The 227,420-nt window shown below is 68.6% G+C and carries 210 protein-coding genes, 1 tRNA gene, 2 pseudogenes and 1 riboswitch (2 of these 214 running past the window's edge); of the genes and pseudogenes, 91 read left to right on the plus strand and 122 right to left on the minus strand.

The window, feature by feature from the left end; genetic code table 11:
• Positions 1-454, plus strand: the final stretch of a protein-coding gene (gene metX, locus RS84_RS17010; RefSeq protein WP_045258919.1) for a homoserine O-acetyltransferase MetX. It extends 755 nt beyond the left edge of the window; only the last 454 of its 1,209 coding nucleotides appear in the window; its start codon lies beyond the left edge, outside the window; the stop codon is at positions 452-454.
• Here the strand turns inward: metX and RS84_RS17015 are convergent.
• From RS84_RS17015 to RS84_RS17035, 5 genes are read right to left on the minus strand one after another with little or no spacing between them, the layout of a single operon-like run.
• Positions 440-1,036, minus strand: a complete 597-nt coding sequence (locus RS84_RS17015; RefSeq protein WP_045258920.1) for an NUDIX hydrolase — start codon at positions 1,034-1,036, stop codon at positions 440-442. The genes metX and RS84_RS17015 overlap by 15 nt on opposite strands.
• A 9-nt stretch (positions 1,037-1,045) precedes the next feature.
• Entirely contained in the window at positions 1,046-2,266 is a 1,221-nt protein-coding gene (locus RS84_RS17020; RefSeq protein ID WP_045258921.1) for an MFS transporter, read from the minus strand.
• Between the two features lie 9 nt (positions 2,267-2,275).
• Positions 2,276-2,608 (minus strand): MTH1187 family thiamine-binding protein, encoded by a 333-nt coding sequence (locus RS84_RS17025; RefSeq protein WP_045258922.1) that lies wholly within the window; start codon positions 2,606-2,608, stop codon positions 2,276-2,278.
• 2 nt (positions 2,609-2,610) lie between these two features.
• The gene (locus RS84_RS17030; protein ID WP_235281517.1) at positions 2,611-3,846 is read right to left on the minus strand and encodes a hypothetical protein; all 1,236 of its coding nucleotides are present in this window, start codon (positions 3,844-3,846) and stop codon (positions 2,611-2,613) included.
• The gene (locus RS84_RS17035) at positions 3,843-4,682 is read right to left on the minus strand and encodes an NAD(P)H-hydrate dehydratase (protein WP_045258923.1); all 840 of its coding nucleotides are present in this window, start codon (positions 4,680-4,682) and stop codon (positions 3,843-3,845) included. Before RS84_RS17035 ends, RS84_RS17030 begins: the two co-directional genes overlap by 4 nt.
• A 56-nt stretch (positions 4,683-4,738) precedes the next feature.
• On the opposite strand from RS84_RS17035, the gene RS84_RS17040 reads away from it, so the two are divergent.
• Positions 4,739-5,806 carry an NADH:flavin oxidoreductase/NADH oxidase gene (locus RS84_RS17040; protein ID WP_045258924.1) on the plus strand — a complete coding sequence of 356 codons (1,068 nt, stop codon included), beginning with the start codon at positions 4,739-4,741 and terminating at the stop codon, positions 5,804-5,806.
• Positions 5,807-5,825: 19 nt separating this feature from the next.
• On the opposite strand, the gene RS84_RS17045 is transcribed toward RS84_RS17040, so the two are convergent.
• From RS84_RS17045 to RS84_RS18805, 3 genes are all read right to left on the minus strand, one after another.
• Positions 5,826-6,887 carry a hemolysin family protein gene (locus tag RS84_RS17045; protein WP_045258925.1) on the minus strand — a complete coding sequence of 354 codons (1,062 nt, stop codon included), beginning with the start codon at positions 6,885-6,887 and terminating at the stop codon, positions 5,826-5,828.
• Complete coding sequence (locus RS84_RS17050) at positions 6,884-8,200, minus strand: hemolysin family protein (protein WP_045258926.1); 1,317 nt, start codon at positions 8,198-8,200, stop codon at positions 6,884-6,886. Before RS84_RS17050 ends, RS84_RS17045 begins: the two co-directional genes overlap by 4 nt.
• 280 nt (positions 8,201-8,480) lie before the next feature.
• The gene (locus RS84_RS18805; RefSeq protein WP_152641866.1) at positions 8,481-9,440 is read right to left on the minus strand and encodes a hypothetical protein; all 960 of its coding nucleotides are present in this window, start codon (positions 9,438-9,440) and stop codon (positions 8,481-8,483) included.
• On the opposite strand from RS84_RS18805, the gene RS84_RS19385 reads away from it, so the two are divergent.
• A complete protein-coding gene (locus RS84_RS19385) occupies positions 9,439-10,071 on the plus strand; it encodes a hypothetical protein (RefSeq protein ID WP_160298190.1) in 633 nt (210 codons plus the stop codon). The genes RS84_RS18805 and RS84_RS19385 overlap by 2 nt on opposite strands.
• Here RS84_RS19385 and RS84_RS17065 read toward each other — a convergent pair.
• On the minus strand, positions 9,966-11,420 hold the full coding sequence (locus RS84_RS17065) for a GuaB1 family IMP dehydrogenase-related protein (RefSeq protein WP_045258928.1): 1,455 nt from the start codon (positions 11,418-11,420) through the stop codon (positions 9,966-9,968). The genes RS84_RS19385 and RS84_RS17065 overlap by 106 nt on opposite strands.
• A gap of 160 nt (positions 11,421-11,580) precedes the next feature.
• On the opposite strand from RS84_RS17065, the gene RS84_RS17070 reads away from it, so the two are divergent.
• Positions 11,581-15,258 (plus strand): multifunctional oxoglutarate decarboxylase/oxoglutarate dehydrogenase thiamine pyrophosphate-binding subunit/dihydrolipoyllysine-residue succinyltransferase subunit, encoded by a 3,678-nt coding sequence (locus tag RS84_RS17070; RefSeq protein WP_082062243.1) that lies wholly within the window; start codon positions 11,581-11,583, stop codon positions 15,256-15,258.
• Positions 15,259-15,318: 60 nt separating this feature from the next.
• Here the strand turns inward: RS84_RS17070 and RS84_RS17075 are convergent, their stop codons facing one another.
• From RS84_RS17075 to RS84_RS17125, 11 genes are all read right to left on the minus strand, one after another.
• The gene (locus tag RS84_RS17075; protein ID WP_200892032.1) at positions 15,319-16,335 is read right to left on the minus strand and encodes an N-acetylglucosamine kinase; all 1,017 of its coding nucleotides are present in this window, start codon (positions 16,333-16,335) and stop codon (positions 15,319-15,321) included.
• Positions 16,332-17,588, minus strand: coding sequence for a 6-phospho-beta-glucosidase (locus tag RS84_RS17080; RefSeq protein ID WP_045258930.1), 1,257 nt, complete (start codon positions 17,586-17,588; stop codon positions 16,332-16,334). The genes RS84_RS17075 and RS84_RS17080 overlap by 4 nt, the downstream gene beginning before the upstream one ends.
• Positions 17,589-17,625: 37 nt before the next feature.
• Positions 17,626-18,762 (minus strand): ROK family transcriptional regulator, encoded by a 1,137-nt coding sequence (locus RS84_RS17085; RefSeq protein WP_045258931.1) that lies wholly within the window; start codon positions 18,760-18,762, stop codon positions 17,626-17,628.
• A gap of 84 nt (positions 18,763-18,846) precedes the next feature.
• Entirely contained in the window at positions 18,847-19,698 is an 852-nt protein-coding gene (locus RS84_RS17090) for an ABC transporter ATP-binding protein (protein ID WP_045258932.1), read from the minus strand.
• Positions 19,695-20,552 carry an ABC transporter ATP-binding protein gene (locus tag RS84_RS17095; protein WP_045258933.1) on the minus strand — a complete coding sequence of 286 codons (858 nt, stop codon included), beginning with the start codon at positions 20,550-20,552 and terminating at the stop codon, positions 19,695-19,697. Before RS84_RS17095 ends, RS84_RS17090 begins: the two co-directional genes overlap by 4 nt.
• Positions 20,549-21,535, minus strand: a complete 987-nt coding sequence (locus tag RS84_RS17100; RefSeq protein ID WP_045258934.1) for an ABC transporter permease — start codon at positions 21,533-21,535, stop codon at positions 20,549-20,551. Before RS84_RS17100 ends, RS84_RS17095 begins: the two co-directional genes overlap by 4 nt.
• Positions 21,528-22,526 (minus strand): ABC transporter permease, encoded by a 999-nt coding sequence (locus RS84_RS17105; protein ID WP_045259290.1) that lies wholly within the window; start codon positions 22,524-22,526, stop codon positions 21,528-21,530. Before RS84_RS17105 ends, RS84_RS17100 begins: the two co-directional genes overlap by 8 nt.
• Positions 22,527-22,565: 39 nt before the next feature.
• Positions 22,566-24,230 (minus strand): ABC transporter substrate-binding protein, encoded by a 1,665-nt coding sequence (locus RS84_RS17110; RefSeq protein WP_045258935.1) that lies wholly within the window; start codon positions 24,228-24,230, stop codon positions 22,566-22,568.
• 193 nt (positions 24,231-24,423) lie between these two features.
• Positions 24,424-25,728: a GNAT family N-acetyltransferase gene (locus RS84_RS17115; RefSeq protein WP_045258936.1), complete on the minus strand. Its 1,305-nt coding sequence runs from the start codon at positions 25,726-25,728 to the stop codon at positions 24,424-24,426.
• Positions 25,729-25,761: 33 nt separating this feature from the next.
• Positions 25,762-26,007 (minus strand): zf-HC2 domain-containing protein, encoded by a 246-nt coding sequence (locus RS84_RS17120; RefSeq protein WP_045258937.1) that lies wholly within the window; start codon positions 26,005-26,007, stop codon positions 25,762-25,764.
• Positions 26,004-26,666, minus strand: coding sequence for a sigma-70 family RNA polymerase sigma factor (locus RS84_RS17125; RefSeq protein ID WP_045258938.1), 663 nt, complete (start codon positions 26,664-26,666; stop codon positions 26,004-26,006). The genes RS84_RS17120 and RS84_RS17125 overlap by 4 nt, the downstream gene beginning before the upstream one ends.
• A 72-nt stretch (positions 26,667-26,738) precedes the next feature.
• Here RS84_RS17125 and aroA point away from each other — a divergent pair, with 72 nt between their 5' ends.
• From aroA to bcp, 3 genes are read left to right on the plus strand one after another with little or no spacing between them, the layout of a single operon-like run.
• A complete protein-coding gene (gene aroA, locus RS84_RS17130) occupies positions 26,739-28,064 on the plus strand; it encodes a 3-phosphoshikimate 1-carboxyvinyltransferase (protein WP_045258939.1) in 1,326 nt (441 codons plus the stop codon).
• A complete protein-coding gene (gene rsgA / locus RS84_RS17135) occupies positions 28,061-29,134 on the plus strand; it encodes a ribosome small subunit-dependent GTPase A (protein ID WP_045258940.1) in 1,074 nt (357 codons plus the stop codon). Before aroA ends, rsgA begins: the two co-directional genes overlap by 4 nt.
• A 9-nt stretch (positions 29,135-29,143) precedes the next feature.
• Positions 29,144-29,617 carry a thioredoxin-dependent thiol peroxidase gene (bcp, locus tag RS84_RS17140; RefSeq protein WP_045259291.1) on the plus strand — a complete coding sequence of 158 codons (474 nt, stop codon included), beginning with the start codon at positions 29,144-29,146 and terminating at the stop codon, positions 29,615-29,617.
• Between the two features lie 15 nt (positions 29,618-29,632).
• On the opposite strand, the gene RS84_RS17145 is transcribed toward bcp, so the two are convergent.
• Positions 29,633-30,019 carry a hypothetical protein gene (locus tag RS84_RS17145; protein ID WP_045258941.1) on the minus strand — a complete coding sequence of 129 codons (387 nt, stop codon included), beginning with the start codon at positions 30,017-30,019 and terminating at the stop codon, positions 29,633-29,635.
• 232 nt (positions 30,020-30,251) lie between these two features.
• On the opposite strand from RS84_RS17145, the gene RS84_RS17150 reads away from it, so the two are divergent.
• Complete coding sequence (locus RS84_RS17150; protein ID WP_017203224.1) at positions 30,252-30,500, plus strand: WhiB family transcriptional regulator; 249 nt, start codon at positions 30,252-30,254, stop codon at positions 30,498-30,500.
• A gap of 58 nt (positions 30,501-30,558) precedes the next feature.
• On the opposite strand, the gene RS84_RS17155 is transcribed toward RS84_RS17150, so the two are convergent.
• Together RS84_RS17155 and RS84_RS17160 are read right to left on the minus strand one after the other, a co-directional pair.
• On the minus strand, positions 30,559-32,043 hold the full coding sequence (locus RS84_RS17155) for a sensor histidine kinase (protein WP_045258942.1): 1,485 nt from the start codon (positions 32,041-32,043) through the stop codon (positions 30,559-30,561).
• A 39-nt stretch (positions 32,044-32,082) separates the two neighbouring features.
• A complete protein-coding gene (locus RS84_RS17160) occupies positions 32,083-32,469 on the minus strand; it encodes an Rv3235 family protein (protein WP_045259292.1) in 387 nt (128 codons plus the stop codon).
• Between the two features lie 126 nt (positions 32,470-32,595).
• On the opposite strand from RS84_RS17160, the gene RS84_RS17165 reads away from it, so the two are divergent.
• Positions 32,596-33,204 (plus strand): hypothetical protein, encoded by a 609-nt coding sequence (locus tag RS84_RS17165; protein ID WP_045258943.1) that lies wholly within the window; start codon positions 32,596-32,598, stop codon positions 33,202-33,204.
• Here the strand turns inward: RS84_RS17165 and RS84_RS17170 are convergent.
• Positions 33,192-33,467 carry a helix-turn-helix domain-containing protein gene (locus RS84_RS17170; protein ID WP_045258944.1) on the minus strand — a complete coding sequence of 92 codons (276 nt, stop codon included), beginning with the start codon at positions 33,465-33,467 and terminating at the stop codon, positions 33,192-33,194. The genes RS84_RS17165 and RS84_RS17170 overlap by 13 nt on opposite strands.
• A gap of 97 nt (positions 33,468-33,564) precedes the next feature.
• On the opposite strand from RS84_RS17170, the gene RS84_RS17175 reads away from it, so the two are divergent.
• Positions 33,565-34,185, plus strand: a complete 621-nt coding sequence (locus RS84_RS17175; RefSeq protein ID WP_045258945.1) for a hypothetical protein — start codon at positions 33,565-33,567, stop codon at positions 34,183-34,185.
• On the plus strand, positions 34,182-35,420 hold the full coding sequence (locus tag RS84_RS17180; RefSeq protein ID WP_052676420.1) for an AAA family ATPase: 1,239 nt from the start codon (positions 34,182-34,184) through the stop codon (positions 35,418-35,420). Before RS84_RS17175 ends, RS84_RS17180 begins: the two co-directional genes overlap by 4 nt.
• Here the strand turns inward: RS84_RS17180 and RS84_RS17185 are convergent.
• Both RS84_RS17185 and secA read right to left on the minus strand, forming a co-directional pair.
• Complete coding sequence (locus RS84_RS17185) at positions 35,344-36,570, minus strand: pyridoxal phosphate-dependent aminotransferase (protein WP_045258946.1); 1,227 nt, start codon at positions 36,568-36,570, stop codon at positions 35,344-35,346. The genes RS84_RS17180 and RS84_RS17185 overlap by 77 nt on opposite strands.
• Before the next feature lie 119 nt (positions 36,571-36,689).
• Complete coding sequence (gene secA / locus RS84_RS17190) at positions 36,690-39,491, minus strand: preprotein translocase subunit SecA (RefSeq protein WP_045258947.1); 2,802 nt, start codon at positions 39,489-39,491, stop codon at positions 36,690-36,692.
• Positions 39,492-39,658: 167 nt separating this feature from the next.
• Here secA and RS84_RS17195 point away from each other — a divergent pair, with 167 nt between their 5' ends.
• From RS84_RS17195 to RS84_RS17210, 4 genes are all read left to right on the plus strand, one after another.
• Complete coding sequence (locus tag RS84_RS17195) at positions 39,659-40,276, plus strand: PadR family transcriptional regulator (RefSeq protein WP_045258948.1); 618 nt, start codon at positions 39,659-39,661, stop codon at positions 40,274-40,276.
• Positions 40,276-40,998, plus strand: a complete 723-nt coding sequence (locus RS84_RS17200) for an ABC transporter ATP-binding protein (protein ID WP_045258949.1) — start codon at positions 40,276-40,278, stop codon at positions 40,996-40,998. The genes RS84_RS17195 and RS84_RS17200 overlap by 1 nt, the downstream gene beginning before the upstream one ends.
• The gene (locus RS84_RS17205) at positions 40,995-43,823 is read left to right on the plus strand and encodes an ABC transporter permease (protein ID WP_082062244.1); all 2,829 of its coding nucleotides are present in this window, start codon (positions 40,995-40,997) and stop codon (positions 43,821-43,823) included. The genes RS84_RS17200 and RS84_RS17205 overlap by 4 nt, the downstream gene beginning before the upstream one ends.
• A 75-nt stretch (positions 43,824-43,898) precedes the next feature.
• Entirely contained in the window at positions 43,899-45,224 is a 1,326-nt protein-coding gene (locus RS84_RS17210) for a hypothetical protein (protein WP_045258950.1), read from the plus strand.
• A 64-nt stretch (positions 45,225-45,288) separates the two neighbouring features.
• Here the strand turns inward: RS84_RS17210 and hpf are convergent, their stop codons facing one another.
• From hpf to mtrA, 5 genes are all read right to left on the minus strand, one after another.
• Positions 45,289-45,945 carry a ribosome hibernation-promoting factor, HPF/YfiA family gene (gene hpf, locus RS84_RS17215; RefSeq protein ID WP_045258951.1) on the minus strand — a complete coding sequence of 219 codons (657 nt, stop codon included), beginning with the start codon at positions 45,943-45,945 and terminating at the stop codon, positions 45,289-45,291.
• 94 nt (positions 45,946-46,039) lie between these two features.
• Positions 46,040-46,714, minus strand: a complete 675-nt coding sequence (locus RS84_RS17220) for a ComF family protein (protein ID WP_052676422.1) — start codon at positions 46,712-46,714, stop codon at positions 46,040-46,042.
• A gap of 107 nt (positions 46,715-46,821) precedes the next feature.
• Complete coding sequence (locus tag RS84_RS17225) at positions 46,822-48,540, minus strand: LpqB family beta-propeller domain-containing protein (protein ID WP_045258952.1); 1,719 nt, start codon at positions 48,538-48,540, stop codon at positions 46,822-46,824.
• Positions 48,540-50,225 (minus strand): MtrAB system histidine kinase MtrB, encoded by a 1,686-nt coding sequence (gene mtrB, locus RS84_RS17230; RefSeq protein WP_045258953.1) that lies wholly within the window; start codon positions 50,223-50,225, stop codon positions 48,540-48,542. The genes RS84_RS17225 and mtrB overlap by 1 nt, the downstream gene beginning before the upstream one ends.
• A gap of 7 nt (positions 50,226-50,232) precedes the next feature.
• Complete coding sequence (mtrA, locus tag RS84_RS17235; protein WP_045258954.1) at positions 50,233-50,913, minus strand: MtrAB system response regulator MtrA; 681 nt, start codon at positions 50,911-50,913, stop codon at positions 50,233-50,235.
• Between the two features lie 95 nt (positions 50,914-51,008).
• Between mtrA and RS84_RS17240 the strand changes: the two genes are divergently transcribed.
• Genes RS84_RS17240 through RS84_RS17260 form a run of 5 tightly spaced genes read left to right on the plus strand, consistent with a single transcriptional unit; the run spans position 51,009 to position 56,547 of the window.
• Entirely contained in the window at positions 51,009-52,421 is a 1,413-nt protein-coding gene (locus RS84_RS17240) for a glycerophosphoryl diester phosphodiesterase membrane domain-containing protein (RefSeq protein ID WP_045258955.1), read from the plus strand.
• Between the two features lie 11 nt (positions 52,422-52,432).
• The gene (locus RS84_RS17245) at positions 52,433-53,074 is read left to right on the plus strand and encodes a DUF4129 domain-containing protein (protein ID WP_045258956.1); all 642 of its coding nucleotides are present in this window, start codon (positions 52,433-52,435) and stop codon (positions 53,072-53,074) included.
• Positions 53,071-54,276: a DUF4350 domain-containing protein gene (locus tag RS84_RS17250; protein ID WP_052676423.1), complete on the plus strand. Its 1,206-nt coding sequence runs from the start codon at positions 53,071-53,073 to the stop codon at positions 54,274-54,276. The genes RS84_RS17245 and RS84_RS17250 overlap by 4 nt, the downstream gene beginning before the upstream one ends.
• Positions 54,277-54,314: 38 nt before the next feature.
• Positions 54,315-55,238, plus strand: coding sequence for an AAA family ATPase (locus RS84_RS17255; RefSeq protein ID WP_235281541.1), 924 nt, complete (start codon positions 54,315-54,317; stop codon positions 55,236-55,238).
• A 1-nt stretch (position 55,239) separates the two neighbouring features.
• Positions 55,240-56,547 (plus strand): DUF58 domain-containing protein, encoded by a 1,308-nt coding sequence (locus tag RS84_RS17260; protein ID WP_045258958.1) that lies wholly within the window; start codon positions 55,240-55,242, stop codon positions 56,545-56,547.
• 130 nt (positions 56,548-56,677) lie between these two features.
• Here the strand turns inward: RS84_RS17260 and RS84_RS17265 are convergent, their stop codons facing one another.
• Positions 56,678-57,670, minus strand: a complete 993-nt coding sequence (locus tag RS84_RS17265) for a stage II sporulation protein M (protein WP_045258959.1) — start codon at positions 57,668-57,670, stop codon at positions 56,678-56,680.
• A gap of 16 nt (positions 57,671-57,686) precedes the next feature.
• On the opposite strand from RS84_RS17265, the gene RS84_RS17270 reads away from it, so the two are divergent.
• Positions 57,687-58,496: an RDD family protein gene (locus RS84_RS17270; RefSeq protein WP_045258960.1), complete on the plus strand. Its 810-nt coding sequence runs from the start codon at positions 57,687-57,689 to the stop codon at positions 58,494-58,496.
• A gap of 21 nt (positions 58,497-58,517) precedes the next feature.
• Here the strand turns inward: RS84_RS17270 and ahcY are convergent, their stop codons facing one another.
• The 5 genes from ahcY to RS84_RS17295 form a co-directional block, all read right to left on the minus strand.
• Positions 58,518-59,963: an adenosylhomocysteinase gene (ahcY, locus tag RS84_RS17275; RefSeq protein ID WP_045258961.1), complete on the minus strand. Its 1,446-nt coding sequence runs from the start codon at positions 59,961-59,963 to the stop codon at positions 58,518-58,520.
• A 20-nt stretch (positions 59,964-59,983) separates the two neighbouring features.
• Positions 59,984-61,198 (minus strand): ABC transporter permease, encoded by a 1,215-nt coding sequence (locus RS84_RS17280; RefSeq protein ID WP_045258962.1) that lies wholly within the window; start codon positions 61,196-61,198, stop codon positions 59,984-59,986.
• Positions 61,195-61,977 (minus strand): ABC transporter ATP-binding protein, encoded by a 783-nt coding sequence (locus RS84_RS17285; RefSeq protein ID WP_045259297.1) that lies wholly within the window; start codon positions 61,975-61,977, stop codon positions 61,195-61,197. Before RS84_RS17285 ends, RS84_RS17280 begins: the two co-directional genes overlap by 4 nt.
• Positions 61,974-62,900, minus strand: coding sequence for an efflux RND transporter periplasmic adaptor subunit (locus RS84_RS17290; protein ID WP_045259298.1), 927 nt, complete (start codon positions 62,898-62,900; stop codon positions 61,974-61,976). Before RS84_RS17290 ends, RS84_RS17285 begins: the two co-directional genes overlap by 4 nt.
• Before the next feature lie 79 nt (positions 62,901-62,979).
• Positions 62,980-63,186: a DUF3499 family protein gene (locus tag RS84_RS17295; protein WP_045258963.1), complete on the minus strand. Its 207-nt coding sequence runs from the start codon at positions 63,184-63,186 to the stop codon at positions 62,980-62,982.
• Between the two features lie 72 nt (positions 63,187-63,258).
• On the opposite strand from RS84_RS17295, the gene RS84_RS17300 reads away from it, so the two are divergent.
• Complete coding sequence (locus RS84_RS17300; protein WP_235281518.1) at positions 63,259-63,687, plus strand: metallopeptidase family protein; 429 nt, start codon at positions 63,259-63,261, stop codon at positions 63,685-63,687.
• Positions 63,688-63,723: 36 nt separating this feature from the next.
• Here RS84_RS17300 and RS84_RS17305 read toward each other — a convergent pair whose 3' ends face one another.
• The 4 genes from RS84_RS17305 to manA form a co-directional block, all read right to left on the minus strand.
• Positions 63,724-65,106: a DUF5719 family protein gene (locus tag RS84_RS17305; RefSeq protein WP_045258964.1), complete on the minus strand. Its 1,383-nt coding sequence runs from the start codon at positions 65,104-65,106 to the stop codon at positions 63,724-63,726.
• The gene (locus tag RS84_RS17310; RefSeq protein WP_082062245.1) at positions 65,103-68,078 is read right to left on the minus strand and encodes a glycosyltransferase; all 2,976 of its coding nucleotides are present in this window, start codon (positions 68,076-68,078) and stop codon (positions 65,103-65,105) included. The genes RS84_RS17305 and RS84_RS17310 overlap by 4 nt, the downstream gene beginning before the upstream one ends.
• An 82-nt stretch (positions 68,079-68,160) precedes the next feature.
• Positions 68,161-68,478, minus strand: coding sequence for a WhiB family transcriptional regulator (locus RS84_RS17315; protein ID WP_082062246.1), 318 nt, complete (start codon positions 68,476-68,478; stop codon positions 68,161-68,163).
• A gap of 227 nt (positions 68,479-68,705) precedes the next feature.
• Positions 68,706-69,827 (minus strand): mannose-6-phosphate isomerase, class I, encoded by a 1,122-nt coding sequence (manA, locus tag RS84_RS17320; RefSeq protein ID WP_045258965.1) that lies wholly within the window; start codon positions 69,825-69,827, stop codon positions 68,706-68,708.
• An 88-nt stretch (positions 69,828-69,915) separates the two neighbouring features.
• On the opposite strand from manA, the gene RS84_RS17325 reads away from it, so the two are divergent.
• From RS84_RS17325 to RS84_RS17350, 6 genes are all read left to right on the plus strand, one after another.
• Positions 69,916-70,416, plus strand: coding sequence for an adenylyltransferase/cytidyltransferase family protein (locus RS84_RS17325; RefSeq protein WP_200892033.1), 501 nt, complete (start codon positions 69,916-69,918; stop codon positions 70,414-70,416).
• 54 nt (positions 70,417-70,470) lie between these two features.
• Positions 70,471-71,919 carry an O-antigen ligase family protein gene (locus RS84_RS17330; protein ID WP_235281519.1) on the plus strand — a complete coding sequence of 483 codons (1,449 nt, stop codon included), beginning with the start codon at positions 70,471-70,473 and terminating at the stop codon, positions 71,917-71,919.
• Positions 71,916-73,214 (plus strand): O-antigen ligase family protein, encoded by a 1,299-nt coding sequence (locus tag RS84_RS17335; RefSeq protein WP_052676424.1) that lies wholly within the window; start codon positions 71,916-71,918, stop codon positions 73,212-73,214. The genes RS84_RS17330 and RS84_RS17335 overlap by 4 nt, the downstream gene beginning before the upstream one ends.
• Before the next feature lie 184 nt (positions 73,215-73,398).
• Positions 73,399-75,309 carry a glycosyltransferase gene (locus RS84_RS17340; RefSeq protein WP_045258968.1) on the plus strand — a complete coding sequence of 637 codons (1,911 nt, stop codon included), beginning with the start codon at positions 73,399-73,401 and terminating at the stop codon, positions 75,307-75,309.
• On the plus strand, positions 75,306-76,259 hold the full coding sequence (locus RS84_RS17345) for a glycosyltransferase family 2 protein (protein WP_045258969.1): 954 nt from the start codon (positions 75,306-75,308) through the stop codon (positions 76,257-76,259). Before RS84_RS17340 ends, RS84_RS17345 begins: the two co-directional genes overlap by 4 nt.
• 2 nt (positions 76,260-76,261) lie before the next feature.
• Positions 76,262-76,822 (plus strand): hypothetical protein, encoded by a 561-nt coding sequence (locus RS84_RS17350; RefSeq protein WP_045258970.1) that lies wholly within the window; start codon positions 76,262-76,264, stop codon positions 76,820-76,822.
• Positions 76,823-76,861: 39 nt separating this feature from the next.
• On the opposite strand, the gene RS84_RS17355 is transcribed toward RS84_RS17350, so the two are convergent.
• The 5 genes from RS84_RS17355 to glf are packed head-to-tail and all read right to left on the minus strand — an operon-like array spanning position 76,862 to position 81,194.
• Complete coding sequence (locus tag RS84_RS17355; RefSeq protein WP_045258971.1) at positions 76,862-77,593, minus strand: ABC transporter ATP-binding protein; 732 nt, start codon at positions 77,591-77,593, stop codon at positions 76,862-76,864.
• Positions 77,590-78,129: an NUDIX hydrolase gene (locus RS84_RS18810; protein ID WP_052676425.1), complete on the minus strand. Its 540-nt coding sequence runs from the start codon at positions 78,127-78,129 to the stop codon at positions 77,590-77,592. The genes RS84_RS17355 and RS84_RS18810 overlap by 4 nt, the downstream gene beginning before the upstream one ends.
• Complete coding sequence (locus RS84_RS17365; protein ID WP_045258972.1) at positions 78,126-79,229, minus strand: hypothetical protein; 1,104 nt, start codon at positions 79,227-79,229, stop codon at positions 78,126-78,128. Before RS84_RS17365 ends, RS84_RS18810 begins: the two co-directional genes overlap by 4 nt.
• Positions 79,229-80,047 (minus strand): ABC transporter permease, encoded by an 819-nt coding sequence (locus RS84_RS17370; RefSeq protein WP_045258973.1) that lies wholly within the window; start codon positions 80,045-80,047, stop codon positions 79,229-79,231. The genes RS84_RS17365 and RS84_RS17370 overlap by 1 nt, the downstream gene beginning before the upstream one ends.
• A gap of 10 nt (positions 80,048-80,057) precedes the next feature.
• The gene (gene glf / locus RS84_RS17375) at positions 80,058-81,194 is read right to left on the minus strand and encodes a UDP-galactopyranose mutase (RefSeq protein WP_045258974.1); all 1,137 of its coding nucleotides are present in this window, start codon (positions 81,192-81,194) and stop codon (positions 80,058-80,060) included.
• A gap of 193 nt (positions 81,195-81,387) precedes the next feature.
• On the opposite strand from glf, the gene RS84_RS17380 reads away from it, so the two are divergent.
• From RS84_RS17380 to RS84_RS19760, 4 genes are read left to right on the plus strand one after another with little or no spacing between them, the layout of a single operon-like run.
• Positions 81,388-82,380, plus strand: coding sequence for a glycosyltransferase family 2 protein (locus RS84_RS17380; RefSeq protein WP_235281520.1), 993 nt, complete (start codon positions 81,388-81,390; stop codon positions 82,378-82,380).
• Positions 82,377-83,516 (plus strand): DegT/DnrJ/EryC1/StrS family aminotransferase, encoded by a 1,140-nt coding sequence (locus RS84_RS17385; protein ID WP_045258975.1) that lies wholly within the window; start codon positions 82,377-82,379, stop codon positions 83,514-83,516. The genes RS84_RS17380 and RS84_RS17385 overlap by 4 nt, the downstream gene beginning before the upstream one ends.
• Before the next feature lie 29 nt (positions 83,517-83,545).
• Entirely contained in the window at positions 83,546-84,493 is a 948-nt protein-coding gene (locus RS84_RS17390) for an NAD-dependent epimerase/dehydratase family protein (protein WP_045258976.1), read from the plus strand.
• A 2-nt stretch (positions 84,494-84,495) separates the two neighbouring features.
• Entirely contained in the window at positions 84,496-84,936 is a 441-nt protein-coding gene (locus tag RS84_RS19760) for an acyltransferase (RefSeq protein WP_045258977.1), read from the plus strand.
• Positions 84,937-85,002: 66 nt separating this feature from the next.
• Here RS84_RS19760 and RS84_RS17400 read toward each other — a convergent pair whose 3' ends face one another.
• On the minus strand, positions 85,003-85,959 hold the full coding sequence (locus RS84_RS17400) for a Gfo/Idh/MocA family protein (RefSeq protein WP_082062248.1): 957 nt from the start codon (positions 85,957-85,959) through the stop codon (positions 85,003-85,005).
• Positions 85,956-87,050 (minus strand): DegT/DnrJ/EryC1/StrS family aminotransferase, encoded by a 1,095-nt coding sequence (locus RS84_RS17405; protein WP_045258979.1) that lies wholly within the window; start codon positions 87,048-87,050, stop codon positions 85,956-85,958. The genes RS84_RS17400 and RS84_RS17405 overlap by 4 nt, the downstream gene beginning before the upstream one ends.
• A 226-nt stretch (positions 87,051-87,276) precedes the next feature.
• Between RS84_RS17405 and RS84_RS17410 the strand changes: the two genes are divergently transcribed.
• The 6 genes from RS84_RS17410 (at position 87,277) to RS84_RS17435 (ending at position 97,069) form a co-directional block, all read left to right on the plus strand.
• On the plus strand, positions 87,277-88,005 hold the full coding sequence (locus tag RS84_RS17410; protein WP_045258980.1) for a DapH/DapD/GlmU-related protein: 729 nt from the start codon (positions 87,277-87,279) through the stop codon (positions 88,003-88,005).
• The gene (locus RS84_RS17415; protein WP_045258981.1) at positions 88,002-89,072 is read left to right on the plus strand and encodes a lysylphosphatidylglycerol synthase transmembrane domain-containing protein; all 1,071 of its coding nucleotides are present in this window, start codon (positions 88,002-88,004) and stop codon (positions 89,070-89,072) included. Before RS84_RS17410 ends, RS84_RS17415 begins: the two co-directional genes overlap by 4 nt.
• 61 nt (positions 89,073-89,133) lie before the next feature.
• Complete coding sequence (lhgO, locus tag RS84_RS17420) at positions 89,134-90,321, plus strand: L-2-hydroxyglutarate oxidase (protein ID WP_045258982.1); 1,188 nt, start codon at positions 89,134-89,136, stop codon at positions 90,319-90,321.
• Positions 90,318-92,561 carry a hypothetical protein gene (locus RS84_RS17425; RefSeq protein WP_045258983.1) on the plus strand — a complete coding sequence of 748 codons (2,244 nt, stop codon included), beginning with the start codon at positions 90,318-90,320 and terminating at the stop codon, positions 92,559-92,561. Before lhgO ends, RS84_RS17425 begins: the two co-directional genes overlap by 4 nt.
• A gap of 9 nt (positions 92,562-92,570) precedes the next feature.
• Entirely contained in the window at positions 92,571-94,853 is a 2,283-nt protein-coding gene (locus RS84_RS18815) for an LGFP repeat-containing protein (protein ID WP_052676426.1), read from the plus strand.
• On the plus strand, positions 94,850-97,069 hold the full coding sequence (locus tag RS84_RS17435; RefSeq protein ID WP_045258984.1) for a hypothetical protein: 2,220 nt from the start codon (positions 94,850-94,852) through the stop codon (positions 97,067-97,069). Before RS84_RS18815 ends, RS84_RS17435 begins: the two co-directional genes overlap by 4 nt.
• A 126-nt stretch (positions 97,070-97,195) precedes the next feature.
• On the opposite strand, the gene RS84_RS17440 is transcribed toward RS84_RS17435, so the two are convergent.
• From RS84_RS17440 to RS84_RS17450, 3 genes are all read right to left on the minus strand, one after another.
• The gene (locus RS84_RS17440; RefSeq protein WP_045258985.1) at positions 97,196-97,930 is read right to left on the minus strand and encodes an ABC transporter ATP-binding protein; all 735 of its coding nucleotides are present in this window, start codon (positions 97,928-97,930) and stop codon (positions 97,196-97,198) included.
• A complete protein-coding gene (locus RS84_RS17445; protein WP_045259306.1) occupies positions 97,927-98,784 on the minus strand; it encodes an ABC transporter permease in 858 nt (285 codons plus the stop codon). The genes RS84_RS17440 and RS84_RS17445 overlap by 4 nt, the downstream gene beginning before the upstream one ends.
• A 231-nt stretch (positions 98,785-99,015) precedes the next feature.
• Complete coding sequence (locus tag RS84_RS17450) at positions 99,016-100,089, minus strand: glycosyltransferase (RefSeq protein ID WP_045258986.1); 1,074 nt, start codon at positions 100,087-100,089, stop codon at positions 99,016-99,018.
• A 123-nt stretch (positions 100,090-100,212) separates the two neighbouring features.
• On the opposite strand from RS84_RS17450, the gene RS84_RS17455 reads away from it, so the two are divergent.
• Together RS84_RS17455 and RS84_RS17460 are read left to right on the plus strand one after the other, a co-directional pair.
• Positions 100,213-101,976: a DUF4012 domain-containing protein gene (locus tag RS84_RS17455; RefSeq protein WP_052676427.1), complete on the plus strand. Its 1,764-nt coding sequence runs from the start codon at positions 100,213-100,215 to the stop codon at positions 101,974-101,976.
• A 143-nt stretch (positions 101,977-102,119) separates the two neighbouring features.
• The gene (locus RS84_RS17460; protein WP_045258988.1) at positions 102,120-102,701 is read left to right on the plus strand and encodes a hypothetical protein; all 582 of its coding nucleotides are present in this window, start codon (positions 102,120-102,122) and stop codon (positions 102,699-102,701) included.
• A 242-nt stretch (positions 102,702-102,943) separates the two neighbouring features.
• Here RS84_RS17460 and RS84_RS17465 read toward each other — a convergent pair whose 3' ends face one another.
• From RS84_RS17465 to RS84_RS17490, 6 genes are all read right to left on the minus strand, one after another.
• Positions 102,944-104,416 carry an LCP family protein gene (locus RS84_RS17465; protein WP_045258989.1) on the minus strand — a complete coding sequence of 491 codons (1,473 nt, stop codon included), beginning with the start codon at positions 104,414-104,416 and terminating at the stop codon, positions 102,944-102,946.
• Entirely contained in the window at positions 104,413-104,880 is a 468-nt protein-coding gene (gene purE, locus RS84_RS17470; protein ID WP_045259307.1) for a 5-(carboxyamino)imidazole ribonucleotide mutase, read from the minus strand. The genes RS84_RS17465 and purE overlap by 4 nt, the downstream gene beginning before the upstream one ends.
• A gap of 140 nt (positions 104,881-105,020) precedes the next feature.
• The gene (locus RS84_RS17475) at positions 105,021-106,148 is read right to left on the minus strand and encodes a 5-(carboxyamino)imidazole ribonucleotide synthase (protein ID WP_045258990.1); all 1,128 of its coding nucleotides are present in this window, start codon (positions 106,146-106,148) and stop codon (positions 105,021-105,023) included.
• A gap of 128 nt (positions 106,149-106,276) precedes the next feature.
• Positions 106,277-106,819 carry a PH domain-containing protein gene (locus tag RS84_RS17480; protein WP_052676428.1) on the minus strand — a complete coding sequence of 181 codons (543 nt, stop codon included), beginning with the start codon at positions 106,817-106,819 and terminating at the stop codon, positions 106,277-106,279.
• 51 nt (positions 106,820-106,870) lie between these two features.
• On the minus strand, positions 106,871-107,647 hold the full coding sequence (locus tag RS84_RS17485; RefSeq protein ID WP_045258991.1) for a biotin--[acetyl-CoA-carboxylase] ligase: 777 nt from the start codon (positions 107,645-107,647) through the stop codon (positions 106,871-106,873).
• Positions 107,640-108,920, minus strand: a complete 1,281-nt coding sequence (locus tag RS84_RS17490) for a CDP-glycerol glycerophosphotransferase family protein (protein ID WP_045258992.1) — start codon at positions 108,918-108,920, stop codon at positions 107,640-107,642. Before RS84_RS17490 ends, RS84_RS17485 begins: the two co-directional genes overlap by 8 nt.
• Positions 108,921-109,098: 178 nt before the next feature.
• On the opposite strand from RS84_RS17490, the gene RS84_RS17495 reads away from it, so the two are divergent.
• Positions 109,099-110,121 carry a glycosyltransferase family 2 protein gene (locus RS84_RS17495; protein ID WP_045259309.1) on the plus strand — a complete coding sequence of 341 codons (1,023 nt, stop codon included), beginning with the start codon at positions 109,099-109,101 and terminating at the stop codon, positions 110,119-110,121.
• 155 nt (positions 110,122-110,276) lie between these two features.
• Here RS84_RS17495 and RS84_RS17500 read toward each other — a convergent pair whose 3' ends face one another.
• The 3 genes from RS84_RS17500 to RS84_RS17510 all read right to left on the minus strand — a co-directional run bounded on the left by RS84_RS17500 (position 110,277) and on the right by RS84_RS17510 (position 114,745).
• Positions 110,277-111,713: a CDP-glycerol glycerophosphotransferase family protein gene (locus RS84_RS17500; protein WP_045258993.1), complete on the minus strand. Its 1,437-nt coding sequence runs from the start codon at positions 111,711-111,713 to the stop codon at positions 110,277-110,279.
• On the minus strand, positions 111,710-112,963 hold the full coding sequence (locus tag RS84_RS17505) for a CDP-glycerol glycerophosphotransferase family protein (RefSeq protein WP_045258994.1): 1,254 nt from the start codon (positions 112,961-112,963) through the stop codon (positions 111,710-111,712). The genes RS84_RS17500 and RS84_RS17505 overlap by 4 nt, the downstream gene beginning before the upstream one ends.
• Before the next feature lie 78 nt (positions 112,964-113,041).
• A complete protein-coding gene (locus RS84_RS17510) occupies positions 113,042-114,745 on the minus strand; it encodes a S1C family serine protease (protein WP_045258995.1) in 1,704 nt (567 codons plus the stop codon).
• Between the two features lie 100 nt (positions 114,746-114,845).
• On the opposite strand from RS84_RS17510, the gene RS84_RS17515 reads away from it, so the two are divergent.
• A complete protein-coding gene (locus tag RS84_RS17515) occupies positions 114,846-116,048 on the plus strand; it encodes an aminotransferase class I/II-fold pyridoxal phosphate-dependent enzyme (RefSeq protein ID WP_045258996.1) in 1,203 nt (400 codons plus the stop codon).
• Positions 116,049-116,182: 134 nt separating this feature from the next.
• On the opposite strand, the gene RS84_RS17520 is transcribed toward RS84_RS17515, so the two are convergent.
• The 4 genes from RS84_RS17520 to RS84_RS17535 form a co-directional block, all read right to left on the minus strand.
• Complete coding sequence (locus RS84_RS17520; protein ID WP_045258997.1) at positions 116,183-116,992, minus strand: carbon-nitrogen hydrolase family protein; 810 nt, start codon at positions 116,990-116,992, stop codon at positions 116,183-116,185.
• Positions 116,993-117,099: 107 nt separating this feature from the next.
• Positions 117,100-117,173, minus strand: a tRNA-Met gene (locus RS84_RS17525).
• A gap of 101 nt (positions 117,174-117,274) precedes the next feature.
• Complete coding sequence (locus RS84_RS17530) at positions 117,275-120,181, minus strand: UPF0182 family protein (protein ID WP_045258998.1); 2,907 nt, start codon at positions 120,179-120,181, stop codon at positions 117,275-117,277.
• Positions 120,182-120,266: 85 nt separating this feature from the next.
• Positions 120,267-121,346 carry a PDZ domain-containing protein gene (locus RS84_RS17535; protein WP_045258999.1) on the minus strand — a complete coding sequence of 360 codons (1,080 nt, stop codon included), beginning with the start codon at positions 121,344-121,346 and terminating at the stop codon, positions 120,267-120,269.
• Between the two features lie 107 nt (positions 121,347-121,453).
• Here RS84_RS17535 and RS84_RS17540 point away from each other — a divergent pair, with 107 nt between their 5' ends.
• Positions 121,454-122,893, plus strand: coding sequence for a zinc-dependent metalloprotease (locus RS84_RS17540; RefSeq protein WP_045259000.1), 1,440 nt, complete (start codon positions 121,454-121,456; stop codon positions 122,891-122,893).
• Between the two features lie 829 nt (positions 122,894-123,722).
• On the opposite strand, the gene RS84_RS17545 is transcribed toward RS84_RS17540, so the two are convergent.
• Positions 123,723-125,444: an ATP-dependent helicase gene (locus RS84_RS17545; RefSeq protein ID WP_045259001.1), complete on the minus strand. Its 1,722-nt coding sequence runs from the start codon at positions 125,442-125,444 to the stop codon at positions 123,723-123,725.
• The gene (nudC, locus tag RS84_RS17550) at positions 125,441-126,307 is read right to left on the minus strand and encodes an NAD(+) diphosphatase (RefSeq protein WP_235281521.1); all 867 of its coding nucleotides are present in this window, start codon (positions 126,305-126,307) and stop codon (positions 125,441-125,443) included. The genes RS84_RS17545 and nudC overlap by 4 nt, the downstream gene beginning before the upstream one ends.
• Positions 126,308-126,386: 79 nt before the next feature.
• On the opposite strand from nudC, the gene RS84_RS17555 reads away from it, so the two are divergent.
• Positions 126,387-127,694, plus strand: coding sequence for a phosphotransferase (locus RS84_RS17555; RefSeq protein ID WP_045259003.1), 1,308 nt, complete (start codon positions 126,387-126,389; stop codon positions 127,692-127,694).
• On the opposite strand, the gene RS84_RS17560 is transcribed toward RS84_RS17555, so the two are convergent.
• Positions 127,640-131,137, minus strand: coding sequence for an ATP-dependent DNA helicase (locus tag RS84_RS17560; protein WP_045259004.1), 3,498 nt, complete (start codon positions 131,135-131,137; stop codon positions 127,640-127,642). The genes RS84_RS17555 and RS84_RS17560 overlap by 55 nt on opposite strands.
• Positions 131,134-134,343 carry an ATP-dependent helicase gene (locus tag RS84_RS17565; RefSeq protein WP_052676430.1) on the minus strand — a complete coding sequence of 1,070 codons (3,210 nt, stop codon included), beginning with the start codon at positions 134,341-134,343 and terminating at the stop codon, positions 131,134-131,136. Before RS84_RS17565 ends, RS84_RS17560 begins: the two co-directional genes overlap by 4 nt.
• 156 nt (positions 134,344-134,499) lie before the next feature.
• On the opposite strand from RS84_RS17565, the gene RS84_RS17570 reads away from it, so the two are divergent.
• Together RS84_RS17570 and RS84_RS17575 are read left to right on the plus strand one after the other, a co-directional pair.
• Positions 134,500-134,724 (plus strand): DUF3107 domain-containing protein, encoded by a 225-nt coding sequence (locus RS84_RS17570; protein ID WP_045259005.1) that lies wholly within the window; start codon positions 134,500-134,502, stop codon positions 134,722-134,724.
• Positions 134,725-134,727: 3 nt separating this feature from the next.
• Positions 134,728-135,015 carry a hypothetical protein gene (locus RS84_RS17575; RefSeq protein ID WP_045259006.1) on the plus strand — a complete coding sequence of 96 codons (288 nt, stop codon included), beginning with the start codon at positions 134,728-134,730 and terminating at the stop codon, positions 135,013-135,015.
• Positions 135,016-135,168: 153 nt separating this feature from the next.
• Here the strand turns inward: RS84_RS17575 and RS84_RS17580 are convergent, their stop codons facing one another.
• Positions 135,169-135,885, minus strand: a complete 717-nt coding sequence (locus tag RS84_RS17580) for a ferritin-like fold-containing protein (RefSeq protein WP_045259007.1) — start codon at positions 135,883-135,885, stop codon at positions 135,169-135,171.
• A 166-nt stretch (positions 135,886-136,051) separates the two neighbouring features.
• Here RS84_RS17580 and RS84_RS17585 point away from each other — a divergent pair, with 166 nt between their 5' ends.
• Positions 136,052-137,578 (plus strand): DEAD/DEAH box helicase, encoded by a 1,527-nt coding sequence (locus tag RS84_RS17585; protein ID WP_082062279.1) that lies wholly within the window; start codon positions 136,052-136,054, stop codon positions 137,576-137,578.
• Between the two features lie 43 nt (positions 137,579-137,621).
• Here the strand turns inward: RS84_RS17585 and RS84_RS17590 are convergent, their stop codons facing one another.
• Positions 137,622-138,281, minus strand: coding sequence for a DNA-binding response regulator (locus RS84_RS17590; RefSeq protein ID WP_235281522.1), 660 nt, complete (start codon positions 138,279-138,281; stop codon positions 137,622-137,624).
• A gap of 96 nt (positions 138,282-138,377) precedes the next feature.
• Here RS84_RS17590 and RS84_RS17595 point away from each other — a divergent pair, with 96 nt between their 5' ends.
• A complete protein-coding gene (locus RS84_RS17595; protein ID WP_045259009.1) occupies positions 138,378-139,307 on the plus strand; it encodes an oxidoreductase in 930 nt (309 codons plus the stop codon).
• On the opposite strand, the gene RS84_RS17600 is transcribed toward RS84_RS17595, so the two are convergent.
• Positions 139,298-140,161, minus strand: a complete 864-nt coding sequence (locus RS84_RS17600) for a PHP domain-containing protein (RefSeq protein WP_045259010.1) — start codon at positions 140,159-140,161, stop codon at positions 139,298-139,300. The genes RS84_RS17595 and RS84_RS17600 overlap by 10 nt on opposite strands.
• A gap of 58 nt (positions 140,162-140,219) precedes the next feature.
• Here RS84_RS17600 and RS84_RS17605 point away from each other — a divergent pair, with 58 nt between their 5' ends.
• Positions 140,220-141,248 (plus strand): endonuclease/exonuclease/phosphatase family protein, encoded by a 1,029-nt coding sequence (locus RS84_RS17605; RefSeq protein ID WP_045259011.1) that lies wholly within the window; start codon positions 140,220-140,222, stop codon positions 141,246-141,248.
• 147 nt (positions 141,249-141,395) lie between these two features.
• Complete coding sequence (locus tag RS84_RS17610) at positions 141,396-142,817, plus strand: aminopeptidase P family protein (protein ID WP_045259012.1); 1,422 nt, start codon at positions 141,396-141,398, stop codon at positions 142,815-142,817.
• An 84-nt stretch (positions 142,818-142,901) separates the two neighbouring features.
• On the opposite strand, the gene RS84_RS17615 is transcribed toward RS84_RS17610, so the two are convergent.
• The 3 genes from RS84_RS17615 to RS84_RS17625 are packed head-to-tail and all read right to left on the minus strand — an operon-like array spanning position 142,902 to position 145,467.
• Positions 142,902-144,086: a MalY/PatB family protein gene (locus RS84_RS17615; protein ID WP_045259013.1), complete on the minus strand. Its 1,185-nt coding sequence runs from the start codon at positions 144,084-144,086 to the stop codon at positions 142,902-142,904.
• Positions 144,087-144,101: 15 nt separating this feature from the next.
• Positions 144,102-144,752, minus strand: a complete 651-nt coding sequence (locus RS84_RS17620; RefSeq protein WP_052676448.1) for an alpha/beta family hydrolase — start codon at positions 144,750-144,752, stop codon at positions 144,102-144,104.
• Positions 144,753-144,768: 16 nt separating this feature from the next.
• On the minus strand, positions 144,769-145,467 hold the full coding sequence (locus RS84_RS17625) for a general stress protein (RefSeq protein WP_045259014.1): 699 nt from the start codon (positions 145,465-145,467) through the stop codon (positions 144,769-144,771).
• Between the two features lie 88 nt (positions 145,468-145,555).
• On the opposite strand from RS84_RS17625, the gene RS84_RS17630 reads away from it, so the two are divergent.
• The 4 genes from RS84_RS17630 to RS84_RS17645 are packed head-to-tail and all read left to right on the plus strand — an operon-like array spanning position 145,556 to position 148,921.
• Positions 145,556-146,818, plus strand: coding sequence for a magnesium transporter MgtE N-terminal domain-containing protein (locus tag RS84_RS17630; protein ID WP_045259015.1), 1,263 nt, complete (start codon positions 145,556-145,558; stop codon positions 146,816-146,818).
• On the plus strand, positions 146,818-147,321 hold the full coding sequence (locus RS84_RS17635; RefSeq protein ID WP_045259016.1) for a DUF1003 domain-containing protein: 504 nt from the start codon (positions 146,818-146,820) through the stop codon (positions 147,319-147,321). The genes RS84_RS17630 and RS84_RS17635 overlap by 1 nt, the downstream gene beginning before the upstream one ends.
• Entirely contained in the window at positions 147,318-148,436 is a 1,119-nt protein-coding gene (locus RS84_RS17640; protein WP_045259017.1) for an Mrp/NBP35 family ATP-binding protein, read from the plus strand. Before RS84_RS17635 ends, RS84_RS17640 begins: the two co-directional genes overlap by 4 nt.
• Before the next feature lie 44 nt (positions 148,437-148,480).
• Entirely contained in the window at positions 148,481-148,921 is a 441-nt protein-coding gene (locus RS84_RS17645; protein ID WP_235281523.1) for a YcxB family protein, read from the plus strand.
• 17 nt (positions 148,922-148,938) lie between these two features.
• Here the strand turns inward: RS84_RS17645 and RS84_RS17650 are convergent, their stop codons facing one another.
• Positions 148,939-149,325 carry a translocase gene (locus RS84_RS17650; protein ID WP_045259019.1) on the minus strand — a complete coding sequence of 129 codons (387 nt, stop codon included), beginning with the start codon at positions 149,323-149,325 and terminating at the stop codon, positions 148,939-148,941.
• An 88-nt stretch (positions 149,326-149,413) separates the two neighbouring features.
• Between RS84_RS17650 and RS84_RS17655 the strand changes: the two genes are divergently transcribed.
• Positions 149,414-150,049 (plus strand): O-methyltransferase, encoded by a 636-nt coding sequence (locus RS84_RS17655; RefSeq protein WP_045259020.1) that lies wholly within the window; start codon positions 149,414-149,416, stop codon positions 150,047-150,049.
• Positions 150,050-150,140: 91 nt separating this feature from the next.
• On the opposite strand, the gene RS84_RS19030 is transcribed toward RS84_RS17655, so the two are convergent.
• The 3 genes from RS84_RS19030 to dapE form a co-directional block, all read right to left on the minus strand.
• The gene (locus tag RS84_RS19030; RefSeq protein ID WP_017203323.1) at positions 150,141-150,314 is read right to left on the minus strand and encodes a DUF3117 domain-containing protein; all 174 of its coding nucleotides are present in this window, start codon (positions 150,312-150,314) and stop codon (positions 150,141-150,143) included.
• Positions 150,315-150,408: 94 nt separating this feature from the next.
• The gene (locus RS84_RS17660) at positions 150,409-151,626 is read right to left on the minus strand and encodes a hypothetical protein (RefSeq protein WP_045259021.1); all 1,218 of its coding nucleotides are present in this window, start codon (positions 151,624-151,626) and stop codon (positions 150,409-150,411) included.
• A complete protein-coding gene (dapE, locus tag RS84_RS17665; RefSeq protein WP_045259022.1) occupies positions 151,608-152,681 on the minus strand; it encodes a succinyl-diaminopimelate desuccinylase in 1,074 nt (357 codons plus the stop codon). The genes RS84_RS17660 and dapE overlap by 19 nt, the downstream gene beginning before the upstream one ends.
• Before the next feature lie 67 nt (positions 152,682-152,748).
• On the opposite strand from dapE, the gene dapD reads away from it, so the two are divergent.
• The gene (gene dapD, locus RS84_RS17670) at positions 152,749-153,702 is read left to right on the plus strand and encodes a 2,3,4,5-tetrahydropyridine-2,6-dicarboxylate N-succinyltransferase (RefSeq protein WP_045259023.1); all 954 of its coding nucleotides are present in this window, start codon (positions 152,749-152,751) and stop codon (positions 153,700-153,702) included.
• 24 nt (positions 153,703-153,726) lie between these two features.
• Here dapD and RS84_RS17675 read toward each other — a convergent pair whose 3' ends face one another.
• On the minus strand, positions 153,727-154,296 hold the full coding sequence (locus RS84_RS17675; RefSeq protein WP_045259024.1) for a TetR/AcrR family transcriptional regulator: 570 nt from the start codon (positions 154,294-154,296) through the stop codon (positions 153,727-153,729).
• A 136-nt stretch (positions 154,297-154,432) separates the two neighbouring features.
• Here RS84_RS17675 and RS84_RS17680 point away from each other — a divergent pair, with 136 nt between their 5' ends.
• On the plus strand, positions 154,433-155,833 hold the full coding sequence (locus RS84_RS17680) for an MFS transporter (protein ID WP_045259025.1): 1,401 nt from the start codon (positions 154,433-154,435) through the stop codon (positions 155,831-155,833).
• 161 nt (positions 155,834-155,994) lie between these two features.
• Positions 155,995-157,389 (plus strand): DEAD/DEAH box helicase, encoded by a 1,395-nt coding sequence (locus RS84_RS17685; protein ID WP_045259026.1) that lies wholly within the window; start codon positions 155,995-155,997, stop codon positions 157,387-157,389.
• Positions 157,390-157,515: 126 nt separating this feature from the next.
• On the opposite strand, the gene RS84_RS17690 is transcribed toward RS84_RS17685, so the two are convergent.
• From RS84_RS17690 to RS84_RS17720, 7 genes are all read right to left on the minus strand, one after another.
• A complete protein-coding gene (locus RS84_RS17690) occupies positions 157,516-157,989 on the minus strand; it encodes an SRPBCC family protein (RefSeq protein ID WP_045259027.1) in 474 nt (157 codons plus the stop codon).
• Between the two features lie 12 nt (positions 157,990-158,001).
• Positions 158,002-159,297 carry a citrate synthase gene (locus RS84_RS17695; protein WP_082062249.1) on the minus strand — a complete coding sequence of 432 codons (1,296 nt, stop codon included), beginning with the start codon at positions 159,295-159,297 and terminating at the stop codon, positions 158,002-158,004.
• A 153-nt stretch (positions 159,298-159,450) separates the two neighbouring features.
• Positions 159,451-160,563 carry a succinyldiaminopimelate transaminase gene (dapC, locus tag RS84_RS17700; protein WP_045259028.1) on the minus strand — a complete coding sequence of 371 codons (1,113 nt, stop codon included), beginning with the start codon at positions 160,561-160,563 and terminating at the stop codon, positions 159,451-159,453.
• 3 nt (positions 160,564-160,566) lie between these two features.
• Positions 160,567-160,887: a ferredoxin gene (gene fdxA, locus RS84_RS17705; RefSeq protein WP_045259029.1), complete on the minus strand. Its 321-nt coding sequence runs from the start codon at positions 160,885-160,887 to the stop codon at positions 160,567-160,569.
• A 9-nt stretch (positions 160,888-160,896) separates the two neighbouring features.
• Positions 160,897-161,301, minus strand: a complete 405-nt coding sequence (locus RS84_RS17710) for a hypothetical protein (RefSeq protein WP_045259030.1) — start codon at positions 161,299-161,301, stop codon at positions 160,897-160,899.
• A gap of 35 nt (positions 161,302-161,336) precedes the next feature.
• Positions 161,337-161,651, minus strand: a complete 315-nt coding sequence (locus RS84_RS17715; RefSeq protein WP_045259031.1) for an AzlD domain-containing protein — start codon at positions 161,649-161,651, stop codon at positions 161,337-161,339.
• Positions 161,648-162,337 carry an AzlC family ABC transporter permease gene (locus RS84_RS17720; protein ID WP_045259032.1) on the minus strand — a complete coding sequence of 230 codons (690 nt, stop codon included), beginning with the start codon at positions 162,335-162,337 and terminating at the stop codon, positions 161,648-161,650. The genes RS84_RS17715 and RS84_RS17720 overlap by 4 nt, the downstream gene beginning before the upstream one ends.
• 92 nt (positions 162,338-162,429) lie before the next feature.
• Between RS84_RS17720 and RS84_RS17725 the strand changes: the two genes are divergently transcribed.
• The gene (locus RS84_RS17725; protein WP_045259033.1) at positions 162,430-162,978 is read left to right on the plus strand and encodes a helix-turn-helix domain-containing protein; all 549 of its coding nucleotides are present in this window, start codon (positions 162,430-162,432) and stop codon (positions 162,976-162,978) included.
• Between the two features lie 31 nt (positions 162,979-163,009).
• Here RS84_RS17725 and RS84_RS17730 read toward each other — a convergent pair whose 3' ends face one another.
• Positions 163,010-163,900, minus strand: a complete 891-nt coding sequence (locus RS84_RS17730; RefSeq protein ID WP_052676432.1) for a phospholipase — start codon at positions 163,898-163,900, stop codon at positions 163,010-163,012.
• A gap of 215 nt (positions 163,901-164,115) precedes the next feature.
• Positions 164,116-166,029 (minus strand): translational GTPase TypA, encoded by a 1,914-nt coding sequence (typA, locus tag RS84_RS17735; protein ID WP_045259034.1) that lies wholly within the window; start codon positions 166,027-166,029, stop codon positions 164,116-164,118.
• A gap of 102 nt (positions 166,030-166,131) precedes the next feature.
• On the opposite strand from typA, the gene RS84_RS17740 reads away from it, so the two are divergent.
• Positions 166,132-166,932, plus strand: coding sequence for a CPBP family intramembrane glutamic endopeptidase (locus tag RS84_RS17740; RefSeq protein ID WP_045259035.1), 801 nt, complete (start codon positions 166,132-166,134; stop codon positions 166,930-166,932).
• 6 nt (positions 166,933-166,938) lie between these two features.
• On the opposite strand, the gene RS84_RS17745 is transcribed toward RS84_RS17740, so the two are convergent.
• The 11 genes from RS84_RS17745 to RS84_RS17795 all read right to left on the minus strand — a co-directional run bounded on the left by RS84_RS17745 (position 166,939) and on the right by RS84_RS17795 (position 181,026).
• On the minus strand, positions 166,939-167,499 hold the full coding sequence (locus RS84_RS17745) for a PH domain-containing protein (protein WP_082062250.1): 561 nt from the start codon (positions 167,497-167,499) through the stop codon (positions 166,939-166,941).
• Positions 167,500-167,501: 2 nt separating this feature from the next.
• Positions 167,502-169,253 carry an ABC transporter ATP-binding protein gene (locus tag RS84_RS17750; RefSeq protein ID WP_045259036.1) on the minus strand — a complete coding sequence of 584 codons (1,752 nt, stop codon included), beginning with the start codon at positions 169,251-169,253 and terminating at the stop codon, positions 167,502-167,504.
• A complete protein-coding gene (locus RS84_RS17755; RefSeq protein ID WP_045259037.1) occupies positions 169,250-170,203 on the minus strand; it encodes an ABC transporter permease in 954 nt (317 codons plus the stop codon). The genes RS84_RS17750 and RS84_RS17755 overlap by 4 nt, the downstream gene beginning before the upstream one ends.
• On the minus strand, positions 170,193-171,122 hold the full coding sequence (locus RS84_RS17760) for an ABC transporter permease (RefSeq protein WP_045259038.1): 930 nt from the start codon (positions 171,120-171,122) through the stop codon (positions 170,193-170,195). The genes RS84_RS17755 and RS84_RS17760 overlap by 11 nt, the downstream gene beginning before the upstream one ends.
• Before the next feature lie 79 nt (positions 171,123-171,201).
• Positions 171,202-172,845 (minus strand): peptide ABC transporter substrate-binding protein, encoded by a 1,644-nt coding sequence (locus RS84_RS17765; RefSeq protein WP_045259039.1) that lies wholly within the window; start codon positions 172,843-172,845, stop codon positions 171,202-171,204.
• A gap of 231 nt (positions 172,846-173,076) precedes the next feature.
• Complete coding sequence (gene gcvP, locus RS84_RS17770; RefSeq protein WP_045259316.1) at positions 173,077-175,899, minus strand: aminomethyl-transferring glycine dehydrogenase; 2,823 nt, start codon at positions 175,897-175,899, stop codon at positions 173,077-173,079.
• A 61-nt stretch (positions 175,900-175,960) separates the two neighbouring features.
• The gene (gcvH, locus tag RS84_RS17775) at positions 175,961-176,338 is read right to left on the minus strand and encodes a glycine cleavage system protein GcvH (protein WP_045259040.1); all 378 of its coding nucleotides are present in this window, start codon (positions 176,336-176,338) and stop codon (positions 175,961-175,963) included.
• The gene (gene gcvT, locus RS84_RS17780; protein WP_045259041.1) at positions 176,335-177,441 is read right to left on the minus strand and encodes a glycine cleavage system aminomethyltransferase GcvT; all 1,107 of its coding nucleotides are present in this window, start codon (positions 177,439-177,441) and stop codon (positions 176,335-176,337) included. The genes gcvH and gcvT overlap by 4 nt, the downstream gene beginning before the upstream one ends.
• A gap of 140 nt (positions 177,442-177,581) precedes the next feature.
• Positions 177,582-177,675: riboswitch (glycine riboswitch) on the minus strand.
• 63 nt (positions 177,676-177,738) lie between these two features.
• Positions 177,739-178,662, minus strand: coding sequence for a carbohydrate ABC transporter permease (locus tag RS84_RS17785; protein WP_414738824.1), 924 nt, complete (start codon positions 178,660-178,662; stop codon positions 177,739-177,741).
• Positions 178,659-179,621: a carbohydrate ABC transporter permease gene (locus tag RS84_RS17790; protein WP_082062252.1), complete on the minus strand. Its 963-nt coding sequence runs from the start codon at positions 179,619-179,621 to the stop codon at positions 178,659-178,661. Before RS84_RS17790 ends, RS84_RS17785 begins: the two co-directional genes overlap by 4 nt.
• Positions 179,622-179,688: 67 nt before the next feature.
• Positions 179,689-181,026, minus strand: a complete 1,338-nt coding sequence (locus RS84_RS17795; protein WP_045259042.1) for an extracellular solute-binding protein — start codon at positions 181,024-181,026, stop codon at positions 179,689-179,691.
• A 241-nt stretch (positions 181,027-181,267) separates the two neighbouring features.
• Between RS84_RS17795 and RS84_RS17800 the strand changes: the two genes are divergently transcribed.
• From RS84_RS17800 to RS84_RS17830, 7 genes are all read left to right on the plus strand, one after another.
• Positions 181,268-181,978: an NUDIX hydrolase gene (locus tag RS84_RS17800; protein ID WP_045259043.1), complete on the plus strand. Its 711-nt coding sequence runs from the start codon at positions 181,268-181,270 to the stop codon at positions 181,976-181,978.
• The gene (gene nadA / locus RS84_RS17805) at positions 181,975-183,300 is read left to right on the plus strand and encodes a quinolinate synthase NadA (RefSeq protein WP_045259044.1); all 1,326 of its coding nucleotides are present in this window, start codon (positions 181,975-181,977) and stop codon (positions 183,298-183,300) included. The genes RS84_RS17800 and nadA overlap by 4 nt, the downstream gene beginning before the upstream one ends.
• Positions 183,297-184,790, plus strand: a complete 1,494-nt coding sequence (nadB, locus tag RS84_RS17810; protein WP_045259045.1) for an L-aspartate oxidase — start codon at positions 183,297-183,299, stop codon at positions 184,788-184,790. The genes nadA and nadB overlap by 4 nt, the downstream gene beginning before the upstream one ends.
• The gene (gene nadC, locus RS84_RS17815; RefSeq protein WP_045259046.1) at positions 184,790-185,641 is read left to right on the plus strand and encodes a carboxylating nicotinate-nucleotide diphosphorylase; all 852 of its coding nucleotides are present in this window, start codon (positions 184,790-184,792) and stop codon (positions 185,639-185,641) included. Before nadB ends, nadC begins: the two co-directional genes overlap by 1 nt.
• Complete coding sequence (locus RS84_RS17820; protein ID WP_045259047.1) at positions 185,641-186,771, plus strand: cysteine desulfurase family protein; 1,131 nt, start codon at positions 185,641-185,643, stop codon at positions 186,769-186,771. The genes nadC and RS84_RS17820 overlap by 1 nt, the downstream gene beginning before the upstream one ends.
• A 257-nt stretch (positions 186,772-187,028) precedes the next feature.
• Positions 187,029-187,976, plus strand: coding sequence for a glycosyltransferase family 2 protein (locus RS84_RS17825; protein WP_235281524.1), 948 nt, complete (start codon positions 187,029-187,031; stop codon positions 187,974-187,976).
• A gap of 106 nt (positions 187,977-188,082) precedes the next feature.
• Positions 188,083-188,856, plus strand: a complete 774-nt coding sequence (locus tag RS84_RS17830) for an SDR family NAD(P)-dependent oxidoreductase (RefSeq protein WP_045259049.1) — start codon at positions 188,083-188,085, stop codon at positions 188,854-188,856.
• A gap of 3 nt (positions 188,857-188,859) precedes the next feature.
• Here the strand turns inward: RS84_RS17830 and RS84_RS17835 are convergent, their stop codons facing one another.
• A complete protein-coding gene (locus RS84_RS17835; protein WP_152641868.1) occupies positions 188,860-190,902 on the minus strand; it encodes an ABC transporter ATP-binding protein in 2,043 nt (680 codons plus the stop codon).
• 157 nt (positions 190,903-191,059) lie between these two features.
• Between RS84_RS17835 and RS84_RS17840 the strand changes: the two genes are divergently transcribed.
• Positions 191,060-192,538, plus strand: a complete 1,479-nt coding sequence (locus RS84_RS17840) for an MDR family MFS transporter (RefSeq protein ID WP_045259051.1) — start codon at positions 191,060-191,062, stop codon at positions 192,536-192,538.
• A gap of 29 nt (positions 192,539-192,567) precedes the next feature.
• Here RS84_RS17840 and RS84_RS19505 read toward each other — a convergent pair whose 3' ends face one another.
• Entirely contained in the window at positions 192,568-192,726 is a 159-nt protein-coding gene (locus tag RS84_RS19505) for a hypothetical protein (protein ID WP_200892034.1), read from the minus strand.
• Between the two features lie 132 nt (positions 192,727-192,858).
• Between RS84_RS19505 and RS84_RS17845 the strand changes: the two genes are divergently transcribed.
• From RS84_RS17845 to RS84_RS17855, 3 genes are read left to right on the plus strand one after another with little or no spacing between them, the layout of a single operon-like run.
• On the plus strand, positions 192,859-193,464 hold the full coding sequence (locus tag RS84_RS17845) for a carboxymuconolactone decarboxylase family protein (protein WP_045259052.1): 606 nt from the start codon (positions 192,859-192,861) through the stop codon (positions 193,462-193,464).
• 23 nt (positions 193,465-193,487) lie between these two features.
• A complete protein-coding gene (locus RS84_RS17850) occupies positions 193,488-194,072 on the plus strand; it encodes a 1-acyl-sn-glycerol-3-phosphate acyltransferase (protein WP_045259053.1) in 585 nt (194 codons plus the stop codon).
• 33 nt (positions 194,073-194,105) lie between these two features.
• On the plus strand, positions 194,106-194,609 hold the full coding sequence (locus tag RS84_RS17855; protein WP_052676451.1) for a DUF6328 family protein: 504 nt from the start codon (positions 194,106-194,108) through the stop codon (positions 194,607-194,609).
• Positions 194,610-194,623: 14 nt separating this feature from the next.
• Here the strand turns inward: RS84_RS17855 and RS84_RS17860 are convergent, their stop codons facing one another.
• Positions 194,624-195,169, minus strand: coding sequence for a Dps family protein (locus RS84_RS17860; protein ID WP_045259055.1), 546 nt, complete (start codon positions 195,167-195,169; stop codon positions 194,624-194,626).
• A 167-nt stretch (positions 195,170-195,336) separates the two neighbouring features.
• On the opposite strand from RS84_RS17860, the gene RS84_RS17865 reads away from it, so the two are divergent.
• Positions 195,337-195,633 carry a Fe-S cluster assembly protein HesB gene (locus RS84_RS17865; RefSeq protein ID WP_045259056.1) on the plus strand — a complete coding sequence of 99 codons (297 nt, stop codon included), beginning with the start codon at positions 195,337-195,339 and terminating at the stop codon, positions 195,631-195,633.
• Between the two features lie 58 nt (positions 195,634-195,691).
• On the opposite strand, the gene RS84_RS17870 is transcribed toward RS84_RS17865, so the two are convergent.
• Positions 195,692-196,213, minus strand: a complete 522-nt coding sequence (locus tag RS84_RS17870) for a hypothetical protein (RefSeq protein WP_045259319.1) — start codon at positions 196,211-196,213, stop codon at positions 195,692-195,694.
• A 363-nt stretch (positions 196,214-196,576) separates the two neighbouring features.
• Here RS84_RS17870 and RS84_RS19775 point away from each other — a divergent pair.
• Positions 196,577-196,663: pseudogene (locus tag RS84_RS19775) on the plus strand (hypothetical protein); the annotation flags it as partial.
• A 203-nt stretch (positions 196,664-196,866) separates the two neighbouring features.
• Here RS84_RS19775 and RS84_RS19780 read toward each other — a convergent pair.
• Both RS84_RS19780 and RS84_RS17880 read right to left on the minus strand, forming a co-directional pair.
• Positions 196,867-196,971 (minus strand): annotated as a pseudogene (locus RS84_RS19780) (zf-HC2 domain-containing protein); the annotation flags it as partial.
• Positions 196,968-197,474 (minus strand): sigma-70 family RNA polymerase sigma factor, encoded by a 507-nt coding sequence (locus RS84_RS17880; protein ID WP_045259058.1) that lies wholly within the window; start codon positions 197,472-197,474, stop codon positions 196,968-196,970. The pseudogene RS84_RS19780 and the gene RS84_RS17880, both read right to left, overlap by 4 nt.
• Before the next feature lie 94 nt (positions 197,475-197,568).
• On the opposite strand from RS84_RS17880, the gene RS84_RS17885 reads away from it, so the two are divergent.
• Complete coding sequence (locus RS84_RS17885) at positions 197,569-198,015, plus strand: DUF2231 domain-containing protein (protein ID WP_045259059.1); 447 nt, start codon at positions 197,569-197,571, stop codon at positions 198,013-198,015.
• A gap of 7 nt (positions 198,016-198,022) precedes the next feature.
• On the opposite strand, the gene RS84_RS17890 is transcribed toward RS84_RS17885, so the two are convergent.
• From RS84_RS17890 to RS84_RS19390, 4 genes are all read right to left on the minus strand, one after another.
• Positions 198,023-198,664, minus strand: coding sequence for a DUF1345 domain-containing protein (locus RS84_RS17890; protein WP_045259060.1), 642 nt, complete (start codon positions 198,662-198,664; stop codon positions 198,023-198,025).
• Entirely contained in the window at positions 198,661-200,256 is a 1,596-nt protein-coding gene (locus tag RS84_RS17895; RefSeq protein WP_045259061.1) for a cation:proton antiporter family protein, read from the minus strand. Before RS84_RS17895 ends, RS84_RS17890 begins: the two co-directional genes overlap by 4 nt.
• Positions 200,257-200,350: 94 nt before the next feature.
• Positions 200,351-202,009, minus strand: coding sequence for an ABC-F family ATP-binding cassette domain-containing protein (locus tag RS84_RS17900; protein ID WP_045259062.1), 1,659 nt, complete (start codon positions 202,007-202,009; stop codon positions 200,351-200,353).
• A 48-nt stretch (positions 202,010-202,057) separates the two neighbouring features.
• Entirely contained in the window at positions 202,058-202,228 is a 171-nt protein-coding gene (locus tag RS84_RS19390; protein ID WP_160298191.1) for a hypothetical protein, read from the minus strand.
• 103 nt (positions 202,229-202,331) lie between these two features.
• On the opposite strand from RS84_RS19390, the gene RS84_RS17905 reads away from it, so the two are divergent.
• Positions 202,332-202,676 (plus strand): LysR family transcriptional regulator, encoded by a 345-nt coding sequence (locus tag RS84_RS17905; RefSeq protein WP_052676433.1) that lies wholly within the window; start codon positions 202,332-202,334, stop codon positions 202,674-202,676.
• A gap of 18 nt (positions 202,677-202,694) precedes the next feature.
• On the opposite strand, the gene RS84_RS17910 is transcribed toward RS84_RS17905, so the two are convergent.
• The 4 genes from RS84_RS17910 to RS84_RS17925 all read right to left on the minus strand — a co-directional run bounded on the left by RS84_RS17910 (position 202,695) and on the right by RS84_RS17925 (position 205,276).
• Positions 202,695-203,261, minus strand: coding sequence for an alpha/beta fold hydrolase (locus tag RS84_RS17910; RefSeq protein ID WP_045259063.1), 567 nt, complete (start codon positions 203,259-203,261; stop codon positions 202,695-202,697).
• A 105-nt stretch (positions 203,262-203,366) separates the two neighbouring features.
• On the minus strand, positions 203,367-204,032 hold the full coding sequence (locus RS84_RS17915) for a cation transporter (protein WP_235281525.1): 666 nt from the start codon (positions 204,030-204,032) through the stop codon (positions 203,367-203,369).
• 11 nt (positions 204,033-204,043) lie between these two features.
• A complete protein-coding gene (gene cmtR / locus RS84_RS17920; RefSeq protein ID WP_045259065.1) occupies positions 204,044-204,403 on the minus strand; it encodes a Cd(II)/Pb(II)-sensing metalloregulatory transcriptional regulator CmtR in 360 nt (119 codons plus the stop codon).
• A 48-nt stretch (positions 204,404-204,451) separates the two neighbouring features.
• On the minus strand, positions 204,452-205,276 hold the full coding sequence (locus RS84_RS17925) for an Fpg/Nei family DNA glycosylase (protein WP_045259066.1): 825 nt from the start codon (positions 205,274-205,276) through the stop codon (positions 204,452-204,454).
• Between the two features lie 105 nt (positions 205,277-205,381).
• Here RS84_RS17925 and RS84_RS17930 point away from each other — a divergent pair, with 105 nt between their 5' ends.
• Entirely contained in the window at positions 205,382-206,107 is a 726-nt protein-coding gene (locus RS84_RS17930) for an HXXEE domain-containing protein (protein ID WP_045259067.1), read from the plus strand.
• A 39-nt stretch (positions 206,108-206,146) separates the two neighbouring features.
• Positions 206,147-206,608, plus strand: coding sequence for an ASCH domain-containing protein (locus RS84_RS17935; RefSeq protein WP_235281526.1), 462 nt, complete (start codon positions 206,147-206,149; stop codon positions 206,606-206,608).
• Here RS84_RS17935 and ychF read toward each other — a convergent pair.
• Both ychF and RS84_RS17945 read right to left on the minus strand, forming a co-directional pair.
• Positions 206,598-207,671 (minus strand): redox-regulated ATPase YchF, encoded by a 1,074-nt coding sequence (gene ychF, locus RS84_RS17940; protein ID WP_045259068.1) that lies wholly within the window; start codon positions 207,669-207,671, stop codon positions 206,598-206,600. The two genes, RS84_RS17935 and ychF, sit on opposite strands and share 11 nt — an antisense overlap.
• 32 nt (positions 207,672-207,703) lie before the next feature.
• On the minus strand, positions 207,704-208,444 hold the full coding sequence (locus RS84_RS17945; protein WP_045259069.1) for a class I SAM-dependent methyltransferase: 741 nt from the start codon (positions 208,442-208,444) through the stop codon (positions 207,704-207,706).
• A 59-nt stretch (positions 208,445-208,503) separates the two neighbouring features.
• Between RS84_RS17945 and RS84_RS17950 the strand changes: the two genes are divergently transcribed.
• The 6 genes from RS84_RS17950 to RS84_RS17975 all read left to right on the plus strand — a co-directional run bounded on the left by RS84_RS17950 (position 208,504) and on the right by RS84_RS17975 (position 213,784).
• The gene (locus RS84_RS17950; RefSeq protein ID WP_045259070.1) at positions 208,504-209,097 is read left to right on the plus strand and encodes a 3'-5' exonuclease; all 594 of its coding nucleotides are present in this window, start codon (positions 208,504-208,506) and stop codon (positions 209,095-209,097) included.
• A gap of 121 nt (positions 209,098-209,218) precedes the next feature.
• A complete protein-coding gene (locus tag RS84_RS17955) occupies positions 209,219-209,755 on the plus strand; it encodes a hypothetical protein (protein WP_045259071.1) in 537 nt (178 codons plus the stop codon).
• Positions 209,752-210,048, plus strand: a complete 297-nt coding sequence (locus RS84_RS19395; RefSeq protein ID WP_045259072.1) for a hypothetical protein — start codon at positions 209,752-209,754, stop codon at positions 210,046-210,048. Before RS84_RS17955 ends, RS84_RS19395 begins: the two co-directional genes overlap by 4 nt.
• Entirely contained in the window at positions 210,045-211,859 is a 1,815-nt protein-coding gene (locus tag RS84_RS17965) for an alpha/beta hydrolase (protein WP_045259073.1), read from the plus strand. Before RS84_RS19395 ends, RS84_RS17965 begins: the two co-directional genes overlap by 4 nt.
• Positions 211,856-212,398, plus strand: a complete 543-nt coding sequence (locus tag RS84_RS17970; RefSeq protein WP_045259074.1) for a hypothetical protein — start codon at positions 211,856-211,858, stop codon at positions 212,396-212,398. The genes RS84_RS17965 and RS84_RS17970 overlap by 4 nt, the downstream gene beginning before the upstream one ends.
• Positions 212,399-212,500: 102 nt before the next feature.
• Positions 212,501-213,784 carry a DNA recombination protein RmuC gene (locus RS84_RS17975; protein ID WP_200892043.1) on the plus strand — a complete coding sequence of 428 codons (1,284 nt, stop codon included), beginning with the start codon at positions 212,501-212,503 and terminating at the stop codon, positions 213,782-213,784.
• An 11-nt stretch (positions 213,785-213,795) separates the two neighbouring features.
• Here RS84_RS17975 and RS84_RS17980 read toward each other — a convergent pair whose 3' ends face one another.
• A complete protein-coding gene (locus RS84_RS17980) occupies positions 213,796-214,083 on the minus strand; it encodes a hypothetical protein (protein ID WP_045259076.1) in 288 nt (95 codons plus the stop codon).
• 159 nt (positions 214,084-214,242) lie between these two features.
• A complete protein-coding gene (gene glpX, locus RS84_RS17985) occupies positions 214,243-215,229 on the minus strand; it encodes a class II fructose-bisphosphatase (RefSeq protein WP_045259077.1) in 987 nt (328 codons plus the stop codon).
• 182 nt (positions 215,230-215,411) lie between these two features.
• Between glpX and fbaA the strand changes: the two genes are divergently transcribed.
• Together fbaA and RS84_RS17995 are read left to right on the plus strand one after the other, a co-directional pair.
• Positions 215,412-216,440: a class II fructose-bisphosphate aldolase gene (gene fbaA / locus RS84_RS17990; protein ID WP_045259078.1), complete on the plus strand. Its 1,029-nt coding sequence runs from the start codon at positions 215,412-215,414 to the stop codon at positions 216,438-216,440.
• 135 nt (positions 216,441-216,575) lie between these two features.
• Positions 216,576-217,178 (plus strand): DUF4822 domain-containing protein, encoded by a 603-nt coding sequence (locus tag RS84_RS17995; protein ID WP_052676434.1) that lies wholly within the window; start codon positions 216,576-216,578, stop codon positions 217,176-217,178.
• 50 nt (positions 217,179-217,228) lie between these two features.
• Here RS84_RS17995 and RS84_RS18000 read toward each other — a convergent pair whose 3' ends face one another.
• The 3 genes from RS84_RS18000 to RS84_RS18010 form a co-directional block, all read right to left on the minus strand.
• Complete coding sequence (locus tag RS84_RS18000; RefSeq protein WP_045259079.1) at positions 217,229-217,777, minus strand: MOSC domain-containing protein; 549 nt, start codon at positions 217,775-217,777, stop codon at positions 217,229-217,231.
• Positions 217,774-218,295, minus strand: coding sequence for a DUF6264 family protein (locus RS84_RS18005; RefSeq protein ID WP_045259080.1), 522 nt, complete (start codon positions 218,293-218,295; stop codon positions 217,774-217,776). The genes RS84_RS18000 and RS84_RS18005 overlap by 4 nt, the downstream gene beginning before the upstream one ends.
• A gap of 262 nt (positions 218,296-218,557) precedes the next feature.
• Positions 218,558-219,601, minus strand: coding sequence for a 4-hydroxy-3-methylbut-2-enyl diphosphate reductase (locus RS84_RS18010; protein ID WP_045259323.1), 1,044 nt, complete (start codon positions 219,599-219,601; stop codon positions 218,558-218,560).
• 89 nt (positions 219,602-219,690) lie between these two features.
• Here RS84_RS18010 and xseA point away from each other — a divergent pair, with 89 nt between their 5' ends.
• The 6 genes from xseA to RS84_RS18040 all read left to right on the plus strand — a co-directional run bounded on the left by xseA (position 219,691) and on the right by RS84_RS18040 (position 225,084).
• Positions 219,691-220,983 carry an exodeoxyribonuclease VII large subunit gene (gene xseA / locus RS84_RS18015; protein ID WP_045259081.1) on the plus strand — a complete coding sequence of 431 codons (1,293 nt, stop codon included), beginning with the start codon at positions 219,691-219,693 and terminating at the stop codon, positions 220,981-220,983.
• A gap of 9 nt (positions 220,984-220,992) precedes the next feature.
• Positions 220,993-221,223 carry an exodeoxyribonuclease VII small subunit gene (locus tag RS84_RS18020; protein WP_045259082.1) on the plus strand — a complete coding sequence of 77 codons (231 nt, stop codon included), beginning with the start codon at positions 220,993-220,995 and terminating at the stop codon, positions 221,221-221,223.
• Positions 221,220-221,864, plus strand: coding sequence for a DUF4245 family protein (locus RS84_RS18025; RefSeq protein WP_045259083.1), 645 nt, complete (start codon positions 221,220-221,222; stop codon positions 221,862-221,864). The genes RS84_RS18020 and RS84_RS18025 overlap by 4 nt, the downstream gene beginning before the upstream one ends.
• Positions 221,861-222,511: a carbonic anhydrase gene (locus RS84_RS18030; protein WP_045259084.1), complete on the plus strand. Its 651-nt coding sequence runs from the start codon at positions 221,861-221,863 to the stop codon at positions 222,509-222,511. The genes RS84_RS18025 and RS84_RS18030 overlap by 4 nt, the downstream gene beginning before the upstream one ends.
• A gap of 50 nt (positions 222,512-222,561) precedes the next feature.
• On the plus strand, positions 222,562-224,028 hold the full coding sequence (locus RS84_RS18035; RefSeq protein WP_082062255.1) for a class II fumarate hydratase: 1,467 nt from the start codon (positions 222,562-222,564) through the stop codon (positions 224,026-224,028).
• Between the two features lie 219 nt (positions 224,029-224,247).
• On the plus strand, positions 224,248-225,084 hold the full coding sequence (locus RS84_RS18040) for a type IV toxin-antitoxin system AbiEi family antitoxin domain-containing protein (protein WP_045259085.1): 837 nt from the start codon (positions 224,248-224,250) through the stop codon (positions 225,082-225,084).
• A gap of 93 nt (positions 225,085-225,177) precedes the next feature.
• Here the strand turns inward: RS84_RS18040 and RS84_RS18045 are convergent, their stop codons facing one another.
• Together RS84_RS18045 and RS84_RS18050 are read right to left on the minus strand one after the other, a co-directional pair.
• Entirely contained in the window at positions 225,178-226,464 is a 1,287-nt protein-coding gene (locus RS84_RS18045; RefSeq protein WP_235281543.1) for a PhoH family protein, read from the minus strand.
• Between the two features lie 255 nt (positions 226,465-226,719).
• Positions 226,720-227,420 carry the 3' portion of an aminotransferase class V-fold PLP-dependent enzyme gene (locus RS84_RS18050; RefSeq protein ID WP_045259086.1) on the minus strand. It continues 430 nt past the right edge of the window, so the window shows 701 of its 1,131 coding nt (coding positions 431-1,131); the start codon falls outside the window, past its right edge; the stop codon is at positions 226,720-226,722.

Raw genomic sequence — 227,420 nt, forward strand, 5'->3', positions numbered from 1 at the left:
ACTCGCTCGCCGCATGGCGCTGCTGAACTACCGCAGCCCGATCGAGCTCAACCAGCGCTTCCAGCGGTCCTGGCAGTCGGACGTCTCCCCGCTCGGGCACGGCGGACGCTTCGCCGTGGAGTCGTACCTCGACTTCCACGGCAACAAGTTCACCCGCCGTTTCGACGCCAACAGCTATGTGGCCCTCGTCGAGGCGATGAACTCGCACGACGTCGGACGCGACCGCGGTGGCGTCGAGGAGGCGCTGCGCACCGTGACCGCGAAGACGCTCGTGCTCGGCATCGACAGCGACCGGCTCTTCCCCGTCGACGGGCAGCACCGCATCGCGCGCAGCATCCCGAACACCCTCGACGGCAACGAGGCTGTGGTGCTGACCAGCGACTTCGGGCATGACGGCTTCCTCATCGAGACCGATGCCGTCGGCAGGCACCTGAGCCGGCTACTCCGCGCGTAGCCGCCACGGCAGTTCACGCGTCTCGAGCCGGAGCCCCTCCCACACGAACGCGGTGCCGTCGACTCGGGTCGCGAAGCTGCGGTGGCGGCCGGCCGCGGCGAGCACCGCTGAGACGTCGCCGAAGGTCGTGAGATCGTGCAGGGTCATCCAGGTCGGCGGAAACATCGTCCACGCCCCCGCCGCGTGCTGATCCAGCGCTGCTGCCGGGGTGATCCAGACGTGCTCGACGACCTCGTCTGCTGCGGCGTGCACGTCATCACCCGCAGCCCGGGCAACGAAGAACCAGGTTCGGATGCGACGCGGAGCCTCGGGGGGAGGTACCCAGCGCGACAGCGCCACGAGGTCGCTGACGACGAGCCCGACCTCTTCGAAGGTCTCCCGGATGCCTGCTCTTCTCGCATCGTCGGCCTCCGACGAATCCGGCATCCGATCGATGTCCTCGACCTTGCCGCCGGGGAACACCCATGCCCCGCCGAACGATCCGCGCTCAGGGCGCCGCATCAGCAGCACCTCCATGCCGTGCGCTCCCGTGCGCAGCAGGACGACCGTTCCCGCGACCGGCAGCTCTTCGGGGACGTCCATCCCCTCACTCTACGACCGGGTCTGAGCGCTCCTGGTCGCCCCCACGCGATACGACAGAAGCGCGATCAGCAGACCGGCCACCGCGAGGGCGGCTCCGGTCCAGGCGGGTGCGGTGAACCCCCAGCCGATCGCGATGACCGCGCCGCCGAGGAAGGCGCCGAGGCTGTTGCCGATGTTCAGCGCGGAGTGATTCAGCGCTGCGGCGATCGACTGGTTGTCCTCCGCCACGTCCATCAGACGCGTCTGGATGGTCGGGCTGAGCACCGACGACACGAAGCCGACCACGAACACCATGATGGCGAGGGTCACGATCCAGCCCGACAGCAGCGCCAGCAGCACGAGGACGACCGCCAGGACGGCGAGACCGAGCAGAAGCGTGCGCTTGACGCTGATGTCGGCGAGATGACCGCCGACGAGGTTGCCCACCGTCATGCCGAGCCCCATCAGCACGAGCACGATCGGCACGACCCACGCGGGCGAGCCTGCGACCTCGGTGACGACGGGCGCGATGTAGCTGTAGACGGCGAAGAATCCGCCGAAGCCGATCGCGCCGACACCGAGGGCGAACCACACCTGCGCGATGCGGAACACCCGCAGCTCGGCGCGCATCGTGCGCCCCGGCTCGCCCGCGTGCTCGGGCACGAAGAACCCGATGCAGACCGTCGCGAGGGCGAAGACGCCCGCCACGACACCGAACGCCACCCGCCAGCCCCACTGCTGGCCGAGGAACGTGCCGATCGGCACGCCGACGACATTGGCGATCGTGAGGCCCGTGAGGATGAACGCCACTCCCTTGGCCCTGTTGCCCGGTCCCATCACGTCGGCGGCCACGAGAGCGCCGATGCCGAAGTAGGCGCCGTGCGGGAGTCCGGCGAGGAACCGGGAGGCGCCGACGAGCTCGAAGGTGGGCAGCACGACCGTGAGCGCATTGAAGACCGTCAGGGCGAGCGCGAGGCCGATCATCACGCGGTGCCGCGGAGAGCGCGCGACGAATCCGGCGATGGTGGGAGCGCCCACCACGACGCCGAGCGCGTAGAGCGAGATCAGCCAGCCTGCCTGGCTGAGCGCGTCTTCAGGACTGGACGACCAGAGCGTCGGCAGCAGGTCGGCGGCGATGTCGGGAAGCAGGCCCATGACGACGAACTCGGTCATGCCGATGCCGAAACTGCCTATGGCGAGGGAGAGGAGCGCCCTCTTCGCCGCACCCCTCTTGTCGAGAGAGGGATTCACCCGACAAGCCTACCGGGCGGTCGAGTCCTCGATGGCCTGCTCCAGCCGCTCGACCTTCGCGTCGAGCTCGCCGGTGTACCCGGGCCGGATGTCGGCCTTCAGCACGAGCGACACTCGCGACCCGAACGGCATCACGGCCTCGGTCGCGCGCTTGACGACGTCCATCACCGTGTCCCAGTCGGGCCCCTCGATCTCGGTGAACATGCTGGTCGTGCGGTGCGGGAGGCCGGAGTCGCGCACGACTTTGACGGCAGCGGCCACGGCGTCGTGCACGGACGCGTCGTCACGGTCGATCCCGTCTGCAGGTGTGCCGCTGGGCGCGACGGCGAAGGCGATGAGCATGGTCACTCCTTGAGGGTGGGCGAGGTGGATGGCACGCGCAGGAGCGAGCGGATGCCGACGGCGAGAAGCACGAGGAGCAGGACGTTGCGGATGCTGAGCACGAGCACCGGCAGGAATTCCGCGCGCAGCAGCGCGTCGTAGTTCAGCGGGTAGACCAGGCAGGTCAGCCCGGCCAGCACCAGCACGATCGCGGCCGGGGCCTTCGCGCGGGCGCGATCCAGGACCAGCCAGAGGATCATGGGAGCGAACAGCCAGGCCTGGAACTGGGGTGAGCCGACCTTGTTCACGACGATCAGAGCGACGACGAGCGACAGAGCAAGAGGCGGGAAGAGCCGCGAGAAACTCGCTCGTCTGAGGGCTTTCACTGCGCCGATCGCGGCGATGACGACCACGACCAGGAGCATCAGCGGTGTGAGGAGGGAGCCCACGGCTTCCGCGCCGGGAGCAGCGATCTGGAAGGTGAGGATGTCGAAGCTGTACTCGATGCGGGCTGCCCCGGTGCGCGCGAGCCACAGGAAGGGCGTCGCTGCCACCGCCTCGATCTGCAGTCCGCGGCCGGTCTGCTCGGACAGGAAGCCGACGATCTCGGAACGGGCACCGAGCAGGTACAGCGCTGCGATCACGCCCGCTGTGACGAGCGCGGCGGCCAACAGCATCCGCACCCGTGCCCTGGCGGCGATGATCGCGGCGACCAGCAGCGCGCCCGGCCAGATCTTGATCCACGCGCCCGCTGCGAGCAGCGCGGCGGCGACCATGGGGCGACGTGTGAGCCATAGTCCGCCGATCACTGCGAGGGGCACGGTGACCGCGTCGATCCGGTACAGCGCGATCGGCCCGAGCAGCAGCAGAGCACCGCACCAGAACCATGCCGCAACCCGGCGCGGCTGGGCGGAGGAACCGCGCGTGAGTACTGCGAACGCGAGAGCGTCGAGCGCGGTGACCATGACCGCCCAGGCGATCAGATAGGCCGCAGAGGCTCCGAGTCCCGCGACGAGAGGCAGCGAGAGGATCTTCGCGATGACCATCGGGACGAGAGCGAGCTGCGGGTACACCCAGGTCTCCGTGACCCCGACGACAGGGCCGCCGCTCAGCGCCGACGCGGCCCACGGCTCGTACACGAGCACGACGTCGCCCATCGGCTGGCTGGGGTAGATCCACCCGGCCACCGCGGTGACAGCGTGTGCGAGCAGGAACGCGGTCCACAGAACCGCCGCGCGCACACCGGCGGACCGCGTCACGCGAGGACGTCCGCGACGGCCCGCGGCAGGGCGTCCGCCACGTCGAGGGCGACCACGGGATGGCCCGGATCCGCGGCGGAGACGACCCCGGACGCGATCCGGGCGGCGTGGCCGTGCAGCCAGGCGCCGGATGCGGCCGCCTCCGAGACGGGCCGTTCAGGGTTGGCCGCGAGCACCGCGCCGATCACTCCCGCCAGGACGTCGCCGGTACCCGCGGTGGCGAGCCAGGGCGTGTTCTCCTCCACGGCGATGACATGGCCGGACTCGTCCGCGACCAGAGTGCGCGATCCCTTGAGCAGCACCGCGCCGCCGATCGCTCTCGCGACCCTGACCACGGCCTCCTCGGGGCTCTCAGACGCACCGCCACGGAGACCCATCGTCTCCTGCAGACGAGCGAACTCTCCGGCGTGCGGGGTGATCACGAACGGCGCGGCAGCTCCCGTCACGAGGTCCAGTGCTCCCGCATCGATCACGACGGGCACGTCGCCGGCGAGGATCTCACGCAGCGCGGCCGTCTCGGCATCCGATCGCCCGGCGGGATCGGTGCCGGAGCCGATGACCCAGGCGCCGACGCGCGTGCGGCCGATGTCGGCCGCGGCGACCGTCTCGGGGCGGCGCGCGAGCACGGCATCCGCGGCCCGCCCTTCTCCGACGTATCTGACGTACCCCGCTCCGGCGCGCCACGCCGCTTCGACTCCGAGCACCGCGGCGCCTGGGTACGCGGACGAGCCGGTGCGCAGCGCCACGACGCCGCGAGAGTACTTGTCGTCGCGCGGCACGGGCATGCGCACGAACTGCGCGGTGTCGCTGCGCGACCAGGTGCGGACTTCGACCATGACTCCACGTTAGTGCGACGGCCCTGCACCGGTCTGGAAGACACTACCGTCGTATCGTGAGCATCCTCTTCTCCCCCTCGACCATCAGATCCGTCACGTTCCGCAACCGCCTGTGGGTGTCGCCGATGTGCATGTACAGCGCCGTCGACGGCGTGGTGCAGGAGTGGCATCACACGCACCTCGCGCAGTTCGCATCCGGCGGCGCCGGCCTCGTCGTCGCCGAGGCGACCGCCGTGGTTCCTGAGGGGCGGATCTCACCTAGGGACGCGGGGATCTGGAACGACGAGCAGCGGGATGCCTGGGCGCCGGTGGTGCAGGCGATCCACGATCGGGGTGCGCACGCCGGCATCCAGCTCGCGCACGCCGGACGCAAGGCGTCGACCTGGTGGCCGTGGGCCGCGGAGCGCGGCTCCGTTCCTGTGTCAGAGGGCGGCTGGACGACCGCCGCGCCCTCCGCCGTGGCCTTCGAGGGCTTCGCCGAGCCGGTCGCAGTCGACGCCGCGGGCATCGACGGGATCGTCACCGCCTTCGCAGCCGCCGCACGTCGCGCTGTGGATGCCGGTTTCGACGTCATCGAGATCCATGGCGCACACGGCTACCTGCTGCACCAGTTCCTCTCGCCGCTGTCGAATCTTCGCACCGACGAGTACGGCGGCTCGCTCGAGAACAGGGCCCGGCTGCTGCTCCGGGTCGTCGACGCGGTGCGCGCCGAGGTCGGCGCCGACGTGCCGGTGTTCGTGCGCATCTCGGCCACAGACCACGCACCCGGAGGTTTCGACGCCGAGGAGGCGACGACGGTCGCCATGTGGGCGCAGGAGCACGGCGCCGACCTCATCGACGTCTCCAGCGGCGGGCTCGTCGCCCATCAGCAGATCAGTGTGTTCCCCGGCTACCAGGTCGACCTCGCCGGAGCCGTCCGACAGGGCGGCCGCATCCCCACGACCGCGGTCGGCCTGATCACCGCGGCGGCCCAGGCCGAGCAGGTGCTCGCCGACGGCCACGCCGATGCGATCTTCGCCGGCCGCGAGTGGCTGCGCGATCCGCATTTCGGCCTGCGCGCCGCCCATGAACTCGGCGCCGACGTGGTCTGGCCTCCCCAGTACGAGCGCGCCCGCTGGCGCTGACCCTGCGACGGGTGCGCGGTCAGAGACCGCGCACCCGTCGGGTCGCATCGCGGACCTCGCCGACCAGCTCCTCGAGGATGTCCTCGAGGAAGAGCACCGCGATGGTCTCGCCGCGGGCGTCGCGCACCCTGGCCAGGTGGCGGCCGGCACGGCGCATCAAGGCGAGCGCGTCCTCGAGGTCCGTGTCCTCCTGCACCGGCACCATGTGGTGGATGCGCTTGGCGGGCACCGGCTCGGCGAGCTTCGCGGCGGCGTTCGGGCCGTCGGATGCACGCAGCACGTCCTTGAGGTGCACGTATCCGATGGCGGTGCTCTCCTCGTCGACGATCACGTAACGCGAGAACCCGTAGCGCGCGACGGCCTTCTCGATGTCATCCGGTGTGGTCGACTGCGGAAGGGTCACGAGCTGACTCAGCGGCACCGCGATGTCGCGGGCCTTCTTGTCCGTGAACTCGACGGCCGCGGCCACCGCCCCCGCCGTATCGGAGAGGATGCCCTCGCGACGCGACTGATCGACGATCGTGGCGACCTCGTCGAGTGTGAAGGTCGATGCGGCCTCGTTCTTCGGCTCGACGCGGAAAAGGCGCAGCACGCCGTTCGCCGAGGCGTTCAGCACCCAGATGACGGGCATGAACACCTTCGAGACCCACACCAGCGGCGGGGCGAGAAGCAGCACCGCCCGATCCGGGACCGAGAACGCGAGGTTCTTGGGCACCATCTCGCCGAACACGACGTGCAGGAACGAGACGATCAGCAGGGTGATCGCGAACGACACCGCGTCGACCGCGGCATCCGCCCATCCGAAGGCGTGCATGGGAGCCGCCAGAAGATGGTGGATGGCGGGTTCCGACACGTTCAGGATCAGCAGGGAGCAGATCGTGATGCCCAGCTGCGAGGTCGCGAGCATGAGCGTCGCGTGCTCCATCGCGTACAGCGCGGTCTTGGCCGAGCGCGAGCCGGCCTCTGCACGCGGCTCGATCTGAGAACGACGAGCAGAGATCACCGCGAACTCGGCGCCGACGAAGAAGGCGTTGCCGAGCAGCAGCACGACGAGCCAGACGATTCCTGCCCAGTCGCTCATCGGGCCGCCTCCTCGGTGCCGGCATCCGCACTCGGGACGTAGCGGATGCGGTCGATGCGGCGGCCGTCCATGCGCACGACCTGCAGGAGCCCTGAATCGACGGGTACCTCATCGCCGATCTTGGGGACGCGCTCGAGCACGCTCATGACGTAGCCGGCGACGGTGTCGTACACGTCGCCCTCCGGCACGTCGACGCCGGCGCGGCTGCGCAGCTCGTCGGGGCGGAGCTCGCCCGGGAACGTCACGCCGTCGCGTCCGACGATCACGCCGGCGCGGGTGCGGTCGTGCTCGTCGGAGACCTCTCCGACGATCTCCTCGACGAGGTCCTCGAGCGTCACCAGACCTGCCGTGCCGCCGTACTCGTCGACCACGACCGCGAGCTGATAGCCACGGGCGCGCAGTTCGGAGATGAGTCCGTCGACGTGCACCGTCTCGGGCACACGCAGAGGCTCCGTGGCCAGGGCGCCCACCGGCACCTCGGCGCGGCGCTCTCGCGGCACGGAGATCGCCGCCTTGAGATGCACGACACCGGTGATGTCGTCGAGATCGTCGTCGTACACCGGGAAGCGGCTGTGCCCCGTGCGGCGCGCGAGCTGGATGACGTCGTCGGCGGAATCGCCCGCGGAGATCGCGTGCATGCTCGGACGAGGCGTCATCACGTCGGCGGCCGTGAGGCGCGCGAAGGTCAGGGTGCGGTCGAGGAGAGTAGCCGTGTCCTCCTCGAGGACGCCGGCGCTGGCGGAGCGGCGCACGAGGGAGGAGAGCTCCTCGGCGGTGCGGGCGCCCGAGAGCTCCTCCTTCGGCTCGATCCCCATGCTGCGCAGCACTCCGTTGGCGCTGCCGTTCAGCACGACGACGGCCGGCTTGAAGACGGTCGTGAACGCGACCTGGAACGGGATGACGAGCTTGGCCGTCGCCAGCGGCAGAGCCAGGGCGAAGTTCTTCGGGACGAGCTCGCCGAGGATCATCGACAGTGCGGTCGCCACGAGCATCGCGACAACGGTTGCGATCGGCGCGATCGCCGCCTCGGGGATGCTCCAAGCCATGAGCGTCGGCCGCAGGAGGTTCGACAGCGCGGGTTCCATCGTGTACCCGGTGAGCAGGGTCGTGAGGGTGATGCCGAGCTGCGCCGCCGAGAGATGCGTGGAGGTGTGCCGGAGGGCGCCGATCGTGAGGGACAGTCGTGATTCACCACGCGCGCGGCGCGCTTCAAGGTCGGCGCGGTCGAGATTGACCAGCGCGAACTCGCTCGCGACGAACAGGCCGGTTCCGACTGTGAGCAGGAGCCCCACGCCCAGGAGGACGTAATCCATCAGAGTCTCCTCTCGCTTCCGAGAGGCGGGCTGTGGGGCGATCTACTGCAACTGGGAGGGTCGTCCATGGTGGTCACGATTGTACAGAAGTCCGCTGTAGGCGGGGCGGATGGCGGTCGCGCTGCGCTTCTCCCGCTCGCGCTGCGCTTCTCCCGCTCGCGCTGCTGGATCGTGCTCGCGCTGCTGGATCGTACTCGCGCTATCGAAGCTTCTGCAGCGCGTGCGTAGTTCAACAGCGCTACGTGAAGTTCTGCAGCGCGAGCGGGGCGGATGCTGTCGTTCAGTGTCCCCGCGGACGGGGTAAGCGCGACGGCAGACCGTCCGCCGTGAGGATGTCGTAGAGCAGCGTCGGCTTCAGGTGGGCAGGCGTCCGCCACCTGGACAACGCCGAGACCATTCGCCGCAGGGCATCCGACCGGTCCTTCTCCTCGAGCAGCGCCTGCTGCGGCGTGCGGCCGGCGAGGAGATCCGGGTCGAAGTACTTCCCGGTTCCATCGAACTCGGCAGCGTGATCGAAGTCCTCGAAGTAGTAGTCCGGTCGCGCGATGCGCCCGTTCGGGAGGACGAACTTCTTCTGCAGCACCGGCCGCGGAAAGCCCAGTCTGTCCAGGAGCACTCGCCCCTCCGACTCTCGCACCGAGTCGGAGAGAGGCGTCCCGAACGCGATCGCCGCCGGCACCCGGCGAAAGCCGCGACGCCAGGTCGCGTCGACGAGTGCGCGAAGTGCGTCGACGTCCGTGAGCGCACCGCCCTTCCTCCGCTCCCAGAGCGCCTGATCGATGGCGATGACGGCATCCCGGAACTGCGACGCCGCGGCGAGATCGAGCGCAGTCTGCGCCGGCGTGGTCACGAGATGCCCGCGCCACTCCATGAGCTCGACATCGTCAAAGCCGAGCGCGTGTCGGCGCACCGCTCCTGAAGATCGCCCGCCTGAGGCTCGAGGGATACGGACGTCCACCCTGTCGGGCCAGGCGCCGATCCGGTCCATGCCGTGCACGGCCGCCGCGGAGTTCAGCATCAGGACCACCGGTCCTCGCGCTCGGTCAGCCACTTCCAGCACCCTGGTGAAGTGTCGGTTCATGGGCGTGAGGGCCTGCCATTCGTCCGTGCGTGCGAAGCTGCCCGCCACGATGCGGGTCACCGAGCCGGCCTTCACCTCGGCGGCCAATCGTCGGTCGTCGATATCTGGCCGGTCACGACGGCGGTGGACGACGATCGGATGCTCGGTGCGAATCCCCATGACCGAACCCTGCCACCGCGGCGACAGCATCCACTCGCTTTCCACAGGAGGTGAAGCCCTGATCGGCTCACGCACGAATGTGCAGGAGAAGTCATCTCGGCGACAACCGCACCTCGCGCTGCTGTATCCCGCATCGCGCGGCTCAAGTCCGTTCGCGCTGCCGAAACGTCAGCAGCGCGAGCCAACATCGACAGCACAGCCCTCAGGAGAGCAGCGCGATTCCGAGGAAGAGACCCACCCGGCGCGCACGAGACGGACTCACCGGATCAACGCGGCGGGCGTGAACCGCCCGCGGCTGTTCCCCTCGTCGCGCGGCTCAAATCAGCTCGCGCTGCCGAAACTTCAGCAGCGCGAGCCGACATCGACAGCGCAACCTGGAGAAGAGCAGCGCGAAGCTGAGAAGGACAGCGTGAACGTCGATGCGGGAGCCGAGACGCGGATCCCGCAGACGCGGATCCCGGAGACGCGGACGCCCGAGCGGCGGACGCCCGAGCGGCGGACGCCCAAGCGGCGGACGCCGGTCTCCTACCAGCTGACCGGCAGCGCCTTGCCCTCTTCGTACCCGGCCGCGGACTGCAGGCCGACGTGCGCGCGCTCGTGGAATTCCGGCACGGACGACGCGCCGGCGTAGGTGAACGACGAGCGCACGCCCGACGTGATCATGTCGAGGAGGTCCTCCACACCGGGGCGCAGCGGATCGAGATAGATCTTCGACGAGGAGATGCCCTCGGCGAACAGCTCTTTGCGCGCCCGTTCGTACGCGTCGAGCCGTCCGAACCGCGCCTGCACGGCCTTCGTCGAGGCCATGCCCCACGACTCCTTGTACAGGCGACCGTCGGCGTCTCGCTGCAGCTCGCCAGGAGCTTCGATCGTGCCGGCGAACCACGAGCCGATCATGACGGATGCCGCACCCGCCGCGAGCGCCAGGGCCACGTCCCGCGGATAGCGCACGCCCCCGTCGGCCCAGACGTGCGCGCCGAGCTCTCGAGCGGCCTCCGCGGTCTCCAGAACGGCCGAGAACTGCGGGCGGCCGACGGCGGTCATCATGCGAGTCGTGCACATTGCCCCCGGCCCCACGCCGACCTTCAGGATCGACGCCCCCGCCTCGACCAGGTCGCGCACGCCGTCGGCAGTGACGATGTTCCCCGCGACGAGGGGAAGCCCCAGGCCCAGGGCCGACACCTGAGAAAGTGCGCGCAGCATCCCCTCCTGATGACCGTGGGCGGTGTCGAGAACCAGCACGTCGACGCCGGCGGCCGCCAGAGCCTTCGCCTTCGACACCACGTCTGTGTTGATGCCCACCGCGGCGGCGACCGCGAGACGGCCGTCGGCGTCGAGTGCGGGGCGGTACAGCGTGGAGCGAAGGGCGCTGCGTGCACTGAGCGTGCCGACCAGATGCCCGTGGTGCATCACCGAGACCATCTCGACACCCGCGTCTGTGATCACGTCGAAGGCATGACGCTCGGAGCCGATGTCATCCGCATCCAGCGCGGGAGTGCCCGCGTGCACGAGATCGCCGAGCTGTGCGTCCGGCAAGGCGGTCGCGAGCCGGGTCGCCGGAAGGATGCCGAGGATCCGCTCCGCGGCATACGGCGCATCGCCGGAGGCGACCACGATCCCGTGTCCCGCTGTCGCAGGGAGCAGGCGAAGAGCGTCGGCGACGGATGCCGAGGGTGCGAGCGCGATCGGCGTGTCCCACAGCACCGGCTGCGACTTGACGTCGCGGATCGCCGCGTCCAGATCCTGCAGCGGCATGTCCTGGGGAAGCACGCCGAGCCCGCCGCGCCGCGCCAGCGCCGCTGCGAGCCGCGGCCCCGTGACCGAGTTCATGTTCGAGGCGACGAGCGGCAGCGTCGCCGGCGTGCCGTCGTGCGGGGTCAGATCGACCTGCAGGCGGCTCGTGACTCCCGATCGGCGTGGCACCAGGAACACGTCCGAATAGGTGAGGTCGACGGTGGGCTGCTCTCCTGCGAACTCCATCCCTCCACGGTACCGAGATATGCCGTCTCGTGGCGTGCCGTCGCGACGAATCGTCTGGGGAAACACGTTAGGCTTGTTGGTCGAGAGTGTGCGGACCCGAGCGCATCCTGCGCCTGCGCGAGCACATGTGAGATTCAGCGATGAAAGAGGGCGATCGAGCGTGTCGAACCAGGTGACCGGCGGCGGGGGCGACGGGGGGTTCGGAGCCAATTCCTGGCTCGTGGAAGAGCTCTACGAGCAGTTCAAGACCAACCGCGACTCCGTCGACAAGGAGTGGTGGCCGGTTCTGGAGAAGTACGAGGCCGACACGGCCGGCTCCTCCGCCCGCCAGGCCGCTCCGACCGAGACCGCCCACCCCGTGACCGCCCCGATCCCGGTCATCGGCGCACAGCCCGTCGCGCGCACCACCGCCAAGCCCGCGGCATCCGCACCGATCCCCGCCCAGGCTCCCAAGCCCGCGGCCAAGGAGTCGGGTGCAGCCGCCGACCCGGTCGACGAGGACAAGGTCACTCCCCTGCGCGGCCTGCCCAAGACCCTCGCCGCGAACATGGACGAGTCGCTCACGGTGCCGACGGCGACCAGCGTTCGCACGGTGCCCGCGAAGCTGATGATCGACAACCGCATCGTCATCAACAACCACATGGCCCGTACCCGCGGCGGCAAGATCAGCTTCACGCACCTGATCGGCTGGGCCCTGATCCGCACTCTCGACGAGTTCCGCAGCCAGAACGTGTTCTACGCCGAGATCGACGGCAAGCCGTCGGTGGTCGCCCCCGCGCACGTCAACCTCGGCATCGCGATCGACCTGCCCAAGCCCGACGGCACGCGCGCCCTCATGGTCCCGAGCATCAAGCGTGCCGACACCATGACGTTCAACGAGTACCTCGTCGCCTACGAAGACCTCGTTACGCGCGCCCGCGGCAACAAGCTCACCGCAGCCGACTTCCAGGGCACCACCGTGTCGCTGACCAACCCCGGAGGCATCGGCACGGTGCACTCCGTCCCGCGTCTGATGAAGGGCCAAGGCTGCATCATCGGCGCCGGCGCGCTCGAGTACCCGGCCGAGTTCCAGGGCGCGAGCGAGAAGACGCTGAACGAGCTGGCGATCGGCAAGACGATCACCCTCACCAGCACCTACGACCACCGCGTGATCCAGGGCGCCGGCTCCGGCGAGTTCCTGAAGAAGGTGCACGAGCTGCTCATCGGCCAGCGCGGCTTCTACGAGGACATCTTCGCGGCGCTGCGCATCCCCTACGCGCCGATCCACTGGAACCCCGACATCGCGGTCGACCTCGCCGAGCGCGTCGACAAGCAGTCCCGCGTGCAGGAGCTCATCAACTCGTTCCGGGTTCGCGGCCATCTGATGGCCGACATCGACCCGCTCGAGTACGTGCAGCGCTCTCACCCCGACCTCGAGATCGAGAACCACGGCCTCACGTTCTGGGATCTCGACCGCGAGTTCGTCACGGGCGGCTTCGGCGGCAAGCGCGTCGCCAAGCTCCGCGACATCCTCGGCGTGCTGCGCGACTCGTACTGCCGCACGGTGGGCATCGAGTACATGCACATCCAGGACCCGGAGCAGCGCCGGTGGTTCCAGGAGAAGGTCGAGGTCAAGTACCAGAAGCCCGGCCACGACGAGCAGCTGAGGGTCCTCCGCAAACTCAACGAGGCCGAGGCGTTCGAGACCTTCCTGCAGACCAAGTTCGTCGGGCAGAAGCGCTTCTCGCTCGAGGGCGGAGAGTCGCTCGTCCCGCTTCTCGACGAGATCCTTCAGGGCGCGGCGAACGCCGGCCTCGAGGGCGCCGCGATCGGCATGGCCCACCGCGGCCGCCTGAACGTGCTCACGAACATCGCCGGCAAGACCTACGGCCAGGTGTTCCAGGAGTTCGAGGGACACCAGACGCCGGGCAACCAGCGCGGCTCCGGCGACGTGAAGTACCACCTCGGCACCCAGGGCACCTTCGTCGCCGAGGACGGCGCCGAGCTCCCCGTCTACCTCGCGGCGAACCCCTCGCACCTCGAGACCGTCGACGGCGTCCTCGAGGGCATCGTCCGCGCCAAGCAGGACCGCAAGCCGATCGGCACCTTCACCTGGCTGCCCATCCTCGTGCACGGCGACGCGGCGTTCGCCGGCCAGGGCGTCGTCGTGGAGACCCTGCAGATGTCGCAGCTGCGCGGCTACCGCACGGGTGGCACGATCCACGTCGTCGTGAACAACCAGGTCGGCTTCACGACCACTCCCAACGACGGCCGCACCTCGGTGTACTCCACCGACGTCGCCAAGACGATCCAGGCGCCGGTGTTCCATGTGAACGGCGACGACCCCGAAGCGGTCATCCACGTCGCGCAGCTCGCGTTCGAGTATCGCGAGCGCTTCCACCGCGACGTCGTGATCGATCTGGTGTGCTACCGCCGCCGTGGCCACAACGAGGGCGACGACCCCTCGATGACGCAGCCGCTCATGACCGACCTCATCCAGGCCAAGCGCTCGGTGCGCAAGCTCTACACCGAGTCGCTGGTGGGCCGCGGCGACATCACCGAGGAGGAATACGACCAGGCCAAGGCCGACTTCCAGAACCGCCTCGAGATCGCGTTCGCCGAGACGCACGCCGCAGAGACCGGAGCGACTCCGATCGCCCCCGACCTGCTGCCCGTGGACGAGCAGGTCGGCGCGCCGGAGGTCACCGGCGTTCCCGCCGAGGTGATCCAGCTCATCGGCGACGCGTTCGTGAACAAGCCCGAGGGCTTCACGGTGCACCCGAAGATCCAGCAACTGCTCGACAAGCGCCTCGACATGAGCCGCAACGGCGGCATCGACTGGGGCTTCGGCGAGCTCCTCGCCTTCGGCTCGCTGCTCGTCGAGGGCACCCCGGTGCGTCTGGCCGGTCAGGACTCGCGCCGCGGCACGTTCGTGCAGCGGCACGCGACCCTGCACGACCGCGCGAACGGCCAGGAGTGGCTGCCGCTGTCGAATCTGTCCGACGCGCAGGGCCGCTTCTTCGTGTACGACTCGCTGCTCAGCGAGTACGCCGCCCTCGGCTTCGAGTACGGGTACTCGGTGGAGGCTCCCGAGGCGCTGGTGCTGTGGGAGGCGCAGTTCGGAGACTTCGTGAACGGCGCCCAGTCCGTGATCGACGAGTACATCTCGGCGGCCGAGCAGAAGTGGGGCCAGCAGTCGAGCGTGACCCTGCTGCTCCCCCACGGCTACGAGGGCCAGGGACCGGACCACTCCTCCGCCCGCATCGAGCGCTTCCTGCAGCTGTGCGCACAGGAGAACATGATCGTGGCGCGTCCGTCGACGCCGGCGTCCCACTTCCACCTGCTGCGTCGTCAGGCCTACGCCCGCCCGCGCAAGCCGCTGATCGTGTTCACCCCCAAGGCCATGCTGCGTCTGCGTGGAGCGACCAGCCCCGTGGAGGCGTTCACGAGCGGCCGCTTCGAGCCGGTGATCGACGACGACCGCGGTCTCGATCGCTCCGCCGTGAAGCGCGTGCTCGTGCACTCCGGCAAGGTGCACTGGGACCTGCGCGCCGAGCTCGAGAAGAACCCGAACTCCGAGATCGCGCTCGTGCGCCTGGAGCAGCTGTACCCGACGCCGATCAACGAGCTCAAGGCGATCACCGACTCCTACCCGAATGCCGAGCTGGTGTGGGTGCAGGAGGAGCCGGAGAACCAGGGCGCCTGGCCGTTCCTGGCTCTCGCATTCGCCGACGTCCCCGGCGACCGCACGTTCCGCCCCGTCTCACGTCCGGCGTCCGCGTCGCCCGCGACCGGCTCGTCGAAGGTTCACGCCGCGCAGCAGGCGGCCCTGCTCCGCGAGGCGCTCACTCTCGGCTGAGCGGAACAGACGCGAAGGGCGCCCCGACCGTGAAGGTCGGGGCGCCCTTCGCGTATCCGGTCAGAGAGCGGATGCCGTCAGCGGCCCGGCGAACCGCGCATCCGAGCTCAGGGATGCTTTCGCCCGCCCGAGCGCGGCGGCATCCGCGCCGGTGTCTCCGAGAGCGAGCAGCGCGGCGCCGAGCACGGGAGGCGCGTCGACGATCTCGAGGTGTGCGCGCGGGGCATGCTCGGCGAGACCTGCGGCGATGCTCCCGAGCAGGAGGGGGTCGCGCGCTCGGGCGACCCCGCCGCCGAACACCACAGGCACGTCGTGCCGGAGCAGGCCGAGACGGGTGACGCATGCGGTCACGTATGCGACGACTTCGTCGGCCTGCCGCCGGACGACGCTGCGAGCCACAGCATCCCCTGCCAGTGCGGCGTCGAAGATGAGCGGAGCCAGGCGCGCGAAGCCGTCATCGCGTCGGCCCAGGTGCACATCTTCGATGAGCGCGCCCACGCTGGGCACACCTGCCGCGTCGAGCAGCATCCCGTGCAGGCGGGTCGACGGTCCCCGGCCGTCTTCGGCGCGGGCGGCGTGCCAGACCACGGCATCTCCCAGCTCGCTGCCGCCGCCCCAGTCCCCCGACAGCGGGCCGAGGGCCGGGAACCGCACCACGGCCCCGTCGCTGCGAACGCCGATCGCATTCATACCGGTGCCGCAGATGACGGCGACCGCGTCGGTCGCGTCGGTGCCGGCACGAAGCAGAGCGTGCAGGTCGTTCTCGGCGAGGAGCTGCCCGCGCGCCCACGGCAGATGCGCCACAGCGCCGCGGAACGCGTCGATCTCGTCGGGCAGGTCGAGTCCCGAGAGATACAGGCCGACGTGCCTGAGCGATGCGGCCTCTCGCTCGCCCAGCGCCCGCTCCACGAGCGCGTCGATGATGCGCACCGATCGATCGAGGCCTTCCAGCTGCGGGCTCGAGCCCTCCCCCCGTTCCCAGGCGAGCACAGTGCCGTCGGTGTCGAGCAGCACGACGTCGGTCTTGGAGCCGCCGCCGTCGACCGCGAGGATCACGTCAGGCGCCGCCGCCGTCACGCCCACTCCAGGAACCGGGAGTTCGCGGCGAGAAGCAGGTCCGTGAGCTTCTCGGCACGCTCATGCTGCAGCACCAGCGGGTGCGCACGCATCGCGCGCAGCACGCGGTCACGCCCGCCGTGGAGGGCCGCGTCGAGAGCCAGGCGCTCGTATCCGGCGACCGCGCTGATGAGCCCGCTGATGTCGTCGGGCAGTGCCGCGACCGGTTCGGCGACGAATCGGCCGTCGACGTAGCGCGCCGGCACCTCGATCACGTGGTCGTCCGGCAGGAACGGCAGCACCCCGTCGTTGCGGAGGTTCACGACGCGCGGCACGTCGGCGCCGCCGCGAATGGCCATGAGCAGCTCGATGGCCGCCTCGGAGTAGAACGCCCCGCCTCGCTTCTCCAGGATCTCGGGCTTGGTGTCCAGCGCGGTGTCCGAATAGAGACCGAGCAGCTCCTGTTCGATCGCCCGCACCTCCTGTGCGCGCGTGGCGGAACGCCTCTGCTCGTGAAGAACCTCGTCGTGCGCGTAGTAGTACCGCAGATAGTACGAGGGGATGACACCGAGTTGCGCGAGCAGAACGGAAGGGAGCTCGACGTCGTCCGCGAGTTCCCCGAGCCGCGTCTCCAGGGCGCGCGGCAGCGTGTCGACGCCGTCGATGAAGACACCCCGCTCCCACGTGAGGTGGTTCAGGCCCACGTGCGCGAGGTGCACCCGATCGGCGTCGACGCCCGCGTCCGCCGCGAACCGACGCTGGAATCCGATCGCCACGTTGCACAGCCCGACCGCGCGATGCCCTGCCTGCAGCAGAGCCCGCGTGACGATGCCGACCGGATTCGTGAAGTCGACGATCCAGGCGTCCGGTTTGGCGTGCTCGCGCACGACCTCGGCGATCCGCAGCACGACCGGAACCGTGCGCAGCGCCTTGGCGAGTCCGCCGGGACCTGTCGTCTCCTGGCCGATGCAGTCGACGTCGTGCGGCCAGGACTCGTCCTGCTCCCGGGCGTCCTGCCCGCCCACCCTCAGCTGGATGAGCACGGCATCCGCTCCGGAGACGCCGGAGACGAGGTCGCTCGTCGTCGTCAGATGCGCCGGATGGCCGCCACGCGCCAACATGCGTCGAGCCATGCCCCCGACGAGGTCGAGTCGCATCGGATCGGTGTCGATGAGGACGAGCTCCTCGATCGGGAGCTCCTTCTGAAGCCGGATGAAGCCGTCGATCAGTTCCGGGGTGTACGTCGATCCACCGCCGACGATGGCGAGTCGCATCTGCTCTCCTTGTGATTTCTTTGTTCGTGACGCGTGGTCACTGCGTGGGGATTCGGTCTTCGAGGCGGCTGCGGATCTGCTCGACCACGAGGCTGCGAGCCCCGGCGAGGACGGAGCTGGCGCCGGTGCCGCTGAGGCGGACCTCCGGCATCGGCCTTCCGTCGCTGCGCGCGCCCTCCGCGACGAGTCCGGCGAGGCGCACCCCGCCCGCGAGTGCGGTGGGGCCGCCGAGCACCACGAGCTGCGGATCGAGGACGGCGAGGACCGGTTCCAGCGTGATCGCGACGCGCCGGGCGACCTCGCGCAGGGCGTCCTCGTCATCGGAGAGATGGGAGATGCCGCTCGGGTATCGCGCGGTGCCTGCGAGCGCTGAGATGAACGGGGAGCCGAGGAGCGCGGTGGTCACGGAGCCAGGCTCTCCCGGTCCGGCGGCGACGGTCAGATAGCCGATCTCGCCGGCACCGCCGTGAGCTCCGCGATGGATCACGCCGCCCAGATCGATGCCTACACCGAGGCCGACGCCGATCCACAGGAACGCGAAGCTGCCCGCCGCCCGGGCGACTCCGAAGGAGCGCTCGGCCATGGTGGCGAGATTGACGTCGTTCTCGAGCGTCGCCGACACGCCCAGGCTGGATTCGATGAGCGCGCGCGAACCCGAGGGCGGCCACCCTGGCAGCGAGTCGGTGAGCGACAGCGAGTCGGCGTCACCGCTGACAGCGGCCTGGAGTCCTACGGCGACTGTCTCGACCTTTCTCGGATCTGCTCCGGATGCAGCGCACGCGGCCTGAATCGCGCGACCGACGTCGCGCTCGGGCGAGCGCTCCTCGCCGAGAACCGGCACCTCCACGATCGGATGCTCGCCCCCTAGGGCGTCGACGAGCACGGCGTGGATGCCGTCGTCGAGCATGTTCACCGCGACGCCCGTGACCTGATCGTCACGCACGCCCCAGCTCACGGCGCTCGGCCCGCGACTGCCGGCGACTTCGCCGACCGGGTGGAGCAGCTCTGCGCGCTCGAGCCTGGCGATCATCTGCGTCGCCGTGGGCTTCGACATCCCCGACAGCTCGCCGAGGCGGGTGCGGGTGAGAGCTCCGTGCTCGAAGAACAGCCGCAGCGCCTCGCGGTCGTTGCGCGTGCGCAACCACGACGACGTGCCTGGGTCGATCTGGGACATGGTGCTCCTTCCGCTGTTCCGGGTGCGTTCAGCTCCGCCCGCTTCTGCGACGGGCCGGTCGCCGGCGTTCGTTCGCCGTGGCGGTCAGCGACCGCCGAGCTCTGCGCGGACCTCGTCGCGCAGGCGCCCGAGGTTCTCGGGCTCGGGAGCCGCAGCGAGCAGCGTTCTGGTGTAGTCATGACGAGGGTTCAGGATGACCTCGTCTGCGGGTCCTCGCTCGACGACGTCGCCCTTGTAGAGCACCATGATGTCGTCACTGAAGTGCCGCGCGGTCGCGAGGTCGTGGGTGATGTAGAGCACGCCGAGGTTCTCCTCGCGCTGAAGCTCGGCGAGCAGGTTCAGCACTCCCAGACGAATCGACACGTCCAGCATCGAGACGGGTTCGTCGGCGATGATGAACCGCGCTCCCGGGGCGAGTGCTCGGGCGATAGCGACCCGCTGCCGCTGGCCGCCCGACAATTCGTGCGGACGTCGATCCGCGAACGACTCGGCAGGCGACAGGCGCACGCGTTCCAGGAGCTCGAGAGCTCTGCGGCGGACCTGGTCTCGCATCAGCCGCGGATGGTGGATGCGGATCGGCCGCTCGAGGTGATGCGCGATCGTGTGGAACGGGTTCAACGACGCGAACGGATCCTGGAACACCATCTGCACCTCGGAGCGGTAGTGAGCGAGCTCCCGCCCTCGCCGGCCGGTCAGCGCCCCGTCCAGCAGGATCTGCCCGCTCGTCGGAGTCTCGAGCTTCATCAGCATCCGAGCGATCGTCGACTTGCCCGACCCGGACTCCCCCACGAGCGCAAGGGTCCTGCCGGCCGGCACCGTGAACGACACGTCATTCACCGCATGCAGCGTCGTGGTGCGCAGCCCCGACCTCAGATGGAAGTCCTTCGTGAGGCTGCGTGCCTCGAGAACCGACGTCATGACAGCATCCGCGCTCATCGAACGCCCTCCTGACTTGCGCCTGTGCGCACGAAGTCGCCTCGCGCGCCTGTCAGCGAGGGGAAGCTCGACAGCAGCCGCTTGGTGTACTCGTGCTGCGGCGAGCGGTAGATCTCCTCCGCCGTGCCCTCCTCGACGATGCGGCCCTCCAGCATCACGGCGATGCGGTCGCTGATCTCGATCAGCATGGGCAGGTCGTGCGTGATGAAGATCACCGCGAAGCCCAGCCGCTCGCGCAGACGCATGATCTCCCTGATGATGCCGCGCTGCACCACGACATCCAGCGCCGTGGTCGGCTCGTCCATGATCATGACCTGAGGGTCCAGGGCCAGCGCCATCGCGATCATCATCCTCTGACGCATGCCGCCCGAGAGCTCGTGCGGGAAGGACGACAGCCGTGCGGGATCGACGCCGACGAGCGTCAGCAGCTCCTCCGCTCTGCGGTGCTTGTCCCGTCGGCTCATCCCTGGCCGATGCGTGTCGAAGATGTCGAAGATCTGCGCCCGCACGTCGATCACCGGATTCAGGGAGTTCATCGCCCCCTGGAACACCATCGAGATCTTGTCCCACCGGAACGCCCGCAACCCCTCTCCGTCGAGGCCGGCCACGTCGATGTCGCTGCCCGACCGGTCGTGGAAGACGATCGTTCCGCTGGTCATCAGCGCCGGAGCCTTGAGCAGACGGTTCAGTCCGTAGGCGAGCGTGGTCTTGCCGCACCCCGACTCCCCCGCGAGCCCGAGGATCTCCCCGCGGTTCAGCGTCAACGAGACGTCGCGCACGGCTTTCACGGGCGGATCCACCTCGTATTCGATCGATATGCCACTCGCCGTCAGGACGGCTTCTGCACCGCTCATGCGATGACCTCCTCTCCGCCGATGCCGCGGCCCATCCGATGTGCACGGCGCTGCCTTCGAGCCGCTGCCGGCGCCAGCCTGAGCTTCGGGTTCACGATCTCGTCGATCGCGAAGTTGATGAGCGACAGGCCCGTGCCGATCAGGGCGATGATCGCCCCGGGCGGCACGAACCACCACCATGCGCCGCTGCCGACGGCCTGGCCCGTCTGTGCGTCGTTCAGCACGGTCCCCAGCGTGATCGATCCCGTCGGCCCCAGACCGAGATAGGAGAGACCCGCTTCCCCCAGCACCGCGAAGATGACGCCGAAGATGAGCTGGGCCGCCAGCAGCGGCACGAGGTTGGGCAGGATCTCGACGAAGATCACGCGCAGCGGCCGCTCCCCTGCGACCACGGATGCTGCGACGTAATCGCGAGTCCGCAGCGAGCGGGCGGTGCCCCGCAGCACCACCGCCGAGCCCGCCCACCCCGTGATCCCGAGGACGAGCGCGACGAGCAGCGAACTGCGAGCCAGCGCCCCGAGCCCCTCGGTGTGCTGCACGTAGGCGGCGATCACCATCACGAGCGGCAGACCGGGGATCACGAGCATGATGTTCGTCAGCAGCATCAGGATCTCGTCGAGGGCCCCCCCGAAGTACCCGGCGAGAACACCGAAGATCAGCGCGAGCAGCAGCGCGACGAGCCCCGCCACGGCGCCGACGAACAGCGACCCCTGCGTGCCGATCGCGACCTGGGCGAGCACGTCGTAGCCGAGCTTCGATGTGCCCAGCGGATGCGCCGCGCTGGGCGGAAGCAACGGGTCGAAGCCGGCATCCCTGGGGTCGACGGTGAACAGCGGGCCGAGAACGCCGAACGCGATGATCGCGGCGATCATGACGATGCCGGTGAGCAGCTTGCCCGACAGCCGCGGCATCGTTCGGCGCGCCCTGGACACCGCCAGGGCCTGCGTCGTGTCGGCCGCGGGCGCGGTGAGGAGGTCAGCCATTGCGTCGCACTCTCGGGTCGATGAATCCGTACAGCAGGTCGATCAGGAAGTTCGCGGCCAGCACCGTGAGCGTGATCACGAGGAAGACGCCCTGCATCAGCGCGTAGTCGAGTCCTTGCACCGCCTGGATCATCAGCTTGCCGATGCCCGGGTAGCTGAACACCTGCTCGGTGACGATGGAGCCCGCGACGACGAATCCCAGCGCGATCCCGAAGCCGGCGAGGCTCGGGATCGAGGCGTTGCGCGCCGCGTACGCGCTGCGGATGCGGGAGGGCCGCAGGCCCTTGGCCTCTGCGGTGAGGACGTAGTCCTCGGCCATGGTCTGCACCATCATGTTGCGCATCCCGAGCAGCCAGCCGCCGACCGAGGAGATCACGATCGTCGCGGCGGGGAGGAGCGCGTGCACGAACACGCTGCCGAAGAACGGCAGGCTCCAATCCGGTCCCATCGGGTACTCGAAGACGTCATAGGCGCCGATGATGGGCAGGAGCCCCAGCTGCACCGAGAACACCGCGACGAGGACGAGCGCCAGCCAGAAGTACGGGATGGACTGGAGGAAGGTCGTGATCGGCACGAGCTGATCGACCCACGTGCCGCGGAACCAGCCCACCCATGCCCCGCCGATGATGCCGAGCACGAAGGAGATGATGGTGGCCGCGCCGACGAGGGTCACCGTCCAGGGCAGCGCCTGTCCGATGAGCTCGCCTACCGGGGTCGGGTATCGGGTCGAGGAGATCCCGAGGTCACCGTGCAGCATCCGACCCCAGTAGGCGAGGTACTGATCCCACAGACTCGATCCCCTGTCTCCGCCCAGGAGCGCCGTGACGGCGTCGACCGTCTCCTGCGACAGCTGGCGTCCACCGCGGCGGAGCTTGCCCAGCATGATCGCGACGGGGTCGCCAGGCAGGATGCGCGGAAGCAGGAAGTTGAGGGAGACGGCGGCCCAGAGCGTCACGAGGTAGAACGCGATTCGGCGGATCCAGAAGGTCATGTCGTCCACCTCTCGAGGGATCGTTCCACGGGAGGCGTCCTACTTCTTCGCCGGGCGCAGGTGCGTCAGCACGACCGCGGATGCGGTCGACAGGTACGGCAGCGGAGCCGCGTACATGTCGTCGGTCGTCGGCCAGCCCGTGAAGTCGCTGGTGTTGAAGAACGACTGCGAGGCGTTCAGCACCACGGGGATATACGGCAGGTCACGGGCGATCTCGGTCTGGATCGTCGTGTAGGCCTGCTTCTTCGTGGTCTCGTCGAGAGTGCTCCCGGCCTCGGCGACCGCCGCGTCGACGACCGGGTTCGTGTATCGCGCGTAGTTCTGGCCCTTCTCGGGGGTCTGTCCGACCTCGGCCGTGGCGGGCGTGGCGAAGTACTGGTCGTAGTTCGAGTAGGGATCGGCCACGAGCGACTGCGTCAGACCGTACAGCGCGAGCTGGAACTGCCCGTTCGCGACCTGACTCCAGTACTCGGCCTCCGAGACGGTTCGAGCGTTGATCCGGATGCCCGCCTTCGCCGCCTGCGCGGCGATCAGCTTGGCCGCGTCGTTGTAATCGGTCCAGCCGTCGGGCGAGAACAGGTCGAGTTCGATGGTCGTCCCGTCCTTTCCGTAGAAGCCCTCGTCGTCCTTCGAGTAGCCGGCGGCTTCGAGGATCTTCGCGGCTGCTGCCGCATCCGCGTCCTGCGGGCTCTCGGCCAGCTCGGGGTCGCCCAGCCACTTCTCGTCGCGGGGCAGCAGCGCGAAACTCGGCGAGGCGACGCCGGCGAGTCCCGCGAACGCCTTGTCCGTGATCGCGCCGCGGTCGATCGCAAGATTCAGGGCCTGCCGCACGGCGAGGTCGGTCTGAGCGCCCTCGCAGCCGAGAGCGGCGTCGGCGCACGTGGTGATGACGGTCGGATCCTGCTGCTGGTTCATGGTGCTGATGCGACCGTTCGACGTGATGCCGTCGGGATTGGCGACGAACTGGCCGACCCAGTCGAGCTTGCCGGTCTTCAGCAGGTCCTCCGACGACTGATTCGAGTCGATCCCGACGTCCTGCACCTCCTTGACGTCCGGCTCGCCTTCGCGGAAGAGCGGATTCGCCTCCAGCGTGTAGGCGGCCTCGGTGAAGGCCTTGAGCCTGTAGGGCCCCGACCCGATCGGATTCGGGTTGGTCTCGGCCAGCACATCGGTGATGTCAGCCCAGATGTGCTCGGGAACGATCCAGGTGGAGCCGAGGATCATCGATGCCGAGGTGAACTTCGGCGTCTTGTACGTGACGACGACCGTGGTCGGGTCCGTAACCTCCGCCGACACCATGTCGGGGTCGAGGTTGGAGGCGTACCCGAGGCTGAACGCGACGTCCTGCGCGGTGAGGTCCTTGTCGTCGCTCCATTTGAGGTCGGGCTTGATCCTGATAGTGAGGACCGTGCCGTCGTCGTTGAACTCGTAGGAATCGCCGATCAGGCCGATGGGGTCGTCGGCGGAGAGCTGGTTGAAGAAGAAGAGCGGCTCGTAGATGGCGCCGTAGGTCATGTGGGTCGCGGTGTCGACCGCGAACGGGTTGAAGTTGTTCGCGATCGGCGTCATGGACCCCGACCAGATCCGCAGCGGGCGATCGGCGGACGAGCTGTCGGCGGCGGGAGCACACCCGCCGAGCGTCAGTGCGAGCGCGGCGGCGCCGGCCACGAGAGGAAGGGCCTTCCTCCAGCGTTTGTCGAGCATGGGAACCTCGTCTCAAAGGGCTTCGTTGACTTTGTCGAGCAGAGCGGACGATGACCCGCCCTCGAAGCGAGGTTATAGTAAAGGTTCTTTCCGGTAAAGACCTTTCCAATTATTCGTAAAGATTATTTACGCTGGTTGAGCGTGTGTCCCCTCCCGCCCGACAACGGCGATCAACGGCCGAGCGAATGCAGGATCAATACCAGATGTCGAGCGCCGGCGCCGGGTACGAGGCGAATGCCCGGTCGAGACGCTCTGCGACGTCTGCGGCGGCCGAGACGCGTCCTGCGCCGCGCAGCGCGGAGACCCGCACCCCGCCCGCATACAGCGCCGACAGCGCCGAGATGTCCATGGTCGCGTCGACCGAGGAGGAGGAGGCGGTCTCCACGCTCGCTCGTCCCTCCTGATCGACGGTCAGCCGCCAGTCACCAGCGGTGAAGCCCTGGGAGTCCTCGATGCGCAGCACCACGTCGAGCGGCGCGGAGAACCGGCGGGCGGACAGCGCTGCGGGGAGGTCGAGGATCCGCAGCCAGCCATGATCGTGCACGGTCTGCACGACACCGCGGGTGTCTCGCACGAGCCACGGCAGCGGATCGTCGGTCGGTCTCAGATCCGCCGTCACGGTGTCGACCAGGTCGTGCTGGAGCGCGAACCGCCACAGCGCGGCGGTGGCGTCGTGGGTCTCGGCGACGAGCATCCGCACATCCATCTGGAAGCGGAACGACCCGCTCTTCTCGGCGAGGGTGTAGACGAGCACGCCTCGGAGCTCGCCGTTCTCATCGAGATAGCGCACGCCCCGAACCTTGTCACGATCGGGGTCCGACGGCGAGACACCCGCGAAACCCTCCCAGCGGGTACGCCAGCCGGCCACCTGCCCCGGGCGAGCGACTCGCGCGCGCTCATGAACGACGCCGAGATCATCGGCCAGCTCATCCCGCTCCCGGTATTGGATGCTCCCCGACGGCGCGACTCCACCCCATCCTGCGCGACGCACGTCCACGTCGAGACGCACGGCCGGCACTGCCGCGCCGAACCCGTAGCGCCCGTAGATCGTGGCCTCCGAGACGGTGAGACCCGCCATCGGCGCCCCGGCCGAGGCCGCGGCGCGCAGCTCGCCCTCGAGCAGTGCGCGCGCGATGCCGCGCCTGCGATGGGTGGCGGCCACCGTCACGACACTGATCGACCACATGTCCACCGCGTCGCCGCCCGGAACCGTGAGCGGGGAGACCCAGGAGTTGACGGTCGCCACGGGGAAGTCGCCGGTTGCGGCAGTGCCGTCGTACACGGAGATGTTGCGGCGCTGCAGAAAAGGGGTCCGCCCGTAGTCGAGCGCCTCTGCGTTCGGCTCACCGCCGAGGAAACCACGGGCTACCGCCCGCTGAAAACTCTGCGCGGTCGCCTCGTCATTCAGGTCATCGACGCGGTATTCCAGTCCCGCGGCGGCGAGGCGCTCGGCGGAGAGAGGATCAGCAGGTACGGAACGCGCATCGAGGGAGGTCATGACCCCACCCTACTGAGCGGTTCCGACGCGTCGTCAGTGCTGCGCGGACTGCACCTCGCGCAGGCGCGCGAACACCTGGTCGCGCAGTTCCTCGGGGGCCGTCTCCTTGCAGGCGCGCGCCACGACCTCTGTGAGGGTGGTGGCGACGAGGGCCTCGTCCCGACATGACGGGCAGTTCTCGAGATGCTCGCGGATGTCGGTGTGCTGAGTCTTGCAGACCTCGTTGCGGAGGTACTCCTCGAGATCCTGACGTGCCTTGCTGCAACCGCAGTCGCTCATTTCCTGCTCCTCGTGTCAGCCGCGGCGATGCCCCGCTCTGCGGCATAGTCGGCCAGCAGCTCCCGCAGCATCCGCCTGCCACGATGCAGACGGCTCATCACGGTGCCGATGGGGGTCTTCATGATGTCGGCGATCTCCTGATAGGCGAATCCCTCGACATCGGCCAGGTACACGGCCAGCCGGAAGTCCTCCGGCACCGCCTGCAGAGCATCCTTCACGACGGATGCCGGCATACGGTCGATCGCCTCGGCCTCTGCGGACCGGCCATGCGTCGCAGTGGTCGACTCCGCCCCGCCGAGCTGCCAGTCCTCGAGCTCGTCGATCGTGCCCTGGAACGGCTCGCGCTGCTTCTTGCGATAGATGTTGATGTACGTGTTCGTGAGAATCCGGTACAGCCAGGCCTTGAGGTTCGTGCCCTGTGTGAACGTGGCCCACGAGCCGTACGCCTTCACGAAGGTCTCCTGCACGAGGTCGGCGGCGTCGGCCGGATTGCGCGTCATGCGCATGGCGGCGGCGTACAGCTGATCCATGTACGGGATCGCCTGCTCCTCGAACTCTCGGCGAGGGTCGCTGACCGTATCAGCGGTTGCGGTGTCATCCATCACCGGCCAGTCTAGGACGCTGAGGTCGACCGACTCGCGCTCAAGCGTTGCGAGCATGCTCTCTCCTTCTCGGCGAATGCGGGTCCCGTTCCTTCGGGGCCGCATCCGCGTTCACTAAAGTGGGAACCGATGAGCGCCAAAAGGTATTCCCCTCCCCTCGTCCAGGGCGTCTACGCCGCGCCGACCGCCGAGGGCGCCGTGCGCGCCACGGTCACGATTCCCGGGTCGAAGTCATTGACGAATCGCGAGCTGATCATCGCCGCGATCGCCGATGGTCCGGGTCGGCTGATCTCGCCGCTGCACTCCGACGATTCACGTCGTATGGTCGATGCCCTGCGTGCGCTGGGCATCGGGATCGAGGAGGAGGATGCTGGAGGGGAGTTCGGCCCCGACCTCGTCGTCACGCCCGGGAAGCTCCACGGCGGGGTGACCGTCGACTGCGGGCAGGCCGGCACCGTGATGCGCTTCATCGCACCCCTCGCGGGGCTCGCCGAGAAGGATGTGCACCTCACCGCCCACGAGACCGCGCTGCACCGCCCGATGGGGGGCCTCATCAGCGCTCTGCGCGACCTCGGGGTCGACATCGACGACGAGGGCACCTGGGCCCTGCCGTTCACGATCCGCGGGCACGGACGCATCCGCGGCGGACGCGTCGAGATCGATGCCTCCGCCTCGAGCCAGTTCGTCTCCGGGCTGCTGCTCGCCGCCCCCCGATTCGACGTGGGTCTGCACCTCGTGCACACCGGCGAGCACCTGCCCAGCCTCCCGCACATCGACATGACGATCGAAGCGCTGAGCCGCCGAGGCATCCGCATCGAGCGCCCAGCGACCGGAGAATGGCTCGTGGAGGCGGGCGTGCCCCGCGCCAAGGAGATCGCGATCGAGCCGGATCTCTCCAACGCCGCCCCCTTCCTCGCCGCGGCTCTCGTCACGGGCGGTTCGGTGTCGGTCACCGGCTGGCCGGTGCATTCGACACAGCCGGGGCACCTGCTGCCCGAGATCCTGCAGGCGATGGGCGCGCATGTCGGTCGCCACAGCGGCACTCTCACCGTGCGCTCAGGCGACGGCATCCACGGCGTGGACATCGATCTCTCCGCGGCCAGCGAGCTCACGCCCACGCTCGTCGGTCTCGCCGCGTTCGCGGACTCCCCGACGACGATCCGCGGCATCGGGCACATCCGCCTGCACGAGACCGACCGGATCGCCGCTCTGATCGAGAACGTGCGCGCGCTCGGAGGCGAGGCGGAAGAGCTGCCCGACGGGCTGCGCATCATCCCCCGGGAGCTGCACGGCGGCACCTGGGCGGCCTTCCACGACCACCGGATGGCGACGACGGGCGCGCTCATCGGGCTCCGGGTGCCCGGCGTCGAGGTCGACGACATCGGCACGACCGCCAAGACGCTCCCCGAGTTCACTCTGCTGTGGGAGCGGATGCTGCGAGGCGACTCCGCGTGAGCTGGCTCAGCGACGACGACGAACTCGACGACGACTTCGACGAGTACGACGAGTCGAGCATCCGCTCCCGGCCGAACCCGAAGGGGAATCGACCGCGCACGAAGCGGCGGCCGGCGCACGAGGACGCGCAGATCGGCCGCGTGCTGGGCGTCGACCGCGGCCGCTATTCGGTGCTGATGGGCGAGGACACCCCCGAGGAGCGCACGATCACGGCCACCCGCGCGCGCGAGCTGCGCCGCACGCCGATCGTGACCGGCGACCGTGCGCGCGTCGTCGGCGACACCTCGGGTGACGAGGGCACTCTCGCGCGGATGGTCGGCATCGTGGAGCGCACCTCGCTGCTGCGACGCAGCGCTGACGACACCGATCAGGTCGAGCGCGTCATCGTCGCCAATGCCGATCAGATGCTCGTCGTGGTCGCTGCAGCCGATCCCGAGCCCCGGGCCCGGCTGGTCGACCGCTATCTCGTCGCAGCGCTGGATGCCGGCATCCGCCCTCTTCTCGTCGTGACCAAGACCGACCTCGCCGACCCGTTCGAGTTCCTGAAGCACTTCGACGGGCTCGATGATCTGCGCGTGTTCACGAGCGCCACCGACAGCATGCCGCTGGACGAGATCGGCGCCGCGCTGATCGGCCATTCGACCGTCTTCGTCGGGCACTCCGGCGTCGGCAAGTCCACGCTCGTGAACGCACTGGTCCCCAGCGCGGGGCGCGCGACGGGTCATGTCAATCAGGTGACCGGCCGCGGGCGCCACACATCCTCGTCCACTGTCTCACTGCGCTACCGCACACCGGAGGGGAGCGGCTGGGTCATCGACACTCCCGGCGTGCGGTCGTTCGGGCTCGGGCACGTCGAACCGCAGAACATCCTGGCGGCGTTCACCGAGCTCGCCCTCATCGCCGAGAACTGCCCGCGCGGCTGCACGCATCTGGCCGACGCTCCCGACTGCGCGCTCATCGAGGCTGCAGAGCGCGGGGAGCTCGGCGACACCGGGCGCGCCCGTCTCGACTCCCTGCAGCGACTTCTGCAGACGTTCGCCGACAAGGCCGAGCAGACCCCCGGCCGGTAGGCTGTGCAGGTGACTGTGCGCCTGGAACCCGGAACCGCTGCCCCCGACTTCGCCCTTCTCGACCAGGACGGCAGGGCCCTCCGCCTTGAGGATCTCCGAGGCGAGAAGACGGTGCTCTACTTCTATCCGGCGGCGATGACGCCCGGATGCACCACGCAGGCCTGCGACTTCCGCGACAGCATCTCGTCCCTGCAGGGCGCGGGCTACCGGGTCATCGGCATCTCGCGAGACGAGCCGGCGAAGCTCGCAGAGTTCCGCGAGCGCGACGGACTCACCTTCACCCTGCTCAGCGACCCCGACCACTCCGTGCACTCCGCCTACGGCGTGTGGGGCGAAAAGATGAACTACGGCAAGGTCGTCGAGGGCGTCATCCGCTCGACCTTCGTACTCGACGAGCGCGGCGTCATCGAGCTCGCGCTCTACAACGTCAAGGCCACCGGGCACGTCGCCCGACTGCGGAAGCTCCTCGGCGTCGACTCCTGACCCCGGCCGGAGCGCTCAGGCCCCAGGGGCGCGGGCGCCCTCTGCTCTCGCCGTGGCGATCAGCAGCACGAAGCCCGCGAGCCCGGGCAGCCCCACGCCGAGCACGAACGGCCAGACGACGGGCTGCACGGTCAGCGACGCGAGCGCGATCGCGACGGCGAGCACCTGGAACACCACTCCCCCTGAACGGGCCCATGAGCGGCCCGCGCGCGTGCCGAAGGCGAACGCCAGCAGAGCTGCGGCTCCGATCAGGGTGAGGACGATGAGCGCGAGTGCGGTCGGCAGAGACGCGGCGTCTCCTGCGCCGAGCCCGAACAGCTCGATCACGGCGAACACCACGAGGGCGATCCCTTCGACGGCCAGCACTGCCGCGGCCGAGAGAGCGAGTCCTGGTGCGCGCACGATGTCTCCTGAGAATCGAATGAGAAGGAGGAAAAGTCTTGATTTCGAAACATTCATGTAACAGAATAGACAAAGTCATGTGCTCCCACAGCGGCGTGGGGCGGGCATTCTGCTCGCATCACAAACAACGGGCATCCGCCCGCATCTGAACAGGGTAGCCGAACCCGATCTGCCGCCCCAATCCGAGACGTCGCCCAGCGACATCTCATGAGATCCACACCGAGGAGCCCCCATGGACTGGCGCGACAAAGCCGCCTGCCTGACTGTCGACCCTGAGCTTTTCTTCCCCGTGGGGAACACCGGCCCCGCGGTCGACCAGATCGAGAAGGCGAAGACCGTCTGCGCCACCTGCACCGTGACCGAGATCTGCCTGCAGTACGCCCTGGAGACCAGCCAGGACTCGGGCGTCTGGGGAGGCCTCTCCGAGGACGAGCGCCGCGCTCTGAAGCGCCGCGCCGCGCGCGCACGCCGCGCGTCCTGACCCTGACGACAGAAGCGGCCCGAGATCCTCGATCTCGGGCCGCTTCGTCGTTCGTCGGCTACTTCTTCAGCCAGCGCAACGGGATGTCGATGGAGACCTCGGTCCCCTGCCCCTCGCTGCCCTTCCATTCGATCGTGCCGCCCAGCTCGCCCTGGATGAGCGTGCGGATGATCTGAGTGCCGAGCCCCTGACCGATACGCCCCTCCGGCAGGCCGCTGCCCGTGTCGATCACCGTGACGTGCAGATTCTCCTCGGTGCGGCTCGCGTCGATCGTGACGACACCCTCGGTGCCCGCGAGCCCGTGCTCGACCGCATTCGTGACGACCTCGGTGAGCGCGAGCGCGAGCGGGGTGGCGTATTCGCTCGGCAGAACGCCGAAGCGGCCGGTCGACTGCGTGCGCGCTCGTGTGTTCGGCGCGGAGGCGACCTCGGCGACGAGCTTGAGCACCCGGTGGAAGACCTCGTCGAAGTCGACCTTCTGCGCGAGTCCCTGTGCGAGGGTGTCGTGCACGACCGCGATCGCATCCACGCGACGCATCGCCTGGGTCAGGGCATCGCGAGCCTCCTCGGAGTGCGTGCGCCTGGCCTGGATCCGCAGCAGCGATGCGACGGTCTGCAGGTTGTTCTTCACCCGGTGGTGGATCTCCCGGATCGTCGCGTCCTTGGTGATGAGCTCCTGCTCCTGGTGGCGCAGCTCCGACACGTCGCGGCAGAGCAGGATCGCGCCGATGCGCGTCCCGTGATCCTTCAGCGGGATCGCGCGCAGCGACACGGTGACTCCGCGGGCCTCGATGTCGGTGCGCCACGGCGCGCGACCGGTGACCACGACCGGCAGCGACTCGTCGACCTGCCGCGACGGCGGCACCAGCCGCGTCGTCACCTCGGCGAGCGACTGCCCCTCGAGCTCATCATCGAAGCCCATCCTGTTGAAGGCCGACAGAGCGTTGGGGCTCGCGAAGGTGGTGATGCCGTCGACGTCGATGCGGATCAGGCCGTCCGATGCGCGCGGCGCCCCGCGGCGAGGAGAGGTGGGGGCTGCGAGGTCGGGGAAGCTGCCCTCGGCGATCATGCGGAACAGGTCGTTCGCGCATTCGTCGAAGGTGATCTGCTGACGAGAGGGCGTCCGCGCCTCCCCGAGATTCGTGTGCCTGGTGACGACGCCGATGACGGATGCGCGCTCCTCGGAGCCCTTGCGCTCGTTCGCGATCGGCACCGCGCGCACTCTGGTCGGGGTCTCCTCGAACCAGTCGGGAGACGAGGAGTCGACGATCTCGCCCGACTCGAAGGCGCCCTGCACCTGCGTGCGCCATTGCGGCCGGACCCGCTCCCCTACGATGTCTCGGTAGAACAGGGTCGCCGCACCGCTCGGACGCGCATGCGCCACCGCGATGAAGGAGCTGTCGTCGGTCTGGATCCAGACCACGATGTCGGCGGACGCGAGATCGGCGAGGAGCTGACCGTCGCCCGCGAGTCGATGGAGCCATTCGACGTCGCTGTCGGTCAGGCGGCCCTGGGCGTGGGCGAGATCACTGAGTGTTGACACCCCCCAAGCCTACCGGGGGCGGGTGATGCGGCCGGCGGCTCAGAGCACGGCGAGGGACGCGGCGCGCCAGCGCCGGTCGAGACCCTCGAGGCGGATCGCCACGGCGCGCGTGCGTCCGGGACCGGCCACGATCACGACGGCTTCCACGACGCCGTCCGCAGGATCGGATGTGCGGATCGACCGGATCTCGAATGTCGGGCGCGCAGGCGAAACCCCCCTCGCACTGCGCGCCCTCGCCGACAGATTCGCCCTGGTCACCAAACTCCGGAAAGCGTCTTCATTGAACCAGCGGGCGAGCTGATCGACTTCCCTGACCCCGGCGAGCACTTCGAGGACGCCCTGAGTGAGACTGCGCAGCAGCGGGACCGGATCCGGCAGATCGGCACGGGGTGTCGGCTGCGGCGCGAAATACTCGTGAAGCGTCATCTTCTGCACTCTCCATCGGGGAAGACTGCCGCCAGTACAGCACGCTCAGCGGTTCCGATGAGCCGCTGCGTCGATCATTGTGGATAACTCGTACATGCGTCGGCGTCGTGGCCTACGCTCTGTGGAATGCGATGGGACCGACTGTTCGAGGACCTCGAGGGCCAGCTCGCCTCCGAATGGGAGGCAGAGAGAGCCGCGCTCGACGCCGAGTCCGAGCGGCTGCGGATCTCGCGCCTCGATCTGCGCGGACGGCTGCGGATGCTGTGCTCCGCGCAGGCGCGAATCGTGCTCACGCTGGCGGGCATCAGGCCGCTCCCCGTCCGCCTCGATGCCCTGGGCGCCGACTGGGTCGCAGCATCCGACATCGCCGCTGAGGGAGCGCGTGCAGCCAGATCCATGCGCATCATCCCTCTTCATGCGATTCGCGGAATCGACGTGGACCACGGGATGCTGCTCGCCAGCCTCGACCCGCAGGATGAGCAGACGGAGGTGCTCCGGGAGCGGATGACGCTCGGATTCGTGCTGCGCGACCTCGCGCGCCGCAGGGTCCCCGTGCGCATCAGCACCGCGGATGAGGAGCTGCACGGCACGATCGACCGCGCCGGCGCGGATCATCTCGACCTCGCCAGGCACGAACCCGGCCGAGCCCGGCTCGCGAGTGAGGTGTCGGGGTTCCGGATCATCCCCTTCGCGACGATCGTCGCGGTGCAGACGGCGGGAGATCAGGTGCCGTGAGGTGCTGACGGGCCCCACACCTCGGGGAAGCTCGCCTCATTCGCCTGTCGCCACAGCGCCATCCGCCTGGCTTCCTCCGACTGCTCGGCGAGGTACTCGCCGAGACTGGACTCCTCGATGCGCCACCGCGCAGGAGAACCCAGCTGAGAGCCTCTGAGCCTCCCCTCGTACACGAGCGCGATCACCTCGTCGACCTCGATGCTGAGGAGCTCAGCGACCTGAGCTGGCGCGAGGAAGCGCGGGGCGGACGAGGAGACAGGCATGCGACCATTCTCCCCCTCGTCGGTGCGCCCCAGGCCGTCCAGCGCCTCCTGTGGATAACTTTCGCGGCGGATTCATGATTTCTGTGACCATGAGGCCATGACATTCCTCTCGCGCCCTCGCACGGCGTTCTGGGCCGACATCCGGTTCGTGATCGGGATCGTCCTCGTCGCGCTGTCGATCGCGGGCGTCTGGCTGCTCGTGTCCTCTGCGGGGCGCACCACCCCGGTGCTGCAGGCCGGTCGCACGATCGTGCAGGGCGAGGCGCTGGTGTCCGGCGACTTCCAGGTGGTCGAGGTCGGGCTCGGCCAGCTGACCGACGACTACCTCGCTCCGCAGGATCTCGAGCCGGGAATGGTCGCGGGCAGAACTCTGATCGAAGGAGAACTCGTGCCGTCGAGCGCACTGAGCAACGCCGAGTCCCGCCGCACGACGACGATCGTCGTCGAGAGCAGCACCGGCATTCCCGCCGAAGTCTCAGCGGGAACCGTGGTGGAGCTGTGGCAGGCTCCCCCTCTCGAGGACGGCCGCAGTTACGACGCCCCGCGCATCCTCGCCGGAGATGTGATCGTCAGCTCGGTCGTCGAGGAGGAGGGGATGCTGTCGACCGATGCCACGACGGTCGAGGTGGTGATCGATCGCGCTGACGTCGCCGAGGTCCTGGCCGCGATCACCGGCGGCTCGGTCCTGTCCGTGGTGCCTGTGGGGTCGACGCCGTGACGCGCGTGCTCGTCGCCATCCCCGAGCCGCGAGCCGCAGCCCTGGCCGCGGAGCTCGATCTCGAGGCGGTCGAGGTGGTGTCGGTCGTGCCGGAAGACGCGATCCTCCCCCTCCCGGCGGGGCTCGACGTCGTCGTCGCCAGGGCGACCAGGGCAGTCATCACGCCCGCGCTCATCGATGCCTGCGACCGGGCCGGGGTGCGTATCGTGCCTCTCGGCGGCGACGATCAGCGCCTCATCGTCAGGTACGGACTGAGCGCACCGCTGCCCGAGGAGGCGAGCGGCTGGCAGGTGGTGGCAGAGATCACGGCGGGTGCGCCGCTCCCGCGCACCGAACCTCCTCCCCTCGCTCCGCACCGCGTCACCGCTGTGTGGGGGCCGCCCGGCGCCCCTGGCCGGTCGACCCTGGCCATCCAGCTCGCCGTCGAGCTGTCGCGCACCGGCCGGCACACCGCACTCGTCGACGCAGACACTGTCGCGCCCTCGCTGTCCCTCCTGCTGGGGCTCAGCGACGATGACCCCGGCATCGCCGCCGCGTGCCGCAGGGCCGAGCTGGGCGCACTCGACGTCGCCGAGCTCACCAGGCTCTCCGCCACCGTCGACACCAGCGGCGGCACGATCGAGGTGCTGGGCGGTATCAACCGTCCGAGCCGCTGGCCGGAGCTGTCGGGGCCGCGACTCACGGCGGCCCTGCAGGCCTGCCGCGGCTGGGCGCAGGAGACGATCGTCGACGTTTCGGCCGCCTTCGATGCCGACGACGAAGCGACATACGACGTCACCGGCCCCCGACGGCATGCCGCGACCGCAGCCGCGCTCGTCGAGGCCGACACGATCATCGCGGTCGCCTCCGCCGACCCTCTCGGCATCAGCCGCTTTCTTCGCGAGCATGCCGAGCTGCGAAGGATCACGGGTCCGGCACCCGTCATGGTGGTCGTGAACCAGCTGCGCGCCGGCCCGCTCGGGCTCGATGCCCGCGGACAGATCCGTCGCACGCTGGAGCGGTTCGCCGGAATCACGAACGTCTCGTTCGTGCCCTTCGATCAACGCGCCGCGGACGCGGCCCTGCTGCACGCGCGTCCGATCGCCGACGTGGTTCCGCGCTCACCGCTGGTTGCGGGCGTGCGACGGCTGGCCGCAGGACTCTCCCCTGCGGCAGGCGCTACTGCCGATAGCTCGAGAGGAAGTTCCCGAGGCGCTCGACGGCTTCGGCCAGCACGCGCGGCTCAGGGAGCGTGACGACTCGGAAGTGATCGGGCGTCGGCCAGTTGAAGCCGGTCCCCTGCACGAGCAGGATGTGCTCGGACACCAGCAGATCGTAGATGAATCTGGCGTCGTCACGGATCTCGTGCACGTTCGGATCGAGCCTGGGAAACGCGTACAGCGCACCCTGCGGCTTCACGCAGGACACGCCTGGAATCGCCTCGAGTCCCTGCCACGCCACGTCGCGCTGCTCGTGCAGGCGACCGGTCGGCGCGATGAGCGCGTCGATCGACTGCACACCCGACAGCGCGGCCTGCACCGCATGCTGTGCGGGGACATTGGGGCACAGCCGGGTGGAGGCGAGCAGCGTGATGCCCTCGATGAAGCCCTTCGCGTGCGACTTGGGTCCGGTGAGGACCATCCACCCTGAGCGGTAGCCCGCGACGCGATACGTCTTCGACAACCCGTTGAAGGTGAGGCACAGCAGATCGGGAGCGAGAGTCGCGGTGGGGATGTGCACCGCGTCATCGAACAGGATGCGGTCGTAGATCTCGTCGGAGAGCAGCAGCAGCTCGTGCTCCCTGGCGATCTGCACCATGCCCTCGAGGACCTCCCTCGAGTACACGGCCCCGGTCGGGTTGTTCGGATTGATGATCACGAGCGCCTTGGTGCGCGGCGTGATCTTCGAGCGGATGTCGTCGAGAGACGGCTGCCACTCGTCGTCCTCGTCGCACAGATAGTGCACCGGCGTGCCGCCGGACAGGCTGGTCATGGCCGTCCACAGCGGGTAATCCGGAGCGGGGATCAAGACCTCGTCGCCCTCGTCGAGCAGCGCCTGCATGGTCATCGTGATCAGCTCTGAGACGCCGTTGCCGAGATAGACATCGTCCGGGTCGAACCGCGGGAAGTCCTCGATCTCCTCGTAGCGGCTGACCACCGCGCGCCGGGCCGAGATGATGCCCTTGCTGTCGCTGTATCCGTGGGCCGTCGGCAGGGCGGCCAGCATGTCGCGAACGATCTGATGGGGAGCCTCGAAGCCGAAGATCGCGGGGTTGCCGGTGTTGAGCTTGAGGATGCGGTGACCCTCCGCCTCGAGCCGCGCCGCCTCGACGAGGGCGTTGCCGCGGATCTCGTACAGGACGTTCTTGAGCTTCGACGACTGGTCGAAGTGGCGCGAAGGTGTCATTGCCCAAGCCTAGCGTCGAGCGACGCCGCCGACGGACGCGAGGACCGTTCGACAGGCTCAGGGCGCCACTGCATGACAGACCCAGAGACCATGGGGTCTCTGGGTCTGTCGACGCGGGGTTACTTCTTCTTCTTGCCCTGCGCGCGCCGCTGCTCGCGGTTGCCCGGAGCGGGGGCCGAGGCATCCGTCTTCTGGCCGAACGCGCCGCGAGGCGCCTCGGCCTCGGGCTGCGCGTCGGCCTGGCGGGCCGCTGCTGCCTGGCGGAGCCGATCGGTCGCCGCCTGCTGCACCTGGCCGCGATCGTTGCGCACCTCGACCTCGCCGTTGTCGCCAGGGGCCGAATACTGCAGTCGCTGATCACCGGCGCCGTCGGCCAGGCCCTTCGCCTCCACCTCTGTGGCCTCGGCCTCGCCGGCGCGGCGGACCTCGACCTCGAGGTTGTAGAGGTAGCCGACCGACTCCTCCTTGATCTGGCCCATCATGGACTGGAACATGGCATAGCCCTCGCGCTGGTACTCGATCAGCGGATCGCGCTGCGCCATCGCGCGCAGGCCGATGCCGTCCTTGAGGTAGTCCATCTCGTAGAGGTGATCGCGCCAGCGACGATCGAGAACCTGCAGCACCACTCGGCGCTCCAGCTCACGGGTCGCCGCCTCGCCGAGGGATTCCTCGCGCTTCTCGTAGGCGATCTTCGCGTCCGAGAGCAGCTCGCGCGTGAGCCCCTCTGCCGTGATCCCGCCCTTGCGGCCCTGCGCCTCGGCGACGACCTCATCGATCGTCACGCTCACCGGGTAGAGGGTCTTGAGCTCGGTCCAGAGCGCGTCGAAATCCCAGCTCTCGTTGTGGCCCTCACCGGTGTGGTCCTTCACGACTCCGGTGATGGCGTCTTCGATGAAGTGCTGCACGCGATCGGCGATGTCATCACCCTGCAGGATGTGACGGCGGTCCGCGTAGATCGCCTCACGCTGACGGTTGAGGACGTCGTCGTACTTGAGCACGTTCTTGCGCATCTCGGCGTTTCGCGCCTCGACCTGCGACTGCGCGCTGCGGATCGCGCGAGACACGAGGCCCGATTCGATCGGCACGTCATCGGGGAAGTTCGTGCGATTCAGGATCGCCTCGGCGGCGCCCGACTGGAACAGCCGCATCAGGTCGTCGGTGAGGCTGAGGTAGAAGCGGCTCTCTCCGGGATCGCCCTGACGGCCGGAGCGTCCGCGGAGCTGGTTGTCGATGCGGCGAGACTCGTGCCGCTCGGTGCCGAGCACGTACAGGCCGCCGGCCTCGATGACCTTCTCAGCCTCCTCGGCGACCACGGCCTTCATGGACTCGTAGGTCTCGTCCCAGGCGACCTCGTACTCCTCGGGCGTCTCGACCGGGTCGAGACCCTTCGACTTCAGCTCCTGCACCGCGAGGAACTCGGCGTTTCCGCCGAGCATGATGTCGGTACCACGACCGGCCATGTTCGTGGCCACGGTGACGGCGCCCAAGCGGCCCGCGCGAGCGACGATCTCGGCCTCGCGTGCGTGGTTCTTCGCGTTCAGCACCTCGTGCTTGACGCCCTTCTTGGCGAGGAGGCGCGAGAGGTACTCGCTCTTCTCGACGCTCACGGTTCCCACGAGCACGGGCTGGCCCGATGCGTGGCGCTCGGCGATGTCCTCGACGACCTGCGCGAACTTCGCCGTCTCGTTCTTGTAGACGAGGTCGGCCTGGTCCTTGCGGATCATCGGCCTGTTCGTCGGGATGGGGATCACGCCGAGCTTGTAGGTGGACATGAACTCGGCGGCCTCGGTCTCGGCCGTACCGGTCATGCCCGCGAGCTTGTCGTAGAGACGGAAGTAGTTCTGCAGCGTGACGGTCGCGAGGGTCTGGTTCTCGGCCTTGACCGGGACGCCTTCCTTCGCCTCGATCGCCTGGTGGATGCCCTCGTTGTAGCGGCGCCCGACGAGGATGCGGCCCGTGTGCTCGTCGACGATCATGACCTCGTCGTTCATCACGACGTAGTCGGTGTCCTTCTTGAACAGCGCGAGCGCCTTGAGCGAGTTGTTCAGGAACGAGATGAGCGGGGTGTTCGCGGACTCGTAGAGGTTGTCGATGCCGAGGTAGTCCTCGACCTTCTCGATACCAGGCTCGAGCACGCCGACCGTGCGCTTCTTCTCATCGACCTCGTAGTCCTCGCCTGCGACGAGGGTGCGGGCGATCTTGGCGAACTCGGCGAACCAGCGGTTGGCCTCGCCCGATGACGGGCCCGAGATGATGAGCGGCGTCCGAGCCTCGTCGATGAGGATCGAGTCGACCTCGTCGACGATCGCGAAGAAGTGATCGCGCTGCACGAGGTCTTCCTTGCGCCACGCCATGTTGTCGCGCAGGTAGTCGAAGCCGAACTCGTTGTTCGTGCCGTACGTGATGTCGGCGGCGTACTGCTCGCGGCGCACGGCGGGCGTCTGCCCGGAGACGATGATGCCGGTCGTCATGCCGAGGGCGCGATACACGCGGCCCATGAGCTCGGCCTGGTACGACGCGAGGAAGTCGTTGACCGTGATGACGTGCACGCCTTCGCCGGCGATCGCGTTGAGGTATGCGGGGAAGGTCGCCACGAGCGTCTTGCCCTCACCGGTCTTCATCTCGGCGATGTTGCCGAGGTGAAGCGCCGCGCCGCCCATGATCTGCACGTCGTACGCGCGCATGCCGAGCGTGCGCTTCGCCGCCTCGCGGACCGCGGCGAAGGCCTCGGGCATGAGCTGGTCGAGGGTCTCGCCCGCCGCGTAGCGCGCGCGCAGCTCAGTGGTCTCGTTGCGCAGCTCCTCGTCGGTGAGCTTGGAGATGTCCTCCTCGAGCGCGTTCACCGCCTTCACGACCTGATTCAGACGCCGGATGACGCGCCCTTCACCGGCACGCAGCAGCTTCTCAAGAGGATTGGCCACAGATGTCATCTCCCTGTCGGATGGGTGAACCGCCCGGGCCGCCATGGGCCGACTGCGGGCATACCTTGCTCATGTTACCGGGCTGTGACCTGCAGATCGTCTGCATGCAGAAGCCGGGCGGAGATTCCCCGTATCTATATACTGAGAAATGACTTCAGGAGGTCGCCATGTCCGTCCGCCAGAGCTTGCTCGCCATCCTCGACCAGGGCCCGTGCTACGGGTATCAGCTGCGTCACGAGTTCGACCGGCGCACGGGGTCGACGTGGCCCTTGAACGTCGGGCAGATCTACAACACGCTCGAGCGCCTTGAGCGCGACGGGCTGGTCGCCCGCGGTGACGCCGACGAGCAGGGGCACGTCTACTGGGAGATCACGGATGCTGGCAGCGCCGAGGTGTCGGAGTGGCTCTCCTCCCCCGTGGTCCGCGCGCAGGCGACGCGCGACGAGCTCGCGATCAAGCTCGCCGTGGCCGCCACCCTGCCGGGCGTGGATGTGGCGGCGGTGATCCAGACGCAGCGTAGGGCGTCTCTGAGCCAGCTGCAGAGCCTGCAGCGCGCCAAGTACGCGGGAAGCGATCCCGAGGGCCCCGAGGAGCTCGCGTGGGCGCTCGTGGTCGACTCGATGATCTTCGCGGCCGAGGCGGAGGTGCGCTGGCTCGACCACACCGAGCAGCGGCTGTCTCTGCACCCGAAGCACGCCATGGGCCTGGAGCTCACCGCCGACCGTCCCAAGCGGGGGCGGCCGGCGAGGGCGGAGACCGCCCTCGCGGGGACAGAGCGGGGCTGATGACCGACACGGTGCTGCGACTGGTCGGGGTCTCGCAGCAGTACGGTCACGGGGCGACGGCGGTGTCGGCGCTCTCCGGCGTCGATCTCGACGTCCGCCGGGGAGAGCTCGTCGCCGTGATGGGCGCATCAGGATCCGGAAAGTCGACGCTGCTGTCGATTTCCGGTGGACTCGCGAAGCCGACGACCGGCGAGGTGATCATCGAGGGTGCGTACCTCAGCGAGCAGTCTCCTGCTCAGCTGGCGCGACTGCGCCGCCGGTCGCTCGGTTTCGTGTTCCAGGACTTCAACCTCATCCCGACGCTGACGGCGATCGAGAACGTGACCCTGCCGCTCGAGCTCGACGGCTTCCGCGGTCGCGTGGCGCGCCGCGCCGGACGCGACGCCCTGGAGTCCGTCGGGCTAGGCGACCGACTCGACGCGTATCCCGACGATCTCTCCGGCGGACAGCAGCAGCGGGTCGCGATCGCGAGGGCCGTGGTGGGCAGCCGACGGCTGATCCTCGCGGACGAGCCGACGGGAGCGCTCGACTCGATCACCGGAGAGTCGGTGCTGCGGATGCTCCGCGCGCGAGTGGATGCGGGCGCGGCGGGCATCCTGGTCACCCACGAGGCCCGGCACGCAGCCTTCGCCGACCGCATCGTCTTCCTGCGCGACGGTCGCATCGTCGACGAGACGCGGCGCGATGGTGCCGAGGTGCTGCTCGCCGGGCTCTCCGGATGACGACGCCTCCCGAAGAGCTCACCCCATCGCCGCAGGATGCGGCGCCGCCGAGGGCAGGCGCGTGGGGCTCCCGCTGGCGAGTCGCGGCACGGCTGGCCAGACGCCAGGTTCGTCGTGCTGCGGCGTCGAGTCTCCTGATCGGTACGCTCATGATGCTTCCGATCGCGACCATGACCGCCTACACGGTCATCGCTGCCAGCACCATCTCCACCCCCGCGGAGCGGGTGTCGATAGAGCTCGGCCGCACGGAGGCCTGGATCGGAGTGCGGGGACTGCCCGGCAACGGCTTCTGGCAGGCTCCGACCGAACCCGAGTTCTTCGGCTACCCCGCGACCATGCGTCAGAGCCCTGAAGGCGTGCGGATCGAGGATCCCGCCTCGCTCCTGCCCCAGGGAACCGAGACGATCGAGGTCGTCCAGGCGAACGTGCGAGTCACGACCCCTGACGGCGTCACAAGCGTGCAGGCCTGGACCGGGCGGACGTGGGATGCCGCGTTCGCCGGGCGGTTCGACGTCGTGGACGGGCGGCCGCCCGCCGGTGCGGACGAGATGATGGCGACGCCTGCGGCGCTCACCAGAATCGGAGCGCGCATCGGCGACACCGTGACCCTCGCCGATCCCGCACGATCGCTCACGGTGACCGGGACGATGTCCGCGGCGACGCTGGCCTCCGACGTTCCCGCTCTGTTCCTGCCGTCCTCCGTCGAGGTGCGCGGCGAACCGCAGTGGTATCTGCCCGACTTCGAGCTCTCGTGGACGCAGGTGCAGGAGCTCAACGAACACGGCGTCATCGCGTTCTCACGCGACGTGATGCTGGATCCGCCCGAGGCGAGCGATTCCGAGACGGACTACGCGGGCGGCGACTACTGGTCGACGCACTCATCGATCTTCATGATGCTCGGGGCCGCGGCGCTCTTCTCCGCCTATGTCGTGGTGATGCTCGCCGGTGCCGCCTTCGCGGTGTCGGCACGACGTCAAGAGCGCGCTCTCGCCGTCGCCGCCAGCGTCGGGGCATCGGCCGGAGACCTGCGCCGGATCGTGATGCTCCAGGGGACGACGCTGGGGTCGATCGCCGGCGCCGTGGGTGCCGTCATCGGCATCGGCGCGGGAGCCGGCGTCCTCGCGCTCGTCGACGACGGCTCTGCGGCGCAGTTCCCGGGCTTCCATCTCCCCTGGGAGATGATCCTCGCGATCGTTGCGCTGGCTGTGCTCGTGGGGACGGCATCCGCCGCGGTGCCGGCGCACACCGTCGCACGCTCCGATGTCATGAGCGCGCTGCGCGGCGCGCGCCGACCGCGACGCATCCGGAGATCGCATCCGATCCTCGGTGCGGTGCTCGCCGTCGTCGGCTTCGCGATCACCGTGGCCGCCGTCGCGACGCTGCCGTTCGTCGCCGAATCGTCGCTCGCGTGGGATTCGCCGTTGCGCGCCGCGCCGACCCTCGGCGTGATCATCGGCCCGATCGTCGTGCAGCTCGGAGTGCTGTTCTCCGGTCACTGGCTGCTCGGGGCCACGGCACGTCTTCTCTCGCATCTCGGTCTCAGCGCGCGCCTCGCCGCGCGCGACGCCGCGGCGAACGCCTCTCGTTCGGTGCCGGCGTTCGGAGCGATCGGCGCCACCGTCTTCATCGGCGTCTTCGCTCTCAGCGCCTTCGCCATGCAGAACGGGCAATCGGCGCGCACGTGGTACTACCAGGGCCCGGTCGGAACCCTTGCCGTGTCCTCCATGCCGACCGGAACGGGCGAGTACACGCCCGTCGACGAAGGGCAGTCAGAGGCTGCGAGCAGCGCAGCACTCGACCTCGCCGAGGCCGCAGATGCGGCCGACGTCGCCGTCATCCGTCGCCAGCCCGAGGCGTGGTCTTCCGACGCCGCCGACAGCCCGGCATCCATCCGCGCTCTCGCGATGCTGCCCGATGAGTTCCTGATCGACGTCGATCGGTCGTTCGTGACGGGAAGCCAGGACCCGAGCGACCCCCTCTCGGTGATCGACGTGGACGAGATCGAGACCGCACTGGGTGTGCGACTGACGCCAGCGCAGCTGGCCGCGTATCGCGACGGAGCGGCGATCTCGGCCGACCCGCGGTTCGTCGTCGACCGCTCTGTGGCGATCTCCGCCTGGACGTGGGAACAGGCGATCGAGGGAGCACTGCCGAGCAACATCTGGCGAGAGTCCCCCGACATGCCTGCGTGGGAGACGCCGCTGTGGACCGAGCGCCTCCCCGCAGTCTCTCTCGATCTTCCCTACCAGCCGGTGCTCGTCGCGATCGCGCCGGAGACGGCGGATCGGCTCGGCATCACGACGATCCCGCGCATCGTCGTCGCGGGGTTCGACTCCCCGGTTCCCGTGGACGTGCGCGACCGCATCGGCGCCCAGGCCGAGACGCTGAGCACCTCGTCATGGACCCTCACGGCCGGATGGGAGGACGGCCCGCCGACCGAGACGCCGTGGATGCTGCCCATCATCGCGGCTGTCGCGACCCTCGTACTCGGCGCGAGCGCCGTCTCTCTGAGCCTCGCCCGATTCGAGCGGCGTCCCGACGATGCCACTGTCTCAGCGGTGGGCGGCACCGACGGGCTCCGACGGCGCATCGGCTTCTGGCAGGGGCTGATCATCTCGGGCTTCGGAACTCTCACGGGGGCGGCAGCCGGCATCCTCCCTCCGCTCGGACTCGCGACGCAGTCGAGCGGGATGCTGCTCCCCTCGGACATCCCCTGGGCGGTGCTGGGGGCGCTCTCGCTCGCCCTTCCTCTCGCGATCGCCGTCGTCAGCTGGCTCGTGCCTCCTCGGCGACCCGAGCTGACCCGCCGAACCGTCATCACCTGACGCTGTGAGCGAACCGGTCCCCCGGCCCACGGGATGCACAGCCTGCTCATCCGCTCCGCTGTCTAGGATCGATTCATGGCTGGAATTTGGGGTAGACGCAAGCGCGAACAGGAAGAGCTCGCGGCGCAGGACGCCGACCTGGCTCGGCGTGCGGAGCAGGCTCTGGTGCAGACCGACGAGCGCATCCGGTCGACGTCCGATGAGCTCGACTTCGCCGAAGCCGAGCTGGGAGCGTCGCTCACGGCCGATCTGCGGCTCGCGCTGTCCGCCGTGCGCACGCACATGCGAGAAGCCTTCCAGCTGCACCAGCTCAATCACGACGAGATCCCCGACACGGCTGAGGAGCTGCGCACGCGCAACGCGCGCATCGCGCAGCTGTGCGACTGGGCTCAAGACCTTCTCGACGAGAAGACCTCGGTGCTGGCAGAGTCGGTCGCGAAGGTCCGCAGGGCGCCCGAGGTGATCGCCCAGGTCCGCGCGGATGCTGCGGCGCTGAGCGCGCGGATCCCGCAGACCAGCGACGCAGTGGCCCGCCTGTCGGCGCGCTACGCGCCGTCGGCGATGAGTCAGATCGCGGCATCCGCGGCCGAGGCCGAGCAGCTGATCACCTTCGCCACTCACGGCGCCGACGTGTCGGAGCGTCGCAGAGCCGCCAAGCAGAACGAGGAGGCGAACCTCGCGCTGGAGACCGCCACCGAGGCCACCCGGCGCGCGGCGGCGCTGCTCGATGCCGTCGAGGACTTCGAGATCGAGGCGCTGCGTGCCGAGTCGACGCTGGCCGAAGTGGTCGCCGACTCCCGCGGCGACCTGATCGCGGCGCGCACCGCCCCGCAGACCCCGGCCGTCGCCGCCGCTGCGGCCGCGCTCCAGGACGCTCTCGACGCGCTCTCCCCCGCCGGCACTCCCGGCAATCCTTTCGCAGAGCTCTCGCAGCTGCGCGCGGCCAACACGGCGCTCGACGAGGCCATCGCCACCGCGCGGTACCGCGCCGAGAATCCGCTGCCCAGCATCCCGCAGGTGCAGCACGCGATCGACGACGCCGATCGCCAGCTCGGCGTCGCGCGGGGCCTGATCGCGGGCCACCGCGGATGGATCGGCGCCGACGCGCGCACTCGCCTGGCCGAGGCCGAGCGTCTGCGTGTGGACCTGACCGATCTGCTCCCGGCCGAGGAGACCCGCGAAGAGGCGCTCGCGAGCGCCCGTCGCGTCGCACACCTCGCTTCCGAGGCGCTGCAGCTCGCGCAGCGCGACATCGACTCTTCCCGCCCGCAGGACGACGGCTGGGGCGGAGGCGGCGGCTGGGGCGGCGGTGGACGTCGCGGAGGCGGCGGCAACGACATCGCGTCGGGCATCCTCGGCGGCCTCGTGATCGGCAGCCTTCTCGACGGCATGTTCGACTGACGGCCGAGTCGACGCGAAACGGCCCGGCATCCGTACGGATGCCGGGCCGTTTCGAGTCACACGGTCAGGAGGCGAGAGCCTCGGATGGCGGGGCCTGCGTGCTCAGCGCGATCACGCCGTAGTCCCAGCCCTTGCGGCGGTACACGACGCTCGGATGGTCCGTGCGCACGTCGACGAACAGGAAGAAGTCGTGGCCGACGAGCTCCATGCGGTCCACCGCCTCCTCGACGGTCATCCACTCCGCGTCGAAGCTCTTAGTGCGGATCACGACAGGCGAGTACGCCTCTTCCTCGTCGCTCTGGACGGGGATGCTGCCGGTCGCGACGGCGTGCAGCACATCGGCGGATGCCGGCTGCACATCGATGCCCTCGAGGGCTCCACTGCCCTTCTCGAAGTGCGCGCCGCGCGGATGATGGCGGCCGTCGACCTTCTTCTCCTTCGCACGGCGAAGCTGCTCCGCCATCTTGTCGATCGCGAGATCGAGCGCGACGAACTTGTCGCCGTCTGTGGCCTCGGCGCGGACCACCGGTCCCTTGCCGACCAGCGTCAGCTCGACCGTCTCGTCAGGTACGTGCCCGTTCCGATACACACGGTGGGTGACCTTCACATCCAGCCGCAGCGCACGCGACGCGAGCGTCTGGATCCTGGCGATCTTCTCTTCGACAACGGTTCGGAAGCGGTCGGTGATACCCACCCCGACGCCAACGATGCTTGTTTCCATTGCTGCCTCCTTGTCCCGGTCCTCCCGGCCAAGGGCGGACCGTGGTCGCCTTGTTCTGCCCAACCGTAGTCCGCTCGCACGCGGTTGTCACCACTCAGTTGCTCCGTGTCGTCAGTGGATTCCCTTTGCGGTCGCTGTGGCGCGGGGTCGCGGCGAGCGCGACCGCGGAGACGACCTCGAAGCCCGCCGCGGTGAGCGCACGCGCTGCCTCGTCGAAGGTGGCGCCCGTGGTCACCACGTCGTCGACGATCACCACCCTCGCCCCACGCCCGTCTTGTCGCACGCGCAGGCTCCCGTGCACGTTCTGCGCTCGCTCCTGCACGCTCAGACCGCGCTGGTCGACGTGCCGGCCGTGCGGGCGCAACAGGCCCCACGGCTCGGCCCCGGCGCGCGCGATCAGCAGATCGGGAACCCGGTATCCACGACGACGGAACGCGGCGCGAGAGGTCGGGATCGGAACGGCATGGATGCCGTCGCCCAGCGCGGGCGTCAGCACCTGGGCGAGCGCAGCCCCGAGCGGACGCGCGAGGAGCGTGTCGCCGTCCCCCTTCAGCCGGCGGATGCAGCGCGCGGCGACGCCCTCGAACGGCAGAGCCGCCCGCACGGGCAGCCCGCGAGGGGTTCGTACGTCGACCGGATCGGCCTGGAGCCGGGCGCGGCATCTGTCGCACAGCAGCGCTCCGGGCACATCGCAACCGGCACAGGTCGCGGCGAGCAGGAAGGCGCCGATCTCGGCGAGCAGGTTCTGCCAGGGCGGGAGTGTCGGCATCCGCTGATCATGCCCTCGCCCGCGCCTCGGTCGCACACGTCGAAGCGCAGCGCCGACGGCGCCCGTGCACAACTGCCCTCTCGCCGAGAGTTGTGCAGGAGGACTGCTCAGTGCCCCGCTTTCGTGGCGAGCAGGAGCACGCCCGTCATCGATTCGCGCCACGCCGATCCGCTCCGCGAGAACAGCGAACCGGTCGCCGCGAGCACCCGCACCGACGCCGCGCTGCGCGCCCCCGCGAGCGAGACCGCTGCTGCCGGGGCCGTCTCGACCGTCCCGGGGCCGCCGACGATCTGTGTGAGCATCTTCGGCCCGTCCTGCTCCATCAGCACGCCCAGGCGATCCGGGCCCAGCCACACCAGGCTCTCGGCACTGCCGGAGATCCGGGTGAGCGGCTTGGGCTCGCCGAGCGCTGTCGGGGCGCCGGTGTCGTCCCTGATCACGGCGGACACTGTGATCCAGCGCTCGCCGCCGATGGTCTCGATCGCCGCGATGCGTGCCCCATCGGCCGAGACGCGGATACCGGATACGGCCGCCGCCGTCGGCCAGGCGTCCGCGATCGTGTTCGACTGATCGCCGCCGCGTGCGGCGATCACCTCGGACGGCGCGCTCGACGGCACGCTCCAGATGTAGCCGTAGGGGTCGATAGACGGTTTCACGAGTCCGGCCCGTCCATCGAGCGGGTCGACCTGGCCGTCCGCGGCCAGGAACACGCGACCGTCGCCGAGCTGCACGGCTGCACGTGTCTCGTCGGCCGCGATGTCGACGGCGGCGATCGGCTGCGAGATGCCGAGGATCTCATCGCTGATGCCGTCGATCGGCGTGATCTCGGTGCCGACGACCGCGCCGAAGGCCCCGTCGCGGAGCACGACGGTTCCGGCATCCACCGGCTCTTCCACGAGCTTGACGACTCCGGCGTCGAGACTGCGCCCGTCGACGGTGAAACGCACCTGGCTCACGTGCACGCCAGCGGCTTCGAGCGTGGCCTGCAGCTGCGTGCGCATGCGCGCGAGAGTCGTCGGATCGAGGCTCTGCGCCGAGCGGCTCAGCGCGACGTCTGCGATCTGATCGGGGTCGATCGGCACGGCGTCACGCGCGAGCGTCACATCCGCGGGGAAGGCGCTCTGCACGGCAGGCAGCAGCCACGGGCTCGGCGCCCCTTCGATCAGCGACTGCGTGATCGTCGTGGCGATCGTCGCGCGGCGCGGCAGCCAGCGCACGTCCGGCACGAGCCTGCTCCAGGACTGGTCGAAGTACTGCAGCGGGTAGTCGTCGTACACGCGCTGGAATCGCGAGCGATCGATCACGACTCCGTCCGGCGCCTTCGAGATGCGCCACTCGCCCGCCGTCTTCACGACCACGAACTCGAGTGTCGTCATGCCCGTCGTCTCGGAATAGGCGCCGGTCTGATCGACGATCGCCAGCTGATCGATCCTGACCTGGATGTGGGCGGTGTCGCCGTTCTCGCTGTCGTCCTCCTCGGGAGCGTCCGAGGTGAAGGCCCGGGTATCCGCACTCGCGTCGATCAGCACGCCGGCGCTCGCGGTCCACTCCGTGCGGAATTCCGGGGTGAGGAAGCTCTGCGCCACGAGCCAGTTGTCCGCCGGCGTGATCCCGGCTTCGATGAAGCCCTCGACGATGTCCTGCGGGCCAGCGCCGTCGCGCGGGCCGGAGGCGAGGAAGAGGATGTCGGGCTCATCGAGCGACGCGCCGAGAGCGAGTCCCGACTTCACGTCGCCGCTGGTGGGCAGTCCGCTGCACGCGGCGAGCGCGAACAGCGCCGTGATCGCGGTGAGTGCGCCGACGATGCGAGAGACACGTGATCGCATCAGAGGCTCCCCTCATCGAACAGGTGCGAGGGGATGTCGGCGAGCTCGATCGGCTGGGTGGCGTCGTCGAGTCCGCGGTCCTGCGGCTCGAGCGGAACAGGCGACGGCCCGTCCAGACGGCCGTCGTGACGCGGGAGGGTGAGCACGAAGTTCGTCCCCACGCCGAGCTCCGACCACACGGCGAGGGTTCCGCCGTGCAGGCTCGCATCGCCGAGGGCGATCGAGAGCCCGAGCCCGGTGCCGCCGATGGTGCGCTGGCGCGACGGGTCAGCCCGCCAGAACCGGTCGAACACGCGCTCGGCGTCGGCCGGTTCCATGCCGAGTCCCGAGTCGCGCACGCCCACGGCCACGGCGTTCTGATTGCTGTCGACCGTCACCACGACCGGGCGGCCCTCGCCGTGCTCGATCGCGTTGCCGATCAGATTGCGCAGCACGCGCCTGACCCTGCGGGGGTCCATGTCGACCGGAGAGTATCCGCCCGGCGCCACGAGTCGCAGCTCGGTGCCGTGACCCTCGGCGAGCGGTCGCATCTGGTCGATCATGTCCTCCGCGAGGTGTGCGAGGCTCGTGGCCTCGAGCTCGAGCTGCACCGAGCCCGCGTCGTATCGGCTGATCTCGAGCAGATCCGACAGCAGGGTCTCGAAGCGCTGCACCTGGGTGTGAAGCAGTTCCGCGGTCCGCGCCATCACAGGGTCGAAGTCCTCGCGCTGATCGTTGAGCATGTCGGCGGCCAGGCGGATGGTCGTGAGCGGCGTGCGCAGCTCGTGCGAGACATCGGAGACGAAGCGCTGCTGCACGAGCGACAGCTCGCCCAGTTCCTTGATCTGCGACTGGATGCTGTCGGCCATGGCGTTGAACGAGCGGCCGAGCGTCGCCAGCTCATCCTCACCGTGCACCTCGATGCGCACCCCGAGATCTCCAGACGCGAGCCGGGCGCTGGTCTCAGCCACCTCGATGATCGGGGTCGAGACCGTTCTCAGCACCACGTACGAGATCGCCGCGACGATCGCGACCAGCCCGATGCCCGCGATCCACAGCGTGCGCTGCACGAACGACAGCGTCTGGTCGGCGTCCTCGAGATCGTAGGAGAAGTACACCTCGAAGGGGCCGGCCTGGGGCACGTTCAGCTGCTGACCGACGATGATGCCGGGAACGCTCTTGCCTGAGACGTCGAGCGAGACCGACTGATAGAACTGGCGATCGTCGAGCTCGACGACTCTGTTGCGCAGAGCCTGCGAGACGAGGTTCATGCTCAGCCCGGCGGTGAAGCCGTTGAGGCGGACCGTCGCGACGTCGGCCCCGGATTCGGTCTCGATGCGGCTGCCGGTGATCCCCTCCGCGGTCGAATTGCGTGCAAGATCCTTCTGGATGCTGTCCCACAGCTCGGACAGCGCCGCAGGATCGTCGCCGATCTCCGCCGAGTCGAGGATCGCCTGGGCCGAGTCCACCGCGCGCAGGGCGTCTTCGAGTGCCTGATTCTTGCGCGACTCGAAGAGGTCGTTCTGGATCACCAGCGCCATCGTGACGCAGGTCACGAAGATCGCGAGCGCGGTGAGCAGCAGCGTGACGCTCAGGGTGCGGAACCGCAGCGATCGGCGCCACAGCTGTGCGAGCGCGCCGGGCCAGCCACGCCAGTCGCTCAGGGCAGCGACCGCCGCGGTGGTCGCCGGCGTCGTCGCGACCATCGTGCGCCTAGCCGACGCTCCCGGCACGGTAGCCCACGCCACGCACCGTCATCACGATCTTCGGGTTGTCGGGGTCGAGCTCCACCTTGGCGCGCAGCCGCTGCACGTGCACGTTGACGAGGCGCGTGTCTGCCTTGTAGTGATAGCCCCAGACCTGCTCGAGCAGCATCTCGCGCGAGAACACCTGCTGAGGCTTGGACGCGAGCGCGACCAGGAGCTGGAACTCCAGCGGCGTCAGAGCGATCGGAGTGCTGCCTCGGCGGACCTCGTGCGCGTCGACGTCGACCGTGAGATCACCGACCCGCAGCTGTTCGCTCGCCGTCTGCGGCGCGGGACGCAGGCGAGTGCGGATGCGGGCGACGAGCTCTTTCGGGTTGAACGGCTTGACGATGTAGTCGTCGGCGCCGACCTCGAGGCCCCGGACGATGTCGGCCGTGTCGCTGCGTGCCGTCAGCATGATCACCGGCACGCCGGACTCCGCCCTGATGCGCGTGCAGATCTCGATTCCGTCCATGCCGGGCAGCATGAGGTCGAGCAGCACGAGGTCGGGGCGCTGCGTGCGCCATTCCTCGACGGCACGCGCACCGTCGGCGCAGAACACCGGCTCGAAGCCCTCGGTGCGCAGCACGATGCCGATCATCTCAGCGAGCGCGGTGTCGTCGTCGACCACAAGAATGCGTGAGGTCATAAGAGTTACCTTATGGCACCGAGTCCCAGGCGTCGGGTGTCTGCGCATCTTGACCGTGTTATGACACGATGGGAGCGCACGAGGGAGGGAGTGCTGTGAGCGGTCAGACCTGGACCCCGGCGCCGAAGAGGGGCATCGTCCCGCTGCATCCGATGACCTTCGGGATGCTGCTGGGCAAGTCGTTCGCCGCCCTGCGCCACAACCCGAAGGTGCTGTTCGGCTTCGCCGTGCTGGTGCAGCTCGCGGTCCTGCTGGTGGGCGCGGTCGTGCTGGGGTTCGTGTTCTTCGCGATGTTCTCGCGGTTGCAGACCGTGACCCCGTCCTCCCCCGATTTCGCTCCGATCCTCGCTGGCACGCTCGCGGGCATCGGCCTCGCTGTGTTCGTCTTCGGCCTGCTCTCGGTGGCGTTCACGTCGATCGTGCAGGGCCTCGTCGCCGCCGATGTCGCCTCGGCGGTGCTCGGCGAGAAGCCCCGGCTCGGCGTGCTGTGGCGCCGGATGGCGCCCGCTTTCTGGCGACTCGCGGGGTTCTCGCTGCTGGCTGTGGCGGCTTTCGTTGCCGTGTTCCTCATCGTCTTCGGCATCGGCATGGGCGTTGCGGCGAGCGGCGCCGATCCCACTGCGACGGGTGTCACGATGGCGATCATCATCCTGGTGCTCGCGATCGGCAGCATCCCGCTCACCGTGTGGCTGAGCACCAAGCTGCTGCTCGTCCCCTCCGTCCTCGTGCTGGAGCGGGCGCGCTTCAAGGATGCGCTGGTGCGCTCGTGGCGGCTGACCCGCGGCCGATTCTGGGTCGCCTTCGGGGTCGTCTTCATCATCGGCATGATCATGGGCGTCGCCGTGAACGTCGTGAGCTTTCCGCTGTCGTTCCTCAGCGTCATCATCCAGGGGATCATCACACCCACCGGAGACCCCGAGGTCGGCGCGATCGTCGGAGTCCTCGTCGTTCTCCTGCTCGGGGAGATCCTCGTCATGATCATCCAGGCGATCTCGCTGGTCGTGCAGAGCACCGCGGGGACCCTCGTCTACCTCGACTCGCGCATGCGATATGAGGGTCTCGACCAGGCGCTCATCGCGCACGCGGAGCGCCGCGAGCTGGGCTGGCCGGACGATCAGCTCGGCGACCCGTTCGCGGTCGATCCCGCACGGGCGGTCTCGAGCGCTCCGCCTCCTGCGCAGATGCCGGACTGGGCGATCGCGCAGGCCGCCTACGCGGCCCAGCAGGGGTATCCGGTGCAGCAGGGGTATGCGGTGCAGCAGGGGTATCCAGTGCAGCAGGGGTATGCGGTGCAGCAGGGGTATCCAGTGCAGCAGGGATACCCGGCCCAGGAATACCCTGCGCAGGGATACGCGGCGCCGCAGTCCTCCCCCGCGGCGCAGGGACACCCGGCTCCCGGCTACGCGGCGGCTCCGCCTCCTTATGCTCCCGCTCCCGCATCCGTGTCTTCGCAGCCGCCGGCCGAACCGCCGGCCGACCCCTGGGCCCCGCCGCCCTCCCACTCGTGAGCGCGATCGGCATGGGCGTCCGCTTCGGCGACGTGTACGTGCCCGACGGCGATGAGGCGCGCCGGTGGGCCGAAGAGGAGCTCGCGCAGCAGAAGTACGCCGAGGCGAAGCCCACCTGGTTCGACCGGCTCGCCCAGAGCGTCTGGGACTTCATCGCAGGCCTGTTCAATCCCGAGCGCACCGCGAACGTCGGCCCCAGCGCCCTCATCATCGTGAGCGTCCTGATCGTCGCAGCGCTCGTGACCGTACTGATCATCTGGGGCAGGCCGCGTCGCTCCCAGGCCGTGCGCGCTGCGCGCACCGCACTTCTCGGAGCCGAGGACGACCGCACGGCCGCCCAGCTGCGCGCCGACGCCGGACGTCTGGCCGCGGCGGGCGACTGGGATGAGGCCACCGTGCTCCGGTTCCGCGCCCTGGCTCGCGGACTCCTGGAAAGGGACCTGATCGATCCCGCGCCCGGCGCGACGGCTCAGGCGATCGCCCGCGAGGTCGGCGCCGTGTTCCCCGCCGAAGCCGCGCCCGTCCGCGCGGCGGCGGTGTCCTTCGACGACGTCCGCTACCTTCGCCACCCTGCGACCGCGGACACGTACGCCCAGCTTGCGGCGACCGACGATCGGCTCTCGGCACTGCGCCTGGGGGCGGTGCCCGCGTGACGACCCTCGTTCCCGATTACGTCGCGTCGACCGTCGAGGCGCCCGACAGGAAGACGCGCATCCGCTCCCTTGTCGGCTGGGCCGTCGTCGTCGCCCTCGTGGTCGGCGGCGCGTTCCTCGCGATCCGCGTCGCCACGACGGCGCCGAGCTGGCACGACGCGCTCGATCCGGAAGGGGTCGGCGACACGGGGTCGATGGCTCTGGCGGAGATCCTCCGCCGGCAGGGCGTCGAGGTCGAGGTGCACCGCTCGCGCATCGACGCCGCCGCCGCGGTGGACGATGACACCACTCTCGTGATGGCGAATCCTGTGACGCTCACCGATGACGGCGTCGAGGAGCTCATCTCCTCCGCCGAGCGCGTCGTCTTCCTCTCCGCCGGCACGCACCTGCTGTCCCTCCTGGACATGGGCGACAGCGCCGCCGGGGCCGGCAGCGCCGTCTCTGCGCGATGCGATGTCCCCGAGTTCGCCCAGGTGGGGACGATCCGTCCGGATCGCATGTTCGCGCCGGCGGACGGCGTGCAGGGATGCTTCCGCGATTCCGAGGGCGACGGCGCCACGGTGCTGATCGACGACTCGGACGGGGTCCGCCGTACAGTCGTCGACGGGGCACGGCTGTTCAGCAACGCGCGGCTGGCCGAGGACGGCAACGCCGCTCTGGGCCTCGCCCTGCTGGGCCAGACGTCGAAAGTCGTCTGGTACGTGCCGTCCTACGAGGACACCGACATCGAAGCCGAATCGCCGGAGACCCTCGGCACGCTGACGCCCGACTGGCTGACCCCCGCGATCCTGCTCCTGCTCCTGACGGGGCTCGCCGCGGGCCTGTGGCGCGGGCGCCGCTTCGGTCCGCTCGTCGCGGAGTCGCTGCCGGTGACGGTGCGCGCCTCCGAGACCATGCACGGCCGGGCCCGCCTCACGGCCCGAGCCGGCGATGCGGCGCACGCGGCCGAGGCCCTGCGCGACGGCAGCAGACGCCGGCTCGCGAAGCGGCTGGGCCTGGCCGTGACCGCGACGGCCGATGAGATCGCCGACGCGGCCGCCGACCGCCTGCGGATCCCCCGGGGCTCTCTGCAGAATCTGCTGGCGGGGGATCTCCCCCGCGACGACACCTCACTCATCCTTTACGCACGACAGCTCGCAGAGCTGGAGGCCTCGGTCGACAACTCGCGCGCTCTGCCAGACACACCCGGAGGACATTCGTGACCGCTGAGAACTTCAACGACGCCGAGCTGCGGCAGGCGATGCATCGTGTGCGAGCCGAGGTCGACAAGGCCGTCGTCGGCCAGGCCGGCACCGTCACCGGGCTCCTGGTCTCACTCCTCGCCCGCGGCCACGTGCTGCTCGAGGGCGTCCCCGGGGTGGCGAAGACGCTCGTCGTGCGCTCGTTCGCCCGTGCCCTGGGTCTCGACACCAAGCGCGTGCAGTTCACGCCCGACCTGATGCCGGGTGATGTGACCGGCTCTCTCGTCTACGACGCCCGCACCGGAGAATTCGACTTCCGGGCGGGCCCGGTCTTCACCAACATCCTGCTCGCCGACGAGATCAACCGCACCCCGCCCAAGACTCAGGCCGCGCTCCTCGAGGCGATGGAGGAGCGCCAGGTGTCGGCGGACGGCGTGAGCCGCGCCCTTCCCGACCCGTTCCTCGTCGCCGCCACGCAGAACCCGATCGAGCACGAGGGAACCTACTCACTGCCGGAGGCGCAGCTCGACCGCTTCCTGATGAAGCTCGTCGTGGGGATGCCGGAGCGCGACTCGGAAGTCGCGGTGCTGCGCAAGCACGCCTCGGGCTTCTCCCCGCGAGAGCTCACAGGTGTCGAGGCGGCGGTCTCAGCCGACGAGATCCGCGCGGCGCAGGATGCCGCCTCCCGCGTCGAGGTCACCGACGACGTCCTCGGCTACGTCGTGGACCTCGCCAGGGCCACCCGCCAGTCCCCGTCGGTCGAGCTCGGGGCGAGCCCCCGCGCGTCGACGGGGCTGCTCGCGGCGGCCAAGGCCTGGGCATGGCTGAACGCCTCGACCGCGGTGACCCCCGACCACATCCAGACCATGCTGGTGCCGGTGTGGCGTCACCGTCTGCAGCTGCGCCCCGACGCCCAGATGGAGGGCGTGTCGGCAGATGCCGTGCTGACCTCCGTCGTACAGCAGACCAGGGTGCCGATCTAAGGTGTTCGTCACCGGCCGTCTCCCGATCGCTGTCGGCATCGGCGTCGTTCCGCTGGTCCTCGCGGGACTCTCCGGCTTCTCCGGCTATGCCGCGCTGGGGATCTGGGTGCTGCTGTGCGCCGCCCTGGTCCTGATCGACGTTCTTCTCGCCGCTAGCCCTGCCAGGGTCGTCGTGACGCGCCGCGTCCCTGCGCGCAGTCGCCTCGGCGAGCCGGTGCCGGTCAGCGTCGCGCTGCACAACATCGGCTCGCGGACGCTCGACGCGGTCATCCGCGACGCCTGGCAGCCCACGGCGGGCGCCCCCGCCGCACGCCAGCGACTCAGCATCCCCGCCGGAGAGCGGCGGCGTGTCGACATCCCGCTGATTCCCCGCCGCCGCGGCGAGCTCGTGAGCGAGTTCGTCATGGTGCGCTCCCGCGGTCACCTGGGGATCGCGGGGCGGCAGGCCAGGCATCGGGTCCGCGGCGCCATCCGAGTGCTGCCCGCGTTCTCCTCGCGCAAGCACCTTCCCTCGCGGCTCGCACGGCTGCGCGAGCTCGACGGCAACACCAGCATCCAGGTGCGCGGCCAGGGCACCGAATTCGACTCCCTGCGCGAGTACGTGCGGGGCGACGACGTGCGATCGATCGACTGGCGCGCCACTGCGCGCGCCGGCACCACCATGCTGCGCACCTGGCGCCCTGAGCGCGACCGTCACGTGGTGATCATCATCGACACCGGCCGCACGGCTGCGGCGCGCGTCGGCGACGGCACAAGGGTCGACGCCGCGCTCGAGGCCACGCTGCTGCTCGCGGCGCTCGCGTCGCGAGCCGGCGACCATGTGCACCTTCTCATGTACGACCGCGTCGTCCGGGCCCGAGTCACCGGGGTCGAGGGTGCGGCACTGCTCCCCGCACTGACCGACGCCATGGCACCCGTGCATGCGCGGCTCGTCGACACCGACTGGACGGGCGCGTTCGCCGCCGTCCGCACCCTCACGACACGCCCCTCGCTGATCGTCGTCCTCACCGCTCAGGACGCCGCGGAGTCTGCACGCGGTTTCCTCGGCGCATTCCCCGACGCCTCGCGCGCCACATCGATCCTCGTCGGCTCGGTGACGGATGACGGCGTCGCCGCGCTCGCTGAGCAGCGTGGGTCGAGAGAGGACATCTACCTCGCCGCAGCCGCCGAGCGGACAATGCGCGATGCGGAGAACGTCGCGGACGCGATCCGCCGCGCGGGAGGCGAGGCGCTTGCCGCCGACCCCGAGGCGCTCCCGCCCCGCATCGCCGATCGTTATCTCGAGCTGAAGGCGGCCGGTCGGCTCTGAGCCTCCGCGGCAGGCGTGCGAATAGTCGGACTTTCGCGACGACACGCCGCACGAGCATCCGTTTCGCCCGGCGCGTCGACCGGTTCTCCGACTTTTCGCACCACCGAGGGCACGAGCCTCGCGTCCGACCTCAGCCGGCGACCAGCCGCGGGGTTCCCGCCTCGTACTCGACGAGGTCTCCGGTCTGACCCTGGCGGTGGGCGCGCCCGCCGATCACGAGCATGTAGATCAGGAACACGGCGAGCGCGGCCGCCCCGATTCCGATCTTCACGGGCCACGGCAGCGACCAGCCCGTGACGAAGCCCTCGACGAGTCCGGCCAGGAACAGGCCGAACACGAGTCCGATCGCCACTGTCGCAAGCGATCGCCCCTCGGCCGCCAGTGCCTCTCCGCGCGTGCGACGCCCCGGGGCGACCCACGCCCAGAACAGGTGGAGTCCTCCGGCGGCGGCGACGAACAGACACGTCAGCTCGAGCATTCCGTGGGGCAGGATGTACAGCAGCATGATGTCTCCGCGATCGTGCGCGATCATGACCGCCCCCGACACCCCGACGGAGATGGCGTTGTTCATCATGGTCCACACCGGCCAGAACCCGGTCACGCCGAACAGCACGCACTGGGCGGCGAGCCAGGCGTTGTTCGTCCACACCACACCCATGAAGACCGCCGCCGGATTCTCGGTGTAATACTGCGTGAACTCCTCTTCCGCGTAGGCGTCGAGAAGATCCGCCGGACCGAGGGCGGCGATCAGCGCCGGGTCGCCGGATATCCAGAAGGCGGTGCCGAACGCGATCGCCAGGAAGACGGCCGCGATCACGAGCGTCGTCCAGCGGAGCCGGTACAGGGCGGCCGGCAGCTGGAGAGCGAAGAATCGCCCCGCCATGGTGAGGATGCTGTCGGAGGTGCCGGTGAGCCGGAGCCTTGCGCGCGCGAGCACGGTCGACAGGTACGCGCCCTGCGGAGAATCACCCACCGAGGTCTTCAATTCCGCGAGATCGGCGGATGCTGCGCGATAGCGAACGATCAGTTCGTCGACACCGGACCCGTCCAGGGACGCGCGGCTGAGCTCATCGAGCCGCTTCCACTCGGCGCGGCGTGCATCTGTCAGCGCATCGGCATCCACCTGATTTACTGTACTCATGTCCGTGCCGATCGATACCGCAGACGAGGTCCTGTCGGGCGAAGCAGTCGTGCTCGATGTGCAGCCGATCGGCTTCCTGCTCCGCGCAGCCGGCGCCGCGATCGACATGCTCGTCGGCTACCTCGTGCTGGTGCTGTGGATGTTCCTCCGGCAGTGGATGCTGAATCTCGGGATCATCGGCGACGCCGTCGATCGGATCGCCAACGTCGTGTCGATCGTCTTCTGCTTCCTCGTGCTCCCGGTGACGGTCGAGATCATCACGAAGGGCCGCAGCCTCGGCAAGCTCGCTGTGGGAGGACGCATCGTCCGGATCGACGGCGGAGCCATCGGCTTCCGCCACGCGTTCATCCGCGGACTGCTCGGTGTCCTTGAGGTCTACATGACATTCGGCGGGCTCGCGATCCTCGTCGGCGCGTTCAACGCGCGCTCGCAGCGACTGGGAGACCTGGTCGCAGGCACGTACAGTCAGCGCGTGCGCACTCCGCGTCTGATGATCTCGGAGCCGGTCCTCCCTCCGGCCCTCCACGGCTGGGCGCAGATCGCCGATGTCGCGCGCATGCCCGACCGGCTCGCCCGCCGCATCTCGCAGTTCCTGCAGACGGCACCGAACATGGTCCCCGCCGCCCGCTCTCGCGTGGCGCAGAACCTGCTGGCAGAGGCCGCGCCGTTCGTCTCGCCGATCCCGGCCGCTCCTCCGGAGATGGTGCTCGTGGGCGTCACGGTGCTGCGCCGCGAGCGCGAGCGCCGCGCGCTCGAGTTCGCGAACGCCCGCACCGAGAAGCTCACCGGTCGCCGCGTCACGCTCTGATCACGCGGCGGCCGACCGGACTCAGTACCGGTAGTGCTCGAGCTTGTAGGGACCCTCGACCGGCACGCCGATGTACGAGGCCTGCTCCGGGGTCAGCTCTGTGAGCTGCACGCCCACCGCGTCGAGATGCAGGCGTGCCACCTTCTCGTCCAGCGCCTTCGGCAGGACGTAGACGCCGGTCGGATACGCCTCGATGTTCGTGAACAGCTCGAGCTGAGCGAGCACCTGGTTCGTGAACGAGGCGCTCATCACGAACGACGGGTGGCCGGTCGCGTTTCCGAGGTTCATCAGTCGGCCCTCGCTGAGCACGAGCACGCTGCGACCCGTCGGCAGACGCCACTCGTGCACCTGCGGCTTGATCTCGATCTTCTCGGCGCCCTCGAGCGCTTCGAGGCCCGCCATGTCGATCTCGTTGTCGAAGTGGCCGACGTTCGCGACGATCGCCAGGTGCTTGAGTGCGAGCAGGTGCTCGGTGGTGACGACGTCGCGGTTGCCCGTGCCGGTGACCACGATGTCGACCTCGCCCGCCACGTCGATCAGTCGGGCGACCTGGAAGCCGTCCATGGCGGCCTGCAGCGCGCAGATCGGGTCGACCTCGCTGACGATGACGCGGGCTCCCTGTCCGCGCAGCGCCTCTGCGGCGCCCTTGCCGACGTCGCCGTAACCGCACACGAAGGCGACCTTGCCCCCCATCAGCACGTCGGTCGCCCGGTTCAGCCCGTCGGGCAGGGAATGGCGGATGCCGTACTTGTTGTCGAACTTGCTCTTGGTGACCGAGTCGTTGACGTTGATCGCGGGGAACAGCAGCTCGCCGGATGCCGCGAGCTCGTAGAGCCGGTGAACGCCGGTCGTGGTCTCCTCCGTGACGCCGATGAGACCAGCGGCGACCTTGGTCCACCGGTCTGCGGACGATGCGAGCGAGCGGCGCAGCAGGTCGAGGATGATCGAGTACTCGTGAGAGTCGGCATCCGTCGTCTCGGGCACGGCGCCCGCCTTCTCGAACTCGACGCCCTTGTGCACGAGCAGCGTGGCGTCTCCCCCGTCGTCGAGGATGAGGTTCGGTCCGTCGACGCCGGCGGATGACCAGTCGAAGATGCGCTCGGTGCAGGCCCAGTACTCCTCGAGGCTCTCGCCCTTCCACGCGAAGACGGGAACGCCCGCGGGTGCGTCGACGGTTCCCGCGGGGCCGACCACGACCGCCGCGGCAGCCTCGTCCTGAGTGGAGAAGATGTTGCAGCTCGCCCAGCGCACCTCGGCGCCCAGCGCCGTCAGGGTCTCGATGAGCACGGCCGTCTGCACGGTCATGTGCAGCGAGCCCGCGATGCGCGCGCCCTTGAGCGGCTGCGCGGCGCCGAACTCCTCGCGCAGCGCCATCAGGCCCGGCATCTCGTTCTCTGCGAGCCGCAGCTGATGACGGCCGGCTTCGGCGAGGGACAGATCTGCGACGCGGTACTCGAGCTCAGGCATCCCCCTATTCTCGCATCACCTCAGAACCGGATCGCATCGATGACCTTGACCCGCAGCGCGACGAGCGCGGGTATGAATCCGGCGATCGCGCCGACCGCGACCGAGGCGATCAGGCCGATCACCGCCGCGCGCATGGGGAACGGCGGCACGTCCTGAATGCCGGAGAACATCGTGGGAACCACGAGATCGCTGCGCAGCACCGCCACGACGATCGCGATGCCGATCACGCCGGCGATCGTGGTCGCCACCAGGCTCTCCAGCAGCACCGAGAAGAAGACCCGACCGGAGGAGGCGCCGAAGGCGCGGCGCACACCGATCTCGCGGACCCGCTGGCGCATCGCGACGAGCTGGATGTTGATCAGGCTGAGGGCGCCGAGGGCGAGGATCACGCCGGCGATCCCTCCCGTGACGAGTTCGAAGGTCGCCATCGAGTCCTCCGCACCCGGCTGGGCCGCCCAGTCCGTCCGGTTCACCGACACGTCGACCCCGTCTGGGAGTCCCGCTCGCAGGTCCATCGCGAGCACAGGCCCGATCTCGGTCGCGGCCTGCTTGTCGACCCAGACCTCGTAGACCGGCACGATCCCCTCAGGGAAGCCGTCGATCCTGGCCGTGTAGGCGTCGTAGAGAACGTCGATCCGCGGCTCCTCGTCCCACGGGCCCTGCCTCGGCGTGACTCCGACGACCTGGTAGCTCCCTCCCGCGTCGCCGAGCACGGTGAGAACCGGATGCTGCGTGAGCGGCACCCGTCCGATCCGATCCCACAGCGGTTCGCTGATCACGATGGCAGGGGCGAGCGCGAGCGCGTCGTCGGCCCGGAGCCAGCGGCCCTCGAGGAGCTTCTCACGATGGATGGCGGCGAAGGCCGGATCGAACGCCCGGGTGGGCAGGTCCATCACTCCCTCGCTCAGCTGCACGGGCAGTGTGAGGCCCTGAACCGTGCGCGAGACGTGGCTGAACCCGAAGCGCTCGCTCACGCGTTCGAAACGCTCGGAGAAGTCGTCGACATCGATGGATGCGCCGCTGTCGCTGTACGGCGCGACCGCGATCGTCGCGGCGCGCCCGCCCCACCGGTCGGACTGCTCGGTCTGATACTGCTTCTGATACTCCGAGAAGGCGATGACGGCCGTGAGAGCGGCGACCGAGACCGCGATGCCGATGAGACTCAGCAGCACGCGCAGCTTGTGCACCCGGATCTCCGCCCAGGCGTCGGCGAGCGCGCCGAAGAAGCCGCTCATCCAGCCACCTCCTCCGCGGGCTCCGGCGACATCCCGACGGTGACCGGTCCGGCGGGAACGGGCTCGGCGAGCGTCGACGCCTCGAACGCTCGCGTGAGGTCGGCGGGTGCGAGAAGTCCCGCGTCGAGCCGGTAGTGCCTGCGGGCCCTGGCCGCGACATGCAGATCGTGCGTGATCGTCACGAGCGCGGCCTCCGTCTCGGTCGCCACCTCGTCGAGGAGGCTCATGACAGATGCGCCGGTGTCGATATCGAGAGCCCCTGTGGGCTCATCGGCGAGGATCAGCACCGGTCTGCGCACGAGCGCCCTCGCGATCGCCACGCGCTGCTGCTCACCTCCAGACAGCCGATCGGCGAGTTGGTCGATGCGATGGCCGAGACCGACCCGCTCGAGCATGTCGGCGGCGATCTGACGCCGATTCCAGAACATCCGCCCTCGCGCGTGCCCGAGCGGCATCATCACGTTGTCGAGCGCCGTCCTCCCGGGCAGCAGGTTGAACTGCTGGAACACGAAGCCGACATTGTTCCCGCGCAGCCGGTCGAGCCGCCCTGATCGCATGCGCCGGACCTCCGCGCCCTCGAACGCGACCGTTCCTGTGGTCGGGGCGTCGAGCATCCCCAGGATGTTCAGGAGCGTGGATTTACCCGAACCCGAGCGTCCGACGATCGAGACGTGGTCCCCTGCTCCCACCTCCAGGCTGACTCCGCGCAGGATCTCGAGGGTGGAGTCGTCGGCGAGCGTCACGCTCTTGGTGACGTCGTCGAGGCGGACGAGGCTCACCAGCTCGTCCCGGTGTCGCACTGCTCGACGCCGGGTGCGACCTCGTAGCAGTTCTCCTGCACAGGAGCGACGAATCCGGGCACGAACTGCCTGATCGACTCGCCCTCCTCGAGACCCGAGAGGACCTCGACGATCGTGCCGTCGTTGACGCCCAGAGTGATCGCCCGCTCTTCCGGGGCGGCGCCATCGCCGGCATCCACCCAGACGTTCCCCGTGCCTGCTCCGCCCTGCACCGCGGTCACAGGGACCACGAGCGCATCGTCGACCTGGCCGAGGGCGAGATCGAGGGCGGCCGGGAGCCCGGCGAAGACCACCTGATCGGCGGGCACCGCACAGCGCACGCTCGCGGTCCCCTCCGTGCCCACCTCGACTCGCACGCCTGTGCATGTGAAGGGCGCGGGTCCCCCGGTGATGGTGACGGATGCATCGGTCGGTGCGTTCACGAGCCGGTACAGCTGCACGGGCTCGACCGTGGCGAGCACGTGGTAGCGCGCCGGTGTGAGCGTGTACGTCTCGAGGCCGACGCTCGCCGCCTGCCCCTTCACGAGGGCGATGTCGGAGACCTCCCCCGCCTCGGGGGCGAGAACGTCGACGTCCTTCTTCGGGTCGTCCTGCTTGACCGTGAACAGCTTCTGCCCTGCGGCGACGGTCGCCCCTTCGGAGACGTGCACGGCGGTCACCGTGCCGGTGACCTCGCTGCGGACGGTGTAGTCCTCATCGCGTGCCACGTTGCCGCTGAGCGACAGCTCATTGACGACCGAGCCTCGTTCGACCGCGACCACCGGATCGGTGACGGACGCCTCGGGTGCGGTCTGCGCGACGGTGCGATCGGGGAAGAACGCGATCTTCACCAGGGCCGCAGCCCCCGCGGCCAGGACGATCACGAGAAGCAGAGGGAAGATCCAGCGACGCCAGACGATCACGGCAGCCTTTCCGGACGCGCCACCGTGGTGCATCCGGAGTCAGCATATCCAGAAAATGATTTTCGGGTATGGAGATTCCTCAGGCGCGCAGCGCCTCGTGGCGCACCACGAGCCACCCGGCCGGTACGGAGAGCCGATCCGCATGCGGCGAGCACAGATCATGCGCGTTCGGATGCGTGCTGAGCCCGAGCGGACCCAGCGCCGCCATCTGATCGCCGTAGTCATAGGTGAGCGTCGCCACCGCTTCTCGCGCGCAGCCGACCTTCGAGCACAGTCTTCCGTCCATCTCCGTCAGGCTACGTCCGCGGGAGGCGCGAACAGCGGATGCCGCGCCGCACCACGCCGTAGACTTCTGGACATGCCTCGTCGTCGTGCCGATCGTGCCGCCGCAGCCCCGCGTCGCGGGGACCGCCACGGTCGCCACGGCCGGCTCGGCCGCAGCGAGGTCGTGCGCCCGCCGCTTGCGCCTCTCGATGGGCGCATCGATCGGTTCGACCTCATCGTCGGCACGGCCGTCGAGTTCCTCCGCGGCAGCTGGACCGAACTGCAGGACGTGCGCTTCGAGATCGGCGCGATGCCGATGCATGAGGCGGGAGACGAGGTTCCGCGCTGGCACCTGGACCGTGAGAACGGGCGCATCGTGCTGTTCCGCCTGCCGATCGAGCGTCTGCTGCCCCCTGGACACGATGACGCTGCACATCGGCGCATGGCCATCGAGGGCGCCGTGTTCCGCGCAGCCGCCGAGTACGTGGGTCGCGAGCCCTGGGATCTGGGCCACGATCACTGACAGCATCCGGCCCGCGGGACGCAGAGCCGTCCCGCCTCAGGGGTAGACGACGATGCTCTGCTGTGCGGCGGCTCCCGGCCACACCGGCCATGCCGCCAGAGCGCCCTTCGCCGTCATCGCGACCTCTGCGTGGACGGGACCTGCGGGGTCGAGCGAGTAGACCGCCCGCACGTCCACCTCGGCGGACGCCGACGATCCGGCCGGAACAGTGATGTTCTGCGCCTCGCCACCTGAGGTCGGGGCGAGCGCGACCGTCACGTCGGACTCTCCGTCGTTGGCGAGATAGAGCGTCGCAGAGGGACCCGCTGGCACGGCGACGAGTACCTCGTCGGCGATCTCGGGCGCGGGGAGAACCCAGGAGAAGTCACTGCCTGGTGCGACGCCGTCCTGCACGCGCACACCGGCCAGCACACTCGACCCCGCATCGACGTAGACGGTGTACAGCCCGGGGTCGAGGTTCGACAGACCGACCTGCGTGGGCGCATCCGCCGTCAGGTCGACGTCGAACGAGCTGGCGACGCGCGACTGGCCGAGCTCGCGAACCGTCACATGCGCGGTCGTGTCGGCTCCCGGCGAGAGCAGTCGCAGGATCGCTGCCGCGGAGTCGTCGCTTTCATCGGGGAAGAGCTGTACGCCGGGAATCACCGGATGCTGCTGCGGGGCGGTGAGGGAATCCTGCAGGTCGATGCCGATCGGGTCGAGGGTCTGCGTGAGCGACGACTGGAGCACCGCCCGCACGGGCGCGCCTTCGGCCGAGATCTTGACGACGGGGGCTTCCGAGCCGCTCGCGATCGACGAGAGCGGGATCGCGAGCTGGCCTCCGGCCGGAACGATCGACGTGCTCGTACCGCGGACCGTGCCGTAGACCGTGAGGGTCACGGTGGACGGAACGGCTCCCGGGTTGGTGAGGACCACCAGGTCCTGCGAGCCGATCGCGACGGTGCCGCCCAGCAGCCACGATTCGCTGGCAGCCGGCCGGCAGGGCGCAGCCGCGAATCCTGCGAGATCGTCGGCGCTGACGGTCACGGATTCGGAGGCGCCGATCAGGGGCGCCGTGCCATCCTCCACAGCGGCCGAAAGTCGCCGCACTTCGCCGCCGCCCTGCAGATCGGCAGGCGTGAGGGGTGAGACCTCGGGAGAGCCAGAGGAGGCATCGGAGATGAACCGTGCGGATGCCGCGGGCACCATCTGCAGCGGGTTCGAGGAGTCGCGCCCGAGGGCCCTGAAGTCGCCGTTGCACACCACGACCGTGTCGCCGGGCTGCGGCGTGACCTGCGCCTGCGCGGGATCGTGCGCGATCGTGGGCCAGGGGGCGGCGACTGCGACGACCATCCCGACTGCGCAGGCCGCGGCGACGACGGCGCCCGTGAGCAGGCGTGCGCTGGTCGCTGCGACGCGAATCGCCCGGTTGCCCGTCATCGCTTCTCCTCCTGCTCGGATTCGTCCGTGGCCTCGTTCGTCGGCTCCGGCGCGGGGCCGTCGGCCGACCCGGCAGCGGACGCCGAGTCGCTCGCGTGCAGCTCTCGAGACTCCGCGACAGCATCCATCTCCGCATCGTCAGGATGGCGTGGCAGGACCAGCGGTTCGTCGGGGGCCCTTCCGACGATGCGCGACTGCGCCCGCGCGGCCCGGCGCGAGGCGCGAGTCGGGATCGACAGCAGCAGCGCGGCGATCAACAGAACGAGCTGCACGGTGGTCACGGTGCGCGCGGTGGCATGCTGCCCCGCAGTCAGCGAGCCGCGGTCCGACGCGTCCTCCTGGAGGCTCCACAGCTCGCCCCGGTCGGTTGTGCCTGCGTGCACGAACCCGTCGCGCTGGTTGAGCGCCGCGACGGCCGCCGAGTTCAGCGCCACTGCGCGGTCATCCGCGCGAGGCGTCGTCGCGAGAAGCACGTAGCTGATCCCCTCCGCGCCGAGTTCGCCTGCGGCGTCGAAGTCGCGTGCGGAGAGCAGGTCGACCGAGAGATCGGTGATGTCGCTGCCATGGATGTTCGTCGCTGTCGACATCATCGTCGTCTGGGCTCCGAGGGTCTCGCTGGCGCCCCACACGACCTCTGCGGCCAGACCGCCGTCGTTCTGCGGGGTGAGCACGAGCGTGCCGATCGGCTGCTCTCCTGCGGCCTGCGCGGCGACGTACGCGGGCAGGGTGGAATCGGGACCGTTGGTCAGCACGCGCTCATCGCCCGCGAGGTGGAACGACAGCAGCGCTGGCGCCGCGCTGACCACGACGGCGACTGCGGCCACGGTCGCGCCGAGCAGCCTGATGCGCGGCATCGTGAGCATGGTGTCGAGAGTCACGAGCGCAGCGCCCGTGACACCGATCCAGGCGAGGCTGAGCCCTGCGCCCGGCCAGACCGCCACCGGTGTGCCCTGCGCGAAGGAGACCGCGATGCCGACGGCGAGGAACGCCGTCGCGAAGCCGAGCAGGGCGACCACGAGCAGCGTGATGCCCGCCCGCCAGCGCGGTGCGATCGCCGACATGAGAGCCAGCACCGCGAGCGGTGCGAGGAGGATGCCTGCCCAGAACCCGAACGGCGCGGGAAGAACGCTCAGCCAGCCGCCGAGATCGACCGTCGGGAAGCCCATCGCCAGGGCGAGCCGACCCGCGGCATCCGCGCTCGCCTGCGGCCCAGCCCAGATCATGCCCGGGTCGGCCAGCACGGCGATCAGGCTGCCGTGCGACTGCTGCCAGAGGGCGAGCGGAGCGAACAGGGCCGCGGCGGGGAACGGCAGCCAGAGCAGCCGCACCGCTCCCCGGAAGCGCGCGCCGCCGAGTGTGATGGCCAGGGCGATCACCCAGAGCACCAGAAGGGCGGGCACGAGAGAGGGCGAGCAGGCGGCGACAGCGGCGAAGACGATGGATGCCGCACCCGCCGCGCCCCAGGACCGATGCGCGACGACCGCAGTGTGGAACAGCCAGGGCAGCAGCAGATGCACCAGCACGCCCGTCGGGCGTCCGTCGACGAGCGCCGTCAGGAAGGTGGGGGCACACGCCCAGACGACCCCCGCGAAGATGCGCAGGCCCGCGCGGTCGGTGACACGGGTGGCGGCGAACCATCCGCCGAGCACCGCGAGCGGCAGCGCCAGGATCCACAGCAGAACGAGCGCGAACGAGGGCCCGGCCGGCCACAGCGATCCGAGGACCGCGATGACCGATGCGAACGGATCGGCCGGACCGACGAGATCGACGCCGACTCCGCGCAGCCCCCACGCCGCGTCGTTCCACAGCGCTTCGACCGTCCGGCGCAGCGGGAGCAGAGCGCCGCCCCCGAGCACAGGCCAGGCCAGCATCTCCGTGAACGCGGCGACGCTGACCACGAGGGCGGCGAGCACCGCCCAGGCGCCGCCGCCGGAGAAGAAGTGCAGCTCGCTGAGAGCGCCGCCCTCGCTGCCGTGACCGTCGTCGAGACGGCGATGCAGTTCGCCGCGGCTGACGCGCAGCGGAGTGATGCTCGCCCAGCTCGATGTGCGGAAGGAGCGGATGCTGCGCCGCGAGCGCGCGATCGCACCGAATCGGAACATCGCGGTGAGCGCGGCACCCCACTCGGGGAGCACCGCCTCGGGCCGCTTGCCCACCAGGTGCGTGATCGAGCGCCAGAGCGCGAGCGGAAGAAGTGCGAGCCAATGCAGCGGCAGCGCGGGCGTCGGAGCGTAGGAGAGCCGCCGATGAAGCTGCGCCAGGCGCGTGACGAAGGCGCTGCGCGATCGGCCGGAGGGGAGGGCTGCAGGCCCGTCGGGCGAGACGGAGATGCGCGCGGATGGCGTGAGCACGACCCGTCCGCCGCCGAGCCGCGCACGGACGCCGAGGTCGAGCCCCTCATCGGCGCCGGCGAGCGCGCGGTCCGGGCGCAGATCGTCGCGGACTTCACTGCGGATCAGGAGACCCCGGATGTCGGCGCCGAGCGCTTCGTCACGACCGTCGTGCTGCCCCTGGTCGAGTTCGCCTGCCGCGAGCTCGACCGAGCGGCCGAGCGCCGTCATGCTGACGCCGAGCGACACGATCTCGCGATCGTCGTCGACCTGCACGAGCTTCGGCGCGATGATCGCTGCGGATGGTGAGCGCTCGAGACTGCCCACGAGCCGCTCGAGCGCGCGCGGGTGCGGTGCGGTGTCGTGCGCGAGCAGCCAGAGGGATGCATCCTCGGCGACTCGCGGTCGGGCGAGTTCCACCGCGTCGGCGAACGAGGTGCCGTGGCGCGCTTCGATGATGCCCTCCACCAGCCCCGCGACGGTCTCGCTCTCGCGAACGCCGGCGGCATCGCCGCACATCACGAGCGTGATCGCGCTCGGCGGGGTCGTCTGCGCGCGCAGCGCGTCCAGGGTGCGGAGCAGTTGAGCACGGGCCGACGATCCGGGGCGCGCGACGATGATGGCGTGAACTCGGGCTGGCATGACGTGGTCAGCCTAAGCGCGCTGTCCCGGCCGGGAACGCAGCGGGCGCGGCGCGCCCGCGAAGCTGTGAGAGTTCGTCGTCTCAGCTGGCGCGGCGCTTGAGCTTGCGACGCTCACGCTCGGAGAGCCCGCCCCAGATGCCGAAGCGCTCATCGTTCTGCAGCGCATACTCGAGGCATTCGCTGCGGACATCGCACGAGGTGCAGATGCGCTTGGCGTCACGCGTGGAGCCGCCCTTCTCGGGGAAGAAGGCCTCGGGGTCGGTCTGCGAGCACAGTGCGTCGCTCTGCCAGGCGAGAGCGTTGTCGTCGTCGGCTTCGACCTTGCGGACCCCGGGAACGCCGAGATTGATCGGATCGACGAACCAGTTCTCCGGTACGTCCGAACGGTAACCCGTCATCTGGATCCTCCAACCCTTGTAAATCCGCCCCCCGGCGGGCCGTGCACAACTAATTACACCCGTGTGATTCGCATCGGTCAAGTCGCGGACTATAAACCCTCAATATTGTCTTGAAGGTTCATGACACCCTGTCGGCGTGTCGCGATCCCTCGGCCAGGGCGAGAGACGCGTTTGGTCTCAGGCGCTGTGCTCCCCGCTCAACGACCCAGTGGGGCCACCGTCCGCGGTCAGCGCCCCGGCGTGGCGACGAACGCTTCGCCCGCGCCTGAGAGCGTGAGCGACGTCTCGTCCTCGGTCGCGAAGACCCCGCGGCCGATCGGAACCGCTCGTGACACGGCATCCGCTCCGCTCACGGCCACTTCGCCCGCGGTCGCAAGCACCATGGCAGGCCCGGCGACGGCGACCTCTATCGGATCGCCTGAGAGCGCGATCCGCCGCAGCGCGAAATCGGGGACATCAACCGGGTACTCGGTGACCGCGCCGCGCGTCGACGGTCGCAGCACCGGCACCGCTCCCGGGGTCGTGTCGAGGATCGACAGCAGCTCGGGCACGTCGATGCGCTTGGGGGTGAGGCCGCCGCGCAGCACGTTGTCGCTGGCCGCCATGATCTCCACGCCGAGCCCCGAGATGTACGCGTGCAAGAGTCCCGCCCGCAGAAAGACGCCCTCGCCGCGCGACAGCACCAGATGGTTCATGAGCAGCGCGACGACCACGCCGGGGTCGCCCGGGTACACGCCCGCGATGCCCGCCGCCGCGCGCAGAGCGTCCGCCCACTCCCCCGATTCCGACTCGGCGGCATCGCGGACGGCGGCGATGATCGCGTCCACGTCGTGCTGCGCATCACCCGACAGCAGCCATTCGATCGTGTCGCGCAGCACGTCGCCGTCTCCCGCGAGGCGTGTCCGGAGGGGATCGGCCGGGGTGCCGATGAGTTCGAGCAGCCGCAGCGTGTCGGCGACCGGCCGCAGTCCGCTCAGCGATTCGAAGCGGTCGCTGAGCGCGACGATGAGCTCGGGCTTGTGATTGGCATCTCGATAGTTGCGGGCCGGGTCGTCCATCGCGAGGCCGGCTTCACGCTCCCAGCCCTCGCGTGCCTGAGGGAGGGTGGGGTGCACCTGGATCGACAGCGGGGATCCTGCGGCGAGCAGCTTCAGCAGGTAGGGAAGGCTTCCGCCGGTGATCGAGTCGAGAGTGCGGTCGCCGTCGACATCGGCCGGGTCACCAGGGTGATCGCCGAACCAGACCTCGGCCTCCGGTGCCGATGACGGAGCGCGCCCTTCGAGCTCGGCAAGCAGCGTGCGCGACCCCCACGCATAGTCACGGGGCACATTCGACAGGTTCAGCAGCATGCCCCCAGAGTAGAGCTCCGGCGTGAGCGCAGCCGGGCACCCCGACGGGAGAGGGGACGCCGGGACGACTTCGGTTAGAGTTCTCAAGATGTCCGTCCGTCACGAGGTCCAGAGGAGCACGATGCCATCCAAGGAGCACCAGGATTACAACCCGGGTCCGCGGGTGGGGATCACGTTCTCGACCTTCGATCTGCTGCACGCGGGGCACATCATGATGCTCGCCGAGGCGAAGCGGCAGTGCGATTACCTCATCTGCGGTCTGCAGATGGACCCCACGCTCGACCGTCCGGAGAAGAACGCCCCCACCCAGACCGTGGTCGAGCGGTACATCCAGCTGCGCGGCTGCGAGTACGTCGACGAGATCGTGCCGTACTCGACGGAGCAGGACCTCGAAGACATCCTGCGCTCGTTCAAGCTCGACGTGCGCATCGTCGGCGACGAGTACGAGGACCGCGACTTCACCGGCCGCACCTACTGCGAAGAGGCGGGTATCGAGCTGTACTTCAACAGCCGCGACCACCGCTTCTCCAGCTCCGGCCTGCGCAAGATCGTCGCCGCCAAAGAAGCCGAACGCACCGCCAACGCCTGAACGCCCGCGCTCCCCGTCCTCTTCGCAGCACGAGAACCTCAGCCGAGGCGCGGCGTGAGCACAGCACGGCGCGGTAGCCTGAACGCGATGGCGCAGTACACGAAGCATCCGGTCGCAGCCCCGCCCACCGCGCCAGAGCGCGAGTCGACGGGGCATCTGCTGCTGCGCGGGTACATCATCCTCGTGCTGATCGTCACCTTCGCGCACGCCGCCGTCTACAACCTGGTCGGACAGCTCGGCGCAGGAGTCGTGCTGGGAGCGTTCCTCCTGGCCACTCTCGGCATCGGCATCCCGATGCTCGCGAGACAGCATCCGCAGCCCTTCGCCTGGCGACGTCTGCCCTGGTCGGCCGTGGGCTATACGGTGCTCGCGCTCGTGTCGGTCGCGTGGTCGCAGTGGCGCGAGGCCACAGTCGTCACCTGGCTCCTGCTGGCGGCGATCACGGTGAACGCCCTGTTCATCGCGCACGCGCTCACCTGGCGCGAGATCGTGAGGGCGCTGGCGTCGGCGTTCAAGTGGATCCTCGGACTGTCGCTGGCGCTCGAGCTGTGGGTGTCGCTCGTGCTCCAGCACGCGCTGCTGCCCAACTTCGTCGATCTGCCTGCGGGGAAGATCGACCCCCAGTGGTACTGGGTCCGCGACAACCTGTTCGACGGAGGTCGTCTGCAGGGCATCGTCGGCAACGCGAACCTTCTCGGAATCATCAGTCTGTTCGCGATCATCACCTTCGGCGTGCTGTACGCCGCCCGCGTGCGCTGGCGCACCACGCTCGCCCTGTGGACGCTGCTCGCCGCATACTTCCTCTTCCGCGCCGCGTCGGCGACCGCGTACGTGTGCGCGGCGGCCGCCGTGGTCGTGCTCGTCGTCGCGCTCCTCATGCGCCGCGCCCGCACCCCGCGGAGCCGGACGCGCATCTACGCCGTCGCGATCGGCGGCTCGCTCGTGCTCGGTGCCGCCGCGTGGTTGCTTCGCGAGCCGCTCCTCGGCGTCATCGGACGCAGCTCCGACCTCACCGGGCGGTCGAACAAGATCTGGGCCTCCGTGATCGATCGCTGGCAGCAGCATCCGCTCTTCGGCAACGGGTTCTCGAGCCCGTGGCTGCCCTCCGATCCCGCGTTCGCGAACTGGATCGAGGACCACGGCATCACCGTGTTCCACGCGCACAACATGTGGCTCGACGTCCTCATGCAGCTCGGCGTGCTCGGGACGATCCTGATCGCGATCGCCTTCCTCAGCCTGCTCTGGCGATCGTGGTTCTTCGCGGTCGACCGCCCACGGTGGGATCTCGTCGCCCACCGCGAATACTCGCCGCTCACGCTGCTGCCCAGCCTGTTCACCGTCGTCCTCCTGGTGCAGGGGCTCACCGAGTCCACGCCGATCATGCTGTGGGGCTGGATGCTGCTCATCCTGCTGTCGTTCAAGCTCAAGACCACGCCGCTGCTCGGCGTCGGCGAGCGCGAACGCGTGATCGAACGCGGCGGGCGACGCCGGCGGGTGCCGTGACGGCTGGTCGTCGGATCAGCGGCCTGCTCGGCTCGGCGGAGATGGCGAGAGCCTTCACGATCGCCGTCCTGACAGCCGTGTTCGCAGCGCTGTCCATCGAGCGGATGTCGTCGCCCGTCACGCTCGCGACGGTGATCTCGCTGCTGTGCCTGCTCGGTGCCGCGATCCTCTGGGTGCGGCGCGAGGAGCTCTCGGTGCTGCGCGTCGCGCCGACGTCGCTGCTGGTGTTCCTCGCCTGGGCGCTGGTGAGCCTGGTGTGGACCACGGACAAGTCCGACACGCTGTTCGCGTGGATGGCGCTGTTCGGCTACGGCTTCCTCGCGATCACGGTCGGGCACATCCGCGACACCCTGCAGACCGTGCGCGCGCTCGGCGACAGCCTTCGCCTGCTGCTGCTGGTGTCGCTCGGAGTCGAGATCCTCTCCGGGGTCCTCTTCGATGTGCCTTTCACGTTCCTCGGGGTGCAGGGGAATCTCGCGCTCGGCGGCCCGATCCAGGGGATCTTCGGCAGCCGCAACATGCTCGGCTTCGTGGCGGTGATCGCCCTCATCACCTTCGCGATCGAATGGCGGTCGCAGTCGCTCGACGCGAGGATCGCCGTCCCCTCCATCGCGCTGGCGGCCATGCTCGCCGTGCTGTCGGCGTCCCCCACGGTCCTCGTGCTCGCATTCGCTGTCGCCGTCGTGACCGTCGCGCTCACGATCGTCCGGCATGCTCCCGCCGAGCGCCGCAACGCCGTGCAGTGGGTTCTCGGGGCGCTCGTCGCGATGGCGCTGACCGCGGCATTCGCGCTGCGGCATCCGATCATCGCCCTGATGGATGCAGGATCCGACTTCTCGATCCGGGCGACCCTGTGGAACACGATCCTCGATTTCGTCGCCGTCAAGCCGATCCAGGGGTGGGGTTGGGTCGGCGGCTGGCCGGCGGGCGAGTATCCGTTCAACTACATCAACTTCACGCTCGACGACCACCACCAGAGCGCCCTGAACTCGTACTTCGACGTACTGCTGCAGCTCGGGTCGGCGGGTCTCGTGCTCTTCCTGCTGCTGGGCGGCATCGCCACGGTGCGTTCGTGGCTCGTCGCGAGCGTGCGGCGATCGGTCGTCTACGCGTGGACGCCGCTCATGCTCGTCACCCTCGCCGTCGAGTCGATGTTCGAGAGCTTCACGATCGTGGGCGCGGGCTGGTTCCTGCTCGTCCTGTGCGCCCTGCGGGCCGGGCAGTCACGGTCGTGGCGCGAGAACATCGATGCAGCGCAGACCGGGACCATGCCGACGCTGCGCGGCGAAGCCTGAGCGTCGGTTGACCTCTTCGAAACGGCGACTGTGCGGTGGAGGAAAGCCCTCCACCGCCATGAGGTGATTCGGTGCGATCCCAGCATTCGATCATCGAAGACCGGATAAGCTACTCCCTGCTCGTCCAGTCCCGCCCGCTCAACCTGCGATGCCGCGCGGACCATGAACCTCGGAGAATCACCTCGTGACCTACGTCTTGCAGAACGTCGTCTTCCCTCTCGATCGAGACCCCGATCTCCTGCCGCTTTATGCAGATCCTGAAACCTGGTCGACGATCGAGGAGGAGCCTGTCCGGGTCTCGAGCCGGGCACACCTGGGAAACATCCTCGGACGCACCCGCGCCCGTATCGTCGCCGGACGTCGAGTCTCACTCGGCACGTATTTCAACGCCTTCCCCGCCTCTTACTGGCAGCACTGGACGAGCGTCCGCGAGGTCCGCCTGACAGTGCGCACGTCCGGCCCGGCGACCATCCTCGTCTACCGCTCGAACGGCGGAGGAGTGCAGCAGCGCATCGACACCCGCGAGGTCAGCGGTGACGCGGCGACGTCTTTCGACATCGCTCTGACCCAGTTCAGCGACGGCGGCTGGATCTGGTTCGACGTCGTCGCCGATGAGAAGCACGCCATGCTCGAAGGTGCGGAGTGGACCACAGAGCAGCCCCCCGCGCGGGCAGGCAAGGCATCGCTCGGCATTACGACCTACAACAAGCCCGACTACTGCGTCGAAACGCTCACGGCCCTCGCAGACGCACCGGATGCACTGGAGCTGGTGGACAGGATCTTCCTCGTCGATCAAGGCACGCAGCTGGTCTCTGAGCAGGCCGGGTTCGACGATGTCGCTGCCCGTCTCGGAGAGACTCTCCAGGTGATCACTCAGCCCAATCTGGGAGGCTCAGGCGGATTCGCACGCGCGATGCAGGAGACCCTGGAGCGGCCCTCCAGCGACTTCGTTCAGCTTCTGGATGATGACGTCCGCATCGAGCCGGAGTCGCTGCGGAGGTCGATCGTCTTCGGTCAGTACGCGACGACGCCGCTGCTGGTCGGCGGTCACATGTTCGATCTGCTGGACCGGCCGAAGCTGCACGGGTGGGCGGAGGTCGTCGACAACGCGCCGTTCATGTGGCGCAACCTGTACCAGGAGAAGATGCCCCACGACTTCGGTCTCGCCAACCTTCGCCAGTCCCCTCTCCTGCACATGCGGATGGATGCGGACTACAACGGGTGGTGGATGTGCCTCATCCCCGTCGAGGCGATCCGAAAGGTCGGGCTGTCGCTACCGGCGTTCATCAAGTGGGACGACGCTGAATTCTGCCTTCGCGCGGGTGAGGCCGGGTATCCGACCGTATCGATGCCCGGTGTGGCATTGTGGCATGTCTCCTGGGTGGGCAAAGACGACTCGATCGACTGGCAGGCCTACTTCCATGCACGCAATCGCATCGTCGCCGGCCTTATCCATTCGACGGCGCCGCGTGGTGGCCTGCTGATCCGCCACAGCCGACGAGTCGACCTGAAGCATCTGATGATGATGCAGTACTACCCCGTGGCGTTGCGCGCCCGCGCGCTGCGCGACGTGCTCTCGGGCCCCGAGCACATGCGGCGTGGTCTGGCGACGGCGATGCCTGCGGCACGGAAGCTCGCTGCGCAGTATCCCGAGACCGTGATCCACAAGGACCCGACCCGGGTTCTCCATGCTCGTCGTGGTCGCCTCGTCTATCAGCGTCAGAAGCGAAACGTCTTCGACAGCCCCACCGGGTTCAAGCTGCGGTGGTTCACCCTGTCTACCCTGGTCTCGCACTGGCTGCACAGCCCGGCATCTGAGAACGTGGAGCAGCCTGAAGTCGAGTTCGGCAAGGGCGATGCCAACTGGTGGCGGGTCCCTCTCTACGACAGCGCTCTCGTGAGCGCTGCCGACGGTTCCGGCAAGAACATCTACACGCGGGATCGGAAGAAGTTCCGTTCCCAGCTCCTCGAATCGATCAAGCTCCACGCTGCCCTGCGGCGCCGTTGGCCCCAGCTTCAGGAGCAGTACCGACGGGCACTCCCGGATCTGGTCTCCGCCGAGGCGTGGAAGCGTACGTTCGAGGACGAGGCGTGACCGCGACGTTCGACCCGGCATCCGCGACGATCGTGATCGTCACGTTCAACCGCTCGCACCTTCTCACCGGCCTTCTCGAGAGCATCACCGCGATGGACCCGAAGCCGGGCCACGTCGTGATCATCGACAACGCCTCATCCGATGACACCACCGATGTCGTCGAGTCCTTCCGCCCCCGCCTCGGCACCGAGCTGGTCTACCGCCGTCTCGAGACCAACACCGGTGGCTCCGGCGGCTTCAGCGAGGGTATGCGCACGGCGTACGAGCTCGGCTCGGAGTGGATCTGGATGATGGACGACGACGTCGAGGTCGTCTCCGACGGACTCGCCAAGATGGGCAAGTGGGCGCCGCGCTTCAAGAGCATCCAGGGCCGTCGTTACGACTACGACGGCAGCGAGTTCTACTGGCAGTACCGCATCGCCGAGCGCATGGGCATCCCGATCCCGTTCGCCCCCTCAGGATTCGACGAGTCCGGGTTCAAGGAGATGAACAGCGGATGCTTCGAGGGCATGTTCATCCATCGTTCGATCGTGCAGCAGATCGGCCTGCCCGACCCGCGATTCTTCATCTACTGGGACGACCAGATGTACGGGTGGCTCGCGTCTCGGCTGACCACCGCGGTGATCGTGAACGAGTTCGTGCTGCGCCGCACGCGTGAGATCAAGCAGTGGGACATGGGCATCCGCCACATGAACGCGTCGAGCAACGCCTATCGCTTCTACATCATGCGCAACCGGGCGTACATCAAGAACTACTACCGGGTGCACGGCGTCTACAACCCGCTGCTCTTCGGCCTGGGCACAGCCATGACCTTCGCGAAGGAGATCATCCGGCTGTTCTTCGTCGAGCGCACGGTTCGCGGCACAAGCAACCTCTTCCGCGGCCTTCGAGAAGGTGGCAAGCTCGGACGAGACCGCTCCTGGCAGCCCATGCCCCCGCTGGAAGGCTGAGCGTGAGCGACGAGCAGCCCGAGCTCCGCTGGGCGCCGATTCCGCCCGGCCCGCGTCGCGGTGCGCGAGTGTGGCTTGTGGTCGGCTTGGCCCTCGGGGTCGCGATAGTCGTCGCAGTGCTGCTCGCATTCTTGCTTCCCCGAGGCGGACCGGCCGCTCCCGAGTCCACAGCAACGCCCGCACCGGTCTCGTCGACCGCACCTGCGACGCCATCCGCCGCGCCCTCGTCGCAGCCGACGCCCTCACCCTCTCCATCCGAGCTGACTCCGGCCAAGCAGGCCGTCGATGATCGGCTACTCAGCGCGCTCAGCGATCTCGAGTCGATAGAAACCACTTCCCCCGATCTCGCCCTGAGCATCGTGGCCGAGCTCCAGGACCAGGCTCAGCGGATCTCCGATTCGCTTCCGGGCGCCGGTGTGACAGATGCGCATGCCGAGGTCGAGGCGTACTCGTCGAGTCTCGATGATCTCGTCGAAAGCCTCCAGAGCGGCACTGACGTGTCTGCGCGGGCCGAGACGGCACGGAATGCCATCGCCGATCTTCGTGATGCTCTGAGACGATAATCACGCGCGCCGGCGGCGAACCCTGTATTCAGGACGCCCTCACGAGGCATCGCCGTTATAGCGATCGAGCACTTCGGCGATCGACGCATCAAGGACGAGGCTGCCTTTGTCGAGGTAGAGACCTCGCGTGCAGAAACGGCGCAGGTCGCGCTCGTTATGGCTTACGAAGAACAGAGTCCGTCCTTCCGACAGCAACTCGTCGATGCGCTTGTAGCACTTCTCCCGGAACGCCTTGTCTCCTACCGCCAGCACCTCGTCGACGAGGAGGATCGGCTCGTCCAGCTGCGACACGACCGAGAACGCCAGCCTGACCTTCATGCCGTTGGAGAGATGCTTGTAAGGCGTGTCCTCGAAGTCTGCGAGCTCGGCGAAGGAGATGATGTCGTCATAGCGACGGCTGATCTCCGCTCGGGACATGCCGTGCAGGCCGGCAGTCAAGCGCACGTTCTCTCGCACGCTCAGGTCGCCGACGAAACCCCCGGTGATCTCGATCAGCGGGGCCACTCCGCCGTTGACGGTGACCGTGCCCTCGTCCGCCAGCAGAACGCCCGCGACCAGGCGGAGCAGCGTCGACTTGCCCTGCCCATTGCGCCCGACCACACCGATCGACTCCCCTTGCTGTACGGAGAACGAGACGCCGCGCAACGCCCAGAACTCACCGGGACGCGATCGACGTTCCGAGCCTGCGAACAGATCCTTGAAGCTCCGGCGGCCACGGCGATTGCGGCGGAACCTCACACCGAGATCTTGGACTTCGATTGCTGTATTCATCCTCGCGGCTCCTTCATGCCATGGAAGCTGAGGGCGGTGAGCGAGTGGGCATCTCGCAGGACGCCGTCGACGACCAGCTGGCGCAACTCATCAGGTGTGGCCCAGCGCTCGCCGAGGATCTCGCCGTCAACCCGGCCGCGGGGCGCGGACCGGTCTACCGTGCACTCGACGACGGAGACGGGCTGGGGAAAGACCGATGAGTCGATCAGATAGCTCCCGAGCACGACAGCACCCTCGCCACGCAGGCCTGTCTCCTCCGCTAGTTCCCGTAGTGCGGTCTGCACGGGCGACTCCCCCGGCTCGCCAGCCCCTCGGAGCAGCTCCCACATCACCTCTCCGGCGGCCGGTCGATGACTCCGCACCAGCAGAAGGTCGGCGCCGTCGAACGCCAACACGACCGCGCCCGGCCAGCCGTCGGAGAGCACCAGTCGGTGATGTCGATAGACGCGCCCATCGGGTGTGGCCAGCTGGGCCCCCTCGAGACGCAATCGCTGCCCCTCGGGAGACTCGTAGAGGGTCTGGAACGCTTCGCTCATGTGCCGATTCCCCGATGAAGCACGAGTCGCGTTCGCGGGTCGCGTTCTTTGAGACGCCAGAGCGCGGCGAGGGAGTCGTACGGCACCGTCGTCGCGATGGCTCCGACGAAAGCCAGCCACGTCAAGGGACTGTCGATCGAATCGATCCGCAGGCCAGGAGCCGCGAGCGCGAGCGCGACGACAGCGATGGCGAGCTTGCCGTAGGAAGACCAGAGGACAGCCGGACGGGTGCTCCCCGTCGCAACCTGACTGGCTGTGAAGGCCAGGTTCCGCATCCGCCGCCAGTCCGGTCTTCGTCGCAGTGCATCTCGTTGAGCATGGGACGCGTCCCACGCGACCGCGATCGTCGCCGGAGTGGAGTTCCGAGCCCACTCGAGCAGGCCGCTCGAGAGCGGAAGCTCGACGTCCTCACTGCCGATGGCCAGATTCACACGGCTGTCGGCTTCGAAGCCGATCCAGTCAGCACCCGCGTTCTCGGCGATCATCCGCAGATATGCGTCATTCCACCAGCGCCGTACCTCTTCCACGGCGCTTGTGGAGAGAGGAAGGGAATCGAGGATGCGCCAGGCCTCACTCCGATGACGGACGCCGCCCAGGCCGCAGTCTTTGATCGTCTCCAGGTCCTGTACGGACCTGACAGGCGCGGGCCCGATGCGAAGGGGCGCCGATTCCGCACCCTGCTGCTCATATCGGATGATGCCGGATTCCACGAAGCGCAGCCATTCATCCCAAGAACGACGCACGTGGCGCGGAACGTCGTCTCCTCCGCCCGCGCCAGGGAACGACCACACGAACTCCTCGTTCTCCACACGCTTCTCGAGCCCCTCACGCAGACTCGGGTACGGTCCCGTGATCGTCAGAGGGTATCGAGCCTGACCTGTGCCGAGTTCGCTCAGCACACCCTCTGGACCGAGGGCGATGAAGTATGCGCCGTCGAGAAGCATCGCGTCGGTGACGAGCACCGTGCTGGAGACGAGCATTCCCACCCGGAGCATCCCCGTGAGTTCGACGATCGCCTGCCGAGTGCCGCTCTCCGCGAACCTCCTCGCCTGAGCAGGAGAGTCGAGTTCTGCGATCAGCACGCGATTCGCGACCCGCATCAGAGCTCCTTGAGCACGGGACGCTCGAGGCGGCGGAACACCCAGGCGCCCAGCGCGAGGACGAACAAACTCATCAGGACGCTGGTCGTGAGCGCGAAAGGATTCCATTGCTCGGGGAAGAACGGCATGCGGTAGAGCATGAAGATGCCCGCGAGCGGGTTGAACGCCCCGAGCGTCTGCGCGATACCGGGGAGGTCGGTGACGTTGTAGATGATCGGCGTCGCGTAGAACATCGCACGCAGGATCAGTGCCGTGGTGCGCTCCAGGTCGACGTACATGACGCACAGCGGTGCGATGAGCAGACCGAGGCCGACGAGCAGGACGGTCTGAAGGAGGATCGCCACCGGCATCCACAGCAGGCCCCAGCCGACGTGGACGACCTGGTCGGGGTTCTTCTCGATCACGAGGTTCACGGCGACGAAGATGACGAGAACGGGCAGCGAGAAGAGATACTCCACACCCTTGCTCAGCACGATGCGGTTCACCCAGATCGACCGCGGAATCGAGGTCGATCTGACCAGACGCGCGTCCTTCTTGAATGCCCTCGTGAAATCTCCCACCGCCGCGTTGAACCACACCCAGGGCAGGAGCGCGCTGATGAGGAACACAATGTACGGCTCCTCGCCGACGTCGCGGTGGAACACCTGAGTGAACACGAACCAGTAGATCGCGCTCATCACCAGCGGGTCGAGCACCGACCACAGGTAGCCGAGCACGCTCGTCGAGTAGCGGACCTTCAGGTCCCGGGCAGAAAGAAGCCACAGAGAATGCAGGTATCTCCGGGGCGTCCCCGGGGCCCCGACAGCAGTGTGACTCACAGAGTCGAGTCTACGAGAGGGTGTTGTTCCACATCGACAGCGCCGAGCCGATCGCCATGTGCATGTCGAGATACTGGTAGGTGCCGAGCCGGCCGCCGAAGTGCACGTCCCGCTCGCCCTTGGCGAGCTCGCGATACGCGAGCAGACCGGCACGGTCGTCCGGCGTGTTCACCGGGTAGTACGGCTCGTCCTCACGGTTCGCGAATCGCGAGAACTCGCGCATGATGACGGTCTTCTCGGATTCGTACAAGTCGCGGCGCTCCGGGTGGAAGTGCTTGAACTCGTGGATACGGGTGTAGGGCACATCCATGTCCGGATAGTTCATGACGCTTGTTCCCTGGAAGTCCTTCACGCTGAGGACCTCCTGCTCGAAGTCCAGCGTGCGCCAGCTGAGGGCGCCCTCGGAATAGTCGAAGTAGCGGTCGACGGGGCCCGTGTAGACGACGGGCAGCTGACCGACTGTCGCCTTCTTGCTGAGCGGCTGCGACTCGTCGAAGTAGTCGACGTCGAGCTTCACCTCGATGTTCGGGTGGTCGGCCATGCGCTCGAGCCACGCCGTGTAGCCGTCTGTGGGCAGGCCTTCCCAGGTGTCGTTGAAGTACCGGTTGTCGTAGGTGTAGCGCACGGGGAGGCGGCTGATGATGTCGCCGGAGAGCTTGTGCGGGTCGGTCTGCCACTGCTTCGCCGTGTAGTCGCGGAAGAACGCCTCGAACAGAGGGCGCCCCACCAGCGCGATGCCCTTCTCCTCGAAGTTGGATGCAGAGGATACGTCGAACTCGCCGGCCTGCTCGCGAACGAGTGCGCGGGCTTGGTCAGGCGTGTACGCCGACTGGAAGAACTGGTTGATCGTGCCGAGGTTGACCGGCATCGGGTACACCGTGCCCTTGTGTGTGGTGTACACCCTGTGGACGTAGTTCGTGAAGGTCGTGAACCGGTTGACGTACTCCCACACCGTCGCGTTGGACGTGTGGAACAGGTGGGCACCGTAGCGGTGCACCTCGATGCCCGTCTCCGGCTCCGCCTCGCTGTAGGCGTTGCCGCCGATGTGGTGCCGGCGATCGATGACCGTGACCTTGCGGCCGGCCTGAGCGGCGCGTTCCGCGATGGTGAGCCCGTAGAAACCCGAACCGACGACGAGGAGATCCATGTACCAGCGCTTTCTCGTGGGAACGCCCCACGGACGATACGACGCGCTATGGCGTCAGAGCGGCGCCAAGTCTACCGGACGGACATGAGGCGTCCGCCGGGCGCCTCCCAGCTGCTCTACGACGCAACTGATAAACTGGCCGCACTGTGTCTCCCCCGGTTCGATGGCGGAGGCAGCCCCACGAAAGGCTCAAATGACTCACGCGTCTCCTCTGCTGAGTCTCGTCATTCCTGCGTACAACGAAGTCGATTCGGCTGTGGAGATCGCGGAGTTCTACCGAGACATCCTCGCCGCTCACCCCGATGTCGACTTCGAGCTGATCGTCGTAGATGACGGATCGACCGATGGGACCCGCGAAGCGCTCCTGCAGACCCTCCAAGGTGTAGGAGCCGCCCGCATCGTGAGCCTGTCACGCAACTTCGGCTCGCATGCCGGACTGAGCGCCGGCTTTGCACATGCGAAGGGGGACGCGGCTCTCACGCTGAGCGCGGACCGCCAGGAGCCTCTCGAGGCGATCGGCGACTTCATCGCCGAATGGCGGGACGGGGCCGATATCGTCTGGGGGCTGCGGGCGGTGCGCGCAGTGAAGAAAGGCGTCGGCGAGTCCTTCGCCAAGGGCTTCTCCCGGATATACGGCGCCAACTCCGACGTGCCGAACTACCCGCAGGAAGGGCCGTCGCAGATCCTCGTCTCGCGTCCGGTCCTCGACGCGCTCAACGCGATGCCGGAACTCAACCGCAATGTGCTCGCAATGGCTGCCTGGGTGGGATTCGACCAGCGGAAGATCTTCTTCGAGCAGCTCCCGCGACCTCACGGCGTCAGCAAGTGGACGACCAAGCGAAAGATGAAGCTCGTCGTCGACTCGTTCGTCGAGTTCTCGCACGCTCCCGTCGAATGGGTCGCCTGGGGAGGGCTGATCCTCGGTGCGATCGGTGCGCTCAGTCTGATCCTCGCCCTCGTTCTGGCGTTCTTCCAGCCTCTCGGCGCAGCTGTCGCGCTTCTCAGCGGTCTGGTCCTGGCCGTCGGCGGCATGATTCTGGTCGGCATCGGAGTGCTCGGAGAGTATGTCTGGCGCGCCGGCGACGACGCCCGCCGCCGGCCGGTCTTCATCGTCCGATCGGTCAGTGACGTGCCTCCTCCCGTCCCCTCTTCGTCATCGCCATCGTCTCAGTCAGGAGAAGCATGAATCACTCCGTCGCCCTCGGCGCACCCACAGTCGGCCAGGAAGAGCTCGACGCCGTCAGAGAGGTCTTCGATTCCGGCTGGCTCTCCGGAGCCGGCCCCTCGTGCCTCGCGTTCGAGAAGGAGTTCGCTGCCGTGGCCGGCGTTGACAACGTGCTGTCGACGAGCAACTGCGGCTCCGCGCTCCATCTCGCCCAGCTCGCTCTGGGCGTTCGGCCCGGCGACGAGGTCATCGTCGGCGACTACACCTTCCCTGCGACCGGGCACTCGGTGATGTGGGCCGGTGCCAAGCCTGTGTTCGTCGACGTGCGACCCGACATCTGGTCCATCGACCCGGAACAGATCGAGGCGGCGATCACCCCTCGCACCGTCGGCATCATCGCCGTCGACCCCTTCGGTCAGCCGGCCGACTACGACGAGATCAACGCCATCGCACGCAAGCACGGCCTCTGGGTCATCGAGGACGCGGCCTGCGCGACGGGCGCGACCTACAAGGGACGCAACGTCGGCTCGCTTGCGGACATGACGGCGTACAGCTTCCATGGGCGAAAGGGCATCACCTCTGGGGAGGGCGGAGCACTCGCCAGCGCCCGGGCGGAACTGATCGATCATGCGCGCAAGCTCCACACGTACGGCATCGCGCCTGCGATCACGCGTGAGGGCGCGGCCGATCTGCCCATCCCGTCGTTCGACGAGCTCGGATACAACTACCGCATGTCCGACGTCCAGGCGGCGATCATGCGCGTCCAGGTTCGCCGTCTCCCCGATCTCCTCCTGGCTCGCCAGCGCGCCGCGGACGGCTATCTCGCTCAGCTCGGCGATCTCGAGCAGATCACGTTGCCGACGGCGCTCGACGACCGCACGCACCCCTGGCAGTCCTACGTCATCACTGTGGCTCCCGAACTCGACCGTGGGGCGGTCGCGATGGCTCTGCGCGCCGCCGGCGTCGGATGTAACTTCGGCACGTACGCGAGCCACCTCCAGCCGCTCTACGGAGATCAGGCTGCGCTGCCTGTGTCTGCAGAAATCTTCTCGCGCCACATCGCCATCCCGATGCACGCGAACCTGACCGAAGCCGACGTCGCCTACGTCTCCGAGACTCTGCGCAGCATCGTCTCCGACTCCGCCGTCCGCCGCTGACCGACCACCGAAACAACAAGGAAGATCCAATGAGCGATTCACGTACCGTCTTCGTCGCCGGCGGCGCAGGCTTCATCGGCCTGCACGTCGTCAACCAGCTGCTCGAGCGCGACTGGAAGGTCCGCATCTTCGACAACATGTGGCGCGGCGACCGCGACAAGGCGAACGAACTCGCCAAGACCGGCAACGTCGAGGTCATCGACCAGGACATCCGCTCCGGTGCGGCGGTCGCCGCCGCGATGAAGGGCGCGTCCCACGTCATCCACCTGGCAGCGGACTCGATCAACAAGAGCGTCGCCGATCCGTACAGCTCGATCGACGTCAACGTCGTGGGCTCCCACAACGTCTTCGCAACCGCTGCGGACCAGGGCATCCAGCGCGTCGTCTACGCGTCCAGCGCGTCTGTCTACGGCGACCCTGAGAAGCTCCCCATGCACGAGGACGACAAGCTCAACCCCCTGACCCCCTACTGCATCACCAAGCGCACAGGCGAGGATCTGCTTCGCTATTACGAGCGCAGGGCCGGCCTGTCCTGGATCGCGCTGCGCTTCTTCAACGTCTACGGCCCTGGCCAGAAGACGACGGCCTACTACACGAGCGTCATCAACCACTTCGTCAACCGCCTGCGCAACGGCGAGGCTCCGGTCATCGACGGCGCCGGCGAGCAGTCGATGGACTTCATCCACGTCAAGGACATCGCCCGTGCCGTCGTCCTCGCCACGGAATCCGAGAAGGCGAACGCCGCGATCAACGTCGGTACCGGAATCGACACGAGCGTCGCTCAGCTCGCGCGCATCCTGATCGACGCGATCGGCGCCGATGTCGAGCCTCAGTTCAACCCGCGCGAGGTGCTCGTGAGCCGCCGCGCCGCAGACACCACCCGAGCCAAGGAGATGCTGGGCTTCGAGTACTCGATCCCCGTGGGCGAGGGCATGACCGACCTCATCCGCTTCGAGGCCGCACAGGACAAGAAGTAGTCATGACCTCCGGACTCCCCGAGAACCCATACAATCCGCATGCGTGGGTGATCGGGGACCCGGTCATCGGCGAGGGCACCTGGATAGGCGCTTTCACGATCATCGACGGCTCCGGCGGCCTGGTCATCGGTCAGGGCTGCGACGTCTCGTCCGGCGTGCACATCTACACGCACTCCTCTGCTCGCCGATGCGTCTCGGGGAGAGCGTTCAACGAGGTGGAGCGAGAGCCCGTGCGCATCGGGGATCGCGTCTTCATCGGCGCGAACGCCGTGATAAACATGGGCGTGACGATCGGCGATGAGGCGGTGGTCGGAGCGGGAGCCGTCGTGACCCGCGATGTTCCCGCGCGCACTGTCGTGGCCGGAGTGCCGGCTCGTCCCGTCGCGACGGTCGAGCTGAGCGACGAAGCCTCGCGGCGTCCTGAGTTCCCTGCCATCCGGTGACTCCGTCTGCATGAAGGAGGCCCCCGCTCATTCGAGCGGGGGCCTCCTTCATGCTATCCGCGCCCTTCAGGACGCGCGTGCCTGCAGTGCACTCTCCACGATCCGATGTGCCGGGAGGATAGAGCGGCGCTCGTCATCCGCATCGACAGTACCGTCGACGAGCCCGAGGAACCGCTCGAACTGCGTGGCGAGGGGCTCTCTCCCCGTGATCTCCGGAACCTCCATCTCGGTCATCTGACGGAAGCCCGCGCCGCCCGGCTTGTCCTCGGACACCGTCGTGTGCCGGTACAGAGTGACGCCGCGACGCAAGAGGTCGATCTCGACCATGTGATCCAGCGACTGGACCATGAGCGTGCGGACCTTCCGCTGCCCCAGACGCGAGGCTGAAGCCGATGCGAGACCTCCTCCCTCGAATCCGAGCGATGCCTCGACGATGTCCTCGGCTCCGGGCAGCGAGGCAGGATGGAAGCTCCCGACCTCGACGCCGACGCGCTCGGGCACCTTCGCACCGAAGAGCTGGCTGATCAGGTCGACGTCATGCACCAGCAGGTCCCATGCGACGCCGGTCTTGATGCGGGGCACGTAAGGGGAGTGACGTTCGGCGCGCACGTACAGCGGCTCGTCGATCATCGCTCGCGCGGCGATCACCGCAGGGTTGTACCGCTCCAGGAAACCGCACATGATCGGCGTTCCCGCCGCTTCGGAGGCTGCGAGAATCTCCTCAGTCTGCTCGAGCGATGGACAGATCGGCTTCTCGACGAGGAGTGGCTTGCCTGCGGCGATGATGTCTCGGGCGATCCCGTAATGATGCTCGGTCGACGCAGCGACGACGACGGCATCAATGTCGTCCAGTTCGATCTCCGGAGCCCACCGAGCGTCGTACTGATCGGCAACCGGCCTACCGGAGGACTCGAAAGGATCGATGATCAGAGCGAGGTCCGCTCCCGCGCTCTCCGCGATGATCCTCGCATGATTGCGGCCCATCGAGCCTGCGCCGACGAGGGCGACGCGAGCACGGCTCATCGGGCGAGCACCTGTCGGACAGCCGCGGCGATGGTGTCGATATCTCCGTCGGCGAGATGCTGATGTACCGGGAGGGAGACGCAGCGGGCAGCCACGTCATCGGCGACGGGCGTCTCGGAGCGGATGACATCGGCCCGGTCACGATACGTGTCGTAGTCGTAGACCGGCTTCGGGTAGTAGATGCCGCTCCCGATACCGAGCTCCGCGAGTGAAGCCACGAACGCCTCCCGATCCACGCCCTGCGGCAGAAGGACCGTGTACTGGTGCCAGACATGCTCGCGTCCGTCGAGCTGCGCGGGCAGCACGAGCCCCTCGATGTCGGACAGCTTCTCGCTGAGAGCGGCCGCGTTCGCGCGCCGAGTCTCCAGCAGAGCGGCATAGTCGTCGAGCTGCGGGATCACCACGGCCGCCTGGAGGTCTGTGAGTCGGTAGTTGTGACCCGCCATCACGTACTCGTAGCGCGCGCGCATGCCCTGGTTGCGCATGATGCGCAGCGTCGCCGCGATCTCATCGTCGTCGGTCGTGATGATTCCGCCCTCGCCGGTCGTGAGGTTCTTCGTCGCGTAGAACGAGAAGCATCCGATGCCGAAGGTCCCGACTCCCTTGCCCTCGAAGCGCGCGCCATGCGCCTGCGCGCCGTCCTCGATGATCGCCAGCGAATGCTCGGCAGCGATGGCCGAGATCGCCTTCATGTCGGCCGATTGACCGTACAGGTGCACGGGGATGATGGCCTTGGTGCGATCGGTGATCTGCGCGCGCACGGATTCGGGGTCGAGCGCGAAGTCCTCGACCCGGATGTCACCGAAGCGAACGGTCGCACCGGCCTCGAGGATCGCGTTCAGCGTCGCGATGAAGGTGAACGGACTCGTGATCACCTCATCGCCCGGTTCGAGGCCCAGGGACTGGATCGCCGCGACCAGGGCGGTCGTGCCGTTGTTGACGGCGACCGCATGGCGTGCGCCGACCAGTTCGGCGAATCGGTTCTCGAACTCCGCGACGACAGGGCCCTGGGCGATGTTGCCCGAGCGGATGACTTCGAGCACCTTCGCCTCGACGGCGGGGCCGAGGCGGACAGTGGAAATGGGGATCACAGGTGCATCCTTCTTCGCTGATCTCACACGGGCACAGACGAGGGAAGTCTACTATGCACCGACCCCACGCCGAGGCGGCTCCCAGCGTGGCGGGGAAGCCTGAGTTACTATGGCTAGCGGCTGATCGTCCCCCGGCGCGGACGAACGCGCTCCTCCCTCGAGCGAGTCGCACTGGATTCGGCCTTGACGACACGGCGAGACGCCGGGCGCGACCGGAAGAGACTTGATGAGCACTGATCCCCGTATTCACCCGCGCGCATTCATCGGCGAGGGTGTGACGCTCGGCCGTGATGTCACCATCGGCCCCAACGCTGTGCTCCTCGGCCCGCTGACCGTGGGCGACCGCGTGTGGATCGGCCCAGGAGCCGTTCTGGGGACGCCACCGGAGATCTCCTCGCTCGAGCAGAACGCCGCGTGGGAGGGTCACCTGGCACATCATGGGGTGGTGATCGGCGACGACGTCGTGATCCGAGAACTCACCACGATCAGCCAGGGAAGTCACCGCCCGACTCGGGTGGGCTCTGGGTCGTGGCTGCTCAACACCTCATATGTCGCCCACGACGTCGAGATCGGTCGTTCGGTGACGCTGTCATCAGGCGCCCGGGTGGGAGGACACGCCACGATCGGCGACCACGTCACCCTCGGACTCAACGCCACCGTGCACCAGCGCCGCGCCGTCGGAGCCGGGGCCATGGTCGGCATGGGCGCCGGCGTCACTCGTGACGTGATCCCGTTCTCCAAGGTCTATGGCTCCCCTCCTCGCCGACACGGCTTGAACAGCTACGCCCTGCGCAAGCTGGGCGTGTCGGACGCGGAGATCGACGACCTCACCGCCCGATTCGATTCCTCTGTGGTGGACTTCCATTCGTATGCGGAGCACCCGCTGCTCGGCGCGCACGTGAGCGATTGGTTGACCGCTGCCTCCCAGCAGGACGCAACATTGAAGGCCTCATGAACAGCTCCGCACCCGAATCTTCCGACGGCCTCACCGGCGACTCCCCGGAGCCCTCCGACGCGAACGGCTCGGAGACCTCGGTCGCGTCGGCGACGTCCCGGAGCACGAGGACGATCCTGATCAACGTCGTGCGCACAGTCCTCGTCGTCGTGGTCGTGGTCGCCGCGGTCTGGCAGCTCTGGAACAACTGGGCCGACGTTGCCCACACAATCTCCGGTCTGCAATGGCACCGCACCTTGCTCTCCCTCGTGGCCGTCGTCGTGGGCATAGCCTGCTCCACGATGAGCTGGCAGCTTCTTCTCGATGATCTTGGCAAGCCCATCGGCGTCGGCCGCGGTGCGCAGATCTTCCTCGTGGGACAGCTGGGCAAGTACCTCCCTGGCTCGATCTGGGCCTATGTCCTCCAGATCGAGCTCGGCCGCAAGGCGGGTCTCGCACGAGCACGGGTCTTCGCAGCCACGTTGTTCTCCGTGATCATCGCAGTGGTCGCCGCCCTGATCGCAGGAGCCCTGGCGATCCCTGTGTTGGTCGAGCAGGATTCGCGACTCGGGTGGCTGCCCTGGCTGTATCTCACGCTTCCCGTCGCGCTCGTCTTCTTGATCCCCGCGGTGCTGACGCGCATCGTGCGATTCGGGTTCCAGATCCTGCGCCGCCCGCGCCCGGATCACCCGGTCACACTCAGCGTCGTGCTCAGATCCCTCGGATTCGCGCTCGGATCCTACGTCGCGTTCGGCATCCACCTCTGGCTGCTGGCCGACACGAGGGAAGGTCTCACGATCAGTCCTCTCGCCCTGTGCATAGGCACGATGGGAATCGCCATGCTGGCGGGGCTGGTCTTCTTCCTGCTCCCGTCAGGCGTGGGAGCACGGGAGTTCGTGATCATCGCCGCACTGACACCCTTCGTCGGTCCCGGCGCCGCCACAGCGTACGCCGCGGTCTCGCGCGTGATGTTCATCGTCGCCGATCTCGCGACCGCCGGATCCGCCGCTGGCTTGGCCGTCCTTTCGAGACGCCGCAGAGGCGAGTATCAGGGTGACGCCGGAATCGCCCCCGAACACCTGTTGTAATCCGCAGCAGAAACTGTTTCGCGGATCGGATCCGCACCAATGAGCAAGAGGAGCAATTTCCGTGACGAGTTTCGTGGTCGTGGGCAGCGGCATCGTCGGTTTGGCCACTGCGCGGGAGCTCGCTCTCCGCGGCGATGAAGTCATCGTCCTCGAGAAGGAATCCGATCTCGCCGAGCATCAGACCGGGCGCAATTCAGGAGTCATCCATTCCGGGCTGTACTACGTGCCTGGCTCCTATAAAGCGCGTCTATGCGCGGCCGGCGCGCAGTCGATGAAGCGATACGCCGCAGAGCACGGCGTGCGCCAGATCGACACGGGCAAGCTGGTCGTCGCGACGTCGGAGGACGAGCTACCCCGGCTGGACGCGCTCGCCAGGAGAGCCGTGGAGAACGGTGTACCCGCCCGCATCGTCAGTCCCGATGAAGCCAGGGAATACGAACCCCACGTCGCCGTGGTTTCTGCGCTTCGTGTCGAGAGCACCGGGATCGTCGACTACGTCGGCGTGTGTCGCGCGATGGCGGAGGAGATCATCACGGCTGGAGGCGAGATACGCTTCGGCACCACATTCGAGTCCGCTCGCAATGAGGCCGGAAAGGTCGTCGTGGAGACCTCCCACGGTCGCATTGTCGTCGATGGTCTCGTCAACTGCGCCGGCCTTCAGAGCGATCGCGTCGCACAGGCCAGCGGCGTGCGTCCCGATGTGCGTATCATTCCGTTCCGCGGCGAGTATTTCACTTTGAAGGATGACCGCAGCGACTTGGTCAAAGGCCTCATCTACCCGGTACCGGACCCTCGCTTCCCGTTCCTCGGAGTGCATCTGACGAAGATGGTGGACGGCTCCGTGCATGCCGGCCCCAACGCGGTGTTCGCACTCGCTCGCGAAGGTTACCGCTGGCGCGACATCTCGCTTCCCGACCTGTGGTCGGCCGGCACATGGCCTGGCCTGTGGAGACTCGGCGCGAAGTTCGCGGGTACTGCGCTCGGGGAGGTGCGCCGCTCCGCATCGAAAAAACAGTTCGCGGCCACGCTGGCGCGACTGGTTCCCGATGTCAGCGCAGACGATCTCGTCCCGGCCAAGGCGGGCGTCCGCGCCCAGGCCATGCACCGCGACGGTCGGCTGGTCGACGACTTCCACCTTCTCGACGCGCCGCGTCAGATCCACGTGCTCAACGCGCCGTCGCCTGCTGCCACGGCCTCTCTCGAGATCGCGAAGACCATCGTCGAACGACTCGACGGAGTGATGGCATGACTTCGACCTCATCTCCAGAGAAGGCCGACCGACGGACCGAGACCGCCCCGCTGCGCCGCCCTCGCTTCGTCAACTGGGTCCCCGTCACCACTATGCTGGCGGCGACGCTCCTCGGCACGCTGCTTCCCGTGCTGCGCACCCGGGTTTTCTACTACTGGGACGACACGGCGGGCGTCGCCGTCGGCGTATGGCAGCGCATCGCCGAGAGCGTGCTCAGCGGGCAGTCGCCGTTCCTGCAGCTCGATATGTGGCGCGGCGGGAACTTCATCGCCGAAGCGGCTACAGGCATGTGGAACCCCGTCATGCTCGGTCTCATGCTCGGGACTTACCCCATCGACGACGTCGCCGTGGCGATCACTGCGGCGAAGATCGTCCTCTTCCTCATCACCGCAGGCGGGGTCTACCTTCTGGCTCGGGGGTATGGGGCCAACGCGTGGATGTCGGCCGTCGCGGGCGTCGTCCTGCCGTTGTCCGGCTGGTCGATCTTCATGGATGGCGCAGCCTGGATCAACGGGACGGCCATCATGGCCTTCACTCCGTGGGCATGGTGGGCTCTCCGCCGCGCATATCTGCGCGGCTTCCGAGCGCGTGACATTGCCCTCGCTGTCGTGCTGGGCTACCTCGTCCCCTCCACCGGCAACCCCTACGGCGTGCTCACACTCGCCGTGGTCTTCCTCGCCGTCGCCGTCGAGGCGCTCGTCTCTCGCAGGGCTGGCGCGCTCAGATGGCTGATCCCGATGGGGTTGAGCATCGTCCTCCTGATCGTCGTGGTGTATCTGCCGTTCGTTCTCACATCGCAGTACGGGGTCCGCGCGTCTTCCGGCATCGGCAACGACGAGTTCCTCGCCGTGAATCTGAACGACCTGCTCGGTATGAGCACGCCGACGCTTCGCCCCTACATCAAGATGTTCGGCGGGCTGCCGATGCAGTTCCCCGGTACCTATCTCGCGTGGTTCGTCGTACCGCTGCTTCCCTGGCTCCGGTGGGGAGCACTCGGCGACGGCTGGAAGCAGTTCAGCAGTGCACTGACGTTCGGCGTGTTCTTCCTCGCCTTCGTGCTCGGCCCGTCGCAGCTCGGCATGTTCCGCTGGCCTGCTCGCCTCGTTCCGTTCCTCTACCTCGCCGTCCTCATGGTCTTCGCGGTGCTCGCCTCGAAGGGGATCGAGCGTTCGCGGCCGGTTCTACGATCGATCGTGTCCGGCGCTCTGATCCTCTTCGGGACATGGATCGCTTACTCGGACGTCCCCGGGGCCTGGAAATGGCACGGGCTCGTCACGCTCCTCATGGGATTCGGCACCTTCGCGATCGTCCGTTGGACGGGGTTGCGTCGGAGCGGCGCTCTCGTGATGATCGCGGGCATGCTGGTCTTCCTCGCGCCGCAGCTCATGCTCACCGCCAGTAATCAGAACGTGGCGGACTACCGCATGCCATCGTCCAAGAGCGAGATGCGCAAGACCTTCGCGGATCGCACGGACGGGCTCGTCGTGCAGATCTTCGACATCAATGTCCTCGTGGGCGACCACCCCGAATCCGATCGCTGGGATGACCTCCTCGCAGGCAACATGCCCAGCGTCGCGGGCTTCTCCTCTACGACCGGATACACGGGTATCGGATTCAACGCCTTCGACAACGCCCTGTGCATGAGCTACAACGGCGGAACCTGCGCCGATGCCTGGGATGCACTCTGGGAGAAGCCGAAGGGCGCGGATGCCGTCCTCGCCGATCTCATCGGAGCGAAGTACGTGGTGGTGGCGAAGGGCTACACCGATGATCGCCGCGCCCCCGAAGGCTGGACAAGGACGGAGAGCACGGACGTCGTCAACGTCTACGAGCGGGATGAACCAGTCCCCTACGCCGGGACCGTGAGCTCGATCGGCGGCGACGTCGAGATCACGGCGGACGAACGTCATGGCGCGACCGCTGAGACCCTCACCGTCAGCACGACAGGAGACGACTCCTCCGTGACGTTCGCCCGTATCGCATGGCCCGGTTACCAGGTCGCCGTCGACGGCAAGCCGGTGCCGGTCGAGATCGGTCCTGCCGGACTCCTCACGGTCACCCTTCCAGAGGATCTCGCCGATGCCGAAGTGACCGTCTCCTTCACTCCCCCGGGTCTGTGGATCGGCCTCGCGACCGCGGCAGCGGGATTGGTCGGCGCTGCGGCTCTCATGGTTATTGCTGTCAAGTCCCCTAGAATGTCGAGGAAGGCAGAGCGCCGTCCCCAAGGCGCCCTGGGTTAGGAGCGCCCCATGGCTCGTACGCTGAGCCGAGCCATCGCGGCCGCGGCGATTGTCATCGCAGTCCTCTCCGGAGCGTTGGCCGGTGCGCCGTCCGCCACGGCAGCCGCACCCGTCGCGTCGGGGAATGTCGCAGCGGCTGTGCACTCTTCGGGGTTCGACGCCGGCTACATCATCTCGGATGATCGCTTCTTCGACAGCAACGCGATGTCCGAGGCGCAGATTCAGGCCTTCCTCAACAAGATGGTGCCGACGTGCCGCGCGACTGACCCGAATCTGCCATGCCTCAAGAGCCTCTACACCTCAACGAATACACGCGCCCCAGATCCTGCCGGGCGATGCTCCGGATACAACTCGGAAGGCTACGAGACAGGCGCACGGATCATCTGGCGTGTGGCGCAGGCATGCGGCATCAGTCCCCAGGTGATCATGGTGATGCTTCAGAAGGAGCAGGGGCTCATCACCTCCACCAAACCGGACGCGTGGGCGTACAAGGCCGCCATGGGCGCAGACTGCCCTGACACCTCCGCCTGCGACACGAGATACATGAACTTCTTCAATCAGGTCTACCGTGCCGCGTGGCAGATGAAGGAGTACACGATCCACCCCAACAGCTGGAACCATCGTGTGGGATGGACCAGTGTCCGATACCACCCTGAACCGAGCTGCGGTTCCTCTCAGGTCTACATCCAGAACCAGGCCACCGCGAATCTCTACAACTACACGCCGTATCAGCCGAACGACTCCGCCCTGGCGAACATGTACGGCGTCGGCGACGCGTGCGGGGCGTATGGCAACAGGAACTTCTGGCGCGACTTCAACGCGTGGTTCGGAGCCAGCACCGTCGAGGGAACCACAGCCATCAACAGTCTCTACGCTTCCATGGGGGCGGACAGCGGCCCGCTCGGGTCTCCGACGACGGGGATGCTCAAAGTCACCGAGGGCGGTGGCGGCACCGCCCGCGCCTTCGTCAACGGCTCGATCTACTGGACCAGTCTGACCGGCGCCGCTGCTGTCCTCGAGCCGGAGCGTTCCCTCTACTTCCAGTACTCGGGAGCTGCGGGGCCCCTGGGATGGCCGAACAGCCAGCGTCTCTCGATCACCGGCCCGGCCGGGTCGGGCACGGGTCAGTCGTACACCAAAGCATCCATCTACAGCTCTGCGAACGGTACATTCCTGGTGACGGGTGCCATGCAGCAGACATACTTCGCGCGCGGAGGCGCGGCCGGGTACCTCGGCTTCCCCATCTCTGCGGAGATCCCCTTCGACGGCGGCACCGCACAGTCGTTCGCTCAGGGAACGATCTACATGCAGTCGAACGGGTGGGGCGGCGCCGTCGGCGCATCGCTCGTCAGCGCCTATGCCAAGAGCGGCGGCCCCGGAGGACCGCTCGGGTGGCCCCGGAGCGATACCTCTTCCGTCGCGGCTAATGGCGGGGGCACGGGCCAGGCCTTCGAGAAGGGCTCGCTGTACGGCTCATCAGCGGGAGCATTCATCGTCAGCGGAGCCATCCGCGACTACTACTTCACCCGAGGCGGATCGGCCGGCCAGCTCGGCTGGCCGACGGCAACCGCCGTTTGCGAGTCCGCTACCCAGTGTCGGCAGGACTTCCAGAACGGCACCGTGTACTGGACGCAGACCGGAGGCTTCCGCGTCGGCTCCCCCGCCATCGAGAGCTATTACCTTGCAAACAGCGCCGCCCTCGGCGCTCGTCAGAGCGAGGCCGTCCGATCGACCGACAACGGCGGCGGCTTCGGACAGACGTTCGCGAACGGCTCCGTGTACTCCAGTGCGGCAGGCACTTTCAGAGTCCAGGGCGCTGTCAGGGACTTCTACTGGCGCATGAACGGGTCGTCGGGAGCGCTCGGCTGGCCGGCCAGTGAGTGGAACGCCGGCGCGAGCGGCCGCCCCGGCAGTCAGACATTCCAGAAGGGCACTCTCTATTACGACGGCAAGTCCGTCTACATCGGGGATCCCGCGATCGAGCAGATCTGGTGGAGCACTGGCGCAGCTGGTGGAACCCTCGGCCAGAAGACCAGCGGCGTGATCGTCATCCCGCAGAACGGTGGGGGACGAGGCCAGGCCTTCCAGGGCGGCTCCGTCTACGCGTCGGCCGCTGGAGCGTTCGCCGTCTCCGGTGGGGTGCTCACCACGTACTTCTCGCTCGGCGGTTCGGCGGGCGCTTTGGGCTGGCCCACCGCAGCGGCGACGTGTAGTAACGGCACCTGCGTGCAGACCTTCCAGACTGGAACCATCACCTACTCGCCGAGCACAGGCGGTATCGTCACCCGATGAGTCGTTCGACCGGCGGAGCAGCGCGCTCGCTCCGCTTTTCTCGCCGTTCCCTATTCGATCTCGGCATCATCTTCGTCGTCGTGCTGACGATCGGCCTCCTCATAAAGGTCGTGTGGCGCGAGTTCACGTTCTTCGGCGACAATGCGGAATCCTTCTTCCCGCTGTGGCACATGTACGGAACCGCACTGCGGTCAGGAGAGCCCTTCCTCTTCGACCCGAACGGCTGGGGTGCGGGGAATGTCCTCGCCGAGGCCGCGTACGGGGTGTTCAACCCCGTCACCATCGTCAACTCCCTCCTCATCTCGCTCACGGACCGGCTCAGCGTGGCGAGCTTCCTCGTGATGCTGGAATTCCTGATCCTGCTCGGGTGGGGCGTCTACATGCTCTCTCGAAGCCACGGCGCCGCGAGGACGGCTTCCGTGCTAGTCGGGAGCATCGCCCCGTTCGCCGGGTACACCCTCTACTACGAGGCAGGCAACTGGGCGTCGGGGCTCATGTCAGCGGTGTGGGTCGTCCACTTCTGGTGGTCCGCCCGCATGTTCACGCAGTCCCGGATCGGACCGCTCACCCCTGTCGTCTTCGGCTTCCTCGCCGCGACGGTCGGCAATCCCTACTCGGTGGTCGGCATTCTCGTGGTCCTCTTCGCGCTCGCGTTCGAGCTCGTCCTGCGGAAGGACTGGCGGATCCTTGCCGGCTTGGTCGTCGTCGGCGCGATCATCGGCACGGCGGTCGTTCTCACCTACAGCGGCCTTCTCGCCGCACTCACTGTCATCGATCGTCCGGTCGACGGCGACCTCGTCTCGAACAAGAACTACCTGACACCCACCCTCAGCGACATGATGGGTATGAGTTCACCGACGTATCTCCCCCGAATCAGAGCGTGGTTCGGTGAGAACGACCTCGTGCCGTCGGCGTATCTGAGTTGGTTGATTCTTCCGCTCCTGCCCTGGCTGCGGTGGCGGGCCATGCCCAAGTGGCGTCCGAGGATCAGCCTCGGCGTGGCGGGTCTCATCTTCCTCGTTCTCACGCTGGGCCCGGATCACCTCTGGCTCTTCCGTTGGCCTATCCGGTTCATCGAGTACGTCTATCTCTGCGTTCTGGTCGCATTCGCGCTCATACTCTCCGCGGGACTCTCCCGTACCAGGCTGGCTCTGCGCACCTCCCTCTCCCTCGCCTCGGTCGGCCTCGGCCTGTACCTCGCGTTCTCCTCGCGTCCCACATTGCTGTCGTACCACCTCGTCGTCGCGGCCGCAGCAGCCGTGCTCGTGCTGGGGATCCGCTTCACCGTGCGAGATGCACGTGCCCGCCACTGGCTCCTCGCCATCGCGATCGCGGGCACCGCCGTCATCGCACCCTTCCAGGCTCAGCTCTTCGGATGGAGCCATCAGGCGATCGAACCGGGTGTGGATCAGCGTCCGCCTTCTGATCTCGGCATCGTCCGCTCCGCCTGGTCCGACATCCAGGGCAGAGTGCTGCAGATCGCCGAGCTCCGGGAGCTCGAGGGAACCGACGCCGTCGCGCGGGGACAGCTCGTGTTCGGCAATATCGGTCGCGCCGCAGGTGTGGACATCCTGAACAGGTACACGGGCATCAATTTCGAATCGTTCAAGGACGGTTTCGGCTTCGACTATCGGGGCACCGTCGGCGCTTACTTCCCCATCTCGTTCCTCTGGACGCCACTCTCCCCCGACTACGACATCGACGTCATCGATGCATTCGGCATCGACACGCTGGTCGTCGCTAAGACCCGCCCGGATCTGTCCAGTCTCGACGGCCATCCCGGTTGGAGGGTCGTCGAGGACTCCGAGTACAGGATCGTGCTCACCCGCACGGCCCCCCTCGAGCACCCCACGGTCACGCCCGTGGACGACGTCGAGGTCTCGGAGACGCAGGAAGCTGGGACCGATTTGAGCTTCACCGTCCACTCGGCGACCGGCGGTGCGGTGATCCTCGATCGCCTCGCCTGGCCCGGCTACACGGTCATGCTCGACGGGACGCCGCTCACGACAGAGAGAGTCCCCTACGGGCTCACCCGCGTCGACATCCCCGCGGGTTCATCCGGCCTCGTGACCGTCAAGTACGAGTCACCTGGGCTCCGCCTCGGCGTACTCGTCGCTGCGGTCGGTCTGATCGCGACCGCGGCCCATCAGGTCGTGTGGACGGCGCGCCGTCGGCGTTCGATCACCGCCTCGTCTCGCGCTGAATCACTCGTCTGACCTAGGCGTGGAAGCTACACGCAGAAGCCGCGCAGCGTGGCGAAACCGACCGACCGACGGGCAGGCCGCGACGGCTCCCCCCATCGATGAGACGTCATCCGCCCTGCGCAGAACGACGACGGAGCGCTACTCCAGGTAGCCGAGCGCTTCGGAGATCGGACCGTCGAAGACGACCTTGCCTCGGCGCAGCACGACCCCGCGGGTGCACAGCTTCTGCACCATCTCCGCGTCATGACTGACGACGACCAGCGTCTTGCGCTGTGCGATGAGCTCCTCGAACTTCTGGCGGCACTTCTCGCGGAAAGGCGCATCGCCTACTGAGAGGATCTCATCAACGAGCAGCACGTCGAGTTCGACGTGGATGGCGACCGAGAACGCGAGCCTCATGAACATGCCGGACGAGTAGTGCTTGACCTCCTGGTCGATGAACTCCTCGATCTCGCTGAACTCCACGATCTCCTCGTAGCGCTCTTCGATCTCCTTGCGCTGCATGCCCAGGATCGCGGCATTGAGGAACACGTTCTCGCGACCAGTGAGCTCAGGATGAAATCCTGCCCCGACCTCGATCAGCCCGGCGACTCGCCCCCGCGTGAGGACCTGTCCGCCGTCCGGACTCATCACCCCCGAGACCAGCTTCAGCAGCGTGGACTTTCCCGAACCATTGAGCCCGAGCAGCGCTACGGATTCGCCTTCGTTGATCACCACATTCACGTCGTCGAGGGCGCGGAAGCTGCTCGTCAGCCGCTTTCTCCTGATCCAGGAGACGACCGTGTCCTTGAGCGAGAAGGCGTGATTCAGAGTGAACGACTTACGTACACCGTCGACGACGACGCTTGGTCGAGTCGGAGCTTGAACCGTCATAGGTCTTGCGCGAACCTTCCTTCGAGGCGCCGGAACACGATCTGGCCGATGAAGAGCGTCGACACCGAGATCAGCAACGCCCACAGAGAGTTCCAGCCGAGATCAGGCGGAAGCTGGAGATCGGTGTCCGTCACGGGATACCAGAAGGCGTAGTGGAACAGTTCCACGCCGACGGTGAGAGGGTTGAGGAGATAGATCCGCGTCACCCAGGCAGGGAACACGTTCTCGACCATCGTCCAGAAGTAGAGCACGGGTGACGCCCACGTCGCCAGCAGGAGCAACAGCTCCACGATGTTCTCCGCATCCCGGAAGCGCACGTTGATCGCTCCGAAGAAGAGCCCGAGACCGAGCGAGAAGATCATCACGATGACCACCGCGGCAAAGACCGCGAGGACGGACATCAAGGTGACCGAACCGAGCCACCCCAGTGCGGCGCATACGACGATGAGGAGCGCGAGTTGCGGCAGGAAGTGCACGAAGGCGACGATCACCGCGGACACGGCGAACAGCTGGCGGGGCAGGAAGACCTTCCGCACGAGGGGTGCGTTTCCGACGATCGACGTCGTGCCGTTCTTGTACGCCTCGGAGAAGAGATTGATGATCACGATCCCCGAGAACAGGTAGACCGCGAAGTTGGGGATCCCCTTCTCCAAGGTCATGAAAAGGCCGAACACGATCCAGAAGACGAAGAACTGCGCGGCGGGCCGAACATACGACCAAGTCCAGCCGAGAACGGAGTTGCGATACCTGGTCGACACACCGGTCTTAACGAGGAGGCTGAGCAGGTAGCGCCAACGTATGACGTCGATCAGACCGCGACTCGTGCCAGGGACATCGAAATCTGCACGCGGCACACCGGCGAGGAGATCTCGTCTGTCATTCAGCGGCACATCTGTTCCTCACTAGGAGATGGGGTGGGGTCGCCTTCCATTATCTCACGCCGCGGACACGAGACCTGCGTGAACGCCGTCAGCGATCCCACCCCCGTGATCTCTGGTTCGGCTTCGAGGCCGGTTGCCCACGCTGGACGAGCTGCTCCGAGGTGAGGACGCAGTCGACGTTTCGGCGAGCCACGCCGTGGACGCTCAGAGGTCCGCGTGCAGCCCCCACACCCTCTCCGCCGAACTCGTCCAGGAGAACGCCCGAGCACGGTCGCTTCCCAGAACGCTCATCCTCCGAGCGCCCGAACCGACGGCATCCGCGACGGCATCCGGAATCTCATCGACCGACACGATCGCTCCCCCGTCTGCGATCACATCCCGGTGCACCCCGCTGGACACCGCTACGACCGGCACGCCGAGGGTCATCGCCTCTACGACCCTCCAGGGCCACGATGTCCCCGGGTCCGTGGCGACGAGAGCGGAAGCGGCGGCGAACACCGCGGCACGGTCTTCAACGGTGAGCTTCTCCCGCACATGCACCCGAGACTCGGGCAGGCCGGCGGCCGACGCGATCTCGGCGATCCCGGGTTCCGAGCCCTCCGGCGCATCGAGCACCACGGCATCCGCATCGGCGGCGATCGCCGCCCGGAACCCCGCTTCCAGCGACGAAGACGACCCGGTGAGGACCAGGAAGCGCCCGGGCAGCGACAGGGAATCCCGCCGCGCGGCGGCGTCCAGCGGCACGACGAAGCCGCGCGGAGCGGCCCCGGGAATCACGCGGATGCGCTCGCCGAGCTTCGCCACGTCCGAGAGACGAGCGGCGAACGCGTGCGAGGGCACGACCACGGCATCCGCATGCTTGACCGCACGCCGCAGCATCCCGCGCTGCCAGGCGACCGTCGTCTTCGGGAGAGCGTCGGGCGCTTCCCATGCGCGAAGGTCCCACAGGGTCACGGTCGTCTGATCGTTGTCGTGCACTCGATCGTGCCGCACGAGCGGAGCCATGAGCGAGGCCGAGTGGATGAGCCCTCCCCCGACCCCCGGTGCGATCCCGAGCTGCCACGACGCCGCCAGTTCGCGTCGCGCCAGGCCCAGCGTGCGGACATCGGCAAGACCCGGGAGCGTCGCGGATGAGCCGGCAGGCACAATGGCTTCCACAGCGCACCCCGCGGGAGCTGTGTCGACGAGACCCGCCGTGAGATCGATCGCCGCGCCGGCCTGGTCCGCGTCGACGACGTGCGTCAGCTGATCAAGAACAACACGAAGACGCGCACCCATGAGCACAAGAGTAGGCGGTCATACGGCCCTCAAACCGGCGACAGGCTCAGCATCCCGGAATTCCTTGCCGGGAAAACACTTCTTTCTCAGCATGCCGCGCCCGCTTCGTGCTTGAATGCTCGAATGAGCGACGGGCGCCTTCCGGTACGTCGCCGGTGGCTCGGCTGGACCATCGGCGCTCTTCTGACATTCCTCGTGCTGTCCATCGGCTGGGTGACCGTCAGAGGCATCGGCGCCGTGACCGACCTGCAGGAGGTCGCGAAGATCTCCTCCGAGATGAAGACGGCGGTCGGCGACGGCGATCTCGACAAGGCTGAGACGCTGGCCAGGCGCATCTCGCATCACGCAGAATCGGCTCACGACCTCACGTCGGATCCGATCTGGCAGGCCTACGGGGTGGTCCCCTGGCTCGGGCCCAACTTCACGGCCGTCAGCGAGGTCGCCGCGATCGCCGATCAGGTCTCGTCGGACGCCGTCGGCCCCGTGCTGGCCGCCGCAGGCGACATCGATCTCTCCAGCCTCGGCTTCTCCAACGGGACGATCGACCTGACCCCGTTCGCGACCATCGAGCCGCCGCTCGCCACCGCCGCGTCGGCCCTGCGCGACGCCGAGGCGCGCTCGCGACAGATCGACGCCGATGCGACGCTCCCCCCGCTCGCCGACGCGATCCGCGAACTCCGCTCCACCGTCACCCAGGCGACCACTCTGGTCGGCTCGCTGCACGGCGCATCCGCCCTGCTGCCGAGCATGCTCGGTGCGACAGAACCCCGCAACTACGTGATCGCGATGCAGAACAACGCAGAGCTGCGATCTTCGGGCGGAATCATCGGCGCGATCGCGCTGCTGCACGCCGAGAACGGGCACGTCACGCTCAGCCAGCAGGGATCGGTGCGCGACTTCCCCGCGCTGGATACGGCGCTTCCGCTCAGCGACTCCACGATCGCTCTGTTCGAGGACCGCCCAGGCCGCTACCTGCAGAACATCACCAACATCCCCGACTTCACCGAGGCCGCGCCGCTGGTCGCGGCCCGTTGGCAGAACCGCTTCGGCACGCCGATCGACGGCGTCGTCGCGGTCGACGCGGTCATGACCAAGAACCTGCTCGCGGCCACAGGGCCTCTCACCTTCGGCCCCTTCACGGCCGATGAGAAGAACGTCGTCGGGCTGCTCCTGTCAGACGTCTACGCCGCGGTGCCGGATCCGGCTCTGCAGGACGAGGTGTTCGCTCAGGCCGCCTCGGCGCTGTTCGGAGCCGCCATGTCGGGCGCCGAACCGCAGAAGCTCGTGAGAGCGCTCGCGGAGTCCTCGGAGGAGGGCCGCATCCGCATCTGGAGCGCCCATGAGGATGAGCAGAAGATCATCGCGGAGTCGACGCTCAGCGGCGCACTGCCCACCGACACCCCTTCTGCGACGTACGTCGGCGCTCTCTTCAACGACGCCACCGGCGCCAAGATGGACTACTACATGGACGCCGAGGTCTCCGTGTCGATCGGCGCGTGTCACGGCGAGCCGACGACGCAGGTGCGGGTGACGTGGACGAACAATGCGCCAGCGGATGCCGCGACCTCGCTGCCGGCTTACGTCACGGCCTCCGGCTGGTATGGCGTGCCGCCCGGCTCGGTGCGCACCCTGGTCGCGGTGTACGGGCCTGAGGGCGCGACTGCGTCGCACATCGACAGGGATGGCGAGTCGGATGCTGTGCAGACGACGATGCTGGGCGACCGATTCGCCGTGCAGCACGACGTCACGCTCGCTCCCGGGGAGTCGACGACGATCACCGTCGAGTTCCAGGGCAACGGAGCCGGAAAGCGCCTCACCGAGGTCGCGCACACGCCGCTCGTGAACGACCCGAAGATCGAGCGCACGGAACTTCACTGCGCTCCGTGACTTTCGCCCCCCGATGATGTAGTCTCACTTTCACTGGGGAATATCTGGGTTCTATAACCTTGTCGTGGGGACAAGGAGAGCCCACGCAGTCGGATGCAGGGGTGTGTCCGGATGCGATTCCGCGTGTATTTCTGGGGAGAAACATGCTGAAGAAGCTGGCTGCAATCAGCCTGACAGTCGGGGCTCTGGTGCTTTCCGCGCCTCTCGCCGCCGGCGCCGCAACGGCCACCACGGCCGCGTCCGACTCCTACGCGGGAACCCCGAGTGTGAGCGTCGATGACCCGATCATCGACATCTGCGAGGTTTCGACCATCGTCTTCGGCGCGGGCTGGTTCACCCCGTCCGAGAACGTCGGTGTGTCGGTGTCCGGACTCAACGCCGCCGATTCGGCGGTATCTGGAAACACGGCGGCTGCCGACGGCAGTCTCGTCCTGACCTTCCGTCCGCCGGCCGACGGCAACGGGGCGTACGCCATCGCGTTCAGCGGTTCACGCTCGTACACGGCGACCGTCACGGTCTCGCACGGGCACGACTCGGTCTCGAACTGCGATCACGACCCGACGGTCGCCGCAGCCGGCTCCGAGCTTCCGCTCACCGGCACCGGTACGGAGTTGGCGCTGACAGGCGGCAGCGTGTCGCCGTGGATCCTCGGTGGCGGAGCAGCTGCTCTCGTCGCCGGCGGTGCTCTCGTGGCAGTGGGAATCACTCGCCGCAAGAACGCCTGATTCTGATCCCGCGTTGCGGGGTCGACCGGGCGACGGTGATCCCTCCCCCTCCGATCACCGTCGTCTGGTGAGTCCGGTGCGTGCACCGGAGGCCCACGACCATCACCTTCACTCTCAGGTGGTGGCCGTGGGCTTTTTCGTGTCCGCCGGTCAGCGTGACCGCACGAGACTTCGACCGGGGTGCATTGCGTTTCGTCTCGCTTCGCTCGCTCAACGACCAGGAGTTCGACCGGACCGCCGGGTCAGGGCGTCGGGGTCGGCGTCGCCGTGGGCGGATGCAGCGTGGTCTGAACCAACTGGTGCACGAAGGAGAAGTCGATGTCCGTCTCGGGCACGCCGTGGTCGGGCGTGAGCTCGATCGTCGTGACCTGCTGGTCCTTCGCCTTCGTCAGCAGATCGAAGAACTCGGGCAGCTTGTCCTGCGGCAGGTCGGTCTGCACGATCGCCGTGCCGGCCGAGGCCACCTCGTTGAACCGGGTGAGCACGGTCTGCGGCGTGAACTGCGCGAGGATCGCCTGCTGCAGCTGGCGCTGACGCAGCATGCGGTCCCAGTCGCTCGTCGTATAGCGCGACCGCGCGTACCACTGCGCGGTGTTGCCGTTCATGTGCTGCTGCCCTGGTTCGATCCAGCCGATCGCCCACGAATCGACGTCGTGTGCGCCCGACCCGGGAGGCGGCCCGCCCATCGGCAGCCGCTCGGTGACGTTGATGTCGACACCGCCCAGAGCGTCGATGAGGTTGGCGAAGCCCTTCATGTCGAGGAAGACGTAGTAGGGGATCTCGATGCCGAGGATCCCCTCGGCAGCGTCCTTCGTCGCCTCGATCTCCGGGTTCGAGCCGTGTGCCGCGGCATCCGGATACAGGCTCTTGCCGTCATCCTCCCGGCACACCTGCACCGCGTTGGTGAGCTGGTTGATGCCCGAGCCCCATCCGCAGTCGGGGTCGCTGTGGCCCTCGAAGTAATTGCGGTAGTCGAACCCGACGAGCTCGGGATCGCGCATCGGGCTGTCTTCGGCGAACGGGAAGTTCGGCATGTCGCGAGGGATGCCGGTGATCGTGACCGCTCCCGTCGACGCATTCACCGACACGACAGAGATGCTGTCGAACCGCATGGAGTCCCGGCCCTCGCCGCTGTCGGCGCCGAGCAGCAGGATGTTGTAGTAGCCGTCGCTGGCGGGAAGGCTCGGTCCGCTGCTGCCGAAGATCGTCGAGATCGTGTTGCGCGCCGTGCCGACGTACGAGGCGGCCACCCCTGCGAGGGAGCCGATCAGGCCGAGCAGCACGAGAGCGACCACCGGCAGAGCGAACTTCGACAGCCCGGGGATCTTCACGAGCCGAGCGAGCCGCAGCGTGTCGAACGTCAGCACGATCCACAGGATCAGGTACCCGACGAGCAGCACCTGCACGACCGTGAGCACCACGCCCGAGAACCAGCCGGCGCCCACCGTCAGCCACAGCAGCGTCGGGCGAGCGAAGAGCGCCAGCCCGATCGCGACCAGCACGAGGAACCACGCGGTCAGCGTCGCCCCGAGTCCGAAACGCCCCAGCCGCCGGTTGCCCGCGAGAACCTGGGCGGAGCCTGGCAGCAGCACGTTGAGGACGACGAGCCACCAGCCGCGCTTGGTCATGGTCGCGGAATCCGCGGTGTCCGGATGCCTCAGCGGCCGGGTCTCGATCAGGGGCCGCCCCGCCAGGCGCGGCGCGGCGAGAGTCACAGCGACTCCTTCAGCCGTTCGTTCTTGGCCTCGACCTGCGCCTCGAGCTCCCGCGCGTAGGCCTCGACACGGTCGGCGAGCTCGGCATCCGACGTCCCGATGATGCGGGCCGCGAGAAGGCCGGCGTTCTTGGCGCCGCCGATGGAGACGGTGGCGACCGGGATGCCGGCTGGCATCTGCACGATCGACAGCAGCGAGTCCATGCCGTCGAGGTAGGCGAGGGGCACAGGAACCCCCACGACGGGCAGGGCGGTCATCGAGGCGAGCATGCCCGGCAGGTGCGCCGCTCCCCCGGCACCCGCGATGATCACGCGGATGCCGCGACCGCGCGCCTCGCGCGCGTACGACATGAGCTTGTCGGGTGTGCGGTGCGCCGAGACGACCTCGACCTCGTGCGGAATCCCGAACTCGGTGAGCGCCTGGGAGGCATCGCTCATCACACGCCAGTCGGAGTCGGAGCCCATCACGACGCCGACGAGAGGGGAAGCAGAGGAGTGCAGAGGCTCGGTCACTTCAACAGGGTACGGTCTGCCCCTGGAAGTTCCCCCCAACGGCACGCCTCACCGCCGAGTGTGACGCGCGTACACGCGCCTCGGCATCCGCCTCAGTCGAGGAAGTGCGCCGCGGCGGCCCGGGCGACGTACACAGCGTCGTCGAGGTCGTCACCCGACACATTCACATGGCCCACCTTCCGGCCGGGGCGCGGCGCCTTGCCGTAGGTGTGGATCTTGGCGGACGGATGCTCGGCCATGGCCGCCGCGAAGCGATCGCCGAGCGCACCCTCTGTGGGACCTCCGAGGATGTTGACCATCACCGACCAGGCGGCCCGCGGCGAGGCATCACCCAGCGGCAGGTCCGCCACGGCGCGCAGATGCTGTTCGAACTGACCGGTCACCGCGCCGTCCTGGCTCCAGTGACCGCTGTTGTGCGGGCGCATCGCCAGTTCGTTCACGAGGATCCGCTCATCATCCGTTTCGAACAGCTCGACGGCGAGCATGCCCGTCACGCCGAGTCCCTCAGCGATCGACCGGCCGATGCCTTCGGCCACCCGCGCGAGCCGTTCGCCTGCGGCCGGCGCCGGCGCGATGACCTCTGCGCACACGCCGTCGCGCTGCACGGTCTCGACCACCGGGTACGCGACGATCTCGCCGCTGGGCCGTCGGGCCACCTGCTGCGCGAGCTCGCGCACGAACGCGACCAGCTCCTCGACCAGAAGAGCCTCGCCCTCGGGAAGCTGGTCGAACCAGTCCTGCGCCTCGGTGGCGGCTCTCACGACGCGCACGCCCTTGCCGTCGTAGCCGCCGCGGGGCGTCTTCACGACACCGCGTCCGTCATGGTCGTCGAGGAAGGCCTGCAATTCCGCCGCGTCGTGCACCGCCGCCCAATCGGGCTGAGGCACGCCGAGACCCGCGAGACGGGCGCGCATCACGAGCTTGTCCTGCGCGAACTGCAGCGCGTCAGGACCGGGATGCACGGCCACTCCCTCATCGACGAGAGCACGCAGGACGTCCTGCGGCACATGCTCATGGTCGAACGTGACGACGTCGACGTCCTTCACGAAGGCTCGCACGGCCTCGAGGTCGCGGTAGTCGCCGACGGCTGTGGCGGCGAGCTGGGCCGACATGCCCTCATCTTCCGCCAGCACTCGCAGATCGAGTCCGAGTTCGACCGCCGGAGCGATCATCATCCTGGCCAGCTGGCCTCCGCCGATCACGCCTACACGCAGCGCCATGTGCCGCCTCCATTCGTCGTGACCATTCTTCCGCATGGCCGAGGGGCGTCGTACCGCAGTTCCCGTCACGCCACACGATTCGTCCGCTTCGCTCGCTCAGCGACCGGGTGGGGCACGCCGTCAGGAGCTCAGAAGGCGTCGGTCGACTGCGCGTCGCGATGTGCGAGGATCTGGCTGACCTCGATCTGGTCGGCGAGCGTCTCATGCACGAGCGTGACGTTGGGCACGTTGGCGAGCCGCAGCGGCGCGTCGACCCCGTTGGTCAGGGTGATCGTCCCCACGCCCCACAGACGCTGCACGATGCCCCGGCGCACGCCGATCGTATAGCCGCGCGCATGCGACATCTCCCGCCTGCTGCGAGAGCCGATCCCCTGCTTCACGATCACTCGTCTCGTGGTCACCGTCGTCGTCCGCGAGTACCAGACGATGTACGGCACCACCACGAGCAGCAGCACGGCCGCGGCAGCCGCCGACAGCAGCATCCAGTTCTCGAAGGGCGCAGGAAGGTTGTCGTAGAGATAGGAGGTCGCTCCGAAGACCGCGATCAGCACCAGCGCCGACCAGAACAGGCGGCGAGCATGAGCGCGGAACTTCGCGATCAGGAGCTCTTCCGTCGGCGCACCAGGCGGCGGCATCGTCGGCCGACCACCGAGCGTCACGGGCTGAGTCACCCCTCCATTGTGCACGCCCGAGCGCGCAACCGGCCCTGAAATCCGGGCGTGTCAGACCGGCGTCGGTCTGACGTGCACGACATCGCCCGCGGACACGGCGTGCTCGACGCCGTCCGCGTCCACCAGAAGCCGGCCGTCGGCGTCGAGCGCCCGAGCGGAGCCGACGAGCATCCGCTCCCCTGGCAGAGACACGCGAACGGCGAGCCCGAGAGTGCTGCAGCGGCGCGACACAGCCGCGTGAAGCCCGCTCTGCATGGCATCATCCGACGCGGCGAGCGCAGCGATGAGGCCGTCGAGCACGCGCAGGTAGTCGGCGAGCAGACGATCGGCATCCGCCTCGATGCCCAGAGCCGCGAACGAGGTCGCCGTCGGAACAGGAAGAGCGGATGCCGGCATCGCGGTGTTCACGCCGGCGCCCAGGACCACCGCGTCGCCCGTGGCCTCCGCGAGGATGCCGCAGATCTTGCGTCCGTCGACGAGCACGTCGTTCGGCCACTTCACCGACACCTCGCGATCGGGCAGCTGAGCGGCCACAGCATCCGCCATCGCGACCCCTGCGGCGAGAGGGATCCATCCGCGCAGCTCGGGAGCGGGCAGCTCCCGGAGCAGCACGGAGATCGCGAGCGCCGTGCCTGCGGGCGCCACCCAGGAGCGGTCGAGGCGCCCCCGACCTGCAGTCTGGTTGTCCGTGATGATGACGGACAGGTGCGGCCACCCGGCGTCCGGCAAGTGGGATCGCAGCTCGGCGTTGGTCGACCCTGCCTCCGGCAGCGCCTCGAGACGTGCGGCCACCTGGGCCGCCGATGGAAGCTCGCCCGCCTCAGTCATCCTCGTCGGCCTCTTCGTCGTCGTCATCCTCATCCGGGCGCACGGCGCCCATCTCGTGGGCCTGCCAGGCGTCCCACTTCTGCATCAGCTGCTCGACGGCGGCATGGAACTTCGCGGTCGCGACGCCGGGAGTCGTGTCGCCGAAGTAATGCTGCACCCACATGCGCAGGCGGGCGATGGCCGCCTCGTCCGCACCGACGCGCTCCACCTCGGCCACGATGTCGTGTGCGGCCTCGGCCGTGAGCCATTCGCAGTCCGACAGGTAGCCGTTCGTGTCGACGCTCGCGCGCTCGTCGACGGGTCGCGTGATCATGAGCGGCTTGCCGACTGCGAGCCGGTCATAGACCATGGCCGAGATGTCGACCACGGCGACATCCGCCGCGGCGAGCTGCCAGCCGAGCTCGGGTCCATCGTCGTAGACGTGCTGGGCCGCAGCGTCCGCGGCGTTCGCGGCCGAGATCGCGGCGATGATCCGCCGATGCGCGGCCCCGTACTCGTGATCGATCACACCGCTGCGCGGGTGCGGGCGGTAGATGACCCGATGCCGACCCGTAGCGAGCAGGGCGCCGACGAGAGCCTCGCCGTGAGTCGCGATCGAGCCGTAGTGCGCACTGGGCCGGTCGCCTTCCCAGGTCGGCGCGTAGAGCACCACGGTGCGCTCATCGGGCGTGTACGGCAGCGCGCCGGAGTAGTGATCAGCCTGCGGACGCCCGATCTCGAACGTGCGACGGTTGATGTCGAAGTCCCACAGCGTGCGCGTGAGCCGGTCGCGCGCGGCCTGACCTGCGATGAACGAGTAGTCGTACGCCTTGTACTGGTTCGTGGTCATGTACATCTTGTCGGACTCGCCGTGATTGATGAACACGTGCCAGCGACGGCCGTACCGGAACATCTGGAAGTTGCGGGTGTTCTGGTTCACGTACAGGACGATGCGGATGTCCTGATCCGCGATGAAGCGCTCGAGGTCTCGTACGGTCGGCACGAAGGCGACAGGCGGGGCATCTTCGTCGAGCAGCTTCTCGGCGCCGGTGGCGCTGCGCGACAGCACGACGACCGGCCATCTCTTCGCGAGCTCGGCGAGCGGGCGGTACCACTGGCGCATCTGATACATGTTCACTGCGCCGTCGGCGAAGTACACCGCGATCTTGTAGTGCCCTGACGGATGCTGCTCGCCATCGCCCAGGCGGCGGCGAACCCGCTGCACAGCGCTGCGGGATCTGAGCGCCTTCTTCAGCAGACGGTAGGCCTTCTTCGCGTCGCGGACTGCACCCATCCGTCCAGGGTATCCATTCGGTATGCCGGGGACGGGGTTGCGGGCGGTGTTACGGGCCAAACGAGATGGTTCCGTTAGCCGGAGTATCGCCGGTCAGCGAACGTCCGAGGCGGCGTGACATGATCGACGTGTGTCTGACAACGGATCCGCCGCGCCCATCGACGGGGTGTCCTTCGTCATGCCTGTGCTGAACGAGAACGCCTACCTCGAGCACGCCGTCGCATCGGTCCTGCGTCAGCAGCTCGACGTCCCGGTCGAGCTCGTGCTCGCGCTCGGCCCCTCGACCGACGGCACCTCAGAGCTTGCGCAGCGGCTCGCAGCCAGCGACGACCGCATCCGTCTCGTCGACAATCCTGCGGCGCACATCCCGATCGGGCTCAACGCGGCGATCCGCGCCAGCCGCTACCCCACGATCATCAGGGTCGACGCCCACTCCGAGCTCTCGCCCGGGTACGCCGCCCGCGCCCTCGACACGCTCGAGCGCACGGGCTCCGCCAACGTCGGGGGCGTCATGCGCGCCGAAGGGCGCACCCCGTTTCAGAAGGCTGTGGCGCGCCTCTACAACTCCCCCATCGGGCTCGGCGGCGGCGCATATCACGGCGGCGCGACCGAGGGTGAGGCGGAGTCGGCCTACCTCGGAGTGATGCGCCGCAGCGTGCTCGACGAGGTCGGCCTCTTCGACGACACCATCCGCCGGGGCGAGGACTGGGAGCTGAACCTGCGCATCCGCCGAGCAGGGCACCGCGTGTGGTTCGATCCGCAGCTGTCGGTGACCTACTGGCCGCGCGAGAGCTGGGTGCGGCTGGCCAGGCAGTTCCGCGCCACCGGAGCCTGGCGCGGCGAGCTGGTCCGTCGATACGGGCGACGTAACGGCATCCGCTATTTCGCCCCGCCGGCGCTGGTCCTGCTGCTGGCTCTCGCGATCGTGGTCGGCGGGCTGCAGGCGACCGGCGTGCTCAGCGGCGTCCCGTCGCTCATCGCCTCGGTGGTCTACCTGCCGGTCGCCGCATACGTGCTGCTCGACCTCGCCGTCGCGCTCGCACCCGGCGGCGGCAGCCTCCGTCAGCGGCTGTGGACGCTGATCGTGCTGCCGACCATGCACCTGTCCTGGGGGGTCGGGTTCATCGGCGGCGTGCTCAGCGGCGCGCACGACACGGTCGACGCCTCGCGCCTCGGCACCAGGAACACACCGCTGCCGTAGCGCTTCGACGGGCTCAGCGAGCCAGGGTGCGGCGGCCAGCGAGCCAGGGTACGGCGGCCGGCGATCCAGGTGCGGCGGCCAGTGACCCAGCGGGGCGGCCAGCGCCCCGGTCGGCCAGCGAACCAAGGCACGCGCTCAGCGGTCGCCGAAGGGGCTCAGCGGGTCACGAATCCCTGGTCGAGGATCCGCGCGACGACTCGTTCGGCTGCCAGACCGTCGTCACGACGGTTGAACTGCGCTCTCCAAGCCGCGTACTTCTCGGAGTACGCGTCGGCACGTCCGGGGTCGGCGAGCGCCTCGACCAGCTCCTCCTGCGTGTGCACGAGCGGGCCGGGAGCGCGGGACTCGAGATCGAAATAGAACCCGCGCAGCTGTCCCCGATAGTGCTCGAGGTCGGGGACCAGGAAGAACATCGGCTTCCCTGTCACGCTGAAATCGAACATGACCGAGGAGTAGTCGGTGATCAGCGCATCGGCCGCGAGCAGGAGCTGTGACGTCTCCGGGAAGCCGGTCACGTCGATGACGCGGGCACCGACCCTGTCGCGACCGGCGGCCAGCGTGCGGGTGTGCCCGCGCACGAGCACGACGGCATCCGCTCGCTGCGCGAGCTCCTCGGGATCGACGAAATCGACCATCTCGGTGCGGTCGTCGCGCCACGTCGGCGCGTACAGAAGCACGCGCTCCTCCTCTGCGATGCCCAGTGCCGAGCGCACCGCTGCCGCGTCTCCCGTCACGAGCGCGTCGTTGCGGGGGTAACCCTCGACCCAGATCGGGCGCCCGAAGAACGCATAGGCCTTTCGGAGGATCCGCTCGGCGTAGGTGTTCTGCGCGAGCAGCACGTCCCACCGGCGGGATTCCTTCACGACGGCCGCCATGCGCCGCGGGTCGAACCCCGGCCTGTGCAGGGCCAGCCGCTTCAACGGCGTGCCATGCCATGTCTGCAGCACCTTCTGCCCTGGCTTGCGCGAGAAGCGATGACGCAGCCAGTCGTTCACGACGAGCAGACGCGCTGCGGCGCGGGCACGCCACCACTCAGGGCTGCGCTCGACAACGGCGATCGCGCCCTCGGGCACGGCCACCGACATATCGACCACGCTCCAGTACCGCACGACCTCGGGCGCCGCGGCGGCGAGGGCACGGTCGATCGCGCGGGGGTTGCACCCGACGGTACGCCCGTAGAAGCTCTCGAAGAACACTGCGTTCTCGGTGCCGCCCGTCTGCGCGACATAGCGCTCCTCGAGCGTGGACTGGCCCTCGGTCGTCTCGTACACGAGGTCGAGCGGCGGCGCGATCGAGACGGTGGAGCCGTTCACCGCGATGCGCAGCCCTGGCAGCAGCGTGGGCTCGAGCTCGAGCTCGCCGAGGTCCGCGCCGGTCACGCTGAGCGTGTACTCCCCTCCGGGGAGCGGGAGCTCGGCTCCTCCCCACCGCGACGCCTTCAGCGCGAACGCCGCCTTCCAGGTCTTGCCTCCCCCGGTCACGCGGCCTTCCACTCGCGCGCGGGGACCTGTGAGTGCAGCGTCCGTGGGACGCGCGCCGGTGCCGGAGATGATCAGCGCCTCGGCCGCCTCATCGATGCGGGCCGTCGTCATGCTGCTCCCTTCGGCGCGGGAATCCCCCGCGCACGGATCACGTCGTACACGCGCCGGGTGTTGCCGCCGTCGCGGAACGCATGCATCTGAGCGCTGAGCGTAGCGGAACGGGCGGCCCGCTCGGTGAACACCCCGTCGTCCTCGAGCAGCGGCACCAGCTGCGCCAGCAGCTCTTCCCAGCTCTCGGCCGCATCGCGACCTGCGACATCGTCGTAGCGGCCGTAGAAGCCGCGAGTCTTCGCGTACTCCACCGCATCCGGTGCGAGATACAGCACGGGCATCGACAGGAGCCCGACGTCGTACGCCAGCGAGGAGTAGTCCGTGATCAGCACGTCGATCGCCGGCAATGCGGGGGTCACGTCCGCGAGCACGCCGCTGCCCAGCATCCGCACGCGCCTGCTCGGCAGAGGCGGGGCATAACCGCCCTCGCCCAGCGGATGCGAGCGCACGAGGAGCACGGAGTTCGTCGTCTCGAGCGCCCGGATGATCTGCACCCACTGCGAGGCCGAGGGCACGGCGGGGTCGGGTGCTCCGTCGCGCCAGGTCGGCGCGTAGAGAATCGTGCGGGCGCCGTCAGGCAGCGCGCCGACGGCGCCGGCCAGCAGAGCGGATGCCGCGACGCGGCGCTCCTCGCTCGGTCCCGCCGAGAGCACGTCGACACGCGGCTCCCCCGTGACCACGATGCGGTCGTCGCCGAGGCCGAACGCCGATTCCAGCCGGCCGCGAGAGCGATGCGACGCCGCAGGCAGCACGCGGATGCGCTGCGCTGCGTTGCGGTAGAGGATGCGGATGAGCCTGCGGAGAAGCGCGGCCCCTGGCATGTGAGGAACCTGCGTCGTCGCGGGCGAGTCGAGGCCGATGCGCTTGAGCGGGATGCCGTGCCAGAGCTGCACCACGAACGCTCCCCCGTTCGCGTACCGGTTCACGTCGCCGAATCCGTGCGTCACGACGAGCACCCCGGCGCGGGCCGTGGCCCACCATCCGCGCACGCCGTTCTTGGGAACCGTGCGGATGCCGAGAGCCGCGGCCTCCCGCTCCTCGCGCTCGGAAGACGTCAGCCAGACCGTGTCGTGGCCCTCGTCATGCGCCAGGCGCTGCAGCGCGAGCGCGCCATCGCCGATTCCGGCGCCGCAGCCGAACACCCAGCGCCGCCCGCGCGGAACGATCATCGTGCCGATACGGCCTGCGACGTACAGCGGGATCCGGAGCAGCTTGGCCGCATTGCCGGAGCCGAAAGAGAAGGACGCCACCCCGCGAGCCTATCGCGAGGGTGGCGTCCTTCTCTGTGAGGGGCTCGTCGAGCCTGGCTCCCTGAGCCTGCCGACGGGCTACTTCGACAGCGTGCCCAGGGTGACGTCGATCTCGTACTCCTTGCCTCCGCGGACGTAGGTGACCTTCGCGTCGCTTGCGGCGGCAGCCGCGCGCACCTGAGCGGTGAGGTCGCTCGCGCTCGTGATCGGCACGCCGTTGAACGCGGTGACGATGTCGTCGGCCTTGAGACCCGCGGCTGCGGCCGCGCCGCCGTCGGTGACCTCGGCGATGTACGCACCTGCCTGGTCGGAGCCCTCGACGGATGCCGCGTCGCGTACAGAGGCGCCGAGCAGACCGTGCGTGGCCGCACCGTCCGCGATGATCTCCTTCGAGACGCGCTCGGCGATGTTCGACGGGATGGCGAAGCCGATGCCGATCGACCCGGATTCCTCGGAGCTGCCGGAGCTCGCGATCGCCACGTTGATCCCGATCAGCTCGCCCTTGCTGTTCACGAGCGCGCCGCCGGAGTTTCCGTGGTTGATCGCGGCGTCGGTCTGGATCACGGCGATCGAGATCGAATCGGCGTTCGATGCGGAGGAGTTGCCTGGCAGATCGAACTGGAACGGCCCCTGGCCCTGGCTGTCCTCGGGCGCCTGCTCCTCGGGCGCGTCCTGGCTCGACGAGTCGGGCAGAGCGGAGGATGCGATCTGGATGCTGCGGTTCAGAGCGCTCACGATGCCCGTCGTGACGGAGTTCGACAACCCGAGAGGCGCGCCCAGCGCCACCGCGGTGTCTCCCACGTTGAGCTTCGAGGAGTTGGCGAACGTGATCGGCGTGAGGTCCTTCGCGTCCTTGAGCTTGATGACGGCGAGGTCGTAGATCGGGTCGGTGCCGACGACGGTGGCCTCGTAGATGCGCCCGTCCGAGGTCGTGACCTTGATCGTCGGGTCGGCGACGGCACCGCCGAGCGTGACGACGTGCGTGTTCGTCAGCACATAACCGTCCTTGTCGATGATGACGCCAGAGCCGCTGCCGGCCTGGTCCGTACCGGCGACCTCGATCGTGACGACCGAGGGCAGCGCGGTGGTGGCGACCGCGGTCGTCTCGTTGACGGAACCGGGGTTGTTCACCGTGACGGTCTTCGGTCCCTCGGCGACGCCGGTCGACGGGGTGCTGCCGAGGCTGCTCACGAGTGCGCCGCCGCCGAAGCCGGCGACACCGCCGACGAGTGCGGCTGCGACCACGATGGCCGCGAACTTCACGCCGCGGGGCTTCTGCTCCTTGGTCTTGACACCGTCCGCGGTCGGCTGAGCGCCGAAGCCCAGGGGCTGGGTCGGATCCACGGGTTGCGTCGGCTGCGCGCTGTGGATGCCGAACGCGGCGCCCGGTGCGCTCGCCGCTCCCTGCGGGGACGGGGCGCTGTACGGGTGCGGGACGCCCGGGGACGGATGCACTCCGACAGGAGCTCCCGGCGAGGCGAACGCGGGGGATGCCGGGGCCTGCTGTTCGCCAGGCCCCTGTGCGGCAGGCGCCTGAACGATCGGCGCCTGACCGACCGGTGCCGGCTGGGTCGGTGCCGGCTGGGCCGAGGGGGCTGCCGGAGCCGAGGTGAACGTGGACGGCACCTCGTGGCCGGCCGGAGGGGTCGCCGCAGCGTGGATGCCTGGGTCGTGTCGGGCCGCATCACTCGTCGAACGGTCGACGAACTGTGCGACATCGGTGGACGGCACGACGTCTCTGGACGGCTGTGCCGGGTTGTCCTGGGTGTTGTCTTCGTTCATGGTGTCTGCTCCTTCAGCAACGCCCCTTCAGAGTGCCGCTCGTGTCTGTGCGTTTCTTATGCCGAGGATGAGTTTCCGCTATGGCCTTAGCCTGTTCTTCATGAGTGTCATTCCCGGCGCATGGAAGCGCGCGGCAGCGGGCGCGGGTCTGCTGGCATCCGATGGTGGCGTCGCGCCCACCATCTTCGCAGAGATGTCTGCGCTGGCGGTGAGAACGGGCGCCATCAACCTCGGCCAGGGATTCCCTGACGAGGACGGACCCGTCGAGGTCCTCGATGCCGCCCGTGAGGCCATCGCGGCGGGCGTGAACCAGTACCCGCCTGGCCGCGGCACGCCGGATCTCCTGTCCGCGATCGCCGAGCACCAGCTGCGCTTCTACGGTCTCGACGTCGACCCGGCGAGCGAGGTGATCGTCACCGCCGGTGCGACCGAAGCGCTCACGGCGACCCTTCTCGCTCTCATCGACGGCCCCGACGATGAGGTCGTCGTGTTCGAGCCGTATTACGACTCCTACGCCGCGGCCGTGGCACTCGCTGGAGCGACGCTCGTGACGGTGCCGCTGCGCGCACCCGGCTTTCAGCCCGACCTGGACGAGCTCGCCGCATCCGTCTCCGAGCGCACCCGCATCATCCTCGTGAACGATCCGCATAACCCGACGGGTGCGGTGTTCTCGACGGATGTCCTCACCGAGGTGGTGCGGCTGGCGCATCTGCAGGATGCGATCATCGTCACCGACGAGGTGTACGAGCACCTGTCGTTCCACGCGCCGCACACGCCGATCGCGACCTTGCCCGGCGCCGCCGAGCGGACCCTCACGATCTCGTCCGCAGGGAAGACCTTCTCGGCGACCGGCTGGAAGATCGGCTGGGTGCATGGCCCTGCTGATCTCATCACGGCAGTGCTGACGGTCAAGCAGTACCTCACCTACGTGAACGGAGCGCCGTTCCAGCCGGCCGTGGCGGTCGGCCTGCGCCTGCGCGAGTCGTACTTCACGGATGCCGCCGCGCTGCTCGCCCGCAAGCACGAGATCCTCGGCGAGGGGCTGCGCGCGGCAGGATTCGCCGTGCATGCACCTCAGGGCGGGTATTTCACGGTCGCCGACGCGACTGCGCTGGGCGGAGCGGATGCCGCGGCCTTCTGCCGTGCGCTGCCGGAGCGATCGGGCGTCGTCGCGATCCCGCTGAGCGCCTTCGTCTCTCCCGCGCATCGCCAGCGCTACGCGGGCCTCGTGCGCTTCGCTGCCTGCAAGCGCGTCGAGGTGCTCGAGGAAGCGGCGGCTCGATTGGCGCACGCCGGGCGTTGAGCGAGGGAGCAACCGGTCGGGCACATGCGTTTCGTCTCGCTGCGCTCGCTCAACGAACGAACACGCCTACCCCGGTCGTTGAGCGAGGGAGCGCAGCGACCGAGACGAAACGCGACCCGGAGCGGGGTCGCGGCTCAGGCGGGGATCACACGGTAGCGGCGAAGTCGCAGGGCGGGATTCGCCTCGCGCACACGCGCGATCGCGGCTCGCTCGATCACGCCGATCGCGATGCCCTCGACCACCCCGACGCCCGCGAGGACGACCCCCTGCGGGTCGATGATCTGCGAGTGTCCCACTCCGATCGGAGCGGGGTGGTCGGCCGCGACGACATACGCGGTGTTCTCGATCGCGCGCGCGGCGAGCAGCGTCGTCCAGTGGTGCTCCTTCAACGGCCCGCGCACCCACTCGGCGGGCACCACGATCACGTCCACGCCGGCGTCGGCGAGCGTGCGCCCGACCTCGGGGAAGCGCAGGTCATAGCAGGTCATCAGTCCGAAGCGGATGCCGGCCACCTCGAAGGTCGCCGCCTCACCCGTCTCCCCCGCCTCGATCCAATCGGACTCCGTCTGCCCGAACGCGTCGTAGAGGTGCTGCTTGCGATACACCGCGAGGACGCCGTCTCCTCGCACGGCGACGACCGCGTTGCGCACGTGCCCGGCATCCGATGCGCGCTCCACGAGCCCCGCGACGATGACCACGGCGTGCTCGGCGGCCAATGCGCTCAGGGTCGAGACGAACTCGCCGTCCAGCCCTTCTGCGTTCGCGGCGAGCGAGGCATCCAGCGGGTCGACGAAGTAGCTGGAGTACTCCGGGAACACGATCAGGCGCGCGCCGCGCGACGCAGCATCCGCCGTCAGCTCTGCGATCCGCTCGAGATTCGCCTCTCGCGAGGATGTAGGAGCGAACTGACAGACGGCGACGGGGACGGCGGCGTTCTCAGGCATGTGCCTATCCTCCCAGCATCCGCCGCCTCTGAGCCGAGGAACGGATCGGTCGGCCGGCGCATACGCAGAAGAGGCCCGATCCTTGCGGATCGAGCCTCTTCTTCTTGTTGCGGGGACAGGATTTGAACCTGCGACCTCCGGGTTATGAGCCCGGCGAGCTACCGAACTGCTCCACCCCGCGGCACATCAATAGCCTAACACGCGATCTCGGCGGGCGCGAATCGAGGGCCGGTACGCGAATGGGCGCCCCCTTCCGGGGGCGCCCATTCATCGTTCCGGGAATCACTCCCCCGCGGCGTCGTCCAGCGCGATGAGCGTCTCGACTGCCTCGGTGAGCCTCTTGTCGGCCTCGGCGAACGCCGCCAGGTCGCCCGCCTTCAGTGCGGCATCGCGGTCGGAGAGAGCCTGAGCGGCCGCGGCGAGCGCATCGGCCTCGGCATCCGACGGCGGAGGCGTCGTGCCGTCGTCTGGCGGAGTCGTACCGCCTTCGTCCGGGTTCGTCGGCTCGACCTCGCCGTCGCCTCCGGCAGCTCCCGCCTCACCTCCGAACAGCGCGTCGAGCGCTGCAGTGAGAGTGTCCTCGAAGGCCACGTTGCCACCGAAGGCGACCAGCACCTTCCGCAGCTTCGGCACCTGCGTGTTGTCGGCCGACTGCACGTACACCGGCTGCACGTACAGCAGTCCGCCTCCGACCGGCAGTGTCAGCAGGTTGCCGTACGCCACCTCCGACTTTCCGATCGTCAGCACGTTCAGCTTCTCCGCCACGACGGGGTCGGAGTCGAAGGTGTTCTGCACCTGACCGGGGCCTGGAACGGTCGTATCGTCTGTGATCTCGAGCAATCGCAGCGTGCCGTAGCCGTCGGAGCGTTTGCCGTCCTCGCCGCCGGCATCCGAGTCCACCGCCAGATATCCCATGAGGACGTCTCGCGAGCCCCCGGACCCCGAGGATGCGGGGATGAATGTCGAGAACATCGAGAACCGCGGCGAATCTTGCCCTGGCATCTTCATGCTCAGGTAGTACGGCGGCTGGAGCATCTCCTTGCTGCGCGGGTCCTTCGGCGTCTGCCAGCGGTTGTCGAGCTGAGCGAAGGAGCCGGAATCGTCGATGTGGTAGATCCCGAGGATGTCGCGCTGCACCTTGAACAGGTCGGTCGGGTAGCGCACGTGGCTCATCAGGTCGCCGGACATCTCGCTGATCGGCTTCAGCGTCGACGGGTACACCTTCTGCCAGGTCTTCAGCACGGGGTCGGTCTCGTCCCACGCGTAGAGCGTGACATGACCGTCGTAGGCATCGACCGTGGCCTTGACCGAGTTGCGGATGTAGTTGATCTCGTCGATCGCGAGCGTCGGGGTCGGCGTGCTCGAATCGGCGATCGCCTCAGACAGGCTGACGCTCTTCGAATACGGGTACGAATCGCTCGTGGTGTATCCGTCGACGATCCACACGATCCGGCCGTCGACGACGCTGGGATACGGGTCGCTGTCGAGCTCGAGGTACGGCGCGACCTTCTGCACGCGGGTCTTCGGGTCGCGGTCGTACAGGATCTGCGACTTGTCGTTGACCAGGTTCGAGAACAGGATCTGCTCCGACTGGAACTTCAGCGCGTACAGCAGCTTGGTGAAGGTGTCGCCGATCGCCGGTCCACCGTCGCCGTCGAACGTGGTGGTCGTGTTGGCGTCGCCCTCCGCACCACGCGGATAGTCGATCTCGACCGGGTCGGTGCCCTTGGGCGCGCCGACGATCGAGTACTCCGGAGAGTTCTCACCGAAGTAGATCCGAGGCTCGTACTTCTCCGAGTCCGTGAGGTCTCCCGAGGTGGGCATGCCGCGCTCGAGGAACACCGGCTCGCCCGAGGCCGTGCGCTGGTTGCCGGCCATCGCGAGCAGTCCGTAGCCGTGCGTGTAGACCGCGACACGGTTGTTCCAGGTGTCGCTGTCGCCGAGGTTCGCCATGTCGAGATCGCGGACGGCGACCACCGTGTCCTGAGCGACCCCGTCGACCTGATAGCGGTCGACGTCGAGCGTCTGGGGGAACTGGTAATAGTCGCGGGCCTGATCCTGCTGACGGATGACGTCGTTGACGATCTTCGGATCGATGATGCGGATGGATGCCGTGGTGTCGGCGTCTTCACGCAGCTGGCCGGCTTCGGCATCGGTCTTGGCGGTGAAGGGAGTCACCTCGACATCTGCGACGCCGTAGGCCTCCTTCGTGCCGTCGATGTTCCGCTGGTAGAACTCCGCCTGATACGCGTTCTGGTTCGGCTTCACCTGGAAGGTCGTGACGATCCACGGATAGCCGACCCCGACCACGAGCGACGCCACGATCAGAAGCGCGGTGCCGGCAAGAGGGAAGCGCCAGCGGCCGATCACGGCGGTGACGAAGAAGAGCACGGCCACGACGGCCGCGATCACGGCGACGATCGCGAGCCCAGGGATCGTCGCGTTCACTCCGGTGTATGCGGCACCGGTGATGCGGTCCTCCGGCGCGACGAGGGTCTTGTAGCGGTCGAGCCACAGGCTCGCCGCCTGCACGAGGAGATAGAGGCCGGCGATCACGGCGAGCTGGATGCGCGCGGGCTTCGAGATGCGCAGCTCGCCCTGACCGATGCGCACCGACCCGTACAGGTACGACACGAGGACCGTGACCAGCAGGCACAGCAGCAGCACAGCCGAGACGAATGCGAGAAGGATCGAGTAGAACGGCATCGCGAACATGTAGAAGCCGGTGTCGAGACCGAACTGCGGGTCGACCGAGTCGGTCGCAACGCCGTTCGCCCAGAGCCACACGGTCTTCCACTGGCTCGCCGCGGAGAAGCCGGCGAAGAGGCCGAAGAACACAGGCATCCCCCACATGGCCAGGCGGCGCAGGGGCTCGATGACCTCCTGATAGCGGTCGAGCTGCGAGCTGAGCCTGACGTACACGGGCCTCAGACGATACGCGAGCTGGATCACGACGAAGAGAGGCGCCGCCATGCCCAGGAAGCCGAGCGCGAACATCAGCGCGGTGGCGAACCACTGCGTCGTGAGCACGTTCGTGAAGCCGAGCTGGTCGAACCAGAGGAACTCGGTGTACAGCGATGCGAAGACGAAGAATGCCGCGATCAGCGCTGCCAGGATCACCAGCGAGACGCCGACGATCCTCCGCGAAGTTCGAGGCGCGGCCGGATTCGGTGATGAGGTCGAGGTCACGGTCCCATCCTAGGCATGCCTAACTATGGGGCGGCTCCCGGTCCGGTCACAGCGAGATCACGGCCTACCCATCGCGGGCCGCACTCTAACCGCAGGTCGGAAGAGCGCTGACGTCTCCCCCGTCGGCGATCACCTCGAGGGCGTGCACGGATTCCTCGAGGGTCGAGGTGCTGATGACCGTGAGTCCGGCGGGGATGTGGCCTACGACATCGTCGCAGTTGGATTCGGGGGCCAGGAAGTAGTCGGCCCCGGCATCCCTCGCGCCGTAGAGCTTCTGCCGGATGCCGCCGATCGGGCCGACCGTGCCGTCTGCCGCGATCGTGCCGGTCCCCGCGACGTCCTTTCCGCCGTTGAGCTCGCCGGGAGTGAGCGTGTCGATGATGCCGAGCGCGAACATCATGCCGGCGCTGGGGCCCCCTACGTTGTCCAGCTGGATCGTCACGTCGATCGGGAAGTCGTAGTCGGTGCGCAGCGTCACGCCGACGACCCAGGTGGTCTTGCCCTCGGCGGTGCGCTCCTCCGGCGTGATCTCGACCGTCTTCTCCTCGCCGCCGCGCAGCACCGTCAGCTCGACGGCCGAGCCCTCGGCATCCTGGATCTTCTCGCGGAGCTGCGTGGCGGAGTCGACCGCCGTCCCGTCGATCGCGGTGATGACGTCATCCGTCTCGAGCACCCCGTCGGCCGGGGTGCCCTCGACCGCCTCGACGACCGCCACCTGCGCGCCGGTGTCGTAGCCCAGCTCACTCAGCGCCGCCGCTGTGGCCTCGTGCTGCGAGTCCACCATGAGCGTCGCGTTCTGCGCGTCGCGCTCTTCGGTGGTGACGCCCTCGGGGAACACGGAGTCGAGCGGTACGACCGCCTTCGACGAATCCGTCCACGCCAGGGCGAGCTCGAACCAGCTGGGGGTGCGCTGCCTGTTGCCGACGACCTGCACGGTGGTGAGATCGAGAGAGCCGGCCGTCTCGTAGGTCTCGGCGCCGTCGACCGCGATCAGCGGGACCTGCTCGCCGTCCTTGTCGGCGGCCGTGCCGAGCGTGTTGTACACCGGTCCCGGCCGCTGGATCACGTACGGCGTCGGCAGGAAGGTCAGCACGACCAGCGCGATCAGCGCGATGATCAGCGACCAGACGCCCAGTCCGAGCTTCACAGACCGGGTTCGATCCACAGCATTCCTCCGTCGTTCGCGAGCGGCGTACAGCGAACCGGGTCGCGGGCCTGTCTCTGTGACTACCGTAGATCCCACGGCTATAGGCGTGCTGAGAGGCGAGCGACATGTCAGACAACGACCCCACACCCGAGGACTTCCAGGAGTTCCTGCGACGGATGATGTCCGGGCAGGGCGGTGGTGACATCGACCCCGAACAGCTGCGCGAGATGCTGGGCGGCATGGAGGGCATCCAGTTCGACCCGGCCATGATGCAGACCATCATGGCCCAGCTGCAGGGCGCTTTCGGCGGAGATGCGTGGGAGAACGCGCTTCGCCAGGCCCTGCACATCGCGAATCGCGACGGCCAGGGAATCGCCGACGGGTCGCGCACCTCTCTTGTCGACTCGTTCGCGCTTGCGAACCTGTGGCTCGGCGAGGCGACGACGATCTCGGAGCTCGCCGACGCTCCCCAGCCCATGACGCGCGGAGAGTGGGTGGAGGCGACCCTCCCGGTGTGGAAGGAGATCGCCGATCCGGTCTCCACGAGCATCGCCGATGCTCTGACGAGCGCTCTCGACACGCAGGTGCCTGAGGAGATGCGCGGACTCGTGCAGGGCGCGGGCAAGCTCATGCGGGGTCTGGGCGGCTCCGTGTTCGCCGCGCAGTTCGGTCAGGTGCTCGGCAACCTCTCCCTCGAGGTCGTCTCGGGCGGGGATGTGGGCATTCCCGTTCTCCCCGCGGGCACGGCAGCGGTCATCCCGCAGAACCTCACCGCCTTCGGCGAGGGGCTGGAGATCCCCGAGGATCAGATCGCGCTCTACCTCGCGACCAGGGAGCTCGCCTACGCCCGGCTCTACCGCCACGCGAAGTGGCTGCACCTGCACGTGATGTCGCAGATCACCGACTTCGCCCGCGGGGTCACGGTCGACGTCGACGCCCTCGAAGACGTCGCGAGCCGGCTCGACCCCAACAATCCCGAGGAGCTGCGGGCCGCGATCGAGGGCGGAGCGCTGCTGCCCGTGCAGACCGAGGCGCAGCGCGAGGCGCTCGACCGGCTGGAGAACCTCGTCGCGACGATCGACGGCTGGGTCGACGTCGTGACCGCGCAGGCGACCTCCCGCCTGCCGGAGAGTGTGAGGATCGCCGAGGCGGCGCGCCGCCGCCGGGCGGTGGGCGGACCGGCTGAGGACGCTCTCGGTGCACTGGTCGGCCTGAAGCTGCGCCCTCGACGGCTTCGGGAGGCGTCGGCGATGTGGCAGGCGGTGACGGATGCCGTCGGCATCGCCGCGCGCGATTCGCTGTGGGACTACCCCGACCTCATGCCGCAGGCATCCGATATCGACGACCCGACCGCCCTGATCGCGCGGCTGCAGGCCGTGGCGCGCGGCGAACAGCCCGTCGCCGATGAGATGGACGAGGCGCTCGCGCGGCTGCTCGACGGAGAGGACTTCTCGGACAGCGGGGACGCCTCACCGGATGACACTCCGGATGCCGGCACCCTCACAGGCGATGAGGACGGGGACGACCCGGCAGGCGACGCAGGCGGCGACGCCAAGCCCGTCTGAGCGAGCGGGACGCCGCTCAGGAGATGCGGCGTCCACTCTTCCTGCACAGGCAGTGAAACCGGGCGGATTCTCCACGGATCCGTCCGACGCGCCCCACGGGCGAGCCCGGTTCCGCAGAATCGGGGTATGTCACCGCTGAGCCCGAAGACGATCACCCGACTGGACCCCGGCGTGCCGCTGCTGTGGCGCGACAGCGAGACGCTGCAGCTCGGAGTGGACGGCGACGTCAGGCTTCCCGTCGACGCCCCGTGGGTGGTGCCGTTGCTGACGCGGATGGCCGAGGGCTTCCGCATGAACGCCTTCGACGTGATCGCGCACGGGGCCGGCGCACCCAGGCGTGAAGCTCAGCTGCTGCTGGCCCGCCTGCGTCCCCTGCTCGTCGACGATGCGCCCGCACCGCGGTCGGCGTGGGTCGAGACCATCGGGATGACCGACGGCCGATGCGAGTACCGCATGCGCGAAGCGCTCGCCGACGAGGGAGTCGAACCGGGTGATCGTGCGGATTCGCGCGACTGCGGAGTCATCCTGGTGCGGGGCGCCGCAGCCGCCCTGCACCTCGCGAGCTACCTGCGCGACGACATCACCCATCTTCCGGTCGCGCTCGAACGCGGACGCACGACGGTCGGCCCGCTCGTGATCCCCGGAGAGACGCCCTGTCTGAGCTGTCGCGACGCGCACGAACGCGACCGCGACCCCGCGTGGCCGCGCATGCATGCTCAGCTCGTCGGCCGCAACCCCGGTCCGATCGGCGCGGCCCAGGTCGCCGAGGCAGCGACCCTTGCGGCGCGTCTGCTCGCCGAGGGAGCCTCTGCCGGATCGTTCGTGGAGGTCAGCGAGTCCGGCGGGCGGGTGTGGCGTTCGGTGCGGTTTCACGAAGAATGCCGGTGCCGCGAGCAGCCGTCCCGATCTCTGCGAGAAAGCGCGACGGCGCCCTCTCTCCCCGTCCGGCCGAACGCGACCACGACAGCGACAGGGTTCGCGCGGCGCGCGTGACGCCGACATACGCCAGCCGCCGTTCCTCGTCGATCGCTTCGAAGCCCGTGGCGTACGAGATCGGCAGCGCCCCCTCTGCCCAGCCCGCCAGATGCACGTGCGGCCATTCGAGGCCCTTGGCCGCATGCAGGGTCGACAGCGTCACGGTGCGCAGAGTGGGCTCATGCTGGTCCTTCGCGCGAGCCATCAGCGCATCGCTGAAGCTGCGAAGCGTCTCGTCGGGCCCTGCTTCCTCGGCGAGTCTCAGAATCGCGCGTCGTGCCTCCCAGCCGTCACGCTGCGCACCGCCGGCTGCCGGTGGCTCGTCCGTCAGGCCGAGCTCGCGCAGGACGCGCTGCACGCCGGGAAGGAATCCGTGCTCGGTCGGCGCGACGGCTGCGGCTCGCAGCGCGAGGATCGCCTGGCGCACCTCCGGCATGGCGAAGAAACGCGTACCGCCCAGCACCGATGTGGCGATGCCCTGCGCGGCGAGAGCCTGCTGCAGCACGCCCGACTGAGAGTGAGCGCGATAGAGCACGGCGATCTCGGAGGGCGAGGTTCCGCTCTCTATGCGCGCGGCGATCGCGGCGGCTATGCCCGCGGCCTCTTCTCCTTCGGTGTCGTAGGCGGTGACGGTCGGCGGATCGGCCGAGAAGGAATCGCGAGCCGGCACGAGCTCGAGCGCACCCGGACGCCCGCGCATCAGAGCGTTGGCCGCGGCGAGGATCGGCGCCTGCGAACGGTAGTTCGTCTCGAGCCGCACGACGGTCGCGTCGGGATGACGCCGTTCGAAGTCGAGCAGGAACCGTTGCTCGGCCCCTGCGAACGAATAGATCGTCTGACTGGCATCGCCCACCACGCAGATGTCGCGGCGGTCGCCCAGCCACAGTTCGAGCAGCCGGTTCTGCAGCGGCGAGACGTCCTGGTACTCGTCGACCGTGAAGTGCCGGTACTGCTCGTGGACGGATGCCGCCACCCGCGGCTCCGCCTCGAGCATCCCCGCGCACGCCAGCAGCACGTCCTCGAAGTCGAGCTGGTGGCGCTCGTCCTTGAGCGCCTCGTACGCGCGCTGCAGCTCGACGAGCTGCGTGGCATCGACGCCCGTCACGGTGCGCCCCAGAGCCGCATGCTGATCGATCGACAGCATCGAGACCTTGCGCCACTCGATCTCGGAGGCGATGTCGCGCAGTGTGGCCGTGCTCGGACGCAGGCGCATGGCATCGGCGGCCTGGCCCAGCATCCGCACCTTGTTGTCGATGATGCTCGGCGCCGGAGAACCCGCCAGCGTGGGCCAGAAGAAGTTCAGCTGCGCGAGGGCCGCCGCATGGAAGGTGCGGGCAGCGACGCCCTCGACGCCGAGAGCACGCAGTCGCCCGCGGAGCTCCCCGGCTGCCTTCGCCGTGAACGTGACAGCCATCACGCGTGAGGGCGAATAGGCGCCCGTGTCGACCCCGTGCGCGATCCGGTGCGTGATCACACGCGTCTTGCCCGTGCCGGCTCCGGCCAGCACCGCGACCGGACCGCGCAGCACGGATGCCGCCTCCCGCTGCCGTTCGTCGAGCGCGTCGAGCGCACTCACGCGCGTTCCTCGTACCAGCCGGCGATCAGAGCCCTGGCGATCGACGCTTTGCCGGGGAGTCCGACCGGGCCCTCGCCCTCGAGCGCCGAGCCGATCTCGGCCCGGGTGAACCAGCGCACGTCGATGATCTCCTCGCCGTCAGGGCGCGCGGCGTCCTCGTCGTCGACGACCGCGCGGAAGCCGATCATGAGCGACCGCGGGAACGGCCACGGCTGGGAGGAGACGTAGCGGAGGCTGTGCAGCCGGACGCCCGACTCCTCCTCGATCTCGCGGTGCACGGTCGTCTCGAGCGACTCCCCCGCCTCGGCGAACCCGGCGAAACAGGAATACATGCGCCCGCCCCAGTTCGCGTTCGCGCCCAGCAGCAGGCGCTCGCCGTCGCGGCTCTCGACGGCGACGATGACGGCCGGATCCGTGCGCGGGAAGTGCTCGCGGCCGCACACCAGGCAGCGGCGCGACCACCCTGCCTGACGCAGCTCGGTTCCGCCGCCGCAGCTCGGGCAGAACGGCGCGTCGCGAAGCCATCCGGCGAGAGCGAGCGCCTCGATCAGCAGATCGGTGTCCGCATCGCCGAGGCGGCCGCCCACGTCGCGCAGTCCGAGCCAGGTCTCCTCGGGGGCGGCGTCGATGGTGCCGGCCTCTGGTGGCAGCGCCGCCAGGAGCACCGCCCCGCCGTCGGCGTCGCGTCCGAGAAGAGCCCAGGTGGCGTCCGTGACGTCGGCTGCGCCGACCCGCAACAGACGGTCGTCTTCCACCCGCACCCGCCCGTCACGCACCGCGACGACGGTGCTCGTCGCGTCGGCGCGCAGCTGCTCGAGGATGCCCGGACTGTCGCGCAGATCCCCCGCGCGATCGATGGACATGGGCGGAATGGTCATCGACTCCCTCTCTCACGGGCGTGGCGGAGGCAGGACCGCCCCTGAGCCGACCTACCCTGGGGGGATGGGACGCTCTCCTTTCACTCTAGCCGCGGCCGTGACAGCCGCACTGCCCGGGGCGGAGGTGACGGGCGCCCGTGCCCTGACCGCCGGTGGCGACGGTCGTTTCGACTCCGCCATCGCATCGCTGAGCGACGGGCGCGAGCTCGCGATCCGCGTCGCAGACGACGATGAGGCTGCGACAGAGCTCGCCGCGGAGGCGCTCGCACTGAGAGCGCTGACGGCTGGAGCCCGGGCGATGCTGCCGTTCCGGATCCCCGAGTACATCGGCGAGACCCGCGTGAGCGACGGACGAGCCCTGGTCACCGAGCTCCTTCCCGGCTTTCAGATCGAAGCTGCTCATGTGCCCGCCGGGCGCGGCGCCGCAGAGTCGATGGGCGCGGCGATCGCCGCCGTGCATGCGATGCCGACCTCCGTGGTGCGCGGTGCGGGGTTGCCGGCGCGCTCGGCCCAGGAGACCCGCGACGAGATCGGCCGCGTCGTCGACGCGGCCGCCTCGACCGGGCGCGTTCCCGCGCGTCTGACGGTGCGCTGGCGCGAGGCCGTCGCCGATGACGACCTGTGGCGGTTCGAGTCCACAGTGACACTGGGGGGCGTGCAGGCCACATCCTTCCTGTTCGTCGACGACGCTGATCTCGGACCTCAGGTCTCAGGTCTGGTCGGCTGGCACGCGTTGTCGGTCGGCGATCCTGCGATCGACCTCGCCTGGCTCTCCGCAGCCCCGGAGGCGGCCGACGACGTGCAGGCCGCGTACGCGCGCGCCTCGCAGCGCACGCCTGACGCGGCGATCGAGGTGCGGGCCCGGCTGCTCGCCGAACTGGAGTTCGCGCGCTGGCTCGTGCACGGCGATTCTCTGCGCCGGGCGGACATCGTCGACGATGCCGCCGCATTGCTCGAGGCTCTCGCTGACGGGCTTCACTCCGACGACCTCACGGTGATCTCGTCTCGCGGCGAGGGCGTCGACTCGGCGATGGACGCGCTGGACAGCGTGCCGGCGAGCGCCGTGGCAGCCGTCGACACCTCGATGCAGACGGATGCCTACAATCCGAACGAGCTCTGGCGCGACGAAGATCTCGACGCCCCCGAGCGTGCCGAAGCCGTGGACGGCGACGATGCTCAGAACGACGCTGCGCATCGCGCCGAGGCTGCGGCCTTGGACACGGAGGATCTCTCCTCGCTGCGCCCATCGACATCCGACGGCGGCGGATCCGGGATCTCCCAGGGCGAGGACGAGGGCACCTCTCCCGAAGACGAGGCTCAGCGCGCCGCGCGCGCCGCACTCCAGCGGTGGAAGAGCTCCGACTCCGAGTAGACCCGGTCACCGCGGATCACGAGATCGTCCGCCACGTAGTACAGCGCGACGTCGATCTCTTCCAGCGGCACGCCGAACCGACGGTGGTAGGCCAGCCGGTACAGGGCGAGCTGCAGCATCCGCTCTTCTCGTTCCGCAGGCGTCCGCGGCGCCTTGCCCGTCTTCCAGTCGACGATCTCGATGCGCCCCCCGCGATCCTCGCGGCGATAGACGGCGTCGAGCTTGCAGATCACGACGTGGCCCTCGTGCCGCTCCGGCTCACCGGTATCCGAGAGCGACTCGCCCGGCTCCCCACCCAGGGCGAAGTCGATCTCGATCTCGACGGCGATCGGCTTGAGCGATCCCCACTCGCTGCGTTCGAAGATCTCCTGCAGGCTGCCGAGATCGGCGGCATCCGCGACAGAGACGTCGCCCGTGGCAGACGCCGCGTCGTCTTCGTCGAGCTCCCACAGGGCCTCGTCCGCTCGGGTGCCCACGCCGACCTGTCCGCTCCGGCGCTCGACCCACGCGTGGAAGAGGGTGCCGAGACGCGTCTGGCGGTACGGTCGCTCTGGCATGGGCCGCACGATCGATGAGAGCGTGCCGCCGAAGTCGGTGACGTAGTCCTTGAACCTGGATGCGGGCACACGCGTCGGCGGTGGCACATCCGTCCCCTGCAGGCGCGCTGCGCGCTCGGCCAGCAGACGCTCGAGCTCGGGGCTCGGCTGAGGCGTGTGCAGCGCGGCTTCGCGGACCGCATCGGCCGCAGCCTGGACGACCGTCCGCCGGGCGCCGAGCGGATCCAGGGGCCAGGTGAGGGTCGCACCGGGACCGTCGTACGGGTTCTGCTCGGGGTCGACGGGAGCGATCGGATCGAGGCCGAGCACCTCCATCGCCTGCAGCAGATACGGGCTCGGCACGCGCGGCTTCTTCTGCCCCGCCCAATGCGCGCCCGTGAGCAGCAGATCGGTACGGGCGCGGGTCACCGCGACGTACGCGAGCCGGCGCTCCTCCTGCTGCTGGTAATCGCGGTACGCCGCCTTGAACACGGTGAGGGCACCCGGAGCCGTCTTGCTGGCGCTGGTGAGCGAGGCGATGCCGGCTTTGAGCCGCTTCGCCGGATCGGTCTCACCCGCGACGGCCTCGTCGGGATCCCACGAGAAGCGCGGCAGCGCATCGCGATCGCCGCGCAACGCGAACGGAACCACTCCGAATCCGAACCATCCGGACGTGTCCGTCGGGCGGCTCGGCAGCTCGTCCGCGACGAGACGCACCACCGCCACCGCATCCCACTCGAGCCCCTTGGAGCCGTGGATGGTCAGCAGCTGCACCACTCCAGGCTCCGGGGGCTCGGGACGCGGCATCAGCTCGTCGGTGCTCTCAGCCTTGTCGAGCCAGGCGAGGAGGCTGCCGATGGTCCCCCGCTCATCGGCGGAGAGGAACGCGCGCACCTCGTCTGCGAAGGCGCGCAGCTGCGTCGCCGCGACGCGCGCAGGTCCTCGTGTCTCGTTCGCCGCGAGCTCGATGTCCAGTCGCAGCTCGAGCTCGATCAGCCGGATGAGCTCGGGGATCGGCTGCGCCGAAGCCCGCCGCAGACGCTCGAGCATCTCGCCTGCTGCGCGGATCCGGGCACGACCTTCCGCACTGATCCCGTCGATCATGCGATAGTCGTCGCGGACCGCGCGCACGACGTCGACCGCGTCGACGATCGAGATCGCTTCATCGGCTCCACGAGAGGATCGCAGTCGGATGCGGACCTCCTCCGGCAGCGGGCTCATGCCGGTGTCGGTCTCGGAGAGACGGCGGCCGAGGTCGTACAGTGCCGCCATGTCGGCCACGCCGATGCGGAATCGCGGTCCGGTGAGCAGTCGGATCAGCGCAGACCCCGCAGTCGGGTCGTGCACGACGCGCAGGGTCGAGACGACGTCGACGACCTCAGGGGTCGACAGGAGACCGCCGAGGCCGAGGATGCGATGCGGTATGCCGCGCGCAGCCAGGGCCGCTGCGAACGTCTGCATGTGCTTCTTGGAGCGGAACAGGATCGCGCCCGTGTGCGGCCGGCCTGCCGCCGGGGCGTCATGAGCGGCGCGACGGTCGGCGAACCATGTCGCGACCGCATCGGCCTCTTCGTCAACCGTGAACGGGAAGCGCACCTCGGCGCGGCCGTCTCCCGCACCCGGCCGCGGTTCGAGCGGCGGCACGTCGAGCCCCGGACGCTGCAGCGGCACGAGCACCTCGTTCGCGATGTCGAGGATGCGGCGATCGTTGCGCCAGCTCGTCATGAGACTGTACGTCTGCGCGTCACCCGCACGCGAGAAGGCCCGGGAGAACGCGTAGAGGTTGTCCGCGCTCGCGCCGCGCCACCCGTAGATCGACTGGTGCGGGTCGCCGACAGCCATCACCGCGGAGTCGCGGAACAGCTCGGCGAGGAACCGGGTCTGGATCACCGAGGTGTCCTGATACTCGTCCAGCAGGACCACCCGGTGCTGCTCGCGCAGCTCTTCGCGCACATCGGGTGCCGACTCGATGATGTCGTAGGCGCCGCCGACCTGGTCGGCGAAATCCAGCACTCCGCGCCGGGCCTTCTCGGAGATGTACTCGCGGACGAGTGCTGTGAGCGTCGGCAGGCTGAGCAGATTCGCCGCCGCCTTGTCGACGTCGCCGTTGCTGCGATACGGCTCGAACGCGAACGCCTGCTCGCGCGCGATGCGCTCGGCCTCGCCGAGGTCGACCCGATGGTCGAGGACGTCGCCCGCGAGCCGCTGCACGGCGTCGATGACGGTGCCTAGGGTGTAGTCGATCTCCTCGAGCTCGGGCAGGTCGCTGCGCAGCACGACCTCTCGGGCCAGCATCCATGATGCGGCCTGACTCAGCATCGCAACGTCCGCATCACGACCGATACGCGCGGCGTGCTCGCGTACGATGCCGTCGGCGAAGGCGTTGTAGGTCGACACGCGGGGACGGATCATCAGGTCCTCGGCGGATCGGGGCGTGGCGGGATCCCATCCGGTCGCGTACGACGCCGCCAGCTCGTCGAGCACGTGGCGCCGCACGAGTTCGCGCTGGCGCCCCTGTGCGGACTCGTCGACGCGGCGCAGCGCGCCCGAGGACACGATCTCGGAGAGGTACGGCAGGAGCCCGCGCCGCCCGTACTCGTCGATCACGGCCAGGCGGGCGCCGATGCGCTCGGCGAGCTCGCCCGCCGCCTTGCGTGTGAACGTGAGGCCGAGGATCTCGTCCCGGCGCACGTGTCCGTTCGCCACGAGCCACACGACACGGCCCGACATCGTCTCGGTCTTGCCGCTGCCCGCTCCCGCGACCACGAGTGCCGGTGCGGGCGGGGCTTCGATGACGCGCTGCTGCGCAGCGGTCGGAGACGGCTGGCCCAGCGCCGCCGCGACGTCGGTCGCCGAGAGGTTCAGCGTGCCCGCCCACACGGAGGTCGCCGTCTGCAGAAGGCTCATGCGCTCACCGCCGGCACAGAGTGGATCCTGCAGGGCTTGACTCGGTTCCCCTGCGTGTCGGCGCAATGCGCTTCGACCTGGGCGGTGAAGCTCGACGCCGCCATGCCACGAGCGGCCTCGGCCACGCGCAGGAGGAACGCGGTGCGTCCCTCGTCGTCGAGAGTGTGCTGATGGGCGATCCGATAGTCGCTCTTCGCCAGCGTCTTGGATACGAGCACCAGCCTCGCGCCCGCGAGCGCCGCCGGGTCGGCGCCGTCGATGAGGCCCTGCTGCACGGCCAGCTGATATGCCGCGAGCTGTGCGTGCTCGAGCACTCCGGCGTCGGACTCGGGGTCGTTCTTGCCCGTCTTGAGGTCGACGATGACGACCCTCTCGCTCTCCGATCTCGCGGTGATGCGCTCGGCCCCCCGCCCTCGCGCGTGTGCGTGGTCGCCCGCACCGGCCGGGTACGCTTCGACGCGGTCGATGAAACCGTGGATGATCGCCTGGCCGCTGCGGTCCTCGCCGACCTCTCGCACCGCCGGCTCGTCGCCCACATCGACCGCGAACCGGAACTCCACCTCGCTCGCGATGATCCGTCCTCCGTCGGCGCGGACGTCTCCGAGATAGGCGTGCAGTCTCTCGACGAGCAGGTCCGCGCGTCGGCGCTCTTTGCGCCCGATCCACTCCGTCTCGAAGTCGAGCTCCGGCCAATGCTCGGCGACGATCGCCCGCATGCGCTCCAAGTCGCCGTCAGGGACCTTCTCCATCGCCTCGTGCACGATCGTGCCGATACCCGCGGTCGGCGGCATCACGGTGTCGCCGCCGAGGGCTGCGACCACCCAGTTGACGCCGCACTCCTCGAAGGACTCCATCTTCGACGGCGACACGCTGGCACCGTCGACCGCGAGGTCTCGCAGAGGGGCATCGGTCGTCGGCGGCAGCACCCCGTACCACTCGGCCGGGTCGGCACCCGGCACGCCTTCGCGAGCCAGCACTGCGAGCTGCCGCGCCGCATCCGCGCGGACCGTCGCGGAGGAGGACGTCGTGAGGGCCCGGCGGTGACGCGCGACGAGACCGCGCAGGGTGAGCGGATGCTCGGCCGAGGCGTGCATCTCGGGCGGATCCGGCTGCGGCAGGAAGCCGAAGAAGGCACTCGGCGACATGTCGTCGTCGTCGACCGCTGTGACCAGCAGGCGCCGTCGCGCTCGTGAGACGGCGCGGACGAAGAGGCGCAGCTCGTCGTGCAGAGCCGAGCGACGTCGATCGAGGACGCCCGGTTCTTCGAACACTGCTCCCCCGCGCGCGGCGGTGATCACATCGGCGAGGCGCCAGGTCTGCAGCATCCCGCCGCGCAGCCGCACGTTCGGCCAGACGCCGTCCTGCACGCCGGCCACCACGACCGCGTCGAACTCGGTGCCCAGAGCCGTGGCCGGCGTGAGCAGCGTGACCCGGCCGGGTCGTTCGGGACTCGACAGGGAGTCCTCGGGGATCTCGCTGTCCAGGATGTCGCGCACGAAGACCTCTGGCCTCTCGTTCGGCGCCCGCTCGACGAACCTCTTCGCCGCGTCGAACAGCGAGACCAGCGCGTCGAGGGCTCGCGCGGTCTCAGCGCCGCCGGCCTGCAGAGCGGTCTCACGCCAGGCGACATGAAGGCGTCGGCCGTCGACGGCACGCGACTGATCCCACACGCGCCAGAGCAGGTCGTGGATCGTCTCGCCGCGCTCGGCTGCCTCTGCGACCTCCGCGATCGTCGTCGCGAATCGTGCGGCCGAGCGGGCCTCTGCGGCGTCGATGAGGTCGAAGTGCGCGGGAGCCGCGAACGCCTGACGCAGCAGTTCGCGCGCGGGGGTCGACCCGCCGTTCTCGAGCTCGATGTGCCGCAGCCGCGCGCGCAGACGCCGCAGGCCGATCGCGTCCATGCCTCCGAACGGCGTGCGCAGCGCCTCTTCGAGCTCCTGCGGTGTCCGATCCTCGACGGGGGTGAGCGCGAGCCGCACGGCGCTCACGATGTCGCGCACGATCGTCTCGCTGCCGAGCGGACGCTGCACACCTGCGGCTCTGGTCGGGATCTCGCGCGCAGCCAGTTCCGCCTCGAGCATCGTGACCTGACGGGTGTCGTGGGCGATGACAGCCATCCGGTCCCACGGAAGAGAGTCGTTGAGATGCCAGTCGCGCATCACGCCGGCGATCCGATCGAGCTCCTCGTAGGGCGAGGGGGCGATGAACGTCGTCACCGAGGCGTCGGCCTCCGGCTCCGCGACCGGCCCGGGAGCGCGGCGGTGCTCGACGCGCCCTGATACGCCGATCGCCTGGGTCACGGTGCGCGTGAGAGCGGTGAGCGCCGGCGCCTGCCGGTGCGGGCCGTCGAGCACGTGCACCGTGCCGAGGGCGCCGGCGAGCTGAGCGAACAGCTCGGGGCTCGCGCCCCGGAACGCGCCGGACGAGATGTCGGGATCGCCGAAGGCGAGCACGGCGATCCCTCGCGCCTGCAGAGCCTGGACGAGGGCGACGCCGCCGCGCGTGAGCTCCTGCGCATCGTCGATCAGCACGACCCGCAGAGCCGCGAGCGGTCCGAGGGTCGCGGCATCCGCCGTGTGCAGGATCGCCCCCGCCTCGGCGACCAGGTCGGCTGCGTCACGGTGAGCGGAGCGTGCCGCGTCGAGCACACCGCGGTACTCGACGAGGAACTCCGCCACGGCGGCCCACGCGGGTTCTCCCGCCGCGCGGAGCTCGTCGGGCCCGGCTCCCAGCTCGGTGCACTCGGCGAGGAACGCGCGCAGCTCGGTACGGAATCCCTTGGACAGACGTACGGGGGCACTCAGCGCCTCCGGCCAGGGGATGCGCTCGTCCTCCGCGTCTCCGGCGAGGAGCTCGGCGATCAGCCGATCCTGATCGGCCCCGGTGAGAAGCGCGGGCGGCTCGAGTCCTGCCCGCACCATCGCGCCGCGCACGACCTGGAACGCGAAAGACCCGAGAGACCGGGCGAGCGGGCCGGGCGTCGCCTGCCCGATGCGCACGCCGATGCGGTCGCGCAGCGCGGTGGCCGCCTGCCGATTCGGCGTCAGCACGATCAGCTCCTCCGGGCGCAGGCCCTCGGCGTCGAGGAGATGCACCACGCGATCGACGAGGGTGCGGGTCTTCCCCGTGCCCGGGGCGCCGATGATGACGCCGGATGCCGTCGCCGGGGCACCGACGACGGCCCGTTGCGCAGCATCCTGTGTCATGGAATCCACGCTACTGGGACGCGCGGACATCGAGATCGAGATGCCCTCCACACGACGATGTGCGCTCACGGCGTAACCCGCGCCGTGAGCGATCCTGGCCCTGCCCGCCGGGGTAGAGTTGGGCGCAGTCAGTAGCCTCACACCCAGGGAGCACGCGTGGAAATCCGCATCGGCATCGTCAACACCGGCCGCGAACTGAACTTCGAGACCTCCGCCAGCGCCGATGAGGTGCGCGCCAAGGTGACCGCCGCTCTCGAGCAGAGCTCGACGCACCTCGACTTCGCCGATGTCAAGGGCAACTCCTACCTCGTCCCGACCGCGAACCTCGCCTACATCGAGCTGGGCACCGAAGAGTCCCGCCGCGTCGGCTTCGTCGCCTGAGCCGTGTACATCCTTCTCGCACTCATCGGAGCGTGCGTGCTCGGCATCGCCGCTCATTACCTGATCGCCGGGCGTGAACTGCGCGGCGTCGCGGTGACCCCGGCGATCGCCACGGCCCTGGCCGCGATCGTCTACACCGGCTCCCAGTGGGCCGGCGTCGGCGAGGACAGCGTGTGGCTGTGGCTGGCGAGTGTTCTCGGCTCCGTCATCGTCGCAGCCCTCGCGACGATCGCCATCGTCGCGGTACGTCGACGGTCGGATGCCGCGGCCAAGGTCGCGCTCGGCATCTGAGACCCGGTTTCGTCCTCTCCGGCATCCGCACGCGCGCGTGAATCGTCGGAGTTCTCCTGCGACGCGCCGCGTGAGGCGTTCTGCGCGCGGCGCGTCGCCGAAGAACTCCGACCTCTCGCGCACCGCTGAAGCCGGCCGGCGCCTGCGGGCTGCCTAGGAGGCGAGCCCCATCGCGTCCATGCGACGTGCGTGCGCGCCCATGAGCTCCGTGTACACGGGCTCGATGCGCTCGTCATCCGCCGCTGCGAGGCGCTCGGGGCGCAGCGCCGATCGGCAGACGAGGATCGTGTCGCCGACGAGACGGCGCGCCCACATCGACAGCAGCGACCGCCACTCCTCGTCACTCTCGATCGTCTCCTGGATGATCGCGACGATCTCGTGGCGCGCATCGTCCTCACTGAGGATCTGACGCACCTTCTCCCCCGTCTCGCCATAGCTCGAGGCGAGGGCCAGGTAGAAGTCGTCGAGCATGCCCGCGGTGATGTGCACGGCCAGCATGGTCTCTTGCGGGCGCGCACCGATCGTCTTGCGCCGGAACGCGTCGAGGTTCTCGCGGAACGGCAGCATGAGCTGCGTCGGGTCCTCGCCGCGCGCCGCGATGAGATCCACGATCGCGCGGTGCTTGGTGAGCGTGGCGCCCGCTGCGCGAGACAGCGACTCCTTCTCGGAGAGCTCTGGCGTCGCCCGGATGAGACGGGTGAGCGTCTCGAAGTAGCCGAGCTGGAGGTAGGCCGCCTGCCCGAGGAAGCGGTTGAGCTCGGGAGCGAGTTCGGCGAAGTCGACGCGCGTCGCGCCGCTCTGCTCGCCGCGGCTGCGCAGCGCGAGCGTGCGGCGCGGGGTCTTGCTGCGATTCCAGAACCAGTTCACCACGGCTTCACACTACTCGTGGCGGGCACCTCTCGAGGGTCCCGGGCGCCCTCGGGTAGGCTGGTGTCGTCCCCGCCGTCGGAGCGGGGCCCCGCGCCTGTGGCACGCAGAGGGCGTGGATCCATGACGAGGCGACTGTTCCATGTCGCCGGACAGGCACCTGAACATAGTGACAACCTTCGCTGATCTCGGTATCGATCAGGACATCATCGACGCGCTCGCCTCCAAGGGCATCGTCGACGCGTTCCCCATCCAGGAGCAGACCATCCCCCTTGGCCTGCCCGGCCAGGACATCATCGGCCAGGCCAAGACCGGAACCGGCAAGACCTTCGGTTTCGGCATCCCGGTCGTCCAGCGCCTCGGCCTCGACCCCGAGCACGGCGTCAAGGCGCTCATCGTGGTTCCCACCCGCGAACTCGCGGTGCAGGTGTACGAGGACATCGACCTGCTCACCAGCAACCGCTCCACCAGCGTCGTCGCGATCTACGGCGGCAAGGCCTACGAGGGGCAGATCGACCAGCTCAAGGCCGGCGCGCAGATCGTGGTCGGAACCCCCGGCCGCCTGATCGACCTCGCAGGCCAGCGCCTGCTCGACCTGTCTCACGCGACCGAGGTCGTGCTCGACGAGGCCGACAAGATGCTCGACCTCGGCTTCCTCGCCGACATCGAGAAGATCTTCCAGAAGGTCCCCGCCGTGCGGCACACGCAGCTGTTCTCGGCGACCATGCCCGGACCGATCGTCGCTCTGGCTCGACGATTCATGTCGAACCCGATCCACATCCGCGCGACCGACCCCGATGAGGGCCTCACGCAGGCGAACATCAAGCACCTCGTGTACCGGGCGCATTCCATGGACAAGGACGAGATCATCGCCCGCATCCTGCAGGCCGAGGGTCGCGGCAAGACCGTGATCTTCACCCGCACCAAGCGCGCCGCGCAACGTCTGGTCGACGAGCTCAGCGACCGCGGCTTCAATGTCGGCGGAGTGCACGGCGACATGGGCCAGGACCAGCGCGAGCGCTCGATGGCCGCGTTCAAGGCCGGCAAGAAGGACGTCCTCGTCGCCACAGACGTCGCCGCCCGCGGCATCGACGTCGACGACGTGACGCACGTGATCAACCACACGATCCCCGACGAGGACAAGACGTACCTCCACCGGGCAGGCCGCACCGGACGTGCGGGAAAGACCGGCATCGCCGTGACGTTCGTGGACTGGGAGGACCTGCACAAGTGGGCCCTCATCAACCGCGCCCTCGAGTTCGGTCAGCCCGAGCCCGTCGAGACCTACTCGTCCAGTCCCCACCTCTTCGAAGACCTCGACATCCCCGCGGGTACCAAGGGTCGCCTGGTGACGGCTCCCAAGGCCGAGAAGCCGGCGCGCGCTCCGCGCGCCGAGCGGGCAGCGGATGCCGCGGCCGAGGGCTCCACGGAATCCGGCACGCGCCGTCGCCGCCGTCGTCGCGGCAATGCGGACCAGGTCGGATCCACCTTCGCCGAGGGTGCCGACAGCGGCGCAGACGCACAAGGCTCGAACGACACCGCACAGGCCGACCGCTCGGCCGAGGGCGCCGGAACCCACGACGGTGCCGGCAAGGAGCACCACGACGGCAAGCCCGCTCCCGCGCGCCGCCGCCGTCGCCGCCGCGGCGGCGGCGGCTCGGGCGGAGCCGGAGCGGGTCCGGTCGTCGGAGCCTGATGATCGCCGAAGGGGCGGATGCTGCGGCATCCGCCCCTTCTGTCTAGACCAGGCCGAGTTCCCGGGCCCGCACTCCGGCTTGAAAGCGCGACTCCGCGCCGAGGGCCTCCATGAGTTCGGCCACCCTTCTGCGGTAGGTGCGGACGCTCAAGCCCATGGCCCGCGCCGCAGACTCGTCCTTGACACCCGCGCCGAGCAGATCGAGGACCTGCGGCGCGAGCTGCCTGATCTCGGCGCTCGCGGCGTCGTGCACGTCGAGATCCGTCGACGCGCGCCATGCGGCCTCGAACAGCGAGGTCACGCCCTGCACTGCGTCGCGCTGCGTGATGATGCTGTAGGTGCGCTCGCCGGCGCGCCGATCGCCCGCGAGGATCGCCACACGCCGGTCGAGGATGATGGTCTCGTTGACCTCGTCGCCGGTGACCCGGATCGAGACGCCCGGGTTGCTGCGGATGTGATCGAGACGCTGCGACCACCCGGGATCGAGCAGCGTGCCGCTGCGGAAGACCTTGCGCACGGTCGCACCTGCAGGAGGCGGGGGCATCGCGGCCGGTCCTGTCGACGCCCACCGCCAGCTCGCGAGGTCGTTCGCGGCGCACGCGATGTCCGTCGCATTCTCGAACAGGCGCGCGGTTCTGCGCATGACCTCGGCCTCGCCGCGCACGACGACGACGCTCTCCTCGGTCCGTGTCATGATCGCCATGCCTCCATCGTGCTCGAGTGGCGCCGCTCGACGTCCTCCGTGGCAACATCCTGCCAGCCGTCGCGATTCCCCTCGACTGCGAGCGACTCTGAATGCATGACAGCACAGAACGACCTCCTCCCCCTCGCAGCCGCATCCGCCGGAACCTGGCAGCTCGGCGACCGCACCGTCAACCGCCTCGGCTTCGGGGCGATGCGTCTCACGGGCATGCCGTGGGATCCGAAGCCGCGCGACCGTGACGCGGCGATCGCGGTGCTGCGCCGGGCGGTCGAGCTCGGCGTCAACCACATCGACACCGCGGCCTTCTACTTCAACGGCGTCCGCTCGTCCAACGAGCTCATCGCGACTGCTCTGCAGCCTTACGATCGCGACATCGTGCTCACGACCAAGGTCGGCCCCGCGCGCAGCCGTGAGGGAGAGTTCGAGCCCTATGCTCGGCCCGAGCAGCTGCGCGCCCAGGTCGAGGAGAACATCCGCCAGCTCGGCGTCGAGCGCGTCGACGTCGTGAACCTGCGCTGGGGCTCGAGCCTCGGCAAAGAGGAGGGCACGCTCGCAGATCACATCGGCGCACTCGCGGAACTGCGCGACGACGGGCTGCTGGGCGCAATCGGCGTCTCGAACGTGTCAGGGGTGCAGCTCATCGAAGCCCTGGGCGTGGCTCCGATCGTGTGCGTGCAGAACCGCTACTCGCTCACCGAGCGGGCGGACGACGAGGTGCTCGCCCTCACCCGCGAGCGCGGCATCGCGTTCGTGCCGTTCTTCGCGATGGGTGCAGCGGTACCCGGCGCGCTCCCCGGCGGAGCTCACGACGAGACGGGAGCCTCCGAAGTGGACGCCGTCGCCGCCGCTCATGGCGCGACATCCGCGCAGATCCGCCTCGCATGGACACTTCATCGTGGACCCAACGTCCTGGCCATCCCCGGCACGGGCGACCTGCAGCACCTCGAGCAGAACATCGCGGCCGGTGCCATCCGGCTGACGGACGACGAACTCGCGACGCTCGACGCGATCGCGCGTCAGGGATAACGCGGCGAGAACCCGGTGGCGCGGTCGACGAGCCGCGCCACCATCTCGTCCGAGGTGGTGTTCTCCCCCGGCCGGTTCGGCTTGCCGCTGCCGTGATAGTCGCTCGATCCCGTGACGATCAGGTCGTGCTTCTTCGCCAGATCCCGCAGCACGCGCTTGCCGGACTCCGTGTTCTCGCGATGGTCGATCTCGAAACCGCCGAGCCCCTCCTCGATCAGGCGCTCGACGAACGGCACGGGCATCATGCGGTCACGGCCCGCGGTCGAGGGGTGTGCGATGATCGCGACACCACCCGCGTCCGTGATCAGTCTCACGGCGGTGAGCGGGTCAGGCGCGTAGTGCGGCTCGTAGTACCCCTCACGAGGGTGCAGGATGCCGTCGAACGCCTCCGTGCGGTCGCGCACGATCCCGCGGGCGATCAGCGCATCGGCGATGTGCGGGCGGCCGACGGTGGCGTCGAGGGTGGTCTGAGCCAGCACGTCCTCCCACAGCAGGTCGTAGTCGCGGCCGATGCTCCGGACGATGCGCTCGGCGCGGCCGACCCTGTCGCCGCGGATGCGATCGGTCTCCGCGGCGAGCGCCGCGTCCTCGGGATCGAACAGGTAGCCGAGCACGTGGACGCTCCGCCACTCGTGTTTGGCCGACAGCTCCATTCCGGGGATGAAGGTCATGCCGAGCGTCACGGCCGCGTCCCCCGCCTCGGCCCATCCGGTCGTCCTGTCGTGATCTGTCAGCGCCGCCGTCCTCACGCCGTGCGCGTGCGCCTGCCGCATGACCTCGGCGGGCGCCTCCGTGCCATCCGAATGATTGGAGTGCAGGTGCAGATCCGCGGGGCCGGAGAACAGGTGCGACATGCTCCGAGCGTAGCCCGGCGGCAGAGACTTCACAGACTGCGCTTCTAGGCTGGAGGGGATGCTTCGACTACTGGGGATCCTGTTCACCGTGCTGCTCGCGATCGCGACGGCGATCGCGGTGTGGCCGCAGTTCTTCCACCTCGAGCAGACCTATCCGTTCGCGCAGGTCGTCGCCGCGCGAGGGGCTGTTCTCGGGGCGCTGCTGCTGCTCGCGCTGCTCGCGATGCTGCTGATGCTCTCGAAGACGCTGCGCGGGTTCGCGGCATCCGTCTTGATCATCGCCCTGCTCGGCGCCGCGGCCACCGCGCTGATCGGGGTGAATCGCGGGTTCGGACGCAACACCCTGCCTGATGCGACCGACACCAGCATCCGGGTCCTCAGCTGGAACACCGCGGGCGAGGTGGTCTCCGCCGAGACGATCGCTCAGGAGGTCGTCGACAGCGGAGCCGACATCGTCGCACTGCCGGAGACGACCGAGGCTGTGGGCGAGGAGATCGCCGTGATGCTCCGCGACCAAGGGCACCCGATGTGGGTGCACAACGTGCAGTTCAACCCCGACGTCGTCGACGGACCCAAATCGTGGCAGACGACAGTGCTGGTCGCCGCCGACCTCGGCCAGTACTCGGTCATCGAGTCGTCACAGGACGGATCGAGCAACACCGGCTCCGTGCCGAGCGTGGTGCTGATGCCGGTCGACGGCTCCGGCCCCACGATCGTCGCGGTGCACGCGGTCGCTCCGCGACGCGAGGAGATGGGCCAGTGGCGCAGCGACCTGCAGTGGATCGCCGATCAGTGTCCTGAGGGCGACTTCATCCTCGCCGGAGACTTCAACGCGACGATCGACCACATGGCGCCGCTCGGTGTCGGCGGCGGCGACATGGGCTACTGCCGGGACGTCGCATCGCGCACCGGCAACGGGCTCAGCGGCACCTGGCCGAGCTCTCTGCCCGAACTGCTCAGCGCCCCGATCGACCATGTGATGGCCTCGCAGAACTGGACGCCGACGGGGTCCATGATCATCGCCGACGCCAGCGGCAGCGATCACCGCGGGCTGGTCGTGCAGCTGGAGCCCGCGGCGACCGAATGATCCACGGCTCCTCGACCGAGCCTGACCCCAGACGAATCGCTCATTCCGGCCCGACGCCGGCTCGCCGGATGAGACGAATCGTCGGCATCCGCGTCCTCTCTCCCGCCGGCCCGCGCGAACGGGCCGACGGGGTGACAGACTTGATGCATGAACACCGGAGAACGCGACACGATCGCCGAGCCCACGGCTGAGCCGACCACCGAGAACAGCACCACGAACCGCAAGCAGCCGTTCCCGCAGGGCTTCCTCGACACCATCTCGACCGGATGGGCCGAGCGTCCAGAGTCGCTGCCGTCGCAGCGCGCTCAGGCGCCGTACGCGGCAGCTCGCCGCGCAGCCGTCTCGGCTGCCTTCCCCGGCAAGCGCCTGGTGATCGCGGCCGGATCCCTGAAGCAGCGCAGCAACGACACCGACTATGTGTTCCGCGCGCACTCCGCGTTCGCGCATCTCACGGGCTGGGCGTCGGATGCCGAGCCCGACTCGCTGCTGGTCTTCGACCCGACCGACGACGGCCACGACGTGACGCTCTACTTCCGTGAGCGCGCCGATCGCACCACGACCGAGTTCTACGCCGATGCGACGATCGGCGAGTTCTGGATCGGACCGCGCCCGGCGCTCGCCGGCGTCGCCGCCGACCTCGGCGTCTCGACCGATCACCTCGAGGCCTTCGAGGCGGGCGACGACGACCTCACGCTCGACGACGCCGAGCTCGCGCGCTTCGTCTCCGAGCTGCGGCTCGTCAAGGACGAATTCGAGATCGCCGAGATGCGCCGCGCCGTCGAGATCACGGCGAACGGCTTCGACGACATCATCCGCTCGCTCCCCCAGGCCGTCGCGCACGCTCGCGGCGAGCGCGTGGTCGAGGGCGTGTTCCACCGACGCGCGCGCGAAGACGGCAACGGCGAGGGCTACGACACGATCGCCGCATCCGGTCCGCACGCCTGCTACCTGCACTGGACGCGCAACGACGGCACCGTGGTCCCGGGCGACCTCATCCTCGTGGATGCGGGTGTCGAGGCCGACAGCCTGTACACCGCCGACATCACGCGCACGCTCCCGGTCTCCGGCACATTCACCGAGGTGCAGCGCCGCGTCTACGAGACCGTGCGCGAGGCTGCGGACGCCGCGTTCGCCGCCGCCCAGGTCGGCGTGCCTTTCCGCGACGTGCACGGCGCCGCCATGCAGGTCATCGCCCAGCGCACCGCTGAATGGGGCCTCCTGCCGGTGACGGCCGAAGAGGCACTCGATGCGGATGCCGGCGGCCAGCACCGTCGCTACATGGTGCACGGCACGTCGCACCACCTCGGCATCGACGTGCACGACTGCGCGCAGGCGCGCCGGGAGATGTACTACGACGGCATCCTCGAGCCTGGCATGGTCTTCACGATCGAGCCGGGACTGTATTTCCAGATCGACGACCTCACGGTTCCCGCGGAGTATCGCGGCATCGGCGTGCGCATCGAGGACGACATCCTCATGACCGCCGATGGCCCCGTGAACCTCTCGGCCGGCATCCCGCGCACCGCGGACGAGGTCGAGGCGTGGATCGCGCGGGTGCAGCAGGGCTGAGCCGTCCCCCGGTCCTCTCCGGGAGATCACAGACCATCGGTGATCTTCCGGGGAGCGCGGTGATGGTCCGCGGATACCGGCGCCTCAGACGCCGACCGGAACCCGGTGCCTCGCCAGCGCCGCGGCCATCTGCCGCACCGCCTGCTCGATGATCGGGCGGGGCGTCGCGAGGATGAACCGCAGGAACCCTTCTCCTGCGGCTCCGCATGCGATGCCGTCGGTCAGCGCGACACCGGCCTCCTCGCGGAAGAAGTCGGCCGGCGAGCCTTCGATGCCGAGCCCGCGCGCATCGAGCCACGCGATGTAGCTGCCCTCGGCCGGCGTGTAGCCGATCGCGGGGATGTGCTCGGCGAGCAGCTCTCCCAGCAGGGTGCGGTTGCCGTCGAGGTAGGCGTGTGTGTCTGCGAGCCAGTCACGGGCATCGTCGTAGGCGGCCGTGTTCGCGATGATGCCCGGATTGCTCGCGAGCAGCTCGTTGCGCGTCACGACCGGCGTCGCCCACGTCGCAGCATCGGCGTCGTTACTGAGGATGACCTGCGCGGTCTTCAGGCCTGGCAGGTTCCACGCCTTCGACGCACTGGTCGACGTGATCGTGTGGCCGGCCGCGGCTTGACTGATGCTGGCGTACGGGATGTGCCGGTGCGGGGCGAACACGAGCGGTGCATGGATCTCGTCCGCGAACACGCGGCCGCCGTGCCGTTCGACGATCTCCGACACCGCGAGCAGCTCCTCGCGGGTGAACACACGCCCGACCGGGTTGTACGGGTTGCAGAGGATCAGCATCCCTCCGCCGTCGGCGAAGGCACGATCGAGGCCGTCCAGGTCGAACACGTAGCGGCCGTCCTCGAGGAGGAGCGGGACCTCGACGATCTCGCGGTCATGCATGGGCGGGATCTTCAGGAAGGGCATGTACGCGGGCGTCGGGAGCACGATCTTCGACCCGGGAGCCGTGAAGTGATCGATCGTCGCCCGCATCGCGATGAGCACGTCGCCGACCGGCCTGATCCGCTCCGGCGGCACGTCCCACGAGTATTCATCGCGCAGCCACCGCGCCGTCGCCGCCGACATCGACGACACGAGCTCGGGCGTCGGATAGCCCACGAGCGCCTCGACCGATCGGGTCAGCGCGCTGCTGATCTCGGGCGCGACTCCGAAGTCCATCTCGGCGATGAACGCGCCGATGGCCTCAGGGTACGTCGACCACTTGTAGCTGCCGCTCGCGCGCAGCTGGTCGATCGTGATGGCGTCGAAGTCAGATGAGGTGCTCATACACCTCTCATGGTGTCAGCGAGCGATGAAATCCGACACGAATGTGACCAACGATGACCCGATCTCGGAGGCGGGGCGCTTGTGCCCCTTCACCTCGAAGGTGTGCCCGCCGCCCTCGACCCAGACCACCGTCGCGTCCTGGCACGTCGCCACGACCTCCTCGAACTGCGACACAGGCTGGATGAACGGATCGTTGTCGCCCTCGATGAACAGCTGCGGCACCGCGATCGAGGTCAGGTGCTCGGCGCGCGGCTTCTCGGGCTTGCCTGGCGCGTGCAGAGGGTAGCCGAGATAGACGAGACCCGCGACGTGCATGCCCTCGGCGACGGCCATGGATGCCATGCGTCCGCCGTACGACTTGCCCATCGCCCACACATCCGCTGCAGCATCCTGCGCCCTGGCGAACTCGACGATCGCGCGCCACGTCGCGATCGCGTGTGCAGCCGGACCCGGCATGCGCCTGCCGAGCTCCACATACGGGAAGTTGAACAGCAGAGTCGAGAAGCCGCGCTCCTGCAGGGCCGAGCCGAAGCCGGTGAGGAAAGGATGCTCCCTGCCCGCCCCGGCGCCGTGCGCGACGATCGCGGTGACGCCGTTCGATCCGGGCTGCCAGTCGGCCGACACCGTCGCTGTGCCGGTCGGCAGTTCGACGGCGATCGAGACGATCACGGGCGGATGCCGGTCACTGCCGAGGTTCTCCGGATTCGTCGAGCTGCGGGGCGCTGCCGGCCTCCGGCGTCGCCGGATCCTGCACCGCCGGTTGTGCCTGCTCGGGCTGCGAGGTCGGCGGCACGGGGTCGGCGGGGCGAGGCGGGATCACGGGCGCGGCCGGGGCGGCTGCGCCCGGTGCGGGGATGCGCTCGCCGTACCGCGGCGGCTCGTCGAGGTCGACCGGCGGCCGCACCACGGTGGTCTGCGGTGCGGTACCCAGCACTCTCCGGGCCTTGGCGACGGACGCCGGCTGGACCGTGACCTCATAGTGGTCGGCGGCGAACTGCGTCACGCTCGCGAAGTCGCGGCGCCGGCGGACGATCGCGTACGTGACCAGGCTCATGAGCATGCCGAGGGCCACCCCGATGAAGACGAAGCCGACGAACAGCTGCATGGGCACGTCGGGGTTGCCGAGCACGAGGATCGCGGAGAGGAACAGGCCGATCAGCACGCCGTTGATCGCACCCGAGCGCGCGGCAGCCGCATAGCCGAGACGACCGGTGATCCGCTCGACGGTGCGCACGCTCTGTCCGATGATGGCGATGTCACGCGCGGGGACCTCTTCGGCGATGAGTTTCGACACCGTCTTCTGCGCGCTCTCGTAGTCGCGCACCGAGGCGACGGTCTCGCCGGTGTCGGCGCCTGCTGCAGGACGATTCATCATGCTCATCCGGCCATTGTTCCACGTCCCTCTGAGCGCCGGCGCGGAACAACGACCATGGGCACCCGCGAACAGGGCCGCGCACTACGCTGGAACGGTGAGCACACAACGGGTATTCGCCGCGCGCCTGGCAGGGTGCGCCGTCTTCGACCCCGTAGGCGACCGGCTCGGCAAGGTCCGGGACGTCGTCGTCGTGTACCGAAGTACCGCGGCCCCTCGAGTGATCGGCCTGGTGGTCGAGATTCCCGGTCGCCGCCAGGTTTTCCTCTCGATCGGACGGGTCAGCTCGATCCGTGCAGGGCAGGTCATCAGCACGGGTCTCATCAACGTGCGCCGGTTCTCGCCGCGAGCCGGCGAGGTGCGCATCCTGGCCGAGATGCTCGGCCGCAGGGTGAACCTCGTCGACGGCACAGGCACAGCCGTGATCGAAGATGTCGCGATCGAGCCGAACCGCCTGGGCGAATGGGCGATCAGCCAGCTGTTCCTGCGGCGTCCGAAGACCAGCGCGTCTCCGTTCGCGAAGGGGCCGACGACCTTCGCGGCGTGGAACGACGTCTCGGAGCGACGCGCGCCCGGCGAATCCCAGTCCGCCGAGCAGCTGGTCGCCTCGTACTCCGAACTGCACGCGGCCGATCTCGCCACGACCCTGCTCGATCTGCCGCAGCAGCGCCTGATCGAGGTCGCCGAGGAGCTCTCCGACGACCGCCTCGCCGATGCGCTCGAGGAGATGCCCGAGGACGATCAGGTCGACATCCTCGACCGTCTCGGTGATGAGCGCGCCGCCGACGTCCTCGACGAGATGGAGCCGGACGACGCGGCCGACCTGCTCGCGCAGCTCCCGCCTGAGCGGCTCGAGCACCTGCTCGCCCTCATGGAGCCGGAGGAGGCGGAGGACGTCAGGATGCTGCTGCGGTACGGCCCCGATACCGCCGGCGGCCTGATGACCCCTGAGCCCATCATCCTGTCGGCGGATGCGACGGTCGCCGAGGCGCTCGCGCTGATCCGCCGCCACGAGCTGCATCCCGCACTCGCCGCGGCCGTCTTCGTCACGCTGCCGCCGTTCGAGACGCCGACGGGCCGCCTGCTCGGGATGGTGCACTTCCAGCGGATGCTGCGCTATCCCCCGCACGAGCGCCTCGGGGCGATCGTGGACGACAGCCTCGAGCCGGTTCCCGTCACGGCATCCGCCGCGGAGGTCGCCCGGATGCTCGCCAGCTACGACCTCGTGTCGCTCCCCGTGATCGACGCGGCGCACCGTCTCGTCGGAGCGATCAGCGTCGATGACGTGCTCGACTATCTGCTGCCCGACGACTGGCGCACGCATGACGACGACGAGCAGCCGGCCAAGGAGGTGCGCTGATGGCCAAGAACAGCGCACGCCTCGACGCGCCGCTCGGCCGCGGCACCACGCGCCAGCGGCCCGCCTCCCGCGATCGCTTCGGCAGGTTCACCGAGTGGATCGCACGCGCCATGGGCACTCCCGCGTTCCTGTTGCTGCTCAGCCTGTTCTGCGTGCTCTGGATCGGCTGGAACACCCTCATGCCCGACAGCGTGCGCTTCGACGACGCGGCACTCGGCTTCACGGCGCTCACCCTGATGCTGTCACTGCAGGCGTCGTACGCCGCTCCCCTGATCCTGCTCGCGCAGAACCGCCAGGACGACCGCGACCGCGTGCAGATCGAACAGGACCGGCAGCGCGCCGAGCGGAACCTCGCCGACACGGAGTACCTCGCACGAGAGATCGTCGCGCTGCGCATGTCGCTCGAGGAGCGCAACTCGCAGGTCGTGACGCGCGATGTGCTCCGCCAGGAGCTGAAGGCACTGCTCGCAGAGCTCGACGATCACGACGACAAGGCCTCATGACGACTCAGGATGCTGTCCGGCAGGCGGTCGCCGCCGTCACCGACCCCGAGCTGCGCCGGCCCATCGGCGACCTCGACATGGTGCGCGACATCGTCGTCGACGGCTCGACGGCGCGGGTGTCCATCGTTCTCACGATCGTCGGGTGCCCGGCCGCCGCGCGCATCGAGTCCGATGTGCGGGCGGCCGCAGCATCCGTTCCCGGCATCGAGGAAGCCGTCGTCGAGGTGGGCGTGATGACCCCGGGTGAGCGCAAAGCGCTCACGGAGAAGCTCCGCGACGGGCGACCGGCCAGACAGATGCCGTTCGGTCCCGACTCGCTCACCCGCGTGATCCTCGTCTCCAGCGGCAAGGGGGGCGTCGGCAAGTCCACGATGACGGCCAATCTCGCGGTCGCTCTCGCGGAGCAGGGGCTCTCGGTCGGGCTGGTCGACGCCGACGTGCATGGCTTCTCGATACCGGGGCTGCTCGGCATCCCTGCGGGCACTCAGCCGACCCGCATCGACGACCTGATGCTGCCCCCGGTCGCGTACGGGGTGAAGACGATCTCGATCGGCATGTTCCTGCGCGACGGCGAGGCCGTGGTCGCCTGGCGCGGACCCATGCTGCACCGCACCGTGCAGCAGTTCCTCACCGACGTGTTCTTCGGCGACCTCGACATCCTGCTGATCGACATGCCCCCTGGCACCGGTGACATCGCGATCTCGATCGGGCAGATCCTCCCTCATGCCGAGGTGCTGGTCGTCACCACGCCACAGGCTGCGGCCGCCGAGGTGGCGATCCGCAGCGGCCTCGTCGCCCGTCAGACCGGCCAGAAGGTGATCGGGGTGGTCGAGAACATGGCGGCGCTGACGCTTCCCGACGGCACCTCGATCGACCTCTTCGGCTCGGGAGGCGGTGCGGCCGTCGCCGAAGCCCTCTCCGCGGATGCTCCGGTCGAGCTGCTCGCGTCGATTCCGCTCAGCCCGGCCTTGCGAACCGGTGGCGACAGCGGCGTGCCGGTCGTGATCGGCGAGCCGTCGGATGCCGCCGCTGCGGCGATTCACGATCTCGCCCGCACCCTGAGCGGTCGCGGGCGGGGCCTCGCCGGACGCTCGCTGCCGATGCGGGTGGGCTGATCGTGCCTTCGTCTTTACGGATCGACGACACGCTGCTGCGCAGGATGGCGAGAGATGCGTCGTTCTACTCCCTCACGCGTCCGTGGGCCCTCGTGATGTGGGCTGTTCTCGCAGCTGCTCTCGCGACGAGCATCGTGAGTCTCGGATCAGCGGGGACGGATGCCGATGTGCTCACCGCCTGGATGCCGGTCGCCGTCGTCGCGCTGGCGGCATACGCCGTCTGGCTGACCGTCGTGAACGCCCGCCGGGCGGTGCGCGCCGCGATGCCACCCGAGACCATCGTGTGGGTAGAGCTCGGCGAGCGCGCGCTTCTCATCGGCGCGGACAAGCGCCGATCGGAGATTCCGTACGACGAGTTCCAGAGCATTCGAGCGGGTCGCGATGCGGTGCTGCTGAAGGTGCGCGGCGCCTCGGTCGTGACGGCTGTGCCTCGCCCGCTGTTCACCGACGAAGACCTCGCGACGCTGCGTGCCAGGATCGCCTGATCAGCGAACCTGGGCTGTCACGTCGCTTCGGAGTCGAAGGGCGGCGGGCTCGTACGGGAGAACTCGTGCCGCTCGATCGGCGGCCGCACCGGGAAGGCGCTCGCAGCGGGCTCGACGAGGGCTGTGGCGGCCTTGACGGGGGCCGGATCGTCTTCGAAGAGCGCGTCGCGGATGATGCGCCGGGGGTCGTACTGCCGCGGATCGAGCTTGCGCCAGTCGACATCCGTGATCTCGGGACCCATCTCCTCGCGCACACGGGACTTCGTGTCACGGAGCAGCTCGCCGCCGCGACGGACGAGCTTGGCGAATGACTCGGCATACCGCGGCAGACGCTCGGGACCGACGAGCAGCACGGCGATCAGGCCGATCAGCAGCATCTTCTCGAAGGTGAGCCCGAATCCCATCTCCCCAGGCTACCGCCGCGCCTGCCCTCTCGCCGCACGCTGAGCGCATACGCTGAGAACACACACATCCAGGTGGGAGAAAAGGGCCATGAGCGAGCACGACGCGAACGCGCGTTTCATCCGCGAATCCATCGTCGAGCCTGCATCCATCGCCCGCGCCCGCGCGCACGCGATCGAACTCGGCGCGGCGCCGGTGAGCGCGGCCGTCGGATCGCAGATCGCCGTCCTCGCCGCCGCGACCGGCGCGCGCTCGATCGTCGAGATCGGCACCGGCGCCGGCGTCTCGGGCCTGTGGCTGCTGCACGGCGCCCCGCAGGCGGTGCTCACCTCGATCGACAACGAGCCCGAGCATCTCGCCGCCGCACGCCAGGCATTCGCCGATGCCCGGGTGCCCGCGACGAAAGCCCGGTTCATCACGGGGCGCGCGGCCGACGTACTGCCGCGCATGAACGAGGCGTCGTACGACATCGTCCTGATCGACGCAGACCCGGAGAACGTGATTGAGTACGTCGAGCACGGGCTCCGCCTCGCGCGCACCGGAGGCATGGTGCTCGTCCCCCGGGTGCTGACGGGAGGACGCGTCGCGGACCCTGTGCAGCGCGACGAGATCACCTCCGCGTACCGGTCGCTGATCCAGGAGACGCAGGAGTCGTCCGCGGTCCTCGCCACCGTCTCCGCCTCGGGCGAAGGCCTGCTCCAGCTCATCAGCGTCGACAACGACTGAGCCGTGAACGACGAAGGAGGGCGGCGGATCCGAAGATCCGCCGCCCTCCTTCGTAGCACTCGCCCCTTGGGCTGCTGAGCCTGTCGAAGTATCAGGCCGGCGCCACGACAGCGGCGAGCACGTCGTGAAGCTCCTTGGCCTCCGCGTCGTTCACGGAGACGACCAGACGCCCACCGCCTTCGAGCGGGACGCGCACGATGATGAGTCGTCCTTCTTTCACAGCCTCCATGGGTCCGTCTCCGGTCCTCGGCTTCATCGCTGCCATCGTGGCTCCTTTTCCTCGGTGGTATGGAACCAGTTTATCGGGTGTTACTGATGCCAGGAGTTCGCATGTGCATAAATGCATCAATCATTAACATTCACGGCACCTGCCAGTAGGTGCTGCCGAGGGCGTAGACGAAGTGGATCCATGTCCATTGGCCGATCAGGCACGCGACCAACACGCATATCCGCCAGACACGCGAGCGCGGCACGGCGACCGCGCCCCACAGCGGGGAGATCGGAAGGAGAAGCCGGAACGTGCTCGACTGCGGAAAGAAGACGGCGAGCAGATAGAGCAGGTAACTCGCGCTCCAGAGGCGGATGTCGCTTCCCAGCGCTCGCACGTGCCGCGAGTAGATGAGCGCCCCGCCGCTCGCCACGACCAGTATCGCGAGCGCGATCGGTCCCCAGGACTGCGGGAGTCCCCATTCCCCGAACCAGAACTGCGACGCCTGGATCCATCCCTCGAAGGGGATGAACCCGTCGACTCCCCCGAGTATCCAGTGGCGTCTCCAGGCGAGCTCCGTGGCGAGATACGCCCCGTGGTCGCCCGTGGCGATGCCCGCGATCACCTGCCAGGCGAAGCCGCACAGGGTGGCGAGCGCACCCGCGGCGACGATGTGGACGACGTGAGCGGCGGGCAGCGGATCGTCTCGCCGACGATACCAGCGCAGGATGCCGTGGAGCCCGAGGAAGAGGGCGAATGCGAGGACGCCTGGACGCGTGAACGCGAGAAGGGGAACCAGCAGGTAGAGACGTGCATACCGCCGCTGAGCGACCGCGTCGAGCGCGAGGAAGAGCAGCAGCAGGAAGAGCGTCTCCGCGTAGCCGACCTGGAACATCGCGGCCACGGGGCCCGAGGCGAAGAAGACGACGGCCCATGTCGCGGCTGAGCGTCCGATGTGCGCGCGCAGCAGCCGGTGCAGAACCAAGCAGGCGAGATACCCCGCGACGAAGGAGATCAGGAATGCTCCGAGCCCCCACGAGCCGAACGGCAGCCCGACGGCCTTCGCGGCGTATGCGTAGATCGGCATGAACGCCCAGGTGTTCTCTGCGATCTCGCCGGTATCGGTCAGCGGAAGCGTGGCGGGGTACCCGTAGTCGGCCACCGACCAGTACCACTGCGCATCCCAGCCCAGAACGAAGTCGGCCAGCCCGGGCTGCACGCCGAAGCGCGACAGGGAGGTGGACTGCGTCGCCGCGACCACCAGGAACCCCGTGGTGACCGCGCGTGCGCACAGATAGATGACCGCGATGCGCAGCGCGAGCGGCGCGCCCGCCCAGCGGCGGGAGGCGGTCAGCGCGAGCTGAGCCATGCGCGCAGCCCGCGTTCGACGGCGTCGATCTGCGAGAGCGGCACTCGCTCCTCGTCGTGGTGAGCGAGGTGCGGGTCGCCTGGGCCGTAGTTCACGGCCGGGATCCCCAGCGCCGAGAATCGGGCGACATCGGTCCAACCGTACTTCGGCCGCGGCTCTGCACCGACTGCCGTGACGAACTGCCGGGCGATGTCGACGTCGAGTCCGGGACGAGCACCTTCGGCGGCATCCGTGATCTCCACCTCGAAGCCGTCGAGGATGTTGCGCACGTGCGCCTCCGCGTCTGCGGCCGACTTGCTCGGTGCGAAGCGGTAGTTGATCTCGACCTCGCAGTAGTCGGGGATCACGTTGCCCGCGACGCCTCCCGCGATCCGGACGGCGCTCAGGCTCTCCCGATACACCAGTCCCTCCACCTCCACGGAGTGGGGGCGGTATTCGGCGAGCCTCGTGAGGATGGGCGCGGCGGCGTGGATCGCGTTCTCGCCGATCCACGCTCGCGCCGCGTGCGCGCGCACGCCGTGCGTGCGCACGACGGCCCGCAGCGTGCCGTTACATCCGCCTTCGACCTCGCCGTTCGACGGCTCACCGAGGATCGCGAAATCGGCGGCGAAGAGATCGGGTCGAACAGCCGCGAGCAGAGCCAGTCCGTTCTTCGAAGCCTCGACCTCCTCGTTGTCGTACCACATCCAGGTGATGTCGACCACAGGATCGGTGAGCTCGGCGGCGAGCTTGAGCTGCACGGCGGTGCCCGCCTTCATGTCGACCGTGCCTCGTCCCCACAGATACGGCACGCCATCGAGCTCGATGTCCCGGACCGGCACGTTGCCATTGATCGGCACTGTGTCGATGTGTCCGGCGATGGCCACACGCTGTGCGCGACCGAGGTTCGTCCGGGCGACGACGGTGTTGCCATGGCGGATCACCTCGAGGTGCGCGGATGCGGAGATCGCATGCTCGATCTCGTCGGCGAGAAGTCGCTCGTCGCCCGAGACGCTCGGGATGTCGCAGATCGCGCGAGTCAGGTCGACGGAGGACGAGGTGAGATCGAGCGGCATGCCGTCAAGCCTACTCAGACCGACATATGCACAGAGCGCGAGCGCACGGCGCGCTAGCGTTGTCTCCATGACTGACGCGCGCACAGCATGGGGTACAGGACTCACGACGATCGCGGGCGATGGCACCGTTCTGGACGCCTGGTTTCCCGAGGTGGCCACGGGCGAGCCGGATGCTGAGGCTGTCGCCGCCGCGCTGAGGGCGGTCGAGGCGCTCGCCGGACCGGATGAGCGCCGCAACGTCACGGTCGAGACCGTGCATCTGGTGATCGACCTCGATGCGGCGCCCACCTCCACCGCCGATGCCTATCTGCGCCTGCACGCCCTGTCGCATCTCGTCGCGCGCCCGAACGAGGTGAACCTGGACGGCATCTTCGCGCACCTTCCCACCGTCGCGTGGACCAACGCGGGCCCGGTGCACCCTGATGACGCCAACCGCCTTCGCCCGGCGCTGCAGCGCGCCGGCATCCAGGTGCAGGGCCTGGACAAGTTCCCGCGGCTGACCGACTACGTCCAGCCGTCCGGCGTCCGCATCGCGGACGCGTCGCGGGTGCGACTCGGCGCGCACCTCTCCCCCGGCACCACCGTCATGCACGAGGGCTTCGTGAACTTCAACGCCGGAACCCTCGGCGCCTCGATGGTGGAGGGGCGCATCTCGCAGGGCGTCGTCGTCGGCGACGGCAGCGACATCGGCGGCGGCGCGTCGATCATGGGGACTCTCTCCGGCGGCGGCCAGCACCGCGTCTCGATCGGTGCCCGCACGCTGCTCGGTGCGAACTCCGGCATCGGCATCTCGCTGGGCGACGACTGCGTCGTGGAGGCCGGACTCTACGTGACGGCGGGGACGAAGATCGTCCTCGTCGACGGCCCGCGCACCGCGGACGGCGGCCGCACGAGCGTGAAGGGCGCCGAGCTGTCCGGGCGCGACGGCCTGCTGTTCCGGCGGAACTCGCTGAGCGGCGCGGTCGAGGCCGTTCAGCGCGCAGGCGTCGGAGTGACTCTCAACGAGGCCCTGCACGCCTGAGCGCGACGCCTGCGATCGGGCTGATCAGGCTCGGAGAGAGTCGATCGCAAGATCTATCAGGCGGCGGCGCTGCTGCTCGTCGTCCGCGCGCACGGCACTGACGGCCGATACGAGCTTGACGACGTCGCTCACCGAGAGCTCCGGCTTGACATCGCCTGAGGCCTGAGCGTTCTTCACGAGCGAAGAGCCTGCGCCGAGAAGGCTGGCCTTGCAGTCCGCGAACACTCGCGACTCGCCGTTGAGTCCGGCCAGAAGCGCGTGCTTGGTGCCGACGTACTCGACGAAGCGGTCGAGCCACGCGCGCAGCGCGGACCACGGCTCGAGATCGGCCACGTCGTTCGCGGCGAGGATGAGAGCTTCGACCTCACTGAGATAGATGGTCTCGATCAGGTCGTCCCTGGTCGGGAAGTTCCGGTAGAGCGTGCCGATGCCGACGCCCGCTCTCCGGGCGATGTCCTCGAGCGACGCCCCGGCGCCGTCTTCGCCGAAGGCCTCCCGTCCGGCCGCGACAAGAGCATCGAAGTTGCGCGCCGCATCGGCTCGGCGCGGACGCCGTTCGTCCAGAGTGGGCGCTGCCACCAGCTCAGCGGTCATCGATCGATCCTTCTGCCGTCTCCACGAACCTCTTGCAAAGCGGAGGCTCCCTCCGGTAATGTCAATCCGGAGGGCACCTCCGCTCGGAGGCCTCCTTCCACTTTAGCAATCTTTCGCACGAACTCGGAAGGGATCCATGTCCCGCACATCCACCCCCGCTCTGGTCGCGATCGCCGTCGCGGTCTCCTCCATCGCTCTCCTCCAGAACCTCGTCATCCCTCTCGTGCCCCTCGTGCAGGCAGAGTTCGGCATCACCGCCGACGCCGCCAGCTGGAGCATGACCTCCTGGCTCATCGCCGCGGCGGTCGCCACACCGACCCTCGGCCGCATCGGCGACCTGAAGGGGCGACGCGCAACCTTCCTCGCCACGCTCGCCGTCGTCGCGATCGGCGATGTGATCGCCGCGATCGCGCCGGACCTCACCGTGCTCATCATCGCCCGCGTCATGCAGGGTGTCGGAGGAGCCCTGTTCCCGCTCGCCTACGGGCTTCTCCGCGACGCCCTCCCCCGTGAGCGCGTCACCGGGGCGATCGGCATCGTCAGCGCCGTGATCGGCATCGGCGGCGCGGCCGGCACGGTACTCGCCGGCCCCATCGCCGACCTGGTCGGTTGGCGCGGAACCTTCGCCGTCCCGTTCCTCGTCGCCGTCGTCGGAGGCTTCCTCACCGTCACCTCCGTGCGCGACTCCGGCGCGCGCGCTCATGGACACGTCAATGCGGTCTCGTCACTGCTGCTGTCGATATGGCTCGTCGCACTCCTGGTTCCGCTCAGCATCGGGTCGCGCTGGGGATGGACGGCACCGGCGACGCTCGCATTCTTCGCCGCAGCCGTTCTCGCTTTCAGCGGATGGATCGTGCGCGAGCTGCGCTCGTCCGAGCCGCTGGTCGATCTTCGCCTGCTCGCCTCGCCCGCGATCTGGCCCGCCAACGCCGCCTCGCTCCTCATCGGAGCCGGCACCTTCGCATTCTGGGGATATCTGCCGCAGTTCCTCGAACTCTCCACAGAATCCGGCGGCATCGGGTTGTCAGTCGGCGACGCCGGGCTGGTGCTCGTTCCCATGCTCATCGGCATGAGCGGCATCGGCTTCGCAGCCGGAGCGCTGAACCGCATCGTCTCGCTGCGCACCATGCTGGCCACTGGCGCGATCCTGATGGCCGCGTCCGCAGCATCCGCCGCCTTCGCCCACACCTCGCCCTGGCAGCTCGCCCTGGCAGGCGCCGGCTTCGGCATCGGCTGCGGGCTCGCCTACGCGGCATCGGCGAGCATCGTGGTGCAGAGTGTGCCCGCCGACGTCGTCGGCGTCGCGACAGGGGTCAACGCCAACCTTCGAACGATCGGGTCGGCGATCGGCTCGGCGGCGACCGGCGCGATCGTCTTCGGCGCGGCCGCGCATGGCTCCAGCGGCGGCTTCGCGACGGCGTGGATGCTGGTCGCCGGATGCATGCTCGTGGCGGGGCTCATCGTGTGGATCGTGCGTGCGCGGGTCGTCCGGACCACCACGACGACACCGGTCGCGCAGCTGGCCGACGTCAACTGAGGTAGGATAGACGAGATGTCGGGTTCCGGCATCTCGTCGCCTTTCCCGCTTCCCTGGGCGCGGAGCTCCAGCTCCCCCTCGTGTCACGGTCTCTGAGCGGCGACCTCATGCGTCACGTTCGACGCCCTTATCCGACCGTGTCACGGTCCAGGAGTTACTTCATGCCTTCCTTCCTCGATCTCGGCGTGCCCGCCGACCTCGCCGCTGTCCTCGCTCAGGACGGCAAGACCGAGGCGTTCGCGATCCAGCGCGACACGCTTCCCGATTCCCTCGCCGGGCGCGACCTGCTCGGCCGCGGCCGGACCGGCAGCGGCAAGACGATCGCCTTCGCGCTCCCCCTCGTCTCCCGCCTCGCCGCGTCTTCTCGCAAGAGCCGCCCCGGCCACCCGCGTGGCCTCGTCCTCGCCCCGACGCGCGAGCTCGCCACCCAGATCGCCGCGACCATCGCGCCGCTCGCCGAGGCTGCTGGTCTGCGCGTCACGACCGTCTTCGGCGGAGTCAGCCAGCGCCCGCAGGAGCAGGCGATGCGCAGCGGCGTCGACATCGTCGTGGCGTGCCCCGGCCGCCTGGAAGACCTGATGAAGCAGAAGGTCGTCCAGCTCGACGCCGTCGAGGTCACCGTGCTCGACGAGGCCGACCACATGGCCGACCTCGGATTCCTCCCGGGGGTCACGCGCATCCTCACCGCCACGCCCGCCGGCGGTCAGCGTCTGCTCTTCAGCGCGACCCTCGACCGCGGCATCGACACGCTTGCACGCCGCTTCCTCTCGAACGCCGTCAGCCACGAGGTCGACGAGGAGAGCGTGCCGGTCGGCGAGATGACTCACCGCGTGCTCGTCGTCGACTCCACCGAGAACAAGACCACCCTCGTGCGCGACCTCGCCTCAGGCACCGGTCGCCGCATCCTCTTCACCCGCACGAAGCACCAGGCGAAGAAGCTCGCCAAGCAGCTGACCGCGGCAGGAATCCCGGCGGTGGACCTGCACGGCAACCTCTCGCAGAACGCTCGCGAGCGCAACCTCGGCGCGTTCTCGTCCGCCCCTGAGGACGGCGGGGTCCGCGTGCTCGTCGCGACCGACGTCGCGGCCCGCGGCGTGCACGTCGACAACGTAGACCTCGTGGTCCACGTGGACCCGCCCATGGAGCACAAGGCGTACCTGCACCGCTCTGGCCGCACGGCACGCGCAGGTGCCGCGGGCACGGTCGTGACCGTCGTCCTGCCCGAGCAGCGCCGCGATGTGAAGGATCTGCTCCGCAAGGCCGCCATCACGGCACCGCTCGAGGATGTCACCGCCGCCGCCCTCACCGAGCTTGTCCCCGAGCGCGCGGCGCACGTGCGTCCTGCTCCGGTCCAGGCTCAGCCGCAGCGCCAGGCCAAGCAGCGCCCGGCCGGAGGAGAGCGCAGCGGAGCATCCACTCCCCCTGCCCGCCGTCGTCGCTCCCGCTCGGGTCAGGGCGGCCAGGGACAGGCCGGAGGCGCCTCCCGCCAGGGCGGCCAGGCCCGCCAGGGCGGCCAGGCCCGCCAGGGCGGCGGCCGCAGCTACCAGGGTCGCTGACGCACTCTTCGTTCACAGCGCCGACGCCCCACCTGGCCGTCGACGCCCCCTCTGACCGACGTCAGTGCAGTGGGGCGCCGACGCGCAGGTGGGGCGTCGACGTCTGAGCGGGCTGCCGCTCGGACGTCAGCCCTCTCGAACGGCCTGAAGCACGACGGGATCCGAACAGCCGCGCACGAAGCCCGCGAGCCTGCGACGGATCTCGAAGCCGAGCACGCGCACGCCGATCCACTCGGCGATCGGGGCGAGCCAGGCCGGCCGGCAGGAGAAGTTGTACTTCCAGACGGCCAGCGTCCCCTCAGGAACAGCGGTGAACCGCCAGCCACCGCCGAGCTTCTCGAAGAACCAGGGCCCGCGCTCCATCACCATCCCGACGTTCGTCGGCGGGGCGTAGGAGACGTAGCGGCTCACCATCACGAAGCCGAGCCGCTGACGGGTGAACGTGCGCACGTCCTTCGCAGCGGCATCCGCTCCGTCGAGGAAGTGCTGTGTGCTGATGAAGGGATCCCACCTCCGTCGCACGACGCCCGTGGTCTGGGACACGGCGAAGGCCGTCGCCGGATCCACCGGGACGACGGCCTCAGCGCTCACGACGGGCATGGCCGCCGCGGCTCAGCGCGTGGGGAACTGGCGCTCGGGCGAGCCGACGTACAGCTGCTGCGGGCGACCGATCTTGGTCTGCGCGTCGAGGTTCAGCTCGCGCCACTGCGCAAGCCAGCCGGGCAGGCGTCCGATGGCGAAAAGGACCGTGAACATGCGCGTGGGGAAGCCCATGGCCTTGTAGATCACGCCGGTGTAGAAGTCGACGTTCGGGTACAGGCGACGCTCGCGGAAGTAGTCGTCCGCCAGCGCGAGCTCCTCGAGCTCCTTGGCGAGGTCGAGGAGCGGGTCTGAGACGCCCAGCGAGGTCAGCACCTCATCGGCCGCGGCCTTGACCAGCTTGGCCCGCGGGTCGTAGTTCTTGTAGACCCGGTGCCCGAAGCCCATCAGCTTCACGCCCTCTTCCTTGTTCTTCACCCGCTCGACGAAGCGCGCGACGCTCTGACCCGAGTCGCGGATCTGACCGAGCATGGTGAGGACGGCTTCGTTCGCCCCGCCGTGGAGCGGGCCGGACAGCGCCTGGATGCCGGCCGAGATCGACGCGAACTGGTTGGCGCCGGTGGAGCCCACAAGCCGCACGGTCGAGGTGGACGCGTTCTGCTCGTGGTCTTCGTGCAGGATCAGCAGAAGCTCGAGGGCCTTCGACATCACGGGGTTGATCTCGTAGGGCTCGGAGTGAACGCCGAAGTTCAGCTTGAGGAAGTTGTCGACGAAGCTCAGCGAGTTGTCGGGGTAGAGGAACGCCTGACCGAGCGCCTTCTTGTGCGCGTACGCCGCGATCACCGGGAGCTTCGCGAGCATGCGGATCATGTTCAGCTCGACGTGCTCGGGGTTGCTCGGGTCGGTCTGGCCCTCGTAGTAGGTCGAGAGCGCCGCGACCGCCGACGACAGCACCGACATCGGGTGAGCCGTGTGCGGGAGGGCGGAGAAGAAGTGCTTGAGATCTTCGTGCAGGAGGGTGTGCCGACGGATCTTGTCGTCGAACTCGGCGAGCTCGGATGCCGTCGGCAGCTCCCCGTAGATGAGCAGCCACGCCACCTCGAGGTAGCTGGTGCTGCCCGCAAGCTGCTCGATCGGATATCCGCGGTAGCGGAGGATCCCCTGGTCGCCGTCGATGAAAGTCACCGACGACTTGGTCGAGGCGGTGTTCACGAAGCCGTAGTCCAGACCGGTGTATCCGGTCTGACGGGTCAGGGTCGAGAAGTCGATGCTGTCGTGTCCGGCGGTGCCCCGGACGATCGGGAAGTCTGCGACGGTGTCGCCGATCGTCAGCTTCGCCGAAGCCTGCTGCTCTGCCCCTGCGCTCACGCGGGCCTCCTCAAGAGTGTTGATCAAGCCGAAGTGGCGATGTCACGGCGCAGAGCGCCAGGTCGGGTCACGACCGAATCGCCTTTACAGCCTAGTAGGCGCACCGGCCAACTGTGACAATCGTCAAAAGAAGCACAGATGCAGTGAGGGAATCTATAGATTCGCCGCGGACAGGCGTCGCGCCGCCTCGCCGATGCGCTCGCTGGGGGCTGTGAGAGTGAGACGCACGTGCTTGTCCGAGTGGGCTCCGTAGAAGGGCCCCGGCCCCGCGAGGATGCCGAGCCCGGCGAGCCGATCCATGCTCTCCCAGGCGTCGCGCCCCTCGGTCGCCCACAGGTAGAGCCCCGCCTCGGAGCCGTCGATGCGGAACCCCGCGGCTTCCAGGGCCGGGCGCAGCACATCGCGGCGGCTGCGGTACAGCTCTTTCTGCAGGCGCACGTGCTCCTCGTCGCGAAGCGCCGCCGCCATGGCGTGCTGCACGGGAGCCGGAGGCATGAGTCCGAGGTGCTTGCGGGCGGTGAGCAGCTCGCCGACGATCTTGGCGCATCCGGCGATGAAGGCCGCCCGGTACCCTGCGAGGTTCGACTGCTTGCTGAGCGAGTACACGCTCAGCAGGTTCGCCCGGCTGCCACCGGTCACCCGCGGGTCCAGAACGGACGGAACCGGCTCGGTCGCCCATCGGCCGTCCCAGCCCAGCTCCGCGTAGCACTCGTCGCTCGCGAGCACGGCTCCCAGCTCTCGGGCGCGGTCGACGGCGACGCGAAGCTCATCGAGAGTCCAGGTGCGGCCGTCGGGATTCCCGGGGCTGTTGATCCAGATCAGCTTCGCGCCCTGGGGCCACTCGGCGGGGTCGTCGATCGCGACGGGTGTCGCGCCTGCCACGCGGGCTCCCACCTCGTAGGTCGGATAGGCGATGCGCGGATGCACCACGACGTCGCCCTCTCCGAGACCGAGCAGTGTCGGCAGCAGCGCGACGAGCTCCTTGGATCCGATGGTGGGCAGGACGTTCCCGACAGCGAGATCCGGAACGCCTCGGCGGCGGGCGTACCAGTCGACGATGGCCTCGCGGAGGGCGGGCGTGCCGACGGTCTGGGGGTACGCGTGCGCGTCAGTCGCCTCCGCAAGGGCTCGGCGCACGACCTCCGGCGTCGGATCCACGGGAGATCCGATCGACAGGTCCACGAGACCCTGCGGATGCTGCGCGGCACGCTCACGGAAGGGGACGACGGCGTCCCACGGGTAGTCTGCGAGGTCGCGGACGCTCACCGATCACTCGCCCTGGGGCGGGAGGGCGGCGATGATGGGGTGGTCGTGGGCGATCACACCGGTCTTGGCGGCGCCACCGGGAGAGCCGATCTCGTCGAAGAACTCGACATTCGCCTTGTAGTAGTCCGCCCACTCCTCGGGCAGATCATCTTCGTAGTAGATCGCCTCGACAGGACACACCGGCTCGCACGCACCACAGTCCACGCACTCATCCGGATGGATGTACAACGAACGCTCCCCCTCGTAGATGCAGTCAACGGGGCACTCGTCGATGCAGGCACGATCCTTCACATCGACGCACGGAAGGGCGATCACATACGTCACGGTCTCAGTCTACGCGCGAGAATCGGTCGGGGCTGCCTCCGCGACAGCCTCGGTGCGCGCCGGAAGCCTCCTGATCGAGGGCCAGGCGACCGCGAGGATCACGAGCCCCGCCACGAGGTAGATCCAGATCTGGCCCATGGCCGTGTTCTCGACGACCACGGATCCCCCCGGTCCCACGCCCGAGATGATGAGCAGCATCCCGACCATGCCCGCACCGGCCGCGATCGTCGCGGCGCGGTCATGGGTCAGGGATCGGATCGCGATGAGGATGGCTCCGCACGCGATCGTTCCCACGATGATGCCGACCGGTATCGGTCCCCACATCAGACTGTGCGCGATGGTCCCGGCGACGCCGAAGACGCCGCCGACGACAGCCGCGGCCAGCCAGGAAAGCACTCTCGAAACCCACGTCACCCCACGATCCTATTCGCGCGGGCTATGCGGTCCGCTCAGGAGGCGAGGCCGGCCAACCGCAACAGCGCGGCGACAGCGGCCGCCGCGACCACGACGACGAGGAACGACTGCCGCATCCACAGCAGACCCGCCGCGACGAGGAGCGCGGGAACCCGAGCATCGACGACGACCGCCTGTCCCGAGCCGAGGGTCTGCACGGCGACGAGAGCCGCGAGCAGGGCGACGGTGAGAAGATCCGAGATCCGGGCCGCACGGGGCTCCTCCAGCACCTTCGCGGGCACGAGGTATCCCGCAGCCTTCAGCGCCAGGCAGATCGTCGCCGCGAGCACGACGGCACCCCAGAGAGTCATGCGGTCGCTCCTTCCCGTGCGCCGAGCCAGTTGAACCAGCCCACGACGATCGCGACGAGCGCCGCGACCAGTACCGGGAGCCCCGGCATCAGCAAGGGCGTGAGGGAGGCTGCGACCACGGCTGCGGCGGCTCCGACCGCGATCGCCCGCCGCTGCTTGAGGCGGGGCCAGAGCAGGGCGAGGAACGCGGCTGCGGCCGCGGCATCCAGCCCCCACGTCTTCGGGTCGCCGAGCACATCGCCGACCAGCGCGCCGATCAGAGTCGTGACGTTCCACCCGAGGAAGATCCCGATCCCCGTGCCCCAGAACCCCACCCGCCGCAGGCGTGGCTCGCTCTGCGAGATCGCGACCGCCGTCGACTCGTCGATCGTGAAGTGCGCAGCGGCGGCGCGGCGGGGCACGCCGCCACCGACGATCGGCGACATCCGCATGCCGTAGGCGATGTTGCGCACACCGAGGAGCGCAGCGGAGGCGATCGCCGACGGGAGCGCCGCAACTCCCCCGGCCGCGAACACGCCGACGAAGGCGAACTGCGACCCGCCCGTGAACATCAGCAGACTCAACACGCATGCCTGCCACACGTCGAGGCCGGCCGCGACCGCGAGCGCGCCGAAAGAGATGCCGTAGGCGCTCGTCGCGAGAACGACGCCGAGCGCTTCGCGCCACACCTCGCGTTCAGCGGACATGAGTGGCCGTTCGATCTGGTGAACGCATGACTATGATTCTGAACAGTGCCCACCGAATAGTCAAGCGAACGATCGTTTGACAAGATGAACGCATGGAGGATCTCCGCACCCGCATCGCCCGCACCATCCGCCGCGAGCGCGAGGCCGCCGCGCTTTCGGTCTCGGAGCTGGCCCGCAGGGCGGGCGTGTCCAAGGCGACGGTCTCGCAGCTCGAGAGCGGACAGGTCGGCCCCAGCGTCGAGACCCTGTGGGCTCTCGGCGTCGCGCTCGGCGTTCCCTTCGCCGATCTCGTGGACCAGCAGCCGAACGCTCCGACCCTCATCCGCGCCGAAGATCGGGCCCGCGTGCCGTCATCCGCTGCTGCGTACAGCGCCACCCTGCTCTCGGCCACCCCGCCGGGGGCGCGCCGGGACATCTACCTCATCCAGGCAGAGCCCGGCGATGCGCGCCGATCTGACCCGCATCACCCGGGGACGATCGAGCACGTCATCCTCAGCGCAGGCCAGGCGCTTGTAGGCCCGGCGGACGCGCCGGTGCTGCTGAACCCGGGCGACTATCTGACCTATCCCGGCGATGAGCCGCACGTCTTCGACGCGACGACGCCGGGCACCAGCGCCGTGCTCATCTCAGAGCTGCGCTGATGCCCGGCGTCGGGGCGAAGGCGAAAGTCAATCAGTACCAGTTCGTCGCCTGCGAGTGCCCCCAGGCGCTGCACGGCGTGCCGTACACGGAGGAGATGTAGCCCAGGCCCCAGGCGATCTGAGTCGCGGCGTTCGTGGCCCAGTCGCTTCCGGACGACGCCATCTTGCTGCCGGGCAGCGCCTGCGGGATCCCGGTGGCCCCGGAGGGATTGTAGGCCTGGTAGTTCCAGCTGGACTCCTTGTTCCACAGCGAGTTCAGGCACTGGAACTGGTCGTCTCCCCACCCGTACTGGCTCGCGGCCATGTCACGGGCGGCTGCCCGCGCTCCGTCGGGGGTGTTCACAGCGGCGAGAGCTGCCGCGGCGGCTGCCGCCTGCGCTGCGGCCTGCTCGGCCGCGGCCTTCGCCGCATCATCGGCCGCCTTCTTCTCCTGAGCGGCGGTGAGGGCGGCCTGCAGGGTCGCGGTCTGCTCTACGACCTCGGCGGTCTCCTTCTCGGCATCCGCAGTCAGCACGGTCAGGAGCATCCCCGGCATCACGGCTCGCTCGTCCAGGGCGTTGATGTCGTGGTGCAGCTCGCCCGTGTCGATCGCCGTCGCGGAATCGCCGAGGTCGAGACCGGAGAGCACGACCTGTGCGTTCAGATCGATCGCCGCATCGACTGCTGCATGCGCCGCGACCAGGCTCGTGGATGCCTCGTCCGCGACCTTGGCCAGCGGCTCGGGTCCGGCCAGCTGGGCGACAGCCTGGACCGCGTTCTCGCTGCCGGCCGCCGGCGACGAGACGACGCCGACCGTGAGCGTGATGCCGAGCAGAGCGGCGCCCGCGGCGGCGAAGATGAGGACCGGCCGGCGGCCGGTGACGTCGGAGCGGGCGGATGCCGCGGCGGAGGCGCGCCGGAGCGCACGGGTGTTCTGGAGCATGATGATGAGTTCGACTTTCGGGTCGTCGTTCGCGCCCTCGCAGGAGACTCATCGGGAAGTCATCCCGGGCACAAGTCATCGAGTCTGAAGCAGCGACCTGAACGAAAAATCTGCGTCACCTGGATGAATCATGAGAAAAGGGCCCTGCATCCGCCGATTCGGCGAGTGCAGGGCCCTTTCGTGGAGGTGCTGCTGGGCAACCTCTCAGAGTGTTGTCAGGCGTTCGCGTCCTGGCGCTTCAGGCGAGAGGCCTCGCGTCCGCGAACGGTCTGGTCGAGGATCACCTTGCGGATGCGGACCTTCTCCGGCGTCACCTCGACGCATTCGTCGTCGCGTGCGAACTCCAGGCTCTCCTCGAGCGTCAGCAGACGCGGAGGCGTCATCGACTCGAAGTTGTCGGCCGTGGAGGAGCGCATGTTGGTGAGCTTCTTCTCCTTGGTGATGTTCACGTCCATGTCGTCGGCGCGCGAGTTCTCGCCGATCACCATGCCCTCGTAGACCTCTTCGGTCGGCTGCACGAAGAACGACATGCGCTCCTGCAGGGCGATCATCGCGAACGGCGTCACGACGCCCTGGCGGTCGGCGACGATGGAGCCGTTCTGACGCGTCGTGATCTGGCCCGCCCAGGGCTCGTATCCGTGCGAGATCGCGTTCGCGATGCCGGTGCCGCGGGTCGTGGTGAGGAATTCGCTGCGGAAGCCGATGAGCCCGCGCGAGGGGACGATGAACTCCATGCGCACCCAGCCGGTGCCGTGGTTCGTCATGTTCTCCATGCGGCCCTTGCGGTTCGCGAGCAGCTGCGTGATCGCGCCGAGGTGCTCCTCAGGCGTGTCGATGGTGAGGTGCTCGAACGGCTCGTACGTCTTGCCGTCGATCTTCTTCGTGACCACCTGCGGCTTGCCGACCGTGAGCTCGAAGCCCTCACGGCGCATGTTCTCGACGAGGATGGCGAGCGCGAGCTCACCGCGACCCTGGACCTCCCAGGCGTCGGGGCGGCCGATGTCGACGACCTTGAGCGAGACGTTGCCGATGAGCTCTCGGTCGAGGCGGTCCTTGACCATGCGAGCCGTGAGCTTGTGCCCCTTGACCTTCCCCATGAGAGGCGAGGTGTTGGTGCCGATCGTCATCGAGATGGCCGGGTCGTCGACCGTGATCGCCGGGAGGGGACGGATGTCCTCCGGATCGGCGATGGTCTCGCCGATCGTGATGTTCTCGAAGCCCGCGATGGCGACGATGTCGCCGGGGCCTGCCTCCTCGGCGGGGTAGCGCTCGAGGGCGCGGGTCTTCAGCAGCTCGGTGATACGCGCGTTGGCGGTGGTGCCGTCAGCGCGCACCCAGGCCACGGTCTGGCCCTTCTTGAGCGTGCCGTTGAAGACGCGCAGCAGCGCGAGGCGGCCGAGGAAGGGGCTGGAGTCGAGGTTCGTGACCCACGCCTGCAGCGGAGCCTCGTCGTCGTACGACGGGGCCGGGACGTGCTCGAGGATGGCCTCGAACAGCGGCTCGAGGTCGTCGTTGTCGGGCAGCGAGCCATCGGCGGGGCGATTGCGCGAAGCAGCGCCAGCGCGACCGGAGGCGTAGACCACCGGCACGTCGAGCAGTGCGTCGACGTCGAGGTCGGGCACGTCGTCGACCAGGTCGGACGCGAGCCCGAGCAGCAGATCGTGCGCCTCCTCCTCGACCTCGGCGATGCGCGCATCGGGCCGGTCGGTCTTGTTCACCAGGAGGATGACGGGCAGCTTGGCCTCGAGGGCCTTGCGCAGCACGAAGCGCGTCTGCGGGAGCGGACCCTCGCTCGCGTCGACCAGCAGCACCACACCGTCGACCATGGACAGGCCGCGCTCGACCTCACCGCCGAAGTCGGCGTGACCGGGGGTGTCGATCACGTTGATCGTGATCTCCTTGCCGCCGGCGTGCTCGCCCTTGTACGTGATCGCCGTGTTCTTGGCGAGGATCGTGATGCCCTTCTCGCGCTCCAGGTCGTTGGAGTCCATGGCGCGCTCCTCGACGTGAGCGTGCTCGCCGAACGAGCCGGTCTGACGGAGCATCGCGTCGACGAGAGTGGTCTTGCCGTGGTCGACGTGAGCGACGATTGCGACGTTGCGGAGGTCTGAACGGAGGGCGTGCGCCATGCAGGAATCCTAAGAAGGTGGTGGGAGAAGCCGGGAACCCGACGTTCCAGGATACCGTATGCGCACAGCGGATACCTGAGCACCCGTCGTACGATCGGGGCTGTGATCTCCACTGCCCCGGTTCCCGAGCGAGCGAAGCGCGTCGCCGGACGCTCCCGCATCCGATGGGAGATCGCGATCGTGCTCGCTCTGGGTCTCGGTCAGTCGGCGGTGTACGCGATCGTGCAGCTCGCCTACCGGCTCACCGACACCACTCCCCTGGCCGATCAGACTGCGACGCTCAATCCCTCGCGCAGCGACCGTGAGATCTTCGACCTGATCTATCAGGTGCTGTCGATCGGCTTCTCGCTCGTGCCGGTGCTTCTGGTGTGTTTCCTGCTGTGGCAGGCGTCGCGACCTCATCTGGGGCGGCTCGGTCTCGACGGCAGCACGATCGGCATGGATGCCGGGCGCGGCATCCTCCTCGTGCTGGCCATCGGCATCCCGGGCCTCGGCCTCTATCTCGTCGGCCGTGCTCTGGGGCTCTTCGTCGCAGTCAACCCCGGCGGCCTGGACGCCTTCTGGTGGACCGTGCCCGTGCTGCTGCTCTCGGCCGCACGCGCGGCGATCCAGGAGGAGTTCGTCGTCCTCGGCTATCTGTTCGCCCGGCTGCGCGAACTCGGATGGGGCCCGTGGACGATCATCCTCACCACCTCCGCGCTGCGCGCCAGCTACCACCTGTACCAGGGACCGGGCGCTTTCATCGGGAACTTCGCCATGGGGCTGCTGTTCGGCTGGCTGTTCCAGCGCTCGGGGCGGCTGCTGCCGTTCCTCGTCGCCCACTTCCTGATCGACGCGACGGTCTTCGTCGGCTACCCGTGGGCGGCCGCGACGTGGCCCGCCCTGTTCGGGCTCCCCGGCTGATCCGGCTCAGGCGTTCGCGATCAGGATCGCGGCGACCGCCCAGACGACGATGACGCCCAGCGCGATGAGGGCGGGCCAGTCCCACGAGCGGGTGATCGGAGCATCCGCCGTCTCGGGAGCAGCCTCCCACCGTTCCTCGATCTCGGCGAGCGAGCGGACACCTGCGGGCTCACTCGCATCGCCGACACGTCCCGGTCGACGCATCGGACCCGCTTTCGCGGGACCTCCGTAGCAGGAGAGCTTCCTGCCGTCGTCGAGCAGGAAGACAAGCTGCCAGCGAAGCTCGATCGAACGCACGCGCTTCCATCCGAAGGAGGTCCGTCGCAGCAGGTTCTGCACGGTCGCGCCCTCATCGTCGATGCGCACGCTCGAGACGTAGGCGTTCTCGTACACGATCCACAGGGCGAGCAGGATCCAGGGTGCGAGAAGGAGCATCCGCCCCCACCCTGCCCTCGCGACCGCGTCGCCCAGCAGGAAGAGCGCCAGCAGCACCGCGATCCCGATCGCGAACAGCCCGGAGGGCGCACGGAATGTCCGTGCGCCCTCCGGTCGACCGTCGCCGCCCACTCTCAGTGGCCGCCCAGTGTGATCGAGGCGCCGGGGATGGCCTGCAGGAGCCGCTCGGTGTACTCCTCCTGCGGGTTGGCGAAGATGTCGTCGACGGTGCCCTGCTCGACCACTCGGCCCTTCTCCATGACGCACACGTGGTCTGCGATCACGCGGACGACCGCGAGGTCATGCGTGATGAACAGGTACGTGAGCCCGAGCTCGGACTGCAGCTCGGCCAGCAGATTCAGCACCTGCGCCTGCACCAGCACGTCCAGAGCCGACACCGCCTCGTCGAGCACCACGATCTCGGGCTTCAGCGCCAGTGCGCGCGCGATCGCGACACGCTGACGCTGTCCGCCGGAGAGCTCGTTCGGGTAGCGGTCGGCGACGCTCGCCGGCAGTGCCACCTGGTCGAGCACCTCGAGCACGCGTGCTCGCCGGGAGGCGGAGTCGCCCACGCCGTGCACCCGGAGAGGCTCCGCGACCGTGTTTCCGATGTTGTGCAGCGGATCCAGAGAGCCGTACGGATCCTGGAACACGGGCTGCATCTGGCGACGCAGGGCCTGCAGCTTCGGACGCGACAGCTCGTCGGTGTCCTGCCCGTTCACGAGGATCTTGCCGGACGTCTTCTTCTCGAGCCGCAGCAGCATCTTGGCCGCCGTCGACTTGCCGGAGCCCGACTCGCCGACGATCGCCATCGTCGAGCCCTTGGGAACCTGGAACGACATCTTGTCGACGGCCGTGAAGTCGGTCGAGCGGAAGCCGTTGCCTCGGAGCTTGTACACCTTCGTGACATCGCGGAACTCGATCACCGGGGCGGCGTCTTCCGTCGCCTCCAGGTGAGCGATGCTCGCGAGGTCGACCGTGCCGGTCGACTCCGCCAGTGCGTCGGCCAGAGGGTCTGTGCCTCCCGTCGCCGCCGCCTGGATGCGCTTCGAGGCGAGGCTCGGGGCCGCGGAGACGAGGCGCTGCGTGTACGGGTGCTGCGGGTTCTGCAGGATCTCGAGGGCGGGTCCCGACTCGACGATGCGCCCGCGGTGCATCACCACGAGGTTCTCCGCCCGCTCCGCGGCGAGGCCGAGGTCGTGGGTGATGAACAGCACCGCGGTGTTGCGCTCGGCGGTCAGGGTCTCGAGGTGGTCGAGGATCCTCTTCTGCACGGTGACGTCGAGTGCGCTGGTCGGCTCGTCGGCGATCAGCAGCTTCGGATCGGACGAGAGCCCGATGCCGATCAGAACGCGCTGGCGCATGCCACCGGAGAACTCGTGCGGGAACTGACGAAGACGCTTGTCGGCGTCTGCGAGCCCCGCCTCCTGCAGCACCTGGATCGCGCGCTTGCGCGCCTCCCTGCGCCCCTGAGCCTGTCCGTTGGCGAGGATCGTCTCCTCGACCTGGAAGCCGATCCGGTGCACCGGGTTGAGGCTGTTCATCGGGTCCTGGGGAACCAGGCCGATGAGCTTGCCGCGCACGTCCTCGATCTGCGGACGGGTGAGCTTCGTGAGGTCTCGCCCCTCGAACTTCACCGCACCGCCGGTGATCTGACCGCTGCCGGGCAGCAGGTTGATGATCGCATGCGCGGTCGTCGACTTGCCGGAGCCGGACTCGCCGACGATCGCCATGGTCTCGCCGGGGTAGATGTCGAAGCTGATGCCGCGGACGGCCGGGACGAACCCGTCCTGGGTGCGGAATGCCACTTCGAGGTTCTCCACGGAGAGCAGCGGAACGCCGGGATCCGTGCGGCCGAGGCCTTCGTGAGTGTCGGGAATGCTCATCGCAGCGCCCTCGCCTTCGGGTCGAGCGCGTCGCGCACCGTCTCGCCGAGCATGATGAACGACAGGACGGTGAGGGACAGCGCGATGGACGGCCAGATGAGTGGCATCGGGTCGGTGCGCAGACGGTTCTGCGCCTGCGCGATGTCATTGCCCCACGAGATGAACTCGGGCGGCAGGCCGACACCGAGGAACGACAGCGTCGCCTCCGCGGTGATCGCCGCGGCGAGTCCCACGGTCGAGAGCACGATCACCGGAGCGATCGAGTTCGGCATCACGTGCGTGAACATGGTGCGCACGCGCGACACGCCGAGCGCCTCGGACGCCATGACGTAGTCGGCCGAGCGCACGCGGAGGATCTCCGCACGCAGGATGCGCGCAGTCGCCGGCCATCCGAAGAAGCCGATCGCGAGCGACACCACGAGGATGTTCCTGTCGTTCAGGAACACCGACATGATGACCACGGCCGCGAGCACGTAGGGGATCGCGAAGAACATGTCGCCGATGCGCATGAGCAGCGAGTCGATCCAACCTCCGAAGAAGCCGGCGAACGCGCCGATCACGATGCCCATCACCGCGATGATGATCGTCACGATGATGCCGACCGACAGCGAGGTGCTGGTTCCGTGCACGACGCGCGAGTACACGTCGCAGCCCTGGAAGTTGTAGCCGAACGGGTGCCCTGGTGCCGGTCCGTCGTTCGAGTTGTTCAGATCGCATGCGAACGGGTCGAGCGGCGCGAACATGCTCGGGAACAGCGCCACGATGATCAGGAACACCACGAACACGCCGGCGATCCAGAACATCCAGCGGCCACGGAGGTCGCGCCAGGCGTCCAGCCACAGGTTGCTCTTGCGCTCTGCGACGCGGACGGCATCGACGGCGCCGAGACCGCCCTCGTCGACCTCGGCCACATAGTGCGCCATACGGCGGATGGGAGTCTTATCGGACATAGCGGATCCTCGGGTCGAGCACGCCGTAGAGCAGGTCGATGACCAGGTTGACCATGACGTAGATGACGACGAGCACCGTGACGATCGAGACGATCTCCGGGCCGTCGTGCTGGTTGATGGCCTTGAACAGCTCGTTTCCGATGCCGGGGACGTTGAAGACGCCCTCGGTGACCGTCGCGCCGACGATCAGGATTCCGAAGTCCGCAGCCAGGTTCGTGGTGACGGGGATCATCGAGTTGCGCAGCACGTGCACGGGGATGACCCGCGACGTCGGCAGTCCCTTGCCGTACGCCATGCGCACGAAGTCCTGCTGGCGGGTCTCGATGACCGAGCCGCGCGTGAGGCGCACGACGTAGGCGAAGTTCAACGCCGCCAGCACGATCGCCGGCAGCATGAGATCCGCCCAGGGCGCCCCTCTGCCGACGGTCGCACGGAACAGCCCCAGCTCGAGAGCGAGGAAGTACTGCGCGATGAAGGCGAGCACGAAGACGGGCATGGAGATGAGCACGAGGCTCAGGAGCATCGACGCATAGTCGAAGACGCTGTTCTTGCGCAGACCGGCGATGAGTCCGACGACGACGCCGAATACGAGCTGGATGACGATCGCCAGCAGAGCGAGTCGGAGAGTCGTCGGGAACTTGGCGACGAGGATCTCGTTGACGCTCTGACCGCGGAAGGTCGTGCCCAGGTTGCCCTGGAACAGGTCGCCGAGATAGATGAGGTAGCGCGTGAAGAACGGCTGGTCCAGGTGGAACTTCGCCTGCAGCGCGGCGTACTGGGCATCGGTCGGCGTCTTGTCGCCGAACAGGGCCAGGATCGGGTCGCCGGGGAGCAGGAAGACCATCGAGTAGATCAGGAAGGTCGCACCGAGGAAGACGGGGATCGCCTGGAGCAGGCGACGAATGATGTAGGCAGTCATTGCGTATTACCGAACTGCGCCGTGCGGGGCGCCGCTTTCGCGACGCCCCGCACGGCGGTGTCAGATCAGGACCTGAGTCTTACTCGGCCTTGGTGATCTGGTAGATGATCGGCCAGCTGTCCCAGCCGTACTCGACGTTGTCGACCGCGGTCGAGTAGCCGGCGTTGGTGGAGCGGTACCACAGCGGGAGGACGGGCAGGTCCTGGAACAGGACCTCCTGCGCCTGCTCGAAGTACTTGTTGCCCTCTTCGACCGTGGGAGCCGTCGCGCCCTTCTGCACGAGCTCGTCGTACTTGGGGTTCGAGTAGTCGCCGTCGTTGGAGCCGGCACCGGTGATGAACAGCGCACCCAGGATGTTGTACGCACCCGGGTAGTCGAACTGCCAGCCCGAACGCGTTGCGGCGTTCAGGGTGCGGTTCTTGATCTCGGCGCGCAGCGTCGCCAGGTCGGGGAAGGACTGACCGGCAGCGTCGATGCCCAGCGTGTTCTTGATCTGGTTCGAGACCGCGTCGACCCACGGCTGGTGTCCGCCATCGGCGTTGTACGCGATGGTGAACGTGCCGCTCCACGGCGAGATGGCGTCGGCCTGAGCCCACAGCTCCTTCGCCTTGTCGGCGTCGGCGTGCGTGACCTCGGAGCCCTTGATCTTGTCGTTCCAGCCTGCGATCACCGGGGAGGTGTAGTCGACGGCCGGGGTGCGGGTGCCCTCGAAGATCACGTCGGTGACCTGGTCGCGGTCGATCGCGTAGGAGATCGCCTGACGACGCAGGTTGCCCTCTTCGTCGTTGCCGAAGTGAGCCAGACGCGCGGGGATGGTCAGACCCTCCCAGATGGCGGCGGGCTGGTCGACGGCGCGGTCGCCCAGGTCGTCCTTGTACGTGGCCAGCGCGGACGGCGGGACGCCGGGGTTGATCACGTCGAGGTTGTCGGAGAGCAGGTCGGCGTAGGCCGCGTCTGCGGTGCCGTAGACGACCAGGTCGACGCCGCCGTTCTGCGGCTTGCGCGGACCGTCGTACTTGTCGTTCGGGACGAGGGAGATGACAGCGTCGTGCTCCCACTTGTCGAGCTTGTACGGGCCGTTGCCGACGGGGTTCTGGCCGAAGGCGTCAGGGTCGTCGAAGAACGACTCGGGAAGCGGCGCGAACACCTGGTAGCCGAGAGTCGTCGGGAAGTCCGATTGAGGAGCCGCGAGCTCGACCGTGAAGGTCGTGTCGTCGACGACGTCGAGAGACAGCGAGTCCTCGACGACAGCGGGGTTGTCCGGGTCGTCACCGCCGTCGTTGTAGCCGGCGAAGTTCGAGAACCACCACTGGTTCTCGTATGCCGGGTCGGCGGCTGCGTACTGCCACGCCTTCACGAACGACTCGGCGGTGAGCGGCGTGCCGTCGCTGAACTCCTGGTCCTTCTTGATCTTGATGGTCCAGGTCTGGTTGTCGTCGGACTCGATGGACTCGGCCAGCTCGTTCGCGACCTTGCCGTCTGCTTCGTAATAGACGAGCCCGGCGAAGATGTTCTGCAGAACCAGGCCGCCGCCGACCTCGTTGGTGACTGCGGGCAGAAGGGGGTTCTGGGGCTCGTTGCTCTGAACGGTGACGATGCCGGTCGATGCGCCGGTCTCTTCGCCGCCGTTGCCGGCGTCGCCGCCGGCCGAGCAGCCGGCAAGTGCCATGACACCTGCGGCGAGCAGGGCGGTGCCCGCGAGGGCGATCCTGTTGCGTTTCACGTGCGTCCTCCTGTGGACAATGCGGGTACTGCACGAGCGTCATCGGTCGCGCAGGGATAATCGAGACTAACCCGAGGTCTCGCATACGCCGCATTCCGTGAATCAACCGTTACTGAGTTGCGATCAACCGGACACACGGCCGACACACGGTGTCATGTCGCGAAACGACGACGGCGCCGCGTGCATCGCTCGGGATGCGCGCGGCGCCGTCGGGGCCGGATCCTCAGCGGTTCAGGCGAACGCCTCGATGGGAGGGCAGGCGCAGACGAGGTTGCGGTCGCCATAGGCCTGATCGATGCGGCGCACCGGAGGCCAGTACTTGCCCGCCACGAGGGCGTGGACCGGATAGGCCGCCTCCTCGCGGGTGTACGCGTGCGTCCACTCCCCCGAGATCAGCGACACCGCGGTGTGCGGCGCATGGACCAGCGGATTGTCGTCTGCCGGCCAGCGACCGCTGGCTGTGGCATCCGCCTCGGCCTTGATCATGATCATCGCCTCGATGAAGCGCTCGATCTCGCCGAGGTCCTCGGACTCGGTCGGCTCGACCATGAGCGTGCCCGCGACCGGGAACGACATCGTCGGGGCGTGGAAGCCGTAGTCGATGAGCCGCTTGGCGACGTCGTCGACGGTGATGCCGGTGGCCTCCTTGAGCGGGCGCAGGTCGAGGATGCACTCGTGCGCGACGCGCCCGTTCTCGCCGGTGTACAGAACGGGGAAGTGCTCGCCGAGGCGCGCCGCGATGTAGTTGGCCGAGAGCACCGCAGCCGCGGTCGCCTCGCGAAGCCCGTCGGCCCCCATCATGCGCACATACGCCCAGGAGATCGGCAGGACTCCGGCCGATCCGTAGGGGGCTGCCGAGACCGGGCCGCCCTCGAACACGAAGCCGCCCGCGTGCTCGGCCCGCTGCGCCAGCGGGTGCGAGGGCAGGAACGGCGCGAGATGCGACTTCGCCGCCACCGGGCCCACCCCGGGCCCGCCGCCGCCGTGCGGGATCGCGAACGTCTTGTGCAGGTTGAGGTGCGAGACGTCGCCCCCGAGATCGCCGAAGCGCGCGTACCCGAGCAGGGCGTTGAGGTTCGCGCCGTCGACGTACACCTGGCCCCCGGCCTCGTGCACCGCCGCCGTGATCTCGACCACGTCGTGCTCGTACACGCCGTGCGTGGACGGGTAGGTGATCATGAGAGCTGCGAGGTCGTCGGCGTGCTGCGCGATCTTGGCTCGGAGGTCATCGAGGTCGACGTTGCCGAGCTCGTCGGTCGCGACCACGACCACCTTCATGCCGGCGAGCACTGCGGATGCCGCGTTGGTGCCGTGAGCGGATGACGGGATGAGGCACACCGTGCGGTGCGCGTCGCCGTTCGCGTGGTGGTAGCCGCGGATCGCGAGGAGTCCCGCGAGTTCGCCCTGCGAGCCGGCGTTCGGCTGCAGCGACACCGCGTCGTAGCCGGTGACCTCGGCGAGCCAGCCCTCGAGCTGTGTGATGAGATCGAGGTAGCCGGCGACGTCGGAGGCCGGGGCGAACGGGTGGATGCCGGCGAACTCGGGCCACGTGATGGCCGCCATCTCGGTCGCGGCGTTGAGCTTCATCGTGCAGGACCCGAGCGGGATCATGCCGCGGTCGAGCGCGTAGTCGCGATCGGCCAGGCTCTTCAGGTACCGCATCATCGCCGTCTCGCTGCGGTGCGCGTGGAAGACAGGGTGGGTGAGGTATTCGTCCTGTCGCAGCAGCGACTCGGGCAGGGCGCCCTGCGATCCGGTGCCGAAGAACCCGAATGCCCGCTCCTGCTTGCCTCCGAAGACCATGGCGACCTGGTGCAGCTCGCTGACTGTGGTCGTCTCGTCGACCGAGATGCCGATCGTGTCGGCATCCGCCACGTGCAGCAGAATGCCGTAGCCGTGGTGCGCCTGCTCCGCGAACTCGGCCGCGCGACCGGGCACCCGGACCTGGACCGTGTCGAAGAACGCATCGTGGACGATCTCGGCACCGGTGTCGGCGAGCCAGTCGCGCAGCAGCGCGGCCTTCGCCGCGGTCTCGGCGGCGATCGAGCGCAGGCCGTCGGGGCCATGGTAGACCGCGTACATCGACGCCATCACGGCGAGGAGCACCTGCGCGGTGCAGATGTTCGAGGTCGCCTTCTCCCGTCGGATGTGCTGCTCGCGCGTCTGCAGCGAGAGGCGGTAGGCGGGCTTGCCGTCGGCATCCACCGACACGCCTACGAGGCGACCCGGCAGCTGACGCTCGAGGCCGGCGCGCACCGCCATGTAGCCGGCGTGCGGTCCGCCGAATCCCATCGGCACGCCGAACCGCTGGGTGGTGCCCACGGCGACATCGGCGCCGAGCGAACCCGGCGAGGCGATGAGCGTGAGGGCGAGTAGGTCTGCCGCGACGACGGCCAGGCCGCCGGCCACGTGAGCCGCGTCGATGACTGCGGATGGGTCCCAGACCCGGCCGGACGCGCCGGGGTACTGCACGAAGACGCCGAACAGCTCGGCGGGCAGCTCCTCCCCTGCGGCGAAGTCGACCGTGACGAGCTCGATGCCGACCGCATCCGCTCTGGCCGCGAGCAGGGCCTTCGTCTGCGGCAGGGCGTCGGCGTCGACCGCGAACACGTTCGACGCCGTCTTCGCGGCCCGCCGGGCGAGCAGCATGCCCTCGACGACGGCCGTCGATTCGTCGAGCATCGAGGCGTTCGCCGTGGTGAGCCCGGTGAGCTCCGCGACCATCGTCTGGAAGTTGATGAGCGCCTCGAGGCGCCCCTGCGAGATCTCGGGCTGATACGGCGTGTACGCCGTGTACCAGGACGGGTTCTCGAGCACGTTGCGCTGGATCACCTGCGGGGTGATCGTGCCGTAGTATCCGAGGCCGATCATCGGCCGGTTCACGGTGTTGCGCGACGCCAGCGCGCGCAGCTCGGCGAGAGCCTCGGTCTCGCTCGCGGCACGAGGGATCGTGCTGTCCGCTGTGGCCTCGGTGTAGATGGAAGCCGGCACCGCCTGGCGCATCAGCTGCTCGACGGGTGCGTCGGTGTCCGCGACGCCGAGCGCATCGAGCATGATGCGCTGGGCGGATGCCGGTGTTCCGATGTGACGATCGGCGAAAGAGACCACTTGGGGATCAGCCCTCCGTGAGTGCGACGTACGCGTCGCGGTCGAGCAGCCCGTCGACGGCGCCGGCAGCGGCCGAGACCTTGATGAGCCAGCCGCCCTCGAACGGCTCGGAGTTCACGAGGGAGGGGTCGTCGACGACCGCGTCGTTGATCTCGACGACGGTGCCCGCGACCGGGGCGTAGAGCTCGCCGACCGACTTGGTCGACTCGATCTCACCGACCACGGAGCCCGCGGTGATCTCGGTACCGACCGCCGGGAGCTCGACGAACACCACGTCGCCGAGCTTCTCGGCCGCGTAGTCGGTGATGCCGATCGTGAGGGTGTCGCCGTCAGCGGCGATCCACTCGTGCTCGTCGGTGTACTTGAGTGAATTGAGATCGGTCATTTTGTCCTCCGGTAGAAAGGCAGGGCGGTCACGGTCGCGGGGATCCTGGTGCCCCGCACGTCAAGGAATACTGCGGTTCCCTCTTCCGCGGAAGACGGAGTCACGTAGGCCATCGCGATCGGGTGGCCGAGCGTCGGGCTCAGCGCGCCGCTCGTGATCTCTCCGAGCACGGCGCCGTCTTCGGAGACCACCGCGTATCCGGCACGGCCGGCGCGCTTCCCCGAGGCTTCGAGGCCGACGAGGACCGCGGCGTCGGCCGCGGCGTCCACGCCATCCTTGCCGACGAAGTTCTCCTTCGTGGTGACGACGACGCGGCCGAGCCCGGCCTGTGCAGGCTTCGTGTCGAGGCTCAGCTCGTGGCCGTACAGCGGCATGCCCGCCTCGAGTCGGAGGGTGTCGCGCGCGGCGAGGCCGGCGGGCACGAGACCGTGCGGCTCGCCGGCGGCGAGCGCGGCATCCCACAGCGAGGTCGCATCCTCTGCGGCGACGAGCAGCTCGAAACCGTCCTCGCCGGTGTAGCCGGTGCGTGCGAGCAGGAGCGGCTTGCCCGCGTAGGTCGCCGTGGCCCAGGCATAGTACTTCTGCTCGGCCCACGGGACGCTGACCTCGTTGATGCCATGCGTGGCAGCGAGAATCGCCTCCGCGTTCGGCCCCTGCACCGCGATCAGCGCGTAGTCGTCCGAGACGTCGACGACGCTGACGTCGTAGCTGCCGGTGCGCGCCGAGAGCGCTTCTCGGACGGCGTCGCGGTTGCCGGCGTTCGAGATGATCAGGAAGTCGTCGTCCTGCAGGCGGTACACGATCACGTCGTCGATGATGCCGCCGGTCTCGGCCAGCAGCAGCGAGTACTTCGCCTTGCCGACCGCGAGAGCCGAGAGGCGCCCCGCCAAGGCGTAGTCGAGGTAGTCCGCGGCGCCCGCGCCGCGGATCGTGAACTCCGCCATGTGCGAGATGTCGAAGATGCCTGCCGACTTCCGTACGGCGTGATGCTCGGCGAGGTCGGACGTGTAGCGCACCGGCATCTGCCAGCCGCCGAAGTCGGTGAACGATGCACCGAGCGCCTCATGGCGCTCGCGCAGCGGGGTGTAGCGGGGATCGGACATGGAGTTCTCCCGGGCGTGGGCGGGCGGAACGGCGACACCGCCGGTCCTCGGAACTCCCCCTCTGTCATGGGCCTGAGAGCTTCGCCCTGAGCAGGGCTTTCACCGTCGGCGGATGCCGGAGCATCTCTTTCCAGAGCGGCCGGACGTGAGCGGTGGGGGTGCCTGAGAGATTGGCGGGGAGGCTTGCTCCTTCGGCGCCCGGCTGTGTGCACCGGGCTCTCCCGCACACGTCATGCGGCCTGTGTTCGATTGTGGTCCCAGTCTAGCCTGATCGGCCCAGGGCTCCAGGGCCGGGTCTCACCCCTTGACCGCGCCCGAGACGAGCCCGCTCGTCATCCGTCCCTGCACGATCACGAAGAAGACGATGACGGGGATCGCCACGATGGTCGACGCCGCCATCACCTGACCCCAGTCGATCGCCTGCGTGGCGCTCTGCTGCACGAAGCCGCGCAGCCACAGCGGAAGAGTCCGGTTGTTCTCCATGATGACGAGGGCCACGGTGAACTCGTTCCAGCACTGCAGGAACGCGAAGACCCCTGACGCCACCAGCCCTGGTGCGAGCAGCGGCAGGGTGATGCGCACGAACGCCTGCGTCCGGCTGAGGCCGTCGATCATGGCCGCCTCCTCGAGCTCGACCGGCACTCCTGCGACGAACCCGCGCAGCATCCAGATCGTGAACGGCACGACGGCTGCGACGTAGAGGATGCTCAGCCCGAGCACGTTGCTGAGCAGCCCGAACGCGGACATCATCTTGTACTGGGCGATGAACAGCCCCTCCGCCGGAAGCATCTGGATCAGGAGGATCGTGACGATGAACGACACGCGACCGCGGAAGCGGAACCGGCTGATCGCGATCGACGCGAGGAAGGCGAACGTCAGGCACACCGCCACGGAGAGCAGCGTGACGCCCACGCTCACGGCGAGTGCGGAGAAGAAGGAGGGCGTGAGGACCGCCGCGAAGTTGGAGAGCGAGCCGCCGACCGGGAAGAACGTCGGCGTGAAGGACTCGAGCGTCGCCGTCGAGAGCATGGACGAGTTGATCATCCAGTAGACGGGGAACACCCAGATCAGCGCCAGGATCAGGGCGAGGCCGCTGAGCAGCCATCGGCCGACGGCGAACGGCCTTCGGCGCACGGGGATGCTGTGCTTCTGCACTCGCGTCTTCTCCACGCGTGCGGCGGCGGATGCCGCGGGGCGGGCCGTGGTCGTTGCAGACGTCACCGACTCTCCTCCTTCACGAGGTTGCGGACATAGAACCAGCTCAGCGCGATCGTGAGCGCGAGCACGAAGATCGACATCGCGGCGCCGCCGCCGAAGTCGAGACCCGCGACGCCGGTCTTGTAGATGTAGGTGCCCAGCAGGTCGTAGTCGGTCGACTTGGGGCCCGCGTCCTGCAGCAGCGTGATCTGCGCGAACACACGGAGATCCCAGATCAGGTTCAGGAGCAGCACGATCGCGATCACGGGCTTGAGCACCGGGAAGATGATGAAGCGGAATCGCTGCACAGCACCGGCGCCGTCGAGATGGCTCGCCTCGAGCACCTCGCCGCTCACCTGGGTGAGTCCGGCGAAGGCCGAGAACGCGACGAACGGCACCGACATCCAGACGATGATGATCGAGGCGACCGTGAAGAAGAGCAGCGGCGTCGTGCCGATCCAGTTGAAGCCGTTCATGTCGACGCCGGGGATCAGGCTGAGCAGGTAGTTGACGACGCCGCGCTGGCGGTCGAAGAGCCAGATGAAGACGGTCATGGCGGCGATCACAGGCATCGCCCAGGCGAGCAGCAGTGCGATCTGCAGAACGAATCTCGCGACGGCGTGAACCTTCGTCATCAGCAGAGCCAGCAGCACCCCGATAACGATCGTGATGAAGGCGGTGACCAGGCAGAAGATCACTGATCTCGTGACGACGGCCCAGAACGTGCTGTTGCCCGCGATCGCGATGTAGTTGTCGAACCATACGAAGTCGGGCGCCTTGCCGCCCAGCTGCTGGAGGGCGCCGTACTTCTGGAACGACGTGACGATCTGCCAGACGACCGGGTAGCCCATGCCGAGCAGCAGGACGAGAACGGCGCCGAGGATGAGGAGGTAGGGAGCGAGCGCGATGCGCCGTGCCGAGGGTTCGGTGCCCCCCTTCCTCGCGCGCTTCTCGCGCCTGACGGGAACGACGGTGGTGGTCATGAGCGGGGTCTCGCCTGTCTCTTCGGGTGTCCGGGGATCGGGCCAGCCCGATCCCCGGACGGAAATGTCAGCCGTTGATGACCTCATCGATCTTGGCGTCGTACTCCTTGGCGAGGGCGGCGACGTCGCCGCCCTCGGCGATCTTGCCGAAGAACTCCTCGAGGATCTTCTGACCCTCGACCGCGGCCCAGCCGGGAGCGGCCGGCGTGAGCTTGGAGCCGAGCGCGGAGTCGATCAGGGCCTTCGCGAACTGGTCGTCGCCGAGATCGCCGACGAAGTCGACGTTCGCGGGTCCCAGGCCGTTCTTCGCGAGCATGCTCTGGTACTCATCCGAGAAGATGATCCGCAGCAGCTCCTTCGCGCCGGCCTGGTTCTCGCTCTTGGCGGAGATGCCGATGTTGGAGCCGCCCGCGAAGACCGGAGCGACCGTTCCCTCTTCGACCCCGGGAAGCGGGAAGACGCCGAAGGTGGCGTCGTTCCACTCCCGCACCTCGGCGCCCTTGTCGTCGTCACCGGTGTAGTCGCCGATCGACCAGTGCGCCCAGCCGGGAGCGATGATCGTCGCCGCCGTGGGTGCCGCCCCGTTCTTGTCGTTGTTGATGTTGATCCACGGCGTCGAGTCGTCTTCGGTCGCCGGCGCGTTCGAGGCGCTCGTGAAGATCTCCTGGAACTGCTCGAGGCCCGCGATCGTCTTCGGGTCCGACAGCGACGACGACCACTTGTCGCCGTCCTTCACGGCGAGCTCTCCCCCGTTGGCGAAGATCCACGAGATGCCGTTGCGCCAGTCCTGGCCGCCGATGTAGAAGCCCGACTGCGAGTCCGTGCGCAGCTTCGCGACCGACTCGCCGAACTCGTCCAGCGTCTTCGGGACATCGAGTCCCGCAGCGGACCAGATGTCCTTGCGGTAGGTGATGTAGCGGGAGCCGAAGTAGTACGGCAGGGCGTACTGCTTTCCGTCGACCTCGCCGACTTCGACGAACGACGGGAGCAGCTTGTCGCCGCCCAGATCCTCGTAGATCGGGCTCAGATCGGTGAATGCCCCGGCTGTGGTGAAGGTGGGCGACCAGGTGTTGCCGATCTCCGTGACGTCGGGGGTGTTCTTCGCGTCGGGGAGCTGGTTGGTCAGCTTGGTGAGCGCATCGCTCCAGTCCTGCTGCTCGATCGTGAGCTTTCCGCCGGTGGCGTCGGCGTAGGCGTCGATCAGGTACTCGCGCGCTTCGTCCGGGGTGTCGCCGCCCATCACCCAGAAGGTGATGTCCTGCCCCTTCGCCGCCTCGGCGTCGAAGCCTGTCGCCTCAGGGGCGTCGCCCCCGCCGCCGGTTCCGCAGGCCGTCAGGCCGAGGGCGAGGACGGATGCCCCCGCCACCGCGGCGAGCGCTGTCTTGCGCCGTCCGTTTCGGATCATTCTGGTGTTTCCTCTCGGTGCTGCACTGCAGGAGGGATCTCCGGATGGAGTGAACCCCGGTCGGGGTTCGGGGAAACCCTCGAAGGGGTTTGTTAGGACAGTAACCTAACAAACCCCATCGGGGGTGACAAGGGTCATCGCCGTCGGGAGATAACGTTTCGGACTCGACGGACTGTGACGTCATCGACTGGCAGTAAGTGTCACGCAGACACTAAGATCGTGAAAGGAGGTTAAGGTAGCTATGACTCAAAGCATAAGAGTGGCGGTGTCGACAGTCATCCTCACGTTGCGCCGTGCGGAGTCCGGCGAGGCCGTGCTCGCCCTGCCCCTCGTGCTGCGCACCCGCGAGCCGTTCGCCGATCAATGGGCGCTCCCTGGCGGGTGGCTCACGTCCGCGGAGTCGCCGGTGGATGCATCCGCCCGCACCCTGTCCGAGACCACGGGTCTCGCTCCCAGCTACCTCGAGCAGCTCTACGCGTTCGGCGCCGTCGACCGCTCCCCCACCCGGGTCGTCTCGATCGTCTACTGGGCTCTGCTTCGTCAGGACGATGTCGACGCGCAGAGCGAAGCACATCGGGCATCAGGGCACGCACCGGAGAACGTGCGCTGGTTCGATGTCCACGATCTGCCGCAGCTCGCCTTCGACCACGCGAAGATCATCGAGTACGCGCTGTGGCGACTGCGGAACAAGGTCGGCTACAGCCGCGTCGCGCACGGGTTCCTTCCCTCGGAGTTCACGCTCGCCGATCTCCGCGAAGCCTACGAGGCGATCCTCGGCAAGAACCTCGATCCCGCCAACTTCCGCCGCCAGGTCGAGGCCTCGGGAAATCTGCTCCCCACCGACCGCTTCCGCACCGGAAGCCACCGTCCTGCCCGCCTGTACCGCTACAACACCGACGTCGCGCTGGCCGATCGCGGTCCGCTCGGCCCCGAAGAAACGAGCATCCGATGACCACCATCATTCCGGTGACCCGGCTCGACCCCTCCGTCGATCACCACCTGCAGGCGATCGTGAGCGGAGCGTCGACGGACGCCACCTGCAGCACAGATCTCGCGGCGGGCCCGTGGGACTTCGACGCCCGCCCGGGCTATGGTCCCGGCTCCTCGATGGGTGACGTGATTCCGACCGGCGCTCCTCGGCAGGGCGAGCTTCCTGCCGAGTACCGCGAGGCGAGCGAGGCCGAGCTCGACGCCCGAATCCGTGCGGCGAAGCACACGCTCGGCGACCGAGTGGTCGTGCTCGGGCATTTCTACCAGCGCGAAGAGGTCGTGCAGCACGCGGACTACGTGGGCGACTCCTTCCAGCTCGCGACGGCCGCCAAGAGCAGGGCGGATGCCGAGGCGATCGTCTTCTGCGGCGTGCACTTCATGGCCGAGACCGCCGACCTGCTCTCGACACCCGAGCAGGCGGTCATCCTGCCGAACCTCGCCGCCGGCTGCTCGATGGCAGACATGGCCGACATCGACCAGGTCGAGGACTGCTGGGAGCAGCTGGGCGAGATCTACGGCGACATGGATGCTGTCGATGCCGACGGCCGCGTCCCCGTCATCCCCGTGACCTACATGAACTCCTCCGCGGCCATCAAGGGCTTCGTCGGGCGGCACGGCGGCATCGTGTGCACGTCCTCGAACGCGAAGACGGTGCTGGAGTGGGCCTTCGAGCGGGGGCGCCGGGTGCTGTTCTTCCCTGATCAGCACCTGGGGCGGAACACCGCCAAGGCCATGGGAGTGCCGCTCGAGCGGATGCCGATGTGGAACCCGCGCAAGGCGCTCGGCGGATCGACGGCGTCCGAGCTGGAAGACGCGCAGGTCATCCTCTGGCACGGCTTCTGCTCGGTGCACCGCCGCTTCACAGTGGCGCAGATCGAGCAGGCGCGCGCCGAGCACGCCGGCGTGCGCGTGATCGTGCACCCCGAGTGCCCGATGGAGGTCGTCGACGCCGCGGATGAGGCGGGCTCGACCGACTACATCCGCAAAGCGATCGAGGCCGCGACCGAGCCCACCACCTTCGCGATCGGCACCGAGATCAACCTCGTCCGCCGTCTCGCGGCACAGTTTCCGCAGCACGAGATCTTCTGCCTCGACCCGGTGGTCTGCCCGTGCTCGACCATGTACCGCATCCACCCCGGCTACCTCGCGTGGGTGCTCGAAGAGCTCGTGGCCGGCCGCACCCCCAACCGCATCACGGTGTCGGACGACGTGGCGGCCCCTGCTCGGGTCGCCCTGGAGCGGATGCTGGCGGCGAAGCCGCCGGTCGGGGCGGGGACGAGATGAACGTCGTCGTCGTCGGCTCCGGTATCGCGGGCCTCACCGCCGCGCTGCACGCGCAAGAGGCGGGGCACCGCACGCGCATCGTCACGAAGGGCGCGCTCGGCGACGGCAGCACCGGATTCGCGCAGGGCGGCGTCGCCGGGGTGTACGGGCCGCGGGATTCGGCCGAACGACATGCCGCCGACACGCTGGATGCGGGTGCCGGTCTGTCGGACGCCGCCGCCGTGGACGTGCTCGTGCACGAGGCGTCCGCCCGCATCGCCGAGCTGATCGCGCGGGGAGTCGCGTTCGACCGCTCCCCCGACGGTGAACTGCTGCTGGGCCGCGAGGCCGCTCACAGTCACGCGCGCATCGTGCACGCGGGCGGGGATGCGACGGGCGCCGCGATCTCGCAGGCGCTGGTCGCGGCCGTCCGACGCACGACGATCGAGGTGATCGAGCACGCGTTCCTGGTCGATCTGCTGGTCCGCGAGCACGCCGTGCGCGGCATCCGCGTGCTCATCGGCGATCTCGTGTCGGATCTCGAGGCGGATGCCGTCATCCTCGCGACCGGGGGCGCCGGACACCTGTACGCCCACACCACGAATCCCGTCGGCACGACCGGCGACGGGATCGCGGCGGCGATCCGCGCGGGAGCCGCTGTCGCAGACCTCGAGTTCGTGCAGTTCCACCCGACGATCCTCGCCTCGGAGCCGGCGTTCCTCGTGTCGGAGGCCGTGCGCGGCGAGGGCGCGACACTGATCGACGATGAAGGGCGGCGCTTCGTCTTCGACGCCCACCCCGATGGCGAACTCGCCCCGCGGGACGTCGTGTCGCGCGCGATCGCGCGCCAGGGGGCCCGGCAGGAGTCGCCCGTGCGGCTCGATGCCACGATGCTCGGCGCCGAACGGCTCGCGAGCCGGTTCCCCACGATCGACCGGGTGACGCGTGAGCGCGGCTTCGACTGGTCTCGCGAGCCGATTCCTGTGACGCCCGCGGCGCACTATCTGATGGGCGGGATCGTCACCGACCTCGACGGCCGCACGAGCCTCACCGGACTCTCGGCTGTCGGCGAGACCGCCCGCACCGGGGTGCACGGCGCGAACCGCCTCGCGAGCAACTCGCTGCTCGAGGGGGCCGTGTTCGGCGCTCGCGCCGCCGAGGCTCTGGGTGCTCCGACCCCGCATCCCGTGTTCCGGTCGCTGACCGGGTCGACTCCCTCACGTCCTGAGGACCAGGTTCGCGACCGGAACCATCAGGAGAGCTTCTCTCGCGCAGCGCTGCAGCAGCTCATGTGGGATGAGGTCGGGCTGCTGCGTACGGAGAACGGGCTCGCGCATGCGCTGGCGACCGTCCGCGCCTGGCGCGAGGCCATGGATACCCCCGCGACCGTGCCCGAGCACGAGGATGCGAATCTCCTCCTGCTCGCCGAGGCGACCGCATCCGCTGCTCTGACCCGCACCGTCAGCGTGGGCGCCCACTACATCGAAACCTCGGAACTGGAGAGAGTCTGATGCTCACCGCTGTCACCATCACCCGCGTCGTCGGCGCTGCACTCGAGGAGGACGCCCCCTGGGGCGATCTGACCAGTACCGCACTGCTGCCGGAGGAGGCGACGGCGACCGCCGACCTCGTCGCTCGCGAATCCGGTGTCTTCAGCGGAGGGCAGGTCTTCACCGCCGCCTTCGCCCTCACCGATCCCGCACTCACGATCGACGTGCACGTGGGCGACGGCGACGAGTTCGCGGCCGGCGACGTGCTGGCGTCGGTGTCGGGATCGGCGCGCAGCATCCTCACCGCCGAGCGCGTCGCGCTGAACTTCACGCAGCGCATGAGCGGCATCGCAACGCTGACCGCCGCCTTTGTGCGCCGGATCGCCGGCACGAAGGCGCGCATCGCCGACACCCGCAAGACCACCCCGGGACTGCGCGCCTTCGAACGGCACGCAGTCGCCTGTGGCGGAGGGCGCAACCACCGGTACTCGCTGTCGGACGCCGTGATGGCCAAGGACAACCATCTCGCCGTGCTGCAGCGCTCGGGTGCCGACCTCGCCACGGCTCTGCGGCAGGCCTTCTCGCGACTGCCGCACACCACGCACGTGGTGGTCGAAGTCGATCGGCTGGACCAGATAGAGGCGGTGCTCGACGGCGGAGCGCACACCGTGCTGCTCGACAACTTCTCATTAGGCGACCTGCGCGCAGGAGTCGCGCTGATCGGCGACCGGGCGCAGGCGGAGGCCTCGGGAGGCGTCGACCTCGACACCGTCCGCGGCATCGCTGAGACAGGCGTCGATGTGATCTCGGTCGGCGCCCTGACGCATTCCGCGCGCGCGCTCGATCTGGGCCTGGACGTGCGGATCGACTGATGCTGTACCTCGACCATGCCGCCGCCTCCCCCGTGCGCTCCGAGGTCCTCGACGCGATGCGCCCGTACCTGACGGGCGTGTTCGGCAATCCGTCGAGCCACCACACCGTCGGGGAGGCTGCGGCGAGCGCACTCGAGGACGCCAGGCGTCGCGTGGCGCGAGTGCTCGGGATGCGGGCGGGAGACGTCGTGTTCACGAGCGGCGGCACCGAGGCGAACAACCTCGCGGTGAAGGGCATCGTGCTCCGATCCGACCGTCGGCATCTCGTCGTCTCCCCCATCGAGCACGAGTCGATCCTCGAGTCGGCGGACTACCTCCGCCGTCTGCATGGGGTCGAGGTGACGTCGCTCGAGGTCGATTCGGCGGGGAGGATCAGTGCGGATGCCGTGGCCGCCGCCATCCGCCCCGACACCGCCCTGGTCGCGATCGGTCATGCGAACAACGAGATCGGCACGGTGCAGGATGTGGCGGCGATCCGCACCCTGACGCAGGACGCGGGCGTGCTGCTGCACGTCGACGCGGTGCAGTCGGCCGGCTGGCTGCCCCTGGACGTTCTGGGGGCGGATGCCGTCGCGGTCGCCGGCCACAAGCTCGGCGCCCCGAAGGGCATCGGGGCGCTGGCGGTTCGCGGGCGCATTCCCCTGGAGCCGCTGCTGCACGGCGGCGGGCAGGAGCGAGGTCGGCGCTCCGGCACCGAAGACGTCGCGGGGGCCGTGGCGCTCGTGACAGCCCTGGAGCTGGCGGATGCCGAGCGTGCGGCGCTCTCGGCACAGGTGGGCGCTGACACGCAGCGGTTCATCGCGGATGTTCTCGCCGCGGTTCCGCAGGCTCTGCTCACGGGAGATCCGGTGCACAGGCTTCCCGGCACCGCCAGCTTCACGTTCGCCGGGGTGAGCGGCGAAGCGGTGCTGCTCGAACTCGAGCGTCGGGGGGTCGTCTCCTCGAGCGGGTCGGCGTGCGCGGCGGGGAGCGACGAGCCCTCGCATGTGCTCCTTGCCTGCGGCATCCCGCCCGAGGTCGCCCAGACCTCGGTGCGCTTCACGTTCGGCAGGACCCCGCTGCCCGACGGCGCACCTGCGCAGCTCGCCGCGCTCGTCGGCGAGGCGGTCCGCGCGGTTGCGCGGGGGTAGCGCGGGTCGCCTCGAGCGAAACGGCTGACTGCCGCGTTTCGTCTCGCTGCGCTCGCTCAACGACCCGGGAAGAGACCCGGTCGTTGAGCGAGGGAGCGCCAGCGACCGAGACGAAACGCGTGCCTCCTGCATCGAGGTCGGCTGACGACATCCCGGATCGCTGCGCTCGCTCAACGACCGAGGCAACGCGCGCTTGTCAAACCACATCGGCGGACGGCCGTGCGCCCGGACTGCGCAGGGGTCCATAGACTCGGCTGGTGACTGCATCCCACCCGATAGTGACGATGATCGTGCCCGGCCGCGACATCGCCGCGTTCGCCGCGGCAGCCCTCGATTCCCTCCGCGCGCAGACGGAGCCGCGATGGAGGGCGATCCTGATCGACGACGGCTCGGTCGACGCGACAGCGGAGATCTTCGCGGATGCCGCAGCATCCGATCCCCGATTCCGCATGATCCGGCACGAGGAGTCGATCGGCCTCGGCGGTGCTCGCAACGCGGGGCTCGAACTCGTCGACACCGAGTTCCTCGGGTTTCTCGACGGCGACGACGAGCTCGCGCCCACCGCCCTTGAACGCCTCACCGGAACGCTGGCCGAGACCGGCAGCGACTTCGCGGCCGGCGCCTACGTGCGCTCGCGCTTCGACGGCGAGCGCTACGTCCCTGGTCGAGTGCAGCCCTGGGTCGCGGCCGCCACCGATCCCGCCCGCTCTCGCACGACGATCTTCGAGCACCCGCGCGCCTCCGCCAACATCGTCGCCTGGTCGAAGGTCAGCCGCACCGAGTTCTGGACGGACCTCCGATTCCCCGAGGGCGTCGCCTACGAGGATCAGATCGTCGCCCAGCGGATGTACACGCACGCCCGCGCCTTCGACGTCATCCCCGACGCCGTGGTGCGGTGGAGGCTTCGCGCCGACGGCTCCTCCATCACGCAGGGCAGAGCGCGTCTGCCTGTGCTGAGGGACTATCTCACGGCTCTCCGCGGCGGCATCGACGTGCTGCGAAGTGCCGGGGCGCACGGCGCCGTGACCGCTAGGCTCGAGCTCATCCTCACCATGGATGTGCCGCCGCTCCAGGAGATCGCCGGCACCCATCCCGACCCCGCATACGCCGCGGAGGTCTCGGCCTTCATCGCCGAACTGCGGTCACTGCCCGAGTTCGCCGACGCCCACCCAGACCCGTCTCTCGTCGCGGCCCTCGCCTGGTGACCGCGACCCTCTTCGGAGAACCGGGCCGACGCTCGTGCCCTCGGCAGCCCCATGCGGGTGCCCGGGCGAGCGGCATCCGTCCGCGTCCTCCAGAATCAGGACTCTCATGAACGACTATCTGCACTCCCTCTTCGGCCTGGACGGCCGCACCGCGATCGTGACCGGCGGCAGCTCCGGCATCGGCCGAGGCATCGCCACGGCTCTCGCTCGCGCGGGCGCCGCGACCGTGATCGTCGCCCGCGGGGCCGACCGAGTCGAGGAGACGGTCCGCGAACTGGTGGATGCGGGCTGCCGCGCCGCTGGCATCGTCGGCGACCTGAGCACGCGAGAGGGCATCCGCTCGATCGCCGAAGCCGCGACCGAGCCCTTCGGCGAGCCGGACATACTGGTGAACTCGGCCGGCATCAACATCCGCCCCTCCTTCGCCGACATCACCGAGGACGACTGGGATGCGACGCTGACCGTGAACACGCTCGCCCCTTTCCTGCTCGGGCAGCGCTACGCAGTCGGCATGGCCGAGCGCCGCTACGGCCGACTCATCCACATCAGCTCGCAGCAGGCGCATCGCGCGTTCGTCGGCAGCGGCATCTACGGCGTCTCCAAAGGCGCGGTCGAATCTCTCATGCGCTCGGAGGCGGAGGCATGGGGCGGCACGGGCGTCACCAGCAACACGCTGGTTCCGGGCTTCGTGCTGACTCCGCTCAACGCCCGCCTGCAGGAGGACCCGGAACAGATCGCGGCGCTCGCCGCTCGAACCATGATCGGGCGCAACGGGGTTCCCGACGACTTCGCAGGCGCTGCGGTGTTCCTCGCGGGAGCGGGCTCGGCCTACGTCACCGGGCATTCGCTGTTCGTGGACGGCGGGATGTCGGCGCACTGAACCTCAGTCGACGGCCGGATACTCCCGATCGTCGACGCGCGGTGCATCGAGCAGGGGGACGGGTGCGGTGAGCGCGGCCACCGCATCCGCTCCCGCGGAATCCGAAGGGGCCCGGTCTGCACGGCGCCCCGCCAGCGGTGCCTCCATTCCCCCGCTCACGACCTCCTCGATCACCGCTTCGGTCTCGAGAACCCTCGATGCCGCCACCTGCTGCTCGGCGAGCTCGGCGTACAGCCCGCCGCGCGCAAGCAGCTCCGAGTGCGTTCCCGACTCGACGATCACCCCGGCGTCGAGCACATGGATCATGTCGGCTCCCATGACGGTCGAGAGTCGGTGAGCGATGGTGAGTGTGGTGCGGCCCTTCGCCGCCTCGTCCAGCGCCTCCTGCACGACCCGCTCCGACACCGTGTCGAGTGCCGACGTGGCTTCGTCCAGAAGCAGCACGGGCGGATCCTTCAGGAGCACTCGTGCGATCGCGATGCGCTGCTTCTCACCGCCGGAGAGCCGGTACCCGCGTTCGCCGACCACCGTGTCGTACCCCTGCTCGAAGCCCGCGATGATGTGATGGATGTTCGCCGCGGTGCATGCCGCGATCATCTCGGCCTCTGTGGCACCGGGCTTCGCGTACAGCAGGTTCTCGCGGATAGTGGCATGGAACAGGTAGGTCTCCTGCGACACGATCCCGATCTGGTCGATGATCGACTCCTGCGTCAGCGTGCGCACGTCGGCGCCTGCGAAGAGGACGGACCCGCCATGGGCCTCGTACAGTCTTGGGGCGAGGTACAGGATCGTCGTCTTGCCGGCCCCTGAGGGCCCCACGAAGGCGACGTGCTGCCCCGGCTCCGCGGCGAAGGAGACGCCCTGCAGAGTCGGGCGCGCGTCGGGCGCGGCATCCGGATAGCGGAACACGACGTCGCGGAACTCGATGCGTCCGAGCGGCCCCGGCGCCGCCTCGACGGGCGAGGCGTCAGGCGCGTCTGTGATCTCGGGAACCAGATCGAGGTACTCGAAGATGCGCGCGAACAGGGCCGACGAGGTCTGCAGGTCGAGCGAGACCCGCATCAGCCCCATCAGCGGCATCAGCAGGCGAGCCTGCACCGTGGTGAAGGCGACAACGGTGCCGGCCGTGATCGCCCCGGTGCCGCCGGCGATCAGGTAGCCGGACACGAGATAGATGATCGCCGGCACGGATGACATCAGCACCTGCACCACGGCGAAGAAGCCCTGGCCGCTCATGGCCCGCCGCACCTGCAGCTTCACCTGGTTGCGGTTCTCGGCCTGGTAGCGAGCGGCTTCGGTGCGCTGCCGGTTGAACGACTTCGACAGCAGGATGCCGGAGACGCTCAGCGTCTCCTGGGTGATCGAGGTGAGCTCCGACAGCGACTCCTGCGTCTCACCGGCGATGCGGGCCCTCAGCTGACCCACGCGGCGCTGCACGAGGATGAGGAACGGCATGAGCACGACGGCGATCAGCGTCAGCCGCCAGTCGATGAGGATCATGGCCACGAGCGATGCGACGACGGTCACCGTGTTGCCGAGGATGCTGGTGACGGTGTTCGTGAGCACGCCGGACACCCCGCCGACGTCGTTCTGCAGGCGCGACTGGATCACGCCGGTCTTGGTGCGGGTGAAGAATCCGAGCTCCATCGCCTGCAGATGGTCGAACAGGCGCACCCGCAGGTCGCCCGTGACGCTGTTGCCGACGGTCGAGGTGAGCCAGGTCTGCGTGACGCCGAGGGCGGCAGAGAGCAGGAACAGCCCGATCATCGCGAGCACGAGGCGCAGCAGCAGGTCGAGCTGCGGGCCTCCTCCGGCGACCGGGAAGAGCGCGTCGTCGAATATCCGCTGCACGATCAAGGGCGGGATGACGGCGATCGCGGCGCCGATGATGACGAGCGCTGCCGTGAACCCGATCCGCCACAGGTACGGGCGGAACAGCGAGACGACGCGGGCACCCAGCCGCTCGATGCGCGGGGCGGCCGCGTTGATGCGGCGCTGCGCCGCAGCATCCACCCCGTGGAATCCGCCTCGTCCGCCCATGCTCATCCTGTCAGCGTAGTCAGCGGCGCCGACACGAGGAGCGGTTCTGCCCGGAGCGGATTCCTGAGAATTCGGAATGAAATGTCTGAGCATCCCGTTACGCTGAATGACTCTCGTGCATCCGCACGTCTTCCCCCCTTTTCCGACGCCTTCAGGAGGCCCCATGTCTGCCGTCGACACCGGCTCCATCTCCACGCCCCCTGCCACAGCCCCCGGAGCCATCTCGCCCAGGGACATGCGCGTGATCTGGCTGCTGCTCGTCGCCGCCTTCGTCGCCATCCTCAACGAGACGACGATGGGCATCGCAATCCCCCATCTGAACACCGATCTGGGCATCCCGCCCGAACTCGGCCAGTGGCTGACGAGCGCGTTCATGCTCACCATGGCCGTGGTCATCCCGACGACCGGATTCATCCTGCAGCGGTTCACGACCCGTCAGGTGTTCATCGCCGCGATGATCGCGTTCTCGACAGGCACCCTGGTGTCGCTGCTCGCTCCCGGGTTCCCCATGCTGCTCGTCGGCCGCGTGATCCAGGCCAGCGGGACCGGCGTCATGATGCCGTTGCTGATGACCACCATCATGAACGTCGTGCCGCCGCAGTCGCGCGGTCGCATGATGGGCCGCGTCGGAATGGTGATCTCGCTCGCCCCGGCGATCGGCCCCACGCTCGCCGGCGCCGTGCTCGAGGTCTTCAACTGGCGCGTGCTGTTCGCCATCATCCTGCCGATCGCGATCGTGTCGCTCGCCATGGGCGCGAAGTGGATGACGAATCTCGGCGAGACCCGCGAGGTCCCGCTCGACCTGCTGTCGATCCCGCTCGCCGCACTCGGCTTCGGCGGCGTGGTCTTCGGACTCAGCCAGTTCGGCGGCGAGGGCGGCTCAGGCGAGACGACCGGCATCGTCTCACTCGTCGTCGGCGCCATCGCGCTCGGACTCTTCGTGTGGCGCCAGCTGGTGCTGCAGCGCATCGATGATGCACTTCTCGATCTGCGCGTGTTCCGCTCGCGCAACTACACGTTCGGCGTCGTCATCATGGCGATCCTCGCCCTGTCGATGTTCGGCACCCTGACGCTGCTGCCGCAGTATCTGCAGAACGTGGCCGGACTCGGCTCGTTGGAGTCGGGACTCATCCTGCTCCCCGGCTCTGTGCTGATGGGGCTGCTCGGGCCGATCATGGGCCGCATCTACGATTCGCGCGGCACCCGCACCCTGCTCATCCCTGGAACCCTCCTGGTGTCGGCCGCGCTGTTCTACTACTCGACCGTGGGCGAGCACACCGTGTGGTGGGTGCTGATCATCGTGCAGTCGGCGATGTCCGTCGGCCTGGCGATGTCGTTCACACCCCTGTTCTCGGCCTCGCTCGGCTCGCTGCAGCGGTCGCTCTACTCGCATGGCTCGGCCGTGCTCAACACGCTTCAGCAGGTCGCGGGCGCTGCGGGCGTGGCGGTGCTCACCGTCACGTACTCCGCGATCCTGCACGCGGGTGAGGACGAGGGACTGCCGAGCGCGGTCGCAGGAGCGCCCGGTGCTCGCATGGCGTTCCTGATCGCCGCGATCATCTCGCTCGCGGCCGTCGCGCTGAGCCCGTTCGTGGTCAAGCCGGCCGACGACGCCGGCGGGGAGTTCCCCAGCGGGCACTGACCGGCGGTGACAGACGGCGACGTCTGCCGCTACTCGGCCTTCTCGACGGAGGGCGCCGGGTAGTGGCAGACGCCGCCGCTGCAGTACCCGGCGGCAGCGCTGCCACCGAGCAGGTCGAGTGTGCCGAGCAGCGGCGGCAGGCCTTCTTGCCCGCCCGCCCCTTCGGCTTCCCGCGCTGATTCAGTCATCCTTCGATCGTACGCCTGCCGGAACAGGGTGGCGCGAAATGCCCTTATGACAGCGTGCGCCGGAGCGTACCCTGGCGACAGGAGCCTGGGGCTGCTTCATGCGTCTCCCGGTGCGCACGCGAAGGAGCTGCCATGATCATCACGCCGCCGGCGATCGACGATGCGACGGGCCACGTCGCCGAGATGTACGCGACCGATGTCGATGACGACGGCTTCGTCTTCGCCCATACCCAGGCGATGGCGCTCAATCCTGAGGCCCACGAAGCATTCCTGACCCTGATCAAGGCCATCGTCCCCTCCATCGGCATTCGCGGGTACGAGGCGGCGACGCTCGGCGCAGCGCGCGCGATCGGGTCGGGCCATTGCCTGCTCATGCACGGCCGAAAGACCGTGCGCGCCGGAATCGTGGACGAGGATGGACTGTCCGACTTCGCGCGCGGCGACGACAGTGCATTCGGCGAAGCCGAGCAGGTGATCATCAGCTATGCGCAGCGACTGTCGACCGATCCGGCTTCGATGACGGATGCCGACACGCAGGCCCTGAGGGATGCCGGCTACTCCGACCGGCAGATCGTCGACATCACCTTGGCGGCGGCGGCTCGCAACTACTTCAGCCGCGCGCTCCTCGCCCTCGCCGTCCCGCTCGACGAGGTGCCAGGGCTGGGCCCTTCCGTGTCAGAGGCGCTCCGCGGCGCTGCGTCCGGTCACTCTCCTGTCGGCCCGACAGCAGATCTCTAGCTCCGTTCCCATACGGTTGACGGATGCTCACACGCTTCATCGCCCGAGTCTTCTGGACGTTCAGCCGCTGGACGCTGCACACCGAACCCGCGCCGACGCGCCCGACGGTGCTGATCGGCGCCCCGCACACCTCGAACTGGGACTTCGTGCTGATGCTCGCGATCGCGTGGCGCCTCGGCATCGACGTGCACTGGCTCGGCAAGAAGAGCCTGTTCCACGGCTGGCGCGGTCCGATCATGCGTCGGCTGGGGGGTATCCCCGTGGACCGCGCAGACCCCGCGCGGGTCGTGGGCGATGTGGTCGACCAGGTGAACTCTGGATCGGTGTTCGGCCTCGTCGTCACCCCCGACGGCACGCGCGGCGGCAACGCCTACTGGAAGAGCGGGTTCTATCGCATCGCACGGGAGACCGGGATGCCGGTGACCCTCGGATTCGTCGACCGCACCACGTTGACGTGCGGGCTCGGGCCGACCTTCGACCTCACCGGAGATGTGGTCGCCGACATGGATCGGATCCGCGCGTTCTACGCGGACAAGGCCGGCGTGCGCCCCGAACGACGCACGGAGCCGCGTCTGCGCGAAGAAGCCGAACCGCCCGCTGCCCTCTAGACTCCCCCGCTCCGATCCCGCAAGACTGGGATGATGAGCACGGATCCAGTCACCGACGACCGCGCGGACGGGCGCGACGAGACGCCGAACGAGCGCGCCGACCGCAACTGGGACGAGCTGATGCAGGAGCTGCGCGTCATGCAGACGGGCACGCAGATCCTCACCGGGTTCCTGCTCGCGGTCGCGTTCCAGCAGCGCTTCACCGATCTCGACGCCTTGCAGCACGACCTCTACATCGTGCTCGTGGCCCTGTCCGCAGTGGCGACCGTCCTCTCGCTGGCCCCGGTGGGCATGCACCGCGCCCTGTTCGGGCGGCGCCGCAAGCCCGAGCTCGTACGTCTCGCCTCACGCATCGTGAAGATCGATCTGTTCGTGATCGGCCTGCTCACCGCTGGTGTCACCACGCTGATCGTGGACTTCACGGTCGGCCGCACAGCAGGGGCCGTGACCCTTGTGGTGACGCTGCTCGCGGTGCTCGCGCTGTGGGCCTGGCTGCCTCGCGCCGTCAGGACGCGCTCGCGCCGAGAGACCACCTGATACGGCGCGCGCTGTCAGCGACCGGCGGGCGTCCGGTTCTCGGCGCTCACCATCCAGGCGAACTGCTCGAGTCGCTCGATGATCGCGTGCAGGACGTCGGCGGAGGTCGGATCCTCTTCGTCGACCGCGTCGTGGACGTCTCGCATGGTCTTCACCGCGGCCTCAAGCCGCTCGGTGACCAGATCGATGGTCTCTTCGGTGGAGACCTCGCCTGTGGGGAACTGCGGCAGAGAGGTCGTCGAGGCGATCGTGCTGCTGCGGCCGTCTGGCACGAGATGGAGGGCCCGCATCCGCTCGGCCACCGTGTCGCTGAAGACCCTGGCATCGTCGATGATCTCGTCCAGCTGGCGATGCGTGTCGCGGAAGTTCCTGCCCACGACGTTCCAGTGCGCCTGCTTGCCCTGAATGGCAAGCTCCAGCAGGTCGACGAGCACCGCCTGCAGCGAGGCGCCGAGCTTCGCGGATGCTGTGAAGCCCGACTCGGCGTTCTGCTGGGGTGTCCTCTTCGCCGTGCGGGTCGTCTTCGCGGAGCTCTTGGTGGTCTTCGTGTTCTCAGGCATGTGTGTGTCCTCCTGCCCGGAACGCTAGGCCCCGAGGCGCGTCGGATCCCAGGGGGTTGACACGGATGAGCGCCGGGCGCAAGGGGGTTGAGGGTCGAGTCCTGTGTCCGGAAGCATGGCCCGGACATGCCGTGACCTCGGTATGCCCCAACCCGGAAGGAGAGCGCATGCTCACCCTCACCGACAACGCCACCGCGATCGTGACGACTCTGGTCAGCCGCCAGACCGACGCGGCCGATGCGGGTCTCCGGATCCACTCGACCCCTGCCGGCCCCGAGAGCGAAGCTCGTCTGGCCGCGGGAGTCGCCGAGCACCCCGAGCCGGAGGACCAGGTCGTCGAGCTCTCGAGCACCCGCGTGTTCGTCGACGCGCCCGCGTCGGCCGCACTCGACGACAAGATCCTCGATGCCGGCGTCGACGAGGCCGGCGCCGTCTCGTTCACAGTGCTGCCTCAGGCCGTCTGAGCCTCGACGTATTCAGGATGCCGCGGCCGATCGGCCGCGGCATCCGCTCGTTCCCGCCCTAACCGGCCATGCGCTCCCCCGCGGAAGTGAGCACCCACCAGACGCCGCCGACGCCCTGGCCGTTGACATCTCCGGCCGCCGCGTCGCCGGCGAAGTAGTACAGCGGCCAGCCGTTCAGCGTGACCTGGGTCGACCCGTCCGCCGTCGTGATCGTGCCGACCTCGCCCGTGACGCCGTCGAGCGTCGGCGTGCCGTCTGTCGTGAGCGGCGGCCAGTTCGTCAGGCACTCCCCCGTGCACGAGCTCGCGCCCGACCCCTGGGTGTCCTTGTCGAACATGTAGAGGGTCATGCCCTCGCCGTCGACGACGACCTCCCCGAGCGATGAGTCTGCGACCATCAGCTCGGCCGCGCCTGCATCATCCGCCGGCGTGCTCGCCTCCTCGGACGGACTTGCGTAGGCGCCTCCGCCGCTGTCATCCGAGCCACCACCCGCCCCGCCTGAGGGCGAGGAGCACGCGGTGACGGTGAACGCCATGACCAGCGCGGCGAGCGCCGCGGTCTTCCTGAATCTCGAGAGCATGTCGAACCTCCTGTGCAGGACCGCGGGTGCGGTCACGGGGTACACGAGAGAGCGCACTCCCGGGTTCACAGGGCGTCGGCGTCGGTGCGCATGAGGACCTCGCCCGTGCGCACCGAGCGGATCTCGACGGCGGCGATTCCGGATGCCGGCAGCTCGGTGCCCGCGCTGAGCTTCGCCGTCGTCCCGGGCCGAGCACGCCAGGTCGACAGCACGCTCTCGGTGCCGTCGTCGGAGACCACGACCATCGCGTAGGCCCACCCGTCGGCCGGAGCATCGTCAGAGGGCCCGTAGACGCAGGTCATGTCGAGACGCGTTCCCCAGGCGACGTCTGCGAGAGTGACGCTCGCAGACAGGGGCGCATCGATGACCTGTTCGAGTGCGACCGTCCGAGACGGCGGCTGCAGGAGTGTCGATGCCACCGGCACCCCGACCGCCGTGACGGCGATGACCGCCGCGGCAGCCGCGGCGATGATCCACGTTCGCCGACGGCGCCGCTGCTGGGCCTGGGCGAACGAGAGCACGCGGGCCCGGTGCTCAGCGGGCGGCGACTCGGGCTCGGTCGCGAGCAGGAGCGACTGCGCCCGCTCCGGTGAGATGCGCGACAGCAGGCCGAGCGTTGGCGCGACCTCGCCGATCGCGGCGCGGCACTCGGGACAGCGGGCAAGATGCTCTTCATACGCGAGCCGGTCAGCGGCGCTGAGCGCGCCGAAGAGGTACGCGGCGTCCCACTCGGCGAATCGCTCATGGTCGGCGTTCATCGCGTCACTCCCCTCTCCTGGAGCCCGAGGCGCAGTGCCCGGAGTCCGTAATGCAGTCTCGACTTCACGGTTCCCTCGGGAATCGTGAGCTCCTCGGCGATCTCCGCGACGGTCAGTCCGCCGTAGTAGGCCCTGACCACGACCTCGCGGTGCGCGAGCGAAAGCCCCGCGAGCGCCTCCTCGATCAGGATGGCGTCGAAGATGGAGTCCGTCGCATCGCGGACCGCAGACTCGGGAGGCTCGTCGGTCGTGACCTCGCGCCGGCGACGTGCGCTTCGGGCATCGTCCACCACCAGGTGACGGGCCACCGTGTACATCCACGAACGCGTCGTCTCCGGGTCGTCGGCGAGGATGCGCGGCGTGCGCCATGCCCGCAGCAGGGTCTCCTGCACGACGTCATCCGCCCCGCTGCGATCCCCCGTGAGATGCACGACGTACCGCCAGATCGGCCCCGCGTGCGCGTCGTAGAGCGCGCCCAATCGATCCGCGTCGTCGCTCGGCATCCGCTCACCTCCCCGTCATGTCCTGAAGGAGACACGGGATCGGCTCGCCGAGAGTTCATCTGAACCTCGAATGGTCTCGTCCCGTGTCACGAGTATGGACCTCTTCGAGATCGCCGGGCTCCCGCTTCATCCGCTGATCGTGCACGCCGTGGTCGTGCTCGTCCCCCTCACCGCCCTCGCACTCGTGCTCGGCTCGCTGTTCCCCGCCGTCCGACGACGCCTCGGTGTCGTGACGCCGATCGCCGCGCTCCTCGTGCTGGCGCTGATCCCGGTCACCGTGCTCGCGGGTGAAGCGCTCGCCCAGCAGGTGGGTCCGGTGCCGGCGGTCGTGAGACATGCGGAACTGGGGCGGATGCTGTGGCCATGGACCGCGGCCATGTTCCTCGTCGCCGTGGCGCAGTGGTGCTGGCATCGCTTCGGCGCACCAGGGCGAGTGACACGCGTGATGCTCGCCGTGCTCGCGATCGTCAGCGCCGCAGGCAGCACGATCATGGTGGTGCTCATCGGCGAAGCCGGAGCGCGCGCGGTCTGGGGCGGGTGAGCGGGCTTCAGCCGAGCCCGACGACGAGATTGATGATCGAGGCGAGGATGACGGTGCCGAACAGATAGCTCAGAAGCGTGTGCGCGATGACCATGCGCCGGATGGCGTTGGCCTCGACGTTCGTGTCGGAGACCTGATAGGTCATGCCGAGGTTGATCGAGAAGTACACGAAATCGGTGTACTCAGGATCTTCGCGCTGATTGAAGTCGATCCCGCCTGCGGGGTCTGCATGGAACATGCGCGCGTAGCGCAGCACGTACTCCATCTGGATCAGCGCCCACGACGCCGCGACGCTCACCGCAGCGACCGCGGCGAGCACGTACCTTCCCGGGCCGTGCATCTGCTGCGCCTGGATGCTCACGACCAGCACTGCAGCGAGGCTGATGACGCTCCCCAGAGTCGAGATCAGCCGCGCCGCCCTGCGACCCGGAGCTTCGAGAGTGGCGTGCTCCCTGGTCGACGCAGCATCCATCGGCCAGATGAGAAGCAGCACCCAGATGACGTTCACGAGAGCGAAGGCGGCCCAGCCGGAGAGGATGCCGGCGATGACGTCGAGCAGCGGGACCACGATCACGCCCACGACGACGCCCGCAGCGATCGACAGCAGGGTGCGCATCCACACGGCGGTTCGGGCGGAGCGAGCGATCATTCTTGGATGCTACCCGGAGCCGCCGCGTCGTCCTCGCCCATCGCGAGACCGGCCAGGGTGTACCCCGCCCCGGCGTAGATGTTGAGCACGCCGTCGACGCCGCCGGCGGCGAGGTGCTCGACCTGGTCGGGATGCTGGGCGACGGCGACGACCCGGCCGTCGAAACCGGCTTCGTTCAGTCGCTCCAAGGCGAAGGAGTTGGATCCGTGGAACGCCATCGCCAGGACCACGGTCTTCACGAATCCGCCCGAGACCAGCCGGCTCCAGAACTCCAGATCGGTCGCGTCGCCTTCCAGCACGTTGAGTCCGTCGGCTTCCAGGCGGGCGATCACGGCGTGATCGTTGTCGATGCCCAAGACGCGCAGTCCGCCCTCATCCACGAGACGCTCGTATGCGGCACGGCCTACGCGCCCCATGCCCAGCACCACGACGTCCGATCCGCTGGTGTCGATGGGCCGGTCGGCGGGCCGCAATCTGGAGACCTGCTGAGCGGGAAGCCAGGTGAGCGCGGTGATGAGCCGCAGTCCGTGCGCGTTCGCGATCGAGGACGCCACCATGCTGAGCGCCACGGCGATCGCCACGACGGTGAGCCATCGCTCTGTGAGAAGGCCGGCACCCACGCCGAAGGCTGCGACGATGATCGAGAACTCCGAGAAGTTGCTCAGCACCAGTCCCGTCCTGATCGCCGTGCGGTTGCGCAGGCCGAACAGGCGACCGAGCCAGACGAATCCGATGAAGGTCAGCGGCAGCAGCACGACGCACAGCAGTACCGCGAGCGTCGCATCAGCCCACGTGGGGTGCGCATCCATCCCGATCAGCAGGAAGAACCCGACGAGGAACAGCTCCTTCACGCTGAACAAGGCCTTCGACATCTCGATGGCCCGCCGATGCGTCGCGAACAGCAGTCCCATCGCGAGGGCTCCCACGTCGCCCGTGATCCCGACCGCCTCGAACGCGAGATAGCCGGGTCCGAGCGCCATCACCACGCCGAAGAGCACCAGCAGCTCGCCATGGCCGATGACGTCGAGGAGCCGGCGCAGAAGCCACGCCAGCGGGAACAGCAGCAGCAGGGCGAAGGCCCAGGGGCTCGGCGGCTCGTCCGCGTTCACCGTGATGAACGCGACCGCGACCACGTCCTGCAGCACGAGGACGGCGATAGCCGTCTGCCCGTACAGCGAACCGTCATCCGAGCGGTCCTCGAGCACCTTGACGCACAGCACCGTCGAGGAGAAAGACAGGGCCAGTCCCACGAGCGCGAGGGTTCGCCATCCGTCGACGGCGGCGAATCCGATCGCGGCGGCGGCCGCGACGGCGCCTGCCCCCATGAGCACGCTGAGCACCATGTGGATCGCGGTGGTGCCATACGCCTCGGGGCGAAGAAGGGAGCGGATGTCGAACTTCAGCCCGATCGTGAACAGCAGAAGGGTCACGCCGATGTCGGCGACTCGCTCGAGTCCCACGAACGGCTCGATGTGCATGGCGCCGAGCACGAAGCCCGCGGCGAGGAAGCCCACCAGGGCCGGGACGCGCAGCAGATGCGCGATCGTGCCGAACGCGGCGGCGACGATCAGAGTCAGCGCGATGACGTCCACGGCACCCTCGTCTCATCCCTGATGCAGACTCTACAGAGGGGTCGACTCGCCGCTCTATCCATCGGCACACCGCAACTCTCGGTGCACGCTGCGCTCAGAGTTCTTCGACCCGCCCCGCTTCGACGTGCCAGCGTCGTTCGGTCTGCACCGTCGCCAGCATCCGTCGATCGTGCGTCACGAGCAGGAGCGTGCCGTCGTACGACTCGAGGGCCTGCTCCAGCTGCTCGATCGCGGCGAGATCGAGGTGGTTCGTCGGCTCGTCGAGCACCAGGACATTGGTGCCGCGTGCCTGCAGAAGAGCGAGAGCAGCACGGGTGCGCTCCCCGGGCGACAGCTCCTCGACGGGCCGGTTCACGTGATCGGCTTTGAGCCCGAACTTGGCCAGCAGCGTGCGCACCTCTTCGATCACCATCTCGGGGACGAGCGCCGTGAACGCGGTGGCGAGGGCCTGCTGTCCCACGAGAAGCGACCGCGCCTGGTCGATCTCGCCGATCTGCACACTCGCGCCCAGGCTCGCCGTCCCCTCATCGGGCCGCTGCCGGCCGAGAAGCGCGCGCAGCAGCGTCGACTTGCCCGCACCGTTCGGGCCGGTGATGCCGATGCGGTCCCCCGCGTTCACCTGCAGCGACACCGGGCCGAGCGTGAAGTCTCCCTGGCGGAACACCGCCGAGCTGAGCGTGGAGACGACCGAGCTCGACCGAGGGGCCGACGCGATCGTGAACTCCAGACGCCATTCCTTGCGCGGCTCCTCGACCTCTTCGAGCCGTGCGATCCGGCTCTCCATCTGGCGGACCTTCTGCGCCTGCTTCTCGCTCGACTCGCTCGCCGCCTTGCGCCTGATCTTGTCGTTGTCCGGCGCCTTGCGCATCGCGTTGCGCACGCCCTGACTCGACCACTCGCGCTGGGTGCGGGCGCGACCGACGAGGTCTGCCTTCTTCTCGGCGTATTCGTCGTACTTCTCGCGCTGATGGCGTCGTGCGGTCTCGCGCTCTTCGAGGTAGGACTCGTAGCCGCCGCCGAAGACACGATTGCTTCCCTGAGCGAGGTCGAGTTCGAGCACGCGGGTCACGCAGCGGGCGAGGAACTCGCGGTCATGGCTCACCAGGACCACGCCTCCCCGCAGCCCTCGCACGAATCCTTCGAGTCGTTCGAGACCGTCGAGGTCGAGGTCGTTCGTGGGCTCGTCCAGCAGGACGATGTCGAATCGCGAGAGAAGCAGGGCGGCCAGGCCCACGCGAGCAGCCTGTCCGCCCGAGAGCGAGGTCATGAGCGCGCCTTCGGCACCGTCGAGATCCAGGCCGAGATCGGCCAGCACGGCGGGAATGCGCTCGTCGAGGTCGGCGGCGCCGCTGGCGAGCCAGCGTTCCAGGGCAGCGGAGTAGGCGTCCGCCGGGTCGACGCCGGGTGCCGCCAGAGAGGGGTCGCCGAGGGCGACCGCGGCGGCATCCATCTCGCGCGCCGCCGGCCCGCAGCCTGTGCGCCGGGCGATGTACTCCGCGACCGTCTCTCCGATGACGCGCTCGTGCTCCTGAGGAAGCCACCCGACGAAGGCGTCTGCCGGGGCGAGCGCGATGCTTCCCGCCTGAGGCGTGTCGATGCCCGCGAGCAGCCGGAGGAGTGTGGACTTGCCGGCGCCGTTCGCTCCGACGACTCCGACGACATCGCCCGGGGCGACGGTCAGATCGAGGGAGTCGAAGAGGGTGCGATGGCCGTATCCGCCGGCGAGGCCCTGAGCCACGAGTGTTGCGGTCATGAGTCCATCCTGTCAGCGTCGGCTCCTGGCCCCGCGCTGGGCAGGCCTTCAGCCGGAGTTGCGGCTGTGATCCTCGAGGTCGGGACGGGCACGGTACACGTCGGCGATCTCCTCCTCTGGGCGAGGGGCGATGCTCTCGTCATCCTCGAGCTCGGGAACCGACGGCTCTCCCGGCGCCGGTACGTGGTCGGGGTGCGAGGACCCCTGCGAGTCGGACATGGCGAACCCCTTCCGTCGGTGACACGCCCAGCGTACGCCGAATGGCGCGGGCCGCGTACGCTGGAGGACTGTCCGCGTTCCGCGCGGGAAAGGAGCGGATGCCGTGAAGATCATCGACCTCCGGCGGTTCGTCGCCGTCGCCGAGGAGCTGCACTTTCCGCGCGCCGCGGCGGCGCTGGGCATCCCGCTGGCCTCGCTGTACTCGTCCCTCGAGAAACTCGAGACCGAGGTCGGGCATCCGCTGATCACGCGCGGTGGTGACACCAAGCTGACCCCGGCCGGAGTCCTGCTGCTCGGCGAGGCCCGCGAGAGGATCGCGGCGGCGCCCGCGCCCGCGGCGAAGCCGATCGTCCCGGCCGGAGGCAAGGCGAAGGCGTCGAAGGGAAAGGGCAGAGCCCCCGTCGTCAAGGGACAGCCGAAGCCCTATAAGAAGCGCCAGGGGCGCTAGCAGCCGACGCTCCGCGCGTCAGTCCCAGTCGAGGTACTCCTCGATCACGACCGCGGTCTCGATCGGGTGGTGCATGGGGAAGAGGTGATCCCCGGGGATCGGCTTGATGCTCGCGCGGTCGGGGGCGGTCGAGCGCAGACGCTCGGCGTTCGCCGCCGGGGTCACAGTGTCGTCATCACCCTGCACGATGAGCACCGGGATCGAGGGGGCGATCGGGATGTCGACGTCTTCGACGCCCAGCATGAGCAGGCCGTTCGCGCGGTCCGGGTGGGCGGACACCAGAGCCCGGGCGACGGTTCCGCCGAATCCGTGACCGCCGAACCACGAGTCCTGGATGCCGACGTGGTCGACGACGGCGAGCGCGTCGGCGACGCGGTCGTCGGAGGTCGCCTCGGCGGCACCCGAGCGGTGGCCGATGCGCAGCACGTGGAATCCCGCTTCCTCTGCGAGGTAGTGCGCGACCACGCCCAGGACGTCCGCCGCCAGCCCGTACTCCTGGATCAGAACGAGCTTGACCGGTCCGTCGCCTTCGTCGACGAAGGGGATGGCACGGCCTTCGGGCTCGAAGATCTGGGTCTCGGTCATCGGGTGCGGCTCCTCGCTCGGCGTTCAGGGGTCGAATCCAGCGTAGCTTGAGCCGCTCAGACGCTCGATCCTCGTCTGGCACGGGCAGAGGCACAGGCGATCCGCTCAGCGACAGCATCCGTCGTCGCAGCCGTCCGCTTCGCGCTCCCCTGTGAGCGCTGCGACGGGCACCACGCAGCAGGCGTCGCCCTTCCACGCCTCGACGCCCTCGCGCACCGCGACTACGGCGATCACAAGAGCGGCCGCCGCGTCGGCCCACACCCAGCCGAAGACGCTGTTCAGCAGGAGCCCGACGAGAAGAGCCGCACTCAGATACGTGCAGATCAGCGTCTGCTTCGAGTCGGCGACGGCCGAAGCCGAGCGGAGCTCGCGCCCGGTGCGACGCTCGAACCAGCTCAGGAACGGCATGACGACGAGACTCAGGGCTGCGAGTGCGATCCCGACAGGGGAATGCTCCGGCTCGCGCAGGCCGGCGAACGACAGCACGGCATCGACCGAGACGTAGACCGCCAGTGCGAAGAACGACACGGCGATGATCCGCAGCGCGGTCTTCTCGCGTTTATCCGGGTCCCGAGCAGAGAACTGCCAGGCCACTGCGCAGGCGGAGAGCACCTCGACAACGGAATCAAGACCGAACCCGACCAGCGCGGCCGACGACGCGACGGCACCGGCGAGCACGGCGACGATCGCCTCGACGATGTTCCAGGCGATCGTGATCGCGACGACGGTCCTGATCCGTCGGCGCAGCACGTCGCGACGGTCAGACTCCACGACGACCGCCGTCACTGCGCGACTCCCGCGTCACAACATCCAGGAACGGCACATCGCGTATCGGTGCACGGAGCACTCCGGTCCACTGCCAGCGTCACGTCGACGAGTGCAGTGAGCGCGGCAGCAAGGTGCGCGTCGGCGATCTCATATCGCGTCCGTCGCCCCTCGGACTCCGCGACCACGATGCCGCAGTCACGCAGGCACGCGAGATGGTTCGACACGTTCGTGCGCGTCAGCTCGAGATCCCGCGAGAGCTCTGCGGGATGGCTGGGTCCGTCGAGCAGCGTCATCAGGATGCGGGACCGCGTCGGGTCTGCCATCGCACGGCCGAGTCGGTTCATGACATCGAGGCGACTTGCAATGGTCAGCATACGCTGACTATACAGCGTAAACTGACCAATCACGAGGCAACCGGCAGATCAGGTGCCGGCGTGCTCCGGCTGGCAATGCGGACAGAACTGCGCTGATGCGCCGCCGAACATGCGGTCGACGATCGGCGTCGCGCAGACAGGGCATGGTTCTCCCCCGCGGCCGTGCACCGCCATGGCCGCGACCTTCGCCTGTTTGAGCCGGTCCGGCGGCAATCCTCGGCGATCCGCGACCGCATCCCCCATGATGTCGACGATGGCGCGGTAGAGCCGCTCCCTGTCGCCGCCGCCGAGAACCGCAGCGTGCACAGTCGGCGACAGCTTCGCCGCGTGCAGGATCTCATCCGAGTAGGCGTTCCCGATCCCCGCAAGGGATGCCTGCTCCTGCAGCAGCGCCTTGATCTGCTTCCGGCGCGCCCCGAGCGCACGCTCCAGGTCTTCACGAGAGAAGTCGGGCGAGAGCGGATCCGGCCCGAGCGCCGCGATTCCGGCCACATCGGTCGGAGCATCCGCCACCGATGCCGTGACGGCGAGGAAGTCCCCCGTGTCGACGACCCGCATCACTGCACCGTCATCGAACACGATCCGAGCGACTTCGGGCACCGGCTCATCGCTCGAGGGCTCGCCGGCGGCCTGCCATCGGATCCAGCCGTTGCGGCCGAAACCGATCATCAGCCACCCGGCCGACGTCTCGAACCCGACATGCTTGCCGAAGCGGCTCATGCCGATGATCCGGGCACCGACGAGCGACGCCGGCGGCCGATCACGCGTCTTGACGATGCGGAACTCGGCGATGTCGAGCTCCGCGATCACACGGTCGTGGACCCTCCCGTCAAGGAACTCGACGAGAGCCTGCACCTCCGGAGACTCTGGCATGCGTCAATCGTCGCACCGGGCGCCGACATCGGGTAGCACGGGCTCGGATGCGAGCCTTCCACCGCGGACATTCGGTGGGCTGCGCCCGGGCCCTAGGATGTGAGCGTGTTCGGGTGGTTCGACTATGCGTGGCCCTGGCTCGGGTTGTGCTTCGCCGGCGTCATCGTCGTCTTGCTTTTCGGCACCGACCTGCTGCGCGCGGACGCCCGTCGCCCGCGGTGGCGAGACCCTCGATGGCTGTCGTTCCTGTCCGTGGCGACGTACATGCTGCACAACGTCGAGGAATACGGCATCTCCGCGACCGGCGTCGAGCACGCGTTCCCGGACTCCCTCTGCACGGTGCTCGACCAGCCGCCGTACCCAGACTGTGCGCTGCCCACCGCATTCTTCCTCTTCGTCAACCTTCCGCTCGTCTGGGTCGCGGCGCCCCTCGCGGCGCTGTTCGCCGGCAAGCGACTGATCGGCCTCACTCTGTGGGGCGTCATCGCGATCAACGCTCTCGTGCATATCGTTCCCGCGATCGTCTCTCGCGAGTACGACCCTGGCCTGCTGACGGCGATCCTGCTCTTCGTGCCGCTGAGCGCCTGGGCTCTGCTGGCGACGACCGGGCGTCACGGTCCGTTCCGCCGGATCGCGATCCTGCCGGTGCTGCTCTCCGGCGTCATCATGCACGCGGTCCTCGCCGGCAGCGCTCTGCTCTTCCTGCGCGGCGCGATCACGGCGCCCCTGCTGCTGGCTCTGCAGTCCATCGGGATCGCCCTCGGCTATGGGCTCGTGTCCCTCGCGGGCCGCCGAGCAGTCACGCCGAAGACCCACGAGGCGATGACCTGAGCGAAGTCCGCTCCACATCGGACGGGGCAGAATGGTGCCGTGGATCACGCTCAGCAGATCGAACGGTTCTGGCAGTCGACAGGGATGCGCATCGACGCGTCGGTGCCGCTCGCGTGGTCGTTCGGCGACTCTCCCGCACTCGCCGATGAGCTGCTCGAGCTCACGCTGCGGGGCGAGAAGACGGCGATGGCGAGCGCTCTCTGGGAATTCGAGATCGACGGCGACCCCCTTCCGCAGCCCGGCGAGCTCGCGATCGTCCTCGACGGTGCGGGTGCGCCACGCGCACTCATCCGCACGACGGAGGTGGAGATCGTCCCTTTCGAGGACGTCTCGCCGGAGCACGCCGCTCTCGAGGGCGAAGGCGACCGGTCGCTGGACTACTGGCGAGCCGAGCACGAGCGGGCGTGGCGCGGCTCGCTCGAGCACACACCCTACGACTTCGACACGAAGATGCCGGTCGTCTGCGAGCGGTTCGAACTGCTGTCCCCGCTCAGTTGTTGAAGCGGAACTCGACCACGTCGCCGTCCTGCATGACGTAGTCCTTGCCTTCGAGACGGGCCTTGCCCTTGGCGCGGGCCTCGGCGACCGAGCCGGTCTCGACGAGATCGTCGAACGAGATGACCTCGGCCTTGATGAAGCCCTTCTCGAAGTCGGTGTGGATGACGCCGGCGGCCTGCGGCGCCTTCCAGCCCTTGCCGATCGTCCAGGCACGCGCTTCCTTCGGCCCGGCGGTCAGATAGGTCTGCAGACCGAGGGTGTCGAATCCGATGCGGGCGAGCTGATCGAGACCCGATTCGTCCTGTCCGGTCGACGCGAGCAGCTCTGCAGCGTCTTCGGGGTCGAGGTCGATCAGCTCGGACTCGATCTTCGCGTCGAGGAAGATCGCCTTCGCCGGAGCGACGAGAGCGGCGAGCTCCTCCTTGCGCGCAGCATCCGTCAGCACGGCCTCGTCGACGTTGAAGACGAAGATGACCGGCTTCGAGGTGAGCAGGCCGAGTTCGCGGATCGGCGCGAGGTCGAGGCCGGAGACCGACAGCAGGATGCCGCGCTCGAGCGCATCCTTCGCGGCCACGGCGGTCTCGAGGACGAGGGGCTCGATCTTCTTGCCCCGGACCTCCTTCTCGTACCGGGTGATGGCCCGGTCGATCGTCTCGAGGTCGGCGAGCATGAGCTCGGCGTTGATGGTCTCCATGTCGGATGCCGGGTTCACCGCTCCATCGACGTGCACGACGTCGTCGTCGGCGAATCCGCGCACGACCTGAGCGATCGCATCCGCTTCTCGGATGTTCGCGAGGAACTTGTTGCCGAGGCCCTCGCCCTCACTCGCGCCGCGCACGATGCCGGCGATGTCGACGAACGACACCGCCGCAGGCAGGATGCGCTCGCTGCCGAAGATCTCCGCGAGCGTGTTCAGACGCGGGTCTGGCAGGTTGACCACGCCGACATTGGGCTCGATCGTCGCGAACGGATAGTTCGCCGCGAGCACATCGTTCTTGGTCAGAGCGTTGAAGAGGGTGGACTTGCCGACGTTGGGCAGGCCGACGATCCCGATAGTAAGAGCCACGGGAGTCGAGTCTACCGGCGCGGATGCTGCGGCTACTCGCGCACCGACCGGAACGCGCGCGTGACATAGGGCAGATCGATCGTCGCGTCAGCGTGCAGACCGAGCTCGTCGAACAGCGCGTCCATCTCGACGCGGATACGGGTCTTCTCCTCGGGTGATGCCGTGATGATGTAGCTGCGAGACGCGGCCATCGCGTGCAGCTGCTCACGCGTGATCGGGCGCACCCACTCCCACGAGGCCTCCTCCAGCGCGCCGAACGGCGCGGCGACGACCGGTCCGCCGTCGGCGAGCATCACCTCGGCGTTGCTTCCGTGCATGATCTCGGTGAGCCGGCGCACCCAGTCCTCGCGCTCGTCGCGGATGTTCCAGATCAGTCCGAGCACTCCCCCGCTGCGCACGACCCGGCCGATCTCGGCAGACGCGGCCACCGGATCGACCCAGTGCCAGGCCTGCCCGAGCACGACCGCGTCGACGGACGCACCGGGCAGCGGAAGCGATTCGGCCGAGCCGAGGAATGTCGGCACGCCGGGGGTCGTCGCTCGGAGGGTCGCCAGCATCGCGGGGTCCGGGTCGATCGCCACGACTTCCGCGTCGGGCGCCTTCGCGAGCACCCGCGTGAGCTTGCCCGTTCCCGCGCCGACGTCGGCGATGCGCCGCGATCCCGCGGGCATCGGCTCGAGCATCCAGGCGACCGCCCCGAAGTGGTAGTCGGGCCGGCCCGCTTCATAGTTGTCGGCCTCTGCTCCGAACGAGGTCGCCTTCTCGTCAGTCATGTCGTCAGCCTACGGCGAGTCTTCCGGGACCGCTGCGCCCCCGGGGAGAAGGTGGAGAGGTGCCACTGGACTTCACAGCGATCGACTTCGAGACAGCGAACTCCAGCCCGGCATCCGCCTGTTCCGTGGGTCTCGTGCGTGTGCGCGACGGTCGCGTCGTCGCCACCGCGAGCTGGCTGATCCAGCCGCCCGCAGGCCACGACGAGTTCCAGGAGTGGAACGTCCGGATCCACGGCATCCGCCCCGAAGACGTGCTCGGCGCCGATTCGTGGGTCGCGCAGTTCGACCGGCTGTGCGGGTTCGCGGGCGCCGACGTGCTGGTCGCCCACAACGCCGGATTCGACGTGAACGTGCTTCGCCGGGCGTCGGAGGTCACCGACCTCGTCTGCCCTCCGTACCGCTCGCTGTGCAGCCTGCAGGTCGCCCGCAAGACCTACGACCTCGACTCCTACCGGCTCCCGAAGGCCGCGGCCGCCGCAGGCTTCGCCGAGTTCTCGCATCACGACGCTCTCGCCGACGCCCGCGCCTGCGCGCAGATCGTGATCGACGCGGCGCGCCTCGCCGGAGCCGCTGACGTCTTCTCGCTCGCGCAGGCGCTCGGCCTGCAGATCAAGGAACCGGCTCCGGCGCTCCTCGAGCGCGCCGTGGCCTGACGCCGCCGAGCACCGTCACCCGTCGCCGCACCCGCGCACGAAACCGCCTTGGGGAGTCCTCCCCCTCGGCTCCGATGCGGAGCGCCCCTAGCATGAAGACAGCCAAGCCGAGGGGGGCTCGATGTCGAACGCCGACGCAGAATCCGTGATGGACGATCCGTTCTGGTCCGTGGTGCGACGACGGCATCCCGATCTCGACATCGTCATCCTGCCGCCGGAACCTGCGACGGCCGGGGAATCAGGACTTCCGCTCCGGGCCCCGGAGCCGTTTGCCGGGCTCGAGACGTCGGAAGCGGATGACAGCTGGGCGCGGCTGGTCGGACACGGGATGCCGGTGCCGGCGAGTCGATGGATCCCCGGGCCGACCCGCGACTCGGTGCGTCACACCGTCACGCTGACGCTCGACGGCGTCAGCCGAACCGCCGGCATCGGCCACCTCCGCGAGGCCGGCGACCTGCTCACGTCCGACGGCTGGCAGGTGTTCATCCCGCCCACCGGCATGCCGCGGGTCACAGCCGATCGCCCGGGCGAGCTCGGCGCGGAGAGCCTGCTGTTCGGGTACGCGCCCGAGACAGGGCGCCTGTTCCTGCGCCTCACATCGACAGGGCTGACCGTCGGCACGAGCCGCGCCCGCGAGCTGATCGGCTCGGCGTCATGACCGGGGGCGTGTGGTACGACCCGATGGCCACGGCCATCCTGATCCCCCGATGGGGCACACAGGCGTCACAGCTTCGCGCAGCCGCCGAAGGGCTGTCGTCCGCGTCGACAGGAGGACTCCCCTCGGTCGCTCAGGGCCCGTCGCGCGTCTTCCTCGAGATGTGGGAGACGACCGAGCGGAGAGCGTCCGTCGCCTCGGACGTGTACGCCGACGAGCTGCGGTCCACGCACGGAGCCTACACGAGCTTCGACGACGAGATCGCCGGCCGCATGGAACAGCTGGAAGCACGATGACGACGATCTACGTGCCCCCGACCATCGACCCCGTCGAGCGCCCCGAGGGCACGCCTGCCGCGGCCGAGACGCTGTCCAGCACCCTGCTGTCCAACGCAGCGCGGATCAGCGAGTTCGCCGAGGAGGCGGCCGCCCTCGCGTCTCCGAGCTACCTGTGGGTAGGGGATGCCGCATCGGCGTACTCCAGCCACGCAGCGGCGTTCGCAGAGAAGCACGAGCCCATGGCCGCCACCCTCAAGCGCGTGGCCCGCGGTGTGGACGTCTTCGCCGAGCAGCTGCGGACGCTCCTCAGTGACCACATCGACCTCAACGGCGAGATCTCCACCTACCGCCGAGACCGGAAAGACCTCATGGCGGATGTGGACGCCGCCGATGACGTGACCGAGGCCGAGATCGCGGTGCTGCAGGAGCGCGCGCGCCGCCTGACGACGCGGTACAGCTGGCTCGTGTCCGACATCTCCAGCTTCGGTCAGCGCGTGACCGCCAACGAGGACTTCCTCGTGCAGCTCTTCACCGGGGCTGACACCGCGGCCGAGGCGGGGCAGGCCGACGGAGGCATCGATCCGCTTGCCCTCGCCGCGATCGGAGGCATGCCCGCTGCCGGCGACGGCCCGAAGAAGATGGCGGAGTGGTGGGCAGGCCTCACCGAGGCCGAACAGGACGCACTGATCGCCGCGTATCCCGAGCGGTTCGGAAGCGCCGACGGCCTGCCGTCGTCGGCGCGCGACGACGCGAACCGGCTGCTGCTCGACAGCGACCTGACCGAGCTCCGTCTGAAGGAGGAGGCCGGAACGCTCACCTCCGACGAGCGACAGCGGCTCGAGAACGCGGAGGCGGCGGAGAAGGCCCTGAAGCTCGCAGACGACTACATCGTTCCCGGCACCGATGACAAGCCCGGCGGCACGCTGTGGCTGTACGACCCCGACGCGTTCGACGGTGACGGTCGCGTGGCGATCGGCGTGGGCGACCTCGATACAGCCGATGACGTGTCGATCCAGATCCCCGGCATCCGCACGGAGATGGATGATGCACCGTACTACGCGCAGCAGGCCGCCGACCTCTACGAGAGCGCACGGTACAACGGCGACGGCTCCAGCGTCGCCACACTGTTCTGGCTCGGGTACGACACTCCCGCAGGTGATCTGCTCGAATGGGGCGAGGTCCCGCTGGAGCGCTATGCGGCAGACGGAGGCGACCGCCTCGCAACCGCGGTGGACGGGCTGAGAGCATCTCGCGCAGACGACCCCGCACACATGACGGCGATCGGCCACAGTTATGGCTCGACGGCGACGTCCTATGCCGCGACCGAGCATGACCTCGCCGTCGAGGACATCGCTCTGGTCGGCAGTCCCGGTACCGGCCCGGCAGACAGCGCCTCCGATTTCAGCGTCGGCGCCGACCACGTCTACGTCGGCAGGAACAGCAGCGATCTCGTCGCGACTCTGGGCGACGAGGGATGGGTGGGTAAGGACAGGCTCTTCGACGCCGGACTCGGCACCGACCCCTCCTCAGAGGATTTCGGTGCGCACCGGTTCGAGGCGGAGGCCGTGGACCGTCAACGCGACACGGGAACTGCCCGAGGCTTCGGGTACGACGCTCCGCATTACAACACCGACGACCATGTCAAGTACTTCGACCGCGACAGTGAGTCGTTGTATAACCTCGGGCGTATCGTTGACGGGCAGGCAGACGACATAAATGCCGCGGAGCATTCATACGATCGATGGTGGGACTTCGCGCAGGATCCGGAAGCTGACCGCACCCCGACCGCGAAGACACCGGGAAGTTCGAAGACAGGGTATCGAGAATGAACATCCGGATCGCGGCCGCAGCAGCTCTCGCCCTCGTCACGCTGGTCATCAGCGGCTGCTCGGGGGCCCCCGATGACCCTCGCGCGGCGATCGAGGAGAAGGCGGCGACCATCGATGATGCCGCTCAAGACGTCCTGACGGCGCTCGCCGCCGCGGGACTCGCTGAAGCCAGTGCGACCGGGCGGCTGGAGCAATGCGGCGGGAGCCTGACCGGGTGGGGTGCTGAATACCACGCTGGCGCCAGCGCCAAAGTCGGCGAGAGCATGCAGGCCGCGGTCGACCAGGTCACTGCTGAGCTCAAGTCCCTGGGCTGGGACCATGTCGGCGACCTGGGCGGCGATTTCCCCACTGCGCGCCTTGAGCGCGGTGACGTCACGATCGATCTCAGCACCGGTGGCTTCACCGTGGGGGCGACCCGGTACCACGAGGACGATCTGTCGGTCAGCATCTGGCCCTTCTCAGCGTGCGTGAAGCTGCCCGAGGGAAAGACCGTGAGCGACTACGCGGAGTTCGAACGGAGCATCCCGCCCCGCGATTGATCCCTCTGGTCTTTCTGGGAGGCAGCGGCCGAGGGCCAAGCCGTCACGGCTCAGGATCGCAGGTACGACGCGATGTCGGATGCTGCGGGCATCATGATCGACATGGATGCTCTCACCGCGGTTCTTGTTCTCATCGCCCTCGCCGCAGGCGCGGCGGTCGGGTGGTTCCTGCGCGCATCCCGGGGCGCCGCCGATCTGGCGCGCGCCGAGGCGGAACTCACGGCAGTGCGCGACGACCGCGACAGGCAGTACGACCTGTACCGCGATGCGGTGGAGCATTCCCGTGAGGAGCAGAGGGCCGAGGCGCTGCGGGTGCAGCAGCAGAACGCCGTGCTCACCGCCCTCGCGCCCGTGCGCGAGAGTCTGCAGCAGATGCAGAACAAGGTGGCGGCGATCGAGCAGGAGCGCCAGGCGCAGTTCGGCTCGCTGGCCGAGCAGCTGCGACGCGCACAGGAGTCCGACGAGGCGCTGCGCGCCACGACCGAGTCCCTCGCCGGAGCTCTGAAGTCGACGGCCACGCGCGGCGTCTGGGGCGAGACTCAGCTGAGGCGCGTGGTCGAGGCCGCGGGACTGACCCGCCACGTCGACTTCGATCTGCAGTCGACGATCTCCTCCGATCGCGGTGTCGGCCGCCCCGACATGGTCATCCGACTCGCCGGTGGAGCATCGATCCCCGTCGACGCCAAGGTCCCGCTCGACGCCTATCTGGAGGCCTCCGCGCTGCCCGGCGGCGACGCCCACGAAAGCCAGCGACGCGTGCACATGCAGAGGCACGTGAAGGCCGTGCGCGCGCACATCGACGCTCTCAGCAAGAAGGCGTACTGGTCGGGCCTCGACGCGAGCCCCGAGTTCGTGATCTGCTTCCTGCCCAGCGAGTCGCTGCTCGCCGCCGCGATCGACGAAGACCCCACGCTGCTCGATTACGCCTTCAGTCGCCGCGTCGCGCTCGCGTCGCCTGTCAACCTCTGGGCCGTGCTCAAGACGGTCGCCTACACCTGGACGCAACAGGAGGTGTCGACCGAGGCGAAGGCTCTGCTCGATCTCGGCACCCAGCTGTACGACCGTCTCGGAGTGCTCGCCGGACATGCAGACGATCTGCGCAAGGCTCTCGAGCGCACCGTCGACAGTTACAACCGCTTCGCCGGCTCGCTGGAAAGCCGCGTGCTTGTCACTGCGCGCCAGTTCCCGGGCATCGATTCCTCGGCGCTCGACGCCGCGCCGCGGGTGATCGACGCGAGCGCGCGTCGCTTCACCGCAGCCGAGCTCGTCGGCGAGACGTCGACGGATGCGGAGGCTCTCGAGATGCGATATCCGCACTCGGAAGAATCCGCAGAACCTGTGCGCGCCGAGATCGGCGAGATCCGGAACCGGATCGACGACGTGTGAGCCGAAGGGTGTCAGGCGACGCCGGGCACTCCCGAGAGCAGCAGGATCACCAGTCCGCTCGTCGCGAGGAACGCGCCGATCATCCACCAGGCGCTCAGCTCGTGACCCTCATCGCGGCGCTTGCGGAAGAGGACATCGGCCCGGCGGGCTGGATCGATCGTGTGCACGGCAGCGGCCGGCACGGCAGGCCGCGTCGCTGCGTCGACAGCGTCGGCGCTGACCCGGAGGATGCGACCGGTGCTGGTCGTCACGATCTTGGTGTCTGCGGCCTTGGGGCCGTTCGTGTGCTGCGTCGTCATCTGCTCGCCTCCTGTGCCTGCGGTGCCGTGCGGCCCATCGGCGGTGAGAAACCCAGTGACAATTGTGACACGGTGCGCTGCCGACGTCCGTGAGCGCGCTCGCGGGCGCGATTCCGTCTCGGTAACGATGTGGGACGGCGGTTCAGCCGCGCAGACTGCTCAGAGCCACTTCGACACGAGGTGCTCCGAGGCGATGCGACGCAGGGTCCCTGAGGCGCCGCGCAGCACGACGCTCTCGGTGTAGATGTACCCGGCCTCGCGCCGCACGCCGGCGACCAGCTGTCCATCGGTGACGCCCGTGGCCACGAAGATCGTGTTGTCGCCCTTGACGAGGTCGTCGGCCTCGTAGACCTTGTCCATGTCGAGGCCCGCATCGATGCCGCGCTGCCGCTCATCGTCGTCGCGCGGCCAGAGGCGGCCTTGGATGTGGCCGCCGAGGGCCTTGATCGCACAGGCGGTCACGATGCCCTCGGGGCTTCCGCCGACGCCGACGCACATGTCGGTGCGCGCCCCGTGACGCGCGGCGTTGATGCCGCCGGCGACGTCGCCGTCGCTCATCAGGCGGGTGCCGGCTCCAGCATCCCGGATCTCCTGGATGAGCTGTTCATGACGCGGCCGATTCAGCACCGACACGACGATCTCGTCGACGGGCTTGCCCAGTGCCGCGGAGAGACGGCGGATGTTCTCGCCGATGGGAAGACGGATGTCGACGACGCCGACCCCCGCGGGGCCGGTGACGAGCTTGTCCATGTAGAAGACGCTCGACGCGTCGAGCATGGTGCCACGATCTGACACCGCGATGACCGACAGAGCGTTCTGGCGACCCGCCGCAGTGAGAGAGGTGCCATCGATGGGATCCACAGCGATGTCGCAGAGCGGACCTGTCCCGGTTCCGACGACCTCGCCGTTGAACAGCATGGGCGCGTTGTCCTTTTCACCCTCGCCGATCACGACGCGCCCCTGGAACGCGACCGTTCCGAGGAATGCCCGCATGGCGTCGACCGCGGCCCCGTCGGCCGCCTCCTTCGCGCCTCGTCCGATGAAGGGGACGGCGCGGATCGCGGCCGCCTCGGTCGCGCGGACCAGCTCCATCGCGAGGTTGCGGTCGGGACGAAGAGGGCTCAGATCACCAGTCAGACTCACCATGCCGCAACAGTATCCATTTCCCCGGTCCAGAACCCGGGTTTTCACATCGAAGAGAGCGAAGGAATCGCGATTCTTAACAGGGCGGCAGGTGGGCGGGCTGCGTGGCGTCACCCCGACGGCATCCGTCCGCCCGCCCGGCTAGAGTGACATCTGTCCCGGCTTCACCTATCGCAGGAGTTCTCATGCCCGTCGCCACCCCGGATCAGTACGCCGAAATGCTCGACCGCGCGAAGGCCGGCGGCTTCGCGTACCCCGCATTCAACGTCTCCAGCTCGCAGACCATCAACGCCGTCCTTCAGGGCCTGACCGAGGCGGGCTCGGACGGCATCATCCAGGTGACCACAGGCGGTGCCGACTACTTCGCAGGCCACACGGTGAAGGCTCGCGCCACCGGCGCCCTCGCCTTCGCCCGGTACGCCACCGAGGTCGCGAAGAACTACCCGGTCACCGTCGCCCTGCACACCGACCACTGCCCCAAGGACGCACTCGCGGGCTTCGTCGAGCCGCTGATCGCCGCTTCGGAAGAAGAGGTCAAGGCCGGCCGCAACCCGATCTTCCAGTCGCACATGTGGGACGGCTCGGCGGTCCCGCTGGCCGAGAACATCGAGATCGCCAAGGATCTCCTCCCCCGCATCAAGGCCATCAACGCGATCCTCGAGGTCGAGATCGGCGTCGTCGGCGGCGAGGAGGACGGTGTGCAGCACGAGGGCTCCAACGAAGCTCTCTACACGACTTTCGCCGACGTCGACCAGGCCGTCCAGGCCCTCGGGCTCGGCGAGCAGGGCCGCTACATCGCTGCCCTCACCTTCGGCAACGTGCACGGCGTCTACAAGCCGGGCGGCGTGAAGCTGCGCCCCGAGCTCCTCGGCGAGATCCAGGCCCAGGTCGCGGCGAAGTACAACACCGCAGCGAACCCGCTCGATCTCGTCTTCCACGGCGGCTCCGGGTCCACCGATGCGGAGATCGCCACCGCCGTCGCGAACGGCGTCATCAAAATGAACATCGACACCGACACCCAGTACGCGTTCACCCGCGCGATCGCGGACTACATGTTCAAGAACTACGACGGCGTCCTGAAGGTCGACGGCGAGGTCGGCAACAAGAAGCTGTACGACCCGCGCGCCTGGGGCAAGATCGCCGAATCGGCGATGGCCGCACGCGTGGTCGAGTCGACTCGCCAGCTCGGCTCGTACGGCCAGTCGAAGAGCTGACCGCATCACCCTGAGGAATGCCCCGGCCGCACGGCCGGGGCATTCTCGCGTCTGCAGGCGGATCGGCCACTCGGAGCCCGAGTGATAGCCGATCGGATGATGCGGCACCGGAGCCCCATTCGTAGCGTTGAAGGCATGAACATCACCTCGCTGATCACCCGCCGTACCGCTGTCGCCGCCTCGACCGTCGTGCTCGCCGCCCTGGCGATCGCCCCGACGACGGCCGCCGCCGCGGCACCCGCCACTCCGGCATCCGCCTCCTGGTCGCGCACCGTGCAGACGCCGTCCGACGTCCTCGCGTCCACCCCGTGGAAGACGACAAGCGCCGTCGACCAGAACGGCGACCGCATCGCACTCGACGACCCGGCTGTCAGCAACTTCGTCGGCTGGGCCTATTTCAAGGCCGATGGCACGTTCACGATGTACAACCTCGACGACAGCCCGAAAATGCACGGCGACTGGTCGGTCACCCCTGACGGCTCGAGCCGGTGGATCGCAGCGAAGAACGACGCCGGGCAGGTCCTGTTCCAGCGCGTGGTCCCGATCGTCCAGCTCGACAAGAACGTCTTCACCTACCGGGTGTACCCGAACCCGGCCGACACCACAGTGTTCTACGACATCGTGCACACGAAGACCAACCACGTCGAGCCCGGCACGGACGGTCGCGGCCCCAGCGCGCACGGCGACGGAGCCCACGGCCACGGCGACTACCACTTCAACAGCGGCAACAGCCACTGACGGCCGGCACCCGCTGAGGGCGGCTCCCCTCGGGAGCCGCCCTCAGCGGGTCAGGGGCCCCGGTAGATGTCGAGGATCGTGGGAGCGCCCTCAGGCCGGTGGAGCACGACGATCTCGTCGCCTGCCTGCACCTTTCCGTTCTTGACGACCCTCAGGTACGGCCCCAGGCGCCGAGCCTGGGAGAAGCGCTTCACCCAGCCTCTTTCCGCCTCGCCGCCCACACGCCGCGCGAATGTCTGACAGGGCGTCCGCGGCATCGTGACCTCGACGATCACGTGCGCCCCGATCTGCCACTGCTCCCCGATCCGGGCGGCGTTCACGTCGAGGCCCTCGACGCGCAGGTTCTCACCGAACCAGCCCGGCGGCAGCTGCCGCTCCAGCTCCGCCGCCCAGTACTCGGCATCCTCCTGCGAATACGCGTACAGCGCCTTCTCGAGACCGCCGTGGTGCTTGCGGTCAGCCTGCACATCCGCGTACACCCCGTAGGGTCCGATCTTCACGGGCCCAACGACTGCGCGCTTGTCGATCGCGGTGATGCCGACGGTTCCTTCGTCCGGCAGCAGCTGATGCACGGCACAGACCGCGACGACCCGGCTCACGAGCCGGCCTTGACGATGTAGTTCGCGAACGCCGGATCGCCCATCATCGCGATCATGACGCAGATCGCCGCGAGGAACGACGTCACGACCGCTCCCACGATCGGGAGCCACCAGGTGATCCGGCCGCGACGCAGCCTGCGTCCGGACAGCACTGCGGTCACGGTCCAGCCGATCACGAGCACGACGGCGGCGGCGGTTCCCCACGCCCGGCCCGCCGCATACTCGGTGAACTCGCCGTCGATGCCGAGGATCTTCATGACCTCGGTGAGCACAGTGGGCAGGTCGAGATAGGAGATCCCCGTCATCACGACGTTCACGAGCCCGTAGGCGAGGAGCGCGATCGTCGCGAAGCGATCAGCGGGGTGGGGCCGGGCGGATGCCGGTGCAGAAGACGCCTTGCCGGCCTCCGGAAGCTCGGCTGCCACGGGCGCCGCCTCGCTCAGAGGAGGGAGTCCCGCAGCTCTTCGCTGCTCCTCCGGAGTCGCGATTTCGCCGTACTGGGGCCGTTGATCACTCATCCCGCCATGCTAACGGCCCGCTGTCGGAGCCCTTCACAGCCGACCCCGAACATGATGGCGGCCCCGGCGAAGTGGGGACTTCTTCGGGGCCGCGGACTCGGAGCACTGGGGACGCTCGTCATCCAAGTCGGTTGCGGAACGCTGGGGACGATCCACCACCCGTAACGTCGATGTTCTGACCGCTACAACTCTGATCATAGGAAAGCGCATGCCAAAACGCTAGATGCAGTTCTTTTCGATCAGGAGCGTGGGACCGCAGAGATCAGACCGCTGAACCGGAGACGCGGCCGCCGAGCGCTCGCGCGTCGCGCTGACCCGCCGCGTCCTGACGCAGCTCCTTGGGCAGGGAGAACATGAGATCCTCCTCCGCTGTGCGCACCTCTTCGACGTCGTGATACCCGGCACCGTCGAGCGCTTCGAGCACTTCGCGCACGAGAACCTCCGGAACGGATGCTCCGCTCGTCACGCCGACCGTCTCGACTCCGTCGAGCCACTCCTGCTTCACCTCTTCGGCGTAGTCGACCCGGTAGGCGGCCTTGGCGCCGTGCTCGAGGGCGACCTCGACGAGGCGCACGCTGTTCGACGAGTTCGACGAGCCCACCACGATCACGAGATCCGCGGCAGCGGCGACCTTCTTGATCGCCACCTGGCGATTCTGCGTGGCGTAGCAGATGTCGTCGGACGGCGGGTTGTGCAGCTCGGGGAAGCGCGTGCGCAGCCGGTTCACCGTCTCCATGGTCTCGTCGACCGAGAGCGTGGTCTGGGAGAGCCAGACGACCTTCGACGGGTCCTTCACCTGCACGGTGTCGGCCTCGGCCGGCGAGTTCACGATGGTGACGTGCTCGGGCGCTTCACCGGCGGTGCCCTCGACCTCCTCGTGCCCTTCGTGACCGATCAGCAGGATCTCGAAGTCGTCGCGGGCGAAGCGGACGGCCTCGCGATGCACCTTGGTCACCAGCGGGCAGGTTGCGTCGATCGCATGCAGGCCGCGGTCGGATGCGGCGTTCACGACGGCCGGAGACACGCCGTGCGCGCTGAAGACGACGTGAGCCCCCTCCGGCACCTCGTCGACCTCCTCGACGAAGATCGCGCCCTTGGCCTCGAGTTCGGTGACGACGTGGATGTTGTGCACGATCTGCTTGCGGACGTACACGGGGGCGCCGTACCGCTCGAGGGCCTTCTCGACGGCGACCACGGCGCGGTCCACGCCGGCGCAGTAACCACGGGGAGCGGCGAGCAGAACTCTCTTGTGTCCGTCGACCGGGTTATCCTGAAGCCGCCCGGCAGCCGCGCGCACTCGTGGGATACGCGGGACAGGCAGATGCACGGCAGTCGAAGTCACTTGAGAATTCTACCGCCGCCAAGCTGTGCAGAGCCGGGTAGAGACGAGAGCACATGACGGTCTTCGAAGTCGCGACGGGCCCCGGCGAGACGCCCCCGGCCGATGCGGTCGCGCCCCGTGATTCCACGGCGGATGCGCCGACGTCGGTCGCGCGCCTGAATGCCACCATCCGCGACTTCGTCGCCCGGTGGAACACGGTGTGGGTCGAGGGAGAGATCACCTCGTGGAATCTCCGCGCCGGCAACGTGTTCGCCCGTCTCAAGGACACGCGCTCCGACGCCCAGATCTCGATCCGCATCTGGTCGAGCGTTCGCGCACGGATCCCGAGTGACCTCGGCGTCGGCGACCACGTCGTGGCCGCAGTCAAATCGGACTACTTCGTCAAGAGCGGCGATTTCAGCTTCGCGGTGTCGGCGATGAAGCACGTCGGCCTCGGCGACCAGCTGGAGCGGCTCGAGAAGCTGCGCGCGCAGCTGCGCCATGAGGGCCTGTTCGATCCGGCGCGCAAGAAGCGTCTCCCCTTCCTCCCCCATATGATCGGCCTGATCACAGGCGAGCGATCGGATGCTGAGAAGGACGTGCACCGCAACGCCGAGCTGCGCTGGCCGCAGGTGCGCTTCCGCACCGAGTACGCCGCGGTGCAGGGCGAGCGCTGCGTGCCCGAGACCCTGGCTGCGCTCGCCCGTCTCGACGCCGATCCCGAGGTCGACGTGATCGTCATCGCCCGCGGGGGCGGCGACCCGCAGACGCTCCTCGGGTTCAGCGACGAGCGTCTCGTGCGGGCCGTGGCGGCGGCATCCACCCCTGTCGTCAGCGCGATCGGACACGAGAACGACCATCCACTGCTCGACGACGTCGCCGATCTCCGCGCGTCGACGCCGACCGATGCCGCCAAGCGCGTCGTGCCCGATGTCGGCGAGCAGCGAGCACTCATCGCGCAGCTGCGCTCGAGGGCGACGACGCGACTGACTCATCGTGTCGGCCATGACATCGCGCAGCTCGAGCAGCTGCGCTCGCGTCCGGCTCTGCGCTCCCCCGACCCGATCATCGAGAACCGGGCCCAGGAGCTGTGGCTCTTGCTGTCGCGCGGCCGCGACACCGTCGCCAGGCAGCTGGATTCGGCCGGGCGCAAGACCACCGAGCTGCGCGCATCGCTGCGGGCGCTCTCGCCCGCAGCGACCCTCGCACGGGGCTACGCGATCGCGCATCTCGAGGGCGGTGTGATCCTGCGTGACGCGGCCGATGCACCTGCGGGCACCGCTCTCACGATCACGGTCGATCGCGGCTCGGTCGCCGCGGTCTCCGACGGGGAGGTCTCGGAGGGCGGGCCGACCGCGACGACGTAGGATGGAGGGGTGAGCGCCCAGAACGACACCCCCGTTGAGACCCTGTCGTTCGAAGCCGCTCGTGACGAGCTCGTCCGGGTCGTGTCCGAGCTCGAGCAGGGCGCACCGACCCTCGAGCAGTCCCTGGCACTCTGGGAGCGGGGCGAAGCGCTCGCCGCCCGGTGCGAGGAATGGCTGCTCGGCGCGAAGCGCCGCCTCGACGCCGCCCGCTCCGCCGCATCCGACGAGGACGAATCGTGAACAAGCCCGCGCCCATCGTCGCCGAGCTGGGGAGGCCGGAGACCCCTGAGGAGACGGCCGCGCGCAAGGCCGAATCCAGCCGTGCCTACCGCGCCAGCCAGAACGTCCGCAGTCTCGTGGCGGCGCTCATCGTCACTCTCGCAGTCGTCGCGGTCATCGTCTTCGCCGTACCGCGAGGCGAACCGGCATCCGCCCCTCACGTCGATCTGCCCGGCATCGCCGCCGACGTCGAATCGACCATGGACCGCCCCGTGATCGTGCCCGAGCTCGGCACGTTCTGGCGGGTGAACAAGGCCGAGCTGACGAGCGGTTCGACGGTCGTATGGGATGTCACCCTCGCCCCCAAGGACGAGGACGAGCGCGGATTCATCAAGTTCGCGCAGGCGTTCGACGCCGACTCGTCCTGGGCGCCGCAGCGCCTGAACGGCGCCGCGCCGACCGACTCCGTCACGATCGACGGCCGCGAGTGGGATGTGTACGAGCCCGGCGATGCCGGCGCGAAGCAGAACGTCACCTACGCGATCGGCAGTCAGGCCGGTTCCGACTACGTGCTCCTCTACGGCTCGCGCTCAGCGGATTCGACCGCCGAGCTCGCCGCTTCCCTCACATCGCAGATCGACTCGCTCTCGGAGGCAGAATGACCCGGACGCTCACCCCCGCCGCGGCATGGCAGCAGATGCAGGAGGGGAATCAGCGCTTCGTCGCCGACGCCCCGGCACACCCGAACCAGGACGTCGCTCGCCGCAAGGATCTCGCTTCCGCGCAGAACCCGGTGGCGACGCTCTTCGGTTGCTCCGACTCGCGTCTCGCGGCGGAGATCATCTTCGACCTGGGGCTGGGCGATCTCTTCGTCGTGCGAAACGCCGGACAGGTCATCGGCGAGTCGATCGTCGCGAGCCTGGAGTACGCGGTCGCGGTGCTCGAGGTGCCGCTGATCGTCGTACTGGCGCATGACTCCTGCGGTGCGGTCCGTGCCGCGATCGACGGCACGGCGATCGATGCCGCCCCTCTCCCCCCGCACATCTGGAAGCTCATCGCGCCGATCGTGCCGGCTGCCCGGAAGGTTCTGGTCGAGAGCGGCGGCACCACGGTCGCCGACATCGACTCCGAGCTCGTCGGCCAGGAGCACCTGCGCAACACCGTGCGCGATCTTCTGCAGTCGTCCGAGCTGATCAGCAACGCCGTCGCCGAGGGGCGACTGGGCATCGTCGGCGCGAACTACCGCCTGTCCGAGGGCACCGCCGTTCCCGTCATCACGGTCGGCCTCGACACCACAGACCCCCGATAGCACCACACACACATCCAGGGGAACGCCCCCGAAACCAAGGAGGGTTCGGAATGACCGACACACACCAGCGCAGCGGCGAAGTCACCCAGGAGCGCAGCGGCGAAGTCACCCAGGAGCGCAGCGGCGACGACCCGCAGTACCGCATCGAGCACGACACCATGGGCGAGGTCCGGGTGCCCGTGAACGCGCTCTACGGTGCGCAGACGCAGCGCGCAGTGGAGAACTTCCCGATCTCCGGCAAGGGGCTGGAGTCGACGCAGATCGCCGCCCTTGCGCGCATCAAGAAGGCCGCGGCCCTCGCGAACAAGGAGCTGGGCACGCTCGACGGCACCATCGCCGACGCGATCGCGCAGGCGGCCGACCAGGTCGCGTCCGGAGCGCACGACGGCGAGTTCCCCGTCGACACCTACCAGACCGGTTCAGGCACGTCGTCGAACATGAACATGAACGAGGTGCTCGCGACGCTCGCGTCCCGCATCCTCGGCTCGACCGTGCACCCGAACGACCACGTGAACGCCTCGCAGTCGTCGAACGACGTCTTCCCGACTTCGGTGCACATCGCCGTGACCCAGGCGCTCATCGACACGCTGATCCCGGCGCTCGACCACCTCGCGGTGGCGCTCGAGGCGAAGGCCGAGCTGTGGAAGGATGCCGTCAAGTCCGGCCGCACCCACCTCATGGACGCCACGCCCGTCACCCTGGGCCAGGAGTTCGGCGGCTACGCACGCCAGATCCGCCTCGGCATCGAGCGCGTGCAGTCCGCACTCCCCCGCGTCGCCGAGGTTCCGCTGGGCGGAACCGCAGTCGGCACCGGCATCAACACGCCGCTCGGCTTCCCGCAGAAGGTCATCGCGCTGCTCGCCGCCGAGACCGAGCTGCCCATCACCGAGGCGAAGGATCACTTCGAGGCTCAGGCGAACCGCGACGGCCTCGTCGAGGCATCCGGAGCTCTCCGCACGATCGCCGTCTCGCTCACGAAGATCAACAACGACCTGCGCTGGATGGGCTCCGGCCCCAACACCGGCCTCGGTGAGCTGCACATCCCCGACCTGCAGCCCGGCTCCTCGATCATGCCCGGAAAGGTCAACCCGGTCGTCCCGGAGGCCGTGCTGATGGTCTGCGCCCGTGTGATCGGCAACGACGCGACCGTGGCGTGGGCCGGAGCATCCGGTGCCTTCGAGCTGAACGTCGCGATTCCCGTGATGGGCACCGCCCTGCTCGAATCGATCCGTCTGCTCTCCAACGCCTCGCGCGTGCTCGCGGACAAGACGATCGACGGCCTGCAGGCGAACCTCGACCGCGCCGCCGCCTTCGCCGGCATGAGCCCGTCGATCGTCACGCCGCTGAACAAGCTCATCGGCTACGAGGCCGCTGCGAAGATCGCGAAGCACTCGGTCGCCAAGGGCATCACGGTGCGCGACGCGGTGATCGACCTCGGCTACGTCGAGCGCGGCGAGCTGACGCTCGAGCAGCTCGACGAGAAGCTCGACCTGCTGTCGATGACGCACGCCGGCTGACGCCAGGCTCGCGGGGTAATCCCGCGTCGGCGTTCCACTTTGGGGGCCGACACGCCAGATCGGTGGACGAGAACGCGTTTTCCGTCCGACACCTGGTGTGCCGGCCCTCGTTTGTGTCGTCCTGCACATCGGCGCGCAGCAGACGGGTTGTTCACCGTTCCCGTCGGATCCGGGGAACGGTGAATGCCCGCGCACGGCTCACACCGCACGATGAGGTCTATGCTCGATCCTCGAACGGTCCTCGTGTCCCTCGGCAGCGTCGCTCGCGGCACAACGTTGCAGGCCCACGGCATAAGCCGGCCGCGGCTGTCGCGAGCCGTTCGCGAAGGCGAAGTGGAGAGGCTTCGGCCCGGAGTGTTCGGCACGACGACCCTGCACGCCGAGGTCCGCGCCGCCGCGCAGCACGGCGGGGCGCTCACCTGCTCCGTGGCGCTCCGGAAGCACGGCATCTGGGTGATGGACGACGATCTCCGGCCGCATGTCTGGGTGGGGCGTCGCGGTCGCCGTTTCGCGCATCGCGGATGCCGGTGCACGAGTCACTACTTCCGCGGCGAGGTGCCGCTCGGCGTCGTCGACGTGGAGACGGTACTCATCCACCTGCACCATTGCGAAGGCGACGAGTCGTTCTTCGTCTCGCTGGAGTCGGCGATGAACATGCGCAAGGTGAGTCGCGCAGGCCTTCAACGGATACGGCGAGCGCTGCCGGCATCCGCTCGCTGGCTCGTCGATCTCGCGCGCACCGATGCGCAGAGCGGGCTGGAGTCGCTTCTGCGACTGAGATTGCACATCATCGGCATCGTGCTGGCCACGCAGGTGCACATCCCCGACGTCGGTCGCGTCGACTTCGTCGTCGGAGACCGCCTGATCATCGAGGTCGACGGAAAGGAGAACCACGCGGGCGGAGACAGGCGCCATGCAGATATGGTCAGGGACGCCGCGGCATCCCGACTCGGGTACGAGACCCTCCGATTCACCTACGCCCAGATCGTTCATGATTGGCCAGCGGTGCAGGCCGCGATTCTGGGCGCGATGCTCCGCCTCCGAGACCACGGCTGACCGCAGTCCCGGGGGCCGACACGCCAGATCGGTGGATGACAACACATTTTCCGTCCGACATCTGGCGTGTCGGCCGCCAGGGGCGACCCCGGCTCAGCTGAGTTCAGACCCCTCCAGCAGCTCGGTCACGAGCGCCGCGATCGCCGAGCGCTCCGAGCGCATCAGCGTGACGTGGGCGAACAGGTCGTGGCCCTTCAGCGTCTCGATGACCGAGGCGATGCCGTCGTGTCGGCCGACACGCAGGTTGTCGCGCTGTCCCACGTCGTGAGTGAGGATCACCCGCGAGTTCTGCCCCATGCGGCTGAGCACCGTGAGCAGCACGTTGCGTTCCAGCGACTGCGCCTCGTCCACGATCACGAAGGCGTCGTGGAGTGAGCGACCGCGAATGTGCGTCAGCGGCAGCACTTCGAGGATGCCCCGCTCGACGACCTCTTCCATGACGTTGCCCGAGACCACCGAGCCGAGGGTGTCGAACACCGCCTGTCCCCACGGGCCCATCTTCTCGTCGCGGTCGCCGGGGAGGTATCCGAGATCCTGGCCGCCGACCGCGAACAGCGGCCGGAACACGATGATCTTCTTCTGCTGCTGCCGTTCGAGCACCGACTCGAGCCCTGCGCACAGCGCCAGAGCCGACTTGCCGGTTCCCGCCCGTCCGCCCAGCGACACGATCCCGACCTCGGGGTCGAGCAGCAGGTCGATCGCGATGCGCTGCTCGGCCGAGCGCCCGTGCATTCCGAAGACCTCGCGGTCGCCTCGTACGAGCTTGTACTCGCCGTCGCCGGTCACGCGCCCGAGGGCGGATCCTCGCTCCGAGTGGATGATGAGACCCGTGTTCACCGGCAGCCCGCGAGCATCCTCGCTGAGTCCGACCTCGCTCTCGTACAGATCGCTGATCTCGTCGCCGGAGAGGTCGAGGGTGGTGATGCCTGTCCACCCCGAGTCGACGGCCTGTTCGGCGAGGTACTCCTCGGCGCGGAGTCCGAGCGACGCGGCCTTCACGCGCATCGGCAGATCCTTCGAGACGATCGTCACGTCCTGCCCGTCCTGGGCGAGGTGCATGGCCACAGAGAGGATCCGGCTGTCGTTGTCGCTGAGGCGGATGCCGGCGGGGAGCACCGAGACGTCGGTATTGGCGAGCTCGACCCTCAGGGTGCCGCCCTCACCGACCTCGACCGGGAAGTCCAGGCGCCCGTGCTCGATGCGCAGATCGTCGAGATGCCGGAGGGCCTGACGAGCGAAGTAGCCGATCTCCGGGTCGTTGCGCTTTCCCTCGAGCTCGCTGATCACGACGACGGGAAGCACGACGGAATGCTCGGCGAATCGGAAGAACGCCTGCGGATCGCTCAGCAGCACCGACGTGTCGAGCACGTAGGTGCGCAGGTCCTGATCGGGACGTGCGGATGCTGCCTGGCGAGGCGTCTTGCGGGTGGACTGCTGCTGCGCGGTGCTGGTGCTCTGCTGCGCTGTACGTGAGGTCACGACCACTCCCGACCCGGGGATTCCCGGCTATTCGAACGAGTCGACCAGGGGGTCACGAGTCGCTTACCTGAGGCCGACTCGATCGGGCGCCATGCCCGATGCCTAGAAGCTACGACCACTCACGTGCTTAACGGCGCCTCGACACGCCGCCGATCATTACGCGCTGATGAACGTCTCGTTGCCGAACGCCGCGAGAGTCTCGTCGAGCAGCTGCAGCGTCGCAGCATCCGTCCCTGCGTGCGGCGCGATCCGCACGGCCGCACCGCGGGCGGTGACGACGAGTCCGGCGTTCGCGAGCGCCGCCGCGAGGCGCGCAGGCTCCTCCGGCGCGAGCGAGACGATGCCCGCTCGCCACTCGTGCTCGCGCGGCGAGGTCACCGCGATGCGGTGCCTGTCAGCGATCTCCAGCACCGCGTCGACCTGCTCGGCCAGACGTGCCTCGATCGCGTCGACCCCGACGTCGCGCACGTCGCGCGCACCGATCGCGAGTCGGGCAGCAGCGAGCGTATCGGGTCCGCTGACGGTGAAGGCCTGGGCGGATGCTGCGGGGCCGGGCAGTGCGTCTGACGGAAGGCCTTCGGCCGCCGTGCCCGTGATGCCGCTGAGAACCGGGGCTATGCGCTCGCGAGCCGATGCCGAGAAGCTCGCGAAACCCGTGCCCCTGCCTGCTCGCAGCCATTTGTAACCGTGCCCGACCACGACGTCGGCTGCGGCGTAGTCGGCCTCGACGATCCCGAACGACTGCACGGCGTCGACGATGAGCAGCCGGTCGGGCCCGATCAGCTCGCGCAGCGCCGCGATGTCGACGCGATAGCCGGTGCGGAAGTCGACGTGGCTGACTGCGACCGCGGTGACGT

It is taken from the genome of Microbacterium hydrocarbonoxydans (genome assembly GCF_000956475.1).
Classification (GTDB): domain Bacteria; phylum Actinomycetota; class Actinomycetes; order Actinomycetales; family Microbacteriaceae; genus Microbacterium; species Microbacterium hydrocarbonoxydans_A.

What these genes read in the sequence shown, in the direction of transcription:
- RS84_RS17015 (WP_045258920.1), bottom strand. Translation starts at nt 1,036, where the DNA reads ATGGACGTCCCCGAAGAGCTGCCGGTCGCGGGAACGGTCGTCCTGCTG.
- RS84_RS17025 (WP_045258922.1), bottom strand. Translation starts at nt 2,608, where the DNA reads ATGCTCATCGCCTTCGCCGTCGCGCCCAGCGGCACACCTGCAGACGGG.
- RS84_RS17035 (WP_045258923.1), bottom strand. Translation starts at nt 4,682, where the DNA reads ATGGTCGAAGTCCGCACCTGGTCGCGCAGCGACACCGCGCAGTTCGTG.
- RS84_RS17045 (WP_045258925.1), bottom strand. Translation starts at nt 6,887, where the DNA reads ATGAGCGACTGGGCAGGAATCGTCTGGCTCGTCGTGCTGCTGCTCGGC.
- RS84_RS17050 (WP_045258926.1), bottom strand. Translation starts at nt 8,200, where the DNA reads ATGGATTACGTCCTCCTGGGCGTGGGGCTCCTGCTCACAGTCGGAACC.
- RS84_RS19385 (WP_160298190.1), top strand. Translation starts at nt 9,439, where the DNA reads ATGACCGAACCCTGCCACCGCGGCGACAGCATCCACTCGCTTTCCACA.
- RS84_RS18805 (WP_152641866.1), bottom strand. Translation starts at nt 9,440, where the DNA reads ATGGGGATTCGCACCGAGCATCCGATCGTCGTCCACCGCCGTCGTGAC.
- RS84_RS17065 (WP_045258928.1), bottom strand. Translation starts at nt 11,420, where the DNA reads ATGGAGTTCGCAGGAGAGCAGCCCACCGTCGACCTCACCTATTCGGAC.
- RS84_RS17080 (WP_045258930.1), bottom strand. Translation starts at nt 17,588, where the DNA reads ATGCGACTCGCCATCGTCGGCGGTGGATCGACGTACACCCCGGAACTG.
- RS84_RS17085 (WP_045258931.1), bottom strand. Translation starts at nt 18,762, where the DNA reads ATGTCCCAGATCGACCCAGGCACGTCGTCGTGGTTGCGCACGCGCAAC.
- RS84_RS17090 (WP_045258932.1), bottom strand. Translation starts at nt 19,698, where the DNA reads ATGAGCGCGGATGCTGTCATGACGTCGGTTCTCGAGGCACGCAGCCTC.
- RS84_RS17095 (WP_045258933.1), bottom strand. Translation starts at nt 20,552, where the DNA reads ATGAGCGGTGCAGAAGCCGTCCTGACGGCGAGTGGCATATCGATCGAA.
- RS84_RS17100 (WP_045258934.1), bottom strand. Translation starts at nt 21,535, where the DNA reads ATGGCTGACCTCCTCACCGCGCCCGCGGCCGACACGACGCAGGCCCTG.
- RS84_RS17105 (WP_045259290.1), bottom strand. Translation starts at nt 22,526, where the DNA reads ATGACCTTCTGGATCCGCCGAATCGCGTTCTACCTCGTGACGCTCTGG.
- RS84_RS17110 (WP_045258935.1), bottom strand. Translation starts at nt 24,230, where the DNA reads ATGCTCGACAAACGCTGGAGGAAGGCCCTTCCTCTCGTGGCCGGCGCC.
- RS84_RS17115 (WP_045258936.1), bottom strand. Translation starts at nt 25,728, where the DNA reads ATGACCTCCCTCGATGCGCGTTCCGTACCTGCTGATCCTCTCTCCGCC.
- RS84_RS17120 (WP_045258937.1), bottom strand. Translation starts at nt 26,007, where the DNA reads ATGAGCGACTGCGGTTGCAGCAAGGCACGTCAGGATCTCGAGGAGTAC.
- RS84_RS17125 (WP_045258938.1), bottom strand. Translation starts at nt 26,666, where the DNA reads ATGCTCGCAACGCTTGAGCGCGAGTCGGTCGACCTCAGCGTCCTAGAC.
- aroA (WP_045258939.1), top strand. Translation starts at nt 26,739, where the DNA reads ATGAGCGCCAAAAGGTATTCCCCTCCCCTCGTCCAGGGCGTCTACGCC.
- RS84_RS17150 (WP_017203224.1), top strand. Translation starts at nt 30,252, where the DNA reads ATGGACTGGCGCGACAAAGCCGCCTGCCTGACTGTCGACCCTGAGCTT.
- RS84_RS17160 (WP_045259292.1), bottom strand. Translation starts at nt 32,469, where the DNA reads ATGACGCTTCACGAGTATTTCGCGCCGCAGCCGACACCCCGTGCCGAT.
- RS84_RS17165 (WP_045258943.1), top strand. Translation starts at nt 32,596, where the DNA reads ATGCGATGGGACCGACTGTTCGAGGACCTCGAGGGCCAGCTCGCCTCC.
- RS84_RS17170 (WP_045258944.1), bottom strand. Translation starts at nt 33,467, where the DNA reads ATGCCTGTCTCCTCGTCCGCCCCGCGCTTCCTCGCGCCAGCTCAGGTC.
- RS84_RS17175 (WP_045258945.1), top strand. Translation starts at nt 33,565, where the DNA reads ATGACATTCCTCTCGCGCCCTCGCACGGCGTTCTGGGCCGACATCCGG.
- RS84_RS17185 (WP_045258946.1), bottom strand. Translation starts at nt 36,570, where the DNA reads ATGACACCTTCGCGCCACTTCGACCAGTCGTCGAAGCTCAAGAACGTC.
- RS84_RS17195 (WP_045258948.1), top strand. Translation starts at nt 39,659, where the DNA reads ATGTCCGTCCGCCAGAGCTTGCTCGCCATCCTCGACCAGGGCCCGTGC.
- RS84_RS17200 (WP_045258949.1), top strand. Translation starts at nt 40,276, where the DNA reads ATGACCGACACGGTGCTGCGACTGGTCGGGGTCTCGCAGCAGTACGGT.
- RS84_RS17205 (WP_082062244.1), top strand. Translation starts at nt 40,995, where the DNA reads ATGACGACGCCTCCCGAAGAGCTCACCCCATCGCCGCAGGATGCGGCG.
- RS84_RS17210 (WP_045258950.1), top strand. Translation starts at nt 43,899, where the DNA reads ATGGCTGGAATTTGGGGTAGACGCAAGCGCGAACAGGAAGAGCTCGCG.
- hpf (WP_045258951.1), bottom strand. Translation starts at nt 45,945, where the DNA reads ATGGAAACAAGCATCGTTGGCGTCGGGGTGGGTATCACCGACCGCTTC.
- RS84_RS17220 (WP_052676422.1), bottom strand. Translation starts at nt 46,714, where the DNA reads ATGCCGACACTCCCGCCCTGGCAGAACCTGCTCGCCGAGATCGGCGCC.
- RS84_RS17225 (WP_045258952.1), bottom strand. Translation starts at nt 48,540, where the DNA reads ATGCGATCACGTGTCTCTCGCATCGTCGGCGCACTCACCGCGATCACG.
- mtrB (WP_045258953.1), bottom strand. Translation starts at nt 50,225, where the DNA reads ATGGTCGCGACGACGCCGGCGACCACCGCGGCGGTCGCTGCCCTGAGC.
- mtrA (WP_045258954.1), bottom strand. Translation starts at nt 50,913, where the DNA reads ATGACCTCACGCATTCTTGTGGTCGACGACGACACCGCGCTCGCTGAG.
- RS84_RS17245 (WP_045258956.1), top strand. Translation starts at nt 52,433, where the DNA reads ATGGGCGTCCGCTTCGGCGACGTGTACGTGCCCGACGGCGATGAGGCG.
- RS84_RS17255 (WP_235281541.1), top strand. Translation starts at nt 54,315, where the DNA reads ATGCATCGTGTGCGAGCCGAGGTCGACAAGGCCGTCGTCGGCCAGGCC.
- RS84_RS17270 (WP_045258960.1), top strand. Translation starts at nt 57,687, where the DNA reads ATGTCCGTGCCGATCGATACCGCAGACGAGGTCCTGTCGGGCGAAGCA.
- ahcY (WP_045258961.1), bottom strand. Translation starts at nt 59,963, where the DNA reads ATGCCTGAGCTCGAGTACCGCGTCGCAGATCTGTCCCTCGCCGAAGCC.
- RS84_RS17280 (WP_045258962.1), bottom strand. Translation starts at nt 61,198, where the DNA reads ATGAGCGGCTTCTTCGGCGCGCTCGCCGACGCCTGGGCGGAGATCCGG.
- RS84_RS17295 (WP_045258963.1), bottom strand. Translation starts at nt 63,186, where the DNA reads ATGGACGGAAGACTGTGCTCGAAGGTCGGCTGCGCGCGAGAAGCGGTG.
- RS84_RS17300 (WP_235281518.1), top strand. Translation starts at nt 63,259, where the DNA reads ATGCCTCGTCGTCGTGCCGATCGTGCCGCCGCAGCCCCGCGTCGCGGG.
- RS84_RS17305 (WP_045258964.1), bottom strand. Translation starts at nt 65,106, where the DNA reads ATGACGGGCAACCGGGCGATTCGCGTCGCAGCGACCAGCGCACGCCTG.
- RS84_RS17310 (WP_082062245.1), bottom strand. Translation starts at nt 68,078, where the DNA reads ATGCCAGCCCGAGTTCACGCCATCATCGTCGCGCGCCCCGGATCGTCG.
- RS84_RS17315 (WP_082062246.1), bottom strand. Translation starts at nt 68,478, where the DNA reads ATGACGGGTTACCGTTCGGACGTACCGGAGAACTGGTTCGTCGATCCG.
- manA (WP_045258965.1), bottom strand. Translation starts at nt 69,827, where the DNA reads ATGCTGCTGAACCTGTCGAATGTGCCCCGTGACTATGCGTGGGGGTCG.
- RS84_RS17325 (WP_200892033.1), top strand. Translation starts at nt 69,916, where the DNA reads ATGTCCGTCCGTCACGAGGTCCAGAGGAGCACGATGCCATCCAAGGAG.
- RS84_RS17355 (WP_045258971.1), bottom strand. Translation starts at nt 77,593, where the DNA reads ATGAATACAGCAATCGAAGTCCAAGATCTCGGTGTGAGGTTCCGCCGC.
- RS84_RS18810 (WP_052676425.1), bottom strand. Translation starts at nt 78,129, where the DNA reads ATGAGCGAAGCGTTCCAGACCCTCTACGAGTCTCCCGAGGGGCAGCGA.
- RS84_RS17365 (WP_045258972.1), bottom strand. Translation starts at nt 79,229, where the DNA reads ATGCGGGTCGCGAATCGCGTGCTGATCGCAGAACTCGACTCTCCTGCT.
- glf (WP_045258974.1), bottom strand. Translation starts at nt 81,194, where the DNA reads ATGGATCTCCTCGTCGTCGGTTCGGGTTTCTACGGGCTCACCATCGCG.
- RS84_RS17380 (WP_235281520.1), top strand. Translation starts at nt 81,388, where the DNA reads ATGACTCACGCGTCTCCTCTGCTGAGTCTCGTCATTCCTGCGTACAAC.
- RS84_RS17385 (WP_045258975.1), top strand. Translation starts at nt 82,377, where the DNA reads ATGAATCACTCCGTCGCCCTCGGCGCACCCACAGTCGGCCAGGAAGAG.
- RS84_RS17390 (WP_045258976.1), top strand. Translation starts at nt 83,546, where the DNA reads ATGAGCGATTCACGTACCGTCTTCGTCGCCGGCGGCGCAGGCTTCATC.
- RS84_RS19760 (WP_045258977.1), top strand. Translation starts at nt 84,496, where the DNA reads ATGACCTCCGGACTCCCCGAGAACCCATACAATCCGCATGCGTGGGTG.
- RS84_RS17400 (WP_082062248.1), bottom strand. Translation starts at nt 85,959, where the DNA reads ATGAGCCGTGCTCGCGTCGCCCTCGTCGGCGCAGGCTCGATGGGCCGC.
- RS84_RS17410 (WP_045258980.1), top strand. Translation starts at nt 87,277, where the DNA reads ATGAGCACTGATCCCCGTATTCACCCGCGCGCATTCATCGGCGAGGGT.
- RS84_RS17415 (WP_045258981.1), top strand. Translation starts at nt 88,002, where the DNA reads ATGAACAGCTCCGCACCCGAATCTTCCGACGGCCTCACCGGCGACTCC.
- RS84_RS17425 (WP_045258983.1), top strand. Translation starts at nt 90,318, where the DNA reads ATGACTTCGACCTCATCTCCAGAGAAGGCCGACCGACGGACCGAGACC.
- RS84_RS18815 (WP_052676426.1), top strand. Translation starts at nt 92,571, where the DNA reads ATGGCTCGTACGCTGAGCCGAGCCATCGCGGCCGCGGCGATTGTCATC.
- RS84_RS17435 (WP_045258984.1), top strand. Translation starts at nt 94,850, where the DNA reads ATGAGTCGTTCGACCGGCGGAGCAGCGCGCTCGCTCCGCTTTTCTCGC.
- RS84_RS17440 (WP_045258985.1), bottom strand. Translation starts at nt 97,930, where the DNA reads ATGACGGTTCAAGCTCCGACTCGACCAAGCGTCGTCGTCGACGGTGTA.
- RS84_RS17450 (WP_045258986.1), bottom strand. Translation starts at nt 100,089, where the DNA reads ATGGGTGCGCGTCTTCGTGTTGTTCTTGATCAGCTGACGCACGTCGTC.
- RS84_RS17455 (WP_052676427.1), top strand. Translation starts at nt 100,213, where the DNA reads ATGAGCGACGGGCGCCTTCCGGTACGTCGCCGGTGGCTCGGCTGGACC.
- RS84_RS17460 (WP_045258988.1), top strand. Translation starts at nt 102,120, where the DNA reads ATGCTGAAGAAGCTGGCTGCAATCAGCCTGACAGTCGGGGCTCTGGTG.
- purE (WP_045259307.1), bottom strand. Translation starts at nt 104,880, where the DNA reads ATGGGCTCCGACTCCGACTGGCGTGTGATGAGCGATGCCTCCCAGGCG.
- RS84_RS17475 (WP_045258990.1), bottom strand. Translation starts at nt 106,148, where the DNA reads ATGGCGCTGCGTGTAGGCGTGATCGGCGGAGGCCAGCTGGCCAGGATG.
- RS84_RS17485 (WP_045258991.1), bottom strand. Translation starts at nt 107,647, where the DNA reads ATGACTGAGGCGGGCGAGCTTCCATCGGCGGCCCAGGTGGCCGCACGT.
- RS84_RS17490 (WP_045258992.1), bottom strand. Translation starts at nt 108,920, where the DNA reads ATGGGTGCAGTCCGCGACGCGAAGAAGGCCTACCGTCTGCTGAAGAAG.
- RS84_RS17495 (WP_045259309.1), top strand. Translation starts at nt 109,099, where the DNA reads ATGCCTGTGCTGAACGAGAACGCCTACCTCGAGCACGCCGTCGCATCG.
- RS84_RS17500 (WP_045258993.1), bottom strand. Translation starts at nt 111,713, where the DNA reads ATGACGACGGCCCGCATCGATGAGGCGGCCGAGGCGCTGATCATCTCC.
- RS84_RS17510 (WP_045258995.1), bottom strand. Translation starts at nt 114,745, where the DNA reads ATGAACGAAGACAACACCCAGGACAACCCGGCACAGCCGTCCAGAGAC.
- RS84_RS17515 (WP_045258996.1), top strand. Translation starts at nt 114,846, where the DNA reads ATGAGTGTCATTCCCGGCGCATGGAAGCGCGCGGCAGCGGGCGCGGGT.
- RS84_RS17520 (WP_045258997.1), bottom strand. Translation starts at nt 116,992, where the DNA reads ATGCCTGAGAACGCCGCCGTCCCCGTCGCCGTCTGTCAGTTCGCTCCT.
- RS84_RS17540 (WP_045259000.1), top strand. Translation starts at nt 121,454, where the DNA reads ATGTCAGACAACGACCCCACACCCGAGGACTTCCAGGAGTTCCTGCGA.
- nudC (WP_235281521.1), bottom strand. Translation starts at nt 126,307, where the DNA reads ATGTCCATCGATCGCGCGGGGGATCTGCGCGACAGTCCGGGCATCCTC.
- RS84_RS17555 (WP_045259003.1), top strand. Translation starts at nt 126,387, where the DNA reads ATGGGACGCTCTCCTTTCACTCTAGCCGCGGCCGTGACAGCCGCACTG.
- RS84_RS17560 (WP_045259004.1), bottom strand. Translation starts at nt 131,137, where the DNA reads ATGAGCCTTCTGCAGACGGCGACCTCCGTGTGGGCGGGCACGCTGAAC.
- RS84_RS17565 (WP_052676430.1), bottom strand. Translation starts at nt 134,343, where the DNA reads ATGACACAGGATGCTGCGCAACGGGCCGTCGTCGGTGCCCCGGCGACG.
- RS84_RS17590 (WP_235281522.1), bottom strand. Translation starts at nt 138,281, where the DNA reads ATGGCGATCATGACACGGACCGAGGAGAGCGTCGTCGTCGTGCGCGGC.
- RS84_RS17595 (WP_045259009.1), top strand. Translation starts at nt 138,378, where the DNA reads ATGACAGCACAGAACGACCTCCTCCCCCTCGCAGCCGCATCCGCCGGA.
- RS84_RS17600 (WP_045259010.1), bottom strand. Translation starts at nt 140,161, where the DNA reads ATGTCGCACCTGTTCTCCGGCCCCGCGGATCTGCACCTGCACTCCAAT.
- RS84_RS17605 (WP_045259011.1), top strand. Translation starts at nt 140,220, where the DNA reads ATGCTTCGACTACTGGGGATCCTGTTCACCGTGCTGCTCGCGATCGCG.
- RS84_RS17610 (WP_045259012.1), top strand. Translation starts at nt 141,396, where the DNA reads ATGAACACCGGAGAACGCGACACGATCGCCGAGCCCACGGCTGAGCCG.
- RS84_RS17615 (WP_045259013.1), bottom strand. Translation starts at nt 144,086, where the DNA reads ATGAGCACCTCATCTGACTTCGACGCCATCACGATCGACCAGCTGCGC.
- RS84_RS17625 (WP_045259014.1), bottom strand. Translation starts at nt 145,467, where the DNA reads ATGAGCATGATGAATCGTCCTGCAGCAGGCGCCGACACCGGCGAGACC.
- RS84_RS17635 (WP_045259016.1), top strand. Translation starts at nt 146,818, where the DNA reads ATGGCCAAGAACAGCGCACGCCTCGACGCGCCGCTCGGCCGCGGCACC.
- RS84_RS17640 (WP_045259017.1), top strand. Translation starts at nt 147,318, where the DNA reads ATGACGACTCAGGATGCTGTCCGGCAGGCGGTCGCCGCCGTCACCGAC.
- RS84_RS17645 (WP_235281523.1), top strand. Translation starts at nt 148,481, where the DNA reads ATGGCGAGAGATGCGTCGTTCTACTCCCTCACGCGTCCGTGGGCCCTC.
- RS84_RS17650 (WP_045259019.1), bottom strand. Translation starts at nt 149,325, where the DNA reads ATGGGATTCGGGCTCACCTTCGAGAAGATGCTGCTGATCGGCCTGATC.
- RS84_RS17655 (WP_045259020.1), top strand. Translation starts at nt 149,414, where the DNA reads ATGAGCGAGCACGACGCGAACGCGCGTTTCATCCGCGAATCCATCGTC.
- RS84_RS19030 (WP_017203323.1), bottom strand. Translation starts at nt 150,314, where the DNA reads ATGGCAGCGATGAAGCCGAGGACCGGAGACGGACCCATGGAGGCTGTG.
- RS84_RS17660 (WP_045259021.1), bottom strand. Translation starts at nt 151,626, where the DNA reads ATGGCTCAGCTCGCGCTGACCGCCTCCCGCCGCTGGGCGGGCGCGCCG.
- dapE (WP_045259022.1), bottom strand. Translation starts at nt 152,681, where the DNA reads ATGCCGCTCGATCTCACCTCGTCCTCCGTCGACCTGACTCGCGCGATC.
- dapD (WP_045259023.1), top strand. Translation starts at nt 152,749, where the DNA reads ATGACTGACGCGCGCACAGCATGGGGTACAGGACTCACGACGATCGCG.
- RS84_RS17675 (WP_045259024.1), bottom strand. Translation starts at nt 154,296, where the DNA reads ATGACCGCTGAGCTGGTGGCAGCGCCCACTCTGGACGAACGGCGTCCG.
- RS84_RS17680 (WP_045259025.1), top strand. Translation starts at nt 154,433, where the DNA reads ATGTCCCGCACATCCACCCCCGCTCTGGTCGCGATCGCCGTCGCGGTC.
- RS84_RS17685 (WP_045259026.1), top strand. Translation starts at nt 155,995, where the DNA reads ATGCCTTCCTTCCTCGATCTCGGCGTGCCCGCCGACCTCGCCGCTGTC.
- RS84_RS17690 (WP_045259027.1), bottom strand. Translation starts at nt 157,989, where the DNA reads ATGCCCGTCGTGAGCGCTGAGGCCGTCGTCCCGGTGGATCCGGCGACG.
- RS84_RS17715 (WP_045259031.1), bottom strand. Translation starts at nt 161,651, where the DNA reads ATGACTCTCTGGGGTGCCGTCGTGCTCGCGGCGACGATCTGCCTGGCG.
- RS84_RS17720 (WP_045259032.1), bottom strand. Translation starts at nt 162,337, where the DNA reads ATGTCCGCTGAACGCGAGGTGTGGCGCGAAGCGCTCGGCGTCGTTCTC.
- RS84_RS17725 (WP_045259033.1), top strand. Translation starts at nt 162,430, where the DNA reads ATGGAGGATCTCCGCACCCGCATCGCCCGCACCATCCGCCGCGAGCGC.
- RS84_RS17730 (WP_052676432.1), bottom strand. Translation starts at nt 163,900, where the DNA reads ATGCTCCAGAACACCCGTGCGCTCCGGCGCGCCTCCGCCGCGGCATCC.
- typA (WP_045259034.1), bottom strand. Translation starts at nt 166,029, where the DNA reads ATGGCGCACGCCCTCCGTTCAGACCTCCGCAACGTCGCAATCGTCGCT.
- RS84_RS17750 (WP_045259036.1), bottom strand. Translation starts at nt 169,253, where the DNA reads ATGAGCATTCCCGACACTCACGAAGGCCTCGGCCGCACGGATCCCGGC.
- RS84_RS17755 (WP_045259037.1), bottom strand. Translation starts at nt 170,203, where the DNA reads ATGTCCGATAAGACTCCCATCCGCCGTATGGCGCACTATGTGGCCGAG.
- RS84_RS17760 (WP_045259038.1), bottom strand. Translation starts at nt 171,122, where the DNA reads ATGACTGCCTACATCATTCGTCGCCTGCTCCAGGCGATCCCCGTCTTC.
- gcvP (WP_045259316.1), bottom strand. Translation starts at nt 175,899, where the DNA reads ATGCTCGATGCGCTCGGCGTCGCGGACACCGACGCACCCGTCGAGCAG.
- gcvH (WP_045259040.1), bottom strand. Translation starts at nt 176,338, where the DNA reads ATGACCGATCTCAATTCACTCAAGTACACCGACGAGCACGAGTGGATC.
- gcvT (WP_045259041.1), bottom strand. Translation starts at nt 177,441, where the DNA reads ATGTCCGATCCCCGCTACACCCCGCTGCGCGAGCGCCATGAGGCGCTC.
- RS84_RS17790 (WP_082062252.1), bottom strand. Translation starts at nt 179,621, where the DNA reads ATGACCACCACCGTCGTTCCCGTCAGGCGCGAGAAGCGCGCGAGGAAG.
- RS84_RS17795 (WP_045259042.1), bottom strand. Translation starts at nt 181,026, where the DNA reads ATGATCCGAAACGGACGGCGCAAGACAGCGCTCGCCGCGGTGGCGGGG.
- RS84_RS17800 (WP_045259043.1), top strand. Translation starts at nt 181,268, where the DNA reads ATGACTCAAAGCATAAGAGTGGCGGTGTCGACAGTCATCCTCACGTTG.
- nadA (WP_045259044.1), top strand. Translation starts at nt 181,975, where the DNA reads ATGACCACCATCATTCCGGTGACCCGGCTCGACCCCTCCGTCGATCAC.
- nadB (WP_045259045.1), top strand. Translation starts at nt 183,297, where the DNA reads ATGAACGTCGTCGTCGTCGGCTCCGGTATCGCGGGCCTCACCGCCGCG.
- nadC (WP_045259046.1), top strand. Translation starts at nt 184,790, where the DNA reads ATGCTCACCGCTGTCACCATCACCCGCGTCGTCGGCGCTGCACTCGAG.
- RS84_RS17820 (WP_045259047.1), top strand. Translation starts at nt 185,641, where the DNA reads ATGCTGTACCTCGACCATGCCGCCGCCTCCCCCGTGCGCTCCGAGGTC.
- RS84_RS17830 (WP_045259049.1), top strand. Translation starts at nt 188,083, where the DNA reads ATGAACGACTATCTGCACTCCCTCTTCGGCCTGGACGGCCGCACCGCG.
- RS84_RS17835 (WP_152641868.1), bottom strand. Translation starts at nt 190,902, where the DNA reads ATGAGCATGGGCGGACGAGGCGGATTCCACGGGGTGGATGCTGCGGCG.
- RS84_RS17840 (WP_045259051.1), top strand. Translation starts at nt 191,060, where the DNA reads ATGTCTGCCGTCGACACCGGCTCCATCTCCACGCCCCCTGCCACAGCC.
- RS84_RS19505 (WP_200892034.1), bottom strand. Translation starts at nt 192,726, where the DNA reads ATGACTGAATCAGCGCGGGAAGCCGAAGGGGCGGGCGGGCAAGAAGGC.
- RS84_RS17845 (WP_045259052.1), top strand. Translation starts at nt 192,859, where the DNA reads ATGATCATCACGCCGCCGGCGATCGACGATGCGACGGGCCACGTCGCC.
- RS84_RS17850 (WP_045259053.1), top strand. Translation starts at nt 193,488, where the DNA reads ATGCTCACACGCTTCATCGCCCGAGTCTTCTGGACGTTCAGCCGCTGG.
- RS84_RS17855 (WP_052676451.1), top strand. Translation starts at nt 194,106, where the DNA reads ATGAGCACGGATCCAGTCACCGACGACCGCGCGGACGGGCGCGACGAG.
- RS84_RS17860 (WP_045259055.1), bottom strand. Translation starts at nt 195,169, where the DNA reads ATGCCTGAGAACACGAAGACCACCAAGAGCTCCGCGAAGACGACCCGC.
- RS84_RS17865 (WP_045259056.1), top strand. Translation starts at nt 195,337, where the DNA reads ATGCTCACCCTCACCGACAACGCCACCGCGATCGTGACGACTCTGGTC.
- RS84_RS17870 (WP_045259319.1), bottom strand. Translation starts at nt 196,213, where the DNA reads ATGCTCTCGAGATTCAGGAAGACCGCGGCGCTCGCCGCGCTGGTCATG.
- RS84_RS17880 (WP_045259058.1), bottom strand. Translation starts at nt 197,474, where the DNA reads ATGCCGAGCGACGACGCGGATCGATTGGGCGCGCTCTACGACGCGCAC.
- RS84_RS17885 (WP_045259059.1), top strand. Translation starts at nt 197,569, where the DNA reads ATGGACCTCTTCGAGATCGCCGGGCTCCCGCTTCATCCGCTGATCGTG.
- RS84_RS17890 (WP_045259060.1), bottom strand. Translation starts at nt 198,664, where the DNA reads ATGATCGCTCGCTCCGCCCGAACCGCCGTGTGGATGCGCACCCTGCTG.
- RS84_RS17900 (WP_045259062.1), bottom strand. Translation starts at nt 202,009, where the DNA reads ATGACCGCAACACTCGTGGCTCAGGGCCTCGCCGGCGGATACGGCCAT.
- RS84_RS19390 (WP_160298191.1), bottom strand. Translation starts at nt 202,228, where the DNA reads ATGTCCGACTCGCAGGGGTCCTCGCACCCCGACCACGTACCGGCGCCG.
- RS84_RS17910 (WP_045259063.1), bottom strand. Translation starts at nt 203,261, where the DNA reads ATGACCGAGACCCAGATCTTCGAGCCCGAAGGCCGTGCCATCCCCTTC.
- cmtR (WP_045259065.1), bottom strand. Translation starts at nt 204,403, where the DNA reads ATGCTGACCATTGCAAGTCGCCTCGATGTCATGAACCGACTCGGCCGT.
- RS84_RS17925 (WP_045259066.1), bottom strand. Translation starts at nt 205,276, where the DNA reads ATGCCAGAGTCTCCGGAGGTGCAGGCTCTCGTCGAGTTCCTTGACGGG.
- RS84_RS17945 (WP_045259069.1), bottom strand. Translation starts at nt 208,444, where the DNA reads ATGACTGACGAGAAGGCGACCTCGTTCGGAGCAGAGGCCGACAACTAT.
- RS84_RS17955 (WP_045259071.1), top strand. Translation starts at nt 209,219, where the DNA reads ATGTCGAACGCCGACGCAGAATCCGTGATGGACGATCCGTTCTGGTCC.
- RS84_RS19395 (WP_045259072.1), top strand. Translation starts at nt 209,752, where the DNA reads ATGACCGGGGGCGTGTGGTACGACCCGATGGCCACGGCCATCCTGATC.
- RS84_RS17965 (WP_045259073.1), top strand. Translation starts at nt 210,045, where the DNA reads ATGACGACGATCTACGTGCCCCCGACCATCGACCCCGTCGAGCGCCCC.
- RS84_RS17970 (WP_045259074.1), top strand. Translation starts at nt 211,856, where the DNA reads ATGAACATCCGGATCGCGGCCGCAGCAGCTCTCGCCCTCGTCACGCTG.
- RS84_RS17975 (WP_200892043.1), top strand. Translation starts at nt 212,501, where the DNA reads ATGGATGCTCTCACCGCGGTTCTTGTTCTCATCGCCCTCGCCGCAGGC.
- RS84_RS17980 (WP_045259076.1), bottom strand. Translation starts at nt 214,083, where the DNA reads ATGACGACGCAGCACACGAACGGCCCCAAGGCCGCAGACACCAAGATC.
- glpX (WP_045259077.1), bottom strand. Translation starts at nt 215,229, where the DNA reads ATGGTGAGTCTGACTGGTGATCTGAGCCCTCTTCGTCCCGACCGCAAC.
- fbaA (WP_045259078.1), top strand. Translation starts at nt 215,412, where the DNA reads ATGCCCGTCGCCACCCCGGATCAGTACGCCGAAATGCTCGACCGCGCG.
- RS84_RS17995 (WP_052676434.1), top strand. Translation starts at nt 216,576, where the DNA reads ATGAACATCACCTCGCTGATCACCCGCCGTACCGCTGTCGCCGCCTCG.
- RS84_RS18005 (WP_045259080.1), bottom strand. Translation starts at nt 218,295, where the DNA reads ATGAGTGATCAACGGCCCCAGTACGGCGAAATCGCGACTCCGGAGGAG.
- xseA (WP_045259081.1), top strand. Translation starts at nt 219,691, where the DNA reads ATGACGGTCTTCGAAGTCGCGACGGGCCCCGGCGAGACGCCCCCGGCC.
- RS84_RS18030 (WP_045259084.1), top strand. Translation starts at nt 221,861, where the DNA reads ATGACCCGGACGCTCACCCCCGCCGCGGCATGGCAGCAGATGCAGGAG.
- RS84_RS18035 (WP_082062255.1), top strand. Translation starts at nt 222,562, where the DNA reads ATGACCGACACACACCAGCGCAGCGGCGAAGTCACCCAGGAGCGCAGC.
- RS84_RS18040 (WP_045259085.1), top strand. Translation starts at nt 224,248, where the DNA reads ATGCTCGATCCTCGAACGGTCCTCGTGTCCCTCGGCAGCGTCGCTCGC.